The sequence below is a fragment of the Rhodopseudomonas palustris genome (assembly GCF_013415845.1).
Taxonomy (GTDB): Bacteria; Pseudomonadota; Alphaproteobacteria; order Rhizobiales; family Xanthobacteraceae; genus Rhodopseudomonas; species Rhodopseudomonas palustris_F.
In genome coordinates, this window is record NZ_CP058907.1 from 3,354,914 (window position 1) to 3,581,505 (window position 226,592).

Annotated in this window: 219 protein-coding genes, 2 tRNA genes and 2 pseudogenes (2 of these 223 running past the window's edge); 80 read left to right on the top strand and 143 right to left on the bottom strand. The window is 65.2% G+C overall.

Translation table 11 applies throughout. The annotated features are described in order from the left end of the window. From HZF03_RS15310 to HZF03_RS15320, 3 genes are all read left to right on the top strand, one after another. Positions 1–585 carry the end of a protein adenylyltransferase SelO gene (locus HZF03_RS15310; protein WP_119018212.1) on the top strand. 894 nt of this gene lie to the left of the window's left edge, so only the last 585 of its 1,479 coding nucleotides appear in the window; its start codon lies off the left edge, out of view; it ends in the stop codon at positions 583–585. Positions 586–688: 103 nt separating this feature from the next. After that, positions 689–1,867, top strand: coding sequence for a ribonuclease D (rnd, locus tag HZF03_RS15315; RefSeq protein WP_012496512.1), 1,179 nt, complete (start codon positions 689–691; stop codon positions 1,865–1,867). Next, positions 1,864–2,787: a bestrophin family protein gene (locus tag HZF03_RS15320; protein ID WP_119018211.1), complete on the top strand. Its 924-nt coding sequence runs from the start codon at positions 1,864–1,866 to the stop codon at positions 2,785–2,787. The genes rnd and HZF03_RS15320 overlap by 4 nt, the downstream gene beginning before the upstream one ends. A gap of 21 nt (positions 2,788–2,808) precedes the next feature. On the opposite strand, the gene ppx is transcribed toward HZF03_RS15320, so the two are convergent. From ppx to HZF03_RS15340, 4 genes are all read right to left on the bottom strand, one after another. Then, positions 2,809–4,314 (bottom strand): exopolyphosphatase, encoded by a 1,506-nt coding sequence (gene ppx / locus HZF03_RS15325; protein ID WP_011158593.1) that lies wholly within the window; start codon positions 4,312–4,314, stop codon positions 2,809–2,811. Between the two features lie 12 nt (positions 4,315–4,326). Then, a complete protein-coding gene (locus tag HZF03_RS15330; RefSeq protein WP_119018210.1) occupies positions 4,327–6,537 on the bottom strand; it encodes an RNA degradosome polyphosphate kinase in 2,211 nt (736 codons plus the stop codon). A gap of 150 nt (positions 6,538–6,687) precedes the next feature. After that, positions 6,688–7,365, bottom strand: coding sequence for a P-loop NTPase family protein (locus tag HZF03_RS15335; protein WP_085977342.1), 678 nt, complete (start codon positions 7,363–7,365; stop codon positions 6,688–6,690). A 42-nt stretch (positions 7,366–7,407) separates the two neighbouring features. Next, entirely contained in the window at positions 7,408–7,953 is a 546-nt protein-coding gene (locus HZF03_RS15340; RefSeq protein WP_094182693.1) for a CDP-alcohol phosphatidyltransferase family protein, read from the bottom strand. A 266-nt stretch (positions 7,954–8,219) separates the two neighbouring features. Here HZF03_RS15340 and purM point away from each other — a divergent pair, with 266 nt between their 5' ends. Continuing rightward, positions 8,220–9,293 (top strand): phosphoribosylformylglycinamidine cyclo-ligase, encoded by a 1,074-nt coding sequence (gene purM / locus HZF03_RS15345; RefSeq protein WP_119018209.1) that lies wholly within the window; start codon positions 8,220–8,222, stop codon positions 9,291–9,293. Positions 9,294–9,301: 8 nt separating this feature from the next. Then, entirely contained in the window at positions 9,302–9,955 is a 654-nt protein-coding gene (gene purN, locus HZF03_RS15350) for a phosphoribosylglycinamide formyltransferase (RefSeq protein WP_011158598.1), read from the top strand. Positions 9,956–10,018: 63 nt separating this feature from the next. Here purN and HZF03_RS15355 read toward each other — a convergent pair whose 3' ends face one another. After that, the gene (locus HZF03_RS15355) at positions 10,019–10,222 is read right to left on the bottom strand and encodes a cold-shock protein (protein ID WP_011158599.1); all 204 of its coding nucleotides are present in this window, start codon (positions 10,220–10,222) and stop codon (positions 10,019–10,021) included. Between the two features lie 491 nt (positions 10,223–10,713). On the opposite strand from HZF03_RS15355, the gene HZF03_RS15360 reads away from it, so the two are divergent. After that, positions 10,714–11,487, top strand: a complete 774-nt coding sequence (locus HZF03_RS15360; RefSeq protein ID WP_011158600.1) for a Crp/Fnr family transcriptional regulator — start codon at positions 10,714–10,716, stop codon at positions 11,485–11,487. 84 nt (positions 11,488–11,571) lie between these two features. Here the strand turns inward: HZF03_RS15360 and HZF03_RS15365 are convergent, their stop codons facing one another. Further along, positions 11,572–12,393 (bottom strand): TerC family protein, encoded by an 822-nt coding sequence (locus tag HZF03_RS15365; protein ID WP_119018208.1) that lies wholly within the window; start codon positions 12,391–12,393, stop codon positions 11,572–11,574. 72 nt (positions 12,394–12,465) lie between these two features. Then, complete coding sequence (gene ndk, locus HZF03_RS15370) at positions 12,466–12,888, bottom strand: nucleoside-diphosphate kinase (protein WP_011158602.1); 423 nt, start codon at positions 12,886–12,888, stop codon at positions 12,466–12,468. 146 nt (positions 12,889–13,034) lie between these two features. Here ndk and HZF03_RS15375 point away from each other — a divergent pair, with 146 nt between their 5' ends. Further along, complete coding sequence (locus tag HZF03_RS15375) at positions 13,035–14,912, top strand: ABC-F family ATP-binding cassette domain-containing protein (protein ID WP_119018207.1); 1,878 nt, start codon at positions 13,035–13,037, stop codon at positions 14,910–14,912. 3 nt (positions 14,913–14,915) lie between these two features. Here HZF03_RS15375 and HZF03_RS15380 read toward each other — a convergent pair whose 3' ends face one another. The 3 genes from HZF03_RS15380 to HZF03_RS15390 all read right to left on the bottom strand — a co-directional run bounded on the left by HZF03_RS15380 (position 14,916) and on the right by HZF03_RS15390 (position 17,548). Beyond that, on the bottom strand, positions 14,916–15,455 hold the full coding sequence (locus HZF03_RS15380; RefSeq protein WP_011158604.1) for a hypothetical protein: 540 nt from the start codon (positions 15,453–15,455) through the stop codon (positions 14,916–14,918). Between the two features lie 127 nt (positions 15,456–15,582). Next, positions 15,583–16,035: a DNA polymerase III subunit chi gene (locus HZF03_RS15385; protein ID WP_119018206.1), complete on the bottom strand. Its 453-nt coding sequence runs from the start codon at positions 16,033–16,035 to the stop codon at positions 15,583–15,585. Positions 16,036–16,045: 10 nt separating this feature from the next. Beyond that, positions 16,046–17,548, bottom strand: coding sequence for a leucyl aminopeptidase (locus HZF03_RS15390; protein ID WP_119018205.1), 1,503 nt, complete (start codon positions 17,546–17,548; stop codon positions 16,046–16,048). Positions 17,549–17,956: 408 nt separating this feature from the next. Between HZF03_RS15390 and lptF the strand changes: the two genes are divergently transcribed. The 8 genes from lptF (at position 17,957) to HZF03_RS15430 (ending at position 28,089) form a co-directional block, all read left to right on the top strand. Beyond that, positions 17,957–19,123, top strand: coding sequence for an LPS export ABC transporter permease LptF (gene lptF, locus HZF03_RS15395; protein ID WP_011158607.1), 1,167 nt, complete (start codon positions 17,957–17,959; stop codon positions 19,121–19,123). A gap of 13 nt (positions 19,124–19,136) precedes the next feature. Next, a complete protein-coding gene (gene lptG / locus HZF03_RS15400) occupies positions 19,137–20,222 on the top strand; it encodes an LPS export ABC transporter permease LptG (RefSeq protein ID WP_011158608.1) in 1,086 nt (361 codons plus the stop codon). A gap of 8 nt (positions 20,223–20,230) precedes the next feature. Further along, positions 20,231–22,738, top strand: a complete 2,508-nt coding sequence (locus tag HZF03_RS15405) for an LPS-assembly protein LptD (protein WP_165858115.1) — start codon at positions 20,231–20,233, stop codon at positions 22,736–22,738. 78 nt (positions 22,739–22,816) lie between these two features. Next, entirely contained in the window at positions 22,817–23,743 is a 927-nt protein-coding gene (locus HZF03_RS15410) for a peptidylprolyl isomerase (protein WP_011158610.1), read from the top strand. A 60-nt stretch (positions 23,744–23,803) separates the two neighbouring features. Further along, positions 23,804–24,817 (top strand): 4-hydroxythreonine-4-phosphate dehydrogenase PdxA, encoded by a 1,014-nt coding sequence (gene pdxA / locus HZF03_RS15415; RefSeq protein ID WP_119018238.1) that lies wholly within the window; start codon positions 23,804–23,806, stop codon positions 24,815–24,817. Then, positions 24,814–25,677 carry a 16S rRNA (adenine(1518)-N(6)/adenine(1519)-N(6))-dimethyltransferase RsmA gene (rsmA, locus tag HZF03_RS15420; RefSeq protein WP_119018203.1) on the top strand — a complete coding sequence of 288 codons (864 nt, stop codon included), beginning with the start codon at positions 24,814–24,816 and terminating at the stop codon, positions 25,675–25,677. The genes pdxA and rsmA overlap by 4 nt, the downstream gene beginning before the upstream one ends. A gap of 16 nt (positions 25,678–25,693) precedes the next feature. Beyond that, a complete protein-coding gene (locus HZF03_RS15425; protein WP_011158613.1) occupies positions 25,694–26,752 on the top strand; it encodes an alcohol dehydrogenase in 1,059 nt (352 codons plus the stop codon). Positions 26,753–26,943: 191 nt separating this feature from the next. Next, positions 26,944–28,089 (top strand): hypothetical protein, encoded by a 1,146-nt coding sequence (locus tag HZF03_RS15430; RefSeq protein WP_234832219.1) that lies wholly within the window; start codon positions 26,944–26,946, stop codon positions 28,087–28,089. Positions 28,090–28,092: 3 nt separating this feature from the next. Here the strand turns inward: HZF03_RS15430 and gmk are convergent, their stop codons facing one another. The 8 genes from gmk to HZF03_RS24495 form a co-directional block, all read right to left on the bottom strand. Then, positions 28,093–28,755, bottom strand: a complete 663-nt coding sequence (gmk, locus tag HZF03_RS15435; RefSeq protein WP_012496522.1) for a guanylate kinase — start codon at positions 28,753–28,755, stop codon at positions 28,093–28,095. 2 nt (positions 28,756–28,757) lie between these two features. Beyond that, positions 28,758–29,645, bottom strand: coding sequence for a YicC/YloC family endoribonuclease (locus HZF03_RS15440; protein WP_119018202.1), 888 nt, complete (start codon positions 29,643–29,645; stop codon positions 28,758–28,760). Positions 29,646–29,746: 101 nt separating this feature from the next. Beyond that, positions 29,747–31,003, bottom strand: a complete 1,257-nt coding sequence (mltG, locus tag HZF03_RS15445) for an endolytic transglycosylase MltG (RefSeq protein WP_011158617.1) — start codon at positions 31,001–31,003, stop codon at positions 29,747–29,749. Positions 31,004–31,205: 202 nt separating this feature from the next. Next, positions 31,206–32,471, bottom strand: coding sequence for a beta-ketoacyl-ACP synthase II (fabF, locus tag HZF03_RS15450; protein WP_012496525.1), 1,266 nt, complete (start codon positions 32,469–32,471; stop codon positions 31,206–31,208). Between the two features lie 96 nt (positions 32,472–32,567). Beyond that, on the bottom strand, positions 32,568–32,807 hold the full coding sequence (locus HZF03_RS15455) for an acyl carrier protein (RefSeq protein ID WP_002716125.1): 240 nt from the start codon (positions 32,805–32,807) through the stop codon (positions 32,568–32,570). Positions 32,808–33,111: 304 nt separating this feature from the next. Beyond that, on the bottom strand, positions 33,112–33,849 hold the full coding sequence (fabG, locus tag HZF03_RS15460) for a 3-oxoacyl-[acyl-carrier-protein] reductase (RefSeq protein WP_012496526.1): 738 nt from the start codon (positions 33,847–33,849) through the stop codon (positions 33,112–33,114). A 19-nt stretch (positions 33,850–33,868) separates the two neighbouring features. After that, entirely contained in the window at positions 33,869–34,828 is a 960-nt protein-coding gene (gene fabD / locus HZF03_RS15465) for an ACP S-malonyltransferase (protein ID WP_012496527.1), read from the bottom strand. 237 nt (positions 34,829–35,065) lie between these two features. Beyond that, positions 35,066–35,311: a hypothetical protein gene (locus HZF03_RS24495; protein ID WP_234832218.1), complete on the bottom strand. Its 246-nt coding sequence runs from the start codon at positions 35,309–35,311 to the stop codon at positions 35,066–35,068. Between HZF03_RS24495 and HZF03_RS15470 the strand changes: the two genes are divergently transcribed. From HZF03_RS15470 to rplI, 5 genes are all read left to right on the top strand, one after another. After that, positions 35,289–36,443, top strand: a complete 1,155-nt coding sequence (locus HZF03_RS15470) for a GGDEF domain-containing protein (RefSeq protein ID WP_234832217.1) — start codon at positions 35,289–35,291, stop codon at positions 36,441–36,443. The two genes, HZF03_RS24495 and HZF03_RS15470, sit on opposite strands and share 23 nt — an antisense overlap. Positions 36,444–36,614: 171 nt before the next feature. After that, positions 36,615–37,091 (top strand): 30S ribosomal protein S6, encoded by a 477-nt coding sequence (rpsF, locus tag HZF03_RS15475; RefSeq protein WP_011158622.1) that lies wholly within the window; start codon positions 36,615–36,617, stop codon positions 37,089–37,091. 5 nt (positions 37,092–37,096) lie between these two features. Beyond that, a complete protein-coding gene (rpsR, locus tag HZF03_RS15480) occupies positions 37,097–37,336 on the top strand; it encodes a 30S ribosomal protein S18 (RefSeq protein WP_011158623.1) in 240 nt (79 codons plus the stop codon). Between the two features lie 127 nt (positions 37,337–37,463). Then, positions 37,464–38,414, top strand: coding sequence for a hypothetical protein (locus HZF03_RS15485; RefSeq protein ID WP_119018200.1), 951 nt, complete (start codon positions 37,464–37,466; stop codon positions 38,412–38,414). Positions 38,415–38,449: 35 nt separating this feature from the next. Further along, positions 38,450–39,037 (top strand): 50S ribosomal protein L9, encoded by a 588-nt coding sequence (gene rplI / locus HZF03_RS15490; protein ID WP_011158625.1) that lies wholly within the window; start codon positions 38,450–38,452, stop codon positions 39,035–39,037. Positions 39,038–39,201: 164 nt separating this feature from the next. Here the strand turns inward: rplI and HZF03_RS24560 are convergent, their stop codons facing one another. Beyond that, positions 39,202–40,173, bottom strand: a complete 972-nt coding sequence (locus tag HZF03_RS24560) for a hypothetical protein (protein WP_119018199.1) — start codon at positions 40,171–40,173, stop codon at positions 39,202–39,204. Positions 40,174–40,431: 258 nt separating this feature from the next. Between HZF03_RS24560 and HZF03_RS15500 the strand changes: the two are divergent. Continuing rightward, a pseudogene (locus HZF03_RS15500) lies at positions 40,432–41,699 on the top strand (class I SAM-dependent methyltransferase). Between the two features lie 21 nt (positions 41,700–41,720). On the opposite strand, the gene HZF03_RS15505 reads toward HZF03_RS15500, so the two are convergent. Further along, on the bottom strand, positions 41,721–41,918 hold the full coding sequence (locus tag HZF03_RS15505) for a hypothetical protein (RefSeq protein ID WP_011158628.1): 198 nt from the start codon (positions 41,916–41,918) through the stop codon (positions 41,721–41,723). Between the two features lie 399 nt (positions 41,919–42,317). Between HZF03_RS15505 and HZF03_RS15510 the strand changes: the two genes are divergently transcribed. Both HZF03_RS15510 and alr read left to right on the top strand, forming a co-directional pair. Next, positions 42,318–43,814, top strand: a complete 1,497-nt coding sequence (locus HZF03_RS15510) for a replicative DNA helicase (RefSeq protein WP_011158629.1) — start codon at positions 42,318–42,320, stop codon at positions 43,812–43,814. Between the two features lie 67 nt (positions 43,815–43,881). Further along, on the top strand, positions 43,882–45,123 hold the full coding sequence (gene alr, locus HZF03_RS15515) for an alanine racemase (RefSeq protein ID WP_119018198.1): 1,242 nt from the start codon (positions 43,882–43,884) through the stop codon (positions 45,121–45,123). A 125-nt stretch (positions 45,124–45,248) separates the two neighbouring features. Here alr and HZF03_RS15520 read toward each other — a convergent pair whose 3' ends face one another. From HZF03_RS15520 to HZF03_RS15530, 3 genes are all read right to left on the bottom strand, one after another. Beyond that, complete coding sequence (locus HZF03_RS15520) at positions 45,249–45,506, bottom strand: hypothetical protein (RefSeq protein WP_119018197.1); 258 nt, start codon at positions 45,504–45,506, stop codon at positions 45,249–45,251. Beyond that, a complete protein-coding gene (locus HZF03_RS15525; RefSeq protein ID WP_119018196.1) occupies positions 45,503–47,140 on the bottom strand; it encodes a hypothetical protein in 1,638 nt (545 codons plus the stop codon). The genes HZF03_RS15520 and HZF03_RS15525 overlap by 4 nt, the downstream gene beginning before the upstream one ends. A 458-nt stretch (positions 47,141–47,598) precedes the next feature. Then, complete coding sequence (locus tag HZF03_RS15530; RefSeq protein WP_011158633.1) at positions 47,599–47,991, bottom strand: NifB/NifX family molybdenum-iron cluster-binding protein; 393 nt, start codon at positions 47,989–47,991, stop codon at positions 47,599–47,601. Positions 47,992–48,138: 147 nt separating this feature from the next. Here HZF03_RS15530 and radA point away from each other — a divergent pair, with 147 nt between their 5' ends. From radA to HZF03_RS15555, 5 genes are all read left to right on the top strand, one after another. Continuing rightward, entirely contained in the window at positions 48,139–49,596 is a 1,458-nt protein-coding gene (radA, locus tag HZF03_RS15535; protein WP_012496535.1) for a DNA repair protein RadA, read from the top strand. A 213-nt stretch (positions 49,597–49,809) separates the two neighbouring features. Further along, positions 49,810–50,445, top strand: coding sequence for a CvpA family protein (locus HZF03_RS15540; RefSeq protein ID WP_011158635.1), 636 nt, complete (start codon positions 49,810–49,812; stop codon positions 50,443–50,445). A gap of 23 nt (positions 50,446–50,468) precedes the next feature. Beyond that, complete coding sequence (gene purF, locus HZF03_RS15545; RefSeq protein WP_011158636.1) at positions 50,469–51,998, top strand: amidophosphoribosyltransferase; 1,530 nt, start codon at positions 50,469–50,471, stop codon at positions 51,996–51,998. Between the two features lie 129 nt (positions 51,999–52,127). Next, on the top strand, positions 52,128–52,871 hold the full coding sequence (locus tag HZF03_RS15550) for an SDR family NAD(P)-dependent oxidoreductase (RefSeq protein ID WP_011158637.1): 744 nt from the start codon (positions 52,128–52,130) through the stop codon (positions 52,869–52,871). A gap of 83 nt (positions 52,872–52,954) precedes the next feature. Further along, positions 52,955–54,181 (top strand): ABC transporter substrate-binding protein, encoded by a 1,227-nt coding sequence (locus HZF03_RS15555; RefSeq protein WP_011158638.1) that lies wholly within the window; start codon positions 52,955–52,957, stop codon positions 54,179–54,181. A gap of 20 nt (positions 54,182–54,201) precedes the next feature. Here HZF03_RS15555 and HZF03_RS15560 read toward each other — a convergent pair whose 3' ends face one another. From HZF03_RS15560 to HZF03_RS15585, 6 genes are all read right to left on the bottom strand, one after another. Then, positions 54,202–55,488 carry a TCR/Tet family MFS transporter gene (locus tag HZF03_RS15560; protein ID WP_119018195.1) on the bottom strand — a complete coding sequence of 429 codons (1,287 nt, stop codon included), beginning with the start codon at positions 55,486–55,488 and terminating at the stop codon, positions 54,202–54,204. Next, complete coding sequence (gene der / locus HZF03_RS15565) at positions 55,485–56,864, bottom strand: ribosome biogenesis GTPase Der (RefSeq protein WP_011158640.1); 1,380 nt, start codon at positions 56,862–56,864, stop codon at positions 55,485–55,487. Before der ends, HZF03_RS15560 begins: the two co-directional genes overlap by 4 nt. Before the next feature lie 73 nt (positions 56,865–56,937). After that, on the bottom strand, positions 56,938–57,489 hold the full coding sequence (locus HZF03_RS15570; RefSeq protein ID WP_119018194.1) for a hypothetical protein: 552 nt from the start codon (positions 57,487–57,489) through the stop codon (positions 56,938–56,940). A 45-nt stretch (positions 57,490–57,534) separates the two neighbouring features. Continuing rightward, complete coding sequence (locus HZF03_RS15575) at positions 57,535–58,191, bottom strand: tetratricopeptide repeat protein (protein ID WP_119018193.1); 657 nt, start codon at positions 58,189–58,191, stop codon at positions 57,535–57,537. 162 nt (positions 58,192–58,353) lie between these two features. Continuing rightward, positions 58,354–59,178, bottom strand: coding sequence for a 3-methyl-2-oxobutanoate hydroxymethyltransferase (gene panB, locus HZF03_RS15580; protein WP_011158643.1), 825 nt, complete (start codon positions 59,176–59,178; stop codon positions 58,354–58,356). Between the two features lie 2 nt (positions 59,179–59,180). Further along, positions 59,181–59,765, bottom strand: coding sequence for an NnrU family protein (locus tag HZF03_RS15585; protein WP_104511617.1), 585 nt, complete (start codon positions 59,763–59,765; stop codon positions 59,181–59,183). A gap of 143 nt (positions 59,766–59,908) precedes the next feature. On the opposite strand from HZF03_RS15585, the gene HZF03_RS15590 reads away from it, so the two are divergent. Beyond that, positions 59,909–60,907: a Bug family tripartite tricarboxylate transporter substrate binding protein gene (locus tag HZF03_RS15590; RefSeq protein ID WP_119018192.1), complete on the top strand. Its 999-nt coding sequence runs from the start codon at positions 59,909–59,911 to the stop codon at positions 60,905–60,907. Between the two features lie 48 nt (positions 60,908–60,955). Here HZF03_RS15590 and HZF03_RS15595 read toward each other — a convergent pair whose 3' ends face one another. The 7 genes from HZF03_RS15595 to gatA form a co-directional block, all read right to left on the bottom strand. Beyond that, the gene (locus tag HZF03_RS15595; RefSeq protein WP_119018191.1) at positions 60,956–61,402 is read right to left on the bottom strand and encodes a cache domain-containing protein; all 447 of its coding nucleotides are present in this window, start codon (positions 61,400–61,402) and stop codon (positions 60,956–60,958) included. 142 nt (positions 61,403–61,544) lie between these two features. After that, entirely contained in the window at positions 61,545–61,811 is a 267-nt protein-coding gene (locus HZF03_RS15600; protein WP_011158647.1) for an SEL1-like repeat protein, read from the bottom strand. Between the two features lie 674 nt (positions 61,812–62,485). Then, positions 62,486–62,623, bottom strand: a complete 138-nt coding sequence (locus HZF03_RS15605; protein ID WP_012496544.1) for a hypothetical protein — start codon at positions 62,621–62,623, stop codon at positions 62,486–62,488. A 523-nt stretch (positions 62,624–63,146) separates the two neighbouring features. Beyond that, entirely contained in the window at positions 63,147–64,631 is a 1,485-nt protein-coding gene (gene gatB / locus HZF03_RS15610; RefSeq protein WP_119018190.1) for an Asp-tRNA(Asn)/Glu-tRNA(Gln) amidotransferase subunit GatB, read from the bottom strand. Between the two features lie 95 nt (positions 64,632–64,726). Then, a complete protein-coding gene (locus HZF03_RS15615) occupies positions 64,727–66,112 on the bottom strand; it encodes a patatin-like phospholipase family protein (protein WP_119018189.1) in 1,386 nt (461 codons plus the stop codon). Between the two features lie 141 nt (positions 66,113–66,253). Beyond that, entirely contained in the window at positions 66,254–67,360 is a 1,107-nt protein-coding gene (locus tag HZF03_RS15620) for a sensor histidine kinase (RefSeq protein ID WP_011158651.1), read from the bottom strand. A 76-nt stretch (positions 67,361–67,436) separates the two neighbouring features. Beyond that, a complete protein-coding gene (gene gatA / locus HZF03_RS15625; protein ID WP_119018188.1) occupies positions 67,437–68,915 on the bottom strand; it encodes an Asp-tRNA(Asn)/Glu-tRNA(Gln) amidotransferase subunit GatA in 1,479 nt (492 codons plus the stop codon). A 175-nt stretch (positions 68,916–69,090) separates the two neighbouring features. Here gatA and HZF03_RS15630 point away from each other — a divergent pair, with 175 nt between their 5' ends. Next, positions 69,091–69,288 (top strand): hypothetical protein, encoded by a 198-nt coding sequence (locus HZF03_RS15630; protein ID WP_133303233.1) that lies wholly within the window; start codon positions 69,091–69,093, stop codon positions 69,286–69,288. A gap of 6 nt (positions 69,289–69,294) precedes the next feature. Here HZF03_RS15630 and HZF03_RS15635 read toward each other — a convergent pair whose 3' ends face one another. From HZF03_RS15635 to HZF03_RS15645, 3 genes are all read right to left on the bottom strand, one after another. Beyond that, a complete protein-coding gene (locus HZF03_RS15635; RefSeq protein WP_119018186.1) occupies positions 69,295–69,501 on the bottom strand; it encodes a hypothetical protein in 207 nt (68 codons plus the stop codon). Positions 69,502–69,512: 11 nt separating this feature from the next. Further along, positions 69,513–69,800 carry an Asp-tRNA(Asn)/Glu-tRNA(Gln) amidotransferase subunit GatC gene (gatC, locus tag HZF03_RS15640; RefSeq protein WP_119018185.1) on the bottom strand — a complete coding sequence of 96 codons (288 nt, stop codon included), beginning with the start codon at positions 69,798–69,800 and terminating at the stop codon, positions 69,513–69,515. Between the two features lie 88 nt (positions 69,801–69,888). Then, on the bottom strand, positions 69,889–70,965 hold the full coding sequence (locus HZF03_RS15645) for an NAD(P)H-dependent flavin oxidoreductase (protein ID WP_119018184.1): 1,077 nt from the start codon (positions 70,963–70,965) through the stop codon (positions 69,889–69,891). 159 nt (positions 70,966–71,124) lie between these two features. Here HZF03_RS15645 and ruvX point away from each other — a divergent pair, with 159 nt between their 5' ends. Beyond that, positions 71,125–71,607, top strand: coding sequence for a Holliday junction resolvase RuvX (gene ruvX / locus HZF03_RS15650; RefSeq protein WP_119018236.1), 483 nt, complete (start codon positions 71,125–71,127; stop codon positions 71,605–71,607). 21 nt (positions 71,608–71,628) lie between these two features. Then, positions 71,629–72,015: a YchJ family protein gene (locus tag HZF03_RS15655; protein ID WP_119018183.1), complete on the top strand. Its 387-nt coding sequence runs from the start codon at positions 71,629–71,631 to the stop codon at positions 72,013–72,015. Positions 72,016–72,141: 126 nt separating this feature from the next. Here the strand turns inward: HZF03_RS15655 and HZF03_RS15660 are convergent, their stop codons facing one another. Together HZF03_RS15660 and ipdC are read right to left on the bottom strand one after the other, a co-directional pair. Beyond that, the gene (locus tag HZF03_RS15660) at positions 72,142–73,791 is read right to left on the bottom strand and encodes an acyl-CoA dehydrogenase family protein (RefSeq protein WP_119018182.1); all 1,650 of its coding nucleotides are present in this window, start codon (positions 73,789–73,791) and stop codon (positions 72,142–72,144) included. A gap of 81 nt (positions 73,792–73,872) precedes the next feature. Further along, positions 73,873–75,504, bottom strand: a complete 1,632-nt coding sequence (ipdC, locus tag HZF03_RS15665; protein ID WP_119018181.1) for an indolepyruvate/phenylpyruvate decarboxylase — start codon at positions 75,502–75,504, stop codon at positions 73,873–73,875. A gap of 190 nt (positions 75,505–75,694) precedes the next feature. On the opposite strand from ipdC, the gene HZF03_RS15670 reads away from it, so the two are divergent. The 6 genes from HZF03_RS15670 to HZF03_RS15695 all read left to right on the top strand — a co-directional run bounded on the left by HZF03_RS15670 (position 75,695) and on the right by HZF03_RS15695 (position 82,699). After that, positions 75,695–76,648 (top strand): aspartate carbamoyltransferase catalytic subunit, encoded by a 954-nt coding sequence (locus HZF03_RS15670; RefSeq protein WP_011158662.1) that lies wholly within the window; start codon positions 75,695–75,697, stop codon positions 76,646–76,648. A 19-nt stretch (positions 76,649–76,667) separates the two neighbouring features. Next, on the top strand, positions 76,668–77,978 hold the full coding sequence (locus HZF03_RS15675; protein ID WP_011158663.1) for a dihydroorotase: 1,311 nt from the start codon (positions 76,668–76,670) through the stop codon (positions 77,976–77,978). Positions 77,979–78,121: 143 nt separating this feature from the next. After that, positions 78,122–78,733 carry a glycerol-3-phosphate 1-O-acyltransferase PlsY gene (plsY, locus tag HZF03_RS15680; protein WP_011158664.1) on the top strand — a complete coding sequence of 204 codons (612 nt, stop codon included), beginning with the start codon at positions 78,122–78,124 and terminating at the stop codon, positions 78,731–78,733. Between the two features lie 132 nt (positions 78,734–78,865). Then, positions 78,866–80,002, top strand: a complete 1,137-nt coding sequence (gene dprA / locus HZF03_RS15685; RefSeq protein ID WP_119018180.1) for a DNA-processing protein DprA — start codon at positions 78,866–78,868, stop codon at positions 80,000–80,002. An 89-nt stretch (positions 80,003–80,091) separates the two neighbouring features. Next, complete coding sequence (locus HZF03_RS15690) at positions 80,092–81,504, top strand: MBOAT family O-acyltransferase (RefSeq protein WP_119018179.1); 1,413 nt, start codon at positions 80,092–80,094, stop codon at positions 81,502–81,504. A gap of 55 nt (positions 81,505–81,559) precedes the next feature. Beyond that, complete coding sequence (locus HZF03_RS15695) at positions 81,560–82,699, top strand: alginate O-acetyltransferase AlgX-related protein (protein WP_234832216.1); 1,140 nt, start codon at positions 81,560–81,562, stop codon at positions 82,697–82,699. Positions 82,700–82,951: 252 nt separating this feature from the next. Here the strand turns inward: HZF03_RS15695 and HZF03_RS15700 are convergent, their stop codons facing one another. Beyond that, on the bottom strand, positions 82,952–83,230 hold the full coding sequence (locus HZF03_RS15700; protein ID WP_234906861.1) for a hypothetical protein: 279 nt from the start codon (positions 83,228–83,230) through the stop codon (positions 82,952–82,954). Between the two features lie 183 nt (positions 83,231–83,413). On the opposite strand from HZF03_RS15700, the gene topA reads away from it, so the two are divergent. The 4 genes from topA to HZF03_RS15720 all read left to right on the top strand — a co-directional run bounded on the left by topA (position 83,414) and on the right by HZF03_RS15720 (position 89,750). After that, entirely contained in the window at positions 83,414–86,149 is a 2,736-nt protein-coding gene (gene topA / locus HZF03_RS15705) for a type I DNA topoisomerase (protein ID WP_119018176.1), read from the top strand. A 2-nt stretch (positions 86,150–86,151) separates the two neighbouring features. Continuing rightward, positions 86,152–88,497, top strand: coding sequence for a ribonuclease R (gene rnr / locus HZF03_RS15710; RefSeq protein ID WP_119018175.1), 2,346 nt, complete (start codon positions 86,152–86,154; stop codon positions 88,495–88,497). Then, entirely contained in the window at positions 88,497–88,925 is a 429-nt protein-coding gene (locus HZF03_RS15715) for a DUF983 domain-containing protein (RefSeq protein WP_119018174.1), read from the top strand. The genes rnr and HZF03_RS15715 overlap by 1 nt, the downstream gene beginning before the upstream one ends. Positions 88,926–88,994: 69 nt before the next feature. Then, positions 88,995–89,750 carry an NUDIX hydrolase gene (locus tag HZF03_RS15720; protein ID WP_119018173.1) on the top strand — a complete coding sequence of 252 codons (756 nt, stop codon included), beginning with the start codon at positions 88,995–88,997 and terminating at the stop codon, positions 89,748–89,750. A gap of 34 nt (positions 89,751–89,784) precedes the next feature. Here HZF03_RS15720 and HZF03_RS15725 read toward each other — a convergent pair whose 3' ends face one another. Beyond that, positions 89,785–91,032 (bottom strand): MFS transporter, encoded by a 1,248-nt coding sequence (locus tag HZF03_RS15725; RefSeq protein WP_119018172.1) that lies wholly within the window; start codon positions 91,030–91,032, stop codon positions 89,785–89,787. Between the two features lie 297 nt (positions 91,033–91,329). On the opposite strand from HZF03_RS15725, the gene rpmG reads away from it, so the two are divergent. Next, positions 91,330–91,497, top strand: a complete 168-nt coding sequence (rpmG, locus tag HZF03_RS15730; protein ID WP_011158674.1) for a 50S ribosomal protein L33 — start codon at positions 91,330–91,332, stop codon at positions 91,495–91,497. Between the two features lie 237 nt (positions 91,498–91,734). Here rpmG and HZF03_RS15735 read toward each other — a convergent pair whose 3' ends face one another. Continuing rightward, positions 91,735–93,108 (bottom strand): PleD family two-component system response regulator, encoded by a 1,374-nt coding sequence (locus HZF03_RS15735; RefSeq protein WP_119019213.1) that lies wholly within the window; start codon positions 93,106–93,108, stop codon positions 91,735–91,737. 10 nt (positions 93,109–93,118) lie between these two features. Then, the gene (locus HZF03_RS15740) at positions 93,119–93,484 is read right to left on the bottom strand and encodes a response regulator (protein ID WP_011158678.1); all 366 of its coding nucleotides are present in this window, start codon (positions 93,482–93,484) and stop codon (positions 93,119–93,121) included. 125 nt (positions 93,485–93,609) lie between these two features. Between HZF03_RS15740 and HZF03_RS15745 the strand changes: the two genes are divergently transcribed. After that, positions 93,610–93,909, top strand: a complete 300-nt coding sequence (locus HZF03_RS15745) for a DUF3572 domain-containing protein (RefSeq protein ID WP_119019212.1) — start codon at positions 93,610–93,612, stop codon at positions 93,907–93,909. After that, a complete protein-coding gene (locus HZF03_RS15750; RefSeq protein WP_119019211.1) occupies positions 93,906–95,201 on the top strand; it encodes a DNA polymerase IV in 1,296 nt (431 codons plus the stop codon). Before HZF03_RS15745 ends, HZF03_RS15750 begins: the two co-directional genes overlap by 4 nt. 124 nt (positions 95,202–95,325) lie before the next feature. Here the strand turns inward: HZF03_RS15750 and HZF03_RS15755 are convergent, their stop codons facing one another. Further along, positions 95,326–96,192, bottom strand: a complete 867-nt coding sequence (locus HZF03_RS15755) for a cell envelope integrity EipB family protein (RefSeq protein WP_011158681.1) — start codon at positions 96,190–96,192, stop codon at positions 95,326–95,328. A gap of 270 nt (positions 96,193–96,462) precedes the next feature. Here HZF03_RS15755 and HZF03_RS15760 point away from each other — a divergent pair, with 270 nt between their 5' ends. From HZF03_RS15760 to HZF03_RS15775, 4 genes are all read left to right on the top strand, one after another. Then, entirely contained in the window at positions 96,463–96,930 is a 468-nt protein-coding gene (locus tag HZF03_RS15760) for a RidA family protein (protein ID WP_042441160.1), read from the top strand. Between the two features lie 18 nt (positions 96,931–96,948). Next, entirely contained in the window at positions 96,949–97,695 is a 747-nt protein-coding gene (locus tag HZF03_RS15765; RefSeq protein ID WP_119019210.1) for a glycerophosphodiester phosphodiesterase, read from the top strand. A gap of 92 nt (positions 97,696–97,787) precedes the next feature. Further along, positions 97,788–99,017, top strand: a complete 1,230-nt coding sequence (locus tag HZF03_RS15770; RefSeq protein WP_119019209.1) for a GNAT family N-acetyltransferase — start codon at positions 97,788–97,790, stop codon at positions 99,015–99,017. A 49-nt stretch (positions 99,018–99,066) separates the two neighbouring features. Further along, positions 99,067–99,495 carry an HIT family protein gene (locus HZF03_RS15775; RefSeq protein WP_012496568.1) on the top strand — a complete coding sequence of 143 codons (429 nt, stop codon included), beginning with the start codon at positions 99,067–99,069 and terminating at the stop codon, positions 99,493–99,495. A 5-nt stretch (positions 99,496–99,500) separates the two neighbouring features. Here the strand turns inward: HZF03_RS15775 and tsaA are convergent, their stop codons facing one another. Genes tsaA through HZF03_RS15790 form a run of 3 tightly spaced genes read right to left on the bottom strand, consistent with a single transcriptional unit; the run spans position 99,501 to position 101,095 of the window. Continuing rightward, positions 99,501–99,962, bottom strand: coding sequence for a tRNA (N6-threonylcarbamoyladenosine(37)-N6)-methyltransferase TrmO (gene tsaA, locus HZF03_RS15780; protein ID WP_119019208.1), 462 nt, complete (start codon positions 99,960–99,962; stop codon positions 99,501–99,503). A 48-nt stretch (positions 99,963–100,010) separates the two neighbouring features. After that, complete coding sequence (locus tag HZF03_RS15785; protein ID WP_011158687.1) at positions 100,011–100,355, bottom strand: AzlD domain-containing protein; 345 nt, start codon at positions 100,353–100,355, stop codon at positions 100,011–100,013. After that, positions 100,352–101,095 (bottom strand): AzlC family ABC transporter permease, encoded by a 744-nt coding sequence (locus tag HZF03_RS15790; protein ID WP_119019207.1) that lies wholly within the window; start codon positions 101,093–101,095, stop codon positions 100,352–100,354. Before HZF03_RS15790 ends, HZF03_RS15785 begins: the two co-directional genes overlap by 4 nt. A gap of 152 nt (positions 101,096–101,247) precedes the next feature. Here HZF03_RS15790 and HZF03_RS15795 point away from each other — a divergent pair, with 152 nt between their 5' ends. After that, positions 101,248–101,607, top strand: a complete 360-nt coding sequence (locus tag HZF03_RS15795) for a PilZ domain-containing protein (protein WP_119019206.1) — start codon at positions 101,248–101,250, stop codon at positions 101,605–101,607. A gap of 16 nt (positions 101,608–101,623) precedes the next feature. On the opposite strand, the gene HZF03_RS15800 is transcribed toward HZF03_RS15795, so the two are convergent. Next, the gene (locus HZF03_RS15800) at positions 101,624–102,655 is read right to left on the bottom strand and encodes a lytic transglycosylase domain-containing protein (RefSeq protein WP_119019205.1); all 1,032 of its coding nucleotides are present in this window, start codon (positions 102,653–102,655) and stop codon (positions 101,624–101,626) included. A gap of 387 nt (positions 102,656–103,042) precedes the next feature. On the opposite strand from HZF03_RS15800, the gene HZF03_RS15805 reads away from it, so the two are divergent. Further along, positions 103,043–105,142, top strand: coding sequence for an ArnT family glycosyltransferase (locus HZF03_RS15805; RefSeq protein WP_234832290.1), 2,100 nt, complete (start codon positions 103,043–103,045; stop codon positions 105,140–105,142). Between the two features lie 74 nt (positions 105,143–105,216). Here HZF03_RS15805 and clpA read toward each other — a convergent pair whose 3' ends face one another. Together clpA and clpS are read right to left on the bottom strand one after the other, a co-directional pair. Next, entirely contained in the window at positions 105,217–107,601 is a 2,385-nt protein-coding gene (gene clpA / locus HZF03_RS15810; RefSeq protein ID WP_011158692.1) for an ATP-dependent Clp protease ATP-binding subunit ClpA, read from the bottom strand. 193 nt (positions 107,602–107,794) lie between these two features. After that, complete coding sequence (clpS, locus tag HZF03_RS15815; protein ID WP_041810535.1) at positions 107,795–108,124, bottom strand: ATP-dependent Clp protease adapter ClpS; 330 nt, start codon at positions 108,122–108,124, stop codon at positions 107,795–107,797. Between the two features lie 472 nt (positions 108,125–108,596). Here clpS and HZF03_RS15820 point away from each other — a divergent pair, with 472 nt between their 5' ends. Both HZF03_RS15820 and HZF03_RS15825 read left to right on the top strand, forming a co-directional pair. Continuing rightward, a complete protein-coding gene (locus HZF03_RS15820) occupies positions 108,597–109,964 on the top strand; it encodes a TadE/TadG family type IV pilus assembly protein (protein WP_119019203.1) in 1,368 nt (455 codons plus the stop codon). Between the two features lie 356 nt (positions 109,965–110,320). Beyond that, a complete protein-coding gene (locus HZF03_RS15825; protein ID WP_119019202.1) occupies positions 110,321–112,087 on the top strand; it encodes a serine hydrolase in 1,767 nt (588 codons plus the stop codon). Between the two features lie 328 nt (positions 112,088–112,415). On the opposite strand, the gene HZF03_RS15830 is transcribed toward HZF03_RS15825, so the two are convergent. From HZF03_RS15830 to HZF03_RS15845, 4 genes are all read right to left on the bottom strand, one after another. Further along, positions 112,416–113,144: a DnaJ domain-containing protein gene (locus HZF03_RS15830; RefSeq protein WP_119019201.1), complete on the bottom strand. Its 729-nt coding sequence runs from the start codon at positions 113,142–113,144 to the stop codon at positions 112,416–112,418. Between the two features lie 55 nt (positions 113,145–113,199). Continuing rightward, complete coding sequence (locus HZF03_RS15835; RefSeq protein WP_119019200.1) at positions 113,200–113,940, bottom strand: vWA domain-containing protein; 741 nt, start codon at positions 113,938–113,940, stop codon at positions 113,200–113,202. 78 nt (positions 113,941–114,018) lie between these two features. Then, a complete protein-coding gene (locus tag HZF03_RS15840; RefSeq protein WP_012496577.1) occupies positions 114,019–114,846 on the bottom strand; it encodes an alpha/beta fold hydrolase in 828 nt (275 codons plus the stop codon). 274 nt (positions 114,847–115,120) lie between these two features. After that, entirely contained in the window at positions 115,121–116,044 is a 924-nt protein-coding gene (locus HZF03_RS15845; RefSeq protein ID WP_011158699.1) for a division plane positioning ATPase MipZ, read from the bottom strand. Positions 116,045–116,310: 266 nt separating this feature from the next. Between HZF03_RS15845 and panC the strand changes: the two genes are divergently transcribed. After that, positions 116,311–117,162, top strand: a complete 852-nt coding sequence (gene panC / locus HZF03_RS15850) for a pantoate--beta-alanine ligase (protein WP_119019215.1) — start codon at positions 116,311–116,313, stop codon at positions 117,160–117,162. Between the two features lie 36 nt (positions 117,163–117,198). On the opposite strand, the gene HZF03_RS15855 is transcribed toward panC, so the two are convergent. The 4 genes from HZF03_RS15855 to HZF03_RS15870 all read right to left on the bottom strand — a co-directional run bounded on the left by HZF03_RS15855 (position 117,199) and on the right by HZF03_RS15870 (position 119,940). Continuing rightward, entirely contained in the window at positions 117,199–117,618 is a 420-nt protein-coding gene (locus tag HZF03_RS15855) for a DUF1489 family protein (protein ID WP_104511606.1), read from the bottom strand. Positions 117,619–117,656: 38 nt separating this feature from the next. Further along, a complete protein-coding gene (locus tag HZF03_RS15860) occupies positions 117,657–118,700 on the bottom strand; it encodes a hypothetical protein (RefSeq protein WP_119019199.1) in 1,044 nt (347 codons plus the stop codon). 179 nt (positions 118,701–118,879) lie between these two features. Next, on the bottom strand, positions 118,880–119,071 hold the full coding sequence (locus HZF03_RS15865) for a hypothetical protein (protein ID WP_011158703.1): 192 nt from the start codon (positions 119,069–119,071) through the stop codon (positions 118,880–118,882). Positions 119,072–119,283: 212 nt separating this feature from the next. Continuing rightward, a complete protein-coding gene (locus tag HZF03_RS15870) occupies positions 119,284–119,940 on the bottom strand; it encodes a glutathione S-transferase family protein (RefSeq protein WP_012496582.1) in 657 nt (218 codons plus the stop codon). Positions 119,941–120,057: 117 nt separating this feature from the next. Here HZF03_RS15870 and HZF03_RS15875 point away from each other — a divergent pair, with 117 nt between their 5' ends. Continuing rightward, positions 120,058–120,342, top strand: coding sequence for a DUF3253 domain-containing protein (locus HZF03_RS15875; RefSeq protein WP_012496583.1), 285 nt, complete (start codon positions 120,058–120,060; stop codon positions 120,340–120,342). 6 nt (positions 120,343–120,348) lie between these two features. Here the strand turns inward: HZF03_RS15875 and HZF03_RS15880 are convergent, their stop codons facing one another. From HZF03_RS15880 to mgtE, 4 genes are all read right to left on the bottom strand, one after another. Next, positions 120,349–121,143, bottom strand: a complete 795-nt coding sequence (locus HZF03_RS15880) for a YdcF family protein (RefSeq protein WP_119019198.1) — start codon at positions 121,141–121,143, stop codon at positions 120,349–120,351. A gap of 74 nt (positions 121,144–121,217) precedes the next feature. Beyond that, complete coding sequence (locus HZF03_RS15885; RefSeq protein ID WP_119019197.1) at positions 121,218–122,051, bottom strand: aldo/keto reductase; 834 nt, start codon at positions 122,049–122,051, stop codon at positions 121,218–121,220. Positions 122,052–122,105: 54 nt separating this feature from the next. After that, the gene (locus HZF03_RS15890; protein ID WP_179906330.1) at positions 122,106–122,462 is read right to left on the bottom strand and encodes a helix-turn-helix domain-containing protein; all 357 of its coding nucleotides are present in this window, start codon (positions 122,460–122,462) and stop codon (positions 122,106–122,108) included. Between the two features lie 53 nt (positions 122,463–122,515). Next, positions 122,516–123,937 (bottom strand): magnesium transporter, encoded by a 1,422-nt coding sequence (gene mgtE / locus HZF03_RS15895; protein WP_119019195.1) that lies wholly within the window; start codon positions 123,935–123,937, stop codon positions 122,516–122,518. A gap of 162 nt (positions 123,938–124,099) precedes the next feature. Between mgtE and HZF03_RS15900 the strand changes: the two genes are divergently transcribed. From HZF03_RS15900 to HZF03_RS15915, 4 genes are all read left to right on the top strand, one after another. Beyond that, positions 124,100–124,903 carry a polysaccharide deacetylase family protein gene (locus tag HZF03_RS15900; protein WP_119019194.1) on the top strand — a complete coding sequence of 268 codons (804 nt, stop codon included), beginning with the start codon at positions 124,100–124,102 and terminating at the stop codon, positions 124,901–124,903. Between the two features lie 136 nt (positions 124,904–125,039). After that, complete coding sequence (locus HZF03_RS15905; RefSeq protein WP_119019193.1) at positions 125,040–126,359, top strand: polysaccharide deacetylase family protein; 1,320 nt, start codon at positions 125,040–125,042, stop codon at positions 126,357–126,359. 83 nt (positions 126,360–126,442) lie between these two features. Further along, positions 126,443–126,871, top strand: coding sequence for an antitoxin Xre/MbcA/ParS toxin-binding domain-containing protein (locus HZF03_RS15910; protein WP_119019192.1), 429 nt, complete (start codon positions 126,443–126,445; stop codon positions 126,869–126,871). Next, positions 126,853–127,332 carry an RES family NAD+ phosphorylase gene (locus HZF03_RS15915; RefSeq protein WP_234832289.1) on the top strand — a complete coding sequence of 160 codons (480 nt, stop codon included), beginning with the start codon at positions 126,853–126,855 and terminating at the stop codon, positions 127,330–127,332. The genes HZF03_RS15910 and HZF03_RS15915 overlap by 19 nt, the downstream gene beginning before the upstream one ends. A gap of 110 nt (positions 127,333–127,442) precedes the next feature. Here the strand turns inward: HZF03_RS15915 and HZF03_RS15920 are convergent. Together HZF03_RS15920 and HZF03_RS15925 are read right to left on the bottom strand one after the other, a co-directional pair. Next, positions 127,443–127,527: transfer RNA gene (locus HZF03_RS15920), tRNA-Leu, on the bottom strand. A 78-nt stretch (positions 127,528–127,605) separates the two neighbouring features. Then, on the bottom strand, positions 127,606–127,848 hold the full coding sequence (locus HZF03_RS15925) for a FliM/FliN family flagellar motor switch protein (protein ID WP_011158713.1): 243 nt from the start codon (positions 127,846–127,848) through the stop codon (positions 127,606–127,608). Positions 127,849–127,914: 66 nt separating this feature from the next. Here HZF03_RS15925 and lipB point away from each other — a divergent pair, with 66 nt between their 5' ends. Continuing rightward, a complete protein-coding gene (gene lipB, locus HZF03_RS15930; RefSeq protein WP_119019190.1) occupies positions 127,915–128,652 on the top strand; it encodes a lipoyl(octanoyl) transferase LipB in 738 nt (245 codons plus the stop codon). A gap of 264 nt (positions 128,653–128,916) precedes the next feature. After that, the gene (locus tag HZF03_RS15935) at positions 128,917–131,541 is read left to right on the top strand and encodes an EAL domain-containing protein (protein ID WP_234832288.1); all 2,625 of its coding nucleotides are present in this window, start codon (positions 128,917–128,919) and stop codon (positions 131,539–131,541) included. A gap of 22 nt (positions 131,542–131,563) precedes the next feature. Here the strand turns inward: HZF03_RS15935 and HZF03_RS15940 are convergent, their stop codons facing one another. Beyond that, positions 131,564–131,995: a tautomerase family protein gene (locus tag HZF03_RS15940; RefSeq protein ID WP_119019189.1), complete on the bottom strand. Its 432-nt coding sequence runs from the start codon at positions 131,993–131,995 to the stop codon at positions 131,564–131,566. A 108-nt stretch (positions 131,996–132,103) separates the two neighbouring features. Here HZF03_RS15940 and HZF03_RS15945 point away from each other — a divergent pair, with 108 nt between their 5' ends. Next, the gene (locus HZF03_RS15945) at positions 132,104–132,952 is read left to right on the top strand and encodes a LysR family transcriptional regulator (protein WP_119019188.1); all 849 of its coding nucleotides are present in this window, start codon (positions 132,104–132,106) and stop codon (positions 132,950–132,952) included. 18 nt (positions 132,953–132,970) lie between these two features. Here HZF03_RS15945 and HZF03_RS15950 read toward each other — a convergent pair whose 3' ends face one another. The 3 genes from HZF03_RS15950 to HZF03_RS15960 are packed head-to-tail and all read right to left on the bottom strand — an operon-like array spanning position 132,971 to position 136,159. Further along, entirely contained in the window at positions 132,971–133,270 is a 300-nt protein-coding gene (locus HZF03_RS15950) for an acylphosphatase (RefSeq protein WP_119019187.1), read from the bottom strand. Next, a complete protein-coding gene (locus HZF03_RS15955) occupies positions 133,270–134,136 on the bottom strand; it encodes an isocitrate lyase/PEP mutase family protein (RefSeq protein ID WP_119019186.1) in 867 nt (288 codons plus the stop codon). Before HZF03_RS15955 ends, HZF03_RS15950 begins: the two co-directional genes overlap by 1 nt. A gap of 7 nt (positions 134,137–134,143) precedes the next feature. Next, positions 134,144–136,159: an acetyl-CoA carboxylase biotin carboxylase subunit gene (locus tag HZF03_RS15960; RefSeq protein WP_107345023.1), complete on the bottom strand. Its 2,016-nt coding sequence runs from the start codon at positions 136,157–136,159 to the stop codon at positions 134,144–134,146. A 153-nt stretch (positions 136,160–136,312) separates the two neighbouring features. On the opposite strand from HZF03_RS15960, the gene HZF03_RS15965 reads away from it, so the two are divergent. Beyond that, complete coding sequence (locus HZF03_RS15965) at positions 136,313–138,163, top strand: alkaline phosphatase family protein (RefSeq protein WP_119019185.1); 1,851 nt, start codon at positions 136,313–136,315, stop codon at positions 138,161–138,163. Between the two features lie 38 nt (positions 138,164–138,201). On the opposite strand, the gene HZF03_RS15970 is transcribed toward HZF03_RS15965, so the two are convergent. Next, the gene (locus HZF03_RS15970; protein ID WP_107345025.1) at positions 138,202–138,777 is read right to left on the bottom strand and encodes a hypothetical protein; all 576 of its coding nucleotides are present in this window, start codon (positions 138,775–138,777) and stop codon (positions 138,202–138,204) included. 293 nt (positions 138,778–139,070) lie between these two features. Further along, positions 139,071–139,469 (bottom strand): DUF2177 family protein, encoded by a 399-nt coding sequence (locus HZF03_RS15975; RefSeq protein WP_012496600.1) that lies wholly within the window; start codon positions 139,467–139,469, stop codon positions 139,071–139,073. 118 nt (positions 139,470–139,587) lie between these two features. On the opposite strand from HZF03_RS15975, the gene HZF03_RS15980 reads away from it, so the two are divergent. Together HZF03_RS15980 and HZF03_RS15985 are read left to right on the top strand one after the other, a co-directional pair. Beyond that, positions 139,588–141,039, top strand: a complete 1,452-nt coding sequence (locus HZF03_RS15980) for a cryptochrome/photolyase family protein (RefSeq protein WP_119019184.1) — start codon at positions 139,588–139,590, stop codon at positions 141,037–141,039. Positions 141,040–141,117: 78 nt separating this feature from the next. Next, a complete protein-coding gene (locus HZF03_RS15985) occupies positions 141,118–141,459 on the top strand; it encodes a hypothetical protein (protein WP_012496602.1) in 342 nt (113 codons plus the stop codon). A 106-nt stretch (positions 141,460–141,565) separates the two neighbouring features. Here the strand turns inward: HZF03_RS15985 and HZF03_RS15990 are convergent, their stop codons facing one another. Beyond that, positions 141,566–142,441 (bottom strand): DMT family transporter, encoded by an 876-nt coding sequence (locus HZF03_RS15990; protein WP_011158726.1) that lies wholly within the window; start codon positions 142,439–142,441, stop codon positions 141,566–141,568. A gap of 153 nt (positions 142,442–142,594) precedes the next feature. Between HZF03_RS15990 and HZF03_RS15995 the strand changes: the two genes are divergently transcribed. Then, complete coding sequence (locus HZF03_RS15995; protein ID WP_119019183.1) at positions 142,595–143,503, top strand: PhzF family phenazine biosynthesis protein; 909 nt, start codon at positions 142,595–142,597, stop codon at positions 143,501–143,503. Between the two features lie 54 nt (positions 143,504–143,557). On the opposite strand, the gene HZF03_RS16000 is transcribed toward HZF03_RS15995, so the two are convergent. Next, positions 143,558–144,004, bottom strand: coding sequence for a hypothetical protein (locus tag HZF03_RS16000; RefSeq protein ID WP_011158728.1), 447 nt, complete (start codon positions 144,002–144,004; stop codon positions 143,558–143,560). 196 nt (positions 144,005–144,200) lie between these two features. Between HZF03_RS16000 and HZF03_RS16005 the strand changes: the two genes are divergently transcribed. Beyond that, a tRNA-Arg gene (locus tag HZF03_RS16005) sits at positions 144,201–144,277 on the top strand. A gap of 872 nt (positions 144,278–145,149) precedes the next feature. Here the strand turns inward: HZF03_RS16005 and HZF03_RS16010 are convergent. From HZF03_RS16010 to HZF03_RS16030, 5 genes are all read right to left on the bottom strand, one after another. Then, positions 145,150–145,941 (bottom strand): methyltransferase domain-containing protein, encoded by a 792-nt coding sequence (locus HZF03_RS16010; protein ID WP_012496604.1) that lies wholly within the window; start codon positions 145,939–145,941, stop codon positions 145,150–145,152. A gap of 3 nt (positions 145,942–145,944) precedes the next feature. Beyond that, positions 145,945–146,379, bottom strand: a complete 435-nt coding sequence (locus tag HZF03_RS16015) for a Wzt carbohydrate-binding domain-containing protein (protein ID WP_165858152.1) — start codon at positions 146,377–146,379, stop codon at positions 145,945–145,947. 937 nt (positions 146,380–147,316) lie between these two features. Beyond that, positions 147,317–147,760 (bottom strand): hypothetical protein, encoded by a 444-nt coding sequence (locus tag HZF03_RS16020; RefSeq protein ID WP_165858151.1) that lies wholly within the window; start codon positions 147,758–147,760, stop codon positions 147,317–147,319. A 928-nt stretch (positions 147,761–148,688) separates the two neighbouring features. Then, positions 148,689–148,955, bottom strand: coding sequence for a hypothetical protein (locus tag HZF03_RS16025; RefSeq protein WP_150104550.1), 267 nt, complete (start codon positions 148,953–148,955; stop codon positions 148,689–148,691). A 206-nt stretch (positions 148,956–149,161) separates the two neighbouring features. Beyond that, positions 149,162–149,398: a hypothetical protein gene (locus tag HZF03_RS16030; RefSeq protein WP_012496607.1), complete on the bottom strand. Its 237-nt coding sequence runs from the start codon at positions 149,396–149,398 to the stop codon at positions 149,162–149,164. A gap of 913 nt (positions 149,399–150,311) precedes the next feature. Here HZF03_RS16030 and HZF03_RS16035 point away from each other — a divergent pair. Both HZF03_RS16035 and HZF03_RS16040 read left to right on the top strand, forming a co-directional pair. Beyond that, complete coding sequence (locus HZF03_RS16035; protein ID WP_119019181.1) at positions 150,312–152,330, top strand: methyl-accepting chemotaxis protein; 2,019 nt, start codon at positions 150,312–150,314, stop codon at positions 152,328–152,330. Positions 152,331–152,492: 162 nt separating this feature from the next. Beyond that, positions 152,493–152,843, top strand: a complete 351-nt coding sequence (locus HZF03_RS16040; RefSeq protein WP_011158731.1) for a GrlR family regulatory protein — start codon at positions 152,493–152,495, stop codon at positions 152,841–152,843. Positions 152,844–152,873: 30 nt separating this feature from the next. Here the strand turns inward: HZF03_RS16040 and HZF03_RS16045 are convergent, their stop codons facing one another. The 9 genes from HZF03_RS16045 to HZF03_RS16085 form a co-directional block, all read right to left on the bottom strand. Beyond that, positions 152,874–155,576, bottom strand: a complete 2,703-nt coding sequence (locus HZF03_RS16045) for a PAS domain S-box protein (protein ID WP_104512138.1) — start codon at positions 155,574–155,576, stop codon at positions 152,874–152,876. Positions 155,577–155,762: 186 nt separating this feature from the next. Beyond that, positions 155,763–157,937: a PQQ-dependent dehydrogenase, methanol/ethanol family gene (locus tag HZF03_RS16050; RefSeq protein WP_119019180.1), complete on the bottom strand. Its 2,175-nt coding sequence runs from the start codon at positions 157,935–157,937 to the stop codon at positions 155,763–155,765. Positions 157,938–158,090: 153 nt separating this feature from the next. Continuing rightward, positions 158,091–158,882 carry an NUDIX hydrolase gene (locus tag HZF03_RS16055; RefSeq protein ID WP_119019179.1) on the bottom strand — a complete coding sequence of 264 codons (792 nt, stop codon included), beginning with the start codon at positions 158,880–158,882 and terminating at the stop codon, positions 158,091–158,093. A 4-nt stretch (positions 158,883–158,886) separates the two neighbouring features. Then, on the bottom strand, positions 158,887–159,840 hold the full coding sequence (locus tag HZF03_RS16060; protein ID WP_119019178.1) for a dihydrodipicolinate synthase family protein: 954 nt from the start codon (positions 159,838–159,840) through the stop codon (positions 158,887–158,889). Positions 159,841–159,942: 102 nt separating this feature from the next. Beyond that, positions 159,943–160,821, bottom strand: coding sequence for an SDR family oxidoreductase (locus HZF03_RS16065; protein ID WP_119019177.1), 879 nt, complete (start codon positions 160,819–160,821; stop codon positions 159,943–159,945). Positions 160,822–160,966: 145 nt separating this feature from the next. After that, positions 160,967–161,827, bottom strand: a complete 861-nt coding sequence (locus HZF03_RS16070; protein WP_119019176.1) for a MaoC family dehydratase — start codon at positions 161,825–161,827, stop codon at positions 160,967–160,969. Between the two features lie 186 nt (positions 161,828–162,013). Continuing rightward, positions 162,014–162,406 (bottom strand): Zn-ribbon domain-containing OB-fold protein, encoded by a 393-nt coding sequence (locus HZF03_RS16075; protein ID WP_119019175.1) that lies wholly within the window; start codon positions 162,404–162,406, stop codon positions 162,014–162,016. Then, positions 162,406–163,554 carry a thiolase domain-containing protein gene (locus HZF03_RS16080; protein ID WP_011158739.1) on the bottom strand — a complete coding sequence of 383 codons (1,149 nt, stop codon included), beginning with the start codon at positions 163,552–163,554 and terminating at the stop codon, positions 162,406–162,408. The genes HZF03_RS16075 and HZF03_RS16080 overlap by 1 nt, the downstream gene beginning before the upstream one ends. A gap of 252 nt (positions 163,555–163,806) precedes the next feature. Then, positions 163,807–167,292, bottom strand: a complete 3,486-nt coding sequence (locus HZF03_RS16085; RefSeq protein ID WP_119019174.1) for an indolepyruvate ferredoxin oxidoreductase family protein — start codon at positions 167,290–167,292, stop codon at positions 163,807–163,809. A gap of 328 nt (positions 167,293–167,620) precedes the next feature. On the opposite strand from HZF03_RS16085, the gene HZF03_RS16090 reads away from it, so the two are divergent. Together HZF03_RS16090 and HZF03_RS16095 are read left to right on the top strand one after the other, a co-directional pair. Beyond that, positions 167,621–168,022 carry a hypothetical protein gene (locus HZF03_RS16090; RefSeq protein WP_119019173.1) on the top strand — a complete coding sequence of 134 codons (402 nt, stop codon included), beginning with the start codon at positions 167,621–167,623 and terminating at the stop codon, positions 168,020–168,022. 227 nt (positions 168,023–168,249) lie between these two features. Next, a complete protein-coding gene (locus tag HZF03_RS16095) occupies positions 168,250–168,537 on the top strand; it encodes a GCG_CRPN prefix-to-repeats domain-containing protein (protein WP_119019172.1) in 288 nt (95 codons plus the stop codon). Between the two features lie 64 nt (positions 168,538–168,601). Here the strand turns inward: HZF03_RS16095 and HZF03_RS16100 are convergent, their stop codons facing one another. The 6 genes from HZF03_RS16100 to HZF03_RS16125 form a co-directional block, all read right to left on the bottom strand. Further along, positions 168,602–169,411 (bottom strand): DUF1295 domain-containing protein, encoded by an 810-nt coding sequence (locus tag HZF03_RS16100; protein WP_119019171.1) that lies wholly within the window; start codon positions 169,409–169,411, stop codon positions 168,602–168,604. Positions 169,412–169,517: 106 nt separating this feature from the next. Continuing rightward, positions 169,518–170,066, bottom strand: coding sequence for a hypothetical protein (locus HZF03_RS16105; RefSeq protein ID WP_119019170.1), 549 nt, complete (start codon positions 170,064–170,066; stop codon positions 169,518–169,520). Positions 170,067–170,153: 87 nt separating this feature from the next. After that, positions 170,154–171,887 (bottom strand): bifunctional protein-serine/threonine kinase/phosphatase, encoded by a 1,734-nt coding sequence (locus tag HZF03_RS16110; RefSeq protein WP_119019169.1) that lies wholly within the window; start codon positions 171,885–171,887, stop codon positions 170,154–170,156. Positions 171,888–171,956: 69 nt separating this feature from the next. Next, positions 171,957–172,796 carry a formate/nitrite transporter family protein gene (locus HZF03_RS16115; RefSeq protein WP_119019168.1) on the bottom strand — a complete coding sequence of 280 codons (840 nt, stop codon included), beginning with the start codon at positions 172,794–172,796 and terminating at the stop codon, positions 171,957–171,959. Between the two features lie 728 nt (positions 172,797–173,524). Next, entirely contained in the window at positions 173,525–174,382 is an 858-nt protein-coding gene (locus tag HZF03_RS16120) for an SDR family oxidoreductase (RefSeq protein ID WP_119019167.1), read from the bottom strand. Between the two features lie 196 nt (positions 174,383–174,578). After that, a complete protein-coding gene (locus HZF03_RS16125; RefSeq protein ID WP_011158748.1) occupies positions 174,579–176,111 on the bottom strand; it encodes an acyl-CoA carboxylase subunit beta in 1,533 nt (510 codons plus the stop codon). Positions 176,112–176,390: 279 nt separating this feature from the next. On the opposite strand from HZF03_RS16125, the gene HZF03_RS16130 reads away from it, so the two are divergent. Then, positions 176,391–176,807, top strand: coding sequence for a DUF4260 domain-containing protein (locus HZF03_RS16130; RefSeq protein ID WP_119019166.1), 417 nt, complete (start codon positions 176,391–176,393; stop codon positions 176,805–176,807). Between the two features lies 1 nt (position 176,808). Here HZF03_RS16130 and HZF03_RS16135 read toward each other — a convergent pair whose 3' ends face one another. The 5 genes from HZF03_RS16135 to HZF03_RS16155 all read right to left on the bottom strand — a co-directional run bounded on the left by HZF03_RS16135 (position 176,809) and on the right by HZF03_RS16155 (position 181,493). Then, complete coding sequence (locus HZF03_RS16135; protein ID WP_012496627.1) at positions 176,809–177,084, bottom strand: EscU/YscU/HrcU family type III secretion system export apparatus switch protein; 276 nt, start codon at positions 177,082–177,084, stop codon at positions 176,809–176,811. Next, positions 177,081–178,874, bottom strand: a complete 1,794-nt coding sequence (fliK, locus tag HZF03_RS16140) for a flagellar hook-length control protein FliK (protein WP_119019165.1) — start codon at positions 178,872–178,874, stop codon at positions 177,081–177,083. The genes HZF03_RS16135 and fliK overlap by 4 nt, the downstream gene beginning before the upstream one ends. 69 nt (positions 178,875–178,943) lie before the next feature. Then, entirely contained in the window at positions 178,944–179,729 is a 786-nt protein-coding gene (locus HZF03_RS16145) for an ATP12 family chaperone protein (protein WP_119019164.1), read from the bottom strand. A 14-nt stretch (positions 179,730–179,743) separates the two neighbouring features. Next, positions 179,744–180,073: a hypothetical protein gene (locus HZF03_RS16150; RefSeq protein WP_104512148.1), complete on the bottom strand. Its 330-nt coding sequence runs from the start codon at positions 180,071–180,073 to the stop codon at positions 179,744–179,746. Between the two features lie 67 nt (positions 180,074–180,140). Beyond that, on the bottom strand, positions 180,141–181,493 hold the full coding sequence (locus HZF03_RS16155; protein ID WP_119019163.1) for an RluA family pseudouridine synthase: 1,353 nt from the start codon (positions 181,491–181,493) through the stop codon (positions 180,141–180,143). A 443-nt stretch (positions 181,494–181,936) separates the two neighbouring features. Here HZF03_RS16155 and HZF03_RS16160 point away from each other — a divergent pair, with 443 nt between their 5' ends. Next, on the top strand, positions 181,937–183,004 hold the full coding sequence (locus HZF03_RS16160) for an IS481 family transposase (protein WP_179906178.1): 1,068 nt from the start codon (positions 181,937–181,939) through the stop codon (positions 183,002–183,004). 47 nt (positions 183,005–183,051) lie between these two features. Then, a pseudogene (locus HZF03_RS16165) lies at positions 183,052–183,252 on the top strand (IS3 family transposase); the annotation flags it as partial. A gap of 57 nt (positions 183,253–183,309) precedes the next feature. Here HZF03_RS16165 and HZF03_RS16170 read toward each other — a convergent pair. Continuing rightward, positions 183,310–183,957, bottom strand: a complete 648-nt coding sequence (locus HZF03_RS16170; RefSeq protein ID WP_133303264.1) for a hypothetical protein — start codon at positions 183,955–183,957, stop codon at positions 183,310–183,312. Further along, a complete protein-coding gene (locus HZF03_RS16175; RefSeq protein ID WP_119019837.1) occupies positions 183,954–185,156 on the bottom strand; it encodes an AAA family ATPase in 1,203 nt (400 codons plus the stop codon). Before HZF03_RS16175 ends, HZF03_RS16170 begins: the two co-directional genes overlap by 4 nt. Before the next feature lie 637 nt (positions 185,157–185,793). Here HZF03_RS16175 and HZF03_RS16180 point away from each other — a divergent pair. Together HZF03_RS16180 and HZF03_RS16185 are read left to right on the top strand one after the other, a co-directional pair. Next, entirely contained in the window at positions 185,794–186,489 is a 696-nt protein-coding gene (locus tag HZF03_RS16180; protein WP_464749663.1) for a nitroreductase, read from the top strand. A 204-nt stretch (positions 186,490–186,693) separates the two neighbouring features. Further along, positions 186,694–188,754: a hybrid sensor histidine kinase/response regulator gene (locus tag HZF03_RS16185; RefSeq protein ID WP_119019841.1), complete on the top strand. Its 2,061-nt coding sequence runs from the start codon at positions 186,694–186,696 to the stop codon at positions 188,752–188,754. Positions 188,755–188,881: 127 nt separating this feature from the next. Here HZF03_RS16185 and HZF03_RS16190 read toward each other — a convergent pair whose 3' ends face one another. From HZF03_RS16190 to HZF03_RS16215, 6 genes are all read right to left on the bottom strand, one after another. Continuing rightward, complete coding sequence (locus HZF03_RS16190; RefSeq protein WP_119019839.1) at positions 188,882–190,090, bottom strand: ABC transporter substrate-binding protein; 1,209 nt, start codon at positions 190,088–190,090, stop codon at positions 188,882–188,884. Between the two features lie 105 nt (positions 190,091–190,195). After that, positions 190,196–190,615, bottom strand: a complete 420-nt coding sequence (locus HZF03_RS16195) for a secondary thiamine-phosphate synthase enzyme YjbQ (RefSeq protein WP_011158763.1) — start codon at positions 190,613–190,615, stop codon at positions 190,196–190,198. 69 nt (positions 190,616–190,684) lie between these two features. Further along, a complete protein-coding gene (locus HZF03_RS16200; RefSeq protein WP_119019840.1) occupies positions 190,685–192,655 on the bottom strand; it encodes a putative bifunctional diguanylate cyclase/phosphodiesterase in 1,971 nt (656 codons plus the stop codon). Positions 192,656–192,954: 299 nt separating this feature from the next. Next, positions 192,955–194,286, bottom strand: coding sequence for a replication-associated recombination protein A (locus HZF03_RS16205; protein ID WP_011158765.1), 1,332 nt, complete (start codon positions 194,284–194,286; stop codon positions 192,955–192,957). A 262-nt stretch (positions 194,287–194,548) separates the two neighbouring features. Continuing rightward, positions 194,549–195,940: a DegQ family serine endoprotease gene (locus tag HZF03_RS16210; protein ID WP_011158766.1), complete on the bottom strand. Its 1,392-nt coding sequence runs from the start codon at positions 195,938–195,940 to the stop codon at positions 194,549–194,551. A gap of 82 nt (positions 195,941–196,022) precedes the next feature. Further along, positions 196,023–196,412 carry a winged helix-turn-helix transcriptional regulator gene (locus tag HZF03_RS16215; RefSeq protein ID WP_119017086.1) on the bottom strand — a complete coding sequence of 130 codons (390 nt, stop codon included), beginning with the start codon at positions 196,410–196,412 and terminating at the stop codon, positions 196,023–196,025. A 117-nt stretch (positions 196,413–196,529) separates the two neighbouring features. Between HZF03_RS16215 and HZF03_RS16220 the strand changes: the two genes are divergently transcribed. Beyond that, entirely contained in the window at positions 196,530–197,546 is a 1,017-nt protein-coding gene (locus HZF03_RS16220) for a zinc-binding alcohol dehydrogenase family protein (RefSeq protein ID WP_119017085.1), read from the top strand. Positions 197,547–197,769: 223 nt separating this feature from the next. On the opposite strand, the gene HZF03_RS16225 is transcribed toward HZF03_RS16220, so the two are convergent. The 32 genes from HZF03_RS16225 to rpsL all read right to left on the bottom strand — a co-directional run bounded on the left by HZF03_RS16225 (position 197,770) and on the right by rpsL (position 218,067). Beyond that, positions 197,770–198,564, bottom strand: coding sequence for an SDR family NAD(P)-dependent oxidoreductase (locus HZF03_RS16225; protein ID WP_119017084.1), 795 nt, complete (start codon positions 198,562–198,564; stop codon positions 197,770–197,772). 173 nt (positions 198,565–198,737) lie between these two features. Then, positions 198,738–199,157, bottom strand: a complete 420-nt coding sequence (gene rplQ, locus HZF03_RS16230; RefSeq protein ID WP_011158770.1) for a 50S ribosomal protein L17 — start codon at positions 199,155–199,157, stop codon at positions 198,738–198,740. 156 nt (positions 199,158–199,313) lie between these two features. Beyond that, complete coding sequence (locus tag HZF03_RS16235) at positions 199,314–200,333, bottom strand: DNA-directed RNA polymerase subunit alpha (RefSeq protein WP_011158771.1); 1,020 nt, start codon at positions 200,331–200,333, stop codon at positions 199,314–199,316. A 133-nt stretch (positions 200,334–200,466) separates the two neighbouring features. Beyond that, complete coding sequence (gene rpsK / locus HZF03_RS16240; protein ID WP_011158772.1) at positions 200,467–200,856, bottom strand: 30S ribosomal protein S11; 390 nt, start codon at positions 200,854–200,856, stop codon at positions 200,467–200,469. 130 nt (positions 200,857–200,986) lie between these two features. Then, positions 200,987–201,355: a 30S ribosomal protein S13 gene (rpsM, locus tag HZF03_RS16245; protein ID WP_011158773.1), complete on the bottom strand. Its 369-nt coding sequence runs from the start codon at positions 201,353–201,355 to the stop codon at positions 200,987–200,989. 184 nt (positions 201,356–201,539) lie between these two features. Continuing rightward, a complete protein-coding gene (locus HZF03_RS16250) occupies positions 201,540–202,655 on the bottom strand; it encodes an adenylate kinase (RefSeq protein WP_119017083.1) in 1,116 nt (371 codons plus the stop codon). Next, complete coding sequence (gene secY, locus HZF03_RS16255) at positions 202,652–203,983, bottom strand: preprotein translocase subunit SecY (RefSeq protein WP_011158775.1); 1,332 nt, start codon at positions 203,981–203,983, stop codon at positions 202,652–202,654. Before secY ends, HZF03_RS16250 begins: the two co-directional genes overlap by 4 nt. Positions 203,984–204,135: 152 nt before the next feature. After that, entirely contained in the window at positions 204,136–204,621 is a 486-nt protein-coding gene (gene rplO / locus HZF03_RS16260) for a 50S ribosomal protein L15 (RefSeq protein WP_119017082.1), read from the bottom strand. Positions 204,622–204,633: 12 nt separating this feature from the next. Further along, positions 204,634–204,828 carry a 50S ribosomal protein L30 gene (rpmD, locus tag HZF03_RS16265; protein WP_011158777.1) on the bottom strand — a complete coding sequence of 65 codons (195 nt, stop codon included), beginning with the start codon at positions 204,826–204,828 and terminating at the stop codon, positions 204,634–204,636. 58 nt (positions 204,829–204,886) lie between these two features. After that, entirely contained in the window at positions 204,887–205,462 is a 576-nt protein-coding gene (rpsE, locus tag HZF03_RS16270; RefSeq protein WP_011158778.1) for a 30S ribosomal protein S5, read from the bottom strand. Between the two features lie 60 nt (positions 205,463–205,522). After that, positions 205,523–205,885 carry a 50S ribosomal protein L18 gene (gene rplR / locus HZF03_RS16275; RefSeq protein WP_119017081.1) on the bottom strand — a complete coding sequence of 121 codons (363 nt, stop codon included), beginning with the start codon at positions 205,883–205,885 and terminating at the stop codon, positions 205,523–205,525. A gap of 11 nt (positions 205,886–205,896) precedes the next feature. Then, positions 205,897–206,430 (bottom strand): 50S ribosomal protein L6, encoded by a 534-nt coding sequence (gene rplF / locus HZF03_RS16280; protein ID WP_011158780.1) that lies wholly within the window; start codon positions 206,428–206,430, stop codon positions 205,897–205,899. 112 nt (positions 206,431–206,542) lie between these two features. After that, the gene (rpsH, locus tag HZF03_RS16285; RefSeq protein ID WP_011158781.1) at positions 206,543–206,941 is read right to left on the bottom strand and encodes a 30S ribosomal protein S8; all 399 of its coding nucleotides are present in this window, start codon (positions 206,939–206,941) and stop codon (positions 206,543–206,545) included. Positions 206,942–206,956: 15 nt separating this feature from the next. Next, positions 206,957–207,262, bottom strand: a complete 306-nt coding sequence (rpsN, locus tag HZF03_RS16290) for a 30S ribosomal protein S14 (protein WP_012496648.1) — start codon at positions 207,260–207,262, stop codon at positions 206,957–206,959. Positions 207,263–207,305: 43 nt separating this feature from the next. Beyond that, the gene (rplE, locus tag HZF03_RS16295) at positions 207,306–207,863 is read right to left on the bottom strand and encodes a 50S ribosomal protein L5 (protein WP_011158783.1); all 558 of its coding nucleotides are present in this window, start codon (positions 207,861–207,863) and stop codon (positions 207,306–207,308) included. After that, positions 207,856–208,170 (bottom strand): 50S ribosomal protein L24, encoded by a 315-nt coding sequence (gene rplX, locus HZF03_RS16300; protein WP_011158784.1) that lies wholly within the window; start codon positions 208,168–208,170, stop codon positions 207,856–207,858. The genes rplE and rplX overlap by 8 nt, the downstream gene beginning before the upstream one ends. Beyond that, positions 208,170–208,538, bottom strand: a complete 369-nt coding sequence (gene rplN, locus HZF03_RS16305; protein WP_011158785.1) for a 50S ribosomal protein L14 — start codon at positions 208,536–208,538, stop codon at positions 208,170–208,172. The genes rplX and rplN overlap by 1 nt, the downstream gene beginning before the upstream one ends. Before the next feature lie 63 nt (positions 208,539–208,601). Next, a complete protein-coding gene (rpsQ, locus tag HZF03_RS16310) occupies positions 208,602–208,850 on the bottom strand; it encodes a 30S ribosomal protein S17 (protein ID WP_011158786.1) in 249 nt (82 codons plus the stop codon). 12 nt (positions 208,851–208,862) lie between these two features. Then, complete coding sequence (gene rpmC / locus HZF03_RS16315; protein ID WP_011158787.1) at positions 208,863–209,072, bottom strand: 50S ribosomal protein L29; 210 nt, start codon at positions 209,070–209,072, stop codon at positions 208,863–208,865. Positions 209,073–209,077: 5 nt separating this feature from the next. Then, positions 209,078–209,491 (bottom strand): 50S ribosomal protein L16, encoded by a 414-nt coding sequence (rplP, locus tag HZF03_RS16320; protein WP_011158788.1) that lies wholly within the window; start codon positions 209,489–209,491, stop codon positions 209,078–209,080. Positions 209,492–209,523: 32 nt separating this feature from the next. Then, positions 209,524–210,231, bottom strand: a complete 708-nt coding sequence (rpsC, locus tag HZF03_RS16325; protein ID WP_011158789.1) for a 30S ribosomal protein S3 — start codon at positions 210,229–210,231, stop codon at positions 209,524–209,526. A gap of 22 nt (positions 210,232–210,253) precedes the next feature. Beyond that, on the bottom strand, positions 210,254–210,637 hold the full coding sequence (gene rplV, locus HZF03_RS16330; protein ID WP_011158790.1) for a 50S ribosomal protein L22: 384 nt from the start codon (positions 210,635–210,637) through the stop codon (positions 210,254–210,256). Between the two features lie 10 nt (positions 210,638–210,647). Continuing rightward, positions 210,648–210,926 carry a 30S ribosomal protein S19 gene (gene rpsS, locus HZF03_RS16335; protein ID WP_011158791.1) on the bottom strand — a complete coding sequence of 93 codons (279 nt, stop codon included), beginning with the start codon at positions 210,924–210,926 and terminating at the stop codon, positions 210,648–210,650. 11 nt (positions 210,927–210,937) lie between these two features. Beyond that, positions 210,938–211,774 (bottom strand): 50S ribosomal protein L2, encoded by an 837-nt coding sequence (rplB, locus tag HZF03_RS16340; RefSeq protein WP_011158792.1) that lies wholly within the window; start codon positions 211,772–211,774, stop codon positions 210,938–210,940. A 13-nt stretch (positions 211,775–211,787) separates the two neighbouring features. After that, a complete protein-coding gene (locus tag HZF03_RS16345) occupies positions 211,788–212,087 on the bottom strand; it encodes a 50S ribosomal protein L23 (protein ID WP_011158793.1) in 300 nt (99 codons plus the stop codon). Further along, positions 212,084–212,704 carry a 50S ribosomal protein L4 gene (rplD, locus tag HZF03_RS16350; RefSeq protein ID WP_011158794.1) on the bottom strand — a complete coding sequence of 207 codons (621 nt, stop codon included), beginning with the start codon at positions 212,702–212,704 and terminating at the stop codon, positions 212,084–212,086. Before rplD ends, HZF03_RS16345 begins: the two co-directional genes overlap by 4 nt. A gap of 1 nt (position 212,705) precedes the next feature. Beyond that, positions 212,706–213,431, bottom strand: a complete 726-nt coding sequence (gene rplC, locus HZF03_RS16355) for a 50S ribosomal protein L3 (RefSeq protein WP_011158795.1) — start codon at positions 213,429–213,431, stop codon at positions 212,706–212,708. A gap of 50 nt (positions 213,432–213,481) precedes the next feature. Beyond that, positions 213,482–213,790, bottom strand: a complete 309-nt coding sequence (gene rpsJ / locus HZF03_RS16360; RefSeq protein WP_002712302.1) for a 30S ribosomal protein S10 — start codon at positions 213,788–213,790, stop codon at positions 213,482–213,484. 87 nt (positions 213,791–213,877) lie between these two features. Further along, positions 213,878–215,068, bottom strand: a complete 1,191-nt coding sequence (gene tuf / locus HZF03_RS16365; protein WP_011158796.1) for an elongation factor Tu — start codon at positions 215,066–215,068, stop codon at positions 213,878–213,880. 38 nt (positions 215,069–215,106) lie between these two features. Continuing rightward, entirely contained in the window at positions 215,107–217,179 is a 2,073-nt protein-coding gene (gene fusA / locus HZF03_RS16370) for an elongation factor G (RefSeq protein WP_011158797.1), read from the bottom strand. Between the two features lie 30 nt (positions 217,180–217,209). Next, the gene (gene rpsG, locus HZF03_RS16375) at positions 217,210–217,680 is read right to left on the bottom strand and encodes a 30S ribosomal protein S7 (RefSeq protein WP_011158798.1); all 471 of its coding nucleotides are present in this window, start codon (positions 217,678–217,680) and stop codon (positions 217,210–217,212) included. 15 nt (positions 217,681–217,695) lie between these two features. Further along, positions 217,696–218,067 carry a 30S ribosomal protein S12 gene (gene rpsL, locus HZF03_RS16380; protein ID WP_008969396.1) on the bottom strand — a complete coding sequence of 124 codons (372 nt, stop codon included), beginning with the start codon at positions 218,065–218,067 and terminating at the stop codon, positions 217,696–217,698. Positions 218,068–218,930: 863 nt separating this feature from the next. On the opposite strand from rpsL, the gene HZF03_RS16385 reads away from it, so the two are divergent. Next, positions 218,931–219,917 carry a hypothetical protein gene (locus HZF03_RS16385; protein ID WP_119019706.1) on the top strand — a complete coding sequence of 329 codons (987 nt, stop codon included), beginning with the start codon at positions 218,931–218,933 and terminating at the stop codon, positions 219,915–219,917. Positions 219,918–219,994: 77 nt separating this feature from the next. On the opposite strand, the gene HZF03_RS16390 is transcribed toward HZF03_RS16385, so the two are convergent. Next, positions 219,995–222,124 carry a heavy metal translocating P-type ATPase gene (locus HZF03_RS16390; RefSeq protein ID WP_119019707.1) on the bottom strand — a complete coding sequence of 710 codons (2,130 nt, stop codon included), beginning with the start codon at positions 222,122–222,124 and terminating at the stop codon, positions 219,995–219,997. A gap of 65 nt (positions 222,125–222,189) precedes the next feature. Here HZF03_RS16390 and HZF03_RS16395 point away from each other — a divergent pair, with 65 nt between their 5' ends. Beyond that, entirely contained in the window at positions 222,190–222,591 is a 402-nt protein-coding gene (locus HZF03_RS16395; protein WP_011158804.1) for a MerR family transcriptional regulator, read from the top strand. A gap of 42 nt (positions 222,592–222,633) precedes the next feature. Here the strand turns inward: HZF03_RS16395 and HZF03_RS16400 are convergent, their stop codons facing one another. Together HZF03_RS16400 and HZF03_RS16405 are read right to left on the bottom strand one after the other, a co-directional pair. Beyond that, positions 222,634–223,842: an MFS transporter gene (locus HZF03_RS16400; protein ID WP_119019708.1), complete on the bottom strand. Its 1,209-nt coding sequence runs from the start codon at positions 223,840–223,842 to the stop codon at positions 222,634–222,636. 214 nt (positions 223,843–224,056) lie between these two features. Further along, on the bottom strand, positions 224,057–224,485 hold the full coding sequence (locus HZF03_RS16405; protein ID WP_011158806.1) for a VOC family protein: 429 nt from the start codon (positions 224,483–224,485) through the stop codon (positions 224,057–224,059). 143 nt (positions 224,486–224,628) lie between these two features. Here HZF03_RS16405 and HZF03_RS16410 point away from each other — a divergent pair, with 143 nt between their 5' ends. Beyond that, positions 224,629–225,090: a MarR family winged helix-turn-helix transcriptional regulator gene (locus tag HZF03_RS16410; RefSeq protein ID WP_119019709.1), complete on the top strand. Its 462-nt coding sequence runs from the start codon at positions 224,629–224,631 to the stop codon at positions 225,088–225,090. 75 nt (positions 225,091–225,165) lie between these two features. Here the strand turns inward: HZF03_RS16410 and HZF03_RS16415 are convergent, their stop codons facing one another. Beyond that, a protein-coding gene (locus tag HZF03_RS16415; RefSeq protein ID WP_119019710.1) for an ABC transporter ATP-binding protein crosses the window boundary here: on the bottom strand, positions 225,166–226,592 show its 3' portion. 709 nt of this gene lie beyond the right edge of the window; the window shows 1,427 of its 2,136 coding nt (coding positions 710–2,136); its start codon lies beyond the right edge, outside the window — the gene reads right to left on this strand; the stop codon is at positions 225,166–225,168.

The window sequence follows — 226,592 nt, forward strand, 5'->3', positions numbered from 1 at the left end:
ACCCGGCTGGCCGAATGCCTGGTCCGGCTGCTGGCCGATGACGACGACAAGGGCATCGAAATCGCCCAGACCGCGCTCGGCGGCTTTGCGGAGCGGTTCAACGCCGCGTATCTGGCCAAGCTGGCGGCCAAGCTCGGCCTGTTCACCAACCAGCCGGACGATCAACAGCTTTCGCAGGAATTCCTGACCGCCCTGGCCAAGGGCGAAGCGGACTTCACCCTCGCCTTCCGCCGGCTTAGCGACGCGGCCGTCGATCCGTCGGACCTCGGTGAGGTTCGCGCCCTGTTTGCCGATCCGGCGGCGTTCGACGAGTGGGCCCCGCGGTGGCGCGCCCGGATCGCAGCCGAGCCGCAGGATGCAACGACTCGCCAGGCCGCGATGCGGCGGGTCAACCCGGCCTATATCCCGCGTAATCACCGGATCGAAGCGGTGATCCGGGCCGCGGTCGACCGGGACGATTTCGCTCCCTTCGAAGAGATCCTGACGGTGCTCGCCAACCCCTTCGAGGAAAAGGCGGAATTCGCCCGCTATGCGGAGCCGCCGCAGCCCCATGAAGAGGTGCTGGAAACCTTCTGCGGAACTTGATCGCCGCCGGGCGAGCGTGTCTAGTGGACCGGATTCGACGGCTTTGGGCAGCCGGCGTGGCCGATTGTCGCCCACTACCGTTCCCCGAACGCGACAGAGTTTAATGGACCTGATTTCAACTTCCGAGCAGCTTGCCGACGCCTGCGCCCGTCTCGCCCGCCATCCCGTCATCACGGTCGACACCGAGTTTCTGCGCGAGACGACGTTCTATCCGCTGCTCTGCGTGGTGCAGATGGCGAGCGCCGAAGAAGCGCTGGTGATCGACGCGCTGGCCGACGGCATCGACCTGAAGCCGTTCTTCGACCTGATGGCGAACGAGCAGGTGCTGAAGGTCTTCCACGCCGCCCGCCAGGACATCGAAATCGTCTGGCACCGCGCCGGCATCGTGCCGCATCCGATCTTCGACACCCAGGTCGCCGCGATGGTCCTCGGCTATGGCGACAGCATCGCCTACGACCAGCTCGTCGAGCGCATCACCGGCCACCGTCCGGACAAGACCCACCGCTTCACCGACTGGTCGCGCCGTCCGCTCACCCAGGAGCAGGTTCACTACGCGGTCTCCGACGTCACTCATCTGCGCGACGTGTTCGCCGCGCTCGATGCCGACCTGAAGAAGCGCGGCCGCAGTGATTGGGTCAGCGAGGAGATGGAAGTCCTGACCTCGCCGAGCACCTACGACGTGCATCCGGAGCGTGCCTGGGAGCGGCTGAAGACGCGCGTGCGCAAGCCCAAAGAGCTTGCAGTGCTCATGGAGATCGCCGCCTGGCGCGAGCAGGAAGCGCAGAGCCGCGACGTGCCGCGCTCGCGCGTGCTCAAGGACGATGCGCTTGGCGACATCGCCACCCACGCGCCGACCTCGTTGGAAAAGCTCGCCAACCTGCGTTCGCTGCCGAAGGGGTTCGATCGCTCGAAATGGGGCACCGAGATCGTCGCAGCGGTGCAGCGCGGGCTCGCGCGCGATATGGCGACGCTGCCGAAGATCGATAAGCCGCGCAACAACTCCAACGGCACCGCGATCGTTGAACTGCTCAAAGTGCTGCTGCGGATGACCTCGGAGCGCCATGCTGTCGCCGCCAAGGTGATCGCGACCGTCGACGACCTCGAACAGATCGCGGCCGACGACAATGCCGATGTCGGCGCGCTGCGCGGCTGGCGCCGCGAACTGTTCGGCGAGGCTGCGCTCGCCCTGAAGCACGGCCGGCTGTCGCTCGCGATCGAACGCGGCAAGGTCATTCAGGTCGACCGCAATGGCGCGACGGCGGGGACAACCGCAGGTCAATGATCGTTCGACCACAGCCTAATCTGCTTCAGCTCTTCTTTCTGGTTCAAGGCTCGGTGGTGCAGCGGATCTTTCCGCAGGCACTCGTCATCGCCGGCCTCTCAGTCGCTGTAGTGTGGGCGCATCACGCCTATCCGGGCCTCGTCTCGGATTTCAACAGCGCGCCGTTCACGGTGCTCGGCATCGCGCTGTCGATCTTCATGGGCTTCCGCAACAACGCCTGTTACGACCGTTGGTGGGAAGCGCGCCGCCACTGGGGCGAGCTGATCTGCCTGAGCCGCAATTTGGCGCGGCAGACGCAGATCCTGCCCTACTCCGGCGACGACCCGGAGCAAAGCCGGCGCAAGCTGCTGACGCTGGCGATGGCGTTCGCCCAAGCCCTGGTGCTGCATCTTCGCCCGGGCAGCGACACCACCAAGGTGAAGCGCCGCCTCAGCGCCGAGACCCGGGCGCGCTATGAGGCGAGCCGCAACGCGCCCGAAGTGATCCTCGCGGCGATGCAGGCCGAGCTGGCGGCGCTGCATCGCAGCGGCGAGCTGCGCGACATCCCGTTCCAGATCATCGACCGCACCATCGGCCAGATGGCGATGGTGCAGGCCGCGTGCGAACGGATCCGTTCGACGCCGGTGCCGTTCGGCTATTCGCTGTTGCTGCACCGAACCGCTTACGTGTTCTGCCTGCTGCTGCCGTTCGGCTTCGCCAACACCCTCGGCTGGCTGACGCCATTCGCCACCGCACTGGCGGCCTACACCTTCTTCGGTCTCGACGCGCTCGGCACCGAGCTGGAAGAGCCGTTCGGCCAATTGCCCAACGATCTGCCGATCGCCGCGCTGGCCGATACGATCGAGATCAATCTGCGCGAGGCGCTCGGCGAAACCGATCTGCCGCCCTTGCCGGCACCGGTCGACCACATTCTGGTGTGAGCTGCGGTCGGCTGCGCAGCTTCAGCGCAGCACGATCGTCCCGGAGCGCCCGACCATCTTGGCGAGCTGCTTGAACCGGCTACCGACACGGTCGGCGACGAGATCGACGAGGCTGTGCTCGAAGACGAGCATCAGCTTGCGACCCTCGGTGCGGAAATGCGTGGCCGGCAGTACGCCCGGCCGCGCCGCGCTGATCAGATGCGCCACCCGGAACGCGGCGCCGAGCAGCCGCGCGCGCTCGTCGAGCGCTTCGGTCACCAGCTCGCGGGCCGACATGGGCGGCTCGTTCTGTTCGCTGAAGCCGGCGTAGCGGTAGTACACCGACAGCCCCATGAAGGCGCGGTCGCGATGGGTGACGTCGCCGAAATTGGCATTGGCGATCAGCGACAGCGTCTGCTCGCCGCGATGATCGGGATGCACCCGCCAGCCGACGTCGGACATCAGGCAGGCGGCGCGGCGCAGCCGGCGGTCCTCATCGGTCTCCCGCACCTTGGCGACGCGGAACAGCCGATCGGTCCATTCGATCAGCTCCTCGGCGTGACGCGCCGACCGCGACAGCAGCAGGTTCAGGTTCTGCGCGGCGCACAGCAGCCCGTCCTTGGCGCGCTCCTCCGGCGGCAGCTGCTCGTACAAAAGTCCTTCGCGGACGCCATAGGTCGAGAACACGATCGTCTTCGGCTTGGCGATCCGGATGACGTATTCGAGCACGACCGCCGCATAGGCCAGCAGCGGACGCCGGGCATCCGCGACGACTTCGATATCGGCGAGCTGATTAGCAGCCGCCAGCACCCGCAGCCGCTGCGCGAACCGCAGCGCTTCGGCCGCCGAAATCGAATAGCCGTGCATCACCTTGAGCGAATGGCCGCTCTGGATGATGTGGATCCGGGCGAGCGCACGCCAGGTGCCGCCGACCGCGTAGAACGTCCGGCCTCGGGCGGTCTTGAGCGGGCCGGAGTCCGACAGCAGTTGCTGAGCGATCCGCTCGGCGCGCTTGAGGGATTTCTGCGAGGCGTCCTGCAGGGCCAGACTGCCGAGCGGCAGCGTCACGCCCTTGCGCACCGCATTGCCGCGGACGTCGATCAGTTCGAGCGAACCGCCGCCGAGATCACCAACCACGCCGTTCGGCTTGTGGACCCCTGAAATCACCCCGAGCGCCGACAGCTTGGCTTCGCGCGGTCCCGACAGGATCTCGATGGTGACACCGCAGATACGTTCGGCCTCGGCGATGAAGTCGGGGCCGTTCTTGGCGTCGCGGCACGCGGCGGTCGCGATAGCGAACACCTTGCCGACCTTCATCACCCGGATCAGCGCACGAAACCGCTTCAGCGCCACCAGCGCCTTGCTGACGGCATCCTTCGTCAGCAGCCCGGTGGTCTGCACCTCGCGGCCGAGGCCGCACAGCGCCTTTTCGTTGAAGACGGTGACCAGGCTCCGCGCCAGCGCCTCGTAGACCACGAGGCGCACGGAGTTCGAGCCGATGTCGATGACGGCGACGCTGGGTTCGCGCCTGCGCGGCTGCTTGCTCAACGTCGGCGTCCCTTAGGAAGATTGCTGGGACTGCTGGCGCTCGGCCCGCCGGGTAAGCCGGCGGGGCGAGGATTCCTGGAGCGACTTCCCACGGCCGGACAGACTCGGATTGGTCATGAAGTAGTTGTGGACGTTGAAGGGCTCCTCGCCCTTTGCGGCCTTCATACGCGTCGACGATCCGTCCGGCAACAACCGCCAGCTCTGCTCGGTATCTTTCAGGTTGGCGACCATGATCTGTTCCAGCACCTGCTGATGCACGGTCGGGTTGAGCATCGGGCACAGCACTTCGACCCGGCGGTCGAGATTGCGGGGCATCATGTCGGCGGAGGAGATGTACACCGCCGCCTTGGCGCTCGGCAGACCGTAGCCGTTGCCGAAGCAATAGATACGGCCGTGTTCGAGGAACCGGCCGATGATCGACTTCACCCGGATGTTGTCGGACAGGCCCGGCACCCCCGGCCGCAGGCAGCAGATGCCGCGGACCACCAGCTCGACCGAGACCCCTGCCCGCGAGGCTTCGTACAGCGCGTCGATGATCTCCGGGTCGACCAGCGCATTCATCTTCAGCCAGATCGCCGCCGGCTTGCCGTGCTTGGCGAACGCGGTCTCGCCGCGGATGTGCTCGAGCATGGTCTTACGCAGCGTGATCGGCGATACCGCCATCTTCTCGATGTCGCTCGGCTCGGCGTAGCCGGTGATGTAGTTGAACACCCGCGCGGCGTCGCGGCCGAGGATCGGATCGGAGGTGAAGTACGACAGGTCCGTATAAATACGCGCCGTCACCGGATGGTAGTTACCGGTGCCGGTGTGGATGTAGGTCGTCAGGCTGCCACCCTCGCGCCGCACGACCAGCGACAGCTTGGCGTGGGTCTTGAGCTGCAGGAAGCCGTACACCACCTGCACGCCGGCGCGCTCGAGGTCGCGCGCCCAGCGGATGTTGGCTTCTTCGTCGAACCGCGCCTTCAGTTCGACCAGCGCAGTGACCGACTTGCCGGCCTCGGCGGCTTCGGCGAGCGCGCGCACGATCGGCGAGTTGTTCGATGTGCGATACAGCGTCTGCTTGATCGCGACGACGTCGGGGTCGCGCGCCGCCTGCTGCAGGAACTGGACGACGACGTCGAACGATTCATATGGATGATGGACGATCAGGTCCTTCTGCCGGATCGCCGCGAAGATGTCGCCGCCATGGTCGCGCACCCGCTCCGGATGCCGCGGCACATAGGGAACGAATTCGAGGTCAGGACGATCGACCCGGGTGAGCTGCGACAATTCGTTCATCGCGAGCACGCCGTCGACCAGGAACACCTCGTCGTCGGCCGCGGTCAGCGCACGCTGCACGAACACGCGCAGCTCCTCCGGCATGGAGGAGTCGACCTCCATCCGGATCACCGACCCGCGCCGCCGCCGCTTCAGCGCGGTCTCGAACAGCCGCACCAGATCCTCGGCCTCTTCCTCGATTTCCAGTTCGCTGTCGCGGATGATCCGGAACGAGCCCTGCCCCTTGACGTGGTAGCCCGGGAACAGCCGCCCGATGAACAGCGAGGTCGCCTGCTCCAGCGTCATCACCCGGACGGCCTGGTCGCGCCCATTCCCGGGCAGACGGATGAAACGGTCGATCCGCGCCGGCATCCGGATCAACGCATTCATCGGCCTGCCGTCGGACACCCGAGCAAGCTGCAGGCCGATGGTGAAGCCGAGGCTCGGAATGAAGGGGAACGGATGCGCCGGGTCGATCGCCAGCGGCGTCAGCAGCGGGAAGATGTTGTGGAGGAAGTGATCCTCGATCCAGGCCCGCTCAGCCTTGGTGACATCCTTGCCATCCAGCAACAGGATACCGGAGTCAGCCAAAACCCCACGCAGATCACGCCAGATCGACTGCTGGTCGCTGGCGAGCTTGGAGACCGCCTCGTTGATCAGGCCGAGCTGTTCGGACGGGGTCAGGCCATCCGGACTGCGTTCGGTGATGCCCTCGCGGATCTGCGCCTTGATGCCGGCGACGCGGACCATGAAGAATTCGTCGAGGTTGTTGGCCGAAATCGACAGAAATCGCACCCGCTCCAGCACCGGGTGGTGCGGATTGACCGATTCTTCGAGCACCCGACGGTTGAAGTGAAGCCATGACAGCTCGCGATTGATGAATCGCTCGGGGCCGGCGGCGATCATCGACGCCGGCTCGGTTTCGCCTTTTTTCTCTTCGATGGCAATCACTTGCTCGGAGTCCATGAGAAGTTGATCCAGACCAGGATGGGGCGCACCGCGGCTGCGGCGCCGCGAGACAATGCTGACGCTGCATGACGTTTCCATGACATTGAGAAACGAGGCGCAGAAGCCGTCAAGCGGCGCACCGTCCCGCCATATGCCGCAGGGCGGGCGCTAGTCGGCGCGCAGCACTTCTGAGGCGAGCGCCCGGGTCACCGGGCGGCCGAGCCGCAGCGCCGTCGTGTCGAGCTTTTCCACCACCTGGCGAGCGGCCACGAACGATCGGTCGATCCGGTTGGCGAGGTAGCCGACCAGCGCGGCGTCGATGCACATCTGGCGGTCGGCGCAGAATTTGACGATCAGAGCCCGAAACAGGGCATCGTCTGGCGGCAGCAATGACACCACCGGCACGGTTCGCAGCCGCGACTTCAGGTCGCGCAGCTCGATCGATAAGGCCGATGGCTCGACCCGGCCGGTGAACAGCACATAGGCTTCGTCTTCCCGCGCCATGTTCATCAGGTGGAAGAGCGCCCGCTCGTCGAAACTGCCCGGCACCAGATCTTCGACCACCACCGCGCCGGTCGCCAGCGCGCCGGGCACCGCCGCGGCATTCAGCGCCTGCGCTGCGGTCGACCGCGCGCCTGCCAGTTCGGCCCAGATCGCCGCCAGGTGGCTCTTGCCGCTGCCCTCGGGGCCAACCAGCATCATGATACGGTTGGGCCAGTCCGGCCAGCTCTCGATCAGAGACAGCGCCGCGGTGTTGGCCGAACCTTCCAGAAAATCCTCGCGCGACAGGCTTTCGGCATGCGGCAGGTCGAGGGCTAATTGTCGAGGTTCAACGCGAACTGGCAAGGGGCGCTCCATGCCGGCCCAAAACGCGGCCGGCCGACGCGGTCAACGGCTTGGCTCGATCGTGCTCATATGCCGCATCCACTCGACGAGATAGAGGGAGACGGAAAGCAAGGTCAAGACTGTGACCGCGCCCATCAGGAAGAGGTCGTAGGGCGCCGGCTCGAAGCCGAAGGCGAGCGCGCCGAGCACCAGCGCGGCGAACGACACCTGGGCGACGGTGTTCAGTTTCGACACCATCAAGGGCTTCATCGGGATCGGCTTGCCGAACACCCAGGAGATCATCACCGCACCGACGATCATGATGTCGCGCGACACCACCAGGATCACCAGCCAGCGCGGGATCGCTCCCCAGATCCCCAGGGAGACGTAGATCGAGACCAGCAGCGCCTTGTCGGCGAGCGGATCAAGCAGCGCGCCGAGCTCGCTGGACATGTTGAAGCGTTTGGCCAGAAACCCGTCGACTGCGTCGCTGACCCCGGCCACCACGAACACCGCGAAGGCGATTTCCATCTCATTGGACGCGATCGCCCAGACGATCACCGGCACCAACAGGATGCGGCAAAGCGTAATGATGTTTGGAATGCTCACTCGACGTTCCCGGCTTCCGGCCCAAATCCGCCGAAAAACCTCGACTTTCGACGGTTGAGCGGGCTGGTTTTCTACATAGACCATGCTGGGTCCCCTTGCGAGCCATTGCACGCTGGCGGAATCCGACGTAACCACCCCAAAACATCGGCCGGGCGCGGACAAGCGGGACTTAGGTCTAGCGTCGTCGCGCCGGCGAAATCGACGGCGGGCTCCGCCCTGGCGACGGATGCCCGGGTGCCGCACAGCTTGAATTGGGAAAACCGGGCATGACCGAGCGGAAGCACGGCCTCACCTACGCCGACTCCGGCGTCGACATCGATGCGGGCAACCGGCTCGTCGATCTGATCAAGCCGATGGTGCGCGCCACTGCGCGGGCCGGCGCGGATTCCGAGATCGGCGGCTTCGGCGGCCTGTTCGATCTGAAGGCGGCGGGCTTCAAGGATCCGGTGCTGGTCGCGGCGACCGACGGCGTCGGCACCAAGATCAAGGTGGCGATCGAAGCCGGGCTGCACACCGGCATCGGCATCGATTTGGTGGCGATGTCGGTCAACGACCTCGTGGTGCAAGGCGCCGAGCCGCTGTTCTTTCTCGATTACTTCGCCTGCGGCAAGCTCGATCCAGAGGCCGCGGCCGAGATCGTCGCCGGCGTGGCGGAAGCCTGCCGCGAGTCCGGCTGCGCACTGATCGGCGGCGAGACCGCCGAAATGCCGGGCCTGTATAAGGACGGTGACTACGACCTGGCCGGTTTCTCGGTCGGCGCCGCCGAGCGCGGCACGCTGCTGCCGTCGAAGGACATCGCCGAAGGTGATGCGGTGATCGGACTGGCGTCCTCCGGCGTGCACTCCAACGGCTTCTCGCTGGTCCGCAAGATCGTCGAAAAATCCGGCCTGCCCTATGACGCGCCGGCGCCGTTTTCGCCGGTGATGACGCTCGGCGGTGCGCTGCTCGCGCCGACCAAGCTCTATGTGAAGTCCTGCCTGCAGGCGATCCGCGACACCGGCGCCGTCAAAGGCCTCGCCCACATCACCGGCGGCGGCTTCACCGAGAACATTCCGCGCGTGCTGCCGAAGCACCTCGGCGTCGGCATCGACCTGCCGCGGATCCCGGTGCTGCCGGTGTTCAAATGGCTCGCCGAGCAAGGCGAGATCGCCGAACTCGAGTTGCTGCGCACCTTCAACTGCGGCATCGGCATGGTCATCATCGTCAAGGCCGACGCCGTCGATCAGGTCACCGAGAGCCTCACCGCCAGCGGCGAGAGCGTACACCTGCTCGGTCAGGTCATTGCCGCCAAGGGCGAGCAGCGCGTGGTCTATGACGGCCACCTCGACCTCGCCTGGTGAGCGCGCCGATGAAGCCTCGCGTTGCTATCCTGATTTCCGGGCGCGGCTCCAACATGGCCGCGCTGATCGAAGCCGCAGCTGAGGACGGCTTTCCCGCCGAGATCGCTGTGGTGATTTCCAACGTGGCGACGGCGGGTGGTCTTGCGATCGCCGAACGCAGCGGGATCGCCACCGTGGTGATCGAAAGCAAGCCGTTCGGCAAGGATCGCGCCGGCTTCGAAGCCAAGCTGCAGGCTGAACTCGACGCCCGCGGCATTGAGCTGATCTGCCTCGGCGGCTTCATGCGCCTGTTCACGGCCGAGTTCGCGCAGCACTGGTACGGCCGGATGCTGAACATCCACCCGTCGCTGCTGCCGTCATTTCCCGGCCTCGATCCGCATGGCCAGGCGTTGCGCGCCGGCGTGAAGATCTCCGGCGCCACCGTGCACTTCGTCACGCCCGACACCGACGCCGGCCCGATCATCATGCAGGGCGCGGTGCCGGTGCAGGACGACGACACGCCGGACACGCTGGCCGCGCGCGTGCTCGCGGTCGAGCATCGCATCTACCCCGAGGCGCTGCGGCTTTTGGCTGCTGGCTTGCTCCGGTTCGACGGCGATCTCTGCCGGTCCGCGACGCAAAGCGCACCTGAGCGCACCCTGATCGTGCCAGCGGCTCACTGACAGTCGGCACGAAGTTCCCCCGGCTTTCGACCGGGGGCAATCCGACGAACCTTGGGCCGTGCGTTAGGAGATCTTCAGGTTCTCCGCTGAGGTACGACCGCGGTTTTCAACCAGATCGTACTCGATCGGCTGGTTCTCGTTGAGCGTGCTCAGCCCAGCGCGCTCGACCGCCGAAATATGGACGAAAACGTCCTTGTCACCCGTGGTCGGACGGATGAAGCCATACCCTTTTGTAGGGTTGAACCATTTGACGGTGCCCTTTTGCATCGCCTGCCTCCCGATCTAGATACAAAAAAGACGCGGCACGCTGCCCGCGTGCCACGCCACAAACGGCGAACCCAATGCGATATCGATTTCCCAGTCGCGAAACATAAAGCCGAAGGGGCCAGATCCGATTGCGCGTCAATTGCAACACGAAATTTGTGGTATAGCAAGTGTCGCGCAACGCACCATGCTGATCTCGCGTAGTACGTAGCGCGACTGATCAGTTCCGATGCAGCGCACGCTGCAATCTGCAGCACACGTAGTTCGTCTCCTACGCGACTACTGCCTCTTTCACTCGCAGTGACTCTATTTCGCGCAATGATCCTCTGACGAGGATTGCTGCACCGCCGAACTGCGTCTTCATCGCGGCGAGGATGCGACAATAATGGACAGTTTGAGACATGGCCTCCCCCGTCTCTGTCCGGTAAGCTCCCTTTGAATCGGCGCAGCCGGTTCCAAGGCATCACATCAATCACCAAGGAGCCGTTCTGATTTTGGCGAACGATCTTCAAGCAAGCTCTCCTGCGGTACGAAATCGAATTCTGGCGCAGCTCGCACCGGATGATTTCGAGGCGCTTAAACCGTTGCTTCGGCCCGTCGAGTTTCGTGGCCGCGCTGTGCTGCAGGAAGCCAACCGGCGCGTCGAATGCGTGCACTTCATCGAGGACGGCCTGGTGTCGCACCTCTCTGGAACCCGCACCGACTTTGTTGAAACAGCCATGGTCGGCTATTTCGGCTACGTCGGGGTTCCGCTGGTGCTGGGAGCCGATGTCGCGTCGCAGCGCTCTGTCGTTTGCATGCCGGGAACTGCGCTGAGGGTTGAGGCCGAAGATCTGGCGCGGGTGATGGCCGACCGGCCGCAGATCCGTGAAGAGATGCTTCGCTACGTGCCGGCTTTAATCGCCCAGAATACGCAGAGCGTGCTCTGCGCCGCCAAGCACGAGATCAATCAGCGTCTCGCACGCTGGCTGCTGCTGGCGAACGACCGGATTCAAAGCGACGTGCTGTACATCACGCACGAACTGCTTGCCTCCAGCATGGGCGTTCGCCGTGCGAGCATCACGAACGCGCTGCTGCAGCTCGAGGCCGAAGGTGTGGTGGAGAAGCGCCGTGGTGCGGTGCGGATCGTGGATCGCCAGGCGCTCGAAAGCCGCACCTGCGATTGCTACCACATTGTGCGCGAAGCCTATGATCGAACCCGCACCGTCGAGTGTTGCGGCCATGATGGGGCTGACCACAGCCACGGCTTGGTCGCCGGGACTGCTTAAGAGCGGCCCTTACTCACGTTCAAAGATGAAGCGAGCCACCCGGCTCGCTTTTTTCTTGTCCGGCGTAGCAGCGGCAAATTTCCGTTATGCAGCCTGCTCGGCCGATTGCCGGCTCCGCCAGATCGAACCTGCGATCAGCACCACGATAGCGCCGACCACGGCGAACAGATGTTCGCCGACGCTGCCGTTGTTGGCGAGGTGCGTGTACATCCCCACCATTGCGAACAGCGCATCGAGCTGACCACCGATCGGCGCGTCGAGCTTGTGTACCAGCGGCAACGCAACCGGGTCTGTCGCGATCACTTGTCCGGCGATCCAGCCGAGCAGCGCCGCGCCGGCCCACACCAGGATCGGCAGTTTCTCCAGCACCATCAGGATCAGCGCCGCGCCCGCGACGATCAGCGGCACGCTGATTGCCAGCCCGAGGATCAGCAGCGGCACGCTTCCGTCGGCGGCGGCGGCAACCGCGATGACGTTGTCGAGACTCATGATGATGTCGGCGACGACCACAATCTGAACGGCGTGCAACAGATGCGAGGCCGCCTGGACGCTGTCTTCGTCTTCAGTCTCGGGGACCACCAGCTTGGCGGCGATCACCAGCAGCGCCAGTCCGCCGACCAGCTTCAGATAGGGCCACTCCATCAGCGTGGCGACGATGCCGGTGAAGACGATGCGGAGCAGGACGGCAGCGCCCGCGCCGAGCACCATGCCCCACAATCTGTGGTTCGGCTTCAGGCCGCGGCAGGCGAGCGCGATCACCAGGGCGTTGTCGCCAGACAACAGCACGTTGATCCAGATGATCTTGCTGACGGAAATCCAGAATTCGGGCTGCTGAACGCCGCTCTTGAATTGGGCGACGACCGACCAGAAGGTCGCGGGGTCAAAGACGTGCAGCACCCAGTCCACGATCTTTCCCCGACTTAGCCGGCATCCCGCGGCCGCTGACGATGAGTGGCCGGGGACGTCCGACGGTAATGCTTATCCGACGATTTCGTTGCCGGAGAAGAACTGGGCGATCTCGATCTTGGCGGTTTCCGCCGCGTCCGAACCGTGCACCGAGTTCTCGCCGATCGACTTGGCGTGCAGCTTGCGGATGGTGCCGTCAGCCGCCTTCGACGGATCGGTCGCGCCCATCACGTCGCGGTACTTCGCGATCGCGCCCTCGCCTTCGAGCACCTGAACCACCACCGGGCCGGAGATCATGAAGTCGACCAGTTCGCCGAAGAACGGGCGTTCCTTGTGCACGGCGTAGAAGGTCTCGGCCTGGTCGCGGGTCATGCGGATGCGCTTCTGGGCGACGATCCGCAGACCGGCCTTTTCGATCAGCGCGTTGATCGCGCCAGTGATGTTGCGCTCGGTCGCATCGGGCTTGAGAATCGAGAAAGTCCGTTCGATCGCCATGGAATGTCCTTGAAAGCTAAGGGCGGGAGGAGTTGCCGGGCTTATATCGACGCCGCCGCGCTCGGGCAAGCTACGGGGGACGATTCATCCGGCACTGATCTGCTCGATCCGGTTGCCTTTACGGCCCGACCCGGCCAAAACGCGCCATGCTCACGCTTACCGACATTTCGATCCGGCTCGCCGGACGGCTGCTGATCGACCAAAGTTCGGTCCAGATCGCCCCCGGCGCACGCGTCGGCTTCATCGGCCGCAACGGCGCCGGTAAATCCACCCTGTTTCGCGCGATCCGCGGCGAGCTTGCAACCGAGACCGGCCGCATCACCCTGCCGCCGCGGTGGCGGATCGGCAGCCTCGCTCAGGAGGCCCCGAACGGCCCCGAGACGCTGCTGGAAGTGGTGCTGGCCGCCGACGTCGAGCGGGCCGCGCTGCTGCTCGAGGCCGAAACCGCGCATGACCCGCACCGCATTGCCGACATTCAGACCCGGCTTGTGGACATCGACGCGCACTCGGCGCCGGCGCGGGCCAGCGCCATTCTCAGCGGCCTCGGCTTCTCCGCCGCCGACCAGGCCCGCTCCTGCTCGGAATTCTCCGGCGGCTGGCGGATGCGCGTGGCGCTCGCCGCGACGCTGTTCGCTGCCCCCGACCTGCTGCTGCTCGACGAACCGACCAACTATCTCGACCTCGAAGGCACGATGTGGCTCGAGGACCATCTCGCCAACTATCCGCGCACGGTGATCGTGATCAGCCACGATCGCGACCTGCTCGATACGTCGGTCAACGAGATCCTGCATCTCGACCGCGGCCGGCTGGTACACTTTCGCGGCAGTTACTCGGCCTACGCGGACTTCCGCGCCAACAAGCTGGCGCTCGACGCCAAGAATGCCAAGCGTGACGAAGCGCGGCGCAAGCATCTGCAGGACTTCGTCGACCGCTTCAAGGCCAAGGCGACCAAGGCGCGGCAGGCGCAATCGCGCGTCAAGATGCTGGAGAAGATGAAGCCGATCGCCCCGCTGGTGGCGGACGACACACCGGAGATCAATTTCCCGGCGCCCGAGAAAACGCTGTCGCCGCCGATCATCGCGGTCGACAACGTCGCGGTCGGCTACGATCCGAAGCACCCGGTTCTGCGGCACGTCACGCTGCGGATCGATCCGGACGACCGCATCGCGCTGCTCGGTGCCAACGGCAACGGCAAGTCGACGCTGGTGAAGCTGCTGGCAAACCGATTGGCGCCGTTCTCGGGATCGGTGACGCGGGCCGACAAGCTATCGATCGCGTACTTCGCGCAGCATCAACTCGACGAGCTGAACGAGGACGGCTCGACCTATGACCACGTCCGCAAGCTGATGCCGGATGCGCCGGAGAGCAGGATCCGGGCGCGCGCCGGCGCCATGGGCTTCTCCGGCAAGGCGGCCGACACCCTGGTCAAGAGCCTGTCGGGCGGCGAGAAGGCCCGCCTGCTGCTCGGGCTCGCGACCTTCTACGGCCCGAACATGATCATCCTCGACGAGCCGACCAACCACCTCGACATCGACAGCCGTGCGGCGCTGGCGGAGGCGATCAACGACTTCCCCGGCGCTGTGATCATGGTGTCGCACGACCGCTATCTGATCGACGCCTGCGCCGATCGACTGTGGGTGGTGGCCGATCACAAGGTGAAACAGTTCGACGGCGACCTCGACGATTATCGCCGAGCCGTGCTGTCATCGCGCGGCGCGCGGAGTGGGTCGTCAGAAGCCAAGGATCGCAAGGCCGATGATAGCGCCACCAAGGCGCCGGCATCGCGGACGAAGAAAACGGTTTCGCTGAAGCAGCAGATCGCCGATGCCGAAGCCGAGATCGACCGCATCACCGCGATCATCGAGAAGATCGATGCGGCGCTGGCAATCCCGGACCTTTTCACCCGCGATCCGAAACAGGCCGCTCAGCTCAGCACCGCGCGAGCCAACGCGCAGGCGGCGTTGCAGGCTGCTGAAGAGAAGTGGTTGGAAGCAAGTGCGGCGCAGGACGCCGCACAAGGCTGAGAGTTATTGCGCAGAGCGGGCGCTTCGCTTCTTCGCCCGCGTCGGCTTCCGCTCCTGCACGGCCTCCGGTGCACGCTCGATCACGCTGAGCCGGCCCGCCGTGAAGGTGTAGATGCCGGCACGCGCTCCGCGGTTGTAGGTCAGGACCGCGAGACGGTCGCCGCGCTCATTGTTGGACAGGCTGACGTGGTCCGGCGCGCCGAGGCCGCGCGCGACGTCGCATTCGGTGTGACCGAGCGCGACGGTGCCGCCCGGCGTCATCGGAGCGGCCTGCCCGTCCTGCGGCGCGTTGGGATCGCCCGGCGGCGGCCCCATGCCCGGACAGCGGCCGTCGGCGCTGATCAGGTCTTCAGGGGTAACCGGCTTGTCCGGCGTCAGCGGCGGGGTCTCGATCGAGATGTTCTTGATGAACACCCGGCCCGGCTTGGAGAACCATTCGGCGTCGCGCGACAGGAATTCAGGGGTGCCGGAACAGCCCGCAAGCAGGGGCGTCGCAAGCGCCAGCGTGATGAATAGCGGCCGCACGGAAAACTTCTGATACACGATCGATCACGCCCCAATAGAGATCTTAAGCACTTGTCCAATCATCGATTTACGGCACCACCGTGACAGGCCTTGCCGTAACTCTGCGGTCGCCTGCGGCGTCCACAGCCTCTTGCCTGGTCTCGTCCTAGTCCCGCCGTTGCCACCGACCGGCCTCGTCGGCCTGCCAATAGGTCACCTCGAAAGCCTTCGCCTTGCACTGCTTCCAGGCGTCGCGGGCCATCGCCACCGCCTCGTCGTCATCGCCGTTGAACAGCAACACCATCCGTTCGTAGCTGCCCGAGTCCTCGGGCAGCGCCGCATTGTCGACCAAGAACCGAACCTTGGCGCCGTTCGGATTGCCCTCGCTCGTCGTCAGCAGGATCGGCTGATGCGCGGCGTCTGCCACACGCCAGGTGGCGTGCGGCAGGAACGAGTCGTCGCGATAGGTCCAAAGATGCGAGTCGAGCGCGTCGGCCCGCTCCTCGGACGTCGACTGCACCACCACCCGCCAGCCGCGCGCGAGTGATTTCTCGAGCAGCGGCGGCAGCACCTGTTCGATGGTCCTGCCTTGGAGGTGATAGAACAGCACTTCGGTCATCGTGCGCCAATTACTTCTTGGCTTCGTAGTACTCCGCCACGAGCTGATTGAGCAGGCGGACGCCGTAGCCCGAGCCCCAGCTCTGATTGATCTCGTTCTTCGGCGAGGCCATCGCGGTGCCGGCGATGTCGAGATGCGCCCACGGCGTGCCGTCGACGAAGCGCTGCAGGAACTGCGCCGCGGTGATCGAACCGCCGTTGCGCGACCCGGTGTTCTTCATATCGGCGAACTGGGAGTCGATCTGCTTGTCGTATTCCGGGCCGAGCGGCATCCGCCAAACCTTCTCGCCGGTGGACTGACCAACGGCGGCCAGCCGCTCCGCGAGCTGATCGTTGTTGGAGAACAGGCCGGCATATTCGGTGCCGAGCGCCACCATGATGGCACCGGTCAGCGTCGCCAGGTCGACCATGAACTTCGGCTTGTGCTTCTGCGCCACGTACCAAAGCACATCGGCGAGCACCAAACGGCCCTCGGCGTCGGTGTTGATGATCTCGATGGTCTGGCCCGACATCGAGGTGACGATGTCACCCGGCCGCTGCGCGTTGCCGTCCGGCATGTTCTCGACCAGACCGATCGCGCCGACCGCGTTGACCTTGGCCTTACGGGCCGCGAGCGCGTGCATCAGGCCAACCACGCAGGCCGCGCCGCCCATGTCACCCTTCATGTCTTCCATGCTGGCCGACGGCTTGATCGAGATGCCGCCAGTGTCGAAGCACACGCCCTTGCCGACGAAGGCGAGCGGCTGCTCGCCCTTCTTGCCGCCGTTCCAGCGCATGATCACGGTGCGTCCCGGATGCGCCGAGCCCTGCGACACGCCGAGCAGCGCGCCCATCTTCAGCTGGGTCATCGCCTTGACGTCCAGGATCTGGACTTCGACGCCGAGTTTCTTGAGCTGCGCCGCCCGCTTGGCGAACTCTTCCGGGTACAGCACGTTCGGCGGCTCGTTGACCAGCTCGCGCGCCAGGATGACGCCGTCGACGACGTGGCTGTCGGGGGAGAACGCCTTCTTGGCCGCCGCCGGATCGGCCACCGCGAGCGTGACGCTGGCATTGGCCGCGCCGTTCTCGTCGTCCTTCTTCTTGGTCTTGTAGCGATCGAACTTGTAGGCGCGCAGCCGGATGCCGGAGGCGATCGCGGCCGCCTGCTCGGGCTTCATCGCGCCGGTCGGCAGATCGGCAACCACCGTCACGGCCGTATCGCCCGCGCCGATCTTGCCGGCGACGGCGCCGCCGAGCTTGAGCAGATCGTAATCGTTGATCGACGCGGCCTTGCCGGCGCCGACGACGATCAGGCGGCCGACCTTGAGGCCCTCAGGGGCCAACAGGTCCAGCGCAGAACCGGACTTGCCCTTGAACTGCGCGGTCGCGGCTGCGCGCTTGACGGTGGCGACCGCCGCGCCCAAGGCCTTGGTCGCCGTCGCGCCGAACTTCAGACCGTCGTCGCAGAACACGATCAGCGTGCCGCGCGCGGGCGTAGCAAACGGGACGAAACCGACCTTGACGGCGTCGGGCATTGGCATTCCTCCAAAAACGGGCTGTCGGCGGAAACGATCCGGCAGGCGCGGGTCCAAAGCCGTTGTTTTGGAGCGTTGAGGCGTCGAGTCAAGACAACATCGCTAAGCTGCGCAGCTTTCACGGGAAAGTGGATTGCGCGGCATCCCGCTGGCGGGCTTGTGCCGACTGCACCGTCAGCGGTGGCGCCGCCCTGCTTTGCGTTGCGCGGGACGGGAATCTGTGGTCTTCGGGAGCGTGTCGCGCACCATTAACCATATCCGCAGTGCGCCGCGTCCCGGCCATTTTGTTGACAGATCAGACAGATGGTAATGGCAACCTGGGACAAGGCCGGGCTTTCCGCCCTGGGGAGGATTCATCATGAATCCGGGCGGCCACAGAATCCGGATTCGAGGGGATCGTACTGAGCGATGGGCTCCATCGACCGCTATATCTTCCGCACGACCCTGGTGTCGTTCGCGGTCGTGATGGGTAGCCTGACGGGTGTGATCTGGATCACCCAGGCGCTGCGCGGCATCGATTTGATGACCAGCCAGGGCCAGACCATCATCACCTTCCTCGGGTTGACCGGCCTCGCCGTTCCGGTGCTGGTGCTGGTGATCGCGCCGATCGCGCTGATGATCGCGGTGGCCCACACCCTCAACCGGCTCGCAACCGATTCCGAAATCATCGTGATGAACGCCGCCGGCCTGTCGCCGATTCGGCTGTTCCGGCCGTTCTTCTACGCCACCATGGTGGTGGCGGCGCTTGTGATCATCATCGGCGCCTACATTGCGCCCGATGGGCTCCGCCGGATCGCCCGGTGGGACAGCGAGATTACCGCCGACGTGCTCGCTAACGTGCTGCAGCCCGGCCGGTTTGCACAGCTCGAGCAAGGGCTGACGATCCGGGTCCGCGAACGCCAACCGGGCGGTCTGCTGGTTGGCGTGTTCATCGACGACGCCCGCGCGCCCAACGAGCGCGTCAGCATCATCGCCGACCACGGCACCGTCGTCAAAAACGACAAGGGCTCGTTCCTGGTGCTGGAAGACGGCCACCTCGAGCGCTTCCAGACCGGCAAGCAGGAGCCCGCGCTGGTGGCGTTCAGCCGCTATGCCTTCGACATGTCGAAATTCTCGCGTGCCCGCGACGTCGCCTATGGCATTCGCGAACGCTATCTGTGGGAGCTGCTGTGGCCGGCGGAGAACGATCCGCTGCTGGCGAGGCTGCCGACCGAATTCCGCTCGGAAATGCACGATCGGTTGCTGGCGCCGATCTATCCGTTCTTCTTCGCCGCGGTCGCCTTCGCCTTTCTCGGCCTCGCCCGCACCACCCGACAGAGCCGCAACTTCTCGATGGCTGGCGCGGTGCTGGTCGCCTTCGTCGTGCGACTCGCCGGTTTTGCGCTGTCGGTGATCGCCAACAAGACGCCTTACGTCGCCGGCCTGCAGTATCTGCTGCTGTTCGTCGCCACGGGAACATGTCTGTGGCTGATCAACCGCAACGTCGTGATCGAACCGCCCGCGCGTGTAACCGAGGCCCTGAATGCCTTCAATGCGTCGATCGCCCGGTTGATCCGGCGGCCGGTGCCGGCGTAACGCGGGGCGCATGATGGTCGTCAATACGCTCGGACGCTACTTCGCCCGCCGCTTCGTGATCGCCTCGCTCGGGGTGTTCTTCGGGCTGTTCGTGCTGCTGGTGTTCGTCGACTATGTCGACCTGCTGCGCCGGGCTGGCGGCCTGGCCGTCTCGGCATTCTATGTCGCGCAGGCCTCGTTCTGCCGCGTGCCTCAATTGCTCGAACGGCTGCTGCCGTTCTGCATCCTGATCGGCGGCATGACCTGCTACCTGGCCCTGTCGCGTAGCCTTGAACTGGTGGTGGCGCGCGCCGCAGGCCTGTCGGCCTGGGAGTTCATCTCCCCGGCCCTCTGGAGCGCGATCGCGATCGGCATCTTCGCCACGACCGTGTTCAATCCGCTGTCCGCGCACATGCAAGAACGCGCCAAGCAGATGGAAGCCGAAATGTTCGGCGAGAACACCGGCGGGCTGCAGGACGCCAACGGCTTCTGGATGAATCAGGTCAGCCCTGACGGACAGGCGATCATCAACGCCGCACGCAGCCAGCAGCAAGGTGCGGTGCTGACCGGCATCACCGTGTTTCGATTCGAACCCGACTTCCAGTTCAAGGACCGAATCGAGGCGCGCGAAGCGGTGCTCGAACCGGGCCATTGGCTGCTGAAGAACGTACGCCGTTATACAATGGACGGTGCCCCGGTAGATCAAGACACCCTTGAGTTGCCGACGTCACTGACACTCGCGCAGGTCCGCAACAGCTTCGCCACCCCGGAAAGTGTGTCTTTTTGGCAACTTCCGACCTACATCAAGTCGTCGGAAAACTCCGGTTTTGCGACCGCAGGCTATCGTCTGCAGTATCACAAGCTGCTGGCAAAGCCGTTTTTGCTGGCCGCGATGGTCATGCTAGCTGCTTCTGTGAGCTTGCGATTCTTCCGTTTCGGCGGCGTGCAAAAGATGGTTTTGAGTGGCGTGGCCGCAGGCTTTCTGCTCTATATCCTGTCGAAAGTGACCGAGGATTTGAGTAAGGCTGAACTGATGCATCCGCTTGCTGCAGCGTGGTTGCCCGTATGCGTGGGCGGTCTCGCTGGATTTCTAGCCTTGCTCTATCAGGAGGACGGATAGTGGCTGCGATGGCCGCCCTCCATGGAAAGCTGTCGACCAAGCGTCGGCGCACCAAGGTGCGCCGGGAACGTGTGGTGACGGCCGTATTGCTGACGCCGTTTGCCGTGCTCGCACTTGCGGGCGGGATGCAGGCGGTCGCGATCGATTCCGCCTCCGCTCAGGGGTACACCTACAATCCGCGCCCCGCCCGGCCGAAGCCGCCTCCGCCGCCGGCTGCCAACAATGGCCAGATGCTGGTTCAGGCCAGCGAGGTCAATTACGACTACAACAACAAGCGCGTCGCCGCGGTCGGCAACGTGCAGATGTATTACAACGGCACCACCGTCGAGGCTGATCGGCTGGTCTACGACCAGGACACCAAGCGGCTGCGCGCCGAGGGCAACGTCCGCATGACCGATGCGGACGGCAAGATCACCTACGCCAATTTCCTTGATCTGTCGGACGACTACCGCGACGGCTTCGTCGACTCGCTGCGGGTCGATACGGCGCAGGACACCCGCATCGCGGCGTCGCGCGCGGACCGCACCGGCGGCAATTACAACGTGTTCCAGAACGGCGTGTACACCGCGTGCGCGCCCTGCAAGGACGATCCGAAAAAGCCGCCGCTGTGGCAGGTCAAGGGTGCGCGGATCATCCACGACCAGACCGACAAGATGCTGTACTTCGAAGATGCTCGGATCGAGTTCTTCGGCGTCCCGCTCGCGTACATGCCGTATCTGTCGACCCCGGATCCGACGGTGGCGCGCAAGACCGGCTTCCTGATGCCGGCCTACACGAGCAACACGACGTTCGGCTCGGGCTTCGAGATCCCGTTCTATTGGGCGCTCGCGCCCGACTACGACGTCACGATCACCCCGCGCATCACCACCAAGCAAGGCGTGTTGATGCAAGGCGAGTTCCGGCAGCGGCTGCTGGACGGTGCCTACGAGGTCCGCGCCTACGGCATCAACCAGTCCGATCCAGCCGCCTTCGGAACGAACACCCCCGGCAACCGCGACCTCCGCGGTGCAGTCGACACCAAGGGCCAGTTCGCACTCAACGACAAGTGGGTGTGGGGCTGGGAAGGCGTGCTGATGTCCGATCGCGCGTTCTTCCTGGACTATCGGCTGGCGCAGTATCGCGACAGCTGGGGCACGTTCCTCAATCAATCGACCGAGGCAACGTCGCAGATCTATCTGACCGGCGTCGGCAACCGCTCGTATTTCGACATTCGCGCGATCCACTATCTCGGTTGGGCCGCTGCGGATATTCAGGGCCAGATTCCGGTCGTGCACCCGGTGCTCGACTATTCGAAGACGCTCGACCAGAACATTTTCGGTGGCGAGTTCAGCTACAAGACCAATCTGACCAGTCTGAGCCGGCAGACCGCGCAGTTCGATCCGGTCACGACCATCGCCAACACCACGGGGCTTTGCCTCAACACGTCGGCCGATCCGCTGGCGCGGCTTCCGTCGAGCTGCCTGCTGCGCGGCGTTCCCGGCACCTACACCCGGTTGACCGCGCAGGCCGACTGGCGGCGTTCGTTCACCGACCCCTACGGCCAGATCTGGACCCCGTTCGCATCGCTGCGCGCCGACGCGATCGACGCTTCGATTTCGAACCAGCCGGGCGTGTCGAACTATCTGCTGCCGGGCGACACTCAGGCGATGCGGCTGATGCCGACCGTCGGCCTGGAATATCGCTATCCGTTCATCAACGTTCAGCCCTGGGGCACCACCACGATCGAGCCGATCGCGCAGGTGATCATCCGCCCGAACGAGTCCTACGCCGGCAAGCTGCCGAACGAAGACGCGCAGACCATGGTGTTCGACGCCAGCAATCTGTTCAGCGTCGACAAGTTCTCCGGCTACGACCGCGTCGAAGGCGGCGGCCGCGCCAATGTCGGCGTCCAGGCAACCACGCAGTTCGATCAGGGCGGCTCGGTCAACGTGCTGTTCGGCCAGTCCTACCAACTGTTCGGCTTGAACTCGTTTGCGGTGGCGGACGCCACCAACACCGGTCTCGACTCCGGTCTGGCCAAGCCGAAATCCGACTATGTCGGCCGGGTGTCGTACTCGCCGAACTCGACCTATAAGTTCACGACCCGCGCCCGCTTCAACGAAGCGACGTTCAACGTCGAGCGGTTCGAAGCCGAGGCCAGCGCCAGCTTCAATCGCTGGTCGGTGAGCATGATCTACGGCAACTACGGGGCCCAGCCCGATCTCGGCTTCCTGACACGCCGTCAGGGCATTCTTGGAACCGGAACGCTCAAAATCGCATCCAATTGGGTGGTCTCGGGCGGTGCCCGTTGGGATCTTGAGGCCAACAAGATCAACCAATACATCGTCGGCGCCGGTTATGTGGACGACTGCTTCGTGTTGGCGCTGAACTACGTCACCGGATATTCCTACGCCAACTATGGAACGACGCCGACGCTCAACCACTCGGTCATGGTGCAGATCGGACTCCGCACCATCGGCATGTTCACGATGCAGCAGAGTGTGTCTGGCGCATCGAGCGGCATGTTCGGCCAATAGCGCGCGCCGCGCGGGCCTGAACCGTTTTCCGGCTCGCCACCATCCAGAACCCGATCGGCTGTGAGGTAAACGCGACCCATGACGAGCAAGCTTTCCCTTCGCATCATTGGCTTGGCGCTGTGCTGTGCGGCGGCGGCGCTGAGTCTTGGAACGACGCAGGGCCAGGCTCAGTCGGTGGTGGTGATGGTCAATGGCGAACCGATCACCAATTTCGACATCGATCAGCGCTCGAAGCTGAACCGGATGTCGCACAAGGCGGACAGCCGGCAGCAGGTGCTCGAGGATCTGATCGACGAGAAGGTCAAGATCAAGGAAGCCAAGAAGTACGGCGTCAATCCCAGCGATTCCGACATCGACTCCTCCTTCTCCACGATGGCGTCGCGGATGCGGATGAGCACCGCGCAAATGACGAATATGCTGGCCGCTCAAGGCATTCGGCCGGACACGTTGAAGTCGCGGATCAGGGCCGAGATGGTCTGGGCGAGCCTGGTGCGCGGCCGATTCAAGGACAGCTTGCAGGTCAGCGAGCGCGAAGTTCAGGCGCAGCTCAAGGGCGGCGACGACACAAAGGCCGTCGAGAGCTTCGAATATCAACTCCGGCCGGTGGTGATGATCGTGTCGCGCGGCTCGGTTTCGGAATCGCTCGATGCCCGGCGCAAGGAAGCGGAGCAGCTTCGCGGCCGCATCTCGAGCTGTGCCGAGGCCGATCGCGTGTTCAAGGCAATGCCCAATGCGGCGATCCGCGGCATCGTGATCAAGACCTCCGCTGACCTGCCGCCGGCGCTCCGCGAGATCCTCGACAAGACGCCGGTGGGCCACCTCACCCCGCCCGAAGTCACCAAACAGGGCATCGAGATGGTCGCGCTGTGCGAGCGGAAGCAGTCGACCGCCGATACGCCGCGCAAACGCGAAATTCGCGAGAAGCTGTTCGGCGAGAAATTCCAGGCAAAGTCGAAAGAGTATCTGCAGGAAGTGCGTAAAGCCGCGATGATCGAGTATCGCTGAGACGTCGCAGCGAGCTTCATCGCGGCACAGGTGCCGGCGGTCCGCGCCTCGGAGTCGATCATGACCGGAATGGCAAAACCACTGGCGCTGACACTCGGCGAGCCTGCAGGGATCGGTCCCGATATCGCCCTGGCAGCGTGGCTGCAGCGCGAGCAACACGGACTACCGCCATTCTACCTTCTTGGTGACGCCGGCTGTCTGTCCCGTCGTGCCAAACTGCTTGGCCTCGACGTTCCACTGGCAGAGGTCAAAGCCGAAGACGCCGCAGCAGCGTTTGCGACAACCCTTCCGGTTGTCTCCACAGGACAGATCGCAACCGCGACGCCGGGCCAACCGGACGCCACCAGTGCGCCGGCCGCAATCGCGTCGATCGAGCACGCTGTGGCCGATGTCCGGAGCGGTCGCGCAGCCGCTGTCGTGACTAACCCAATCGCCAAGAGCGTGCTGTACCAGGCAGGCTTCCACCATCCCGGACACACCGAGTTTCTGGCCGAACTCGCCAAGCGAGACGGCATCGTGCCGCAGCCGGTGATGATGCTGTGGTGCCCTGCCCTCGCGGTCGTACCGGTGACGATTCATGTCTCGCTGCGCGACGCGATCACCCAACTCACCACTGATTTGATCGTGTCCACCGCGCGGATCGTCGTCAAAGACCTCCGCGAGCGACTGGGCATTGCGCAGCCTCGTTTGGCGCTGGCAGGGCTCAACCCCCACGCCGGCGAAGACGGCGCGCTTGGCCTAGAGGATCGGGCCGTGGTTGCACCCGCGGTGGCGATTCTGCGCCGTGAAGGGATCGACGCGCGCGGACCGTTGCCGGCAGATACAATGTTCCATGCGGCAGCACGAAAGACCTATGACTGCGCGATCTGCATGTATCACGATCAGGCGCTGATCCCGATCAAGACCATCGCCTTCGATGAGGGCGTCAACGTCACGCTCGGTCTCCTCTTCATCCGGACCTCGCCCGATCACGGCACAGCGTTCGATATCGCCGGCAGTGGACAAGCCAACCCGTCGAGTCTGGTCGCGGCCTTGAAGCTGGCCGCACAGATGGCATCGGCCAAAACCGCATGAGCGCGATCGACGATTTGCCGCCGCTGCGCGAGGTCATCCGGCGACATGATCTCGCCGCACGGAAATCGCTCGGCCAGAACTTCCTGCTCGATCTCAATCTGACGGCGCGCATCGCGCGAGCAGCCGGGCCACTCGCGGGCGTCACGGTGGTCGAGATCGGCCCCGGTCCAGGCGGCCTCACCCGCGCGCTGCTGGCGACCGGTGCTAAACGCGTGATCGCGATCGAGCGAGACGAACGAGCGCTCGGCGCGCTGGAGGAAATCGCTGCACACTATCCCGGCCGCCTCGAAATCATCAGCGGTGACGCGATGGAATTCGATCCGCGCCCGCTGCTGAATGGCGACCGCGCCCGGATCGTCGCCAACCTACCGTACAACATCGCCACCCCGCTGCTGATCGGCTGGCTGTGCGCCGAGCCGTGGCCGCCGTGGTACGAGATGATGGTGCTGATGTTTCAGCGCGAGGTGGCCCAGCGCATCGTCGCGCATCATGACGACGACGCTTATGGCCGGCTCGCAGTGCTGGCGAATTGGCGCGCCGAGACGCAGATGCTGTTCGATATTTCGCCGTCCGCCTTTGTGCCACCACCGAAGGTGACCTCCTCAGTGGTGCGCCTGGTGCCCCGCGCGCAACCGGAGCCGTGCGATCGAGCCGCGCTCGAACAGGTTGCAGCCGCCGCGTTCGGCCAACGCCGAAAGATGCTGCGTCAGAGCCTCAAATCGCTTGGCGTCGATCCGGCACAGCTCACAGCCGCCGCCGGGATCGATCCGGCGCGGCGTGCCGAGACCGTGCCGGTGTCCGGTTTTGTTGCCATGGCGAACGAATTGGCCAATAGTCGCGCGATAAGAACACAAGCCTGAAAGGGAGAAACCCGACATGACGCAAATGCGTCGCCAGTCTCTGGTGAAATTCGACGCCCCGCTGTGTGAGACCATCATCGATGCGCCGAAGCCGCAGGGGCGCGAAGTGCTGGTGAAGATCGAGCGCTGCGGCCTGTGCCACTCCGACCTGCACATTCAGGACGGCTACGCCGATCTCGGCGGCGGCAAGAAGCTCGATACCACGCGCGGCATGACGCTGCCGTTCACCCTGGGTCATGAGATCGCCGGCGTCGTCGCCGAAGTCGGTCCCGACGCGCCGCAGGATCTGATCGGGACCAAGAAAGCGGTGTTTCCTTGGATCGGCTGCGGCAAATGCCGTGACTGCCTCGCGGGCGACGAGAACCTGTGCGCCAAGAACCGCTTCCTCGGCGTCTCGATCGACGGCGGCTTCGCGACCCACGTACTGGTACCGGATGCCAAGTATCTGCTCGACTACGATCCGCTGCCGACCAACGTCGCTGCGACGTTGATGTGCTCTGGTATCACCGCCTATGGCGCCTTGAAGCGTCTGGTGGACCGGCCTCGTCAACGCAATCTGCTGCTGATCGGTCTGGGCGGCGTCGGCATGATGGGTCTCTCGCTTGCTCAGGCGATGTTCAAGCAGCCGATCGCGGTGGCCGATCTCAGCCCCGCGGCGCGCGAAGCGGCGCTGAAGAACGGCGCGGCCGTCGCTTACGACCCATCGGAGCCCGACGTTGCCAAGCGCATCTTCAAGGAGACCGATGGCGGCTTCGATGGCGTGGTGGATTTCGCCGGCAACGACAAGTCGATGAACTTCGCCGTCAGCACGGTTGCGCGTGGTGGCAAGATCGTGGTGTCGGGTCTGATGGGCGGCCAGTTCAGCCTGCCGATGGTGCAATGGATCTACAAGCGCATGACCGTCGAAGGCTTCATGGTCGGCACGCTCGAAGAGACCAAGGAACTGCTCGCGCTCGCGCGTGCCGGCAAGGTCAAGCCGACTCCGATGAAGGAAGAGCCGATGCAGGATGCGCAAAAGTGGATCGATCAGCTGCGCGCCGGCAAGGTGGTTGGCCGCATCATGCTGGCGAACTAATCGTCGCCTAATCCTGGCATTGCGGTTCCCAAAAGCCGCAATGCCAGGCCCCGAATTGTCTCACCCTCACCGGATTGTCGGCATATTGCGACCCCATTTGTCGCGGAAAAAACGGACGAACAGAAGTTCCGTTGTCCCGCGTCAGAATGGGGAATGCCATGCACAACCGATCCGCGAAACTGCTGTTGGCCGTGAGCGCCGGCGCGATCGCGAGCGTTGCGATCACAGCAAGTCCCCTGTCCTCGGCGCGGGCGGACACCTGTTTGTCGGCGCCGAACGCACCCACCCCGGTTGGCAGTCATTGGTTCTACCGCGCTGACCACGCCAACAAGCGCAAGTGCTGGTACTTGCGCAAGGCGGACGCCGCGCCGGCAGCAGCAAGTACCACCGAAGCGCCCCCACCAGAGGCGACCGATACGGCCGAGGGCGTCCCGGCCCCGGCAACAAATCGTCCAGCACCATCTCCCAAAGCCAAGACCGCTGCAGCATCGAGTGCGACGCAGCCGACTTCGCCGGCGCCGTCGACTGCCGCTCCGTTGCGCTCTTCCGTTGCCGATGCCCGCGCCGAATTTGCAGCACCTCAGCAGCCGCAATCTGCCGCTCCCGCGGCGATCAATTCTCCCTTCCCCGCCCCCGTGCTCACAGCGCCCGGCGAGGCGACACAGGCGGCGGCAGCGCCTGCCCCCGCCGCCGAGCAGTCGAACACAGTTACTCCCACCTCGATGAACGACCGCTGGTCGGACTCATCGGCCGGCAACGTCCAGGCCAATACCGATGTCACCGACAAGCTGCGCAAGGCCGCAAAGGCGACCAAGTCGGCGCCGGCCTCCATCACCGAGGGGTCGATGAGCGCGGGCACACTTGCGACGCTGATCGGCGCCCTGCTCGCGGCCCTCGCGGTCGCCGGCGGTATCGCAGCCGCGCTCATGAAATTCGGCCGCAGCGAACCGATCGTGCGACGTGAGCCGGGCGGGCGTCCCGACCTTTGGGCGGGTCGAACCGAAAGGGACACAACCGATATCTATGCCAATGACTTCAGGTCGAGCCCGATCGATCTCGATGCGACGTTCCGCAAGCCTGCCGCGCCGCCGGCTGTCCCCTCGGCCTCGGATCAAGACATCGAGCCGCCTGCCTGGATCAAGGCCGCCCGCGAACGCCACGTCGCCAACGACCGCGTTCGGCCGGGTGGTGCAGATTTCCGTGCCGCGGAGGTAAGTGCCGCCAAGCCGCAGCGTACACCTGACACGACCGATGGCCGGGCCCACGAGACTGCTCCGCCGGCAGCGGACGAAATCGAACAATTGCTGGCGCTGGCGCAGAAGCGCTCGGCGGCGTAGGCGTCAGCCTTCGAGCTGCTGGCGCATCCCGCGGACGAAGGCGTCCAATCCGACCTGACGCTCGCGCTTGAGCTGCTCGGCGCGCAGGATCGAACGCACGGACTCGAAGGCAACGCCGATATTGTCGTTGACCACGATGTAATCGTAGGCGTCGAAGTGGCTCATCTCGTCGCCGGCTTTCTTCATCCGACCGCGGATCACCTCGTGGGAATCCTGCGCGCGGGTATGCAGCCGATGCTCCAGCGCCTGCACGGACGGCGGCAGGATGAAGACGCTGACGACGTCGCTTCCAGCGCGACTGCGGAGCTGCTGTGTGCCCTGCCAGTCGATGTCAAACAACACATCGCGGCCGGCTGCGAGCGCGGCTTCGACCGGGGCACGCGGCGTGCCATAGCGATTGTCGAACACGTTGGCCCATTCGAGGAATTCCCCGGCTCCGACCATCTCGTCGAATTTCGGCCGATCGACGAAGTAATAGTCGCGGCCGTCGACCTCGCCAGGCCGCATGGGCCGTGTCGTTGCAGACACCGACATCTGCAGCCCTGGCATCTGTTCGACCAGCATCCGCGACAGCGTCGTCTTGCCGGCGCCGGAGGGCGACGACAGCACGAACATCAGCCCGCGCCGCTCGACACCGCTGTAGCTGCCCGCCGCTCCGTCGCTCATGATTACTCCAGATTCTGAACCTGCTCGCGGAACTGCTCGACGACGTTCTTCATCGCCAGTCCGGCATTGGTCAGCTCCAGATCGATCGACTTGGAGCAGCAGGTGTTGACCTCGCGGTTGAATTCCTGCGCGAGGAAATCGAGCCGGCGCCCGACGGCGCCACCCTTGGCGAGCATCTCGCGGCTCTGCGCAATGTGCGAAGCGATGCGATCGAGCTCCTCCCGAATATCGGCCTTGGTCGCCATCATGATGGCTTCCTGATGCAGCCGGTCGGGGTCGAAGCGGTCGGACGTATCGAGCAGCGCCGCGATCTGTTCGGCAAGGCGGGCCTTGATCGCATCGGGCTTGCGGCCCGGCGCAGCCTCGGCCTGCTTGGCAAGCGCTTCCAGCTCATCCAGACGTTGAGCCAGCACCGCGGCGAGGCTCGCTCCCTCGCGCTTGCGCATCTCGATGAGGCTCTTCAGCGCTTCACCGAATGCAGACTCGACGGCGGTGCGTGCGGCCTTCTCCTCGGCCTCGTCGGCCTCCGGTTCGACCACTTCGATGACGCCCTTGATGCCGAGCAGCCCATCGATGCTCGGCGCGACCGCGTCGACCTTGCCGGCGATCTCACTGGCAACCTTCAACACCGAGGCCAGCACATCCTGATTGATCTGGATGGCCGAGACCGCGTTGGCGCGCTTGACGGTGAGATTGGCGTAGATGGTGCCGCGGGACAGCATCTCCGCGGCGCGCTTGCGGACCGGCGGTTCGATATCGTCCCATCCGGGCGGCAGCCGCATCCGGAAATCGAAGCCTTTGGCGTTCACCGACTTCAATTCCCACTCGAACACGTAGGGGCCGCTGGCACCGTGGCTGCGTGCAAATCCGGTCATGCTCGATAACGACATCGCGTCACTGTCTCCGGATTTCGAGGTTAAGAATCGCCACGATCGGCGGGCGGAACTTAACGCAAACCCCGCCGCGATGTGAACTGCCGGCCGCGTGCAACTTACTCGGTCGCACCGTTCGGCGTGGCATTGCGAGCGCGGCGCTTCTGCGCACCGTTCTTGCCGGCGGCCTTCGGCGCCCCGGCCGGCGCGGCTGCCGCAGGATCGCCGGCGGGCTCGGCAGCCGGAGCGGCCGCGGTCGGCGGCGTTTCCTCCGGCGGCTCGACGGTGTCGTTCTGGAGCTGCTTTTCCTGCGCCCGCAGCTTGCCGACGTTCTTCTGGTGCACCTCGTAATTGTCGCTGAAGGCGTGACCACCGCTGCCATCGGCGACGAAGTACAGATCGCGGGTGCGCGCCGGATTGGCCGCAGCCTCCAGCGATGCGCGCCCCGGATTGGCGATCGGCCCGGGCGGCAATCCGTCGATCACATAGGTGTTGTAAGGGGACGGCTGCGTGATCTCGCTTCGCTTGATCGGACGGCCGAGCGTACCCTTGCCGCCGACGAGACCGTAGATGATCGTCGGATCGGACTGCAGCCGCATCTTCTTCTGCAGCCGATTGACGAACACCGCGGCGACGCGCGTGCGCTCGTCCGGCTTGCCGGTCTCCTTCTCAACCAGCGAAGCCAACGTCACCAGTTGCTCCGGAGTCTTGATCGGCAGGTCGGGACTGCGACGCTCCCAGATCTCGCTGAGCACCCGCTTCTGCGCCTGCTGCAAGCGGTGGATCACCTGCTCGCGCGGCGTCCCGCGCGGAAACTTGTAGGTCTCCGGCAGCAACGTTCCTTCGCGCGGAATTTCGCGGATGCTTCCGGTGAAGATCGGATTATCGGACAGGCGCTCGACGATCTGTTCCGAAGTCAGTCCTTCGGGAATCGTCACCGCGTGCTGCACCACCTTGCCTTCGACGATGGTTCCGATCACGTCGCGCAGGCTGGCATTCTTCTGAAACAGATACTCGCCCGGCTTGAGCTCGGTGCGGGCGCGCAATGCCATCACGCCGCCTGCGAACACCAGCCAACCGTCTTCGATCACGCCTTCGCGCTTCAGGATCTGCGCGATGTCGTCGAGGCCAGCACGCTGCGGAATATTGACCGTCTTGTCCTGCGCGAGCGGTCCCGGCGCTTCGAGCTTGTTCTTGCCGTACACGTACAAGCCGCCGGCCCCGATCATCACAACCACAATGAAAGTGATGATCGCATTGCCGATGATGACCAGCGGATTGCGGGCGTGGTCGGACCGCTTCGGCGGCGGCGGAAGCTGCTCCGGCTCGAGCGCCGCACGCGGGCTTCTCGGCGAAATCGGCGGCCTTTCACTCATCGGTGCAACCTGAATCCTGTCGGCTCGCATGGGGGCCGGCGCAATATGCACCGGCGACATTCGTGATCACGACTTCGATGCAATGTCCGGTCTGGACTCTATCCAGGCGGATGAGGGCTGCAACCGATCATACTCCGAAACTGACGGACCGCGTAGGGTTGAGCAGCGATTGCGGCGAAACGGTGGATGACGAGTCGCGCGTTTAGTTCGGCACGCGCTGCAACACCAGCGACGCGTTCGTGCCACCGAACCCGAACGAGTTCGACAATGCAACGTTGATCTCGCGGGCCCGCGGCTTCCACGGAACCAGATCGATCGCCGTCTCGACCGAGGGGGTGTCGAGATTGATCGTCGGCGGCGCAACGTTGTCGCGAATCGCGAGCACGCAGAAGATCGCTTCCACAGCACCGGCCGCCCCAAGCAGATGGCCGATCGACGACTTGGTCGACGACATCGAGACGCGCGAGGCCGCATTGCCGAGCAGGCGCTGTGCCGCACCGAGCTCGATCTCGTCACCGAGCGGCGTCGAGGTGCCGTGTGCGTTGATGTAGTCGATGTCCGACACTGCGATGCCGCCGCGCTTGATCGCGGCGCTCATGCAGCGGAATGCGCCGTCACCATCAGAGCTCGGCGCCGTGATGTGATAAGCGTCGCCCGACAGACCGTAGCCGATCACTTCGGCATAGATCCGCGCGCCACGCGCCTTGGCGTGTTCGTACTCTTCAAGCACGACGACGCCGGCGCCCTCGCCCATCACGAAGCCGTCGCGATCCTTGTCGTAGGGCCGCGAAGCCTTGGTCGGCGCATCGTTGAAACCGGTCGACAGCGCCCGCGCGGCGGCAAAACCGGCCATCGCCAGACGGCTGATCGGAGATTCGGTACCGCCCGCGACCATCACGTCGGCATCGCCGAGCGCGATCAACCGCGAGGCATCACCGATCGCATGGGCGCCGGTCGAGCAAGCCGTGACGACCGAATGGTTGGGGCCCTTGAGACCGAATTCGATCGAGACATAGCCGGACGCAAGATTGATCAGGCGGCCGGGAATAAAGAACGGAGAGATCCGGCGCGGGCCGCGTTGCTCGAGCAGCAGCGCAGTCTCGGCGATGCCCTGCAGGCCGCCGATGCCGGAGCCTATCAGCACGCCCGAGGCGCAGCGCTCTTCTTCCGTGGAGGGATGCCAGCCGGCATCGTCGAGCGCCTGACGCGCCGCCGCCATCGCATAGACGATGAAGTCATCGACCTTGCGCTGGTCTTTCGGCTCCATCCATTGATCAGGATTGAAAGTGCCGTTGGTGCCGTCGCCGCGCGGAATGACGCAGGCGATCTGGCTGGCGAGATCCGACACGTCGAACGTATCGATCTTGCGTGCGCCGCTTTCGCCGGCGAGCACTCGGCTCCAGGTCGGTTCGACGCCGCAGCCCAGCGGCGACACCATGCCAAGGCCCGTGACGACAACCCGTCTCATCTCCAGCACTCCGGCGTAGAATGCGCGGTGCAAAACAAGAAGCCGGTGGACCGCTTTTGTGCGGTCCGTCCGGCTTCCTTCACACCGCGCGGAGCGTTAGCTCTTTGCGTTCTTTTCAAGAAACTTGGTGGCGTCGCCGACGGTGAGAATCGTCTCGGCGGCGTCGTCCGGAATTTCGCAGCCGAACTCTTCTTCGAACGCCATCACGAGTTCGACGGTGTCGAGGCTGTCGGCGCCGAGATCGTCGATGAAGCTGGCGCTATCGACCACTTTCTCGGGTTCGACACCAAGGTGTTCGACCACGATCTTCTTAACCCGCTCGCCAATCTCACTCATCTATTTAACCCCGTGATTGTTCCGTTTCGACCCGACCGACAGACGATACGAGCCATCGTGGTGCGTCAACTCGCTAAGTTCCCGTCGCATCGCGAAGTGTGTTGATTTTGCCCCCGTCCCCGGGTCGAAGCCGACCACCCGGGCGGCAAGCTCCCCATCGCCAATATACAGGGTTTGGACATCCTGCAATGGCCTTCTTTGCTTGTCCGCCAGTGGTTCGGTTATCATACTTCCGATGCATTGACCACAAGCCCGCGGCGACTGCGGGGGACCGCGTGCGCCGCCACAAGCTCGCAGATTGCTGTCAGATCATCGCCATCCCGCCGTTGACGTGAATGGTCTGACCGGTGACGTAGGCGGCCTCGTTCGAACTGAGATAAACCGCCGCAGCCGCAATGTCGTCCGGCGTGCCGAGCCGGCCGGCCGGCACCTTGCCGAGAATCGCCTCGCGCTGCTTGTCATTGAGAACGTCGGTCATCGGCGTCGCGATGAAGCCCGGCGCAATGCAGTTCGCCGTGACGTTGCGCTTGGCGTATTCGGCGCCGAGCGTCTTGATCATGCCGATCAAGCCGGCCTTCGAGGCCGTGTAGTTGCCCTGCCCCGGATTGCCGGTGACGCCCACCACCGAAGTGATCGCAATGATGCGGCCGAACTTCTTGCGCATCATCAGCTTGGTGGCAGCGCGCGTCAGCCGGAAGGTCGCCGTGAGGTTGACCTTGATCACCTCGTCCCAATCCTCGTCGCGCAATTGCACGAACAGATTGTCGCGGGTGATACCTGCGTTACATACCAGGATGTCGAGCCCGCCCATGGCTTCGGCCGCAGCCGGCACCAGCGCCTCGACGTCCGCCGCGTCCGACAGATTGCAAGGCAGCACGTGCACGCGTTCGCCGAGCTTGGCGGCCAGCGCGTCGAGCGCCTCGCGCCGCGTGCCGGAGATCGCCACGGTGGCGCCCTGGCCGTGCAGCGCCTGGGCGATCGCGCCGCCGATGCCGCCGGTTGCGCCGGTGACCAGCGCGGTTCTGCCTGTCAGATCGAACATCTCGCCTCCTTGTGCCGGCTTAAGCCGAGCGTCCGGCCGCCAGCGCGTCTTTCGCCGACGCGATGTCGTTGGGGCCACCTACGGAAATACCAATCGCGCCATCAGCGATGCGCTTCACCAGGCCGCTCAGCACCTTGCCGGCGCCGATCTCCAGAAACTGATTCACGCCCTGCGACGCCATGAAGGCGACCGACTCGCGCCAGCGCACGGTCCCGGTGACCTGCTCGACCAGACGGCGGCGGATTTCATCCGGATCGGTGATCGGCGACGCCAGGACGTTGGCGACCAACGGCGCGGCCGGCGCCTTGATGGTCACGCCCGCAAGCGCCTCGGCCATTGCTTCGGCCGCCGGCTGCATCAGCGAACAATGGAAGGGAGCGGACACCGGCAGCAGCATCGCGCGCTTGGCACCCTTGCCCTTGGCGATCTCGACCGCGCGCTCCACCGCGTCCTTATGACCGGAGACGACGACCTGACCGCCGCCATTATCATTGGCGGCCTGGCAGACCTGGCCCTGCGCGGCTTCGGCCGCCACCGCGACCGCGGTGTCGTAATCGAGCCCGAGCAGCGCGGCCATCGCCCCGACGCCGACCGGCACCGCCTTCTGCATCGCCTGACCACGGATCCGCAGCAGCCTCGCCGTGTCGCTCACGCTCAGGCTGCCCGCAGCGGCCAACGCGGAATATTCGCCGAGCGAATGACCGGCCACGAAGGCGGCATCTTTGCCGACCGACACACCGGCTTCGGTCTCCAGCACGCGCATCGTCGCCAGCGACACCGCCATCAGCGCCGGCTGCGCATTCTCGGTGAGCTGCAGCGTTTCAGCCGGGCCTTCCCAGATGATCGATGTCAGCTTTTCGCCGAGCGCAGCGTCGACTTCGTCGAACACCGCCCGCGCCGCCGGAAAGGCTTCGGCGAGCGCCTTGCCCATACCCACGGCCTGGGACCCCTGCCCCGGAAAGGTGAATGCTGCGGTCATCTGGATTCCTGAACCTGTCTCTGAAGTCGGGGCCGTAAGACACCGCCCGGCCCCGTCGTGTCAAGTTGACTGCTGTCTAACATCCTTTCGAACAGCCCCGTGACTCACAGGCTTATTGTCATCCTTCCGGCAACGGCTCGCCGGGTCGGGCCGGCGGCGTTTGTGAAATGCATTTACCGTACAGGAAGGTGCGTACGACTTTTAAGGAACCCATCAACGCTTTCCCGGCTACCGCTATCACCAGCACAGCGGATGATTATTCCTCATGCGATTGATCAGCGAACGATACTTCCTTTCGAGAAATGCGGGCTTTTTGCGCGCAATCGGCCCATCCAGTCCAGCCGTCACTTGGCTGATCAGCGGACCGCAGCCGCAGCCGGCCTCGATCGTTCGCAAGTTGCTGCTGCATACGCAGACCAGGAAGCGAACGCTGGTCTTGGCCATCTTTTCGACGACGCTGATGGCGGCGGTCGTCGCGGCCACCACCGATGCAATCTGGGCGATCGTCTGGCTCGCCGTCGAGCTTGGGTTCGGCGCAGCACGCTACGCGGCACTTGCCGCATTGCAGCGCGATGAAGCTGCCGGCCGCCCCGGCAATGCGGTCCTGCCGCTGTATCTCGGCATGTCCTGGGCGACCTGCTACGGAATCGGTTGCGGGCTTTGCGCCATCTCCGGGGAATGGCTGCTGATTTTGATGGCCGGCATCTTTATCTCCGGCCTTGCGGGCGGGATCTCCTCGCGCAACTCGGGCACGCCACGGTACGGCATCACACTGATCTATCTGCTCGGCACGCCCTACAGCGTGGCGATGGTGCTGTCGCCGCTCCCCTATATGTACATTGTCGGACTGCTCGTTCCGATCTGGGGCTTCGGCATGGCTCTCGTGCTGCTCGAGAATTACGAGGTGCTGCTCAACCTGTTTCTCTCCGAGCGGAAGAATCGCCGGCTGGCCAACTACGATTCTCTCACCGGGCTCCCCAACCGGGTGATGAAGCGGCAGCGGTTCGAACGGTTGCTGCGCGGCGCGGATGCGTCCGCCGCCGCACCTCTCACCGTGTTCTGTCTGGACCTCGACGGCTTCAAGAGCGCCAACGACCGGTTCGGTCATGCCGCCGGCGATGCCGTGCTCGTTTCGGTCGCCGAGCGGCTGCGCAGCAGCGTCCGCGAGCAGGATCAGGTGTTCCGTGTCGGCGGCGACGAATTCGTGGTGCTCCTGCCCGGAACACGAACGGACGATGCGGCTCCGGTTGCGCAGCGAATCATCGCCGCGATTGCCGAGCCGTTCGAACTGGCAGGCCACGGCCGGCTCGACATCGGCGTCAGCATCGGCGCGGCAACCTTCCCGACGGATGGCTCGACCGTGGATGACCTGCTGCGGGCCGCCGATATTGCGATGTATGAGGCCAAACGGCAGGGAAAGGGCCGGTTCGTGGCGGCCGGCCGCAACGGCATGGTGCCCCAACACCCCGCCCCCGATACCGCCAACGTAACTCCGGCCTCGAGAGTGCGGGCCCCCGAACCGGCCGGCCTGTGGTCGAAACTGCAGCTTCCGTCCCTTGCCAAGGCGGCCGAAATCCGTATAACGGCGCATCCGCAGATCCCGGCCGGGAGCTGAACGGACGGTCTCACCATGATCTCCCCTGGGCCTTATCTCCCTTGGCGATTTTGATGCGGCAGGGCCAGTCGGCTCGTCGTCCCGTGCTTCCGCCTTCTGAGCAGTCGAGTCCTTTCCGAAGGGTTCGAAGGGCTTGCCGCCGGTTCTGCGCTAACACGAGAAAGGACAACCATGCCTCTTTATGAGCATGTCTTTTTGGCGCGCCAGGATGCCAGCGCCCAGCAGGTTGAAGAGCTCACCACCCAGATCACCGGCGTGATCGAAGGTCTCGGCGGCAAGGTCACCAAGACCGAGTCGTGGGGCCTGCGCTCCCTGACCTACCGCATGAACAAGAACCGCAAGGCGCATTTCGTGCTGCTGAACATCGACGGCCCCGCCGCGGTGGTCTCGGAGATCGAGCGCCAGGAGCGGATCAACGAAGACGTCATCCGTTATCTGACGGTGCGCGTCGACGAACACGAGGAAGGCCCCTCGGCGATGATGCGCAAGGCCGATCGGGATCGCGAACGCGACGACCGTGGCCCCCGCGAAGGTGGCTTCCGCGGTGATCGCGAAGGCCGTGGCGACCGCGACGGTTTCCGTGGCGATCGTGGTCCGCGCCGTCCGCGTGAAGACGCCGACGCCCCCGCAGCAGCAGTCGAGGAGTAAGCACTATGGCTGAAGCAGGTGCACGCCGTCCGTTCTTCCGCCGCCGCAAGACCTGCCCGTTCACGGGAGCGAATGCGCCGAAGATCGATTACAAGGACTCCAAGCTGCTGATGCGTTACGTCTCGGAGCGCGGCAAGATCGTGCCGAGCCGCATCACCGCCGTGTCCGCCAAGAAGCAGCGCGAGCTCGCGCGCGCCATCAAGCGCGCCCGTTTCCTCGGTCTGCTGCCCTACGTGATCCGCTAATCGAAGTAGCCCCGCGGCGTCCGCGCCGCGGGGCTCTCTTTACTTCTCTCATAAGGCTTCCGGGTCGTCCGGTCGCCGATGGTTGGGGCGAAACGCCTCTAACCGCTCGAAGGGAGCGGGACAGCTGATGATGATCAACATTCTGATCGCGCTCGCCGCCGGCTGTGCTTCGGCGCTGATGTTCGTCTCGATCATTTCGGGCGCGCTGATCTCCTTGCTGCTGTTCTATCTGGCGCCGCTGCCGCTGATGGTTGCCGCGCTCGGCTGGGGCGTGCTCGCCGCCGCGATCGGCGGCCTGATCGCAGCCCTCGGGCTCGCCGCGCTGGTCAGCTTCCCCTACGCCATCGCCTTCGTCGTCACCATTGCGGTACCGGCATGCTGGCTCGGTCACCTCGCCCTGCTGGCGCGGCCGGCGGAAGCCGCGCAAGGCGAGACGCCTGCGCTGGAATGGTATCCGGTCGGCCGCCTGATCGCGTGGATGGCAGCATTCGCTGCGGCCACCACCATGGCCGCGCTATTCACGCTCGGCACCGACGGCGCCACCATCAATGACAGCCTGCGCAATGGCCTGCAGCGCGCGCTCGGCCCGCGCAGCACACCCGGCAGCGACGCCGCCCTGGTCGATGCGCTGGTGGCCATCGCACCGCCCGCAGCTGCCACCGTGGCGATGCTGACGCTGACGCTCAATCTTTGGCTGGCCGCGAAGATCACCTCCACCTCCAATCGGCTGAGCCGGCCCTGGCCGGATCTGCGGACCGTGACGCTGCCGCCGATGACGCTGGCGGTGTTGTCGCTGGCGCTCGCGCTCAGCTTCGTCGGCGGCTTGACCTCGATGTTCGGCAAGACCGCCAGCGCCGCGCTGTTCGTCGCCTACGGCCTCACCGGCGCGGCGACGCTGCACACGCTGACGATGGCGTCGCGCAGCCGACTGTTTCTGCTCAGCTCGACCTACGCGTTGATGCTGATCTTCCTGTGGCCCGCCGTCGGCCTGATCGCACTCGGCCTCGGCGACGCCTTTCTCAATCTACGGCAGCGCTACTTCGAGCGCCGCTCAATGCCGCCTCCCCCCACTCACTAGTTCAACATCTTTCGCAAACACACGAGGAGATCATCATGGAAGTCATTCTGCTGGAACGTGTCGCCAAGCTCGGTCAGATGGGCGAGCTGGTCCGCGTCAAGGACGGTTTCGCGCGCAACTTCCTGCTGCCGCGTGGCAAGGCGCTGCGCGCCACCGCCGCCAATCGCGAGAAGTACGAGCACATGAAGGCCGATCTCGAGGCGCGTAACATCGCCGCGAAGGCCGAAGCCACCAAGGTCGCCGAGAAGATCGACGGTCAGAACGTGGTGGTGATCCGCCAGGCGTCGGAAGGCGGCCAGCTGTTCGGTTCGGTGTCGGTGCGCGACATCATCGCCAGCTTCGACGGCCAGGGCGTCAAGATCGATCGCAGCCAGGTGCTGCTCGACGCGCCGATCAAGACCATCGGCAAGCACAGCATCCAGGTCGCGGTGCATCCGGAAGTCGAAGTCGCAGTTTCGGTGACCGTGGCGCGCAGCGCCGAGGAAGCCGAGCGCATCAACCGCGGTGAAGACATCTCGACCCGCCGCGAAGACGAAGACGCCGCCGCCGAGGCGCTGGCCGCCGCCGGCGAGTTCTTCGATCCGGACGCGCAGTTCGGCGAAGAGCAGCCGACCGAAGAGTAAGCCGCTCGCGCAGCAGACCATCGACGAAGCCCGGCCTGAGTGATCAGGCCGGGCTTTTTGCTGCCGTCTGGCGGTGTCGGCCGCATCCCAAATTGCCGCCGCATCGTCCCATGAAAAAGGGCCGCGCATCGCGCGGCCCTTTCAATGTCAGCAGCCTTCAGGGCTTATTTCGAAGCGGGCACATCGGCCGTACCAGACGGCGGCTGAGCCGGCTGCGGCACCACCTCGGTCGACGGAGCAGACGGCGTGTCCGACCGTCGGGCCGGCGGACCAGCCGGTGACGGCGGCGGAGCAGCCGGCTTCGGCGTCGCGGCGGCCGGCGCGGCGGATTCGGGCGCCTTGGTTTCGGAGGGAGCCGCCGGCTTGGCCGGCTCAGGCTCAGCAGCCTTCGGCGCCGGCGTCACAGCCGGCACCGGATCGGTGTGAGCCGGAGTTTCGGCGGCCGGAGCCGCGGCGGGCTTGCCTGCGCCCTGCTTCGGAGCGGCGCCAGCCTCGCCCTTATTCGGCTCAGCCGCGGGCGCTTCAGGCTTGGCAGCTTCAGGCTTGGCAGCTTCCGGCTTGGCCGCTTCGGGCTGAGCCGGCTTCTCGCGCAGCCGCTTCTTGTCGCGGCGCTTCTTGGTCGGCTTGGCTTCCGGCTCAGGCGCGGCAGTCGGTTGTGCTTCGACGCCCGGAGCCGGGGCTGCGGCCTCGGCCGGCGGCTCAGCCTCGACTGGCGCGGCGCGGCGCTTGGACTTGCGACCGCGTTGAACCTTGGGCTCTTCCGCCTGGGGTGCCGGCGCAGCCTCGTCCGGAGCAACCGCTTCGGGAGCGCCGCGGCGCTGGCGGCGCTGCTTGGGTTCGGAAGGCGCATCCTGGCGGCTGCGAGCGTCAGTGGCGCCGTTCGACACCAGATAGGCGCTGAGAGCCGAGGCCATTTCGCCGCTGGTGGTGTAGTGCTGTCTCAGAAACGCCCCGACCGCATTCGGCGGCACGGTGCGGAGCAGACCGCGGGGGCTCTTATGGCAGACCGAGCAGGTGCTCGCGAAGATCTGTGCCGAGCTCTTGCCCGCCTCTAAATTCTGGGCCCGGGCGGGCTGCGCGACGGTGATCCCAAGCGCGAGCAGTACCGCTACCGAACTGAGCAATCGGCTTACCATTTAGCCCTCCGATGCAAAAAATCGCCGCAGCAGCGGCGGTGACCTTTTAGCGAATTGTGAGATGATTGGAAGCGGAGAGATGGAACATCACCGTGCATGAAATGAGGCAGCTGATCAGCCTCTTTGTCATGACGCGGATGTTACCTGTGAACGCTTCGGCCGTGCCTGGGTGACAGCGATAAGAACAAAGCCGCACGGTCGCCGTTGATGCAGTCGAGGCGCTGCTTCGCTGTCGGCGTCCGGTTTTGGGGCAAGTCGATGGACGGAGTATTTCGTCTACTGCTCGGCCGCTTCATCCAACGCGGCACCATCATTTTCACAACCGCAGGCGGCACCACCTTCACCTGCGGCGACGGGACCGGCGAACCAGTCCATGCTCGACTGACCTCGCCCCTCGCCCAGCGTCGCCTGCTGCTCGATCCCGAGCTCGCGCTCGGCGAGATCTACATGGACGGCGGACTAGTGATGCAGCAAGGCTCGATCGCCGACCTGCTTGCGGTCGCCATGGGCCAGCCTGACTGGACTCCGCGCTGGGCCAAACTTCACGGCCTGGTGCGCTATTGGATCCGGACCCTGCACCAGTTCAATCCGCGCAGCCGGTCGCGCAACAACGTCGCTCACCACTACGATCTGGACGGCCGGCTCTACGCGCTGTTTCTGGATTCCGACAAGCAATACAGCTGCGCGTATTTTGAGACGCCCGACGCCAGTCTCGACGACGCCCAGCTCGCCAAGAAGCGCCATGTCGCAGCGAAGCTGTTGACCACGCCAGGACAACGCGTGCTCGACATCGGTTCAGGCTGGGGCGGCTTGGGGCTGTATCTGGCTGAGACCTGCGGCGCAGATGTCACCGGGGTGCAGATGTCACCGGGGTAACGCTGTCGCGGGAGCAGCTTCGGGCGGCCAACGCACGCGCCGCCGAGCGGGGCCTTGCCGATCGAGCCCGCTTCCTGCTGCAAGACTATCGCGACGTCCCCGGGCCGTTCGACCGCATCGTCTCTATCGGCATGTTCGAGCATGTCGGCGTCGATCACTACGACACCTACTTCCGCCGCTGTGCCGAATTGCTCAAGGGCGACGGCGTGATGCTGCTGCATTCGATCGGGCGCTCCGAGGGTCCCGGCTTCACCAATCCTTGGATCGCCAAATACATCTTCCCGGGCGGCTACCTGCCTGCGCTCTCCGAGGTGCTGCCCGCCATCGAACGCGCCGGGCTTCTGGTTTGCGACATCGAGATCCTGCGGTTGCACTACGCCGAGACGCTGAAAGCGTGGCGCGAGCGGTTCCTGGCGCATCGGGAAGAAGCCGAGCGGCTATACGACGCGCGGTTCGTCAGGATGTGGGAGTTCTATCTGGCCGCGTCGGAGATGTCGTTCCGGAAGCAGAACACGATGGTGTTCCAGATCCAGCTCACCCGGCGCCAAGGGGTGGTGCCGATCACGCGCGACTATATTGCGGCGGAGGAGAAACGGCTGCGCGGGATGGAAAAGAGCCGCACGCCGCGGCTGCAACTCGCCGGCGAATGACCCCGGTGGAGTGCAATATTCTCAGCTGACGAGAAGGATGGGGGCCTCGTGGTCCGCCGCCGGCGGCAGCGGGCGTGCCAGATGAGCCTCGGCGGCGCACAGCAGTTCGCGGTCGCACGGCCGATGCTCGGCCTCTTCCGCCGCGGCGCGCTCGAAGGAATCGATCAGCGAGGTCAGCCAATCGCGATCGGAGTGGTCGTGGCAATACTGCTGCGCCATCTGCTCTGTCCATCATCCGAGGCACCTCGCGAGCCGCAGCGAAGTCCTCGACGCTCTTGCCCTGTACCGCGTCACCTTGTTCGAGTGCATCCCGCCAGGCGGGAACCTCAGTGATCACGTCTGCCGATATCCTCGCCGAAAATTCTTACGAATCCCCGACTGGAGCGGATCGATCTGTCTCGACCGTCCATTTTGAACTGTCGTCCGACCGCCGCTGAAGGTTCAATGCCGCCCGAGGTCGTGCCGGAACGCGTCAAGCACGGGTGATGGCGGCTCCGGCGGTCATCCACATCCTTGTCGCGCTGGTGCATAACGCGCGATTGCGGCTTTCGCTCCCAAGGAAATCGGCGCTTTAGTCGCGCCCCGCATCCGACAAATTCGACCCGATTATCGAGAGCTATGGCCGCATCTGATTCGAACGTTCTAAAGCTCGCTCCGGAACCCGGCGCGCCGGCCTTCCGGACCGCGCCGCACAACATCGAGGCCGAACAGGCCCTGCTGGGCGCGATCCTGGTCAACAATGATGCGTTCTACCGGGTGTCTGACTTCCTCGAGCCGAAGCACTTTTTCGAGCCGATCCACCAGACCATCTTCGAAACCGCTGCCAGCATCATCCGCGCCGGCAAGGTCGCCACTCCGGTCACGCTGAAGACGTTCCTGGCCGCGGATCTCGATCTCGGCGGTCTGACGGTCGCGCAATACCTGGCGCGCCTCGCTGCCGAAGCCACCACCATCATCAACGCCCAGGATTACGGGCGGACCATCTACGAGCTGTCGCTGCGCCGCGATCTGATCGGCATCGGCACCGACATGGTCAACGTCGCCTTCGACGCGCCAGTCGACTTCGCGCCGAAGAACCAGATCGAAGACGCCGAGCGCCGGCTTTACGAACTGGCAGAATCCGGCCGCTACGACGGCGGCTTCCAGAAATTCTCCCAGGCGCTGACCACCGCGGTCGACATGGCGGCGAAGGCGTTCCAGCGCGACGGAAAACTGTCGGGCATCTCCACCGGGCTACGCGACCTCGACACCCGGATGGGCGGGCTGCAGCACTCCGACTTGATCGTGCTCGCCGGCCGCCCCGGCATGGGCAAGACCGCGCTCGCCACCAACATCGCCTACAACGTCGCCAAGGCTTATCGCGGCGAAGTGCAGCCGGATGGTTCGACCAAGACCGTCAACGGCGGCATCGTCGGCTTCTTCAGTTGCGAAATGTCGGCCGAACAGCTCGCCACCCGTATTCTCGCCGAGCAGGCCGAGATCGCCTCGAGCAAGATCCGCCGCGGCGGCATCTCGGAAGCCGACTTCGACAAGCTTCGCGACGTCTCGATCGAATTGCAGTCGCTGCCGCTGTTCGTCGACGAAACCGGTGGTCTGTCGATCGCCCAGCTCACCGCCCGCGCCCGCCGCCTGAAGCGGCAGAAGGGCCTCGACATGATCGTGGTCGACTACATCCAGCTGCTGCAGGGCTCCAGCAAGAAGGGCGACAACCGCGTCCAGGAAGTCACCGAGATCACCACCAGCCTGAAGGCGCTGGCCAAGGAATTGAACGTCCCCGTCATCGCGCTGTCGCAGTTGTCGCGTCAGGTCGAATCCCGCGACGACAAGCGCCCGCAGCTCTCCGACTTGCGTGAATCCGGTTCGATCGAGCAGGACGCCGACGTCGTGATCTTCGTGTTCCGCGAGGAATACTATCTGCAGAACAAGGAGCCGCGGCCCGGCACGCCCGAGCACGAGAAGTGGGCGACCGACATGGAGCTGGTCCACGGCAAGGCCGAAGTGATCATCGCCAAGCAGCGTCACGGTCCGACCGGCACCGTCGATCTGCAGTTCGAAGGTCAGTACACCCGCTTCAGCGATCTCACCGACGACAGCCATCTGCCAGAACGGATTTGACGCCGGAGCGGATCTGAGCCGCGCCGGCTGCCGTTGAACGGCCCGCAGGCAACGCATAAGGTGCGCTATGCATATCCTTCCCGATCCGAACGCCACCGTCGCCGAGTTGTTGACGCCGGAGGCGGGCAAAGCTGCTGAGTTCGCCGCGGCCAACGCGGCCGCGTCCGGCATTCTCACCATCGATCTCGACGCGCTGGTCGCGAACTGGCGCAAGCTCGAAAAGACCGCCATCCCCTCCGAATGCGCCGGTGTGGTCAAGGGCGACGCCTATGGCTGCGGCGCCGGCCCCGTCACCAAGGCGCTGCTCGCGGCCGGCTGCAAGACCTTCTTCGTCGCCACGCTGAGCGAAGCACGCGTCGTGCGCGAAGCCGCGCCCAACGCGACGCTCTACGTGCTCGACGGGTTCTTCCCGAACTCAGGCGACGAATTCGCCAAGCTGAATTGCCAGCCGGTGATCGGTGATCTGTACGAACTCGCCGAATGGGACGTGTTCTGCCGCCGCACCGGTTGGCGTGGCGGCGCGGCGCTTCACATCGACACCGGCATGAGCCGGCTCGGGCTGACCATCGTCGAGGCGCAAGGCATCGTGCCGCGCATCGTCGCCGGTGACCACGGCATCACGCTGGTGATCAGCCACCTCGCCTGCGCCGATCTCGTCAACCATCAGCTCAACGCCAAGCAGGCCGCGGCATTTCGCGAGATCGCCGGTCAGTTCACCGGCGTGTCGGCGTCGCTGTCGGCTTCGTCTGGCATCTTCCTCGGGCCGCAGTTCGCGTTCGATCTGGTCCGCCCCGGCGCGGCGCTGTACGGCATCAACCCCACGCCGGAAGCCGACAATCCGATGCAGCCGGTGGTCGACCTGAAGGCTCGTATCGTCCAGGTCCGCAGCGTCGAGCGCGGCGACACCGTCGGCTACGGCGCGACCTGGAGCGCACGGCGTCCGAGCAAGATCGCAGTGGTGTCGGCCGGCTATGCGGACGGTTACTTCCGCGCGGCCGGATCGAGCGACGGCACCCGCGGCGCCGACGTGATCATCGCCGGTCAGCGCTGCCCGATCGCCGGCCGGATCTCGATGGACCTGCTCGCGGTCGACATCACCGACCTGCCCGCCAACGCCGCGCGCCGCGGCATGATGGCCACCCTGATCGGCGACGGCATCACCGTCGACGAACTCGGGCATCACTTCGGCACGATCGGCTACGAGGTGCTGACCAGCCTCGGCCGCCGCTACACCCGGATCTACAAAGGCGGCGACGCCAAGCCGCAAACCGAACCGGCAGCGGTCGAGCCGGTGGCTCCGGCGAGCTGAGCCGCGCTTCAACTACAAACTCTCCCCGTCATTGCGAGGAGCGAAGCAACGAAGCAATCCAGCACAGTGAACTACGCTGGATTGCTTCGCTTCGCTCACAATGACGGATGGCCTCGCTTCGCTTTTCAATCTTCGTGGACCAGAAACAAAAAGCCGGTGATCGCCGCCATGAAGGCGAATGATCCGGCGACGCCGACCACGAAGATGATGCGCACCAGGATCGGCGCCTCGCTGGTCGCGATCACGCTCGACAGACCGAAGTAATTGTTGAACAGCACGATGCCGGCGAACAGCGCGCCGAACGCCGCGCCCATGCCGAAATGGCCGGCGACCTGGCGCCATTTGCGGCGCTCGTGATCGTTGTCGTGACGACGCGGGGTCATTGCACCGGCGAGCTTAGCTCACCGGCATGAACGCGGCCAGCGGAACCCGGCTGGGCCTGCGGCGGCGTCACGCGATACAGCGCGACATAATTGCCCCGATAGGCCGGCGAGAGCTCCGGCGACGGCACGGTGGCCGGCGGCTCGAGCATCAGCACCGCGTCGAAGCGGTGGGGCCAGTCGGCGAGATAATTCTTGCAGCGGTGCCCCGCCTGCCCGACCTGCAACGACGCCGTCTCCATCAGCATCGACAGCTCCACCGGCTCGCAAAGCGGCGCCGCATAGGACGCAAACGCCGGCTTCACCACCATCGGCTGCTGCGTGGCGTCGGCAAACATCAACGGCCAGAACGCGCGCCGCTCGATCGTCAGCAGTGCCCCGACGTGGTTGTCGAGCGGGAAGTAACGGGCCAACGCGCGGCCGGCCTGCGCCGCGGCAATGATATCAACCGCGCGGCCGCGGGCCATCAGCACCCGCTCGCCAGGCTCGACATGTGCGATCGCAGCGCGCAGCTCGGCGAGATCATGGCGATGGTCGTACCAGTCCTTCGATACATAGGCCGATCGCCCGGCGATCAACGCGATCACCAGTGCTGCAACGGCCACAGCGCGGCGCGGCGAGAGCTGCGGCAGCATGCCGGCGAACAGCAGCACGGCCGCCATCACCGCGAGGCGAATGTCGAGAAAGCTGCCGCCCTTGTACATCGCCGGCACGATCACAAAGCCAGCCGCCAGCACCACCAGGGTCAGCGGCAACGCCGGCGCCCACCGCGCACCGGTTATCACCAGTCCGAGCGCGATCAACAACGCACCGACGCTCAGCATCGTCACGACTTCGCTGGTCGTCATCACCGGCGCAAATAGATCCCACATCTTCGCAAGGCCGCGCCACGGGCCGACCCCGGCGCCGGCTTCGGAGAGCGGGCTTGCCAGATACAGCGCGACCGCCGGAGCGAGCGCGAGCGTCAGCAGCAGGGCCGAGACCGCCATCTCGCGGAACACCGGCGCGCCATCCCGCCGGGCTCGCACGATCCGCGCCATCTCTTCGCTGCCGATCAGAAGCGCGAACAGCGCCACGCCGAAGATGTGCGAGAAAAAGGTCAAAGCGGCGAATGCGGCACCGATCACCACCGCCGCCACGTTGCGGTTACGCCGGCGCAGCGCGATCCAGGCGGCCGCGCCGATCAGCGCGAGACCGAGCGACAGCAGGAAATTCATGAAGCCGAGAAAGAACACGGCGTTGTAAGCGACGACGCCGGAGGCGAGTGACCAATAGGAGAACCGGCCGAACACCACGCGGTGATACACGATGGCGCCGATCACCGGCATCAGCAGGCTGAGCGCCAGCAGGATGCGGCCGCCGACGTGAACGCTCGACACCTTGAGCAGCGCCGCGCCGATCACGTCCATGCCGAGATTAGGCAGGATCCGCCAATGCGGCGCGTACACCTGCGACAGGATTGGATCGTCCGGATGCGCCAGCACGAAGTAGCGCGCCAAATGATTGGGATAGTCGAGCACCGGCGGCACGTCGACCATCAGGAGCGGCACCAGCAGGACAACCAGAAGCGCGGCCGCCGCAGCCCACCAGCCGAGCGTCGGTCCGCCGCCCGGCGCGGCATCGGCAGCCTTGATCATCACGCGAAGTCCCCTCGCCCCGTGTCTGGTCGCGGCGGATCATCGCGCGCTGCGCGTTAGCACGAGGTCAATGCAGGCCCTGAAACCTGGGCGGCGATCGCTCGAAATTGGACGGTGAAAGGCACGCATCCTAAACAAAGAGTAAATATCGCGATATCGAGGATGCGGCATTGACTGGCGAAACAGAAGTTCGTCATCACGCTTTGCAACTCGCGCGCGCCGGCGCCGGCCATCCCACCGGCATCGTGGTCTCGACCGGCCCGATGAGCCCCTGTTCCTGTACAACGGCTTTGCGCGCGGCACCTCATCAGCACCGAGGCAGCAAATTCGCTCCGGGCCTATGCCAGCACTCCGGTGACGTTCAAACGCTTCGGCGCGCTGACCTGAGAGGTCGTATTGTGGGTCTCAAACCAGGCGCTGCGGCGGCCAACTAATCGGGCCGATCCCGTGCGTCGCAATCAGTGCCGCGAGAACAGGTCGCGCAGCCGGCACAGCGTGGTGGTGATATCGAAGCGCTGGTCGGGCAAGGCTTCGCCCTTGACGATGTGCTCGAGCGCCGTCGCCGGGTCGGTCTCGCCGGTGAGCAGCACGTCGGCGCCGCGCTTCTTCATGTGACGAACGAAGCCGTCGCCAGCGCTGCCCGCGACGATCAGCTCGACGCCGTCGAGCGGATGCGGGCCGTCGTCCTTGAAGTAGTGCGGGAGTTGTTCTTTCGTCAGTTCAACCTGGGACGGCGGTGGCAGCGGTCGACCGTCGCGATGCTCGGCGAGATCGTACACCATCCAGCGTGACGCCTGCCCAGCATGACCGCTGATCGTGGCCCAGTCTTGGGTAGGGATGGCGATCTTCATGTCCGGTCTTTCCCATGCACTTTCGAGGCGGCTGCTGATTGTCGGGATCCTCGATCAAATCTCGGCATCTGTCTGCTGGACCGTTGACGAATAGAACAAAATGTGAACATCAATGACACACCTTTCCGGGTCAAGCCGAGCACCCTCATGGCCAAAGCTTCCTCCTCCTTCGTCTGTCAGAACTGTGGTGCGGCGTTCAATCGCTGGCAGGGCAAATGCGAGGCCTGCGGCGAGTGGAATACGCTGGTCGAAGAAGCCGGTGACAACGCAGTGCCGGTGTCGATCCGCGCCAAGCGGCGGGGCCGGACGTTCAAACTCGAATCGCTGGCCGGCAAGAGCAACGACGCCCCTCGCCTGCCCTCCGGCATGGCCGAACTCGACCGTGTCACCGGCGGCGGCTTCGTGCGCGGCTCGGTGCTGCTGGTCGGCGGCGATCCGGGTATCGGCAAGTCGACGCTGCTGACCCAGGCCACAAGCCTGATGGCCAAGGCCGGTCACCGCACCGTTTACATTTCCGGCGAAGAAGCGATTGCCCAGGTGCGGCTGCGCGCCGAACGGCTCGGCCTCGCCTCGGCACCGGTCGAGCTCGCCGCCGAAACGTCGGTCGAGGACATCGTCGCGACGTTGTCCGAAGGCGCGACGCCGAAGCTGATCGTGATCGATTCAATTCAGACGATGTGGACCGACACAGTGGAGTCGGCGCCCGGCACGGTGACCCAGGTCCGTGCCTCGGCGCAGGCGCTGATCCGCTTCGCCAAGAAGACCGGCGCGGCGATCATCCTGGTCGGCCACGTCACCAAGGACGGCCAGATCGCCGGCCCCCGCGTCGTCGAGCACATGGTCGACGCGGTGCTGTCGTTCGAAGGCGAAGGCTCGCAGCAGTTCCGCATCCTGCGCTCGGTGAAGAACCGCTTCGGCCCGACCGATGAGATCGGCGTGTTCGAAATGACCGGCCTGGGGCTGCGCGAAGTCAGCAACCCGTCGGAGCTGTTTCTGTCCGAGCGCGACCTAGGCTCGCCGGGCACCGCCGTATTTGCCGGCATCGAAGGCACCCGGCCGGTACTGGTGGAATTGCAGGCACTGGTGGCCCCCTCGACGCTCGGCACGCCGCGGCGCGCGGTGGTCGGATGGGATTCGGCGCGGCTGTCGATGGTTCTGGCGGTGCTCGAAGCGCACTGCGGCGTCAAGCTGAGTGGCTACGATGTCTATTTCAATGTCGCCGGCGGCCTGCGCATCAACGAGCCCGCCGCCGACCTTGCCGCCGCTGCAGCCCTCGTATCATCCCTAGCGAACGCACCGCTGCCGACCGACGCGGTGTATTTCGGCGAGATCTCGCTGTCGGGCGCGGTTCGCCCGGTGGCGCAGACCCCGGCGCGGCTGAAGGAAGCCGCCAAACTCGGCTTTGCCCGCGCGGTGCTGCCGGAACAGACCCGCGGCGAAACACCCGCTGATGCCGGTCTGGCGCTGCAATCGGTCGGCGGCCTGTCCAGTCTGGTGGCGGATATCGCCGCGCGCGGCACGCGGCGGGGCGACGACGATGGTGCGCCGCGGACGAAAGCTGCCTCAAATGCAACACCGGCGCGATTCCGGCGCCAGGAAGCTTGAAGCGGCGTGACGTTTCCGGGACGCGCCGCTATACAACGGCCGCGCAAGCTGAACGTATCCGGCCACCAAGCTTTAACCCAGCGGAACATTGCTGTAGCGAGGCGGACGGGGGTGGTTTTCTCGCCTTGCGCCGCGTGCCATACCACCGTCACCTGTGCCGACCCCGTGCACGCCGATTCGCCGTTGTGCTGACCGAGCGGACCTGACCTGCCGATGCCGATTACCATCCTTGATCTCGTTGTTCTCGCGGTGATGTTGGTGTCGGGGCTGCTCGCGATGGTGCGCGGCTTCATGCGCGAAGTGCTGTCGATCGCGGCCTGGGGCGCCGCCGCGCTGGTGACGCTGTACGCATTTCAAAAGCTGATGCCGACAGCGCGGACCTATTTCTCGTCGGAGACGGTCGCCGCCGTGGTGGTGATCGCTGGCGTGTTCCTCGGCACCCTGATCATCGTGTCGATCATCACGGTGCGGATCTCGGACATGATCCTGGATTCGCGCATCGGCGCGCTCGATCGCACCCTCGGTTTTCTGTTCGGTCTCGCCCGCGGTCTTCTGATCGTGGTGGTGGCGTATCTGTTCTTCAACTGGCTGGTGCCGGACAAGCAGCGCCCCGAGTGGGTCACCAACGCGAAGTCGCGCACCGTGCTGCAAGGAACCGGCGATTGGCTGATGACGCTCTTGCCGGACGACCCTGAAAATACCATCTTGAAGCGGTTCAAGAAGAACAAGCCGGAAGAAGACCAGCAGCAGACCGAGGATTCGGCTGCTCCCGGTGCCAATGACGGCTACAGCAAACCCGCCCGTGACGGCCTGAAAAAGCTGATAGAGGGCAAACCGGCCACGCGCTGAGCGTGTCCTACAAGAGAGGCGCGATGGACGCGATGCTCAGCTCTTCCGACGACGCCGCAACGCCCGCTTCGGACGCTCGCGACCAGCACATCCTCGACGATACCGTTTTCGATACCGATGGTGACACGCTGCGCGAAGAGTGCGGCGTGTTCGGCATTTTCGGGCACCCCGATGCCGCCGCGATCACCGCGCTCGGCCTGCACGCCCTGCAGCACCGCGGTCAGGAAGCCGCCGGCATCGTCTCGTTCGACAACGGCCGGTTTCATTCCGAGCGCCGCCTCGGCCTGGTCGGCGACACCTTCTCCCGCGCCGACGTAATCGCGCGGCTGCCGGGCAATTCGGCGATCGGCCACGTCCGCTATTCGACCACCGGCGAGACCATCCTGCGCAACGTGCAGCCGCTGTTCGCCGAGCTCAATGCAGGCGGCTTCGCGGTCGGCCACAACGGCAATCTCACCAACGGCCTCACCCTGCGCCGTGAGCTGATCCGCAGCGGCGCGATCATGCAGTCGACCACCGACACCGAAGTGATCCTGCATCTGGTCGCGCACTCCAAGAAGACCCGCTTCATCGAGCGCTTCATCGAGTCGCTCCGCGCGCTGGAAGGCGCCTACTCGCTGGTGTCGCTGACCAACAAGAAGCTGGTCGGCGCCCGCGATCCGCTCGGCATCCGCCCGCTTGTGCTCGGCGAACTCGACGGCTGCCCGATCCTGGCGTCGGAGACCTGTGCGCTCGACATCATCGGCGCGCATTACGTCCGCGACGTCGAACCCGGCGAAGTCATCGTGTTCGACCGCCATGGCGTCACCAGCCACAAGCCGTTTCCGCCGCAGCCGCCCCGCCCCTGCATCTTCGAGTACATCTACTTCGCGCGCCCGGATTCGGTGGTCGGCGGCCGCTCGGTGTACGACGTCCGCAAGGCGTTCGGCGCCCAGCTCGCGCTCGAGAGCCACGTCGAATCCGACGTCGTCGTCCCGGTGCCGGATTCTGGCGTGCCGGCGGCGATCGGCTATTCGCGGCAGTCGGGCGTGCCGTTCGAACTCGGCATCATCCGCAACCACTATGTCGGCCGCACCTTCATTCAGCCGACCCAGAGCGTGCGCGAACTCGGCGTGCGGATGAAGCACTCGGCGAACCGCGCCGCGATCGAAGGCAAGCGGATCGTGCTGATCGACGACAGCCTCGTCCGCGGCACGACATCGAAGAAGATCGTGAAGATGATGCGCGATGCCGGCGCCCGCGAGGTGCATTTCCGCATCGCCTCGCCGCCGATCACGCACCCGGACTACTATGGCATCGACACCCCGGACCGCGCCGGCCTGCTCGCCGCGACGCATTCGCTCGAAGAGATGCGCGACCTGATCGGCGCCGACACGCTGGCATTCCTGTCGGTCGATGGCATCTATCGCGCGATGGGCGAACCGGGCCGCGATCCGGCGTTGCCGAAGTTCACCGACCACTGCTTTACCGGCGACTATCCGACCGGCCTCACCGATCTCAATCAGACTGAGTCGGCGCCGCGGCAATTGTCGCTGCTGGCCGAGGCGAGCTGATCGGGCAACGGCCTTTGGCGTCGTCCTCGGTCTGCCGGTGACGACGCCCACGATACCTCTTTTAGAGGATGGATACTCGGGTCCGGTCCGCGTATGAGAATGCGCGATATATCTTGAGCCGGACCTGACATGACCCAACCTCTCGCCTCCCGCATCGCTCTCGTCACCGGCGCCTCGCGCGGCATCGGCTATGCCACCGCAAAGGCGCTCGCCAAGGCTGGTGCGCACGTCATCGCCGTCGCCCGCACCCAGGGTGGCCTCGAAGAGCTCGACGACGAAGTGCGTAAGGACGGCGGTCATCCGCTGACGCTGGTCCCGCTCGATCTCACCGACTACCAGGCCATCGGCCGCCTCGGCGGCACGATCTACGAACGCCACGGCAAGCTCGACGTCCTGGTCGGCAACGCCGGTATCGGCGGGCCGTCCTCGCCGCTCGGCCATATCGAGCTGAAGCCTTGGCTCGACGTCATCGGCATCAATCTGAATGTGAACTTCCAGCTGGTCCGCTGCATGGAACCGCTGCTGCGCGCCTCCGACGCCGGCCGCGCCGTATTCCTGACCTCGCGCGCCGGCGGTAAGGCACCGGGCTATCGCGGCCCCTACGCGGCATCGAAGGCCGCACTGGAAACGCTGGTGCAGGTGTGGGCCAAGGAAGTGGTCAACACCACGCCGATCCGCATCAACCTGTTCGATCCCGGTCCGACCCGCACCAAGCTGCGCGCCAGCGTGATGCCGGGCGAAGATCCCGAGACCCTGCCGACGCCGGACCAGGCGGCCGAGCTGCTGCTGCCGCTGTGCCTGCCGTCCTTTACAGAAACCGGCAAGCTGTTCGACGGCCCCTCTCGCACCCTGAAAGACCCCCAGGCCGATTGACTTCGGCCCGGCAGCGCGATTGACTGACTGCAAGCGGGGAAACATCCGCAGTCAATCAGCTATCCATACATAAGGGGGAAGTGATGAGAGGAGTGTTCTCGCACGCCATCGCTGCTGCGTTGGTGAGTGCGGCGTTGATCCTGCCGGCGTCGGCCCAGTCCGGCGACAAGACCGCTAAGATCGGCGTACTTAACGACATGTCGAGCCTGTACGCCGACATCGGCGGACCGAACTCGGTCGTCGCCGCCAAGATGGCGATTGCCGATTCCGGGCTCGAAGCAAAAGGCTGGAAGATTGAACTGGTCTCCGGCGATCACCAGAACAAACCGGACATCGGCGTCAATCTGGCGCGGCAGTGGATCGATGTCGACAAGGTCGACCTGATCACCGACACGCCGAACTCCGGCGTCGCGCTGGCGATCAGCAATCTGGTCAAAGAAAAGAACAGCATCCTGATGAATTCAGGCGGCGCCAGCGCCGATCTGACCGGCAAGGCGTGCAACGCCAACACCATCTCGATGACTTACGACACCTACATGCTGGCGCACGGCACTGGTCAGGCCCTGACCAAGGCCGGCGGTGATACTTGGTTCTTCCTCACCGCCGACTACGCGTTCGGCGCCGCGCTCGAGCGCGACACCACCGCGGTCGTCAAGGCCAATGGCGGCAAGGTCATCGGCAGCGTCAAGCATCCGCTGAATACACCGGACTTCTCGTCGTTCCTGCTGCAGGCGCAGGCGTCGAAGGCCAAGGTGATCGGCCTCGCCAATGCCGGCGGCGACACCACCAACTCGATCAAGCAGGCCGCCGAGTTCGGCATCACCGCGGGCGGCCAGAAGCTGGCCGCGCTGCTGCTGTTCATCAACGACGTGCACTCGCTCGGGCTGAAGACGGCGCAAGGCCTGACCTTCACCGAATCCTACTATTGGGACCTCAACGACAACACGCGTGCGTTCGCGGACCGCTTCCAGAAGCAGGCCAAGAACAACGCCAAGCCGTCGATGACCCAGGCCGGCGTGTACGCCGCGGTGCTGCATTATCTGAAGACGCTGGAGGCGATGGGCGGCAATCCGCATGACGGCGCCAAGGTCGTCGCCAAGATGAAGGAGATCCCGGCGGACGATCTGCCGTTCGGCAAGTCGGTGATCCGCGCCGATGGACGTCGCTTGGTGCCGGCGTTCCTGTTCGAAGTGAAGTCGCCGGCCGAATCCAAGGGCCCGTGGGACTACTACAAGAAGATCGCCGACATCTCCGCCGAAGACGCTGCGCGTCCGCTGGCGGACAGCGAGTGCCCGCTGGTCAAGAAGTAAGCCGGCGATCCATCATCCGCTCAGCTTTCAGGCGCCGCTTGCGGCGCCTGTTTGCTGTCGGCGGCAGGCGATGCGAAGGCCACGATCACCACGGACACGACCAGAAGCGCACCAGCGAGCAGGAACGGCGCCCCGGGCAGCTGCAGCGGCGCGCCAGCATCGATGAAGTACGCGAAGATCATCGTGAACAGGAACGGGCCGATCAGTTCGGCGACACTCTTGACGCTGGTGGTGGCGCCCTGCAACTGGCCCTGCTGCGACGGCGAGACCAGCCGCGTCATCATCCCCGAGGTTGCCGGCCCGGCGATGCCCCACAGCGTCATCACCGGAATGCCGATCCAGAACAGCGTCCCGCTCGGCGCCAGCGCATAGATCAGGAAGCCGAGCGCACCGCCGCCATAGCCGATGATCTGCGCGTTGCGCTCGCCGAACAGCTTCACCGCGGGGCCGACCAACCCGCCCTGCACGATAGTGGTGCAGACGCCGACGAACGCCAGCGCCAGCCCGATCGTGGTCTGATCCCAGGCATAGCGATAGCCGGTGTAGAGCACGAAGGTTGCCGGCAGCGCGACATGCGCCACCTCGGCACAGAACTCGACCACCGCAAGCGCCGCCAATCGCGCGTTCGAACTCAGCAGCCGCACCGCCCCGATCGGATTGGCGGACTTCCAGCGGAACGGCGAGCGTCGGTCTCGCGGTAACGACTCCGGCAATACAAACAGGCCGTACAACGTATTCGCCAGGCTCAGCGCCGCAGCCACCCAGAACGGCAACCGCGGATCCACACCGCCGAGCAGACCGCCGATCGCCGGCCCAAAGGTGAAGCCGAGTCCGAACGCAGCGCCGACCATGCCGAACACCGCCGCACGTTTTTCCGCCGGCGTGACGTCGGCGATATAGGCGAACGAGGTCGAGATGCTGGCCGAAGTGATGCCCGAGATCACCCGGCCGACAAACAGCCACCACAGCGACGGCGCCAACGCCATCAGGACGTAGTCGAGGCCGAGCCCCAGATTAGACAGCAGGATCACCGGGCGCCGCCCGAACCGGTCCGACAGCCCGCCGAGGATCGGCGAGGCGAACAGCTGCATCAGAGCCCAGGCGGTGCCGAACAGCCCGTAGATCCGCGCCGCGTTAGCGGTGTTGTCGTCGGAGAAACTCTCGATCAGCTTCGGCAGGATCGGCAGGATCATGCCGAGGCTGAGCATATCGAGCGCGATGGTGATGAAGATGAAGCCGACGGCGGCGCGGCGCGGCCCGGTCATGCCGGGCACCGGCGTCTGCTGCGCTGCGGCTTCCTCGGTCATGACTTGCGTTTACGCTTGTGCGCGAACGGATTGGCCTTCTCGCGCAGCGTGATCCGCACCGGCGTGCCGGGCAGATCGAACGCACCGCGCAGGCTATTCACCAGATAGCGCAAGTACGATTCCGGCACCGCGTCGGCGCGCGAACAGAACACCACGAAGCTCGGCGGCCGCGCCTTGGTCTGGGTGACGTAGTTCAGCTTCAGGCGGCGGCCCGAGACCGCCGGCGGCGGGTTCTGCGAAATCGCCTGCTCGAACCAGCGGTTCAGCGCCGCGGTCGGCACACGCCTGTTCCACACCGCATAGGCATCCTGGATCGCCTGCATCAGGCGGTCGACGCCCTCGCCCAGCATGCCCGAGGTGGCGACGATCGGCACGCCCTTGATCTGCGGCAGCCAATGGTCGGCGTCGGTGCGCAACTGCGCGATCTGGCCGCCCTGGCGCTCGATCAGGTCCCACTTGTTGACGGCGATCACCAGCGCCCGGCCCTCGCGCTCGACGAGGTCGGCAATCCGCAGATCCTGCTCCTCGAAGCGATTCTGCGCGTCCATCATCAGCACGACGACTTCGGCGAAACGCACCGCGCGCAGCGCGTCGGCGACCGACAGCTTCTCCAGCTTCTCTTCGATCCGCGAGCGGCGGCGCAGTCCCGCAGTATCGAACACGCGGAAGTCGCGGCCCTTCCACTCGACCTCGACGGCGATCGAGTCTCGGGTGGTGCCGGCTTCGGGGCTGGTCAGCAGCCGCTCCTCGCCGAGCAGGCGATTGATGAAGGTCGACTTGCCGGCGTTGGGACGGCCAACGATCGCCACGCGGATCGGCCGAGTCGCGATCGCTTCCTCGCTCTGGTCGGCAGGCTCGTCGTCTTCCTCGTCCTCGACCGGCTCCGGCAGCAGCGGACGAAGCGCATCGTAGAGTTCGCCCATGCCCTCGCCGTGCTCGGCGGAAATCTGCACCGGATCGCCGAGGCCGAGCGCGTAGGACTCCATCGCGCCGATCTCGCCGCTCTTGCCCTCGCTCTTGTTGGCCACCAGCACCACCGGCTTGTTGGCGCGGCGGGCGAAATCGGCAAAGGCACGGTCGTTGGGCGTCAGGCCGGCGCGAGCGTCGAACACGAACAACAGCGCATCCGCCAGTTCGATCGCTGTTTCGGTCTGCTCCTGCATTCGGGCGGTGAGCGAGCCCTTCGGCCCCTCGTCGAGGCCCGCCGTGTCGATCAGAGTGAAGTTGAGATCGCCCAGCCGGCCTTCGCCTTCACGGCGATCGCGGGTGACGCCGGGCGCATCGTCCACCAGCGCCAGCTTTTGGCCGACGAGGCGGTTGAATAGCGTCGATTTGCCGACGTTGGGCCGGCCGATAATTGCGAGGGTGAAAGACATGGCTGATCCGTCGCCGAGAAGCGGCGGCCTGTCAATGTCGCTCGGGTCAGACCTTCGAGGTCGGAGCCCTTTATTAGCGCTGGAAGCTGCCGCTCGGCAGCGGCGCCGGGAACGACGGAGCCGTTCCGGAGGACTGCGACTGGGCCGGCGCGGGGGCAGACGACTGATCGTCGGCCGGCGGGGTGGTGACGCGGCGGCGCGACTGCTTGGCCGGCTTCGGCGCCGGCGGCACGGCGGCGGCTCCGCCCTCCTCCTCGGCAGCCGGTTCGGCGGCGGGTTCAGGCGCTGCTGCGGCCGGGCGTCGGGCTGCAGAGCTATGCCGGCTCTTGGAGCGAGCGGCAGGCTTCGGCTTGTCTTCGACCGGCGCAGGAGCGGCGTCGACGGCGGCCTGCTGGCGCTGCTGCTGCTCGACCTCGTCTTTGTACAGGTTCCTCGGCACGCCCTGCTCGAGGCCCGGCACACCTTCCGGAAACACCGGCTTCCGTTCGCCGGCGAGCTTCTTCTTCTGATCCAGGAAGTCGAACATGTCGGTCGGATCGAAGCTGCTCATGCTACCACAGCCGGCCAGAGCGCTGGACAGCGCGACCAGCACGGCGAGTGGAATCAGGCGGTGCGACAGGCGCATGGATTATCTCTCACAATCTTTGGTGTCGCGGTCGCTCGAACGACGTCAGCTCTTGGTCGCAGTGGGCGGCAGCAGCGCCTGAAGCACATCGGCGCGGCTGCGCAGGCTGCCTGGGGTTTCGGCGTCGGTGGTGATCTTGTCGATCCACTGCCGGGTCGCCGCCACGTTGTTGGCCCGCCAGGCCGACAGCGCCAGCAGTTCGCGCGCAGTATGACGGAACGCGCCATTGCCGGACGCGACCGGCTCGAGGCGCTGCACCAGATCGTTATAGCTCGCGGTCTCCAGCACCAGGTTGGCGGCGCGGATGCTGGCGAGCTCGCGGAACGGCGCAGCGAGGCTGCGATCGGCCGCGATCTCGTCGTAACGCTTCAAAGCGGCTTGCGCGTCGCGCGTGCCGATCTCGGCAGCAGCGCGCAGCCGCGCAAGAGTGCGATAGCCCGCAGGCGCCGAGGCCGCGATCTTGTCGAACGCAGCTTCTGCCTCAGCATGCTTGTTCTGCTCGGCGAGATCAGCGGCGGCGGCAAACGCCGCGCCGGCTTCAGCCGCCTTCTTGGCCTCGTAATATTCGTAGCCGCGCCAAGCGCCGACTCCGACGACGATCAGGAGCGCCCCGCCGACGATAACGAGCGAGTACTTGTCCCACAGCCTCTTGAGCCGCTCGCGACGCAGCTCCTCGTCGACTTCATTAAATAATTCAGACACTTGGAGATTTTTCCTGTCCCGACAGCGCAGCATCCTGGCGGGTGCTGCCGCTCGCCCATCCCTCGCGGTCGCGCGGGCGATACCCTAGCGTTATGGCGCTGGCAAGGCAAAGCGAGCCGGATCAAGGGGATACCTCGACCGGCGCGCACGCCTTCCGTGACCTCACGCCTTCGATTTCATTCCGTAAACGTGCTCGGGCCCAGGGAAAGCCCGCGAACGGACCTCCTCGGCATAGCCCTTGATCGCCGCTTCGATGCCGGGGCCGAGATCGCCATAGCGCTTGACGAATTTCGGCGGCTTCGGCGACAGGCCGAGCATGTCTTCGAGCACCAGCACCTGACCATCGCAGGCGGCGCTGGCACCAATGCCGATGGTCGGGATCGAAATCATCTCGGTGATCTTGCGGCCGAGCGGCTCGGCGACGGCTTCCACCACGACCGAGAACGCGCCGGCATCGGCAACCGCACGCGCGTCGGCCTCGATCGGTTCCCAGCTGCCCTCCTCGCGGCCCTGCGCCCGGAAAGAGCCCAGCGTGTTGATCGACTGCGGCGTGAGACCGATGTGACCCATCACAGGAATGCCGCGCTCGGTGAGGAACGCGATGGTCTCGGCCATCCGCACGCCGCCTTCGAGCTTCACGGCGCCGCAATGCGTCTCCTTGAGGATGCGTGCGGCAGAGTGAAAGGCCTGCTCCTTCGAGGCTTCATACGAACCGAAAGGCATGTCGACCACGACGAGCGCATGCTGCGAGCCGCGCATCACCGCGTGCCCCTGCAGGATCATCATCTCGAGCGTCACCGGCACGGTGGTCTCGAAGCCGTGCATCACGTTGCCGAGCGAGTCCCCGACCAGAATGGCGTCGCAATAACGATCGACCAGCGAGGCGGTGTGAGCGTGATACGACGTCAGCATCACGATCGGATCGCCGCCCTTGCGCGCGCGGATGTCGGGAGCGGTCTTCCGCCGAATGGTCGATTGAACAGACATGCTTAGGCTCCGAACACGGACACGCCGATAACGTAGGGATGGAAGACGAAGGCGAGCGCCAGATACAGCACGACGCCGGCCACGATGGCGATCACGTCGTTCTTGGCACCGCCGACCGGGATCGGCGGACCACCGGCATCGCTGCGACGCTTCAGCGAGATGCGGTCGTACACCGCCCAGGCCAGCAGCGAGCCGAACAGGATGATCGAGCCGAGATCGCCGTTCGCGATCAGGTGGCCGACCGCCCACAGCTTAACAGCAGTGAGCATGGGATGCTTGACCGCCGCGTAGATGCGACCGCGCGAATACGCCGCAGCCAGCAGGATCGCCATCGGCAGCATCAGCAGCGCGGTGAGATGCTTGGTCCAGTGCGGCGGATACCAGACGTCGATCCAGCCGTGCGCGCGATAGGATCCGAAGCCGTAAGCGATCAGCGCGAGGCCGCTGAGCGCCACCACCGCATAGGCGATCTTATAGACCGCCTCCCCGCCGATCCCGATCAGGCGGCTGCGCAGGTCGCGCTGGGTGGTGACGACATGAGTGCCGATGAACAGCACCAGGCCGACGATCATCAACGCAAGTCCCATCGCGTCACTCCTGTCTCGGCCGGCGCCTGCGGCGGTTTGCGCATCGGCCAATTCCACCTATGGTCCGCGCCGTCGCACGGCCGGCCGCAGCGCGGCGCCGTGCGGGCGAAATCCGGGTATCATTGTTTACGGGACCGATGCAAATGCTGGGACACCTCTTCCGCCGGACCCTGCCGCCGACGCTCGCGATGCTCGGCATTGCGGCTTGCGCAGTCAGCAGCGCGGCCGCTGCGCAGCCGGCGGCGTGGCCGCCGAAGACGGTGCGGATCGTGGTGCCGTTCGCCGCGGGGGCGACACCGGATCTGGTCGGCCGGGTGCTGGCCGATCAGCTTCATACGCAATATCCGGGCTCCACCTTCGTGATCGAAAACAAGCCCGGCGCCTCCGGCAATATCGGCACCGATGCGGTGGCCAAGGCTGCCCCGGATGGCGCCACACTCGGCATCTCGATCCCCGGCCCGCTCGCCATCAACACGCTGCTGTTTCCGAAGTTGCCCTACGATCCCGAACGCGACCTCGCACCGGTGACGCTGCTGACGCGAATGCCGAGCGTGCTCGCCGTGCCCGCGACAGCGGGCATCGGCAGCGTCGACGAGTTTGTCGCCAAGGTGAAAAGCGACAAAGGCGGTTTCGCCTACGCGTCGATCGGCGCCGGCTCGCTGTCGCAGCTGTGCATGGAAGCGATCGCGCAGAAGGCCGGTGCCGCGATGGTGCACATCCCCTACGCCGGCTCACCGAATGCGATGACCGCGCTGACCCGCGGCGACGTCCAGGCCGCGTGCCTACCGGCGATCTCGGTCGCCCCGCAGCACGCGGCGGGGACGGTGAAGATCCTGGCGGTGACCACGCCGGAGCGCTCGCCTTTCCTGCCCAACGTGCCGACGCTGAAGGAGAGCGGCATCGACGTGCAGTCGGACGCCTGGAACGCGCTGATCGCGCCAGCCGGCACGCCACCCGAACTGATCGCAGCGATCCACCGCGCGGTCGAAGCCGCGCTGGCCGATCCGGCGGTCCTCACCAAGCTCAAAACCCAGATGATGATGCCCGAAGCCTCGACGCCCGAGGCGCTGCGCCAGAAGATCGCCGACGAGAAGCGCAGCTGGGCGGGCGTGATCCGCGCTGCGGGCATCAAGGTGCAATAGGATCCGGCGGCGGGCAGCGCACCGCCGCCGTCTCGCTGCCCGAAGGGCTTACTTGTAGTAGCCGACCGCGCAGGTCTGATCGCCGATCTTGGTGACGAAGCTGACCTTCTGCACCGGATCGGTCTGGCCCGGGCGCGGCCACATATAGGCGACTTCCTTGACCTCGCCTTCCTTGGCGGTGGCGTAGATCTCTTCGCCCAGCGGCTTGCCGGTCTTGTCCTTGAGTTCCTTGAGGCTCTTGCCGGTGAGGGTCGGATGCGCGGTGAACAGGCCGTCCGGCCCGCCGCAGAACGGATACAGGTCGCGATCCTTGAAACCGCCCTCGCCCTTGGCAAACTCGGCGAGCGCCTTGGCCTTATCAGCCTTCACCGCGGCAGCGGCCTTGGTGAGCATCGCCTTGGCTTCGTCGGCCGTGCCGAACTCGCCGGCGAACGCGGCCGAGGCAGCAAACATGCTGGCGCCGGCGACGAGACATAATACTGATTTGAGTTTCATCTGGCATCTCCTCCTTTGAAAGCTCCCTTGGTGGAGCATGAGGAGAAGATATCCGCGGTCAGTTGCGGCGGTCAGCGCGACTTAGGGCGAACCATAAGGCGATACCAAGCGCCGCATGCCGTCAGCGGAAGCAAGCGATCCATCAGTGCGAGGAGATCCAGGCGCGGGCTTCGCGCTGGGCAACCGCAATCTCGTCCGCCGACATCAGCTCGGCCAGCTCGCGGCGATACGCGATCGCGTCAGTACGGCCTTTCAGCGCGGCGAGGTTGAACCACTTGTGCGCGGCGATCAGGTCGACCGGCGCGCCGCGGCCCGAGGCGAATAGCACACCGAGATCGAACAACGCATCGGGGTTCTCCCCGGCTTCGATCGGCATCGCAGTTTCGATATTCAGATGTCCCTGCAGCATCTTTGATCTCCATCTTTCGCCGCCGAACCGAGGGCGGCTCCTGTCCTCTGTTTGTCATCCCCACCGCCGTGACCCGGCGTGTTATGGGGCAATGATGGCCGATCAAATTTGAAGAGCAGTTTAAGCGTTGCGCTAAACGATTTCTGAACGCGCCGCGAGGGCCGGCGCCGGGCATTTCAAGAAATGCCTGTGCTGCAATGGCTTTTGGAATCTGGTGAGAGACGGTTTACCCTCCGGTTTGGCGAACCGATAACCATCGCCACAACCGCCTGGGGAAACGACGGGGCCGACCGCGGGCGCAAGATGGCTGCCGCAGGCTGATCGAACTCGGCGATGTGGAGGAATGGAACTGGATCAGCCGGACCGTGCCGGCGCGGGGCGATAGGCCCCACAAACAACGAGGGCGTCGGCGAACACGTCAGGTTCAGATCTCACACGCGGCTCGCCGCCCATGAAACTGCGGACCTGGTGTCCGCACCGTTCGAAGAAAAACCGTTTCTTCTACCGGGCTCTTCGGCGGCTGGTGATCCCTGCCGCTGTCGGATCCGGTCGTCTGACCTGATGTCTCGCCGACACCCTCTCGTCGACTAGGCCCTGGCTCGTGTCGCGGTGCGAAGAGCCTGTCCAGTGACGCGGCCGGCAGTGACGCTGCCGGCACCCGCTCGAAAGCGAGCTTACTTCTTCTTGGCGGCCTTCTTGGCGACCTTCTTGGTGGTCTTCTTCGCGGTCTTCTTCACCGCGCTCTTCGCGGTCTTCGCCTTCTTCGGCGCCGCTTTCTTGGTCGCCGCCTTCTTCGCTGCTTTCTTGGCCATGTTGCCCTCCGATAAGTGAGATGGCTTGATTGCTGCTGCGTGCACTCGGGAATCGAGATGCACTAATTCCCGAATACACCAACGCTTTGAAAAAAACAGTGTCCCGCTTAAGGAAGAGTTGATGGGAGTTGTCCCTCGCGCACAGGCGGTCTTGGCGAACGAGGCGTCGGAAGATCGATCGCGCGAACCGAGTTATGCGCGAAAAACCTGCATCGACACTTGTCAAGATCGCGGGAAACGCCTGTGCCGCAGCGATTTCATCAACTCACAAATCGAGCTAACTAACTACTTTGCAAAACCGGACCGAGTGCCGAGTCGGTCGCGCAAGGCCATCCGCAGACTCTGAGTCGCAATCTTTGGCAATGAAAAAATTTTCAGGCGCAATGCCACACCGGAGCGTCCAAACGCTCCGGCACAGGGGTTTTCTGCACGAGAAGATGCGGCTGATTCGCGAGCGCCGCGGCCATCGCGGGCGCACGATGCGTCGTCGCGGCGGCTCGCACGCGACGACCAAGGTCGTGCGTCAGAGGCCGAGCTTGCGCTTCAGCAGATCGTTGACCGCCTGCGGATTGGCCTTGCCGCCGGAGGATTTCATCACCTGACCGACGAACCAGCCGAGCATCGCCGGCTTGGCGACGACTTGTGCCACCTTATCTGGATTAGCGGCGACAATGTCGTCGACCACTTTCTCGATCTCCGACAGATCGGTGACTTGCTTCATGCCGCGCTGTTCCACCAGCGTGCGCGGATCACCGCCTTCGGTCCAGACGATCTCGAACAGCTCCTTGGCAATCTTGCCCGAGATCGTGCCCTCGCCGATCAGCTCGACGATGGCGGCGAGCTGTGCCGCCGACACCGGCGAAGCATCGATCGACTGGCCGTCCTTGTTGAGGCGGCCGAACAGCTCGTTGATGACCCAGTTGGCGGCGAGCTTGCCGTCGCGACCCTGGTCCTTCAGCTGCGCGAGCACCGCCTCGTAGAACTCGGCGCTCTCGCGCTCGCTGACCAGCACGCCTGCGTCTTCGACCGACAGGCCGAAGTCGTGGACGAACCGCTCCTTCTTGGCGTCGGGCAATTCCGGCAAGCCGGCCTTCAGGTCGTCGACATAAGCCTGGGTGAATTCCAGCGGCAGCAGATCCGGATCGGGGAAGTAGCGATAGTCGTGCGCCTCTTCCTTCGACCGCATCGACCGGGTCTCGCCCTTGTTGGCGTCGAACAGCCGGGTCTCCTGGTCGATCGTTCCACCGTCTTCGAGAATGCCGATCTGGCGGCGCGCTTCGTATTCGATCGCCTGACCGATGAAGCGGATCGAGTTGACGTTCTTGATCTCGCAGCGAGTGCCGTAAGGCTCGCCGGGACGGCGCACCGAGACGTTGACGTCGGCGCGCAGGCTGCCCTTCTCCATGTCGCCGTCGCAGGTGCCGAGATAGCGCATGATCGTGCGCAGCTTCGACACGTAAGCCTTGGCCTGTTCGGACGAGCGGAGGTCCGGCTTGGAGACGATCTCCATCAGCGCGACGCCGGAGCGGTTGAGGTCGACGAATGTCGAAGTCGGATGCTGGTCGTGCAGCAGCTTTCCGGCGTCCTGTTCGAGATGCAGCCGCTCGATGCCGACGGTGATGCTGTCGCCGTCCGGCAGGTCGACCACCACTTCGCCCTCACCGACGATCGGCGATTTGTACTGGCTGATCTGGTAGCCCTGCGGCAGGTCCGGGTAGAAATAGTTCTTACGGTCGAACACCGAGCGCAGATGGATCTTGGCGTTCAGCCCCAGCCCGGAGCGGATCGCCTGGCGCACGCACTCCTCGTTGATCACCGGCAGCATGCCGGGCATCGCGGCGTCGACCAGCGACACGTGGGTGTTCTGATCGCCGCCGAACGCGGTGGCCGCGCCGGAGAACAGCTTGGCATTGGAAGAGACCTGGGCATGGATCTCCAGCCCGATCACGACTTCCCAATCGCCGGTGGCGCCCTTGATGAGTTTCGAAGGTTTGACAGGTGCGTTCATAAGCAGGTTTCTACTCCGCTCCGGGCGCGGAGAAAACCCCTGCAACCGGCGCAAGGCGCGCTCCAGCGCCGCCGAATGCCCGGCCTGCGAATGTCCTACAGGCTGGCTGCGAAGGCGCGGAAGACCGGATTCTGTCGCAGCACGTCGCGCCCCGCCGAGATCAGTTCGTCGACCTGCTGCGGCGGCAGCACGAAGCGCGTGGCGATCCGCTCCAAGGACGCAGCCCGCTGCGCCTCGAGCTGATCGAACGCCAGCCGGCCGACGAAGAAGCGCAGGTCGCGGCAGTCCCAGCCGGGTCCGGCACCGTAGCGCGCCCGATCCGCTGCCGACAGGCCGCAGCGCCAGCGCACCAGCTTGTCGCGCCAATCCGAGATCGTGCGATCGAACGCCGTGTAGCTGGCGCCGACGCTGGCATCTATCGTGGTGTCGACGGCGGCCTTGAGCAGCTCGACGCCGCTCGGACCTTCGACGGTGTCGACCCAGTTGCCCGAGATGCCGGTCTTGGCGTCGACCACCAGCATCATCAGCCGCCGCAGCTTGACCGCCTGCTGCGGGGTCAGCGGACCGTACGGCGTCTCCGAGGACTCGCGCGCGATCGTGAGCGCCGAGACGCCGTAATTGTCGACCAGCCCGCCGTCGAGCAGCTTGATGAAGGGGACCGCGCCCTCGCGATAACGCAGCACCGCCTTGGCGTAGGAGCTCAGCATCGGCGAGGAGTTGCCCTCGGCCGTCGCGGCGCGCCGGACCCAGCGCGGCAGCGGTGTGTTACAGGCACCGGGAAACGCCTGGACAACCGCCGGAGCAAACGCGAGCGGCACCGCCGCCGAGGCCGCGACCGCGTTCGACAGCGGATAGGCGTCGAGGTCGCTGCAGATGGCGGAGAACGACGTGCTGGTGAACACGAACGGCACGCGATTGTAGATGTCGGAGGCGTTGATCCACACCGTCGGCCGGTCGCCGGCGCGCAGTTGCGCGAAGGTCGCGCCCTCGAACAGATGCGCGTCGAGCCAACGGGTGAAGCCGACCGAGTCGTTGATGCCGCCGGTGAACGCCTTGCCGATGGTGTTGAGCGACAGCGTGGTCTGGAGCCCCTCTTCCGCATTGCGCAGCAGGAAGCGCTCGCGGAAGTCGCTGAGCGCAGCGCGTCCCTTCAGGCCGAAATAGGCGGCAGTGACCGACCCGCCGGAGACTCCAGAGACGAAGCCGACACGATCGAGCATCGCTGAACGCGCGCCATGCAGCGGCACGCGCTCCATCTCCGACAACACGCCGAACGAGAATGCCGCCGCGCGGGTGCCGCCGCCCGAGAACGACAGGCCAATGATGGCGTCTTCGCTGCGCGTGCCGATGTCGGACGCAACCTTGTCGGCAACCACTCCTTCGAGCGGCACGTTGACCGGCGTGTTGTAAACCGAGGCGCAACCGGCGAGCACGAGGCAGGCGGCGGCTGCGGACAGAAGACGATCTCTCCACGGCTTCATCGAGAGGACACCGGTTGAAGGGGCGGCAACATTGATGCCGCGGACCATCGGCTGCAAAGGTTCAGGTCCACTTAACGCTGCGGAACCAGGGAAGCTGGCGGTCGGCTTGTGGCATAAGCAAGGCGAGGTGCCCGTGTTCGATCAATTCGCAGCGCGCGGGGACGGCGCATCGAAGCCGATGGTGAAGAACGCGCCCTGCCCGCGAATGCTGCGCGCTTCGAAACTGACGTTGCGGGCGTTCTCCTTCAGCGTCTGCAGAATCAGCGCGCCAAGCTTGCGCGGCGACGGCCAGCTCTGCCCGTCGGGAAGGCCGGCGCCATCATCCGACACCATGATCCTGACACGGCCCTGATCGGTCTCGCAGATCACCTTGATCCGTCCGGCGTCGCGGCCGACGAAGGCGTATTTCAGCGCGTTGGTCAGCATCTCGTTGACCAGCAGCCCGGCCGGCATCGCGATGTTGACCGATAGCGGGCAATAGTCGGCATGCACCTCGCAATTGATCTCGCCGGCGGCGTTGGCGCGGATCACCGCGTTGGCGATATCTGAGAGATACTGGCCGAGATCGATCTGCCCGGCGTCGGCGCTCGGGGTCTCGTCCGACAACACACGGTACAGCGCGGTCAGCGCATCGATCCGGCTGGCGAGTCGCGCCAGTGCCACGGTCTCGCCTTCCGCGGCAGAGCGCGCTTCGAGCCGGATCAGGGCGGTAATCAGCTGCAGATTGTTTTTCACCCGATGCTGCAGCTCGCGCATCAGGGTGTCGCGCTCGCGGATCTGACTTTCGAACCGCTCGATCTGCGCCCGCTCGCGGCCGCCGACGTCGACCAGTGCAACAATCCGATAGTTCTCGACGCCGTCGTCGCTTTCGATCACCGCCGCATAGGCCTGGACGATCAGCAACCGCTCCGATGGCGCGGTCTTGCGGAATACACCAAGGAAATCTTCGTCGTCGCGGATCGTGGCGCCGAGCGCGCGGCCAGTGTCATCGTGGTCAGAAAAGTCGTCGAGGCAAGACCAGCCCCTGCCGTCGACATCGGCCTTAGACAGCTCTGTCAGCGCCTCGAACGCCTGATTGATATAGACGATCCGCTGGCCCTCGCCGCAGCCCCGCGACACCGCGATCGCCACCGGCACATTGTCCAGCAGGTGCTTGTAGCGATCGCTCTCGATCGCCGCGGCCAGCTTTGGCGATCCGAGGATCTGATCGACACCTTGCGGTGGACCTTGGACGTCGTCAGCGCTCATGCAACCACCCTGCCCCGGCCGAGAATGGCCAACGGCGCCAGCAAACGCAACGTCTAACGCGCGCGGACGATCGGACTCAGGCCCACCACTTGGCCGGCGTGAACCGTCCGGCTGCCTGCTCAATCACCTCGCCGAGCGAGAACAAGGTGTCCTCGTCGAACGGCCGGCCGATCAGCTGCAGTCCGAGCGGCAGACCTTGGGAGTCGCTTCCCGCCGGGACGGCGATGCCAGGCAGGCCGGCCATGTTCACCGTCACGGTAAAGATGTCGTTCAGATACATCTCGACCGGATCGGCGCCACCCTTCTCGCCGATGCCGAACGCCGCCGAGGGCGTCGCCGGCGTCAGGATCGCGGAGACGCCCTGATCGAAGCATTGCTCGAAGTCGCGCTTGATCAGCGTGCGCACCTTCTGGGCGCGCAGATAGTACGCGTCGTAATAGCCGGCCGACAGCACGTAGGTGCCGATCATGATGCGGCGCTTCACCTCGGCGCCGAAGCCGGCAGCGCGCGTGTTCTCGTACATCTCGATGATGTTGCGGCCGTTGACGCGCGCGCCGTAGCGGACGCCGTCATAACGCGCGAGGTTCGACGAAGCCTCCGCCGGAGCCACGATATAATAGGCCGGCAGCGCGTATTTGGTGTGCGGCAGCGACACCTCGACGAGCTCAGCGCCCGCGGCTTTCAGCCACTCGGCACCCTGGCTCCAGAGCTTCTCAATTTCGGCCGGCATGCCGTCGAGCCGGTACTCTTTCGGGATGCCGATCTTCATGCCCTTCACCGAGCCGCCGACCGCGGCCTCGTAATTGGGCACCGGCCGATCGACCGAGGTGGTGTCCTTCGGATCATGGCCGGCCATCGATCGCAGCAGGATCGCGCTGTCGCGCACCGTGCGGGCGATCGGGCCCGCCTGATCGAGAGAGGATGCGAACGCGACGATGCCCCAGCGCGAGCAGCGGCCATAGGTCGGCTTGATGCCGACCGTGCCGGTGAACGCCGCCGGCTGACGGATCGAGCCGCCGGTGTCGGTCGCGGTGGCGCCGAGGCACAGGCCCGCCGCAACCGCAGCGGCCGAACCGCCGGACGAGCCGCCCGGCACCAGCTTGGCGTCGGAGCCGGCACGGCGCCACGGATTGATCACCGGGCCGAAGCACGAGGTCTCGTTCGACGAGCCCATCGCGAACTCGTCGTTGTTGAGCTTGCCGAGCAGCACCGCGCCGTCGCGCCACAGCTGCGTCGTCACGGTCGACTCGTAGGTCGGCTTGAAGTCTCCGAGGATCTTGGAGCACGCGGTGGTGCGCTCGCCCTTGGTGGCGAACAGGTCTTTGATGCCGAGCGGCAGCCCGGCCAGCGGTCCGCCCTCGCCCTTTGCGATCTGCGCGTCCGCGGCCTTCGCCATCTGGCGCGCCTGTTCCGGCGTCTCCAGCACATAGGCGTTGAGCACGCGCGCGGCTTCGATCGCGGCGAGGTGGGCGTCGGTCAGTTCGACCGCGGTGAAGGACTTGTTTGCGAGGCCATCGCGGGCCTCGGCCAGCGTCAGCGAAGTCAGGTCGGTCATGGTTCAGGGCACGCCTGGATAAAAGCCGGCGACAGGCCGGTCACGGGCGCCGCGGATCGTGCGGCTCTGTTGCAGCGCTGGCTAGCACAGCGCCTCCGGGAAATGAAGCGATTGCCCCCGGAATCGGTCTTTCGAGCGTGATAAGATGTGCCCCAGCTATCGTGGAGGCCGCGCCATGCCATGGGAAAATCCGCCGGGAAAACGCTATTTCGGCAAGCCAGTCACTGACGATCCCGACGATGCGCCGGAACTACTGGAGGACTTTTTCGAGGACGCTGTTTACCGTGTCAGCGGCAGGACCGTCTCCCGCGAGGAGTTTGCGGCCTTGGTCCAGGAAAGGACCAAGGCCATCGGCAAGCCTGACAAGTCTTAGTTGAGCCTACTTATTGACCGGGCTGCAGAAGAACGGCGACAGCGTCTTGTCGTTATCGGGCGCGTCGCGGCGGGCCTTGTCGGCGGCCTGCAACTGGTCGAGCACCGCATCCATCGCCTTATCGGCGTCGACGACCTTGCCCTGCCGCCCCATCGCGTCGAGGTAGTCCATATAGGCCTGATAGGCCTTCTCGTCGTCGCACAGCAGGCACATCGGCGCGTCCTTTATTCGACCACCTTCGGCACCAGGAAGAAGTGATCCTCGGTCGATGGGGCATTCGCCACCACCTGATCGGCGATTTCGCCGTCGTTGACCACGTCGGCGCGCTTCTTCATCTGCATCGGCGTCACCGAGGTCATCGGCTCGACGCCATCGACGTCGACCTCCGAGAGCTGCTCGACGAAGGCCAGCATCGCATTGAGCTCGCCCTGCAGATGCGGCACCTCGTCGTCGGTCACGGCGATCCGCGCCAGATGCGCGATGCGGCGGACAGTGGAGGCGTCAACCGACATAATATAGGGCCTTTCTGCGAGATATCGACCTGCGCCGTATAGCAGAGCCGGGTTTCGCGTCGCAACCTCGGTGGCCGACCGCCCTGCCTCAGCCGGCGAGCTGGCTGAGGCGCGCCAAGGCCGCGCCGGCCAGCGCCCGGGTGAGTTCGGCCGCCGGCATGTCGCGGCCGAGCCGCACCGCCTGCCCCGCCCAGAGATTGGTGAAGTCGGTTTTGCCGTGCTGCTCCGCGGCCGCCTTCAGCGGTCCCAGGGCCGAGGCCGCGTGCGGGAACGCCGGCGCGTCCGGCGACACCGGTCCGACCTCGCGCATCAGACGATTGGCGACGCCGCGCGCCGGCCGGCCGGTCATCACATTGGTGATCACGGTTGCTTCGTCGGTGCCCTGCGCGAGCTGCACCCGCACCAGCGCGCTGGTCCGGGATTCCGGGCAGCGCAGATACGCGGTACCGATCTGCACGCCGGCGGCGCCGAGCGCGAACGCCGCTGCGATGCCTCGGCCGTCCGCGATCCCGCCCGCCGCAATCACCGGCACCCGCACCGCATCGACCACCTGCGGCAGCAGCGCGAACAATCCCGGCTGCTGCGCAATGTCGTCGGTCATGAACATGCCGCGGTGGCCGCCGGCCTCCGCGCCCTGCACGATCACCGCATCGACGCCGTGCTCTTCCAGCCAGATCGCCTCGCGCACGATCGTCGCGGATGCGATCACTTTGGCGCCGGCCGCCTTGACGCGGTCGAGCAGCGCGGCCTCAGGAAGACCGAAATGAAAGCTGACGACTTCGGGCTTCAGCTCCTCAACCAGCGCGCACATCGCCGCATCGAACGGCGCTCGGCTCGCCGCGGGCGCCGGCATCGCCGGGTCGAGCCCGAGTTCGGTGAAGTAAGGCGTCAACCGCTTGCGCCAGATCTGTTCGCGCGCCACATCCGGCGTCACCGCCTGATGGCAGAAGAAGTTCAGATTGATCGGCGCTGAAATCTGCTGCCGAAATATCCCGACCTGCTCGCGCGCTTTGTCCGGCGACAGCATCGCGCACGGCAGCGAGGCCAGCGCCCCGCCGCGCGCCGCGGCAATAGCGAGTTCCGCATCCATCGCGCCCGCCATCGGGGCGAGCAGAATCGGACATTCGATAGCGAACAGGTCGAGGAGACGGCGATCCGGCCACATGATCAGGCTCTCGCGATTGTAGGGGAAAGCGGCGCAGCCTCGTTGCCCGCCGCGGACAGTTTTACACACCGCCTTGTGGCTCGGCTATGGCGCCTCGAGCCCCTCACGACGAACCAATGGATGTTTTGGCAAGTCGACCGCGCGTGCTATGCGGGCGTCATGCCTGCCCTGATCCTTCCTCTGATCGAAGCCGCCGCGCATTGGCCGGCGCGCGGTGCCCTGCTTGGCCTCGACCTCGGCACCAAGACGATCGGCGTCGCCGCGTCCGACCCGGACCGCAAGCTCGCCACCGGCGTCGAGACCATCGCCCGCAAGGCGTTCACCGCCGATGCGGCCCGGCTGCTGGCGCTGGCCGCCGAACGCACCGCCTGCGGCTTCGTGCTCGGCCTGCCGCTCAACATGGACGGCAGCGAAGGCCCGCGCGCGCAGTCGACCCGCGCCTTCGCCCGCAATCTCTCCCGGCTCACCGAGCTACCGATCGGGCTCTGGGACGAACGGCTGTCGACCGCCGCGGTCGAGCGCGAGCTGATCGCCAACGACGTCAGCCGGGCGAAACGGGCCAAGGTGATTGACGAGCACGCGGCGATCTTCATCCTGCAGGGCGCGCTCGACCGGCTCGCGGCGCTCCGCCGAGCCGAGTGAGCCAACAACAGGACTGATCCGATGAATTGCGTGTGCGGCTCGGGCAAGACTTACGACGACTGCTGCGGCCCCCTGCTCGCCCGCACCCGGCCTGCAGCCTCACCGGAAGCGCTGATGCGGTCGCGCTACGCGGCGTATGCGCTGAAGGACTTCGACTACATTGTCGAGACCACCGATCCGGAGCGGCGTGACCTGTTCGATCACGACGTCAACCGCGCCTGGATGGAGGAGTCCGACTTCCTCGAACTACGGGTACTCGGCAGCAGCGAGAAAGGCAGCCGTGGCACCGTCGAGTTCATCGCCCGCTTCCGCCGCCGCGGCGGCCCCGAGCAGAGCCATCATGAGCGCTCGCAATTCCGCAAAGCGCGCGGTCGCTGGTACTTCTCGGAAGGCGAAGCGGTCGACTGATCACTTGCGCTCCCGTCATTGCGAGGAGCGAAGCGACGAAGCGATCCAGAAACTCAGTGCACCACACCTCTGGATTGCTTCGCTCGCCATGACGGAGTTAGCGCTTCCGTAAAAGCACCGGCTGGCTCACATCTCCGGCAGCACGCGCCCCAACAGGCCCTTCGCAATCTCGGTCGGAATATCGGAAGCGCCGTAGAGCGTTGCCGGCTCGGGCACCAAGCGGGTGCGGGCGAAAAGTTCGGCGTGCGGCGGGTGGATTTCGTTCAGCGCCGCGGCAGCAGCGAGCTTGGCCAGCATCTCGACCGCAAGCCTCGCGGTGCGCTCGTTGTCGACCTGCAGCAGCGCACGTGCGATCAGACCTGCCGCCGCCGGTCCGCCGGTGAGCGCCGAGGTATCCTGGATCAGCGCCTGCAACACCTCGGTGCCGGCATCGCTCTCGCGCGACATCGCCCGCAGCACGTCGAGGCACATCACATTGCCCGAGCCTTCCCAGATCGCATTGACCGGCGCCTCGCGATAGTGTCGCGCCAGGATGCCGTCCTCGACGTAGCCATTGCCGCCGAGACATTCCATCGCTTCGTACACAAATGGCGGCGCTGACTTGCAGATCCAGTATTTCACCGCCGGCGTCAGCAGCCGCATATAGGCTGCTTCGAGCGGATCGTTCGGCGCTTCGTCGAAAGCGCGGCACAGCCGCATCACTAGCGCCACCGAGGCCTCGACCTGCAGCGCCATGTCGGCGAGCACCGACACCATCAGCGAATGGTCGGCGAGCCGCTTCTGAAACACGGTGCGATGCCGGGTGTGATACAGCGCATGAACGAGCGACGACCGCATCAGGCCGGCAGACGCGATCGCGCAATCCTGCCGGGTGAGCTGCACCATCTGGATGATGGTGCGAATACCACGGCCGAGTTCGCCGACCGGCAGCGCATAGGCACCGGTGAACTCGACTTCGGACGAGGCATTGGAGCGGTTGCCGAGCTTGTCCTTGAGCCGCTGGAAACGGATCTCGTTGACCGAGCCGTCGGGCTGGAAGCGCGGCATGAAGAAGCAGCTCAGTCCCTCGTCGGTTTGCGCCAGCACCAGGAAGGCGTCGCACATCGGCGCCGACATGAACCATTTGTGGCCGACGATGCGGTAGGCGTCGCCGTCGCGGAACGCGCGCGTCGCGTTGGTGCGCACATCGGTGCCGCCCTGCTTCTCGGTCATTCCCATGCCGATGCTCATGCCGCGCTTCGCTGACCATGGCGCGAAGCTCGGATCGTACTGACGGGTGCCGAGCACCGGCATCACCTGCGCCAGCAGGTCCGGCTGCGAGCCAAGCGCCGCCACTGATGCGCGAGTCATCGTCACAGGGCAGAGGTGACCGGTCTCGACCTGAGCGGCCATGTAGAACTTCGCGGCACGCACCACTTCCGAAGCATTGCCGGCGGGCTTGCCGTGCGCGTCCCAGGTGGAGTTGTGCAGGCCGGCCTTGAAGCTCTCCGCCATCAGCTCGTGATACGACGGATGGAATTCGACCTGATCGCGGCGCATGCCCTTGGCGTCGAAGGTCTTCAGCTTCGGGGTGTATTCGTTGGCGAGGCGGCCACGTTCGGCCATCTCGGTGGTGCCCCACGCCTTGCCGAAGGCTTCGAGCTCGACATGAGCGTTGGCGCCCTGATTGAAGGTGATCGCCTCGAGCAGCGGCCGGTCGGCGCCGAGCAGGTCAATGTCCGGAAGCGGCGGCGACTGGTTGAACACCTCGTGGGTGGCGAAGGAAGGCTGCGTCATGGCGGTTCCAGCGAGGGGGTAAGGATTCGCGCGCATGTTACGCAGAAAACCGCCGCGATGACATGGCGGATCGCCGCGCCCTCACTTCATCCGTTCACGCGCCGCCTTGAAGCCGGTGACGAACCGCGCCAGCGTGTGCGAGGTAGCGCCACGCGGCAGCATCACTTCGATCAGTGAGAACACCCCGCGCCGCTCGACCGCGCGCTGCAGCGCCGCGGCGAGTTCGGCGCGCGTCGTCACCCGCTCGCCGAAGCCGCCGATCGAATGCGCGATGTCGGCAAAGTGCCAGTCGTCCAGATCGTTGAACTTGGATTCCGGCTGGAACACCCGCAGCATTTCCCAGCTGCAATTGTTGAACAGCACCACGATCGGATCGAGCCCGTAACGCTTGCAGTTGCCGAGCTCCCAGCCGGTCATCTGGAACGCACCGTCGCCCACCAGCACCAGCGGCCGCAGGCCGGTCGCGGCGACGCCGACGCCGGCGGGCACGCCGAACCCCATGCCCGCGTAGTATCCCGGGGCCGCCAGCGCAGTGTTGTCGATCTCCATCGCGGTGAACAGGCAATCGCCGATATCGGCGGTCATCGGCATCTTGCCGTGGCGGTCGAACAGATCGTTGATCGCGGTGGCGATATCCGACGGTGCGATCGGCGACGCGTCGAGCGTCAGCCCACGCGGATAGGCCATCCCCTTCCCGACATTGCGCGGCCGCGGTGGATGCTGCGAGGCGTGGGCATCGAGACCGGCGATCAGGTCAGCCAGCGGCAGGTCGCGATAGACGTGGTGACCGATCTGCACCTCGCGCCCAGTCGCCAGCACGGTGCGGCGCGGATCGGTCATGTTCGAAGACAGCGCGAAGTTGGTATCGGACAGGATGACACCGAACATCAGCACCAGGTCGGCGCCCTCGACCAGCGCCGACAGGTCCGGATCACCGGCGGCGCCGAGATAGGTGCCGGCCACTACGTCGTCGTCGCCTTCGAGCAGGCCGCGGCCCATGAACGTCGTCACCACCGGCAGGCCCAGCTTGCGGGCCAGCGCGGCGACCTGCTGCTCGACGCCGTAGCGGCGGATTTCGACGTCCACCACCATCACCGGCGACTTTGCCCTGGCGATCCGATCCAGGATTTCTTCGGCACACTCGTCCCGCGCGCCGATATCGGCCTCGCGCCGCGGCAGCTTCGGCACCGGGTCGACCTTGGCGTCGACCATGTCGCGGGGAAATTCGATGTACACCGGCAGCGACAATTCGAGCGCGCTCCGCAGCACCCGCGCGATCTCGGCGGGCGCGGTCGCCGGATCGCTCAGCACGGCCTGATCGCAAGTGACTTCCTTGAATACCGCAAGTTGGGAATCGACGGTGCGGACCTGATGATGCAGCAGATAGCCGCTGGTGCGCTCTCGCGCGCCCGGCGCGCCGGCGATCACCACCACCGGCGAGCGCTCCGCATAGGCGCCGGCGATCGAGTTGACGAGGTTGAACGCGCCGGCCCCGTAGGTCACCACCGCGACGCCGATGCTGCCGCGATAGCGCGACGCCGCATCGGCCGCGAAGCCGACCGCCGGCTCGTGGCTCATGGTGAAATAAGGCAGCGTGCCGCTCTCCTCGATCACCTTGAAAAACGGCAGCACGAAATCGCCGGGGATGCCGAAGATCTCCCGAGCACCGTGATCCTTGAGAGCGTCGAGCAGCGCGGTCGCAAGTGTCGGCATGAGAGCTCCTGGCTGGGCAAGAAGGGCCGGACCGCTTTACCAGAGCTTCCGACTTTCGACCAACCGCACGCCAGTGTGACACGCTGCAGCGCCGAAATGCCGGCTGTTCCACAACGCCGGGGGATTATTCCGCGCCACGCCCCGTTGCCGCTTGCCCGGCTTTCCAACTCTCCCTATAGCTCTTGCTTTAATGACCCCCGCCCCAAAATCGACTTTCGTCCTCGGTCACCGGCATCTGCTGGGAATCGAAGGGCTTTCCGCCGCCGACATCTCCGGCCTGCTCGACCTCTCCGAGGAGTATGTCGAGCTCAACCGGCAGGTCGACAAAAAGCGCACCAGTTTGCGCGGCCGCACCCAGGTCAATCTGTTCTTCGAGGCGTCGACCCGGACACAGTCGTCGTTCGAGATCGCCGGCAAACGCCTCGGCGCCGACGTGATGAACATGAGCGTGTCATCATCGTCGATGCGCAAGGGCGAGACCCTGATGGACACCGCGGTGACGCTGAACGCGATGCACCCGGACATCCTGGTGGTCCGGCATCACGCCTCCGGCGCCGTGGAACTGCTCGCCCGCAAGGTCGACGGCTCGGTGATCAACGCCGGCGACGGCGCCCACGAGCATCCGACCCAGGCGCTGCTCGACGCGCTGACGATCCGCCGCAACAAAGGACGGCTCGAAGGGCTGGTGGTGGCGATCTGCGGTGACGTGATGCATTCGCGCGTCGCCCGCTCCAACATTCTGCTGCTGAACACCATGGGCGCCCGCGTCCGCGTCGTCGCTCCCTCCACGCTGCTGCCGGCCGGCATCGAGCGGATGGGCGTCGAGGTGGCGCGCGACATGCGCGAAGGGCTCGACGGCGCCGACATCGTGATGATGCTGCGGCTGCAGCGCGAGCGCATGAACGGCTCGTTCGTGCCCTCCTCGGCCGAGTACTTCAACTATTTCGGGCTCGACCAGAAGAAGCTGTCCTACGCCAAGCCGGACGCGCTGGTGATGCACCCGGGCCCGATGAACCGCGGTGTCGAGATCGACTCGATCGTCGCCGACGGCGCACAGTCGGTGATCCGCGAACAAGTGGAAATGGGCGTGGCGGTGCGAATGGCGGTGCTCGAAGCGCTCGCCCGCAACCTGCCGAACGCCTGATGCCGGAACGGGAAACAACATGCTGATCGACCGCCGCCCGATCCTGCTCGCCAACGCACGCCTGATCGACCCCTCACGCGACTTCGACGGCATCGGCGACGTGCTGATTGCCGACGGCGTGATCCGCGATGCCCGCCGCGGCATCGGTGCTGCCGGCGTCCCTGAAGGCACCGATATCGTCAATTGCGCCGGCATGGTGGTTGCGCCCGGTCTGGTCGATATGCGCGCCTTCGTCGGCGAACCCGGCGCCAGCCACCGCGAGACCTTTGCGTCGGCGAGCCAGGCCGCGGCCGCCGGCGGCATCACCACCATCGTCTGTCAGCCCAACACCAGCCCGGTGATCGACAATTCGGCGACAGTCGACTTCGTGATGCGCCGCGCCCGCGACACCGCGATCGTCAACATCCACCCGATGGCCGCGATCACCAAGGGTCTCGCCGGCGCCGAGATGACCGAGATCGGTCTATTGAAAGCCGCCGGTGCGGTGGCGTTCAGCGACGGCGACCTCAGCGTCACCAACGCCCAGGTGATGCGCCGGGCGCTGACCTACGCCCGCGACTTTGACGCGCTGATCGTGCATCACACCGAGGACCCCGATCTGGTCGGCGAAGGCGTGATGAACGAGGGCGAATTCGCCACCCGGCTCGGCCTCGCCGGCATTCCCAATGCGGCCGAGACGGTGATGCTCGAGCGCGACATTCGCCTGGTGATGCTGACCGGCGGCCGCTACCACGCCGCGTCGCTGACCTGCATCGAATCCTTGGAGATCATGCAGCGCGCCCGTGATCTCGGCCTGTCGGTGTCGGCGTCGGTTTCGATCAACCACGTCGCGCTGAACGAGAACGACATCGGGCCGTATCGCACCTTCCTCAAGCTGGCGCCGCCGCTGCGCACCGAGGCCGACCGCAAGGCGCTGATCGCGGCGATCGCCTCCGGGCTGATCGACGTGGTGATGTCGGACCACAATCCACAGGACGTCGAGGTCAAGCGGCTGCCGTTCGCCGAGGCCGCCGCCGGCGCGATCGGGCTGGAGACGATGCTGCCGGCCGGGCTGCGGCTAGTGCACGCCGGCGAACTCGACTTCTTGAGCCTGATCCGCGCGATGTCGACCCGTCCGGCCGAACTGCTCGGCCTACCCGGCGGCACGCTGCGGTCCGGCGCGCCGGCCGACCTGATCGTGATCGATCCGGACGTGCCATGGCTGGTCGATCCGGACGAACTGAAATCGAAGTGCAAGAATACCCCGTTCGACGAAGCGCGGTTCTCCGGCCGGGTGATCCGCACCATCGTTGGCGGCCGGACGGTGTACGAGCACGTCGGCCCGCATTGATGTTCTGCGGATTGAATGAAATCATTTCTCTTCGTCATTGCGAGCGAAGCGAAGCAACCCAGAGTCACACATGCAGACTGGATTGCTTCGTCGGCTTCGCCTCTTCGCAATGACGAGCGCGACCCGTTGAGGAGACGACCACGATGATGATCGGGATCTACATCGCCGCGCTGGTGATTGGTTATCTGTTCGGCTCGATCCCGTTCGGCCTGATCCTCACCAAGATCGCCGGCACCCAGGATCTGCGCTCGATCGGCTCGGGCAATATCGGCGCCACCAACGTGCTGCGGACCGGCCGCAAAGGCCTCGCCGCCGCCACCCTGCTGCTCGATGCGCTGAAGGGCACCGCCGCGGTGATCGTCGCCGCCTATCTCGCCTCCGGGACGGATGCGATCGCCGCCAACGCCGCGATGCTGGCGGCACTCGGCGCCTTCCTCGGCCATCTGTTTCCGGTATGGCTGAAGTTCAAAGGCGGCAAGGGCGTCGCCGTTTATATCGGCGTGCTGATCGGACTGTTCTGGCCTGCTGCGGTGGTGTTCTGCATCATGTGGCTGGCGACGGCCTTCACCTCCCGCTACTCGTCATTGTCGGCGCTGGTGGCGAGCTTCGTCACCCCGATCTTCCTGTGGTGGTTCGGCCACGACTCCCTCGCCTCGCTATTTGCCGTGCTGACGCTGCTGCTGTTCTGGATGCACCGCGAGAACATCAAGCGACTGCAGGCCGGGACGGAAAGCAAGATCGGGCAGAAGAAGTAAGCGCGACTGTCATTGCAGGGGATCTGATCGCGCTCAGTCCACACTGCACGATCGTACCGCCGCGACCTCTCGCCCTGGTCGATCTTGTTTACACGCAAAAGTTGCGCAAAACTCCCGTTCGCGGGGGTGGATGTGGGCGAGCGCAGCAGTGATCAGGGGACGACCGTCCTCACCGAAGCGCAGCGGATCGATTGGCTGCGGCTGATCCGGGCCGAGAACGTCGGCCCTCGCACCTTCCGGTCGCTGATCAATCATTTCGGCTCGGCGCGTGCAGCGCTGGAGCGACTGCCGGAGCTGGCGCGGCGCGGGGGCGCCGCCCGGGCGGGGCGGATTCCCTCCGAAGACGAGGCTCGGCGCGAGATCGAAGCCGGACGACGGATCGGCGTCGAACTGGTAGCTCCGGGCGAGACCGGCTATCCAACCCGCCTCGCCACGATCGACGACGCGCCCCCGCTGCTCGGCGTCCATGCCCTGCCCGAAGCGCTGGCCGTGATGGCGCGGCCGATGATCGCAATCGTCGGCTCACGCAATGCCTCAGGCGCCGGCTTGAAATTCGCCGGTCAGCTGGCCGCCGACCTCGGGGCCGCCGGTTTCGTGGTGATCTCCGGCCTCGCCCGCGGCATCGACCAGGCGGCGCATCGTGCGAGCCTCGCCAGTGGTACCGTCGCGGTACTGGCGGGCGGCCATGACAAGATCTATCCGGCCGAGCACGAGGATCTGCTGCTGGACATCATCCAAGCGCGCGGCGCGGCGATCTCGGAAATGCCGCTCGGCCACGTCCCCCGCGGCAAGGACTTTCCCCGCCGCAACCGGCTGATTTCTGGAGCCTCGGTCGGGGTCGCCGTGATCGAAGCCGCCTATCGCTCCGGCTCATTGATCACCGCCCGCCGCGCCGCCGATCAGGGCCGCGAGGTGTTCGCCGTGCCCGGCTCGCCGCTCGATCCGCGCGCCGCCGGGACCAACGACCTGATCAAGCAGGGCGCGACCCTGATCACCTCGGCGTCGGACATCGTGGAGGCGGTCGCCTCCATCCTGGAGCGGCCGATCGAGCTGCCCGGCCGGGAGCCCGAGCACGCACCACCCGAAGGCGAGCCCGATACTGGCGATCGCACCCGGATCCTGGCTCTGCTGGGGCCGAGTCCCGTCGGGATCGACGACCTGATCCGCCTCTCCGGCATCTCGCCCGCCATGGTGCGCACCATTCTGCTGGAGCTCGAACTCGCCGGCCGCCTCGAGCGCCATGGCGGCTCGCTGGTGTCGCTGAGCTGAACCGGCCTGGGCTGTATGCTGCCGGCTTGACGCTGCGGCAGGCGGTTTGGCATCTGGCGGAGCTTCGCCCCGCCCGGAATCACCTGCCAATGCTGTTCTACGAACCGCTTTTTCTGACAGTCTTTCCGGCGGTCTATGCGCTGTATCTGGCGGTCACCAACAAGATCGCGCGCAAATGGGTGCTGCTGGTCGCAAGCCTGCTGTTCTATAGCTGGGGCGAGCCGCTGTTCGTCCCGGTGCTGCTGGTGTCGGCGCTGATCGACTACGCATTGACCGCGCGGCTGCATCACTCCAGCTCGGAGCGCGAACGCCGGCTGCTGCTGACAATCGGCGTCGCCGGCAATCTCGCCGTCCTGGTGTTCTACAAATACACCGACTTTCTGATCGCCAATTTCGACGCTGTGCTGCAACCGGCTTTTGGCTGGCGCATTCAGCTGCTCGGTATCGCGCTGCCGATCGGCGTGTCTTTCGTGGTGTTCGAAAAGATCACCTATCTGGTCGACACCTATCGCGGCGTGTCACCGCCGGCGCGACGTTTCGCCGACTACTGCCTGTTCGTCCTGTACTTCCCCAAACTGCTCGCCGGGCCGATCCTGAAATATCACGAGATGGCCGCGCAGATCGCCGCGCCGCCATCGCCGCGCTGGCGCGACGCACGCGACGGGCTGGTGCGGTTCTGCATGGGGCTGGCCAAGAAACAGCTGATCGCTGAACCGATGGGCGGCTGCGCCGATCAGATCTTCGGTGCCGATCCGACGACGCTGTCGGCTCCGATCGCATGGCTCGGCCTGCTCGCCTTCACGCTGCAGATCTTCTTCGATTTCGCCGGCTATTCCGACATGGCGATCGGGCTGTCGCGGATGTTCGGCCTGTCGCTGCGCGAGAACTTTAAAGCTCCCTATATCGCCCAATCGATCACTGAATTCTGGCGGCGCTGGCATATCTCGCTGACCACGTGGATCCGCGACTATCTCTACGTGCCGCTCGGCGGTAACCGCCACGGCGCGCTGCGGACCTACGTCAATCTGTGGATCTGCTTTCTGCTGTCCGGGCTTTGGCACGGCGCGAGCTGGAACTTCGTCCTCTGGGGTGCCTGGAACGGGCTGTTTCTGACTCTCGACCGCATCTTCCTGAGCCGTGCGATGCAGCGGATCGGCCCGGTGCTGGCGACACTGACAACCTTCCTGCTCGTGATGATCGGCTGGTCGATCTTCCGGTCCCCCTCGCTGTCACATCTCGGCCCGTTCTTCGCCGCGCTCGCCGGCGCCTATCATCAGACGGCGCCGATCACCCTGGCGCCGGAGGTGCCGTGGGCGGCGGCAGCCGGGCTGATCGTATCATTCACACCGGGCCTGCCCGGCTATCGCCATCTGCAGGTCGCGTATTATTCGCTGTGGTCCGTGCGCTGGCTGGCGCAGGCCGCGATCATCGTGCTGGCGGTGGTGGGGATCGCACGGGCGCTCGCCGTGCCGTTCAAGCCATTCATCTATTTCCGGTTCTAAAGCGATGGCGATCAACAAGCACATCGCACGAACCGTCTGGGCGCTGATCTTCACCGTGCTGTTGGCGCTGCCGGTCGTGACGGCGTGGAATCTGATCGCCGCACCGATGAACCCGCGCCTGCTTGCGATCATCGGCAAGAGGCTTGGTGGCGTCACCGCCAAAGACCCGCTCGACTGGTCGTGGAAGGCGGTCGGCGACGGCACATTGCAGAAGGCGCTGGCGCTCCGGGTGGCCGAGGCCAATCCGCTGCGGCCGTGGTTGATCCGGAGCTACAACCAACTCCGCGCCTCTCTGTTCGACGAATTGACCGCGCAGGGACTGGTGCGCGGCAAGGATCGGCAGCTGCTCGAGACCTTCTACCTCGACGACTACTGCCAGCGGACCGTCGGCATGGCCGATGAACGCGCCCGCGACAGGATCCCGCTCCTGAAGGACATTCAGGATTTCTACCGCTCGCGTGGCGGCGTGTTCCTGTTCGTCGTCACCCCGTCGAAGCTCGGTTACATGCCGGAAGCCTTCACAGGCACCCGCCCCTGCCCCAGCACCGAGGCGGCCCGCAACGAACTGCGGCCGAGGTACGTCGAGCTGCTCCGTCAGGCGGGCATCGAGGCCTTCGACGCCGCCGCGCTGGTCTATGCGCAGCGGCATGTCCAGGCCATGCCGCTGTTTCCCCGCGATGGCGCGCATTGGAATGATCTCGGGCTCGCGATCGCCAGCGTTGCGATACTGAACCGGCTGAACCAGGTCGCCGGCCGCACCGTCGCAGCGCCTCTGAACTATTCGATGACGATCGACGACCAGGCTACCGAACGGGACATCGACCTGATCGGCTTCCAGAACCAGCTGCTCGATCCGCCCCCGATCCGCACGCCCCACGTGCAGTACCACTCGGAGACCAACTGCAGCACATTCCCCGGCCGCGATGCGAACGCCGCCATCGTCGGCGGGTCGTTCATTCGGATGACCGCCGAGGTCCTGATCCGCGACGCCTGCATGGCCCGGCTCGACTCCTATTTCTATCTGAAGCTTGAGCGGGAGGGCGGTACCCCGTTCCGAACGCTCGACCGCGACCTCGGTCCGGCCCAGCTCGCCCGGTTGCGCGACACCCAAATTCTCATCCTGGAAGAGAACGAGTCGTTCCTGGGCAAATCCGCCCACGTCCGCGCGCTGCACGAAATCCTGATGCAGCGCTGAGTTGGGGCGCCCGGCTCCAAAAAAGCCAACGGCCCGAAGCGGTGAGCTTCGAGCCATTGTCCAGGAGCGGACGTACATCCGGCCCGCCCCGACAGTTCGAATCGTGAACTGGTTCGGTTAATTAGACGTAAACTGCAACCGCCTCGTGACAGCGTCGGCAATCGGAGCCGCTGGAAGCCCCGGCGCCAGCTCATCTAAGACATCAAACAAGACCGAAAAATCCCGCGTAATGAATAGGATCGGTAGACCTGTTCATTCGGCGCTGGAATTGCGCCGGCGGCGCACGATCTCCCGGGCCTCCATCCGCGCCATATCGAGCAGGTAACAGAGCATATCGAGCCGGTGGGCTTGGGCGACTTTAATCAGTTGGCCGGTCGCTTCCGACAGGTATTGGGCTGCTTCGACGGGTCCACCGTCTCCGGGGCGAACGTAACGGGGAGGTCTCTGGCTGTCGGACGGCGGCGGCATCGGGCACCATTCCTCGACGGAATCGATCCACTCCAAATTGGATGGATCAATAACGATATACACGTATAAGTTGTGCATCCCTAGGTTTATGTTTTATGAATTTCAGGCCAGAGTAGCCGGAATATGTGGCCGCCTGCCCGAGCAGCGATTTGACAGCGCCCCTATCACCACCCATGTTCCGGGCAATCTGGCCGGCGCGAGTCTCGCAGACCGGCCTTTTTCTCTTCATCTGATGCTTGGAATGCGATGAACCTCGTCATTGTCGAGTCGCCCGCGAAGGCCAAGACGATCAACAAATATCTCGGCTCGTCCTACGAGGTTCTGGCCTCGTTCGGGCACGTGCGCGACTTGCCGGCGAAGAACGGATCGGTCGACCCGGACGCCGACTTCCAGATGATCTGGGAAGTCGATCCGAAAGCCGCGAGCCGGCTCAACGACATCGCCAAAGCTTTGAAGGGTGCCGACAAACTGATCCTCGCCACCGACCCTGATCGCGAGGGCGAGGCGATCTCCTGGCATGTGCTGGAGGTGATGAAGCAGAAGCGTGCGCTGAAAGACCAACAGGTCGAGCGCGTCGTGTTCAACGCCATCACCAAGCAGTCGGTCACCGACGCGATGAAGCACCCGCGCCAGATCGACGGCGCGCTGGTCGACGCCTATATGGCGCGCCGCGCTCTCGACTACCTGGTCGGGTTCACCCTCTCCCCGGTGCTGTGGCGCAAGCTGCCCGGCGCCCGCTCCGCCGGCCGGGTGCAGTCGGTGGCGCTGCGGCTGGTGTGCGACCGCGAGACGGAAATCGAGAAATTCGTCCCCCGCGAGTACTGGTCGCTGGTCGCCACCATGGCGACACCACGCGGCGAGACCTTCGAGGCCCGCCTGGTCGGCGCCGACGGCAAGAAGATCCAGCGCCTCGACATCGGCACCGGTGCCGAGGCGGAAGACTTCAAGAAGGCCATCGAAGCGGCGAACTTCCGCGTCGCCACCGTCGAAGCCAAGCCGGCCCGCCGCTACCCCTACGCCCCCTTCACCACCTCGACGCTGCAGCAGGAGGCCAGCCGTAAGCTCGGCTTCGCGCCGGCGCACACCATGCGGGTGGCGCAGCGGCTGTATGAAGGTGTCGACATCGGCGGCGAGACCGTCGGACTCATTACATATATGCGTACCGACGGCGTGCAGATCGACTCGTCCGCCATCACCCAGGCGCGCAAGGTGATCGCCGAGGATTTCGGCAACGCCTACGTGCCGGAGTCGCCGCGGCAATACACCGCCAAGGCCAAGAACGCGCAGGAAGCCCACGAAGCGATCCGCCCGACCGACCTGTCGCGCAGGCCCTCCGACGTCAGCCGGAACCTCGATTCCGACCAGGCCCGGCTGTACGAGCTGATCTGGATCCGCACCGTCGCCAGCCAGATGGAATCCGCCGAGCTCGAGCGCACCACCGTTGACATCGAGGCGAAGGCCGGGTCGCGGGTGCTGGAGCTGCGCGCCACCGGCCAGGTGGTGAAATTCGACGGCTTCCTCGCCGCCTATCAGGAAGGCCGCGACGACGATTCCGAGGACGAAGACTCCCGCCGCCTCCCCGCCATGAGCGAAAACGAAGCGCTGAAGCGCGAGGCTCTCGCGGTCACGCAGCATTTCACCGAGCCGCCGCCGCGGTTCTCCGAAGCCTCGCTGGTGAAGCGGATGGAAGAGCTCGGCATCGGCCGGCCCTCGACCTACGCCTCGATCCTGCAGGTGCTGAAGGATCGCGGCTACGTCCGGCTGGAAAAGAAGCGGCTGCACGGCGAGGACAAGGGCCGGGTCGTGGTCGCGTTCCTGGAGAGCTTCTTCACCCGCTACGTCGAATACGACTTCACCGCCGGGCTCGAAGAAGACCTCGACCGCATCTCCAATAATGAAGTGTCCTGGAAACAGGTGCTGAGCGACTTCTGGCGCGACTTCATCGGCGCGGTCGACGAGATCAAGGACCTGCGCGTCGCACAGGTGCTCGACGTGCTCGACGAGATGCTCGGCCCGCACATCTATCCGGCGCGCGAGGACGGCGGCGATCCGCGGCAGTGCCCGAGCTGCGGCACCGGCAAGCTCAACCTGAAAGCCGGCAAGTTCGGCGCCTTCGTCGGCTGCTCGAACTATCCGGAATGCCGCTACACCCGGCCGCTCGCCTCCGACAGCGCCGGCGACGCCGACCGCGTGCTCGGCACCGATCCCGACAGCGGTCTCGAAGTCGCAGTGAAGTCCGGCCGGTTCGGCCCCTACATTCAGCTCGGCGAGGCCAAGGACTACGCCGAGGGCGAGAAGCCGAAGCGGGCCGGGATTCCGAAGGGCACCTCGCCGTCCGACGTCGATCTCGAAATGGCGCTGAGGCTACTGGCGTTGCCGCGCGAAGTCGGCAAGCACCCGGAGACCGGGCAGCCGATCAAGGCCGGCATCGGCCGATTCGGCCCCTATGTGCAGCACGAAAAGACCTACGCCAGCCTCGAAGCCGGCGACGACGTGCACACGATTGGTCTCAATCGCGCGGTGACACTGATCGCCGAGAAGGTTGCGAAGGGCCCGAGCAAGGGCCGGTTCGGCTCCGATCCGGGCAAGGCGCTCGGCGATCATCCGAGCCTCGGTGCGGTCGCGGTCAAGAAGGGCCGCTACGGCGCTTACGTCACCGCCGGCGGCGTCAACGCTACGATTCCGAACGACAAGACCGAAGACACCATCACCCTGCCCGAAGCGATCGCGCTGCTGGACGAGCGCGCCGCCAAGGGCGGCGGCAAGGCCAAGAAGGCACCGGCCAAGAAGGCTGCTGCCAAGAAGGCTTCCGCCGACGGTGAGGCCAAGCCGGTGAAGAAGGCCGCCGCCAAGAAGGCCAAGCCGAAGGCCGAAGGTGCCGCCGCCAGCAAGGCGCGCGCACCGGTGGCGGCAAAGACCGCGGCGAAAAAGGCCGCCAAGCCTAAAGACGCGGCCAAGAGCAGCGCCGCCAAGAACGGATAGATGTGAGCAAGCCGCGCGACGCGAAGTTTCCGGACAAGGCCACTCTGCTCGCCTTCATCCGCGCCCACCCCGGCAAAGTCGGGACCCGGGAGATCGCGCGCGAATACGGCCTGAAGAATGCCGATCGCGCCGAACTGAAGCGGATGCTGCGCGAACTCGCCGACGGCGGCAGTATTCGCAAGAGCGGCCGCCGCAAAGTGTCGGAGCCGGCCACGCTGCCGCCGACCCTGCTGGCGGACATCGTCTCGCGCGATGCCGACGGCGAGCTGATCGCCACTCCGTCCGAGTGGGACGAGCAGGACGGCGACGCCCCTAAGATCCTCATTCATACGCCACGCCGGATCAAGCCCGGCACCGCAGCCGGCGTCGGTGATCGCGCGCTGCTGCATGTCGAAGCCGCAGACTCACGCGAGGCCGGCCCCGCTTATGTCGGCCGGGTCATCCGTGTGCTCGAACGCGGCAAGGCGCGTATCCTTGGTATCTTCCGCGCGCTGCCGCAGGGCGGCGGCCGGATGGTGCCAGTCGACAAGAAGCAGGCCGGGCGTGAACTCAACATCGCGGCGCATGATGCCGGAGGGGCCCAGGACGGTGACCTTGTCAGCGTCGATCTGATCAGAACCCGCAGCTTCGGCCTCGCCTCCGGCCGGGTGAAGGAACGGCTCGGCTCGCTCGCCAGCGAAAAGGCGATCAGCCTGATCGCGATCCACACCCACGACATTCCGCAGGATTTCTCCTCGGCCGCAATCAGCGAGTCCGAAGCCGCACAGCCGGCAACGCTATCCGGCCGTGAAGACTGGCGCGAGCTACCGCTGGTGACGATCGATCCGCCGGACGCCAAGGACCACGACGACGCCGTCCATGCCGCGCCTGATCCTGATCCGAACAACAAAGGCGGCGCGATCCTGCACGTCGCGATCGCCGACGTCGCCTACTACGTGCGCCCCGGCTCGGCGCTCGATCGCGACGCGCTGCGCCGCGGCAATTCAGTGTACTTCCCCGACCGCGTCGTGCCGATGCTGCCGGAACGGATCTCCAACGATCTGTGTTCGCTGAAACCAGGTCAGCCCCGCGGCGCCCTCGCCGTCCGCATGGTGATCGACGCGCAAGGGCGCAAGCGCTCGCATTCATTCCACCGCGTGCTGATGCGTTCGGCCGCGAAGCTGAGCTACGCGCAGGCCCAGGCCGCGATCGACGGCAAGCCCGACGACGTCACCGGCCCGCTGCTCGAGACCATCCTGAAGCCGCTGTACGGCGCCTATGCGGTGGTCAAGCGCGGCCGCGACGAGCGCGATCCGCTCGACCTCGATCTACCCGAGCGCAAGATCATTCTGAAGCCGGACGGCACCGTCGACCGTGTGATCGTCCCGGAACGGCTCGATGCGCACCGGCTGATCGAGGAGTTCATGATCCTCGCCAACGTCGCCGCCGCCGAGATGCTGGAGAAGAAGGCGCTGCCGCTGATCTACCGGGTGCACGACGAGCCTAGCGTCGAGAAGGTCCACAACCTCGTCGACTTCCTGAAGACGCTCGATCTGTCGTTCGCCAAAGGCGGCGCGCTGCGGCCGGCGCAGTTCAACCGCATCCTGGCGATGGTCAAAGGCGAAGACTCCGAGCCGCTGGTGAACGAGGTGGTGTTGCGCTCGCAGGCGCAAGCCGAATACAGCTCCGAGAACTACGGCCATTTCGGCCTCAATCTGCGGCGCTACGCGCATTTCACCTCGCCGATCCGCCGCTACGCCGACCTCGTGGTCCACCGCGCACTGATCCGCGCGCTCGATCTCGGCGACGGCGCGCTGCCGTCGAGCGAGACCACCGAGACGCTGGCGGAAGTGGCTGCCCAGATCTCGCTCACCGAGCGGCGCGCGATGAAGGCCGAGCGCGAGACCGTCGACCGGCTGATCGCGCATCATCTTGCCGACCGGATCGGCGCTACGTTCCAGGGCCGCGTCTCGGGCGTCACCAAGGCCGGCCTGTTCGTCAAGCTGAGCGACACCGGCGCCGATGGACTGATCCCGATCCGTTCGCTGGGCGACGAATATTACAACTACGACGAAACCCGCCACGCGCTCATCGGCTCGCGCAGCGGGGCCATGCACCGGCTGGGGGATGTCGTCGACGTCAAGCTGGTGGAAGCTGCACCCGTCGCCGGCGCGCTTCGGTTCGAACTGATCGGCAACGCCAACGTTGAATTCACGCACCGCAAGACTGCACGCAAGACCAAGGGGACGAGCAAGACCAAGCTGAAAACCGAGAGCGGCAAGTCGGCGCGCGCCAAGCCCGGACGGGCGAAGGCGCGGAAAGCGGCGAAGCCGAAACAAAAAACCAAATCCGGGAGAGGAAAACGCTGATGACCACGCTGTCACGCGAGCCGATCGTCTGGCCTCCGCAATCCGCCCCGTCGCAGCAGCGCAACGTCTGGCAGGCGATGTGGCGTGGCTTCCGCGGCCGCTGCCCGAACTGCGGCGAAGGCCGGATATTTCGCGCGTTCCTCAAGACCGCCGACCGCTGCGACCAGTGCGGCCAGGACTTCACCGGCCATCGCGCCGACGACCTCCCCGCTTATCTCGTGATCGTCATCGTCGGCCATATCGTGGTGCCGATCGCGCTGTCGATCGAGACGCATTACGCGCCGCCGGTGGAATTGCAGCTCGCGATCTACCTGCCTTTCACCCTGCTGGCTTCGCTGCTATTGCTGCAGCCGGTCAAAGGCGCCGTCGTCGGATTGCAATGGGCATTCCGGATGCACGGCTTCGACGAGACCAACCCGGACCACTGACGGCGCGATTTCCCCGCGGCGTCACAACAACAAACAACAACACCAACAAGAAACGACAACGGGAGCGACATGACCGAATCCGCGACACAGACCGAGCCGAAGGTCGAGCAGGATCACCAGGAACCCAGCCACCACCCCTATTTCCGTCCGAAAGACGCAGCGACTCTGATCCTCGTCGATCGCAGCGGCGCGACGCCGAAGGTGCTGGTCGGCAAGCGCCACGACAACGTCGTGTTCATGCCCGGCAAGTTCGTGTTTCCCGGCGGCCGCGTCGACAAGAGCGACGTCCGCGTCCCGGTCGCGGCCCCGATCCCGCCGGAGCTCGAAGCCAATCTGCTCAAGGGCAGCCCGAAGACCACGCCGTCCCGCGCCCGCGCGCTGGCGATCGCTGCGATCCGCGAGGCCTGCGAAGAAACCGGGCTGTGCCTCGGCTGCAAGACCGACGCCAAGGCGAAGCTGGACGGTCCGTGGCAGCCGTTCGTTGAAGCCGGCCTGCTGCCCGATCCGTCCGGCCTGTTCCTGATCGCGCGCGCGATCACCCCGCCCGGCCGCATCAAGCGGTTCGACACGCGCTTCTTCACCGCAGATGCCTCGGCGATCGCGCACCGCGTCGAGGGCGTGGTGCACGCCGATGCCGAACTGGTCGAACTGGTATGGGTCGAGCTCGGCTCCAAGCCGCTCGCCGATCTGCATCCGATGACGAAGAATGTGCTCGGCGAACTCGACCGCCGGCTCGCTACCGGGCCGCTGCGCCACGACGCGCCGGTGCCGCTCTTCCATTTCTATGGCGGCAAGATGCAGAAGGACATGCTGCCGGGCGGCTGAGCGCCCGGCCTGCGTTTGCACGAGCAAGCTCGAACTAACGGCGGGACCAACGCGCCGTCAGTTCGAGTAGCAAGGCGATTGCCGCCAGCGCGCCGCCATAGAGGCTGACCACCGTCCAGCCGCCGTGCGCCCAGGCGAAGGCCGCGCCGGCAGAACCGACCGATCCGCCGATGAACATCCCGGTCATGAACACGGTGTTGAGGCGGTTTCGCGCTTCCGGCACCAACGCGTAGACGATGTGCTGGTTGGAGATCAGCGCGCTCTGCAGACCGAAATCCAGCACCACGACGCCGATCAGCAGTCCAACGACGCTGCCCCACAGACCGAACAACACCCACGACGCCAACACCAGCGCCGCGCCGATCGCGATCACTGGTCCCGGCCCACTTCGGTCAGCGATCCGGCCGGAGATCGGCGCCGCCAACACCCCAACCACGCCGACCAGGCCGAACAGGCCCGCCGCCTCGGCCCCAAGCCCGAACTTCGGCTCCTGCAGATGCAGCGCCAGCACCGTCCAGAACACGCTGAACGAGGCGAACAGCGCCGCCTGCACAGCAGTCCCCCGCCGGAGATCCGGCTGCTGGCGCCACAGCGACGCCAGCGACTTCAGCGCGGCACCATAGCTGATATCGAGGTGACCGTGATGGCGCGGCAGCAGCCACGCCATCAGCGCGGCGGCCGCGAGCGCCGCCGGCACCGCCAGCCAGAACATCTCGCGCCAGCCGAGATGGCCGGCAACAAAGCCGGCCACCGTCCGGCTGAGCAGGATGCCGCACAACAGCCCGGCCATCACCAGGCCGATGGTCTTGCCGCGCCGCTCCGGTGCCGCCAGCGCGGCCGCGAACGGCACCACCTGCTGCGCCACGGTCGCGCAGGCGCCGAGCGCCAGCGACGCGGCAATGATCAGCCAGGCCGACGGCGCCAGCGCCACCAGCGCGGCCGCGACCGCCAGCAGCACGAACTGGCCGGCAATCAGCCGCCGCCGGTCGGTCAGGTCGCCGAGTGGCACCAGCAGGAATAGACCGACCGCGTAGCCGAGCTGAGTCGCCGTCGGGATCATCCCGGTCAGCGCCGGATTGCCGAGGTCACGCTCGATCACCCCCAGCATCGGCTGGTTGTAGTAGATATTGGCAACGCTAATGCCCGCGGCCGCCGCCATCGCCAGCGTCAGCCCGGCGCCCATTGCGGGCCCCGGCACCGAGGCGCCACCCGGGCCGGGCTTCGGCGGCGGTTCGGATCGAGATTCTTCCGCGACGCGCAGGGCCGGCTCGCTGACGCTCATCTGGGGGCCTTTCGTGACAGAATCGGGGTCGGGCTTCCGAACATGGGTCGCAGCGGCCCGAAATCGAGGCCAGCTCCCGGAAGATCTGCGATGCGTGGAACGCTGTCTTGTCGGATTTGCCGGGATTTTGGCGGCATTCAGTGCGATTTTTCGGGCTTCGCAGCTATTTCGCCTTCTCGGCCCGGCGATTGGCGCCGAGAACCTTGACTTTCGGGCATTGGCGGCTAGTTTGCCGGCCAAACGCGGGTCCTGACGTTCGACCTCGCCTGTTTATTCCCAAATTCGAGGTTTGAGATCATGGCCAAGGCGGTCACCATCAAGATCAAGCTCGTGTCGACGGCCGACACCGGTTTCTATTACGTGACGAAGAAGAACTCGCGCACCATGACCGACAAGATGGTCAAGAAGAAGTACGACCCGGTCGCGCGCAAGCACGTCGAATTCAAGGAAGCCAAGATCAAGTAAGCCGCTTTCGGCTGACTGACAGCATTCCTTCCGCGGGGCCTTCGGGCCCCGTTTCTATTTTGGGCAATGATCGGCAGCCCTCGCTCCGCCCACAGACGTCATCGCCCGCGCAGGCGGGCGATGCCATATCCCAGAACCTCCGAGATAAACTGCAAAGCTACGGCATCCCAGATCCCCGCATTCGCGTGGATGAACAGCAGTGGATAGACGGAACGTCCCGCAGATACTGCGGGGCTCTTACGCGGCCGCCGCGACCACCCGATTCCGGCCATCGTGTTTGGCGCGGTACAGCGCGGTGTCGGCGCGTTTCAGCAGGTCCGGAATCGGCTCGCCCTTGCGCTCCAGCGTCGACAGCCCGATCGAGATCGTGACTTCGATCCGGCGCGTGCCCTTTTCGATTGCGAACGGCTCACCGGCGATGGCGCGGCGGAGCCGCTCCGCCACCATCTGGGCGACGTGCAGATCGGTTTCCGGCATCACGATCACGAACTCCTCGCCGCCGTAGCGGCAGGCGAGATCGATGCCGCGGATCGACTTCTTGATCCGCAGCGCAAACTCGCGCAGCACGTCATCGCCGGCATCGTGGCCGTAGCTGTCGTTGATCGACTTGAAGAAGTCGATGTCGAGGATCATCAGTGCCAGCGGCTTGCCGCGGGCGCAGGCCTGCTCGGCCAGCGTCGCCAGATGACTCTCCATGTAGCGCCGGTTATGCAGCCCGGTGAGGCCGTCGGTGATCGCCATCTCGATCGAATGCTGCACGTTGTCGCGCAGATGATCGGTGTAGCGGCGACGCCGGATCTGAGTCCGCGCCCGCGCCATCAATTCGTTCTTGTCGACCGGCCGCAGCAGATAGTCGTTCACACCGATCTCGAGCCCGCGCAGCAGCCGCGCGTTGTTCTCGGCCTCGGCGATCGCGAGGATCGGCACATGCCGGGTGCGCTCCAGCGAGCGCGCCTGGCTACACAGCCGCAGGCCGTCGAAATTCTCCAGCCCGAGCGACACGATCAGCAGATCGTAATTGCCGTCAGCGGCGTGGAACAACGCTTCGGAAGGATTGGTCTCGACATCGACGTCGTGTTCGGCGCTGAGCAGCGGCGCCAGCCGCTCGTAGGACGACGGCCGGTCGTCGACCAGCAGAATGCGGCCGCCCTTGCCCTGATCGGCGACGGCTTCACGCTCCGGCGCCTGCATGCCGATTTCGAGCGAGGTGATCGCCCGCATCCGCAGTTCGTCGGTCATCATCTTCAGCCGCGTCAGCGACCGCACCCGCGCGATCAGCACGACGTCGGACACCGGCTTGGTGAGGAAATCGTCGGCACCGGCTTCAAGGCCGCGCACGCGATCAGCCGGGCTGTCGAGCGCCGTCACCATCACCACCGGGATGAAATGCGTCTTGGGATTCGACTTCAGCCGGCGACAGACTTCAAAGCCGTCCATGTCCGGCATCATCACGTCGAGCAGCACGATGTCGCATTCGGCGCGCTGGCAGATCTCCAGCGCCTGAATGCCGTTCGACGCGGTGATGACGTCGAAATACTCGGCCGACAACCGGTCTTCGAGCAGCTTGACGTTCGCCGGGATGTCGTCGACCACCAAGATACGCGCTGACACGTCGCCACTCCTACCCGATGAACCGCCGGACAGTCTCGATGAACTTGCCGACCGAGATCGGCTTGGACAAATAGGCTTCGCAACCGCCTTCGCGGATTCGCTCCTCGTCGCCCTTCATCGCGAATGCGGTGACGGCTACCACTGGAATGTGACGGAGTTCGGCATCGTCCTTGATCCAGCGGGTGACTTCGAGCCCGGACACCTGGGGCAACTGGATGTCCATCAGGATCAGATCGGGGCGCAGCTTGCGAACCAGGTCGAGCGCCTCATATCCGTTGCTCGTTCCCGCCGTCTGGTAGCCATGGGCCTCCAGCAAGTCGCGAAAGAGCTTCATATTGAGCTCGTTGTCTTCGACGATCAGGACGGTTTTCGCCATCCCGCCCTCCACTACTCGCACTAAAATGCCCGGGCCGGCGGCCCGCGATCGTTCGACAAGCCGCAAGACTCGGGCATGATTGAATAAAATAGAGATGAGAAGTTACGGAAAGGCAAACACAACCGATGCGAAAGCGGCTTCAAGATCCCCGCCAAGCGGCTGAAATCGTGGCGATTCAAGCGTTGTCCTTCATCGCCGGCGATCCCGAGCGGCTCGGCCTTTTCCTGGCCGAGACCGGCATTGGACCCGAGACGCTGCGCAGTTCGGCTGCCGATCCGCAGTTCCTGATCAGCGTGCTGAACTTCGTGCTGCGCGACGACGCCACCGCAAAAGCCTTCGCCGACTCGGTTCAGCTCCACCCCACCAACGTCGCAGCAGCGCTTCAGGTCCTGGAAGACAAGCGATGGGAGCATGACACGCCGTGAGCGGCGACGACCCGGGCCAACGGACGCCCCCCGGCTTCTGCCGGGACTGCCTCGCCGACCAGCGTGCCGAGGCGCGGCGCTGCGCGGCCTGCGGCTCGCCGCGCCTGCTGCGGCACCGGTCGCTCGGGACTCTGTCGCTCGCCCATATCGACTGTGACGCGTTCTATGCGACGGTCGAGAAGCGCGACAATCCGGCCCTCGCCGACAAGCCGGTGATCGTCGGCGGCGGCAAGCGCGGCGTGGTGTCGGCGGCCTGCTACATCGCCCGCACGTTCGGGGTGCGCTCGGCAATGCCGATGTTCAAGGCGCTGGCGCTGTGCCCGTCGGCGACCGTGGTGCGGCCAGACATGGCGAAGTACGTCCGGGTCGGGCGCGAGGTGCGGCAGGCGATGCGCGCGCTGACGCCGCTGGTCGAGCCGCTGTCGATCGACGAAGCATTCCTCGATCTGGCCGGCACCGAGCGGATGCACGGCATGATCCCGGCCAAGGTGCTGGCAAAATTCGTCCGTGAGGTCGAGCGCGACATCGGCGTCACCGCGTCGGTCGGACTGTCGTGCAACAAGTTCCTGGCCAAGATCGCATCCGATCTCGACAAACCGCGCGGCTTCGCCGCACTCGATCAGGACGAAGCCCGCGAGATGCTGGCGCCTCGGCCGGTCGGCTTCATCTTCGGCGTCGGTCCGGCGACGGCATCGCGGCTGGCAAGCCGCGGCTTCCGCACCATCGCCGACCTGCAGCGCGCCGACGAGATCGAGATGATGCGGCAGTTCGGCGACGAAGGACGGCGGCTGTGGCGACTAGCGCGCGGCATTGACGACCGCAAGGTAGTGCCCGATCGCGGCGCCAAATCGATCTCCAACGAGACCACCTTCGAGAACGACATTCGCGACCTCGCGACGCTGGAAAAGATCTTGTGGCGGCTGTCGGAGAAGGTGTCGTCGCGGCTGAAAAGCGCCGCCCTCTCCGGCTCGACCATCACCTTGAAACTGAAGACCGCCGACTTCCGCCAGCGGACCCGGGCGCAGACCATCCATGCGCCGACCCAGATGGCGAACCGGATCTTCTCGGTGTCGCGTGAGATGCTCAGCAAGGAAGTCGATGGCACGGCATTCCGGCTGATCGGCACCGGCGTCAGCGCTCTCACCGAGCAAACCGGCCCGACCGAAGACGATATGCTCGACCGCCGCTCAGCCCACGCCGAACGCGCAATCGACGATCTGCGCAAGAAGTTCGGCGACGCCGCCGTGATCCGCGGCATCGCGTTCGATCGGGCGCAGAAGCCGCAGGGATGACAGCGATCGATCCGAGGGATCGTCATTGCGAGCGAAGCGAAGCAATCCAGCAGCTCCAAGCGCTGCTCAACGCTCGATTGCTTCGCCGCGTTGCTCCTCGCAATGACGGAGTGCGAGGGCCTTGTTACTTACACGGCTTGTCGGACTTGACCTCGAGCTTGCCCATCGCACCGGAAAGAACAAAGTCGTTGTAGTCGAGCACCAGTGAGCGCGAGACACCGTTCTCGTAGAGTTCGAACGACATCGCATAGACTGGCGTCTGCTCACCGGTGGCGGACTTGGCGTCGCGATCGTAATAGCTCACCGTCACCGGCCAGCGCGTCAGCGACTTCATCGCATCGTCATTGGTGGACGGATCGGGCGACACCACCGCACCGCTGCCTTTGATCGGCTGCCCGATCACCGTCAGCGTGTTGTACACCTTCTCACCATTGTCCGAGCCGTCATACACCGACAGGTTCAGCAGCGACTTGCCGGCGCGTGCGGCTTCGATGATGCGTTCGATCTGCTCGGTCGGGAACACCGTTGCGCCGTCGAGTTCGAACGTCTTCTGCACCGGCTGCTTCAGCTTCACCGTGATATGATCGCCGGTGCGCTCGGCCATGCCGTCGACGTCGCTCTCCTTGGAGTCGTCCATCCGGGTGCCGATCTTGAACCGATAGCTCTTGCCGGCGGCGTCCTCCCAGCTCGACGAACGCAGGTCGCTGAGCGTGTTCTTGCCCTCGCCGCTCTGGATCTCGGACACCTGACGGAAATCCGAGGTGTAGCCCTCGCAGGCATTGCCCGAGAAATTGTACAGGATACGTCCGCGCACCGTGCTGATCGAAGCGTTGTTGCGCGTCTTCACCAGGCTGAGGTCGTATAGCGCCTGGTGCGGCAGGAAGTTGATCGCGGGGCCGGCGATGGCCGCCGATCCGGTCGACATGGCGAACACCGCCACGATTGCCAGAAGCCCCCGGCTCGGTCGCGTCGTCTGTCGTGACACGGGCATGTCGTCTCCCTGATAGCGATCCAATGAGAATAGGTGGTGGCCGGAGTCGCCGCAACGGCCGCAACTTCCTGGACCATCGGATTGCGGTGAAATCACGGAGCAATTTGGTTCAAACGCAGTTTGAACGGAACCGGCGGCCGGCTCTCGGCACGCGGGAATGGCCAGCCGCAAGTTGCAGCGGCTTGCTTGCAACAGCCGGCGCAATCGGCCAAACAAGACCGCCCGGCCGCACGGACTGCCGGGACGACGCGACGAGCAATGGGGATCGGCATGACCGGGGTGATCGAGCAGAAACTGACCGCGCAGGGCATCGTGTTGCACGAGCCGGCGAGCCCGGTCGCCAACTATGTCGGCTTCGTCCGCACCGGCAATCTGCTGGTGGTATCCGGGCAGGTCTGCTTCGATGGCGCAGGCAAGCTGGTCGCCCAGGGCAAGCTCGGCGCCGACGTCTCGATCGAACAGGGCAACGCCGCCGCCCGCGCCTGCGCGATCAACCTGCTGGCGCAGCTCAAGGCCGCGCTGGGCGATCTCGACAAGGTGGTGCGTGTGGTGCGGCTGGGCGGCTTCATCAACTCGACGCCGGACTTCGTCGACGGGCCGAAGGTGATGAACGGCGCATCCGACCTGATGGTCGCCGTGTTCGGTGACAAGGGCCGCCACGCCCGTACGACGGTGGGCGTCGCCTCGCTGCCGGCCAATGCCGCGGTCGAGGTCGAAGGCCTGTTCGAAGTCGCGTAACACGCGGGAGCCAAAGCGATGCGCGCGCCCGACTGGCTGACAGCCCGACCGGTCGCGCATCGCGGCCTGCACGACCGCGCTCGTGGCATCGTCGAGAACATGCCCGGCGCGATCAACGCAGCGATCGCCGGCAATTTCAGCATCGAAGTGGACATCCAGCTCACCGCTGACGGTGAAGCGATGGTCCACCATGACGATAATCTCGGCCGACTGACCGACGGCGACGGCCCCCTGCTCGGGATGACGGCCGCGCAGCTCCGCCAGGTGCCGTTCAAGGACACGCCGGAGCGGATGATGTCGGTCGGCGAGCTGTTCGATCTCGTCGCCGGCCGCGCCGCGCTGGTGATCGAACTGAAGAGCCACTTCGACGGCGACCGCAAACTCGCCCGCCGGCTGCTCCAGGTGCTCGACAGCTACAAGGGGCCGGTCGCGGCGATGTCGTTCGATCCCGACCAAGTGCTGGCGCTACGCCAGCTCGCGCCGAAGCTGACGCGCGGCATCACCGCCGAGCGAAGCTATGACGACGCCTATTGGGCCAAGCTCAACGAGGCGCAACGCGACCCGATGGTGGCGCTGAAGCACGGCCTCAGGACTCAGCCGCATTTCGTCGCCTACCGGATCGACGACCTCCCTGCCCCGGCGCCGTGGATCGCGCGCAACCTGTTTGGCTGCGCGCTGCTGAGCTGGACGGTGCGCACTCCCGAACAGCGCGCGCGCGCCGCCCGCTATGCCGACCAAATGATCTTCGAGGGCTTTGTTCCGTAATCGTGACCGCAACCGGTCTTGAACGGAGCACGGCAAACGCCCAATCTCTGCGGAATGACAGTCACCAGCGCTCTTTCCACCGGTTCGACGGCTTGACGGCATCCTCCGACATCACGCTGGAAGCGTTGTCCTCGGTGGATGCAATTGCCGCCGCCGACTGGGATGCCTGTGCGCGCTCCGGGACCATCGTCCCTCATCCGGACGGAGCCGGCGGCGCCTGCACCACCGCGACAGCCGCCTACAATCCGTTTCTCAGCCACGCGTTCTTCACCGCGCTCGAACAGTCGGGATCGGCGAGTCCCCGTACCGGCTGGGGACCGCGGCATCTGATCGCGAAGCACGAAGGCGCGATCGTCGGCATCGTGCCTTGCTATCTGAAGTCGCATTCGCAGGGCGAATACGTGTTCGACCGCGGCTGGGCCGATGCCTACGAGCGCGCCGGCGGCAACTACTATCCGAAGCTGCAAGTCTCGGTGCCGTTCACGCCTGCGACCGGGCCGCGCCTGCTGATCCGCGATAGCGCGGATCCGGTGCGCATCGGCGGCGCGCTGACGAACGGGCTGATGGCGCTGTGCGATCTCAGCAAGGCGTCGTCGGTGCACGTCACCTTCGCGCGCGAGAGCGAATGGCGATTTCTCGCCGAGCGCGGCTTCCTGCAACGCACCGATCAGCAGTTTCACTGGCACAATGCCGGCTATTCCAGCTTCGACGACTTCCTGGCGACGATGAACTCGCGTCATCGCAAGGGGATCAAGCGCGAGCGGCGCGACGCGGTGGCAAACGGCATCACCATCCACCACCTCACCGGCGCCGACATTACCGAAGATGCCTGGGATGCGTTCTTTGAGTTTTACATCGAGACAGGCTCGCGCAAATGGGGCCGTCCCTATCTGACCAGGGAGTTCTATTCCCTGATCGGCCAGAGCATGAGCGAGGACGTGCTGCTGGTGATGGCGAAGCGCAACGGCCGCTGGATTGCCGGCGCAATCAACTTCATCGGCGGCGACACTCTGTTCGGCCGTCACTGGGGCGCGATCGAGCATCACCCGTTTCTGCACTTCGAGGTGTGCTACTATCAGGCCATCGACTTTGCGATCACGCGCGGCCTCAAGGTGGTCGAAGCAGGCGCACAGGGCGAGCACAAGATCGCACGTGGCTATCTGCCGCAGACCACCTACTCGGCGCACTTCATCGCAGACCCGGCACTGCGCCGTGCGATCGCCGATTATCTGAAGCGCGAACGAATGTATGTTGACGAGATGGGCCGCGAACTGACCGAGGCCGGTCCTTTTAAAAAAGGTAACATCGCCGATCCGGCTTGACCCGCCTATGCACGGTGAGGACAATCGCGCCGCCAAGCCCGGAGCAACCATGACCGCTTACGATCCCGAGAATATTTTCGCCAAGATCCTGCGCGGCGAAATCCCGTGTCACAAAATCTATGAAGACGATCACGTCTTCGCCTTCCTCGACATCATGCCGCGTTCGACCGGCCACACGCTGGTGATCCCGAAAGCACCTGCGCGCAACATTCTCGACATCACGCCCGAGGATTTCGCCCATGTGGCGCGCGGCGCGCACAAGATCGCGCACGCGGCGATGAAGGCGTTCAAAGCCGACGGCATCGTGGTGCAACAGTTCAGCGAACCGGCCGCCGGCCAGGTCGTCTATCATCTGCACATGCACGTGATGCCGCGCCATGAAGGCGTGCCGCTGCTGCCACCAGCATCGCGCAAGGAAGAGCCCGCGGTGCTCGAACAACATGCCGCGCAACTGAAGGCGGCGCTGGCGCAGAGCTGAGACGGCTACTTCACCATCGAATGCACGCAGCGGTCCGGTTTCAAGTCGATCAGCGGCGTGCCGTCGAGGCAATCGAGGCCGCGCACCAACACGGTCGCGCCCTCGATCCCGACTACCGCCACCGACGAAATCCCGATCGGGTTCGGTCGCAGCGGCGAGCGGAGTGCGAAGGTACCGCGCGGTCCGTCGATACCGTGGCCACGCTGGATCACCAGATCACGCCGCGACAGATGCAGCCAATACACCACCTGCGCATGGGCGAACTTGTCGAGCCCCTGCAGCGCTTGCGTCCACGGCTCGAAAATCTCGAGCCGGCATACCGGACCATCGGGACTACCCTGCCGCGGCGTCTCGCCGCGCGAGGTCCAGGGCGTGCGGATACGGCCGATGAACACCAGACCGGCATCGGTCGGCGGCGGCGCCTCGACTACGACCTCACCTTCGCGGATCTCACCTCGGTCCATCATCGTTCGCCTTCTGCTGACAGCCCGGTGTAGCGCGAAACCAAGCCGGTTTCATCGCCACCAAAGTTGGCCGATCAGCAGCACCGCCTCGCCCGCGACCACACCGGCGAAGATCGAGCGGCGCGCGGCAAGAAACACCGCAAAGCCCGCCGCCACCGATCCGTAGCGCAGCAGCGGCGACACGCTTGCCAACGCGCCCGGCGGCAGGAACAGGATCTGGGCAATCACGCCGGCGAGGATCGCAGTCGCGACCGCGCGGACCCAAATCAAAAGCTCCGAGCCTTCGTCGATGCCGCCGCCGAGCCACAGCCCGAGCATCCGCCAGACTTCGTTCGGCAACACGCCGGCGAGCACCAGCACCATCAGCGCCTGCCAATTGCCGATGAAATCGCTCATGCCCGCCTCCGCCGCCGCATCCAGTGCACGCCGTAAGCGATCGTCCCGGCCGAGACGCCGCTGATCAGCACGTCGACGCCGGTATGCAGCAGCGCGACCAGCGGAAACAGCGCGAGCCCCAGCACCAACGCGACGACGTCGGCGAGTTCGCGGCAGTTGCGCGCGGTCGACAGCAGAAACGCCAGCGGCGTCAGCAGCAGGATCGCGGCGCCGAACGACTGCGGCAGGTTTGCCGCGAGCAGAAAGCCGATCACGTTCGCGACGAGGCACACCGCGATCAGTCCGGTGCCGAGCCCGTTGGCGAAGGCGATGCGCCGCTCGCGCGGCACCTGCGGCAGCAGCCGGAAGCACTCCACCCACATCGTCACGGCGACGAAATGCGCCGGCAGCACGAGGTGCCGCAGCTTCGTCGTCGGCGTCCTCAGCATCGGCAGCACCGACACCACCATCGGAAACAGTCGGATTGCCGACACGGTGACGGCGATCGCCGCCTGCACCGGCGTCGCGCCGGAGCCGAGCGAGGAGATCAGGATGATCTGCGCCGGGCCGGCCCACACCAGCACCGTGCTCAGCAGCACCCAGCCGAGGCTGAAATGGCTGTCGTGGGCCAATGCGCCGATACCGATGAAGGTCGCGAACAGCACCAGCGTCAGCACGCTGCCGCCGGCGGCAGCCAAGCCACGAAGAAAGGCACGGCCGGGGCTGTGCCACTGCGGCGAAATCGAGGAGGAAACGGGCATGCGGTCTCTGCGAGTTACGCCCCATACGCCCTACCGCGGGCGCTGCGGTCAAGGCGCGACGTTTACCTTAACGATTGGTTTATCTTCAGTCGAATTCGGGAATAAACACCACCTGTGATAGCAAAACACAACCATCGCGGCAGGAGGCGGGGATGTTCGATCGACGGAGCACGTTGCGTCAGCGCGTTTACTATGGTGGTCGCCTGGTGTTTCAGGCGCGCGCATCCACGTTCGACTGCATCGTGCGCAACTTCTCGGTGAATGGCGCGCAGGTCGAGGTCGACAATCCTGCGGCGGTGCCGGACACAGTCGAGTTGATGATCCCCCGTCAGGGCATCTCGTATTTCGGCCGGATCGTCTGGCGCCTCGAGAACATGGCCGGCCTTGTCCTGGATACGCCGCGGCGCCACGTGGATTCGCTGCCACTCGACATCGCGCTGCGGCTGCGCGCGACCGAACGCGTCAATCAGCAGCTCCGCACGCAGCTGAGCGAGCTGCGCTCCCAATTCTAACCCGAGCTTCGCGCCGTCAGCCTCGATTGCGCAGCACCAGACACGCCTGCCCAGCCCGGCGGATCTGCTTGCACAGATCGTCCGCTTCGCCGCGCGTCTCGGCGCCAATCCGCACCTGATAGAACGGCCGGGTGCCGCGACTGCGGAACACGCCGCTCAGCAGCGTCGGGTCGCGCTCGCCGATCACCGCACTCAACCGTGAGATCGCCCGCGCGTAGCTCGCCAGCGCCCGGTTGCGATTGAAGCCGGCGGCGAGCTGCACGCCCCACGGCCGATCGGCGCCGAGCTTCACGCGTTGTTCGAGCTCGGCAACGAACGGGTTCGGCGCCCGCTTCAACAGCGCCATCAAGGTGCGGCAATCGGTGTCGCCCTTGGCCTCCGGCAGCTTCGCGGCACGGCCCGCTTTCGCCCAGTCGTCGACTGAACTGCCGGTGATCGCAAACACGTAGTCCCGCGTCTGCAGCGGCATGCCGCCGGTGCCGGCGAGCCATTCCTGCACCCGGCGCGGCCCGGCATTGTAGGCGGCGGCCGCCAGCCCGAGATTGCCGAACTGATCGCGCAGCTCCTTGAGGAATTCGGCCGACTTCGGCAGCGCCTGCACCGGATCGAACGGATCGAGCAGCCGGCGCTCGCTGGCGGTGCCCGGCATGAATTGCGCGATGCCTTGCGCGCGCTTACCGCTGCGCGTCACCGGCCCGACGGCATCCGGCTGAAACCGGCTCTCCTGCCAGATCACCCTGGCGAAAAACTCCAGCGGCAAATCGTGCGCTTTGGCGGCGGATTCGATCATCAGGCAGATCGACTCGCGCGTGCCGGGGTCACCACCCTTGTCGGTGGCATCAGACGGCTTATCGCCTGGTGTGGCTTGATTGGGCTCAGCTGCAGGCTTGGCTTGGTCCGCGGCAGGCGCAGGCTTGCTGGGTTCGGCGGCGGCCGGCGGCGCAACAGCGTCCGTCCTTGGTTGTGGCGTTTCCTCGGCATGCGCCGCGGCGCACGCGAGCAAGACGAGCGCGGCCGCTGCGGACGCAAGCCAAGGTGCCCGGATCATGCGCGGTTTCCCTTCAACGGCCGCATTCCTTGACTCACCCAGGCAACGGACTAGCAATTCCACAGTACAGTTTCGGGAACGCATGATGGCCGAAACTTATCCGAATGCCAGCGTCGCGAACGCTCTCGAAAGCTGTGCGAGAGTCTGGGACGAAACGGCGCAGCAATACCGCAAGCCTCGTTGTCGTCTCGTCTTTCCGGCAATTGCCTGCTCGACCCGTTGGACTAAAACGTCGATTCGAAACGCCACGCGCGAACCGCGGTATCGATACCGCAGGTTCGGACTCGCCAAGGGACGACGACCATCAAGCGCAAACAACCAAAACAGCGCCGGCCGAAGAAGAAGCATCACGGCGGTCAGCCGCGACCGTCCGCGGCTGCACAAGCGTTGCCTTCCGACGATGAAGCCGCCGTTGCATCGAGCGCCGACGCGGCGCAGGTCGCCGCCGCGCCAGCATCAGCGAAGCCATCGCCGACCACTGCCGAGCCGCGCCCTGCGCAGCCGCCAGTCAAACCGCAACCAGCGCCGAAGCCGCAGCCCGGCCCCAAGCCGAAGCAGGCTCAGATCAAACCGGCCAGGCCCGCACGTGGTACCGGACAGATTGCGCCGTCGCCTGCCGCGGCTCCTGCGGCGGCCGCGCGGCCTGCCGCTACGCGCGCCAGCTTCCTGCCGCTCACTCTGCTGCTCGGCGCCTGCGACAGCCTTTTCGACATGCTGCGCAACCGTCCGCAACGGCTGCTGCTGTGGGTGCTCGGCCTGTACGGGACGCTGTGGTTCATCAGCGCCATCAGCTTTCCCGGGCTGCCCGCCGTTGGTTACGAAATGGCGCTGTTCGGCGGTGAGCTGCAGGGCGGCTACTGGAAGTACCCGCCGCTGGCGCCGTGGCTGACCGAACTGGCTTCGCTCGCCACCGGACGATGGAACGGCGCCCAGCTTTTGCTCGCGCTCGGCTCTGCGCTGATGACGTTGGCGCTGCTGTGGCGCCTTGGCGCCTCGATCTTCGGCGCCAGCGGTGCGACGCTCGCCGTGGCGCTTACCATCCTGATCGGCTCCTTCGGCCCGCAGGTCACCGCATACGATCCGGCGATCGCCAGCCTGCCCTTTTCCGTCGCATTGGTACTGCTGTATCGCCGCGCCGTGCTCGGTGGCGCGCGGTCGAGCTGGATCGGGCTCGGCATCGCCGCTGCGCTGCTGATCTCAACCAACCACGCCGGCACGGCACTCGTCCTCGTGCTGATCGGACACTTGGTGTTGACTGCGGATGGGCGCAGCCGCCTGGCGACGAGCGGCTTGGCGGTCGCCGCGGGCGCCTGTTTCGTGGTGCTACTGCCGCACCTGATGTGGCTGGCGCAGGCCCACGTCGCCTCTCCTGTCCCAGACGACGGAGCGACCGGGCTGTGGCCAAGGATCAGTGCGGCGTTCGCGTTCGTGTTCGGCCAGGTCGGACTGAATCTCGGATTGATCGTCATCGCCGCTCTCGCCTTCATCCCGCGGCTGCCGCTGCAGGGCGAGCCGGCGGATCTCGAACTCAATGCCCCCAGCGCGTTCGATCGCTCGCTCCTGGTTTCGGCCGCTGTGCTGCCGTCGATCCTGGTCGCGCTCGGCAGCGTGTTCGGCTGGTTCACGATCGGAGCCTACACCGGCAGCGCGCTGGTGGCGTTCTCCGGTCTGGCTCTGGTGGCGTTGCTGCCTGCCCGGCTGACGATCCGGGCCCCCCGGCTCACGATCGCCGCATGGATGCTGGTGCTGTTCGGTGTACCGATCGGCTACGCGACCTCGACCTACTCGCGCGCCTACGGCAGCGGGCCGGTGCCGACCGAGCTGTATCCGGCCAAGGCGCTGTCGAAAGCGATGCAGTCAGTCTGGAAGAGCCGGACCACACGCCCGCTCGATATCGTCACCGGCAGCACGCGCGAGGCCGGCTTCGTCGCGGCCTATGCCTCGCCGCGGCCCTCGGTGTTCATCGACGCCGATTTGACCAAGAGCCCGTGGATCAATGCCGAGCGGCTGAAGCGCTCCGGCGCGCTGGTGGTGTGGAGTACCGACGAATTCAAACGCACCGACGAGCTACCGCCGCCATATCGGACAGCACTGGGCAATGCGCCTTCGATGTTCGGCACCATGGTGCTGCCGCTCGGCGGCGGCAAGCTGAAGGCCTACGGTTGGGCGATGATCGCGCCAGACGGCGTGGTGCTGCCGCCTCCTGCCTCAGCGGCACCGCCGGCGCCAAGCGTGGCACAACCGCCGACACCGCCCTCGCCAGCTCCAGCGCCGGTCCCGCCTGGCCCGCCTGTTGCCATTCCGGAAGCATCACAGCCCGCTCCGCCTGAGGCGGAAGAGCCTGCAGCGCCGGCCGCAACCTCGCCTACGCAGCCAGCTGCTCTGCCTCCTGCGGCCGAGCGAGAAAAGCCGGAAGCGCCCATCCCGGCGCCGCCGGACGAGCAACCGTCGCCGGCCGGACCATCACCGACAAGGTCCCCGGAATAGCGGTTGATCGCTCGACAAACGACGAGGCCGGCGATCGCTCGCCGGCCTCTTTCATTTTGATCGCTAAAGCCCGATCAGGCTTTCTCGACCTGATCTTTCACCTTGGCCTTCCGGGCCGAGCCGCCACGCTTCTTGCCGGGTAGATTTTCCGGCTTCGGCGTCACAGGGCCGTCGAGGAATTCGAAGCCGATCTTCTCCAGCTCGACACCGGCGACGGCATCGTCCTTGACCAGCACGACCTTGACGTGGCCGCCGCCCTTCAGCTTGCCGAACAGTACCTCGTCGGCCAGCGGCTTCTTGATGTGCTCCTGGATCACGCGGGCCATCGGCCGGGCGCCCATCTGCTCGTCGTAGCCGTGCTGCACCAGCCACGCCTTGGCGGGCTCGGACAGCTCGATGGTGACGTCGCGGTCCGCGAGCTGAGCCTCGAGCTGCAGCACGAACTTCTCCACCACCATGCCGATGACGTCGGCATTGAGATGCGCAAACGACACGATCGCATCGAGACGGTTGCGGAATTCCGGCGCGAACTGCCGGTTAATCGCCTCGTGGTCGTCACCTTCCCGCTTGTTGCGGGTGAAGCCGAACGCCTGCCGCGCCAGATCCGCCGCGCCCGCGTTCGTGGTCATGATCAGGATCACGTTGCGGAAGTTGACCTGCTTGCCGTTGTGATCAGTGAGCCGGCCGTGATCCATGATCTGCAGCAGCACGTTGTACAGATCCGGATGCGCCTTCTCGATTTCGTCGAGCAGCACCACGCAATGCGGATGCTGATCGACGCCGTCGGTCAGCAGGCCGCCCTGGTCGAAGCCGACATAGCCGGGAGGCGCGCCGATCAGACGCGACACGGTGTGCCGCTCCATGTACTCCGACATGTCGAAGCGCAGCAGCTCGACACCGAGCGTCGAGGCGAGTTGTTTGGCGACCTCGGTCTTGCCGACGCCAGTCGGGCCCGAGAACAGGTAGCAGCCGATCGGCTTCTCCGGTTCACGCAGGCCGGCACGCGCCAGCTTGATCGACGCCGACAGCGCCTCGATCGCCTTGTCCTGACCGAACACCACGCGCTTCAGGGTCTGCTCGAGATGCTTGAGCACCTCGGCGTCGTCCTTCGACACGCTCTTGGGCGGAATCCGAGCCATGGTCGCAACCGTGGCTTCGATCTCCTTGATGCCGATCGTCTTCTTGCGCTTGTTCTCGGACAGCAGCATCTGCGCCGCGCCGGATTCGTCGATCACGTCGATCGCCTTGTCCGGCAACTTCCGGTCATGGATGTAGCGCGACGACAGCTGCACCGCGGATTCGATCGCCTCGTTGGTGTACTTCAGCTTGTGATAGTCCTCGAAGTAAGGCTTCAGCCCCTTCAGGATTGCGATCGCATCTTCGACCGTCGGCTCGTTGACGTCGATCTTCTGGAAGCGCCGCACCAGCGCGCGGTCCTTCTCGAAGTGCTGACGGTATTCCTTATAGGTGGTCGAGCCCATGCAGCGAATGGTGCCCGAAGCCAAGGCAGGCTTGAGCAAATTCGAGGCATCCATCGCGCCGCCGGAAGTGGCACCGGCGCCGATGACGGTGTGGATCTCGTCGATGAACAGAATCGCGTTCGGGTGCGCTTCGAGTTCCTTCAAGACTTGCTTGAGGCGTTCTTCGAAGTCACCGCGATAGCGCGTACCTGCCAGCAGCGTACCCATGTCGAGCGAGAACACGGTGGCGGCGGACAGCACCTCCGGGACCTCGCCGTCGACGATGCGCTTGGCGAGACCTTCCGCAATCGCCGTCTTGCCGACGCCGGCCTCGCCGACGAACAGCGGGTTGTTCTTCTGCCGGCGGCACAGCACTTGAATCGCGCGGCTGATCTCGGCGTTGCGCCCGATCACCGGATCGATCTTGCCGTCGCGGGCCTTCTTGTTGAGGTTGACGCAATAGGTCTCGAGCGCGTCGCCCTTCTTCTTGGAGTCGTCGCCGCCCTTGGTCTCGGTCTCTTCGTCGACACCGCGCACCGGGCGCGCTTCGGACACGCCGGGACGCTTGGCGATGCCGTGGCTGATGTAGTTCACCGCGTCGTAGCGCGTCATGTCCTGCTCCTGCAGGAAGTACGCGGCATGGCTCTCACGCTCGGCGAAGATCGCGACCAGCACGTTGGCGCCGGTCACTTCCTCACGCCCCGATGACTGCACATGGATCACAGCGCGCTGAATCACGCGCTGGAAGCCGGCGGTCGGCTTGGCGTCCTCAGAGCCGTCGGTCACCAGATTCTCGAATTCGGTTTCGAGATAGTTGACCAGGCTGGTGCGCAGCTTGTCGAGATCGACGCTGCAGGCGCGCATCACCGCGGCCGCGTCGGAATCGTCGACCAGAGACAACAGCAGATGTTCGAGGGTTGCGTACTGGTGGTGACGCTCGTTGGCGATGGCGAGCGCACGATGGAGGGATTGCTCAAGGCTTTGGGAAAATGTCGGCATCTCGTCCTCTGTGTCCCCCGCTGATCATGATCGCCGCTGCACCGTGACGCAACAACAACCTTTCCAGATATAGTGTCCAAACCTGATCGCGAAAGACTGGTTCCGTATCAGTCCGTCCACCCAGCAAGTCCGGGAAAACCCGCCAGCTTGGACCAATGCAAAACCTGTTCCGAGTTTGGCGACGCACGCGCTGCTATTTTTTCTCCATGACGCACTGAAGAGGATGTTGATGCTTGCGGGCGAAATCCATCACCTGCGTCACTTTGGTCTCGGCGATCTCGTAGGTGAAGACGCCGCACTCCCCGATGCCGTGATGGTGGACGTGCAGCATCACCTTGGTGGCCGCCTCGACGTCCATCTGGAAGAACTTCTCCAGCACGTGGACCACGAACTCCATCGGCGTGTAGTCGTCGTTCAGGATCAGCACGCGATACAGATTGGGGCGCTTGGTGCGCGGCTTGGTCTTGGTGATGACCGAGGTCGACGGCGTGCTCGGGCCCGAACGGCCTCCGTCGCCTGCCATCGCGAGCGGCCGGTTCATTCGGTCGCCGGCCGGGCCGGCAGCGGGGTGGCTTAGAGAAGGTTGCAGCATGGCTTTCGGTATTTAAATCCCCAGGGAACTTCCCATACGCCGGAACCGCGACTGCGGTCAGCGCGCAAATGCCGACCACGCCCACAGCGCAGCGGCTCCCGGCACGACGCAGCGGCGGAATACGGTAAATATGGGTCGAGTGTGGTTTTGCTGCAAGCGCGGAAATCCCGGAGGCGCGCCCTAGCCTCGCCGCAGGCGGAGGACCGCCGCCTGCGGCTGCAGGGTTAATCGGGCGTTAGAAACAACCAGCAAATCCAGCCCATCGCGGTGACGGACCATCAAGCAAACCGCCCAGCTTGGCGGCATTTATGGCGCAGTTTAGCGAGTTTCTGAGATTCATTTTACGCGGCGTTTATCCATACCGCCCGATCTTGCCCAGCCAAGAGCCAGGATCGGTGCCGTCATGTCCATGATTTCCCTTGCCGCCCAACTGACGCGCGCGGCGCGCCGCTTCCCGCAGGCGAACGGGGGAAACATCGCCGTGATCTTCGCCCTGGCGCTGGTGCCGTTGCTCGGCTTCATCGGCGTGGCTGTGGACTATTCCCGCGCCAACAACGCCCGCACCTCGCTGCAGAACGCGCTCGATTCGGCCGCCCTGATGCTGTCGCGCGATCTCGGCGTCGGCACCATCACGCCCGACCAGGTGTCGAGCAAGGCGCAGACTTATTTCAACAGCCTCTACACCAACAAAGAGACCGGCGCCGTCACGGTGACCGCAACCTATACGGCGAAGGACGGCTCCGGCTCGTCCACCATCGCGATGAGCGGCCAAGGCGCGGTCCAGACTCAATTCATGAAGATCCTCGGCTTCCAAACGATGGCGATCGGATCGTCGACGACCACGACCTGGGGCGGCACCCGCCTCCGCGTTGCGATGGCGCTCGACGTCACCGGGTCGATGGCCTCGGCCGGCAAGATGTCGGCCATGAAGACGGCAGCGAAGAATCTGGTCGATAGCCTCCGCGCGAGTGCCCAAACCGCCGACGACGTTTACATCTCGGTGGTGCCGTTCGCTCAGATGGTCAACGTCGGCAGCAGCAATCGGAACGCGAGCTGGGTCAGATGGGACCTTTGGGACGAAAGCAACGGCAGCTGTAGCTCTTGGTGGTACTCGACCAAATCCAGCTGCGAATATGCGGGTCGAACCTGGACCGCGACGAGTCACAACCAATGGGCCGGCTGCGTGACCGATCGCGATCAGCCCGCGGACACCACCAAGGATGTTCCGACGAGTTACGCCACTCGGTTTCCGGCCGTCGATTACGACGCCTGCCCCCAGCAACTGCTGGGGATGACGTCGGCCTACTCATTGTCGAATGCGACCACGATCAAGAACAAGATCGACGCGCTATCGCCGAACGGCGGTACCAACCAGGCAATCGGCATGCACTGGGCCTGGATGTCACTGCGCACCGGCGATCCGCTCAACACCCCGGCGAAAGACTCCAACTACAAATACACCGATGCGATCATTCTGCTGTCGGACGGTTTGAACACGGTCGACCGTTGGTACGGCAACGGCCGCGACTGGTCGCCCCAGGTCGACGCGCGTCAGCGGATCCTGTGCGACAACATCCGGGCGTCGTCGACCAACACCAACCCGGTCGTCATCTATACGATCCAGGTCAACACCGATGGCGATCCGGAATCTACGGTATTGAAATACTGCGCTGATAGCGGCAACTTCTTCGCGACCACGACGTCCAGCGGCATCGGGACCGCTTTCGCCCAGATCGGTTCCTCGCTCTCCAAGCTCCGCGTCGCGAAGTAAGCCCGCTCACCCCGGCCGCCGCCCTCTTCCTCCAAGCTCGCCGGCGTCCGGCCCCCTCGACCGGGCCCGGGCTGGCGGGGCATGCCGCACTGCGGTACCAATCCCGCGAATCCTCGGCATCGGCGCAAGAGATGCTTAACCTTTTCGAAACCGCCCGCTCCTAACCTGAATCCCTAAACATTTGCGCTCGCCTCGAAAAGCCGCGTCAATACAGCCGCTTACCCGACCGATCGGGAGCTGCCGCTGGTGCCGGGCAAGCGAGTGATTCCAACGCTGGATTCAGACGTCGCCGGACCGCTCGGGCTTAATTTTGCCTCACGGCCCGGTGAATGATGAAAGATCGGACGGGGACGTTCATGCACCGCAATATTTCCTTCAGCTCGCGCGCGCTGCGAGTTTGCGTGCTCGGCTTGGCGACGATCTCAGCCGCGGTGATCTTTACAACCGACACAGCCGACGCCCGGAAGCGGCATCGTCACCATCACGCCCGCCACCACGTCGAGCGCAACAGCTACAACCCCGCCTTCGCCTCGATCATCGTCGACGGCAATACCGGTGCGGTTCTCACCGCCACCAACCCCGACAGCCTCCGTCATCCGGCGTCGCTGACTAAAATCATGACCCTGTACCTGCTGTTCGAGAAGCTCGAACAGGGCAAGCTCAGCCTCGACAGCGAGATGGACGTTTCCGAGCACGCCTCCGAGCAGGCGCCGACCAAGCTCGGCTTGCGCCCCGGCTCGACGCTGCGGGTCGAAGACGCCATCAAGGGTCTTGTGACCCGCTCGGCCAATGACGCGGCCGTGGTGATCGCCGAGACCGTCGGCGGCAGCGAAGCCGACTTCGCCAAGCTGATGACGCGCAAGGCGCGGGCGCTCGGCATGTCGCGCACCGTGTACCGCAACGCCTCGGGCCTGCCGAACGACGAGCAGGTCACCACCGCGCGGGACCAATCGATCCTCGGCCGCGCGATCCAGGACCGCTTCCCGCGCTACTACCGCTACTTCGCGACCTCCGTCTTCAACTATCGTGGCCACGCCATCCGCAACCACAATCGCCTGCTCGGCAATGTCGAAGGCGTCGACGGCATCAAGACCGGCTACACCCGCGCCTCCGGCTTCAACCTGGTCACCTCGATGCACCGCGGCAACCGCTTCCTGGTCGGCGTCGTGCTCGGCGGCCGCAGCGGCGGCTCGCGCGACGCCATCATGCGCAACCTGCTGGCCGAGAATCTGGAAAAGGGCGCGACGCGCCGCACCGTTGCCGCTATCAGCGAACGCTCCTCCGGTTCGGACGAGACCGAGGTCGCCGAGGATACCCGTCCGGCGCCGGCGGTTCAGGTGCAGGGCGCCGTTCAGGTCGCCTCCGCCGCCCCGGAAACCGCCGCCGTTCCGGTCCCTCGCCCGGCAGCGCCGATGACCCGCTCGGTCGCCGCGCCGGAGCCCAAAGCCGAAGCCAAGCCGGAGCCCGGCCCGTTCAACAGCGGCAGCCTGGACTCCAAGCCGCTGCAGATCATTCCCGGCTCGGCCGAGCCGATGAAGCCGGTGCGGGTCAAGACGGTCCAGGTCAAATCCGCCCCGATCAAGCTCGCTTCGGCGGTCGCCGCTCCTCCCGTCACCAACGCCATCCCGTCGCCCCGCCAGAATCCGGCCGAAACTTCCAGCGCCGCGGTCGCCCGTGTCGAAGCCCGCCCCGAAGTGATCCAGCAGCCGGCCGGTCACGGCACCGGCCAGGGCATCCTCGGCGTGCTGCCCGGCAACATGGCGCCGAAGCACTCGCAGGCGATGGCCTATGCCGACCCCGCACCGGCGGCCCCAGCCGCTCCGGCCCCAGCAGCTCCGGCAGTTCAGCAGAACGGCGCGATCAAGACCGTCGCCCATAGCGGCTGGATCATTCAGGTTGGCGCGCTGGAAAGCGAGCCGGAAGCCCGCAAGCGCCTCGAGGCCGCACGCGAGCAGGCCAGCGGCCTGCTCGGCAAGGCTGATCCGTTCACCGAGACCGTGACCACCAAGGGCGACCGCAAGCTTTATCGGGCGCGCTTTGCTGGGCTGGAACGTGATGAAGCCGAGGCGGTGTGCCGCAAGCTGAAGCGCTCCGACATCTCCTGCTTCACCATCAAGAACTGATCTTTCCAAGATCTCGAACGAGACCAACGCGGCCGGGCTCCCCGGCCGCGTTTTTCGTTGGCCTGAGAGCTTCGCCGGAGACTTGGCTGAAAGACGCGGAGCCCTGGCTCTCCCCGGTAAGCCCGGCCAGGACGAGATCGGCGAGCGAACTATGCGAGCCGTAGGATTGCCCGCGCGATCTCAAGCGGCGGGAACACGGCGAAACCACTCGTCAAGGATTGATCGATAAAAGTTGAATCAACAGCCACGCCGAAGCGGCGGGCGACCCGGGGCGTCAATTCGGGATCAGGGCACTCGCAGTCTGTAGCGTAAAGTTGCGTTGCTGGAGTTAGCTGCGATGCGTTCGAAGCAAGGTATCCTTGGCCGCGTTTACCCGGGCGGCAAGGTACGTCGACCCCCCTTGGTCGGGATGCAATTTCTTCATGAGAGTGCGGTGGGCGCGTCCGATCTCGTCCGGCCCCGCTCCCGGCTGCAGGCCAAGGATCTCATAGGCTTCCTCGGTCGTCATTTTGCTGCCCGACGCCTGGCTACGCTGCCCCCCTGCCGCATCTCCATGCGCGTTCTGACGCCAAGCGGGAAACCGGCGGTCCAGATAGCTTTCAAGTAGCGCACAGCTCTCGGCATCGAAGCCGGCCAGCATTGCAGCAAGCTGGCCGAGGTCGAATTCGTCGAGCGAGCGGCCGGCATTGGGGCCGGCCAGGATCCGTCCGGTCATCGCACCGCTGTCGTGGTCCAGCACCATTTCCAGATAATTAGAGCGCACCGTCGAGGCCTGCCCCCGCGAGCGCCCGCCCAGGCCTCCGAACAGCCCGCCGAGATTGCCGAAGCCGGCGTTCTGCAGCGGCGTCCAGCCCAGCAGCCCGGCGCCGAACAGGCCGAGCGGGATTGCGACCGCCAGTTCGCCTTTGACACCGGTAAACAGCGCCGCCGCCAGCATGACGATCCCGCCGGAAATCTTCAACGCCCGCGCCAGCACCGCCGGGTTGGCGGACCGGAACATCTGCAGCAGCGTGTAGAGCACGAAAACGGCGATGGCGCCGGCAATCAACGTAGGCATGCTGGGAATATAGGTCGGTCGCACCGAAAAAGCACCGGCGGCGCCTCGCTGCCGGCTACCGCATCTGCCCGAGCAGCAGCGCCGCGCCGCCGCCGCTGGCGGCCAGCCGCTGCAGCGCCTCCCGCCCGCCAGCCGCATACGCAGCAGCGGCGCGCAGCAGCTCGCGGAGCTGCGCTGCAGCACCCGGATCGAACCGGCACCACGCTCCACCACTCAGCCGCGCGATCTCGCGAAAGGTCTGTTCGGCGACCGGGTCGACGCCCTCCTGAAACACGAACACCGGGACCTTGAGCATGCCGAGCTCGCCGGCCTTGGCGCACAGCTCGTCGGGCTGCTCCTCCATGGCGTCGCCGACGAACACGATGGCGCGGACTCCCGCGGCGATCGCCTCCTTGCGGGCATCGGCCAGCACGCGGCCGATCTGGGTATGCCCGCCGCGGCAATCGATCTTGCCCATCAGACGCGCCAGATCGGCGCTCGACGAGATCCAGTTCGAGGCCCGGCATTCGTTGAAGCCGCGATAGTACACCAGGCGGATGTCGAGGCTGCCGATCGCTTCGGCTTCGCGGAACATGTCGGCCTGCAGCGCGCAGGCCATGTCCCAGGTCGGCTGCCGGCTCATCGTGGCGTCGAGCGCGAACACCAGGCGGCCGCGGGCGCCAGCGGCATTCGGCGCCATCGCGCGCGCTTTCGCGACGAAGGCGGCAATCTCCGCGGACGTCGACGGCGCAGGCGTCGCCGCGCCGCTGTCGCGGACGGACGTCTGGGATGGAGTTGAGGTCGGCTCGCGGGACATCAGGCTCGCTCCGGCGCTGCGAGACCTATGTGGAGACAGCGGGATCGAGCGTCAATGCGCCCACCACCGGCTGTCAGCCTATTTGGCCGAGGCTACGGCGCTCGGGCCGCGCGGCACCGGCTTCGGTTTGATCGATGCGGTGCCATCGTCGAGGAAGCGGTCGAGCGACTCCGCAATCGCATTCTTGACGCTCGTGGGCCCGCGATCGCTCATCTCGGTGTGCTGGAACTGGGTGTTGACCACCGTGATGCCCGCTTTGTCGCAGACCTCCCGCGCCGGCACCACGCCGGGATCGGTCTTGAATACGGGGTCTTCGGAGCGGAACGTCAGCGTCTTGAACTTGCCGTCGATCATGAACGGCACCCGCAGATTATCCAGCGTCACCACCCGCCGGATCAGCTCGGGATGCAGATGGGCGTAGTACATCGAAATGTCGCCGCCGTTGGAATGCCCGACCATGGTGAGATGATGGTAGTCGGCATTCGGCAGAATAGTCCTCAACTGCGCGACGGCGAAGTCGATATTGGCGACGCCCTTTTCATAGACCGGCAGCCGGCCGACGTAAGGCTCACCGACTTTGGTCACCAGCGGCCCGTCAGTCGGCAGATCGTGCTGAATACTGATCGCCAGATAGCCGCGCGCGGCGAACAGATTGGCGAGGAACGAGTACTCGGTGAACTTCACGGTGTTGCCGTGATTGAGCACAGCGACCGGGAGCTCAGCGAGGCCGCCTTCGGCCTGCATCTCCTTGTCACGGCGAACTGCGATGTCGATCTCGACCGGCCGCTGACGCGAAGCATCGTAGAACGTCAGCGTCTGGTGCCGGATCGCCCATTTCGAGGCGGTGAAGTAAGCGACGGCCGAGACGAGGCACAGCGCCAGCAGAACTGTGATTCCGCGGGTCATCATCCATCCTGAGTCGATCAGCAGCCCCATGCCCAGGACGATCGACCATACGACTATAAATCACAGTCATATGACAGGAAGATCAAAGATTAGCGGATCTGCGCCACCTCCTTGTGCAACTGCACAAACCAATGGCCGAGCGGAATAGTTTTCGCCGTTCAATGGGTTGTACAAACTTGAAATTTCTCCGGAAGGCGCGAGAACGATTTCACATGACTGCACGCACCGGCTTGGCGTCCGACCAAAGAATGAGGAGGATTGGGGAAAATTTGAACTACACGCCGACGATGTCGTGCAGTTCGAGCGGCGTTCCGGCCTGAGCGAACCATTCGGCGCGATTGGCGGCACGGCGGCGGCCGCGCTCGTCGAGCGGCAGCTTCAAGCGGCGCAGCAGATCAGTGACCTCCTCGCGCGCGGTGACGTGCCCCATGCTCGGACGCGTACCGAGCGTCGCCGCATCGAGATTGTCGAGCGCCGTCAGCCCGCGCGGAAAGAACTCGCGATACACGACCCGCTCAGCAAAGCCGTCGAGCGGCCGAAAGCCGATCCGCATCGCCAGCTCTTTCAACCCGGCGGCGACCATCTGGTTATTCCGCGCCCCGATCGTCGACAGCCGGTTCCGCACCACGATCCAATCGGTGTCCGAGCCGTCGAGCTGACGCCGCCGGCGCCGCGCATCGATCACCATCGCGGCGTAGTGACTCGCGCCGGTGACTTCGAAGGTCGTTGGATCGACACCGCCGAGCACATCGAAATCAAGGAAGCTGTCGTTGATCGGCGTGACCAGCGTATCGGCCATCGAATGCGCCAGCCGCATCAGATAACTATCCGAGCCTGGCGTATCGACTACGATGAAGTCGTGATCGTGCTCGACGGCCGCGATGGCGTCAGCGAATTGCTGAAACTCAGCCGCTTCATTGTCGGCGACCTGCATGGTCTCGCCGAGGGTCAGGCAGCAATGATCCGGCAGTTCGAGATCGAGCCGCGCGTGCTGGGACCACGCCTGGCGATTGGCGATGTAGCGGGTGAAGCTGCGCTGCCGGCAATCGAGATCGATGGTCGCGACCCGCTGACCAGCCTTCAGCAGCGCCACCGCGATGTGCAGCGCCAGCGTCGATTTTCCGGAGCCGCCCTTCTCGTTGCCGAGCACGATCACTCGCGCCGAGCCGGACTGACTTTCGGGGGCCTCAATCAGCATCGATCTCCCTTTCGCCGCCGATCTTCAAATCGGCGATCTCGAGGGTCAAGCAGATTGCGTAAGACGGGCCGCAACGGAAGCGGCTTCGCGCTTCATCATGAATCCGCAGCGCGCCCTTTGGTCGCGATCAAGCTTAACGGCCGCCTCGTCCTGCCTCTGCAACGGGCCGCCCCTGGTGGCGGTCAGCGTCGGGGCTTGATAAGATCGGATTCCTTTCCGCCGCCGCCTGGAGCGGCTTGTCTCCGCTGACCGCGATCGAGCCTTCGATGTCCCGTCCTCCCGTTGTCGCCCGCACTCTCCCCGCCCTTCGCCGCGCACTTGCCGAGCTGCGCAAGCGCAACGCCAGCGTCGCGCTGGTGCCGACCATGGGGGCGCTGCACGACGGGCACCTGTCGCTGGTGCGACTGGCGAAGCGGCGCGCCGACAAGGTGGTGGTCTCGGTGTTCGTGAACCCCACGCAGTTCGCCCCGCACGAGGACTTCGGCTCGTATCCGCGAACCTTCAAGGCCGACGCCTCCAAGCTTGCGGGAGAGAGCGTCGACCTGATCTGGAATCCCGACGTCAAGGTGATGTACCCGGAGGGCTTCGCCTCCAAGATTTCGACCGAAGGCCCCGCGGTCGCCGGCCTCGAAGACAGCTTCCGCCCGCACTTCTTCGGCGGCGTCACCACCGTGGTCGGCAAGCTGTTCATCCAGTGCCGGCCTGACGTCGCGATCTTCGGCTCCAAGGACTTCCAGCAACTCCGTGTGGTGACGCGGATGGCCACCGATCTCGACCTCGGCGTGAAGGTCATCGGCGCACCGACGGTGCGCGAACGCGACGGCCTCGCGATGTCGTCGCGCAACGTCTATCTGTCGACCGAGGAGCGCGCGATCGCACCGACGCTGTACCGGGCGATGAAAGAGGTCGCCAAGCGGATCAAGGCCGGCAAGACCATCGCGTCCTCGCTGACCGCCGGCGCCGAGCTCATCACCGAAGCCGGCTTCGTGCTCGACTACCTTGAAGCGCGCCACGCCGAGACGCTGGCGCCGATCAAATCGCCCAAGGAAGGTCCGATCCGGCTGCTGGTCGCCGCCAAGCTCAGCAAGACCCGGCTGATCGACAACATCGCAGTGTAAGCCGCGGCTGGATCACAAAGGCGCGGCTAGCCGCGGCTACAGCAGCCCGAGTTCGCGCAGCTCGCGGCGCATCGTCTCTGGCATCTCAGCGATCCCCTCGGCTGCCTTGCCGAGGTCCTGCGGCGCGTCAGATGCGGTGAGATAGCGCCAGCCCTGGAACGGCCGCATCGGCCGCGGGCTCACCGGGTGTACTTCGGGCTCCAGCACCAGGCGGCAACGGCTGATGCCGTCGCCATCGCGAAACGGCTCGATCGCGACCAGCTTCTCCCGCGCCGCGATCTCGCCCCGGATCACCCAATACAGCGAGCCGCCATCGAGCAGCTCCGCGTCCCGCTTCGGCACCATTCGGGTGATGTGGATGTGCCGCCCACCCGATCTGGCGCGCTCGGCCACCCGCTCGGTCAGATCCTTCACCGACTCGCAGCCCACCGCGAGCTTGATCAAATGCAGTGCCATCGAGGTCGACTGTCTCGCTTCCTGAAGAATGCCGCCGCTCAGTTTTCCGCGGGAGCCTCTTCCGGCGCAAGCTGGACCGGCGCAGGCGGCTTCGGTTTCGGTGGAGCGGGCGGCCTCTTGGCGGGCGGCGGATTGGCGGCAGCCGCACCGGCAGCATTGTGTGTGGCCGACGCCTGGGCCGCGGCCGGAGGCGCCGGTGGCTTCTTGGCCGCCGGGGCGCTCTTGGCGTTGGTGGCAGCAGCTGCCGCCGGCTTGGCCGGCGTGGGCTCCGTCATGATGCTGACGGGCGGAATTGAGGCCGACGTCGGGAAGTCGATATCCGTCGGCTTGCCGCTGGGCGCCTCGGTGACCCCGGCGAGCGCCGGCGTGGCGCCCGGCACGGGGAGCGTAGCCCCAGCGGCGGCGGCCGGTACCGGACCTGCGCCCGCGGTCATCGGCAGGCCGCCCCAGCTCGGCGCGTAACGGGTCAAGGTGGTCTCGTAGAGATGGTCGCCGATATTCGCTGCGATCCGGCTGGAATCGGTCAGCGACCGGAACGCCGCGCAGTCGGTCGGCTGGCAGCGATCCTGCGACGACAGCACATAGGCGATCAGGCCATAGCGGTCGCGCTCGATCGCGCGGCGCAACCGGTTCAGCTCCGGCGTCATCTGCTTGTCCGCGGCAGCAACGTCACCGAGTGCAGTCAGCCGCGCCAGCCGGGCCGACGCATAGGATACGGCGGCCGCGACGGTTTCAGGCGAACTGAACAGCGCCTTCTCGCAGGCTGCCAGAACCATGTCGCCGGCAAGGTCGTCGACGCAGGCCAATGCCGGCATCGCCTTGGCGATCGGATCGCGGGCCTCTCCCGAAGCCTGCGAGCTCCCCGAGCTGCCGAAGCCGCGAAATGCCGAATAGCCCGCCAGTCCGATGGCACCGATCGTGATCGCCACCAGCGCGCCGTTGGCGACCGACTTGTCGGCCCGCAGCAACGTGATCAGCACCAGCAGCGCCACGAATGCCGCAACCGCGACGGTGGCCCACATCGGAAAATTTGGTGAATGCAGAATCTGGTCGAACCAAGCCGACCAAGCAGCCGAATCCATGCGCGTTGTCCCCTGAGCGCCGATCCGGCGACTGAACACCGGCTTTACGACCAAAATGGGCGCAAGACTTGGCGAAACGCGTCCCCGAGATCGCTGTCCCCTGCCTCGGGCAGAGGCGTCAGGACAGCGATGATGATCTCAGAGGCTTATAGGTCTTTGGAAGACAGACGGTGCGCGGCTCAGCAGACGCTGAGCTGGCTCTCTTTGGCGACTCGTTCGAACGCCTCGGAGATATTCTTGATGCGGTACTGGCAATCAGACCCATCGGTCGGGAGCAGACGGACGATTTCGTACATGCCGCTGGCTGCCGGACGGGCAACGTTGCTGGCGGTAAAATAGACGGATTCACCTACCACGAACTTGTGCTTCAACGCTCAACTCCTGCGCCACTTGAATACCGATCCGTGCCTTGTTGCCAGGTGTGATCGGCTCCCCCCAAACCCCGCGGGCTTATAGCACGCGGGACGCTCTTCTGGCCAGTGAATCACGCATGGCTGGCGCCCCGATTTTGCTTGTTTTTCAGCGATCTAGGCGGCGACCGGGCTGGAACTGGAGCATCCTGGGAATGAATCCCTTCCGCAGGTCAATCGGTCTCGAATTTATCGATGACCCAGGTCTCGGCCAGCGCGGCCTGAGTCCATTCCTGGAATGCCGGCAGCGCCATCATCACCGCCACGTAGCCCTGCGCGATCGGGTCAAGCTCGACCGCATAGGTGCGAAACCGATGCACGACGGGTGCGAACATTGCATCGACGCCGCTGAAGCGGCCGAACAGATACGGCCCGAACCGGCCGTAGCGGTGACGGCAGTCGGTCCAGATCTCCTGCACCCGGGCGATGTCGGCGCGCGCCGCATCCGACAGCGGCTTGGCGCCGACCGGCCGATGGATGTTCATGCCGCACTCGTTGCGCAGCGCGGCGAAGCCGGAGTGCATCTCGGCCGCCACCGACCGCGCATGAGCCCGCGCGGCGACATCGTCGGGCCAGAGTTGGGCCTTGGGAAAGCGCTCCGCGGCGTATTCGATGATCGCCAGCGAATCCCAGATCGTGACGTCGCCGTCGACCAGCACCGGCACCTTGCCGGCCGGCGTGAAAGCGAGGATGCGGCGCTTGTCGGCGTCGCCGGTGTACAGCGGGATCACCACCTCATCGAATGCGACGCCGGTGGCCTTCAGCGCGATCCACGGCCGCATCGACCACGACGAGTAGTTCTTGTTGCCGATCACCAGCGTCCGCGCCATGGCCGAATACTCCCTTCATCCCCGCAGAAATGCGTCCCTCGGCAATCAATCCACGACCATCGTGGCTGTCAATCGGTCGAGGTTGCGGCGCGCGGGCCATTGCGGCACTGCATTGCCATGACACCTCACGATTCGGCGCCCACCCCCGCCTCTCCTGTCTCCGCCCTTGAAGACGACATCCTCGCCGTGCTGAACAAAGCCGGCCACGGCACGCTCAGCGCGCCGGAGATCGCTCATTCGCTGCGCCCCGAGGGCGACTGGCACGGTCTGCTGATGCCGATCCGGCGCGCCGCCGTTGCGCTGGCGCTGGACGGCCGGCTGGTGATCTACCGCAAGGGAAAGCCGGCCGACCCCAACGACTTCCGCGGCGTGTACCGGCTCGGCCTTCCGCGCCACGACTGAGCGGCGCTACGGCGACGGCAGCAGCGACGTCGTCTTGCCGCCGAGCCGATAGGCCAGCAGCCCCGCCCATTCATGCACGGCGACGTCGGTGCGTGCGAGCCCCGCCGCCAGCGTCGAGAACGTGCGTGCTGCGTCCTCGCTGCCGCGCGTTCGCCAATCGACCGGATAGGGCACGACGTCGAAGCCGGCTGCGCGGAATGCGATGATCGATCGCGGCATGTGAAATGCCGACGTCACCAGCAGCCAGAGTTCGCCCGGCTTCGGTGCCACCAGAGCACGCGTATAGGCAGCGTTCTCGGCGGTCGTCCGCGACTTGTCTTCCAGCACCAGGCGATCCGACGCTAGGCCGAACCGCTCCAGCAGTTCGCCGGCGAGCGGGGCTTCGGCGACCGAGCGCTGGATCAGATTGCCGCTGCCGCCGCTGTAAACGATGCGTGCCTTCGGATAGCGCCGCGCCAGATCGAGCGCCGCAAGCACGCGCTCGGCCGAGGCGTCGACTTCGAGGGTATTGCGGGCGACGCTGAGTTCGGAATCGATCGCTCCGCCGAGCACGATGATCCCATCCGGCGCGCGTCCCGCCTCGTGCCAGGGCGGAAACCGCTCGGACAGCGACAGCAGCAGTACGTTGCCGAGCGGCGAGTAACCGGCGATCAGCAGCAGCACGACGCCGCCGATCAGCAACGCCCGTCCTGCCCGCCACCAGCGCGTCAGCATGAGCACCAGGCCCGCCACACAGATCATCGCGATCGTGTTGGACGGATGGACGAAGAAGCCGAGGATCTTGGAGAGCAGGAAGAACATCGGTCACCAGCACGCTGAAGATCGTCTCTTTCGACGTGCGTTATTCCGGCAGCGAGGTCAACGGCGGCTAGCGCTCAGTCCCACACTGGTGCGGTCGGCATCGTGGTCAGGCGTCCTTTCGGACTGCCGAGCGTGAAGATCTCCTGCATTTCGGCATCCGACAGTTCGAAGTCGAACACGTCGATGTTCTGCGCCAGCCGCTCGAGGCGAGAGCTGCGCGGAATTGCCGCGACGTTCTGCTGGATCAGCCAGCGCAGGCAGACCTGCGCGGCGGTCTTGCTGTGCACGTTGCCGATCCGGGTGAGAACCTCGCTCTTCTTGGCATTGCCGCGCGCGATCGGGCTGTAGGCGACCAGCGCCATGCCGTACAGCGCGCAGCCGGCGAGCACCTTCTGCTGATCGAGAAAAGGGTGGTACTCGACCTGATTGCACACCAGCGGCGCCGGGCAGACCGCCACCGCCTCAGCGAGCAGCGCGACCGTGAAATTCGAGACGCCGATGTGCCGCGTCAGGCCGAGCGCACGGGCCTGCGCCAGAGCGCCGAGTGTTTCCGCCAGCGGCACATGCGCGTTCGGCCAGTGCAGCAGCAGCAGATCCACCTCGGACAGCCGCAGCTTGACCAGGCTCTCTTTGGCCGAGCGAACGAGATCATTGGGGGCGAAATGCGTCGTCCAGACCTTGGTGGTGACGAACAACTGATCGCGGCGAATGTGGGAATTGCGGATGCCCTCCCCGACCTCGCGTTCGTTGTCGTAGATCTGAGCGGTGTCGATATGGCGATAGCCGAGGCGGAGCGCCTGCTCGACGATCCGCGAGCAGCTATGTCCGCTCAGTTCCCAGGTGCCGAGCCCGAGTGCGGGGATCTTGGCCCCATGGGCTTCGACGAAGTGCGCGTCGGCGGTCTGCATGACGATCGTCCCGCATTTTGGGTACGTAGACTGATCAGAAGTAGTATGAACCGATCAGCACTCGCTGCCAATCGCTGGCGCGGCGACGAGCTTACTAATTTCTTCCCGGCGACCGGCCAGCGCGGCAAACACCAGATCGGGCGTATGCGCGATCACGGTCAGTAGCGCACGCGCCGGTCCGCGCGGGCTCCGCTTGCCCTGCTCCCAGTTCCGGATGGTCTCGACCGGCACACCGAGCCGCGCGGCGAACTCGGTCTGAGTCAGCCCGGCGCGCAGCCGCAATTCGCGCACCTTCGGCTCAGCCGCGGGAGTACGCACGATCGGGTCGGGACCGGTCGGCGCGAGCGGAAACTCGTGGCCGTCGCGCAGTTCGACGATCCGCCCGTCCGCTTTCAGCCGCAGCCGCTGTATCTGGGTCATGGACGGAATCGTCCGCCAACAGCGTTAACAAGACATGAAGAGACTTATTTCAGTCCGAACCACAGCGTCGCGATGCCCAAGAAGGCGAAGAACCCGACGACGTCGGTCACAGTAGTGACGAACGTCCCCGACGCGACCGCCGGGTCGGCCCGCATCCGCTCCAGCGCCATCGGGATCAGGATACCACCAAGCGCGCCGGCAATCAGATTGCAAATCATCGCCAGCCCGATCACCACACCGAGGCCCGGCACCCTGAACCAAGCGTAGGCCGCGATGCCGGTGATCAGCGCAAACGCGACGCCGTTGACCAGACCGACCAGCGCCTCGCGCATCACCACCCGAACCGCGTTCCAGGGCCCCAGTTCGCGGGTAGCGAGCGCCCGCACCGCCACCGTCATGGTCTGGGTCGCAGCGTTACCACCCTGGCTGGCGACGATCGGCGCCAGCACGGCGAGTGCCACCATCTGCTGCAGCTGATCCTCGAACAGCCCGAGCACCGAGGACGCCAGGAACGCGGTGGCGAGGTTGACCAGCAGCCAGTTGAAGCGGCCGCGCGCGATCGTCCACACCCGGTCGGACAGTTCTTCGTCACTGGTGACGCCGCCCAGCGCCTTGAGGTCTTCGTCGGCCTCCTCCTCGATCACGTCGACGACGTCGTCGATGGTGATCACGCCGACCAGACGGTTCTGGCCGTCGACCACCGGGGCCGCGACGAGGTTGTACTTACCGAACAGCCGAGCGACTTCCTCCTGATCGTCGTCCACCGACACCTTGCGGCGATCCTCGTCGACCAGCTCTGGCAGCGGCACGTTACGGTGCGACCGCAGCAGCCGATCCAGCGACACCGCGCCCTGCCAGTGATTGACGCCGTCGACGACGTAGATCTCATAGAAGCGATCCGGCAGCTCGGCGGTTTCACGCATGAAGTCGATCGCCTCGCCGACGGTCCAGTCCCGCGGCACGGCGATGAAATCGGTCTGCATCCGCCGGCCGGCGGAGTTTTCCGGATAGTCGAGGCTGCGTTCGAGCGCGTCGCGTTCGGAGGGCGGCAGCTTGTCGAGGATCTCCTCCTGATCCTCTTCGTCGAGCACCTGCAGCAGCTCGACGGCGTCGTCGGAATCCAGTTCGCGGACGCCTTCGGCTACGGTCTCCGGCTCGAGCTCTTCGAGGATCTCCTCGCGGACGGTTTCGTCGACTTCGTTGAGCGCGGAGAAGTCGAAATCGGCCCCGGTCAGTTCCACCAGCCGAACCCGCTCGTCTGAATCCAGCGCCCTGATCAGGTCGCCGAGGTCGGCCTCGTGGAGTTCGGACACCAGCCCCCGCAACGAGCCGGCGTCTTCGGCGGCGATCGCGCGAGACACCGCCTCGACGAACTCGGCCCGGAGGTCACCGTGGTCATCCCGCATGGCCATAGGATCGAGAGCGGCCAGATCGGGCCGCACGACCGCATCCACGTCGTCGGTCATGGGGGCTCCCGCGAGTTTTTACTGGTTGCAGAAATCGGGCGCCGTCGGGCAAGATGCACTGTCGAACGGCGGCGCGAATGCCCGTGGCAATAACCAATCGGTGAAGCAGAGCGCAATGATAATCGTGACACCCACCAACAATCCGCCAACCCGGAGGGTGTCGTGATCGTCGCGCGCACCGCTGCTGCCTTCGTCGCCCTCGCTGCCCTCGGCGGGACCGCTCACGCCGCCGAGTGCCCCCGCCCCGGGACGCTCGGCACCTCGCGGGTGCTGACCGTCGATCCGGCGACCTATCCGCGCGTCGGCCTGAAGAGCTTCCCGCAAACCCTGCCGCTTGCTGATCGCGAAGTGGTGCTGACCTTCGACGACGGTCCGGCCGCCACGACCCCGGCGGTGCTGAAAGCTCTCGCCGACGAATGCGTCCACGCCACCTTTTTCCTGGTCGGCAAACCCGCCTCCGAGATGGGCGAGATGGTGCGGCGGATCGCGGCCGGCGGTCACACCATCGGCCATCACACCTACACCCATCAGCATCTGTCGGCGCTGAGCCATGCCGATGCACTCACCGAGATCGACCGCGGCATCGCGGCCGACGAAGCGGTGATGCGCGCCAAGGGCATTCCGGTGGCAACCACGCGGTTCTTCCGCTTCCCGTATTTCGAATCCACCCCGGCGCTGCTCGATGATCTGCAGGCGCGTGGCATCTCGGTGTTCGGCGCTGATCTGTGGGCCAGCGACTGGAATCTGATGACGCCCGACGAACAGCTCAAGCTGATCACCGAGCGCCTGACGGCGACCGGCCGCGGCATCATCCTGTTTCACGATCCGCGCAAGCAGACCGCCGAAATGATGCCGGCCTTCCTGCGCTGGCTGCGCGAAAACAACTACCGCGTCGTGCACGCGGTGCCCTCTGACGAAGCCGGGCATGCGGTTGCGTCGGATACGCATGGCCGTACTGCGCGCTGAGCCGGCCCCACGTCCCAGAATCGCCATGGAACTTTGAACGGTTAAGCAGCCGTTCATGACGCGGTTTTATTTTCGGTCCGGGTTGGGATTCGGGCGTCGTGAACCGCGCTGTCGGTCGCGTGAAGGCGGTGCACTGTTGTCTGAACGTTCGTTGCGGATTTCCTATCTCGTTGGTGCGGCTTGCGTCGCCGCCGCACTCGCCCTCCAGCCCCATCAGGCCCAAGCGGCAAGCTGCCCCGGCAATCCCGATGCGCTAGGCACATCGCGTACGCTGGTCGTCGATCCGCGCGAACATCCGCGCATCGGCACGATGCAATATAGCGAGACCCTGCCGCTGCGCGACCACGAGGTGGTGCTGACATTCGACGACGGCCCGCTGCCGCGCGAAAGCAATCAGGTGCTCGACATCCTGGCCAAGGACTGCGTCAAGGCGACGTTCTTCGTGGTCGGGCGGATGGCAAAGACGTTTCCAGCCGGTGTCCGCAAGCTGCGCGACGCCGGCCATACCATCGGCACCCACAGCCAGAATCATCCGCTGAGCTTCAACCGGATGTCGGTGGAGCAGGCGCAGCAGGAGGTCGACGAAGGCATCGCCTCGACCCTCGCCGCCCTCGACGGTGACCGCGCCGCGCTGTCGCCGTTCTTCCGTATTCCCGGCCTGCTGCGAGCCGAAGCGGTCGAAGGATACCTCGCTTCCCGCGGCATCCAGGCATGGAGCGCGGACTTCCCGGCCGACGACTGGCGTCACGTCTCGCCCGACACCGTGTATCACCTGGCGATGAGCCGTCTGGCCGCAAAGGGCAAGGGTATCCTGTTGCTACACGACATCCAGCCGCGCACGGTGGCGGCGTTGCCGCGGATCCTGCAGGCGCTGAAGGCCGGCGGCTACAAGATCGTGCACGTGGTCGCAGCGACGCCGGAACTGCCGAAGACGCCGACCGAGCCGCAGGAGTGGCGGCTGCATCCGACTTCCGAGACGGTGGCGAAGGTGCGCTGGCCCAAGGTGCCGCGCTTCGTGTTCGCCAATGAAGAGATGCTGCCCGCCCCCGAACTCGCCGACATCGGCCTCGACCGCGACCGCCTGATTCCAGGCAGCGCCCCGATCCGGTCGAATCGTCTCGCGCGTGGCCAGGTGCCGACGCCGCAGCGCTCGCCGTGGCCGCGGCAGGCCCTGATCGAATCGCCCGACAATCTGATCAGCCTGCCGGTGCCGTCGCCGAGCCTGTTTGCGATTCCTGAACGGAACGCTCCGGCAATCCGGGCGATGGTCCCGGTGAAGGCGGAACGCGCCGCCCGCGAAACGCCCCAGCTCGTCCGCGACGCGAACAACCGGACGCTGTCGATCGACGTCGGCGCCGCCGCGCGGCCGATCTCCGGCAGCGTAGGGATTGCCCCGGAAGGCCTACAGCGGGGCCCGCTCGACGCCGGCAGCCGCCCTCGCCCGCTCAATCATTGATCCGGTTACCCGCCCAGCGCTTGCCAGCCGGCAATTTGCCATTAGATTGACGGCACATTGCCGAACCATCGGTGGGGCGCACCATGTCCATCATCGAAATTGTCGCGGATAAGCTCGGCGGCAAGCCGGTACTCGGTGCAACGGTTCGGTCCCAGGCAGACTTGGCCATGGTGGTCCGCAACCGGCTCCCCCTCGCCGCCCTCCAGGGATTGAGCCGCGCCGGGCTGAGCGATCAGGAAATCGAGCGGTTCGTCATCCCGCAGCGGACACGCCGACACCGCGCCGAGCGCAATCAGCCGCTCACGATCGACGAATCCGATCGGGCTGTCCGCCTGCTGCGCATTCAGAGCCTCGCCGAGGACACCTTCGACGTGGACAAGGCCAGCCTCTGGCTTCGCCGCCCTCTGGCTGAGCTGAACGGCGAAACACCCCTCACCGTCGCGCAAACTGAGGCTGGCGCCAGGCTGATCGAGATGGTGCTCGGCAAGATCGCTTGGGGCGCAGCCGCCTGATGCGCCTGTGGCGACTGTCTCTCGCCCGTCACGCTCGGGCGTTCGACGGCGGTTATGGACTGCTGTTCGACGGCCGTTGGAACACCGTCGGCCGGCCCGTCACCTACTGCGCGACATCGCCCGCTCTCTGTGTGCTGGAGAAGCTGGTGCACGTCGAAGACCCGCTGCTGCTGCCTGCGCTGATGATGGTGCGCTACGAAGCACCGGACGACTTGGCCGTCGACGACGTGCCACTTTCCGCCCTTCCGACCGATTGGCGACGTCGGGAGAGCTGGACTCAACGGCGCGGTGATGCGTGGCAGGCCTCGCTGACAGCCCCGCTGCTGCGGGTGCCATCCGCGATCGTCCCGATCGAGGGATCACCGGATCTCAACGTTCTGATCAACCACCGGCATTCTGGCGCCGACCGGATCAGAATCGCAGACATCGAGCCGTTCACCCTCGATCCCCGCCTGTTCTGACGATCGGGCTTCGGCATCCGAATGCCAACGTTCTCGCAGTTCCTATGCGCGAGACCAGGTCGTAAGGTTGTTTGGGAGGGGTGCGCCGAGCTACACGGCCGGCGCGGAAGTGGTGCGCTCGGAGGGACTCGAACCCCCACGATTTTACTCACTGCCACCTCAAGGCAGCGCGTCTACCAATTCCGCCACGAGCGCTTGGGACCGGTTTCGGGCATCGCCGACCGGATCGACGGCGCCCATTTAACAAAACAATGATGAGGCCACAAGGCCAGATCACCTTCGATCTGGGGATCGCGGCAACATCTGTTTGACCTCGACCGCAATTCGGTTGCGATCGACCAAAACCATGCCGGAAGCGATCGGCATGTTGTTGGCGAGGATCTTGACCTCGTCGGCCTCGGTGGCATCCAGTTCGATGATGGCGCCGCGGCTCAGCCGCAGCACCTGGTGGATCGGCATCGAGGTGGTCCCGAGAACCACCATCAGATCGACGGAAACTTTATCGAGTGTCGGCACTGGAACCCGGACTGACTTGCCTGAGGAACGAAGACGTAGTCGACGACACCACGTTATGGTTATCCAATGATTAACGCCCCCACTTCCCCCCGCCAGACGCTGGATTGGACCGCTCTGAAGCCCGCCGACGGCTCGCCGGCGGTGGAATGGCGGATTTCCGATTCGCTCGTGCCCTATCCGGAGGCGGTGGCGACCATGGAGGCACGGGCCGCGGCGATCGCAGCGGGCGACGCGCCCGAGCTGGTCTGGCTGCTGGAGCATCCGCCGCTCTACACTTCAGGCACTAGCGGCCATGCCTCCGACCTGCTCGAAGAGCGCTTCCCGCTGTTCACCACCGGCCGCGGCGGCCAGCTCACCTATCATGGCCCCGGCCAGCGCGTGGCCTATGTAATGCTCGACCTGAAGCGCCGGCGCCCGGACGTGCGCGCCTATGTGGCTGCGCTCGAACAATGGATCATCGCCACCCTCGATGCCTTCAACATCCGCGGCGAACGCCGGGAAGATCGGGTCGGCGTCTGGGTTCGCCGACCCGACAAGGGCGAAGGTTACGAGGACAAGATCGCGGCGATCGGCGTCCGGCTGAAACGCTGGGTGTCGCTGCACGGCATCGCCATCAACGTCGAGCCCGACCTGTCGCACTTCAAGGCGATCGTGCCCTGCGGCATCAGCGATCCGCGCTATGGCGTCACCAGCCTCGTCGACCTCGGCCTGCCGGTGGTGATGACCGACGTCGACATCGCTTTACGCTCTGCCTTCGAAAACCTCTTCGGCGAAACCCGCACAGCCGCAACCACAAGCGCCTGATCGCCTCCTTCCCGGATCGATCCGCACGCGAAGTGATCACTCGCCGAAAGCGCGACTGTCACAATCGGCCGTGAGGCTCGATCAGCGCAGCGGCCCCGTGTCGAGTCACAGACTCCGGCAACGGAATTGTAACGATGAAACCGCTCGGTTCCCGCCGCGCGGCACTGACAACGCTTTCGTCATGTTAGCAGGGAAAGATCAGCGACGGCCTCATTAGCTGCGGCCGCGCCACCCTCGTAGTTGTCCTAGTACCTAGTTTCAAGAATGATCCAACGCCCCACCAGTTCTCCCGATAATCAGTCACTGTGGCGCGCCGCGCTCGAGCAGACGCGCGATGCTGCCATCGTTATCGACGATGCTGGCAACGTCTGTCTGTTCAACCGAGCCGCAGAACGGATTTGGGGAATTTGTCGCACGGACATCGTCGGCCGTACTATTGGAATCCTCGGCCTCGACGGCATGACCTCGAAGCCCGCCTCCAGAGCCTTCTCCCCACCCGCTACATCGAACGGCGTCGCCATTCTCGAAATCCCACGGCCGGACGGCCAGGTCATCAGCGCCGAGCTCACGCAATCGATGATAAGCACGTACGGCCACAACTACACTCTCGTCACCGCGCGCGATATCACGCCAGAGATGGAGCGGCGCAAAGGCATCGAACTGATCTCATCGATCGCAGACCGTACCACCCGCGCGGTACTGGTCACCGACGCTGATCTGAAGCTGCTTTACACCAACGCCGCCTTCACCGGCCTGTTCGGCTTCAGTGCCGCAGATGTCAAAGGCCGCAACGTCATCGGCCTCCTCGCCGGCCACCACACCAATCGCCGGACGATCGCCAACCTAAAACAACGGATTGCCGACGCCGAGGGTGGCGAAGAAGAGATCCTGGTTTACGATCACAATGGTGACGAGATTTGGATATCGGCAGACGTAAAGGCGCTGCACGATGCGCAAGGCCGGGTCACACAGGTCTTCGGGCTGCTGACCGACATCTCGGAAACCCGGCAATTGCGCATGCTGCAGCAGGTGACGCTGAGCGCGCTCGCCGACGAGATTCCGATCACCGACGTCGCCGACCGGATGTGCCGCTTTGTCGAGAAGATCGCGCCGGACGTGGTCTCCACCATCCTGCACGTCGACGCCCAGGGGCTGTTGCACCCGCTCGGTGGCCCGAGCCTGCCCGAGGATTACTCGCGCGCGCTCGACGCCGTGTCGATCGGCCCGCAGGTCGGCTCCTGCGGCGCTGCCGCGTATTTCGGCAAACCGGTGCTGGCACTCGACATCGACACCGATCCGCGCTGGGAGCCGTTCAAGAAGCAGCTGTTGGAAATCGGGCTGCGCGCCTGCTGGTCGTCGCCGGTCAAGGCCAAGGATGGCCGTGTGATCGGCACCTTCGCGTTCTATTTCCGCGCCTGCCGTCCGCCGAGCCATTGGCATCACCGGATCGTTGACGCCTGCCTGCATCTCGGGGCGCTTGCGATCGAGCGCATGGAGTCGCGCGCGCAGATCGCGCGTCTTGCCTATTTCGACATGCTGACCGGCCTCCCCAACCGCGCCCGGCTGCGGGATCTGATCGCGGCCGCGACCGCGGCCTGCCCGCAGGGCCGCATGGTTGCGCTGGCGTTTCTCGACGTCGACAATTTCAAGGACATCAACGACACGCTGGGTCATGCCGCCGGCGACGAATTCCTGATCGAGTTTGCGCGAAGGCTGCGCGATCAGGTCCAGCCCGGCGACGTGGTGGGACGGCTCGGCGGTGACGAATTCGTCGTCGTGTTGCCGAACCGGGAGCCGGCTGAAATCGAACCGGTGGTCGCCCGGATCAGCGAGGCGCTGATGCTGCCGTTTACGCTCTGCAACAGCCAGGTGCCGATGTCGGCCAGCATCGGCGTCAGCCTGTATCCCGACAACGCCACCGACCTCGACACGCTGATCAACCAGGCCGACACCGCGATGTATCGCGCCAAGCGCTCGGGCCGCTCGACCTACCGGCTGTTCAACAGCGACATGCATGGCGCAGCCGAGCAGCGGATGGCCTATGCGGCCGCGCTACGCTCGGCGCTGGCGAACAGCCGCCTCGAATTGCATTACCAGCCGCAGATTCGCACCAGCGACGGCGCACTGCACGGCGTCGAAGCCCTGGCGCGCTGGAACGATCCGGCGCTCGGTCCGGTGCCGCCGACGAAGTTCATTCCACTCGCCGAAGAGTGCGGCCTGATCGATCAGATTGCGTGCTGGTCGATCCGCGAGGCCTGCCGGCAGATGCGGGCATGGCGAGACCAGGGACTCGAGGTGCCGAGCGTCGCCGTCAATCTGTCGCCGATCAACTTCGAGAATCCAGCGCTACCGACACTGGTGGCCGACACGCTCGCGACCTATCACCTGCCACCCGAAGCTCTGATGCTCGAGGTCACCGAAGGCGTCGCCCAGGACAACCGCTCGACCGCGCACGAGACGATGATGGCGCTGCGCCGGATCGGGGTCGGACTGTCGCTCGACGATTTCGGCACCGGCTATTCCAATCTCAACCGGCTGGCGCAATTGCCGATCCGCGAGCTGAAGATCGATCGCGGCTTCATGAGCGAACTCGAGACCAGCCCCACCGCCCGCGCCGTCGTCACCACCGTGGTGCGGGTCGGCCAGAGCCTCGCCCTCAGCGTCGTCGCCGAAGGCGTCGAGACCACCGCTCAATTCCAGCTCTTGAGTGAGCTCGGCTGTGACGTCGCCCAGGGCTTCCTGTATGCGCCGGCACTGGCGCCGGCTGCATTCGAGCAATGGCTGCTCGGCTACAGCGCCGCCCGCGGCGGCGCGATGATGGAGCGCATTAGCCCGACGAGCACGGATGACCGGACGGCGCCATTCACTACCACGCGGCGGCGGAACTAACCGCCACCGCGTTTGCGCGCGCTTATACCACGACTGCCGATCGTGGTGCGGCGGCGAGCTTGCGCACGATATAGCGCTGCTCTTGGGTCAGACCACCGAAGCCATAGCCGTCGGCCCGCACGCCGTTGACGTGGACATAGCTTTCCGAGTGCAGCGGTCCGAGTAGTTCGCCCATGCGGGCGTAGGTTGCGGTGATAAACTCCGCCTTCTCGTCTTTAGTGTTGCTGCTGTCGACGATCCGGATGTCGAGCCAGAAGCTGGCGAGGTTCTGATCCGCCAGCGAGGCACCGGCCGCGAACCAGTCGGCCGGATCGACCTGCTCGACGATCACCGCCGTCACCTTGGGGTCCTTGTGCAGGATGGTGGCGGCGAGATCGCTGGCCGCGGCGGCGATCCGCGGCTTCAGGTCCGAGGTCGGGCGCGGCGTCGAGTAATGCACGGTGATCAGCGGCATCGGTAGCTCCTCTCAACAAGTGTTCGATGCTGCAGAAGCTAGACCTCGCCCATAAATCAAGATACCCTATCAATCCACGTTTCAATCATAACAAATTCTGATAATGAGATGATCGACCTCGACATCGCCGCGGTACGCGCCTTCGTCCACGTCGCCGATCTGCGCAGCTTTACGCGGGCCGCCGAAGCGCTCGGCACCACCCAGGCGGCAATCAGCATGCGGCTGCAGCGCCTGGAGGCACTGCTCGAACGGCGCCTGCTGGAGCGCTCGCCGCGCTCGGTCGGGCTGACCGCAGAAGGCTCGGCGTTTCTGGATCGGGCCCGCGCGCTGATCGACAACAATGATCGCGCAGTTGCCAGCGAGCGCGTAATCGTTCAGTCACTCCGGCTTGGTATCAGCGACCACGTCGCCGGACCGGATTTGGTGCCGCTGCTGGCCCGGCTTGGCCGAGGGCGCTCCGACCTGCGGATCGAAGTCAGCATTGGGTTTTCGCGCGACCTGGTCGATGCGTTCGATCGCGCGGAGCTGGATGCGATCTGCATCCGCGAGAGCGCGGGGCGACGCGGCGGGGAGACCTTGCTGCGCGATGAATTCGGCTGGTTCGCAGCGCCCGATTTCGATCTCGTCCACGGCGCGCCCGTTCCGCTGGCCTCGCTCGCTGCGCCGTGCGGCGTACGGGCAACCGCGGTGCGCGCGCTCGACAAGGCCAGGGTGCCATGGACCGAAGTGTTCGTCGGCGGCGGCGTCAGTGCAGTAGTTGCCGCTGCGCTCGCCCGCCTCGCCGTCGCACCGCTGGCCAAACGCATCGCGCCGCCGGGACTCGTCGATGTCGGCGCCACACTGAAGTTGCCACGCCTGCCTGCGTCGCCGGTCGTGCTGCACTCCCGCGTCAGCGACGCGAGCCGCCGCGCGGCGCTCAGGACCTTGGGGGCGACCTTCAGGCAGATCGCAGGCTAAGCCAGCGGCGTGCCGGTCTCACAGAGTCGACAGGATCGAAAACCGCTCACCGGCCGCCCGCTGAGCCAGCAGTGCGGCGCCGGCCTCTTCCACCACCACCGCGTCGACCCGCGCGGCCGAGGGGCCGCGGTGGCAGGCGGCGATCATGTCGGCGACCACAGTCTGGTCGCCTCCGAGCAGCGCTTCGACGCTGCCGTCGCGGCGGTTGCGGACCCAGCCCTCGAGGCCGTTCGCCTGCGCCGTCATCGCCAGCCAGGCCCGATAGCCGACGCCCTGCACCCGGCCGCGGATCGTCACCTGCCGGATGATCTGGCCCATCAGCGCTTCACACCGAGGAAGTGTTCGTTCCGATCAGCGACGACGTCGGCGCGCGTGACCTTGTCCATCAGGTCGGCGCCGGCGAGCCCGGTCAGTTGCTTCGGCGTCGCACCGGCTTTGATCGCCGACAACGTTTTGAACACGGCCTCGGTCGCAGCCGCGATCGGCGCATGGCCCTGCACCGCGATGCGGACTCGCCTGCCCGCGAGATGATCGAAGTCGCCGAGTTCGGCCGGCGGGCTGCCGAGCGCGAGCGGCAGCGTTGTCGCGGCGCTGATCGCTTCCAGCTGCGCGCGGGTCTTCACGCCGGTGAAGAACAACGCATCAACGCCAGCGGCCTCATAGGCCAGCGCGCGCTCGATCGCATCATCGAGCGACGTGATCGAGCAGGCACCGGTGCGTCCGAAAATAACGAGATTAGGATCGCGTCTCGCGTCGAGCGCGGCCTTGATCTTGCCGAGCCCCTCTTCGCGCGACACCAGCTGCGGCTTGGCTTCGCCGTAGGCCTGCGGCAGCAGCGTGTCTTCGATGGTGAGACCGGCGGCCCCCGCCGCTTCGAGTTCTTCCACGGTGCGGCGAACATTGAGCGCATTGCCGTAGCCGTGATCGGCATCGACCACCACCGGCAACGCGGCGGCGCGTGTCATGCGCCGCACCTGCTCGGCAAGCTCGGTCAACGTGATCAGCGCGATGTCGGGATCGCCGAGGATCGCCAGCGAAGCCACCGAGCCACCGAACATCCCGAACGGAAAGCCGAGATCGTCGGCGATCCGGATCGAGATGGCATCGTATACAGACGCCGGGCGCACGCAGGCGGATCCGGTGAGGATTGCCCGCAATGCGCTGCGGCGGTCGCGCCAGGCCACGGCGGGCTTACGCGAACTCGAGGATCAGCGCATCGACCGCGAGCGTCGCTCCGGCCGCGGCGTGGATCTTCTTGACGGTGCCGTCGCGTTCGGCGCGCAGCACGTTCTGCATCTTCATCGCCTCGACCACCGCCAGCGTCTCGCCGGCCTTGACCTCCTGGCCCTCGGTCACCGCGATCGACACGATCAGGCCCGGCATCGGGCACAGCACCTTCTTGCCGGTGTCGGCCTTGTCGGCTTCCTTCATCCAGCGCGCGGCCGCCGCTTCACGCTCGGTGAAGACGTTGACCGACACTTCGTAGCCATGATGCGCCAGCTTGAAGCCGTTCGGGATCGCACGGACCTGCACCGCGACCGGATGGCCGTCGATGGTGCCTTCCCACACCGGATCGCCCGGCATCCAGGACGACAGCAACTGGTGCGGCTGACCGAGCGAACCGTCGGCATTGGCGAAGCGGACGACGAACGCCTCACCTTCGCGGATCACGTCGAGCGGCACTTCGCTGCGCTCCAGCCACACGCAGCGGCGGCGCTCGCGGATCACCGCGCGGCCGATCATCTGGCCCGAGATCTTGCGCTTGCGCTCGCCGATCACCCGGTCGATCGCCGCGCCGACCGCGGCGATGCGGCGGGCGACTTCACCCTCCGGCACCCGCGGATGGAATCCCTGCGGGAATTCCTCGGCGATGAAGCCGGTCGACAGATTGCCCTCGCGCCAACGCGGATGCGTCATCAGCGCCGACAGGAACGGAATGTTGTGGCGGATGCCGTCGACGTAGAACGCGTCGAGCGCATGGGTCTGCGCCTCGATCGCCGCGGCGCGCGATGGCCCGTGCGTCACCAGCTTGGCGATCATCGGGTCGTAGAACATCGAGATCTCGCCGCCCTCCTGCACGCCGGTGTCGTTGCGCACCGTGATGCCGGAGGCTGCGCTCTCGGCCGGCGGGCGATACTTCACCAGGCGGCCGATCGACGGCAAGAAGTTGCGGAACGGATCTTCCGCATAGACGCGGGACTCGATCGCCCAGCCCTTCAGCGTGACGTCCTTCTGCGCCAGCGCCAGCTTCTCACCGGCCGCCACGCGGATCATCTGCTCGACTAGATCGATGCCGGTGACCATTTCGGTGACCGGATGTTCGACCTGCAGGCGGGTATTCATTTCGAGGAAGTAGAAGCTCTTGTCCTGGCCGGCGACGAACTCGACGGTGCCGGCGGAGTCGTAGTTCACGGCCTTGGCCAGCGCGACCGCCTGCTCGCCCATCTTGCGGCGGGTGACTTCGTCGAGCAGCGGCGACGGCGCCTCTTCGATCACCTTCTGATTGCGGCGCTGGATCGAGCATTCGCGCTCGCCGAGATAGATGACGTTACCGTGCTTGTCGCCGAGCACCTGGATTTCGATGTGGCGCGGATCGACGATGAACTTTTCGATGAAGACGCGGTCGTCGCCGAACGAGGCCTTGGCCTCGGCCTTGGCGAGGTTGAAGCCTTCGGCGACTTCCGCCCGCGAATGCGCGATGCGCATGCCCTTGCCGCCACCGCCGGCCGAGGCCTTGATCATCACCGGGTAGCCGATCTCGTCGGCGATCTTCACCGCGTGCTTGTCGTCCTCGATCACGCCGAGGAAGCCGGGCACGGTCGAAACCTTGGCCTGCGCGGCGGCCTTCTTGGACTCGATCTTGTCACCCATCGCGGCGATCGCGCCGGGGTTCGGACCGATGAATACGATGCCGGCCTCGGCCAGCGCCTTGGCGAACGCCTCGCGCTCGGACAGGAAGCCGTAGCCCGGATGCACCGCCTCAGCGCCGGTCTTCTTGCAGGCCTCGACGATCTTCTCGATCACCAGATAGCTCTCGGCCGCCGCCGGAGGGCCGATCAGCACCGCTTCATCGGCCATTTCGACGTGCAGAGCGTCGCGGTCCGCCTCGGAATAGACGGCGACCGTCTCGATACCCATACGACGCGCGGTCTTGATGACCCGGCAGGCGATCTCGCCGCGGTTGGCGATCAGAATTCGTTTGAACATGCTCTTTTTCTTGCAACCTTGGATGGTTCTGCTGTCCCGGGCGGGGCAGCGACGGGGCATTGCGGGTGTGCTTGTAACAATTCTGTCGCCGGGGAAAACTAGATATTGCGAAGGGGTCCCCAGCGTGGGCCCCAATCAACCCAAGGCCCTGTCATGCGCCGCACACTCGCCCTACTGTCCGCGGGCCTCTGCCTGCTGTCCGTCTCCACCGCTTTCGCCCAGAACACTCCGCCCCGCAACCTGATTCTGTTCATTCCCGACGGTCTGCGGGCGAAGTCCGTCAGCCCGGAGACCGCGCCGGCGATGGCCGCGCTGCGCGATCAGGGCGTCAATTTCAAGAATCCGCATTCGCTGTTTCCGACCTTCACCATGGCGAACGGCTCGGCGATGGCGACCGGACACTATCTCGGCGACACCGGCACCTTCAGCAACACCATCTATACCGGCTACAGCGTTCCGCCGGCCGGGAATACCGTGGTTCCGTTCATCGAGAACGACGACGTCCTCGGCGACATCGATAATCATTTCGACGGCAATTACCTCAACGAAGAAAGCCTGCTGAAGCTCGCCCGCGACAAGGGGCTGAGCACCGCGGCGATCGGCAAGCTCGGCCCCACGCTGCTGTTCGACCACACCGACCGGGCCGACAGGCCGGGGCCGCATTCGATCGTGATCGATGATGCGACCGGTTCGCCGAAGGGCGTGCCGCTGCCCGACGACTTCAAGGCCGAGCTCGACAAGCTCGGACTGCCGCTCAAGCCGCCGGCCCGCGGCGAAAACGCCAAGGCCGGCGACGCCAAGACCCCCGGCACGTTGGTCGCCAACGTGGTGCAGCAGGCCTATTTCGCCGATGTCGCCGCCAAGGCGGTGCTGCCGCTGTTCAAGCAGCGCGGCAAGCCTTTCGTGCTGGTGTTTTGGTCCCGCGATCCGGATGGAAGCCAGCATAATCAAGGCGATAGCCTGAACGAGCTCACACCGGGCATTAACGGACCGACCTCGCTGGCCGGAATCCGCAATGCCGACAACAACCTCGCGCAGTTGCGCAAAGCTCTGGATGAGCTTGGGCTCTCCGCCTCGACCAACATCATCGTGTCGGCCGACCACGGCTTCTCGACGATCTCGAAGCAGAGCAAGACCTCACCGTCCGCCAAGGCGAGCTACGACGACACCCCGGCCGGCTTCCTGCCGATGGGCTTCCTCGCCATCGATCTGGCGAAGGCTCTGAAGCTGCCGCTGTTCGATCCCAACAACGGCAACGCAGCGGTCGGCGGCAACTCCCACCCCAAGGCCGGCAACGGCGTGCTCGGCAAGGATCCGGCCAAGCCGGATCTGATCGTCGCCACCAATGGCGGCTCGGACCTGATCTACCTGCCGACCGGCGACAAGAAGCTCGCCGGCCGCACCATCCGGGCCCTGCTCGAACAGGACTACGTCAGCGGACTGTTCGTCGATGACTCACTCGGCAGCTTCCCTGGCACGCTGCCGCTGTCGGCACTGAATCTGAAAGGTAAGGCGGCGACGCCGACGCCCGCGATCGTGGTCAACTTCCGGTCCTACGCGTCCGGCTGCGCCGAGCCGACGCAGTGCTCGGTGCAGGTGGCCGACACCGTGCTCCGCCAGGGCCAGGGCATGCACGGCTCGTTCAGCCGCGGCGACACCATGAACTTCATGGCGGCGACCGGCCCGGACTTCAAAGCCGGCTTCGCCGATCCGCTGCCGGTGAGCAACGCCGACGTCGGGTTCACAGCGGCGAAGCTGATGGGTCTCGATCCGACCACCAAGGGCAAGCTGATCGGCCGGGTGATGACCGAGGCGATGCCGAACGGCGCCGTGCCGAAGGCCACGCAGGAGACGGTGCGCTCGAAATACGCCGCCAACGGGCTGCGCACCGTGCTGGCGATGCAGCGCGTTGGCGAGCATCGCTACTTCGATGCCGCCGGTTTCCCCGGCCGCACCCTCGGCCTCGACGGCGAGACCACCAAACAAAAAGCGGCGGGGAAATAACCCCCGCCGCTTCCTTGCAGAACTTTGGCTTCGGCCGATCAGACGCCGAGATCGAAGATCTGCGGCACCTGGCTGATCAGCGGCAGCGTCGCGACGCCGACCAGCGTGGCGACCAGCCGCATCAGCGTGTGATTGCTGCGCCGGGTGCCGCGCATCTGCCGCGAGATCCACTCCAGGACCTCGGTGTTGACGCCGACCGCCTGGGTCGGAGCCCAGGACTCGATCGCGACGTCCGGCGACAGCGCGACGCTGCGCGCCGGCACCGGCAGGCCCGAGGCGGCCGCGGCGTGGTGGGCGACGGCCTTGGCGAACAGATCATCGAACCGGCCGCCATCGACACGCTCGGCAGCGGCATCGTTGATCTCGAACAGCGCCTCGGCCTCGGCCCGGCTGATCGGCTGATTGTCGACCGCGGAAGCGGTCAGGATACCCATGCACCACGCGGTGTCGGCGGCGTCGAGGGTGCGGGAGAAATGCACCCGACCGCGGGTGGTCGGGCCTTCGCCGGTGATGATCCCATCCCGCACGACCCCGAGCGCTTGCGCGGCGGTATAACGATCCGAAACGTTGAGAGGGTCGATGCCGAACAGTTCGGCGGTGGCGACGGCAGTCATTGCTTTCACTCGTTTTTCTGGCTCTGGGCCAGCATTTCCACGCTGGCGTAAACGCTTGGTTAAGACTTCGCTCCTGCGCTCGATTCGATCGGAATTACCCACGATGTTTCGAAACAGGGTTGCCGATTTGTCGCAGCAGCGGTCTCGCCGGCTCAATTCGCAAGCCGCTCCGGCGGCGGTTGGGCGCACTGGCGGCGCAATTGCGGCAAAGCGGCTTTGCCGGGCGGCCATTTGGCCGCACCGGTCATTCAGCGGTCCTTCAGCGTTTTAAGCGGCGAGCCGTCGGCGCGCGGTCAGCGCGGCGACCACCAGTCGGCGAGCAGCAGGCCGAGCGTTCCCGACACCGCCGTGACGAACGCGCCCCAGGAGATGTCGACCGCGACCACCGGCCAGGTCCAGTGCTTCAGCAGCGCCAGCGAGGTCAGCTCGAAGGTCGCGTAGCAGAACACGCCGAACAGCGCCCCGTACACTAACGAGGATTGCCAGGTCGCCTGCGCCGAGCCGTTGACGAAGATAACGATGCCGACGACGTAGAGCAGGTAGAACAGCACAGCCGGCAGCAGCCTCACCTCGCCGAGCATCTCGCCGACCTGCGACTGGAAGAAGCTCTTGGCGATCGTGCCGAGGAATAGAAAGTCGAGCGGAATCAGGACAATGAATGTTGCCAGATAGAGTAGACCGTATCGCTTCAAATCGTCCTCCTGAACAAAGCAAACTGCATCCTGTCAAATACGGAACGTCTCGTCGATGGTTGCAGTTGCATCGGAACATCGGCGCAAGGTCGCAGCCTCGCATCTCGGATGAGCCCACGTGCTGACACCTGCCAGCTCCCGCCCCATCATCGTCTGGTTTCGTGACGATCTCCGTCTTGCCGATCATCCGGCGCTGCACGCAGCCGCGCAATCCGGTGCGCCTGTGCTGTGCGTCTATGTGCTCGACGAGGTGAGCGACGACGTGCGCGCCCTTGGCGGCGCCGCGCGGTGGTGGCTGGCGCAATCGCTTCGCGCGCTGGAGTCCGAGCTTCGCGGTTTGGGCGGAGCGCTGACCCTGCGGCGGGGGCCGGCTGCCGCGGTGCTGGCCGAGCTGGCGCAGCAGAGCGATGCGGCGGCGGTGCATTGGAACGAGATCGAGATCGCTCCGCATCGGGCTGTCGCCGATGCGCTGGCCGATTCCCTCACGGTGGCCGGCATCGCATATCACCGCCACCCTGGCGACACGCTGGTGGCGCCGAGTGCGATCCGTAGCAAGGATGGCCGCGGCATGCGGGTGTTCACGCCATTCTGGCGGCGGGTGCTCAGCCTCGGCGATCCACCGCAGCCCCTGCCCCGCCCGAAGGCGCTGCGGCCGGCGCCGGCTCCACCGAGCGATCAGCTCGGCGACTGGCAGCTCGAGCCGACGGCGCCGGACTGGGCCGGCGGCCTGCGCCAAACCTGGACCCCCGGCGAAGCCGCCGCGCAGGCGCGGCTGTCCGACTTCCTCGCGGGCCTGCCCGGCTATGCGGACGGGCGCGACTATCCGGATCGGCACGTCACCTCCGGCCTGTCGCCGCATCTGCGGTTCGGCGAAATCAGTCCGCGCCAGGTCTGGTACGCCACGCGCTTTGCCGCCGCCGAGCGGCCGGCGATCGCGCCCGACGTGGACAAATTCCTGAGCGAGCTCGGCTGGCGCGAGTTCTGCCGGCATCTGCTGTTCGACCATCCGGATCTGGCGACCCGCAATCTGCAGCCGGCGTTCGACGCCTTCCCGTGGCACAGCGACGAGGCGGCGCTCAGCGCCTGGCAGCGCGGCCGCACCGGCTACCCGATCGTCGACGCCGGAATGCGCGAGGTGTGGCACTCCGGGGTGATGCATAATCGCGTCCGCATGGTCGTCGGCTCGTTCCTGGTCAAGCACTTGCTGATCGACTGGCGGCTCGGCGAGCAGTGGTTCTGGGACACGCTGGTCGACGCCGATCCCGGCAGCAATCCCGGTAACTGGCAGTGGGTGGCGGGCTGCGGCGCCGACGCCGCGCCGTATTTCCGGGTGTTCAACCCGTTGCTGCAGAGCGAGAAGTTCGACGCGGGCGGCGCCTACATCCAGCGCTGGGTGCCCGAGCTGGCCGGGCTGCCGAACGACCTGATCCACCAGCCTTGGACCGCGACGCCGCTCGAACTCGCCGCCGCCGGCATCGAGCTCGGCGGCAACTACCCGGGACCGATCGTCGACCACAAAACCGGCCGGCAGCGGGCGCTTTCGGCCTATGCCGAGCTGCGTCAGCGTTGAACAACTTCGCTTAGCAGCGTTACTAATTGCGCGAATCGGCTATCGTCGCGGTTATCTACAAACCCTTGGGGGATCAATATGGACGACGACAAGCCGATTATCGAGCAGGTGGGCGAGGTGATCACCGAGGCCACCGATGCAGCCAAGACCGTGGTCAAGAAGGCGCGCAAGGCGGCCAAGAAAGTCGCCAAGAAGGTGAAGGCGGGCGCCAAGAAGGCCGCGAAGGCGACCAAGAAGGCAGGCAAGAAGGCCGCCAAAAAGGCAGCCAAGAAAGCTCCGAAGAAGGCCGCCAAGAAAGCCGCCAAAAAGGCGCCCAAGAAGGCCAAAAAGGCAGCCAAGAAGGCAGCCAAGAAAACCGTGAAGAAGGCCAAGAAGGCGGCGCCGAAGAAGGCGAAAAAGGCCAAGAAATCCAAGCGCTGAGCGGTTCATCCGGATCGGCCGGCGAAAGCCTCCGGAGCACGGCTCCGGGGGCTTTTTGCTGTCCGCTGACCGAAGGCGCCCGGCCCTACCCCGCCGACGTCTTGACCTACACCTTGGCCCGGTTGACCAGAAACACCGCCGCCGCACAGATCACCATGCCGACGATCGAGACCACGTCCAGCTTTTCACCGAACAGCACATAGGCCATCAGCGCGGTGGTGCCGGGCACCAGGTAGAACAGGCTAGCGACCGAGGTCGCGGCGGAATGCCGGATCAGCCAGTACAGCAGCCCGATCGAGCCGATCGACAGCACCACCACCAGCCAGCCCACCGCCAGCACGAACTCGGTGGTCCAGTTCACCACCCGGGTTTCGAACAGCACGGCGCCGACCGCGAACAGCGCGAGCGCGGCGAGGAATTGGATGATGTTGCCGGCGCGCCAGTCGATGCCGCTGCAGAACCGCTTCTGGTACAGCGTGCCGATGGTGATACCGATCAGCGAACAGGCCGAGGCGAGCCAGCCCCAGCCGACGTCGCCGGTCAGGCTGCGGCTGTGCAGGATCAGCAGCGTGCCGCCCAGACCGAGCCCCAGCCCCAGCCATTGCAGCGGCGTGACGCGCTCGCCGAGCCATCGGTTGGCGAGCGTCGAGGTCAGGATCGGCTGCAGTCCGGGGATCAATGCCGACAGCCCCGCCGGCACCGAATGCGCGATCGCGATCGAGGTGCCGGCCAGATACACGCCGTGCACCAGCAGCCCGGCGACGATGCTGTGGCCGACGCCGGCGAGGTTCGGCCAGCGCGGCCGCGCGATCGCCGCGATCACCGCGATCAGCGACACCACCGCGATCATCCGGATCGACAGGTAGGTCAGCGGCTCGGCCCCGGCCAGCGCGTACTTGGTGCCAATGAAGCCGGTGCTCCACAGCACGACGAACACGGCGGGCGCGGCACGGCCGGCGAGATGCTCTGCATTACGGTTCATTGTCTACCCGGAAGCCCGATCATATGGTGACGGGCAAGCGCCCGATGGCGCTTCGTCCATGCCATGCCGCAAGCGCCGCGGCCAGCATGGATCGTCGTCTTTCTGTGCAGCGCCGCCTTCCCTGCGTGCGCGTTCGTCACTTCCGGAGCCGCCATGCGCCTGCAGTTCGAGACCGTCGACGTGTTCACCGCAGAGCAGTTCAGCGGCAACCCGCTCGCCGTCGTGCTCAACGCGGAAGGGCTGTCGGCTGCGCAGATGCAGGCGATCGCCGGCGAGTTCAATCTGTCGGAAACGACCTTCGTGCTGCCACCGCAGGACCCTGCCCACACCGCGCAGGTTCGGATCTTCACGCCCAACGGCGAGATGCCGTTCGCCGGCCATCCGAATGTCGGCACCGCCTTCGTGCTGGCCCGTATCGGGCAGAGCTACGGCCGCAGCATTGCCGGCGATCGCGTGGTGTTCGAGGAGAAGGCAGGTCTCGTCCCGATCGAACTGATCAAGGACGGCGGCGCTGTCACCGGCGCACGCCTTAACTCACCGCAAAGCTTATCGTTGGTCGACGAACTTGCGCCCGATGTCATCGCTGCGGCCTGCTCGCTCAGCGAAAGCGACATCGAGATCGCCAACCACCGGCCGTGCATCGCATCCTGTGGCGCGGCATTCATCGTTGCGGAGGTGAACAATCGCGCCGCCCTCACCGCCGCGAGTCCACGGATCGAGATATTCCGTGACCGCATCGCCGGGGCTGCAGCAACCAGCATCCTGCTGTACACTCAGGTAGAAGAGGACACCATCGACATCCGCGCCCGGATGTTCGCGCCGCTGCACAAGATCCCCGAGGACCCCGCCACCGGCAGCGCCAATGTCGCGCTGATCGGCCTGTTGGCGAAGCTGCGGCCGGAATCCGATCTGACGCTGTCGAAGACCATCCTGCAGGGCTTCGAGATGGGCCGGCCGAGCCTGCTGTTCGCCAGCGCCGAGAAGCGCGGTGGCGAGGTCATCACGACCGCGATCGGCGGCCACTGCGTGGCGGTGATGTCGGGAACGATCGGCCTGAAATAGGCTCGGAAAGCAGGACCGGCGCTCGCTCTTTGGCCAGTCAGACGGCCGACGCGCTCAATACTCTTCCGGACAGGGATCGACGATCTTCCACAGATCGACGCCGTTCTTGATCTTCTTCATTTCGGTGGTCAGGCCGCCATTGCGGGCGATCCAGTCCTTCACCGGCTGCGGATAATACGACATCAGCTCCGAGGTGCCCTCGAGGCTGGTGACCTTGATGCCGAAGGTGAACGCCTTGTCGTAATAGGCCTGGTGGAAGCCGAGGCTGGCGCGCGGGGTAACGCAGATCTTGTTCAGCGGCACGATCCCGAACACCAGGGTGCAGGCCGAATTGCAGATGCCGTCGATGATGACCCGCTCGCGGCGGTCCCGGATCCGCTGGTACTTGGCCTTGTACTCCTCGACATAGCCGCCGTGATCCCGGGTGATGTGGAGATCGGCGCGTGCCGGCGTGGCCAGCAGCATCAACGGCAATAGCAGCGACGAGAACAGCGTACGCATGGTTCGGTCGAAACCCGTGGCGACAAGGGGAGCGGGCCGGCCTCGGCCGGCACCGGCACTTTGGCCGAGTTTGGTTTGCGCGACGTTAATGCGGACATTCCGGCGAAATCATGGGAGCTCCCCTCCCCCTTGTAAGCGCCTGCAAAAGTGGGGTATTCGAAAGCCCCCGCCGGGCGGCAAGCCCCACCCGGCCCCCGCGCTCGTAGCTCAGCTGGATAGAGCATCGGATTTCGATTCCGAGGGTCGGAGGTTCGAATCCTTCCGAGCGCGCCAGCCAAATCAATAGTATAGCTCAATCCCAGCGCCCCGCATTGCATCCTGTGTCGGTGAAAACCCTGTAGTTTCAGCCAGTATCCACCAGTCCCGCTTGATCCGTGCAACACGAACGCAGCACGGTTTTCGCGGCTTGTTCTCGTCCACAGCTTGACTCGAAAGGGTGCAGGCAATGGTCGAGACGAGGCCAACATTCACCGAGCGATCGAAGCGCTGAGGACGGGGCGGCGGATCGCGGACAAGAGCCCCCCACCCCAATCGCTCAGGGTTGGCTGCAAGGGCTCGCAGCGAACCGTCAATTGAGCATCAGCTTCCGGACGCGAGAACGCCCCCCCCCCCTGAAGCGCGGAGTGGCATAGCCGCGGCCGAACAGCTTGCTCGCGAGGTACTCCCGATCGGTCGCGCCGCCGATCGCCCCCCCTTAGTCAGCCGGATTCCGAACTCACACGGGCGATCCGAGCCGGTCGCAAGCCCCTCTCGCCAGCACTTGCGCGACTCCCTGTCGACCAACTGGCCCGGTGGATCACCCGATGAGGATGGACAATTTCCGAGTCGTCTGGCGCGGCACCGGCATCCAGACCCGTACCGCCCAGCACGGTATAGGAGCATCGGGACGAAATGAGAGCGGACGTCCCTTCAGGTTCGAAGCCGCCCAACCAAGTGCCTCACGACAAAACCAAAGTTAACACGTCCGTAAAGTCGGGCAACCTAACAAGCTCTGCTGCTACCGGGGCCATTCAGTTCGGCGACGCGGCTTGGCTCCGCGCGATGACTTAGATCAGCCTCGCTGGACAATCTTGCCCCGAAGCGCTTGGTAGCAACGTCTACGCACCATTTCGGCTCAGCGCCAAAAAGGAGCAATCCCATAATGATTACTTCCCCAGCAGACGCGACAATAGCGACCAACGACCGCCACTAGTCGGACGATCATCCGATTTACCCCCCGTCACAGTATTCGACCAAGGAGCTTTCACGTACGGTCGAAACTCACTCGCCATGACAGCCGCCTGGTCTGTGAACATGCGGTCAACAGGATTGACGAAGGGCCGATCAGAATTCCTCTTCATGGCGGCATACAAGAGCACGTCGCGACTATCGTAGGCCTGAAAATTTGCGATCGAGTATGGAACCCTCGTTGCGGTGAAGTCTGACGTGAAAAACATGAAGCTTAATTCATAGTCGTTAGCGAGGGCAAGCTCAGCCATCAATCTAGGACTATAGCTATAAAAACCATGATTTACCTGACCGGCCGCAGGAACACACTGCAGCATAAATCCGCCTAACTTGGTAAGGCGGTGCATGTTCCGAAAACCTGCTGCTTGATCGAAGCAATGCTCGAGAGTTCCAAGATTGGTAACAAGATCGAAGGTCTCGGTAAACCCGTATGCACGATCTATATCTAAGTTGAGATCGAACATTTTCACGTCATCACGGCCATCAATGAAATCAATCGCGGTGTACTCTTCGAATCCAAGTCGTCGATACAGTTCAGGCGCGGTCGACACACGCGCAGCCCCAAGATATCCCCGCTCATTGAGAGCGTTGGCAACTAACTCCGGATCCGCCGAAATGTCCTGAGCGCCAAGTTCAATCACAGACCGTTTTTTTGGGAGCAGAGCCACCAACTCAGCCAACGTGATCACGCACTCGAGGTTGATTCCCACTGTCTAGACCTTTTGAAAACTCACCAATTTCACATTCGATTTAGTTATGCCGACATCGACGTCTGCAGCCACCACGAAACTCAACGCGTCATGAGAGTAGTCTTTCATAATGTAGTTGTGAACTTCTTCTTCGGGCGTCAACATCTCCGCGGCACCCGCAGAAATAAAGTATTTTCCAAGGGCCAGGTTCGGCCTGAAGGTGAAGCGCACCCTCTTCGTTTCGGCCGCCCTGAAATGAATCGAAAGATATCCTTGAACGGCTGTTGACGTCCCATAGATGGACAGTCCAGATTCGCTTTTGATCACCCAGCCAACTGTGACATTGGGCACGTCCACCAAAGCCTCAACCGTCACAACTATGAAATAGTCGGTTTCGCTCTTGAGGCCTCTATGAGCAACGCCTTCAGCATCGACAATCTCGACGCTGCGCACGATCATTTGCGTTCTGTAGCTCTCTACGGTCATTAGCGGCTGTCACCGGATTCTGTTGAGAAGAGCCCAAGGATTAATATATTCTGAGCCGAATAAAGAGAGCGTTGCTAGAATATTCTGTCTATATCGTCTCCCACAAAGACGGCAATCAATTTTGCGCCAATGCTCCTGACTTGCCGTGATGCACGGCTCTGCGCCCGACCCGCGAGGCCGCTGCGCGCGATTACGGAGCATACCGAGGCATAGATGGCCAGGGCGAGAGAACGCGGAGTGACAATTCAGAGGTCGGGGCGGGATGCATAATTTCAGCGAGAAATGTACGCCGAGATCACGGCGCTAAGGTAAGAGATGGACTCGTACATACAACGACTAGAATCTGCAAAGGCAAAAAGGGAAGAATTGAAGCGTCGCCGCGACTGATAGGATTGGCGAAGCGGCAGAACATCCGGTTGATCAAGATGATGATCAACCGCCGTCGGCCGTAGGTTCCCAGCGCTGCGGGAACGACGGACAAAAAAGGCGCCGATGCAAGCCGCGGCTTCAGTCACACCAAAATGGGTGTCGGGAGGTCGCACAGTGACGTCATTGAAAACGACGACTGCGATCGGTTTTCAAACGAACGGCGCAGTCATCCACAGCTTGACTCGGTGGCCAGCCGAGTCACGCCGGCCGGCGGCGGTCTTCGGTGCTGAGAGGCCGAGCATCGCCACCGTGATGAGGCGAGGCCGTCGCATAGCCGCCATTGTCAGTCTGGCGGGTCGGCCATCGGCGCGCCGACCCGTTGCCACGTTGCTGGATCCGGCAAGACTTCGGGCGGCGTGGTTTTGCTTCCGAAAACGACTGTCGTGGTCAGGCCGCCCTCAAGTCTTCGCGCGTCGTCCCGCAGGCGAGCTTGACCGTTTCGGCGAAGATCTTCTGACCACTGACCATCGGAGATTCGCGGTTACAGCGATGGCGCGGACAGCTCCGCCGGCGGGTCCCACGGCAGATCGTGAAACTGACGACGGCCCGCGTATCGCTTCGGAACCCCGATCAAGATGTCGGGCGGAATTCCAAGCTGCCGCACCGCCGCTCTGGGTGCCCACTCAATAAGCGCCGGCCCGATGTCGTCCTGTAGCGACGGCGCAGAACACGGGCAGCCATCTTGCGGGCGGCGCACTGCCATTCCCGCTCGACTGCAGCCTCTTGGACTTCGGCAGGCGTCCGGTGCGAGCTTGCCAGTTTCGCCGCTGTCGATGTCGTCGATCGCGTCATTTCGTCGTGTGCGGGTCCATTCCGGATGCGGCGCCGCAATGTCGGAGAGGGCCCACAACACCGGAGCAACCAGCCCGCGCTGGTTGTTCTCGGCTTCGGTGAGAGAGCGCAAGACCAGCGTCAGGAACCGCACCGTGGCAATTGAGAATGCGCTGCATTGTCTCAACGCCGTGCGTCTCACATGTCCGCCGATACTTTTCCTTGGCGATCAATGCCGAGACTGGAGAGGATGCCGGCAAGTTCGGGCGTCACGCTGTACGTCTCGCGTGGTGATCGGTGTCCGTTGTGCATCCATGGTGGCCGCTCTCTGCTGACTGAAAAGAGGCGGCGGTCGACCGCCCCTCACCGGGTCGACCGCCGTATGCTACCGCTGGCAAATCCGCAGCGCCAGCCTATTCCCGATCGACTCCGCCGGATCTGCATCCGCATTTCCGTTTAGTTGGCCGCCTGGCCGAGTCCCTTACGAGCGGCCGGGCGGCCTCAAAGGAACACGACCACCGGCGGGCCGCTGCGCTCCATAGTGGCCCCCGGTGCATACCGCACGAGGTGCTCTTCACGTCATCCGCCAACCAGCCAAGAGTGGCCGACCGACGTCAACGCATTGAGGATCAATGCAAGCATCCGATGAAGCGCGCTCGTGGCGTTGCGCTCTTCCGCAAGCACACGCTCGGGCCCAGAGCGGCATTCCGTTGATCATTGGACTCGCATTCGTAGCTCTGCGCCCGCGTCAGCTTCTTGCTACTGACCCGGTCATAATTTGCCATGACTCGTCAACGAGCCTTCTATCTCGCCGGCGGCCGGACGACGGCGGGCACGAATCCTGTGCGGCTTCGGTCAGCATCCGCATCACCGGCGGTTTGGCGACCTTGTACGCACCAAGGAGCAATTCGTCCTTCGGGAATTTGCTCCATCACGAGATTTCTAGCCTTTTTCAGTCGTTTCGCCGTGTTGCCTGATAGCTTCTGCCCGCTTATTGATTTCGCTTCAAATCTCATCCCTGTCTACGCAAGGTGAGCCGGTGATTTTCGCAAATCCAAGTGTAGCAGCCATGCTAGCAACTCCTATACGGTATCAGCCGCCGCGTTGGCATTACCATTGATACGAGCAGTTGCACGGGCCCTTACGTTCGCGGACCACACCTCCACGATTTCCACGAAATTCCTGAGCATAGACAGCGCGAGGTGTTCGATGATGAGGCCAGTTCCCATCGCCTTCGTCTTCAACGCCAACTTAATATTCGAAGCGATAAGATTGACGGTTGTCGGCGGATAACGCAGTCTCTCTCGCTTCCGGAATTCATCGGACAGCGCATTAAACTCCACGATCACCTCATCGAACTTCCTGTCCAACGCCTTGCCGCGCTAGGCAAATCCATGGAGTAGCGTAAGCGCTCTTTAGGTATTCTCTTGTTAACCGTTTCGCGATGTACGGATTCGGCAACGGTGACGCGACGGTCGGCATCGATGACGGCGATGCTCAGGATTCCTGATTGGCCTCGATCGCAGCCGCCTCCGAGATTATGGCCGCGACTGCCTCACGTGCTCCCGCGTTGCTGTCTCGCAATCGAAAACCAGAGCGGCTTGGTCTGCGACATTCGTTTTGGAAGCCGCGAGACGAGTGCCTTGATCAACGGATTCCTCACATAGCGACGGAGGATACAAGCCTGCTTCTTATCGCCGCCAAGCACGATTACGACACAAATCTCGCCGGCGCCGAGCACTGAGCGCCAATCTGCTGCCAGTGTGGCGCGGTAGACCGCAACGGCGCTCATAAGCAGATCCTTGCCGCCTCGCCTACCGCCAAGAAGCATCAGGTGCACTAGACGGGACTCGACCCTTTTGGAGCAGTTCAATCGAGTATGGTCCGCGCTGGAGGATAATCCTTGTCGGGAAAGACCAAAAGGGTTTCGACACAAAGACAGCTGACAGGGCTGTTGTCGAGGACACATTGATAATGCCGACGTGCGTTACGCCTTCGAATTTGCGAAGGAGGCAGCAGCCGCCATGGAGCTTTTCGCTCAAACCGCTGGCGTTACCAGCGAGAGTCTATCTGCACGGCCGACCAAGACTTTCCTGGCGCAAGAGTTTTGGCGCCCTTGGAATTTTTTCCTGTGACGACCATGAGGCCGATTGCTACAGGAGTGCAACACCGACGCGTCAAGCCGTTGCCATCTCGATCCTTATAAGGGATTTCGATTCCGAGGGTCGGAGGTTCGAATCCTTCCGAGCGCGCCATCCACGCCTTCCCGAGCCCCGGGCTCCCCTGCAGCGGCCGCCCGCGCCATCCCATCTATGAATTTCGATGAAACGCGAGTGCCGGGATCGGTCGGATTGCCGCAAGTTGCCGTTCGGCACGTGCGGTGAATCCGCGCAGAGCCTGCCGCAACGACTCCGCAGCGACCCGACCTTGGTATGCCCGAATGTCGACCGGATTAGCCCGGTCGTGCCTTCTCACTGCAGCGTTCCACCCCTTTCATCCAAAGGGCGCACGCGATGTTCAAGGAGTGAGCGGGAAACGGTCGCCTGCGGGCTCGCCATCCAGTCGCGATCGGCGCACGCCAACGCCTCGTAGATCGACGCTGGTAGTTACACGAGAACCAATTTTCACCACTTGATAATCACCCGGCGATCAATTTGCCGGCGCAACGACGCATTAGGTAGCATCATATTGAGGCAGGTGCAGTGATGAAGTTCGACCGCATTGGTAATAAGCTCGGTGCTGCAGGCTTGCTGGGCGTCGTCCTCGCCGGCGGGATGCTGGCCAATCAGTTCGTCGCCGAGCGCAAGATCGAAGCGGCCAATGTGCTCGCCGATGGGCAGCAGTACATCAACGAGCATACGCTCGAAGCCAACATCGCACTGCGGCGTATGCAGCTTGCGTTCCGCGATATCCGGCTGGCGAAGGCTCCGGCCGACCTCGATAAGCCGGCGGCGTCGCTGGCGGAGATGATCGCCCGGATGTCGAAGGAGATCGACAGCGCGGCCCAGCGCACGGTGAAGCAGGAGAACAAGGATCGCCTCCTCCAGATCGCCGCGCTCAACAAGGACTACGAGAAGCAGGGAGCGGAGCTGATCAAGGCGACCCGGCAGATCTTCGAGATTACGGGCAAGCGCAACGCGCTGAGCGGCGAATGGCGCAGCGCGCTCGATGCGATCCGGACCTCGCCGGCGACCGCCGCCAATCGCCTCGCAACTGAAGCGATCCTCTACGAAGCGGATTCGCACTTCAACGCGATCCGCGCAGCGACCTGGCGCTTCAGCGCCACCGGAGAGGACAGCCAGAAGAAGGCGATCGATACCCGGACGAACGAGCTGAACGACACGCTGTCCCGGCTGCGAAGCGTCGTCACCGACAAATCGCTGAGCGACGAGATCGATCAGCTCGCCACCGCGGGCAAGACCTTCAACGACCTGACGGCCGTCGCTCTGAAATCGGAAGCCGGCAAGCTCGAGATTGCAGCCGCGGCACTCGGAATCGCCAACCGATCGGCGGAACTGATGCGCGCGGCCGTGAATGAATCGAGCAAGAATTATCGCGCCGCCAAGGACGATGCCGATGCTGTGCTGGTGCAGGCAAACCGGGTCAGCTTCGCGGTCGCGATCGTCGTGATGCTGGCGCTGATCGGTTCGGTGATCTTCACCTTCGTCGGCGTCGCCCGTCCGCTAACCCGTCTCAACGGCGCGCTCGGCCGCATTGCCGAAGGTGAACTCAACACCGAGATTCCCGGCGCGACCCGCGGCGACGAAGTCGGCGACATTGCCAAGACCGTGGTGGTGATCAGCAAGAACGCGGAACAGAAGGCCCGCGAGGAAGCCGAAGCCCAGGCCCGGCAGGAGCAGATCGCGGCGCAGCGGCGCAAGCAGGAGATGATCCAGCTCGCCGACGGCTTCGAATCCGCGGTGGGCGAAATCGTCGATACAGTGTCGTCGGCCTCGACCGAACTCGAAGCGTCGGCGACGACGTTGACGAGCACCGCCGAGCGCGCGCAGGAGCTCACCACGATGGTGGCCGCAGCTTCGGAAGAAGCCTCGACCAACGTGCAGTCGGTGGCCTCCGCCACCGAGGAGCTGTCGTCCTCGGTCAACGAGATCAGCCGCCAGGTGCAGGACTCGGCGCGGATCGCCAACGACGCCGTCAGCCAGGCCCGCCTGACCAACGACCGCGTCAGCGAACTCTCCAAGGCGGCCGCACGGATCGGCGACGTGGTCGAACTGATCAACACCATCGCCGGCCAGACCAACCTGCTCGCCCTGAATGCCACCATCGAGGCGGCGCGGGCCGGCGAAGCCGGACGGGGGTTCGCCGTGGTGGCGTCGGAAGTCAAAGCCCTGGCCGAACAGACCGCCAAGGCCACCGGCGACATCAGCCAGCAGATCTCCAGCATCCAGGGCGCCACCAGCGAGTCGGTGAACGCGATCAGGGACATCAGCGCCACCATCGAGAAGCTGTCGGAAATCTCCTCGACCATCGCCTCGGCGGTGGAAGAGCAAGGCGCGGCGACCCTTGAGATCTCCCGCAACGTGCAACAGGCGGCGCAAGGAACGCACCAAGTGTCCTCGAACATCACCGACGTGCAGCGCGGTGCCAGCGAGACCGGCTCTGCCTCGTCGCAGGTGCTGTCCGCCGCCCAGTCGCTGTCCGCCGACAGCAACCGGCTGAAGACCGAAGTCACCAAATTCCTCAACACCGTCAGGGCCGCCTGATCATCGCCCTGGCTCGCCCCCGAGCCGGGTCTTCCCTCGCAATCAGGCTTGCCGGGGCGTCGCGGGCGGGCTTCGGATATCCTGTCACGTTGACGCCCGTTCACCCGCTTTGGCATAACGGGACAGCGCGTCCGATCATTTATCGACGCGGCGGGGAACGTGATGAGGAACGGGCTGTATTCGATCCACGTTGATCTGCTCGACGGCCGCTCCGGCAAGGGCAGCGGCGTGGCGCTGTTTCGCGACGGCAAGATCCTCGGCGGCGACGCCTATCTGTATTATGTCGGCAGCTACGTGGTCTCCGGCGACAGCTTCAAGGGCGAGGTCACCGTCACCCAGCACACCCCGAGCCCGGACGCCAATCCGCTGTTCGGCGGCCAGAAGGAGCCGGTCGGGGTTGGCGTCACCGGCACGTCGGACGGCAACGCCGCAGTGATGACCGGCACGGCGCTGGTCGGCAAATCCAGCCAGCTTTTTCGCGCCACGCTGCGCTGGCTGGCCCCCGCCGACTGACGCACGGCAGCGCCGCCGTCCGCGCCTTCCCTACGAGCCCGACGCCGCTGACAGCTCGGCGCGCTCCTGCGGCGCGGTCCGCGGCAGAGTCATCAGGATGCGCGTGCCGTTGCCGGGCTCGGAATCGAGCTCGAGCCGGCCGCCGAGCCGGTTGGTGACGATGTTGTAGACGATGTGCAGGCCGAGGCCGGTGCCGCCCTGGTCGCGCCGCGTGGTGAAGAACGGATCGAAGGCGCGGCGGCGGACGTCGAGGCTCATGCCGCAGCCGTCGTCGGAATACGCGACCACGACGTGATCGTTGCCGGCCGCGCGCACCTCGATCTCGACCGTGCCGGCGCGCCCGTTCGGAAACGCGTGCGCCACCGAATTCAGAAACAGGTTGGTCAGCACCTGCCCGTATGGGCCCGGATAGGAATTCATCATCAGGCCGGGCTGGCACTCGACGTTCAGCGTCAGATTGTGTTTGCGCAGGCCCGGCCGCAGGCTCATCACCACCTGCTCGGTGAGATCGCCGAGATCGAACAGGCGCTGGTCCGAGTAGTTGCGGTCGGCCGCGACCTGCTTGAACGACTGGATCAGCTCGGCGGCGCGGTTCAAATTGGCGACGAGCTGTGACGAGGCATCGCGCGTCGTCTCCAGAAACTCGTTGAGGCGCGAGCGCTTCAGCTCGCCGCGCGCGACCTCGGTGGCAAACACCGCCGCCTTGCGCTCCAGCGCCGAAGCCACCGTCAGGCTGATGCCGACCGGGTTGTTGACCTCATGCGCAACGCCGGCGACCAACCGGCCGAGCGCTGCGAGCTTTTCGGCTTCGATCAGCGATTGCTGGGTCTCGCGCAGGTTGCGCAGCGCCGCCTCGGCCGCATCCTTGGCCTGGCGCATCTCGAGCTCGCCGCGCTTGCGTTCGCCGATATCCAGCGCCACCGTGACGATCCGCTCGATCTCGCCGTCGGCGTCCTTCAGCGGCATCTTGTTGACCAGCCACTGCCGCGTCGCTCCGGTCGCGTCGCGGTACTCCTCCTCGTAGAAGCCGAGCCCCTCGCCGGTCGCGAGCACGCGCTTGTCGTTGGCGTCGGTCTTGTGCGAGCCGAACCGCGACATTAGCTCGGCGGTGGTGCGGCCGATCGCGTCGCGCGGATGGATGCCGAACACGCCCGCCATATAGCGGTTCATCAGCACGTAGCGCAGCTCGGTATCCTTGACGTTGATCACCGCCGGAACGGTGTCGATGACTTGCTGCAGCAGCAGCCGGCTTGCGGCAACCGCCTGCTCGGCGCGCTTCTGATCGGTGATGTCGCGCACCGCGCCTTCGTAGCGGATCACGTTGCCGGCCTCGTCGCGGACCGCGCCGGCGCTGTCCGACAGCCACAGCACATCACCGCTACGTTTGCGCGCCTGATACTCGAATTCGCGCACCATGCCGTCGCGCTGCATCAGCTCGCGATATTCCTCACGCTTGGCGGGATCGAGGTAGATCGTTGTGGAGACGTCGGCGGTGGCGCGGATCAGTTCGGCCGGGCTGTCGTAGCCCATCATCCGGGCCAGCGCCGGATTGGCGTTGAGCAGCGCGCCGTCGGGCGTGGTCACATAGATGCCGTCGATCGAGCCTTCGAACAGCTTGCGGTAGCTTTCCTCGGCGAGCCGTTGTTCGGCGAGCGCCCGCACCGCGGCCTCGCGGGCGTTGTCGGCATCGACCAGCGTGCGGCGGAACACTTCGGCGGCACGGGCGATGTCGCCGATCTCGTTCTTCACGTCGGTCGCCGGGATCGCGGTGTATTGCTGCCCAGCCGCCAGCGAGCGGATTGCCCGGGTAATCGCCGTCAGCGGTCCGACGGTGCGGCGGACCACGAACGCCGCCGCCATCCAGCCGACCAGCACGCCGGCGATGCCGAGCACGATGCTCTGCCACTTGTCTTCGGCGAGCGTGCGGGCGAGATCGCGCGATAGCACCCGGCCGCGGCGGGCGGCGGCATCACGCAGGAGCTCGGTGACCTTGCCGATCAGCCGGCCTTCGGTGCCGAGCACGTCGCGATCGAGATCGGCGATCTCCTGCTCCACCGCCGCGGTCGAGGCGATCAGCTCGGCGTAGTCGCGCACCGAACGGGCCGCGGCGGCATCGCCGATCGGCAACGCCCGCATCCGCCGTGCCGCGTCACTGGCGCCCATCAGATCGCGTGACAGCAGCGCGGCGCCGACCTTGATCTGGGCCGAATGCAGATCGCCGGCGAGCTTGCGATCGGACAGGCCGGCGATCGTCGCCTCGAAGGCCTCGCGCAGCGCAGGGATCTTCGCCACCAGCTCGCCGCGGCGCTGCATCAGCTCGGTGATGCGCTGAAGGCCGTCGCGATAATTGGTCAGACGCTCGGTGACGCCGTCGAGCATCTCCTGCTGATCCGGCGCCAGTTCCAGACGGGTCTTCTTCAGAAGTTCAGTGAGCGCGGACGCGGCGGCGAACACCTTGCCGGCGGGCTGCGCGGCCGGCTCGGTCACCGCTTGCCGAGCGGCGAAGCGCAGATCGCTCATCCGCCGTTCGATCTCTTCGGCGAGGTCGCCGACGCTTTGCAGCCGCTGCAACTCGCCGAAGGTGCGGTCGATATGCCGGATCGCCACCACGCTGCCGATAGAGGTGGCGGCGATGATCGTCAGCAGCAACAGAAAGCTGCCGAACGTCATCTGTCCGATCGAGAGCGTCCGTGTCCTCACGCTCTGGATGAACGATGAAACAGCGTTTGGCATGCGGACGAGACCGGCGCTCCCTGTGCGGGCGTGATCCTCCCACACTTGCACCGCCAACAGTACAGCGTCGGTGCGCCGGCAACAATCGCCGAAGCTGCCCCGACAGAGCTGGCTGCCGGGGCCTTCAGCTTGTGATGGAAGCGAGCGCCGCCCGGGATGAGCCGGGCGGCGGCAGGTCGTCGGCCGCTATTTCTTCGGCCGGATCGCGTCCGCGGTGCCTTGGATGAAGGCCTGGATCTTGACCACGTCGGCCTCGGTCAGCTTGCCGGTGAAGTCTGGCATCCCCTTGTCGCGGAACGGCCCCTTGAACACGATGTCCTTCAGGTGGGCGATCCGGTCGGTGGTGGAGTAGCCGAGGTTCTTGACGTTGCCGCCGCGGTCGACCCCGGGCACGCCGTGGCAGGTGGCACAGGCCGCGACGTAGATCGCGGTCCCCTCCGCCACGTCTTTCGGATCGTATTCGATGCCGGTGAGCAGGTTGCCCATCTGATACTTGGCGAATTCCGGCATCTTGGCCTTGCCGCCGACCGCGAAGGTGTACACCGTCCCCGGTGCCTCGGTCTCGGTGGCGCGGGCGCTGATGCCGAACACCCCGCCCCAGCCGACCGCGATCGAGACGTACTGCACGCCGTCGACCATATAGGTCGCAGGCGCCGCCACTGCGCCGGTGCCGAGCGGGCTCTCCCACAGCTTCTCGCCGGTCTTGGCATTGTAGGCGACGAAGCGGCCGTCAGCCGTGCCCTGGAACACGAGGTTGCCGGCGGTGGTCAGCGTGCCGCCATTCCACGGCGAGACGTATTCGGCGCGCCAGGCTTCCTTCTGCTGCACCGGGTCCCATGCCACGAGGCGCCCGAACGGCAGGTTCTTCGGCGGCACCGCGTTCAGCGTGAAGCCGACGTTCCAGCCGGTGGTCGAACCGAACTTGAACGGCTCCATCTTGTTCTGGGTCAACGCCTTCTCGCCGGTGAGATTGACCGGCACACCCTGCGCTGGCAGATACACCAGACCGGTCTGCGGGTTGAACGACATCGGGTGCCAGTTGTGCGCACCATACGGCCCCGGGATCGCGTCGAACGATTTGTCCGCCGACCGCGCTTCGGGCACTTCGATCGGCCGGCCATTGGCATCGTAGCCAGTCGCCCAATTCACATCGACGAAGTTCTTCGCCGAGATGAACTTCCCGTCGGTGCGGTCGATCACGAAGAAGAAGCCGTTCTTCGGCGCGTGCAGGATCACCTTGCGCGGCTTGCCGTCGATCGCGATGTCCGCGAGGATCATCGGCTGGGTCGAGGTGTAGTCCCAGTTGTCGCCGGGTGTCTCCTGATAGTGCCAGACGTATTTGCCGGTGTCGGCATTCAGCGCCACGATCGAGGCCAGATACAGATTGTCGCCGCCCGCCGGGCTGCGCAGATGCCGATTCCACGGCGAGCCGTTGCCAGTGCCGACATAGATCAGATTGAGGTCGGGATCGAAGGTGATGGTGTCCCACGCGGTGCCGCCACCGCCATTGAGCCACCATTTGCCGGCCGGATCCCAGGTCTTGGCGGCCTTCTCCATCGACTCGTCTTCGAACGGCTTGCTCGGATCGCCCGGCACCGTGAACCAGCGCCATGCCTGCTTGCCGGTCTCGGCATCATAGGCGGTGACGTAGCCGCGCGCGCCGTATTCGGCGCCGCCGTTGCCGATCACCACCTTGCCGTTGAACACCCGCGGCGCGCCGGTGATGGTGTAGGAGTGCTCGTGGTCGATCAGCGTGTCGATCTCCCAAGCCTTGCTGCCGGTCGCGGCATCGAGCGCGATCAGCCGGCCGTCGTAGGCGCCGACGAACACCTTGCCCTTGTACAGCGCGACGCCGCGGTTCACGACGTCGCAGCAGCCGCGATAGCCCTTCGAGTGATCGACTTTGGGATCGAACGTCCACAGCTTCTTGCCGGTGCGGGTGTCGATCGCGTGCACGACGCTCCATGACGCGGTGACGTACATGATGCCGTCGACCACCACCGGCGTCGCTTCGACGCCGCGTTCGGAGCCGAGGCTGTAGCTCCACTGCAGGCCGAGCTGCTTGACGTTGTCGGTGTTGATCTGGTCGAGCTTGCTGAACCGGGTCTCGGCGTAGTCGAGGCCGTAACTCGGCCAATCCTTGGTGGTCTTGGCGTTGGCGACGATCGCGGCGCTATCGACCGCGCCTGTCACCGCGCGGATATGCGCGGCGGAGCCCTTGGAGTCTTGCGCGGCGGCGACCGCCGGCGACAGCAGCGCAGCCATCAGCGCCGCAGCGCCGAGCCGCCTCGCAACTAATCGTATCGCGGGTTGTTGGACAGGTCGGATCGCAGTCCGCACCGCGTCAGCAGGCTTCCTCATGCATTCGCTCCCTACACGGCCTCTTGCCGGGCCGAGCGGAAGTGTTGCGCGCAGTCGGGAGAGCGTCAACCAGAATGCGGACGAGATGCAGATGCAGTTATTATCTTGCAATGCAATGCACCACGCGCTGCATTGCAATGCCGCGACTGCGAACTACGCGCCTGAGAATTCGAACAGCTCGCCGTCGTAACCGGCTTCGGCCGGAATCCGCAGCAAACGCTTGTCGCCGTCCTTGCTCATGATCGGCAGCACGGTCACGATGCTCTGTGCACGTGCGTGATCGAGCGCTGCGGCGACGCTCGGCTGCTGGCTGAGCCGGATCAGATTGCGCGTGGTCGGAAACGGCAGCGTGAACCGGCCGCTGTCGCCACCGTCCAGCGCCTCGCGCGGCGACAGCCAGATCGAATCGGTGGTCTCCCAGCCGTCGTGCATACCGAGCTGTTCGGGCGGCGCCTCGGCGAGGAAGAACCAGGTGTCGAACCGCTTCGGCAATTTCTCCGGCGTGATCCAGTGCGCGTAAGGCACCAGCAGATCCAGCGCCAGCACCAACTCATTGTCGGCGAGGATCTGCGCAAACGCGATGTTGCCGTCGCACAGCGCCTTGCGATGTGCGGCCTCGATCTCGGCGGCGCGGCTGGCGGCGACCAGCGCGTCGCCGCCGCGCGGCCGCGCCAGCAAAATGCCGCTTTCCTCGAATGTCTCGCGGATCGCAGCGATCCGGAATTCCAGCGCCGGGCCGACCGAGGCATTGACGCCGGCATACAGCTCCGGCCGGGCGACGATATCGCGATCGCCGGCATCGACGCTGCCGCCGGGGAACACCAAGGCCCCGGAGGCGAACTCGACCTGATAATTCCGGACCATCATGAACACGTCGAAGCCGGCCGCGGCCTGGCGCAGCAGCACGATGGTCGATGCGGGACGCGCGGCAGCTTCAGTGGTCATGGTGTTACTCCGCTGCTTTGGTGCGCGGCTCGAAGTCGGCGCGTTTGTCGACCCGCGCCAGCCGCGACAACAGATAATCGACCTCTTCGCGTGCCGTGTCGGTCAGGCTCGCGCCCGGCTTGCGCTGCGCGCTCGACGACAGCAGCCCACGCTTCTTCAGCACGTATTTTCGGACCGACAGGCCGACGCCCTGCTGATGCTCGTAGCGGATCAGCGGCAGATGCGCGTCGAACAGATTGTGCGCGAGATCGCGCTGGCCAGCCTTCGACAGCTTGACGACGTCCACCAGCATGTCCGGGAAGCAGTAGCCGGTCATGGCGCCGTCGGCGCCGCGCTCCATCTCGAAGTCCAGGAACAGCCCGCCATTGCCGCACAGGATCGACAGCGGCCGCAGCGATCCGTCCTTCTGGAAGCCGCGCAGCGTGGTGATCTTCTCGAGCCCCGGCCAGTCTTCGTGCTTCAGCATCACGCAGGACGCGCTGTCCATCACGATCTGCCGGATCACCTTCGGGGTCATCACCACCGACAGGGTCAACGGATAGTCCTGCAGAACCCACGGCACATCGTCGCCGATCGCCTCGGTGGCCTGGCGGAAATAGGTGGTGATCTGCTCGTCGGTGCGCAGCGACGGCGGCGGCGCGATCATCACGCCTGCGGCGCCCGCATCCATCGACAGCCGTGCCAACCGGCGCATCGCGGCGAAGCCCGGCGCCGAGACGCCGACGATCACCTGCATCGACTTGGCGCGCTTGATGAAGCGGGTCGCCACCGCCTCGGCCTCGGCGGCATCGAGCTTCGGCGCCTCACCGAGGATGCCGAGCACGGTGACGCCCTCGCAGCCGACCTCCGCGTAGAAATCGGTCAGACGGTCGATCGAGACGTCGTCGATCTTGCCGTCATCGTAGAACGGGGTCGGCGCGATGGCGAAGGTGCCTGCGGCTTCCGGGGTGAGCTTCATCAAGTAGGCCTTTCGATGGTTTCACCGGTGCCGGCAGGTCGGGCTGCCCGGCACCGGCTGTCGCCGCCGGGTGTTCCCTCGGCGGCGCCGCACGGCGCCCGTTCAGCGCGGGCGCCCGGCCGCCTTGATAGCCTCTTCCGAAAAGAAAATCTCGCCGGCGTGGCTCACAATGTCCTCCGCCGACCAACCGTTGTGCGGCGGCTTCCAGCCGTCCATTTCCATGAGCTTCATCTCGCGCACCCCGCGCGGGCCGGAGACGCCGAGCACCTTGCCGGTCTGATCGCCGGACAGGCTGGAGACCATGTACAGAACGGCCGGGGCGATGCCCTCCGGCGTCAGCGCCGCGCCCGGATTTTCGCGATAGCGCGGCAGGTCTTCGGTCATCCGGGTCAGCGCGCCGGGCGCCAGCGTCCAGATCCGGATGTTGTATTTGCGGCCCTCGATCGCCAGCACGTTGGACAGGCCCCAGATGCCGCCCTTCGCCGCGCCGTAATTGCTTTGGCCGAAATTGCCGAGCAGACCGGAGGTCGACGAGGTGTTGACGATGACGCCGCCGCCATTGTCCTTCATCCATTTGAACACCGGCTGGGTGACGCAGAACGTGCCCTTGAGGTGCACCTTCATCACCTTGTCCCAGCTCGCCTCCGAGGCCTTGGCGAAGGTCTGGTCGAGCAGGATGCCGGCGTTGTTGACCAGGATGTCGGCGCGGCCGAAATGCTTGATCGCATCGTCGAACACCGATTGCCCGCCCGCCATCGTCGAGATGTCGGCGGTGTTGGCGACGGCGCGGCCGCCCGCGGCCTTGATGGAGTCGACCACCTGCTGCGCCATGCCAGCGTCGGAGCCCGAACCGTCACGCGGTCCGCCGAGATCGTTGACCACCACCGCTGCGCCTTCGCGCGCGAACAGCTTGGCATAGGCCTCACCGAGCCCGCCGCCCGCCCCGGTGATCAACGCCACCTTGCCATCGAGCAATCCCATCGCGTCCTCCCGTTGTTACCTGCGCGCTGACCGCGTCTGTTGTCGTCATTGCCGGGCTCGACCCGGCAATCCATCTTGTTTGAAGTGATGGATGCCGGATCAAGTCCGGGCATGACGCATCATTCGAAATAGCGTCCTTTTCCACTCAGCCCAGCACCGTCCGGCCGCTCTTGATCACCGTGACGTTGCGCGCCTTCACCCGCGCTTCGAACGAGATCACGTTGCCGTCCTTCCACATGTCCATGGTGACGGTCTCGCCCGGATACACCGGCGAGGAGAACCGCACTGCATGCTGCCTGAAGGCCGAGGCGTCGTAATCGGCATAGGTCTGCAGCACACCGCGGCAGGTCAGGCCGTAGGTGCACATGCCGTGCAGGATCGGGCGTGGGAAGCCGGCCTTCTGCGCGAACTCGGGATCGGAATGCAGCGGATTGCGGTCGCCGCAGAGGCGATAGATCAACGCCTGATCCGGCCGGGTCGAGATGTCGACGCTGCGATCCGGAGCACGATCCGGCATCTTGTGCGGCTCTGGCTGCTCCAGCGCCGGGCCGCCGAAGCCGCCATCGCCGCGGGCAAAACGCGACGCCAGCAGCGTCGCCAGCGCCTCACCGGCCTCGTCGCGCAGGATCGTCTGGTGACGGATCACCACGCCCTTATCCTTGCCCTTGTCGTACACCTCGACGACGCTGGAATCCGCGGTGATGTTCGCCGCCACCGGCATCGGCTTGTGAAAGGTGATGTCGCGCTCGCCGTCGACCACCAGCAGCCGGTTGAGATTCATCTCACCAGGACCCGCGCCCCACGCCGCGACCGAAGCGAAGGTCGGCACCACCTTCAACGGGCGCTCGGTGTAGGTTGCCTCGTTGACGAAGGCGAGCTCGTTCTCGTCCATCGGATCGGCACCCATGCCGATGCCATAGGCGTACAGCATCACATCGCGGTCGGTGTAGCTGTATTGCTGCCCGGTCGTCTTCAGGGCCATTAGTTCGTCGTAGCGGGCCGACATCGGCTTCTTCCCTTGTTGTTATTGGTGTTGCGCTTGCGACGGCGCCCTCTCCCGTTGTGGGAGAGGGCTGCACTGACGTCGCACCGATTGCAGTCCGGTGAGGGGAAGCGGCATCGCGCGCTTCGCCCCCCTCACCCGCCGGTGCTGCACACAGGCCCCCTCTCCCACAAGGGGAGAGGGAAGTAATCAGGCCACCGTAAAGAACGGCAGCGGCGCGCCGCCGTCGGTCGGCTTGAACACCACCTTGACCTTGGTGCCGATCTTCAGCTGGCCGAAATCGCAGTCGACGAAATTGGTCAGAACCGACGGGCCTTCCTTCAGCGTGACGTAGCCGATCGCATAGGGACCTGTCGGCGACTTGCGCATCAGGCTGTAGCTGTAGATCTCGCCCTCACCCTTGCTCTCTTCCCACACCGTCTGGTCGGAGAAGCAGAACGGGCACAGCGCGCGCGGGAAGTAATGCGCTTCGCCGCAAGCGGTGCACCGCTTGATCAGCAGCTTGCCTTCAGTCGCCGCATCCCAGAACGGCTTGGTTTCGGCGTTGCCCTGAGGCGCGGGATATTTCACGGGGCTGTTCATCACACGCGCTCCAGAATGCAGGTCGAGGCGGCGTGGCGGATGCCGAGCATGCCGCCGGTGCCATGAGCGATCGCGAGGTCGCAGTTCGGCACCTGCACCTTGGGATGCGCCTCACCGCGGAGCTGACGCACGGCTTCGAGCAGCTTGGTCATGCCGCCGCGATTGACCGGGTGGTTGCTGCACAAACCGCCGCCATCGGTGTTGAACGGCAGCTTGCCGACGCCCGAGATCAGGTTGCCGTCGGCGACGAACTTGCCGCCCTGCCCCTTTTCGCAGAAGCCGAGATCTTCGAGCTGCATCAGCACCGTGATGGTGAAGCTGTCGTAGATCGAGGCGTACTTGATGTCCTTCGGCGTGACGCCGGCCATCTCGAACGCCGGCGGCGCGGACCACACGCCGGCCGAATAGGTCAGATCGAGGTTGTGGCCACCGCGCGGCCCCTTGATCGCTTCGCCGGCGCCGATCATCCGCACCAGCGGCTTCTTCAGGCTGCGTGCGATCTCCTCGGTGGTGACGATCAGCGCACCGCCGCCGTCGGTGACGACGCAGCAATCCATCCGGTGCAGCGGATCGGCGATCAGCGGCGAGTTCAGCACGTCCTCGACGGTGACGACGTCGCGGAGCATCGCGTGCTCGTTGTACTGCGCATGATGCGAGGCCGCGACTTTGATCCAGGCGAGCTGCTCGGACGTGGTGCCGTACTGGTGCATGTGACGCGCGGCGCACATCGCATAGACGTTGTGCGTGGTGGCGCCATAGGCCAGTTCGAAGTCACCTTCGGCGCCGACCGGGCGCGGCGGCAGCGCGCCGGTCCGCGGCTTGCCGGCCAGCGTGATCAGCGCGACCGAGCAGCGGCCGGCGGCGATCGCTTCCGCGGCATGGCCGAGATGCACCAGATAGGAGCAGCCGCCGGTGTCGGTCGAATCGAAATGGCGAACCTTGAGGCCGAGATAATCGACCATCGCCATCACGCCGCCGGGCGCGTCGCCGGCGCAGAAGTAGCCGTCGATGTCGGCCTTGGTCAGGCCGGCGTCGTCGAGCGCCCCTTTGGCGACTTCGGCGTGGAGCTGGGCGATGGATTTATCGGGCGCGTGGCGCGTGGGATGTTCGTAGATGCCGGCAATGTAAGCCTTGCCTCTTATTGTCAACGCAGTTCTCCGCTGGCGTTTGGTCGGACGGTTTTTGTGACCGCTCCAAGCGACCTTGGCAAGCGTGTTCGCGCGCGAGGACAATTACCACGTCGCGGAATGTCTTGAGGCCGCGTCGGCACAGTGAGCCAGAGGGAAAGAGCTCTCCGTCATTGCGAGCGAAGCGAAGCAATCCAGGGGCTCCATGAACTGGGCTCCTGGATTGCTTCGTCGCTGCGCTCCTCGCAATGACGCGGATAAACTGTGAACGACCTACTCCGCCGCCATCTGCCGTGGCGGAGCGGGTTGCGGATCGCGCAGATTGGCGCGGAGTTCAGCGAACCGCGGCGCGGTGTCGTCTACCGACTTCTGCTTGATCGGGCCGTAGCCGCGAATCCGGTCCGGCATCGCGAGCAGCTCCACCGCGGTGTCGATCGTCGCCGGCGACAGATGCTGCAGCACGCTGGCGACATCCGCCTCGTAGTCGGCGATCAGTTTCCGCTCCAGCTTGCGCTCGGGGTGATAGCCGAACGGATCGAGCGGCGTGCCACGCAGGAAGCTGAATTTCGCCATCGTCCGGAACACCGGCCGCATCGCCTCGCCGAACTGCCGCTTCTTCGGCCGGCCGGTGAGATCGATGCCGGGCAGGATCGGCGGCGCGAGGTTGAAGCTGATCTTGTAGTCGCCTTCGAACTGGTCACGGATCTGCTGCTCGAAGCCCGGCTCGGTCAGCAGCCGCGCCACTTCGTACTCGTCCTTATAGGCGAGCAGCTTGGCGTAGTTCAGCGCCACCGCACGTGGCAGCGCCTCGCCGTAGCCGCCGGCCTCCGCAGCGCTGCGCACCTTGGCGACCAAATCGGCGTAGCGCTTGGCAAGCCGCTTGCCCTGATACGAGGTGAGCAGCGCGCTGCGATGCGCGATGATCTCGTCGAGCGACATTTCGCCCTGGGTCTTGCCTACGGTGGCATGATCGGCGCCGTGCAGCAGCGAGGCCAGCCGTGCCGGATCGGCGGCGGCGAGCCGGCCGAGCCGGAACGCCTGGGTGTTCATCTTGATCGACACGCCGTTGAGTTCGATCGCCTGCTCGATCGCAGTCGCCGACAGCGGCAGCAGACCCTGCTGATAGGCAAAACCCATCATCATCATGTTGGTGGCGATCGAGTCGCCGAGCAGCGTCTCGGCCGCCTTGGTGAAATCGAGGAACGCCGAATCCTTGCGCAGCGCCGCTTCGAGCACGCTGTTGACCTTGCGGGTCTGGAAATCGAAGTCGCGGTTGCGGATGAAGTCGGCGATCGGGATCAGATGGGTGTTGACGACGCCATGGGTGCGGCCGGCTTCGCACAGCGACAGCGTCTCCTTGGAGATCGCCATCACCTCGTCGGCGACGATCAGCACGTCGGCGGTGCCGGTGACGATCCGAGAACAGGTGACATCCTCCGGCTTGTCCGACAGCCGGACGTGGCTGAGCACCGCGCCGCCCTTCTGCGCCAGGCCCGACATGTCGAGGATCATCGACGCCTTGCCTTCGATATGCGCCGCCATGCCGAGCAGCGCGCCGATCGTCAGCACGCCGGTGCCGCCGACGCCGCCGACCGCGACGTTGTACGGCTTATCCAGCCCCGGCCTTGTCGCCGGCTCCGGCAACGAACCGAGATCGCCGAGATCAACCGCCGCGCGCTTACGCAGCTTGCCGCCGTCGATGGTGATGAAGGACGGGCAGAAGCCCTTCAGGCAGGAATAGTCCTTGTTGCAGGTCGACTGGTTGATGGCGCGCTTACGGCCCAGCTCGGTCTCCAGCGGCTCGACCGAGATGCAGTTCGACTGCACCGAGCAATCGCCGCAGCCTTCGCACACCGCGGCGTTGATCATCACCCGGCGCGCCGGATCTTCCATCAGGCCGCGCTTGCGGCGCCGACGCTTCTCGGCCGCGCAGGTCTGCACGAACACGATCGCGGACGCACCCTTGATCTCGCGGCATTCCTTCATCACCGCATCGAGCTCGTCCCGGTGGCGCAGATGCACGCCCGGCGCGATGGTGTCGGCCGGATAGGCCTCGGGGTTTTCGGAGACCAGATAGATCTCGCGGATGCCTTCGGAATGCAGCTGGTAGGTGATCTGCTGCGGCGACAGATCGCCGTCGTGACGCTGACCGCCGGTCATCGCGACCGCGTCGTTGTAGAGGATCTTGTAGGTGATGTTGGCCTTCGAGGCGATCGACTGCCGGATCGCGAGGCTGCCGGAATGAAAGTAGGTGCCGTCGCCGAGATTGGCGAAGATGTGCTTCTCGTCGGTGAACGGCGCGATGCCGGTCCACGGCACGCCCTCGCCGCCCATGTGGGTGAAGGTCTCGGTCGAGCGATCCATCCACAGCGACATGAAGTGACAGCCGATGCCGCCGAGCGCGCGGCTGCCTTCCGGCACCTTGGTCGAGGTGTTGTGCGGACAGCCCGAGCAGAAATACGGCGTGCGCGCGATCGGCACCACCGCCTGGACCTGCGAGGCGTCGCGGCCGTGGAACCAGTCGGCCTTGGCGCGCAGCATCTCGGCGATCGTCGGATCGATCTCCATCGCCAGTAGCCGGTCGACCATCGAGGTGGCGACCTTGGCGACGCTGAGCTCCTCGGCGAACGGCAGGAAGCGATGGTTGCGGTCGTCCATCTTGCCGATCACGCGCGGCCGCTCGCGCATCCCGAACAACAGCTGCTTGACCTGGTTCTCGACGATCTCGCGGCGCTCTTCGACGACGAAGATCTCTTCGAGCCCGCGCGCGAATTCCTGCACGCCTTCGGGCTCCAGCGGCCACGGCATGCCGATCTTGTACAGCCGCAGGCCGATCCGGGCGGCGACCTGCTCGTCGACGCCGAGCTCGCGCAGTGCCTGGCGCACGTCCTCGTAGCTCTTGCCTGACGCCATGATGCCGAACCGCGCGTTCGGCGAATCCATGGTGATGCGGTTGACCTTGTTGGCGCGGGCGAACGCGATCGCGGCGAAGCCCTTGTAGTCCTGCAGCCGGCGGTCCTGATCGTAACGATCATCCGGCCAGCGCAGATTGAGTCCGCCCGGCGGCATCTCGAAGTCGGTCGGAATCACGAACGGCTTCATCTCGTCGGCAAGATTGATCTCCGCGGTGGTCTCCACCGTCTCGGTGATCACCTTCATGCCGACCCAGCAGCCGGAGTAGCGCGACATCGCGATGCCCAATAGCCCCATCTCGATCATCTCGTGGATCGACGACGGATACAGATACGGCATCAACGCTGCGATGAAGGCGTGGTCGGACTGATGCGGCACGGTCGACGACTTGGCGCCGTGATCGTCGCCGGCGAGGCACAGCACGCCGCCGTGCTTGGCCGAGCCCGCGGCGTTGGCATGGCGAAACACGTCGCCGCAGCGATCGACGCCCGGACCCTTGCCGTACCAGATGCCGGTGATGCCGTCGTACTTGGCGCCGGGCGACAGATTGAGCTGCTGCGTGCCCCAGATCGCGGTGGCGGCGAGATCTTCGTTGACGCCCGGCTGGAATTTGACGTTGTACTGTTCGAGGTGATGGCGCGCGGCGACGAGCTGCTGATCGTAGCCGCCGAGCGGCGAGCCGCGATAGCCGGTGACGAAGCCGGCGGTGTTGAGGCCGGCCGCGCGGTCGCGGCGGACCTGCGCCATCGGCAGCCGCACCAGCGCCTGGATGCCGGTGAGGAAGACGTGTCCTGAGTGCTGCGTGTATTTCTGATCGAGACTGATCGGTCCCTGGTCGATTCCCATCCGGCCCTCGCGAAAGGCATTGGACCGCAAGGGCCATTCGGCCGCTGAAGCGGTCTCTGTTTCGAAACAGTCTAAGCTGGTTTTTCCGCCTCGCGCACCACAAAAAGCCGCGCGTTCAAGGCATTCCGCCTGTTCGCATTTTGATGTCTCAAAAGCCGCATCCCGCTTGCATGAAGTGCCGCCACGTCGCGGCTCGGCGAACGATCATGTCCGGTGCACCGCAACACGTTCCATCGGTGGTGATCGTGATTCGGCCGGGGAACCAAGGGCGGCGCGGGAACGGAAGGTTAGGCGATGGATTGGTGGAGGAAGCCGAAAGGAGGACTCCATGGCGCAACGCAATCCTGACGATCCCTACCGGCGCGACACGGCGCCCGACGATCCCCGCACGCCGTCGCAGCTCGATGCGCAGCTGCAGGCCGATCCGGAGATGCGCGAAGGCCCGGTGACGTCCGGCCGGCTCGCGCTGTTCGCCGTCGCAATCGTGCTGGTGTTCGCCGCCGTGTTCTATGGCATGAGCGGACCGTCGACCGATCCGAACAATCCCTCGGTCGCGACCCAGACCTCACCACCGCCCCCAGGCCAGACCGATGCGCACAACGCGCCGCCGGTGCCGCCCGGCGTTCGCGACGTGACGCCTCGCGGCGCCGATCCGAACGCGCAGAACGGCGTGACCACCGGCGCAGCCCCAGCTCCCCGCGCGGCCCCCAGCAGCGGCAACGCCAACTAACAGCTCGCTCGCAACTTCACCGTGAGCAGATGCGGCGACGGCGCAAGTCGTTCGCCGCATCGCTGTGTCCGGCAGCGTGCAGACGGGTGCGGCTGCATTCATGCCGTGTTCAGACCGAATCGGCTAAACGAAATCTGGGGACGAATAAAACGCGGGCTGCCTTCGGATCGAAGCGGCCGCGAGGGTCACAGAGCCGCTGATCGGCCAGTGAAGGGAAGAACCGACAAATGAAGAAGATCTTTGCCGCAGCCTTGTTCGCCGCGACGCTGGTGGGAGCCGGTGCAGCCAATGCGTTGCCGCTGGCGCCGCTGGGCTCGCCCGCGGCCGGCGACGTGATCCAGGTCGCGCAGGGTTGCGGTCCGGGTTGGGCGCGTGGTCCGATGGGCCGCTGCCGTCCGATGTATGCGCGTCCCGGCTATGGCCGTCCGGTCGTGGTGCCGCCGCGCGTCGTCGCGCCCCGCGCCTGCCCTCCCGGCTACGCCTGGCGTCACGGCCGCTGCTTCCGCCGGTTCTGATCGGCCTCGCATCGCTCACGAAAAGCCCCGCTCGCGCGGGGCTTTTTTGTGCGTCCCGCCAAGTTCAGCGAAACCGGATCAGCAGCTTGCGCAAGGTGTAGAGCGGCACCCACGGAAACAGGATCGGCACGGTCCGAACGTACTCCTGATAGTCCGGCTGATCGCCGTAGCGTTCGTCCTGCTTGCGCTCGAGCCCCGCGGATGCGGCCGTCATCAGCGCCAGAATGTACAGCATCCCGAGTAGCGACAGCGCCCAGGCCGCGCCGGAGCCATAGGCCGACAGGCCCGAGAACCACACGCCGAACCAGAACACCATCTCGCCGAGATAGTTCGGGCAACGCACCACGCGATACAGCCCAGTGTCGCAATAATGCGCCGGGTGCTCGGCCTTGTAGCGATACTTCTGCCAATCGGCGAGGCTTTCGACCCAGAGCCCCACCGCCATGATCATCACGCCGAGCGGCGTCGACACCGGCCACACGCCCTGCGCCTGCAGCGACAGCGTCAGCAGCGCGGGCAGGAACAACAGCGTGAACAGCAGGCTGACGCCGAGCCAGATCGCGATTTGATGCCACAGCTTCAGCTCGGCAGTGCGGCGCTCGGCGCGGGCGAGCTCGGCCGCATAAGCGGGATTGCGCTCGCGCACCGCCAGGAACGCGCCGAGCCGCACGCCGTACACCAGCAGCAGCAACAGCTGCAGCATCACCCAGCCGGAGATGGTGGTGGCGAATAGCAGCGCGAACACCAGGCTCTGCGCCGCGATCGCGCCCGCATAGCACAGGCTGACGAAGTAATAGACGCGCCGGAACCCGGGTGCCGCAACGACGAGGCAGACGGCGAAAGCCAGCGCAACGAGATGCCACGGTACAGTCATGTCGATGCACGCGTCCTTGCCCCGGTGACGACCTTATAGGCCGCCGATGATGACCCCGCCATGTCCGGCATCAAAGCCGCACCCGATCGGCCGGCCGCCCGCCCGGTTATTTGGTCGTACAGCGCTGGCCGGGAACGCGGCTGTCGCAGACCCGCGTCACCTCGAAGAACCGAGTCCATAGCTTGCGCTGCTTGGCATCCGGTTCGGCGGCCGCGGTCATCTGCAGCGCATAGAAGTTCTCGCGGCCCTGCACCGCCTTCCACCAGGTCAGCGCCGGCTTGCCAGCCTCCTTGGCCTGCGGGCAACTCTCGCTCCACATCACCATCGGATACAGGTTTTCATTGCCATGCCGCAGCTGCTCGAACCGCGCGCCGGGGCATTCCGCTGCGGTCTTCTTCTGGCTCGCCTCGCGAAACGCCTCGGGCGATTGGTCGGTCTGCTTGAACAGCGTCTGCGCCGTGATCCGCGTGCTTGCACTGGCGATGGTCTCGCTGCCGGGCACCAGCACGGTCGTGCTTTCCTTGGCGTTGCTGGCTTCGGCCGCCACCTTGAAGCCCTTGGGGGATGACAGCAGCAGCTTCTCAGTGTCGGCGGCGCGCGCGGCGCTGGCGGCGGCAACCGTCGCGATCAGGCACAGAACGGCAATGCGGAGCATGAACAATGAGCCCGGATGATTGAAGGCGGCGAAGCTTGCCCGAGAACCGCAGCCTGTTCAATATCGCTCCAGACGCGGCGCGATCGCTCAGATGCTGCCGTGCAGCCGGGCCAGCAGCGCCACGACGATCAAGGCCAGCAGCGCCGACAACAACTGCCAGAACAATAGCGGATTGCGCGCAGCGAGCGGCTGCGGCCGAGCGTCGAGATAGTCGGCCCGCGGATGCCGGAGGTCTTGGACGAACTCCGACAGCGCCGGATAGCGCTTGGCCGGATCGAGGCTGACGGCGCGTTGCAGCGCGCGGTCGACCCAGACCGGCACCTTGGCATTGTGGTCGGCGGCCGGGCTGTAGCACAGCTTGCGGGATTTCAGCGCCTGATTGGCGCGCGCCAGCTCGGCGCCATAGGGCAGCCGGCCGGTCAGCATCTGATAGGCGATCACCCCGAGCGAGAACTGATCCGACAGCGCCGAGCCGCCCTGGCCGGCGAAATATTCCGGCGCCATGTATTGCACCGTGCCGAGCAGCTCGTCGCCACCCGCCGGTCCCAGCTCGGCGACGCCGGCGACCCGCACCGAGCCGAAGTCGATGATCTTCACCGTGCCGCTGCGGTCGATCAGCACGTTGGCCGGGCGCAGATCCTGATGCACCATTTCCTTGCGGTGGAACGCGTAGAGCCCCCTGGCAATCTGCTCGATCAGGCCGCGGACGGTTTCAAGCTCCGCGCGCGGATGGTCGATCATCCATTGCGCCAGCGTCTGGCCTTCGATGTACTCGAAGGCGACGTAAAGATAGCGGCGGGGCCGCTGCACCGCGCATGGCTTCAGCACGTGCGGACTGTCGATCCGCCGCGCCGCCCATTCCTCCAGCATGAAACGCTTGCGATAGTCCGGATCGTCGCGCAGATCGGCCGAGGGGATCTTCAGCGCCACCAGCTCTTCGGTGGCGAGATCGCTGGCGAGATAGATGTGGCTGCGGCTCGAGCCGTGCAGTTCGCGAAGGATACGATAGCCGTCGAACTCGGCGCGCGGCTCCAGCAGCGGCGGCAGCGGCAACTCGGCCGCCCGGCCGAACAGATCGATCGTGTCCACATCCGGCACGGTCTCGAGCCGCACCAGCTGCACGGTGAGATTGTCGTCGCTGCCGTTGTTGAACGCCTCGCCGATGATCGCCCGCGCCGCGGCGTCGAGATCGTCGGCATGTTCGCGCAAGATCTGCACGACGAAGCGCTGCGTGACATGCTCATACACGCCGTCGGTCGCCAGCACGAACAGGTCGCCGGGGACGACCGGCACCGCCAGATAGTCGATCTCGACCTGCGGATTGACGCCGAGCGCACGGCCCAGATAGCTCTGCTCAGCAGAGAGTCGAACGCGGTGATCCTCGGTGAGCTGCTCCAGCGACGCGCCCGCCAGCCGGTAGATCCGGCTGTCGCCGATGTGAAACAGATGCGCTGCCGCGCCTTTGAGCACCACCGCGCTCAAGGTGCAGACATAGCCCTTGTCGCGATCGTAGCGATAATCGCTGCGCCGGGTTTCGGCATGCAGCCATGAGTTGGTCGCAGCGATCACCCGCTGCGCCGACGACTTCACCGACCAGGCTTCCGACGTGCAGTAGTAATCCGTGAGAAAGCTCTTGACCGCAGACTCGCTCGCGACCTGGCTGACGTCGCTCGACGAGATGCCGTCGGCGAGCGCGAGCGCGATGCCCTTGGTGGTCAGCAGCGGCTCAGCCGGGATCAGCGCGCCATAGAAATCCTGATTGACGGGCTTGCGCCCCGGCGACGACGCCTGCCCGATCGAGACTGTGAGCTGCTGCGCCATGCGCCCTGCTGCGACCCAAGAAAACGGGAGCTTCACCCGGACCGAGCGAAGCTCCCGGAGGCGATCAGCTTACGCCGCGACGCGCGGCGCCGGAACGGCTTCGATCCGGCGCTTCGCCGCGGTGCGGACGTGGGTGGTGTAGAGCGTCAGCCCGGTGAAGGCGAGCCCGCCGACCAGATTGCCGAGCACGGTCGGGATCTCGTTCCAGACCAGATAGTCGAGGATCGAGAACTTGGCGTGCAGCATCAGGCCCGACGGAAACAGGAACATGTTCACCACCGAGTGTTCGAACACCATGTAGAAGAACACCAGGATCGGCATCCACATCGCCAGCACCTTGCCCGGCACCGTGGTCGAGATCATCGCCATCACCACGCCGGTCGAGACCATCCAGTTGCACAGCATGCCGCGGAAGAACAGCGTCGCCATGCCGGCCGCGCCATGCGCCGCATAGCCGAGCGTCCGCCCCTCGCCGATATTGCCGATCACCGTGCCGACCTTGTCGGGATCTTGCGTAAAGCCGAAGGTGGTGACGAACGCCATCAGGAACGCCACCGTCAGCGCGCCGGCGAAGTTGCCGATGAACACCAGGCCCCAATTGCGCAGCACGCCGCCGATCGTGACGCCGGGACGCTTGTCGAGCCACGCCAGCGGCGACAGCACGAATACGCCGGTGAGCAGATCAAAGCCGAGCAGATACAGCATGGTGAAGCCGACCGGGAATAGCAGTGCGCCGATCAGCGGCTGGCCGGTGTTGACGTTGATCGTGACCGCGAACCACGCGGCGAGCGCCAGAATGGCGCCGGCCATATAGGCGCGGATCACCGTGTCGCGGGTGGACATGAAGATCTTGGACTCGCCAGCGTCGACCATCTTGGTGACGAATTCAGAAGGCGCGAGGTAGGACATCTGCTCCGTGCTCCGTTTGCTGCTGAAAAGGCCGCGTCGGAACGCACAAGCGGAGGAAGCAACAAGGGGGCGGAGCCTCGACGACACCGCGGCTCTCCATCGGCGGGAGAGCTGTCCCATTGCTGTCTGCCGGACACCGGCTTGGCAATTCTCGGACGGCGGTCGTCGTTGACCGGAACTTACTAAGCAATCGCCGTGCCAGCGCTTGACGGCGCGCGCCACGCGTATTTCCCCGACAGATTCCTCAGATAACGCTGCTCCGGCCCTGCCGCCGGGCGACGCCGATGCCCAGACTCTGCGCAACAGGCCTGCGTATAGCTCGCATTTAAGGCACCCTCCCCATCTGCCCGCTGCGGCCCTTCTTGACTGACCGACGCAGACTTGGCCCTTCCAAAGGGTACTTGGTCCTCATCCTGAGGAGCCCGGCGAGCCGGGCGTCTCGAAGGATGAGGCCACCTATGAACCTGCCGCGCACGGTTCGAGATGGCGCTTCGCGCCTCCTCATCATGAGGTCGTGGCTCGCACATTTTGAGAAGCGTAGTTTGAATCGGTATCCCGCATGAGCGCAGCAACATGCGGGAGCGCCAAACCTGGATGTCGCTTCGCTCATCCAGGCTACGCTTGCTTGACCGCCTATGGGGCTGCGCAGCCCCGAATTCAGCTCCAGGACGAGACTCCAACCGCACAGGTGTGGGCGCTGGGCCCCGCTATCAAAGCTCTCCGCATCGCTAGGCTGGCCCCTCGCCGAGCGCTCGCAAGGCCGAGAGTCCTTCCCGATAGGATGGATAGGCTAAGGCAACTCCCAACTCCGTGCGGATCAGATCGTTGCGGACCCGGCAATTCTCCAGATAGAAGCTGCGCGCCATAGGGGAAAGCTCGGCGTCATCGAAAGCAACTTCAGGAGGCGGTGTTCGTCCGCAGAGTTCAGCGGCGAATTCGACGACCTGCTGCGGCGGTGCCGGCTCGTTGTCGGTCACATTGTAAATGGCGCCGGGCCGCGGTCTCGACAGTGACGCGGCGACCACTGTGGCGATATCGGCGACGTGAATTCGATTGAAGACTTGTCCGGGCTTGACGATACGTGTCGCCGTTCCGGCTGCGAGCTTCTCCAGTTGGTTTCGGCCCGGGCCGTAGATCCCTGATAGACGAAAAACTTGCGCTCCCAACGCCAGCCAGCCCTGCTCGGCGGCGATCCGGAGCTGCGAGCGGGGTTTTTCCGACTTCGCAGGCGTTGTTTCGTCGACCCAATTGCCGAGGTGGTCACCGTACACACCGATCGTCGAAAGATAGCCGATCCACCGCGGCCTGGAATCACTGGTGATCGAGCCGAGGAAGGACGCGAGAACCGGATCGCCGGCTTCATTCGGAGGGATCGACGACAGAATGGCGTCACTCGACTTGATATCATCAGCGATGAGTGGATCGACATAAGAGGATGAAAACACCCGTGCAGTGATCCCGCGCCGCCCCAACTCTTCGGCCTTGGCGCTTGTTCTGACGGTTGCAGTGACCTCGATCCCGGCGCCCTGCAAATGCTGCGCGATGTAGCTGGACGAATAGCCCAAGCCAAAAATCAGAATTCTCATCCGGACATCATCTCATCTAGGCCTGTCGATGCGCACGGATACCCGACATCTGAGCCGATGGCTGCGTCCTTGTGAGTCCGGGTCCTGGTTGGGCCACCAAATCAGCCAAACCGAGAGCTTCGCGTCAGCTCAAAAACACGAAGGGCGGTGATCGTGTCGCGATCACCGCCCTGTTCAACCAAACGAGCCGATGCCGTTACAGCGGCATGTTGTCGTGTTTCTTCTGCGGGATTTCCATCTTCTTGTCGCGCAGCATCGCCAGTGCGCGGGCGATGCGGCGGCGGGTGGCGTGCGGCAGGATCACGTCGTCGATATAGCCGCGCTCGGCGGCGATGAACGGCGACAGGAAGCGGTCCTCGTATTCCTTGGTCCGCGCCGCGATCTTCTCCGGATCGTGCATGTCCTGACGGAAGATGATCTCGACCGCGCCCTTGGCGCCCATCACCGCGATCTGCGCCGACGGCCAGGCGTAGTTGATGTCGGCGCCGATTTCCTTCGACGCCATGACGTCGAACGCGCCGCCATAGGCCTTGCGGGTGATCACGGTGACCAGCGGCACGGTGCACTGCGAGAACGCGAACAGCAGCTTGGCGCCGTGCTTGATCAGGCCGCCATATTCCTGCGCGGTGCCCGGCAGGAAGCCCGGCACGTCGACGAAGGTGACGATCGGAATGTTGAAGCTGTCGCAGAACCGCACGAACCGCGCAGCTTTCCGCGAGGCGTCAGAGTCGAGCACGCCAGCGAGCACCATCGGCTGGTTGGCGACGAAGCCCACGGTGCGGCCGGCGATGCGGCCGAAGCCGGTGATGATGTTCTTGGCGAAGGTGTCCTGCAGCTCGAAGAAGTCGCCCTCGTCCACGACTTTGAGGATCAGCTCCTTCATGTCGTAGGGCTTGTTCGGATTGTCGGGGATCAACGTGTCGAGCGAGAAGTCCTCACGCTCGATATCGTCGAAGCTCGGCCATTCCGGCACGCCTTCGGAAGAGTTCGCCGGCAGGAAGTCGAGCAGCCGGCGCATCTGCAGCAGGGTCTCGACGTCGTTCTCGAACGCGCCGTCGGCGATCGACGACTTGGTGGCGTGCACCGACGCGCCGCCCAGTTCTTCCGGGGTGACGACTTCGTTGGTCACCGTCTTCACCACGTCGGGGCCGGTGACGAACATGTAGCTGGTGTTCTTCACCATGAAGATGAAGTCGGTCATCGCCGGCGCATAGACGTCGCCGCCGGCGCACGGGCCCATGATGACGCTGATCTGCGGGATCACGCCGGAGGCCTGCACCACGCGGCGGAACACGTAGGAGTAACCGGCGAGCGCCGCGACGCCCTCCTGGATGCGGGCGCCGCCGGCGTCGTACAGCCCGATGATCGGGGCCCGCGCCTTCAGCGCCATGTCCTGGATCTTGGTGATCTTCGCCGCGTGGGTCTCGGACAGCGAGCCGCCGAACACGGTGAAGTCCTTGGCGAACACGAACACCTTGCGGCCGTTGACCGTGCCCCAGCCGGTGACGACGCCGTCGCCGGGGATCTTGGTCTTCGCCATCCCGAATTCGGTCGAGCGGTGCTGGACGAACATGTCCATCTCCTCGAACGAATGCTTGTCGAGCAGCAGGTCGATCCGTTCGCGTGCGGTGAGCCGGCCGCGGGCGTGCTGCGCATTGATGCGCTTTTCGCCGCCGCCGAGCTTGGCTGCCGTCCGCCGTTCGTCCAGTGCTTCCAGGATGTGCTTCATGATGAATAAGCCGAATTTCTTTTCTTGGTTGGGCGTGCGGAGCTTTTGCCCTTGTTTCACCGCAACAATCAAGGCCTTCTAGCATGGGCGTTTCGCAGGGGGAAACCGCCTTGCTCCGCTCCGGCCTAGCCCTTTCGGCGAGCTGTCCGACGATCCACAGCTGATCGGGCATCGGCAGCCGGCCACCGCCGTTAAATCTGCATCGGCCCGATGCGGAACCGCGATGGCGCCCTGCCCCGAACCCACCTATATCGCGGGGCCGCCCCGTGGAGCCGACCGATGACCGCCGCCCTGCCCTCCGCCGATCCGTCCGTGGCCAGCGGCGGCATCCTCACCGTGTTGCGGGCCGAGGGGCTGGCGCTGTTCGCCGGCTGCACGCTGTTCTACGTGATCTCGGACGCGCCCTGGGAGCTGTACGCGCTGCTGTTTTTCGCGCCGGATTTAAGCTTTATCGGCTATCTGGCGGGGCCCAAAGTGGGCGCGGTGGTGTACAACGCGCTGCATTCGACCATCGGGCCGCTGCTGCTGGCGATCGCCGGGATCGTGCTGGTGGTGCCCTATGCCGGCACGGTGGCGATGATCTGGCTCGCCCATATCGGCTTCGACCGGGCGCTCGGGTATGGCCTGAAATACAAGACCGGCTTCCGCGTCACCCATCTCGGCCCGATCGGCAAGGCGCCGGCCGGCCGTTACTGAGTCAGCGCACCGGGCCGCGCCCCGACAGCCGCAGCACGAAGGCAAGGACTTCGGCCACCGCCTTGTACAGCTCCTCGGGGATTTCGTCGCCGAGCTCGACGTGCGACAGCGCGCCGGCGAGCATCTCGTTCTCTTCGATTGGGATGTCGTGCTGTTTGGCGACTTCGATGATCTTGGCGCCGAGCACGCCCTTGCCCTTGGCGACCACGCGCGGGGCACCGGCGTAGTCGTAGTGCAGGGCGATCGCGAGCGGATTCTTGGTGTCTGTTGTGGTCACAGCGCGCGGTCCAGGAAATGGCCGGCCACTGCCGGGCGTGGCGCGGGCGGCGCGCCGTCGCGCACCACGATGTCGCCGGAGACCAGATCGGCGCGAGCCAGCGCGCGGCCGAGGTCGGCGGCGCCGGCGCGGAGCAGCGCGGTGGTGGCGGGGCGCTCCGCCCACAGCCGCACCGAGGTCTTCTCGCCGCGCAGCGAGATCAGGGCGTGCACCGGCCCGGCCGGCTCGACATCGAGCGAAAACCGCGCCTGCCACACCGTCCCGGACGCGCCGGCGGCCTGAGCGGCTTCGTCGCGGTCGCGCGAAATCTCGAACTGCGCCACGGCGGTTCCCTGCGGGGTGGCGAGCGGAATCTCGAACGCCCAGCGCGGCTGGGCGGCATCGACCCGCGCCGGCGCAGCGTCGGTGCGGTCCGGCAGCGAGGCGACCTGCAGCAGCGTCTGCCGCGCCAGCGCGCCTTCGGTTTCGGTCAGAATCCGGCGCAAATTGGCATCGACCGGCGCGTGCGGCGTCAGATTGGCCGGCATCACCGGCTGGGCGGCCGGCAGCGCGCCGGGAAACGGCGGCGGCGGCGTATTGGTGCGGGCGATGCCGCTGTCGTCCTTGCCGATCCGGTTACCGGTCAGCGCCGGCAGCAGCGACAGCAGCACCGGATTGCTGAGCCCGGCCTTGGCCAGCACCGCCGCGGTCTGCGGATCGGCCTGCAGCGCCTGCTGCAACGCGCTCAGCGTCGCGGCGGTACTGGTCGCCGCGGTCTGGGCCTGCGCCGTCGCCGAGGTCGCGGTGCCGGTGAGCTGGGCGATGACGTTCTGCACCAGCGATTGCTCGGAGGTGGATGCGCTGGAGGTTGCGGCCGCGCCCGCAGCGGTGGCAGACGCCGCCAGCGTCGGCGACGCGGTCAACGGCAGCGAGGTGGTTGTGCCATTCGCGGTCATCGCGGCGGCGGTCGAAGTGGTGGCCCCGAGCAGATTGGCCTCGGCCGCGAGCTGAGCGGTGAGCGCCAGCAGCGAGGTGCCCTGCCCGTTCTGCAGTACCGGCGTCGTCGTGGCACTGCCGGCCTGCGCCGTCGCGGCCCCGAGCGCGGTGGAGAGCACCTGGCGCAGCACCAGCAGCGCCGCCTTCAGGTCGGTACCGACTCCGGTGCTGGCGGTCCCGCTCGCCAGCGCGGCTTCGAGAAAGATCCCGGAACTCTGAAACGCCTTCTGGATGTCGGCGCCGGTCAGGCCATTCGCAGTCGGCAGTTGCTGCGCCAGCACCTGGGCTGCTGCCTCGCGTACCGCCACCGGCAGCCCGCTCGAATTCGCCACCGCGCCGAGATTGGCAAAAAGCGCCGACAGCCCGGTCTGCTGCGTCACCGCCGTTGCCGCGGCGGTCGCCACCGCGGCCGCCTGTTGCGGCGTCAGCGTCGGCGTTGCGGCCGGTACGATGCTCGGCGCCGCCTGCGCCGAGGTCAGCACGATGGCCTGCGGCCCGAGCGTGACGCGGTCGACCGCCGCGCCGGAGGCGGCCAGCGCCGCCTGCGCGGTCGTGGTAGTGACCGGCTGATTGACGATCGCGAGCCGCACCCCGGCATCGGTCTGCGACACCGACACCTGCAGCGTCTGCCCGGCCTGCAACGGCACCTGCGTGGTGGCTTCGACGGTCTGGCCGCCGATTGCGATTCGAACTTGGTTGTTATCGCCGACCGACAGCACCTTGGCCTGCAGCACCGCCCCGGGCTGCAGCAGAACGTCCGCGGTCACGCCTTGCAGCGCGACGAGGGGAAGGTTCGGATTGACCGAAATCGCCATCGCTGTCCTTTGCGGGCGGCTGCGCTGAATGCGATCCGACCAGACTAAGCGAGGGGCGTAAACCCGTCGTTAACTTCTCCGGGAACCCAGCGCCGCAATCACCTGGGCTGCGGCGGCGAATTCCGCCTGCTTGGCGGCGCGGCGCGCGGCGACCTCCTCGTCGAGGCCCCACTGCTCGATGTTCCAATCCTCGTCGACATGCGCCGCCGCCCACACCTGATCGGCATCCAGCCGGCCATTCGCCAGCGCCAGCGCCAGCAGCGCCGAGCCGGTGACGGTGGTGACGACATGCAGTGCGCCGAGCAGCCAAGGATCCCCCGGCAGCGCCGCGCGCGTCGCGGCGAGCGCGGTCTCCGGCTGGCCGACATGGACGATTCCCTGCGACAGGATGAAATGCGCACCGAGCGCGTCCTTGGCCCAGAACAGCACCGGGTCCCAATGCGCGGCTTCACGCGCGATCAGTTCCTCGGGGTGCTCGGCGCGATAGAACAGCAGATCCGAGCCGAAGTACTTGGCGATGTCGTCGGTCACAGCTTCCGTTCGGCCGGCAACGCCGTCGATCACGCTGTTGGCGAGCCGCGTCAACGGCATCGTCGACGGATCGATGGTTTCGCCCTGTGCCTGCCATTCGGCGGCAATCGTTTCGGCGAGCGTCCGATCCGGCGCCGCCAGCGCGTGGCGCGACGGCGTCTTGACCGAGCGGCCGTCGAGCCGCACCACGAAGCCGCCGCCCTCCTCGGCAACGCTGGCCTCGGTGTAGAACCGCTTCGGCAGTTGCGCGCGGCTGGTGCGCCGCACCGCTTCGTTGGGATCGAGCGGCGACTTGCCCGCCACCTCGTCGAACAGATCACGCATGCTGGTTTCTCGACCTACTGATTGGCACAGGCGCGCGAATACGCGGCGCGCTCGCTGGCGTTGAGCCCCATCGCTGCGCCTTCGTCGAGGCAGCGCGAGATGCGGTCGCCGAAATGACCGCGCTGCTGCAGCTGCGCCTTCGGCAGATCCGGCGCCGGCTGGATCCGCTCGTGGGTGAGCGGCGGCGGAGCAGCAAGTTGCGGCACCTTCGGCACGGTGATCACCGGCGGCGGCGCCGACGGCGGCGGGGCCATCGGCGGAATCGCCGAGGGCATCGCGCCCGGCAGCACCACCTGTGCGGCGGCGGGGCCGGCGAGCGCTGATATCAGCAGCGCGGCCAGCATGGAGCGAAGACCTGTCATCGTTCTGATGTCGGCATCGCCGCGCGCCGCCGCAAGCGGGGCGGCCGCGTCATTCTTCCGGCGCATGTTCGATCGGATCGAACCGGTCGTGCTCGAGGCCGAGCAGGTTCCAGCTCTGCAGCATGTGCGGCGGCAGCGGCGCCGAGACGTCGATCACGCCGCCGCGCGGATGCGGGATCACGATGCGGCGCGCGAGCAGATGCAGCCGGTTCTGCAAGCCCCCGGGCAACTGCCAGTTCTCGATGTTGAAGTACTTCGGATCGCCGACGATGGCGTGGCCAATATGCGCCATGTGGGCGCGGAGCTGATGGGTGCGCCCGGTCACCGGCTTCAGCGACACCCAGGCCAGCTTCTGCCCCGAGGTTTCGACCACCGCGTAGTAGGTCACCGCATGGCTGGCGCCGTCGTCGCCATGCTTGGCGACGCGCATGATGCTGTCGTCCTCGCTCTCTTCCTTGGCGAGATAGGTCGAGATCCGCCCCTGCTTCGGCTTCGGCACACCGGCGACCAACGCCCAGTAGATCTTGCGCGCCGAGCGGTGGCGGAACGAGCCGGTCAGCGCGGTGGCAGCGAACCGGGTCTTGGCGACCAACAGACAGCCGGCGGTCTCCTTGTCGATGCGGTGCACCAGGCGCGGCTTCTGGCCCTTGGCGTCGCGCAGCACTTCGAGCATCTGGTCGATGTGCCGCGTGGTGCCGGAGCCGCCCTGCACCGCGAGCCCGGCCGGCTTGTTCAGCACCAAGACGTCGGCGTCTTCGAACAGCGTCATCGCCTTTAGCGTCTGAAGCGTCTTCTGCTCGGCCTCGGACAGATGCCCGGGCAGCTTCGGCGTATCCAGCTTGAGCGGCGGAATCCGCACGCTCTGGCCTTCCTCCAGCCGGTCCTTCGAATCGGCGCGCTTGCCGTTCACCCGCAGCTCGCCTTTGCGGACGATGCGCTGGATGTGGGAGAACGACAGGCCGGGAAACCGCGCTTCGAGGAAGCGATCGACCCGCATGCCGTTCTCATCTGCGGTGACGGTGACGGTCTCGACCTTGGTCGGCAGCGGCGCGTCGGGCTTGGCCTCGGGCCGCTCGCGGGTCTCGACCGGCGCCGGCTGCGCCGCGCGCGGCCTGCCCTCGCCCGGCGGACGCGATGGCCGCGCCGGACCGGCACCGAACCGCATTGGCTTGTCACCGGACCGCGGCGGCCGCGCCGCGCCCTCGCCGCGCGAGGTTTTCGCAGGCGCGCCGGCGCGCAGCGGCTTGGCATCGCGCGACAGCTTGGCACCACCGGGCTTGCCCGCGACAGCTTTGCCGGCGGCCGATTTTGCGGTCTTGGCGCCCAGCCCGGCGCGCGCCGGCTTGCCGCGCGTGCCGTCGGGGCCACGCTTGGCGAGAGGTTTCTTGACGCGGCGGCTCATGGGATGCTCCGGGGGAAATTCGTGCCGTGCCTAGCGCAAAAGCGGCGGCCGGTCACGGACGGAATGCGGATGGGGCGGTCTCGGGCCGAGACGCAACGAGGCCATAGTCCCGGATCGAGGCACAGCGCCCGCCGACCCGTAGCCCGGATGAACGGCAGCGATATCCGGGAGCCACCGGAAGAGATCCGCGCGTCTTCACTCGTTTAAGCAGCGAAGCCCGGGTGAGCGGAGCGACACCCGGGGAGCGGCACGGCGAGACGCTGCCCCACATATCGCTGCGCTCATGCGGCTGTCCTGAGATCGTAATCACCTGACAGTTTGGCCCCGAAAGAACCGGGCGCGGACCGCAAGAGTCCGAGCGCCCGGTTCCGGTGGTCACGCCGCGTCCGAGCGGGTTTGATGGTGTCGCCAAACGACCAATCGAACCTCAAGGACAAACGATCATGACCTCCAAGGACAAGATAGCACGGCGCAAACTCTCGTTGCTGGAGCTGGCCACGGATCTTCAGAACGTCAGCCGCGCCTGCAAGGTGATGGGTTATTCCCGGCAGCAGTTCTACGAGATCCGCCGCAACTTCCAGACCTTCGGTGCCGAAGGCCTGATCGACCGGCTGCCCGGCGCCAGGGGGCCGCATTCCAACCGCGTCTCGGCCGAGATCGAGGCCGCCGTGCTCGACCACGCCCTGGTGCACCCGTGCCACGGCGCGGTGCGTGTCGAGCAGGAGCTGCGGCTGAAAGGCCTGCAGGTCTCCGCCGGCGGCATCCGCGGGGTATGGCAGCGCCATGGCCTGCTGACCAAGCACGAGCGGCTGCTGCGGCTGGAGAAGACCACCGCCGAGCGCACCATCGAGCTCTCGGACGAACAGGCAAGGCTGCTCGAACGGTTCTCGCCCGAGTTCCGGGAGCGCCACATCGAGGCCCCGCACACCGGCAGCCTCGTCGCCGTCGACACTTTCTTCGTCGGCACGCTCAAGGGTGTCGGCAAGGTCTATCTGCAGACCGCGATCGACTGCCATAGCCGCTACGCCTTCGCCCGGCTCTACTCCAGCAAGCTGCCGGTCACCGCCGTGCATTTGATGAACAACGACGTGCTGCCGACCTTCGAGGCGAACGACGCCAAAATCGAGACCGTGCTGTCCGACAACGGCCGGGAGTTCTGCGGCCGGCCCGACCAGCATCCCTACGAGCTGTTCCTGCAGCTCGAGGACATCGACCACCGCACCACACGGGTGAAGCGGCCGCAGTCCAACGGCATCGTCGAGCGGCTGCACCGCACCCTGCTCGACGAGCACTTCCGGGTCGAGGGTCGCCGCACCTGGTTCGAAACCATCGACGAGATACAGACCGTTCTCGACGACTACCTGGTCGGCTACAATCAGCGCCGGCCGCGCCAGGGCCGCGGCATGAACGGCCGCACACCGGCCACCGCCTTCGTCGAAGGGCTGCCCACGTCACAGCAAAGGAAGGAGGGAAAGAAAGCCGGAAAACAAGCCACCAAAGTAGCCGCCTGACGCCGCCCGCTCACCGCGGCACTGTCAGCCGATTACCCTCTCTGTACATCTGGGACAATGCCGCAATGGAGAGCTTCTTCTCCTCGCTCAAGACCGAGCGCGTCGCTCGCAAGACCTACCGCACCCGCGACGAGGCCCGAGCCGACGTGTTCGATTACATCGAGAGGTTCTACAACGCGACCCGACGTCATTCGACGATCGGATATCTCAGCCCCGTTGAGTTCGAACGCAGGCTGGGATTAGCTTAACTGGCCGTCCACTGAACCGGCAGCAGCTCACCCCGCATCTCGCTGCGCTCATGCGGGCTACGGTCCTGCAAACACTTCAGCCAGGTCATCTCTGAAAGCTTCGAACGATAGGGAGCGAGCCTTAATTTGCGAGACCCATTGAGGATTTTCACGGATCTTGCGCGCAATGGTTAGACTATCCATCTCCTGGTAATCGGGGCAACGCGCCCGTCTAGCCTTATCCCGCGGACGTAAATCGCGGGTGAGCCTCTCCTTCGCGTGCTCAATCATTCCCACGTTAGATTTTGAGTAGTCGACAAGCTCCCAACACGGACGCGTGGACGCCAATGCTAGAGGAAAGAGCATCCACCACGCTTCGATTTCCCAAGACGGATTCGCAACAACGAACTCCGAAACTCCCGCACCTTCAAGATCAGCGTGTAGTTCAGCACGTTCTTTTCGATGGGAAGGCTCGATCGCATCACAATCCCGATGAACTACCGCTATTACCCTTCGATCGCTTCTTTGAAGAACTTCGGTGAAGGCGGCAATATCCGAGGCCATACCACGCCTCTTTCTTGCACCTGCATTGCGACTCAAAATCAAAGGCTTTCTGCGCGTTTCCGTCCTTATTTCCGCGCCGTCTGGAGCCAAGGCCCCAATCAACATACAAATAGCTTGCTGATCATTATGATCCTCACCGAAGACCACAAAATGGTAGATCAAGGAAGTCCTCCACCTAGTGAACCAGAAAACCAAAGCTCACCGAGTTCATAACCCGTACTGGAAGACAGCCGACGAACCATCTTTATATCTGGCCTGAAAGCAACGGTGGCTGAAGATGACACATCACGCTCAACTACTATAAGCTCGCTAGGGTCTAGCCGATTTACAAGAGCTGGGGAGTGTGTAGCTAGGATGATTTGCGTCCGATTAGACGCCTCTCGCACCCGCTCTATCAAACGATCAAGAGCGTGGGGATGCAATCCATGATCAATTTCCTCGAGACAAGTCAATTTGGGAGGAGCAGGATCATTCAACATTGCAAAAAGTGCAATGGCCCGAATTGTACCAAAGGACGCACGAGCAAGCGGCGTAGTCCCACTCAAACCACTCTCGACTAGATCGATACGAATAGCGTCATCCGCGCCACCAAGCTGAACAAAGCGGAATCCACGAAATGCAGGCAGCACAAATCTAACATCTTCGCAGATGAGATCGAAGATGTTTGGATGCTCCTCTCGCAAGAAAGATAGATAGGGAGCTAGATTTCGCGCATCCTGTCGCAATTGATTGGATGAAGGTGCCCGTGATGGGCGGCGCACTTTCTCAACATCAATTTCAAACAACCGAAGCTGCTCGAAAACCTGAGCAAGAGCCTCAACCCCAGACGCCTCGTATTCCTCGCCCAGACGACGGAGTGTAGCCAGACCGGTCGATGTCCCCTGAACAGAGAGGCGAGGATTACCCCTACGGCCACCTTCGCCGATCGCAACGAAGTTGATATTTTGGCCGCTGAGAGTGATGCGCCGGCCTCTTCCAGCAGTCCTCTTTAGAACAATTTCCTCGTTGCGGCGGATGAAGCCAACCCGATTCTTGCCTGCCCTCCAGCTCCAAAAGCTCAACGTGTATTCATCTGGAGCACGATTACTTGAATGCTCTGTCATCATACCGGTGAACTTCAGCTTTATTGTCTTTCCTTTTCTCTCCTCGCCCCTGAACAAAATCTCATCAAATCCGCCCATCTGCTCGATTGCAGGGAGAAGGTCGTGCCTGGCAACACTACCGAGGAAATGAAAGACGTTCAGAATGTTGCTTTTTCCCGATCCATTTGGACCAACGAGCACGTTGAGTGCCTCGAGTTTGAGATCCAACTTGCCGAGACTTAGGAAGTTTTCGACGGATATGCTCTTGAGGGTTTGCATATGAAGTCCGATTGATCGCCCATCCGCCTGATTTTATTACGAAATCTATCTCTAAACTGTAAGCGTTAACATCTTATTTGTGATCCAGCAATGATCGGCCCAACTCGCGTCATCTGTCGGAGGCGGATTAGGCGCCGATATGCCGTGCCGCCCACCGGCCGCATGGCGGTGTACGGCATCCAGCTCGATTTCGAGCAGGCGACGACCCGACTCGCAGCCGGCGCTGAACGAGAGCGCCAAGTATCCCGGCGCCAATCCCTCCGTGAAGATGATCGTCGCCAAGTATACCGATTGGAAGGGCGGCTTCGACTACAACATCGACCTGTCGAAGCGGCGCACCGCGGTAGCCGTGAAGAGCTGACCAGCATGGGCGTTGCGACTGCGCGGCTATGCTCGTTCGGCGCCGGGCCGGCAACGCCAGCGCGCAGCCAATGCCAAGCGATTCCGACCGCGCGAAGAATCGCCGTTTCAAATTGATGAAGGCTGAATAGTTATGCAAGACATTTTAGGCCGTTAAACCGCTGCTCATCTCCAGATCCCGGCTTCGCGCGCGGTGCGCGCGCCCCGGAATGACCGCCCGCGTCGCCATCTTGCACTCGGCATCCGAAACCGCGACACTCCGCGGCAATCACAAGCTTTGGGGGAAACCAGACGCATGCAATACGACGACGTGGTCCGCGGCCGCCGCTCAATCCGCGGCTACAAGCCTGATCCCGTGCCGCGGGAATTGATCGAGGAGATCCTCGAACTGGCGATGCGGGCGCCCTCCTCGATGAACAGCCAACCGTGGAATTTCACTGTGCTCACAGGCGAGCCGCTCGACCGCATTCGTGCCGGCAACACCGAGCGCAACCTCGCCGGCGTGCCGCACAGCCGCGAATTCCGGACCGGGCAGCCATTCGCCGGCCCCCATCGCGAGCGGCAGATCACGGTCGCCAAGCAGCTGTTCTCGGCGATGGGGATCGCGCGCGACGATCAGGCCAAGCGGCAGGACTGGGTGCTGCGCGGCTTCCGCCAGTTCGATGCGCCGGTGTGCATCATCATCACCTACGACCGCGCGCTGAGCGACAGCGACGACACCCCGTTCGATTGCGGCGCGGTGACCAACGCACTGGTGAACGCCGCGTGGTCGCGGGGCTTAGGGGCCGTGATCAACAGTCAGGGCATCATGCAATCACCGGTGGTACGCGAACATGCCGGCATCGCCGACGATCAGGTGATCATGAAGGCGATCGCGCTCGGCTGGCCAGACGACGAGTTCCCGGCCAACGCCGTGGTGTCGGAACGCAAGCCGGTGCACGAAGCCGCGCGCTTCGTCGGCTTCGACGGCTGACACGACCTGATGCGACATCGCTCCGCGGCCCTGCGCCGCGGGGCGCCTCGCGTGTCAAGCTGCTTTGACAAACGCGCGCAATTCGGAGAGTAATGCGAGCAGCCGCGCCCGAGCGGCCAACGTCCGGGCCGGCCGCAAGCGGCGTGCCGCCCTTCCCGTCTGTCCTAGTACAGTTCGCGTCACGCTCGCCGGTTGTCGATCCCGATGCAGCCTCCTTCCAGTCCTGCCGTGAGTCAGAGCGAGGCACGCTATCGTGCGCTGTTCGAGGCGATCGACGACGGCTTCTGCATCATCGAATTCTTCGACGGCCCGCACGGCCCGCTCAGCGACTATCGCCATATCGAAGCCAACGCCGGCTACGAGAAGCAGACCGGGATTCCCAACATCATCGGCAGGACCTTGCGCGATCTCGTGCCCGACGAAGCCGATGGCTGGGCGGAACTGTATCGCAGCGTGCTACTGACCGGCCGGCCGCTTCATTTCGAGCGCGAATTCCTCGCGGTGAATCGCATTATCGAAGTGTCGGCGACGCGGATCGAGCCGCCGGAGCTACGCCAGGTGTCGGTGCTGTTCCGCGACATCACCGCGCGCAAGCGTGCCGAAGCGGCGCTGCGCGATAGCGAGCAGCTGGCACGCGAGAACGTGCAGCGGGTGCAGCTCGCGCTCGCCGCCGGTGCGATCATCGGCACCTGGCTGTGGGATCTGCCGAGCGACCGCTTCACCGTCGACGAAGCATTCGCGCGCGCCTTCGGTCTCGATCCGGCGCTCGGCCGCGATGGCCTCAGCCTGGCGCAAATCGTCGCCACCGTGCATCCCGATGATCGGGCCGGACTCGCGGCCGCGATCGAGGAAGCGATCAAGCGCGGCGGACCTTACGCGCATCAGTACCGGGTGCGCCGCGCCGACGGCAAGTACTACTGGCTCGAAGCCAACGGCCGCGTCGAGCATGGCCCCGACGGCACGCCGCTCAGCTTCCCCGGCGTGCTGATCGATGTCGACGACCGCCGCGCGCTGGTGGCCGAACGCGACCGCGCCATCGCCGAGCTGCGCGCGCTGAACGAGACGCTGGAGCAGCGCGTCGCCGAAGCCCGTGCCGAGCTGTTGCGCTCCGCCGAGCAGCTGCGCCAGTCGCAGAAGATGGAAGCGGTCGGCCAGCTCACCGGCGGGCTGGCGCACGACTTCAACAATCTGCTCGCCGGCATCTCCGGCAGCCTCGAACTGATGAGTTCGCGGATCCGCCAGGGCCGGGTCGGCGAGATCGAAAAATACGTGGTGGCGGCGCAAGGCGCGGTGAAGCGTGCGGCATCGCTGACCCACCGCCTGCTCGCCTTCGCGCGGCGCCAGACGCTGACGCCGACCGCCGCCAACGTCAACCGGCTGGTCAGCGGCATGATCGACCTGATCCAGCGCAGCGTCGGCCCAGGCATCGACGTGCAGCATGTCGGCGCCGCCGGGCTGTGGAGCGTGCTGGTCGACGTGCCGCAGCTGGAAAGCGCGCTGCTCAATCTGTGTATCAACGCCCGCGATGCGATGCCGAACGGCGGCAAGATCACGATCGAAACCGGCAATCGCTGGATCGACCGGTCGCAGTCGCGGCTGTACGACATCCCGACCGGGCAGTACGTGTCGCTGTGCGTCTCCGACACCGGCACCGGCATGACGCCCGACGTGATCGCCAAGGCGTTCGATCCATTCTTCACCACCAAGCCGATCGGCCAGGGCACCGGGCTCGGGCTGTCGATGATCTACGGCTTCGCGCAGCAGTCCGGCGGCCAGGTGCGGATCTATTCCGAGGTCGGCCAGGGCACGATGGTGTGTATCTATCTGCCGCGGCACCGCGGCGAGGCTGCCGAGGACGAGCGCTTCCCCGACTCCACCGAGATTCCGTTCGCCCACACCGGCGAGACCGTGATGGTGGTCGACGACGAGCCCACGGTGCGGATGCTGGTCGCCGACGTGCTCGAAGACCTCGGTTACACCGCGCTGGAGGCCTCCGACAGCGTCGGCGGCCTGAAGCTGCTGCAATCCGACGCACGGATCGACCTGCTGGTCACCGACGTCGGCCTGCCCGGCGGCATGAATGGCCGCCAGCTCGCCGATGCGGCCCGCCAGATCCGCCCCGGCCTCAACGTGCTGTTCATCACCGGCTTCGCCGAAAACGCACTGCTCAACAACGGCCAGCTCGAACCCGGCATGGCGGTGCTGACCAAGCCGTTCGCGGTGGACACCCTCGCGGCGCGAATCCGCGAGCTGATCGGGAAGTAGCAAGGTCGTTCAAACGCATCATGTAGCCCGGATGGAGCGAAGCGAAATCCGAGGACCGAACTGGTGGGAAGTCCGATCCCCGCATATCGCTGCGCTCATGCGAGCTACCGCCGGCTAAGGCGCGGCATCAAGTGCCGCGCAGCATTTCGCTGACCACCACCCAATCGTTGCCGTTGAACTCCAAGAGATAGCCGTCCTTGATCGGGCGGAAGTCGGTCGGCGAGGTGTTCAGCGTGATGCCGGGCAGCAACAGCGACAGCGGCACGTTCTTCATACTTGCCGCCTGCCGCATGATGTTGTCGCGGGAAAGATCGTTGCCGCACTGCTTCAGCAGCGCCACCAGCGCTTCGCCCACCGTGTAGCCGTACACGGTGCCGATGTTGTTCGGGTCGAGGCCCGGCAGCCGCGCCTTCATGAAGGCGATGTAGGCGCTCATTGCCTTGTCGTCCTTCGGCTCGGCCACATAGGGCTTGAGTGAGCCGAGCGACAGCACGCCCTTGCCAGCGTCGACGCCGGCCGGGTCCATCACGGTGGCCTTGTTGGCGCAGCCGCTGGCGAGGAAACGGATCGGCCGCCAGCCGATCTCGTGCGCCTTGCGCAGCGCCTGGGCGCAGGCGCGCGGCGTCACGCTGTAGATCATGAACACGTCGGCCTTGGTGTTGGCGAGCGTCAGCACCTGGGAGTCGACGGTGGGATCGGACACCTCGAAGCTCGATGCCAGCGCGATCGCCTTGTCGGCGTCGGGGCCGAGGGCATCCTTGACGCCGCGCATGAAGTCCTTGCCGGCATCGTCGTTCTGATACAGCACCGCGAACCGCGCGTTCGGGTTCTTGGCGCGCGCATAGGCGACCTCGATCTTGGCCTCGCTCATGTAGTTCGGCGCCCAAGGCAGCGCCATCGACCACGGCATGTTGGCGGGATCGTTCCACTTCGACGCCGAGCTGATCAGGAAGATCTGCGGCACCTTGTTGGTGTTGAGATATTTGGCGATCGCCGAACTCGGCGCGGTGCCCATGGTGGCGGCGATGAACGCGACGCCGTCGCCTTCGACCAGCCGGCGCGTCGCTTCCATGGTTTTCGGCGGCGAGAAGCCGTCGTCGAGCGAGATCATCGTGATCTTGCGGCCATTCACGCCGCCCTGCTCGTTGACCTGATCGAGATAGGCGGCAATCGCCTTGCCGGTCGAGCTGAGGGCCGACGCCGGCCCGCTATACGGCATGGTGTTGCCGATCTTGATCTCGGTGGCGGTGACGCCGGGCGTATTCTGCTGCGCCTGCGCCGCTGTGGCGAGCGCAGCCGCAAAAGCGGCACCGAGCCAGAGCCGAAGACTCCTCATCTGTTCTCTCCCTGTTGTTTTGTTGCGATGCGGTGATCGCTTTTGTTTTTCAAGGAGGATGGAAACCGGAACTAACCGGGTCTTGCGCGCAGCCGCTGTATCATCTTACTCGCCGATGATCTTGATCAGCACGCGCTTGCGGCGGCCGCCGTCGAACTCGCCGTAGAAGATCTGCTCCCAGGGGCCGAAATCGAGCCGGCCTTCGGTGATCGCCACCACCACTTCGCGGCCCATCACCTGGCGTTTCATATGCGCGTCGGCGTTGTCTTCGCCAGTGCGGTTGTGGCGATAGGACGACACCGGCTCGTGCGGCGCGAGCTGCTCGAGCCATTTCTCGTAATCGGCGTGCAGCCCGCTTTCGTCGTCGTTGATGAACACCGACGCGGTGATGTGCATGGCATTGACCAGCACCAGGCCCTCGCGCACGCCGCTGTCGCGCAGCGCCTGCTCAACCTCGCCGGTGATGTTGATGAACGCCCGGCGCCCCGGGGTCTGAAACCACAGCTCCTTGCGATACGACTTCATCGCGCGGCTCTCCTTTTGCGTGGAATTGGTTGCGGCCGACCATGCGGCGGCCGCGGCGCGGCGTAAAGCCTAGGCCAGCTGCCGCTCGCTGCGCCGCTCCTCATCGAGCCCGGCGAGCCACGCCACCGCGTCGGCGGCGCGCATCGGGCGGCCGTACAACCAGCCCTGGCCGTAAGAGCAGCCGAGCATCCGCAGCGTCTCGGCCTCGCCCTGGCTCTCAACGCCCTCGGCGATGATGCGGTGGCCGAGCGGCCGCGCCACCGCGGTGATCGCGGCGATCAGCTGCTGGTTCTGCCGGTTGGCGCTGACGCCGTGCACGAACGAGCGGTCGATCTTGATGGTGTCGAGGGCGATGCTCATCAAATTCGAGATCGACGAATGGCCGACGCCGAAATCGTCGATCGCCAGCCCAAAGCCGTAATGCTCGATGCGCTGCAATTCGCGGGCGCACTGCTTGGGATCGAACAGGGCTTCTTCGGTGATCTCGATCTCGACCCGCCGCGGATCAATGCCGTGACGCTGCGTCAGGTCCATCAGGATCTTGGCCGGCGAATGCAGCGTCAGTTCGCGTGGCGAGACGTTGACCGCGACATTGACCGGCGGCGCGCCGCTGGCGTCGAGCGCCCGCAGGAAGTTGCATGCCGCGTCGCCGATGAACGAAAGCAGCCGCGCCGACAACTGCAGCCGGATCGCGGCGTGAATGATGTCCGGCGGCGGGATCAGCCCGGCGGTCGGATGGCGCCAGCGCAGCAGCGCCTCGAAGCCGACCACCTGCCCGGTGGCGAGCACCACCTGCGGCTGGAACTCGAGATGCAGTTCGCCGCGCGCCAGCGCGCCCGGCAGGTCGCCGTCGATGCAGCGCTGCAGCAGAAACTCCTCCTGCATCCGCGCGTCGAACAGCCGGATGCAGGCGCGGCCGTCATCCTTGGCGCGATACAGCGCGGCGTCGGCGCGCGAGAACACGTCCTCGACATCGATCGGGCCACCCGGATGCGCAGCAATGCCGATCGAGCAAGTGATCGCCAACGGCTGGCCCGAGACCTGCAGCGGACGCGTCAGCGCGCCGCTCAGCCGCCGCGCCAGAGACAGCGCGCGCGCCGCGACGTCATCGCCCTTCAACACCACGATGAACTCGTCGCCGCCGAGCCGCACCGGCAGATCGTGCGGCCCGCACGACGAGCGCAGCAGATCGGCGACCGCCGCGATCACGCGGTCGCCGGCGTCGTGGCCTCGGGTGTCGTTGATGATCTTGAAGTTGTCGACGTCGAACAGCACGAAGGCGACGCCCTGCCCGGAGCGGCACGCGTCCGCCGCAGCGTCGCGGAAGTGACTGCGGTTGGCGAGCCCGGTGAGCGGATCGGCCCGCGCGATCTGCTCCAGCGCGCGATTGGAATTCAGCACTTCGTTGTTGGCGCTCGCCAGCGAATTGGCGAGATCGGTCGCCTCCAGCGCGGTCATCTGGCTGGCGGTGAACTCACGCTCGCCGCCGATCGCGGCGCGAAACAGCATGAAGGTGAGGAACACACCGTCGAGCGCGATGATGTAGTCGGAGCTGTCGCCGGACATCATGATCCGGAACAGCGTCGCAGCCATCACCGGCGTCGCAAAGGCGAGCGAGACGGGGGAATAGGCGGCGCCCTGAATGATCGCGCCGGTGGTGGCACCGATCATGATGAAGGTGATGTAGTCGAGGCCGTGCTGGGTGGAGAATACGCCGACCGCGGCCGGCACAAAGCCCCACAACAGACCGCTGGCGAGCGCCAGCAGCGTCAGGTGGCGCAGCACCTGATACGGCGCGGTGTCGACTGCCCCGCTCGCTGCCAATCGCGATACCCACCACGCCCGGAACAGTGCCAGCGGGATTGCGACGCCGAGCCACCACAGGATCGGCGTCTCGCCATTCTCGCGATACAGCAGCGCCGCCAGCGACAGCGCAATCGCGATGTTGGAGATCAAGGTGAGCCGGACATTGCGCAGCGCCGTGCGGGCCTGGGCCTTGGCGAGGGCGATCGCCTTGAAGCTGCTGTCGGCGCGGGTCATGACGGCAAACTATCGGTGATGAGAAATGCTGCTGATCTTCACGCCTGCTAATCAACCAGCGGCTTTTTAAGATTAGCTTTGCACGCAGCGGTAAAATGACCGCGCCGTGACAATCCGAACCGATTGGTTTCCGGTTTGGAAAGATCAGTCACCAAAGCGAGCGCTGAAGACGGCATTCGGCCTTCGCGGGCGCTCCAGGGCCAACATCTCGCTCGGCAACAATCCACTGCAACTCATGCGCAGATTGCAAAGGTGATTTGAGCAAAGGGAACTCGCCGCGACTGCGAAGAAGTTGCGAACTAACTGCCCTTTGCGGCCCGCAGCTTGGCCCAATAGTCCAACCGTTTGCGGATATCGCGCTCGAAGCCGCGGTCGGGGGGATCGTAGAACGTCTGGCGGCCGAGCGTTTCCGGGAAGTAATCCTGGCCGGAGAAACCTTCCGGGGTGTCGTGGTCGTACTGATAGCCGGAACCGTACCCCTCGTTCTTCATCAGTCCGGTCGGCGCATTGAGAATGTGCTTGGGCGGCAACAGCGAGCCAGCCTGCTTAGCGAGCCGCATCGCCGACTTGTAGGCACTGTAGGCGGCGTTGGATTTCGGCGCGGTGGCGACGTAGATAACCGCCTGCGCGATCGCCAGTTCGCCCTCCGGGCTGCCGAGGAAATCGTAAGCATCCTTGGCGGCGTTGGCGATCACCAGCGCCTGCGGATCGGCCATGCCGACGTCTTCGACCGCCATCCGCACCACCCGACGCGCCAGGAACAGCGGGTCCTCGCCGGCATCGAGCATCCGGCACAGATAGTACAGCGCCGCATCCGGATCGGAGCCGCGCACCGACTTGTGCAGCGCCGAGATCAGATTGTAGTGGCCGTCGGCGCTCTTGTCGTAGATCGGCGCGCGGCGCTGCAGGATCTCCTGAAGCTGCGCGGCATTGAACACCTCGCCCTCCCGCGCCGAGCGCCAGACTTCTTCGGCGAGCGTCAGCGAGGCGCGGCCGTCGCCGTCGGCCATTCGCGCCAGCACCGCACGCGCTTCATCGTCGAGCGGCAGCTTGCGGCCCTCGGCGGCCTCGGCCTTGGAGAACAGCTGTTCGATCGCGGCGGCATCGAGCGGTTTGAAGATCAGCACACGCGCGCGCGACAACAGCGCCGCGTTGAGTTCGAACGACGGGTTCTCGGTGGTGGCGCCGACCATCACCACGGTGCCGTCTTCCATCACCGGCAGAAACGAGTCCTGCTGCGCCTTGTTGAAGCGGTGCACCTCGTCGACGAACAGCAGCGTGCCTTTGCCCATCTCGCGGCGGGCGCGCGCAGCGTCGAACACCTTCTTCAGATCGGCGACACCGGAGAACACCGCCGAGATCTGCTCGAACTGCAGCTCGGTCGCGTCGGCGAGCAGCCGCGCCACGGTGGTCTTGCCGGTGCCGGGCGGGCCCCAGAACACCAGCGAGCCGAGCGTGCGGGTCTGCAGCATCCGGGTCAGCGCACCGTCCGGGCCGAGGATGTGATCCTGGCCGACGACGTCGGCGAGCGAGCGCGGCCGCAACCGATCCGGCAGCGGACGCGGCGCATCGCGCTCGAGGCCGGCGGCGGCAAACAGATTGTCGGAGGCTTGCGGGCGCTTGGGGCTCATGCCGCCGCCCTCTGTTTGAAGGAAGGACACCTCCTCCGAGCCGCAGCAAGCTCCTTCTCCCCGCGCGCGGGGAGAAGGGTGGGATGAGGGGGCGTTTCCGCGTGGCCGAGCCGCGCGGCTGTTACCAATCGCTGAAGCTCGGCCACGTGGAGGCGCCCCCTCACCCGCTCATCGAACTGCGTTCGATGAGCGACCTCTCCCCGCACGCGGGGAGAGGTGAAGGCGCGCGCGGTGCCACGAGACATCAGCGGATCGCTGCGGCTCATCCGCCGAGCGTGACTTGGATTTGCTGGCCGCCGCGGACCAGCATGATGCGCCACAGCCGCGCCGTCTGGCCGGCGACGCGTTCGAGGTCGCTGGTCTTGCCGATCCGGGTGTTGTTGACCGCGACGATGATGTCGCCCTTCTGGAATCCGACATTCGCGGCGGTGCTGTCGTCGGGAAGATCGGTGACCACGACGCCTTCGACGCTCGGATCGAGCCGCATTTCGTCGGCGATCGCCGGCGAGATGTTGGCGATCTTGGCGCCCTGGAACGGCGAGCGCGAGGTGATCACCAGCTCGTCGCGGCCGGAGTCCGGCGCGGTTTCGAGCGGGATCGACAGCTTCACCGCCTTGCCGCTGCGCTGCACTTCGAGCTGCGCGGCACCGCCGAGCGGACGGGTCGCAAACCGATAATCGAACGCGTTGGGATCATCGATCGCAAAGCCGTCGATCGACACGATCAGGTCGGACAGCTTCAGCCCTGCCCGCTCCGCCGGGCTGCCCTTGGTGACGCTGGCGACCAGCGCACCGCCCGGCCGCTTCAGCCCGAGGGTCTCGGCGATCTCCGGGCTCACCGCCTGCAGCCGCGCGCCGAGCCACGGCCGCTTCACGGCCTTGCCGCCGCTCTTGGCCGAGGCGACCACGACGCGCACCATGTTGGCGGGGATTGCGAAGCCGATCCCCTGCGAGCCGCCCGAGCGCGAGAAGATCGCGGTGTTGATACCAACCAGCTTGCCCGAGACGTCGACCAGCGCGCCGCCGGAATTGCCCGGGTTGATCGCCGCGTCGGTCTGAATGAAGAACTGATAGTCGGTGATGCCGACCTGGGTGCGCGCCAGCGCCGAGACGATGCCGTGAGTGACGGTCTGGCCGACGCCGAACGGATTGCCGATCGCCAGCACCACGTCACCGACCAGCAGGTCGTCGGAGTTGGCGAAGTCGAGGGTGGGGAATTTCTCGCTGGTGTCCTTGAGCCGTAGCACCGCAAGATCGGTGCGGCTGTCCTTCAGCACGATCTCGGCTTCGAACTCGCGCTTGTCGGCAAGCGCGACCTTGACCTGATCAGCTCCCTCGATGACGTGATTGTTGGTGACGACGAGGCCCGAGGCATCGACCATCACACCCGAGCCGAGCGAGCGCTGGATCTGCTCCGGCTGGCCGGGCACGCCGAAGAACCGGCGGAAGATCGGATCTTCCAGCAGCGGATTGCGGTTCTGCACCACCTTGGCGGCATAGACGTTCACGACCGCCGGCTGCACATGCTGCACGATCGGCGCGTAGGACAGCTTCAGCTCCGCCGGCGACGACGGCACCCGCCGGTCCTGCGCCGCGAGCGGCGTGGTGAGAGCGAGTGACACACAGAGGACGGCGAACGTGCGGATCGGGTTCATGCGGGAATCCGTTACAGGGGCATCTAGGGCGCAGCAGATATAGTCCGCCGGCCCAGCCAGGAGAAGGAAAAGCGGCCGGCGCTCACGCCGGCTGAGCCTCGGCGGCGTCGGATGGCGGCTCGGCGGCGCGCGGCGCGAGCTGCTGCTGGCGGGCGCGATGTTCCTCGCCCCAGCGCTTGAGGGCGTCGATCACCGGGCGCAGCCGCTCGCCGGTCTCCGACAGCGCGTATTCCACCCGCGGCGGCACCTCGGCGAATACCTCGCGGGTAATCAGGTCGTCGTCTTCCAGAGCGCGCAACTGCTTGGTCAGCATCCGCTGGGTGATGCCCGGCATCCGCCGGCGCAGCTCGCCGAACCGCAGCCGGCCATCCTGCAGATGGTAGAGGATGACGCCCTTCCACTTGCCGTCGATCAGATCGAGCGTCACCTCGACCGAGCAGCCCGGCGCGCAGGCAAAATTGCGGCGTTTCATGTGGGGTGGCCCAATAGTATCCGATTGGTGACTATATCCCCGAAACGACAGTACTTGCAATAAAGGCCGGTGAAGGCGACCTTGCACGGCGACAATCGTCCCTGCACGGAGCCCCCCATGAAAGCTGTCGGCTACTCCAAGAGCCTCCCGATCGACGATCCGGAGGCGCTGCTCGATCTTGAACTGCCCACGCCCGAACCGGGTCCACGCGACCTGCGGGTTTCGGTGAAGGCGATCTCGGTCAATCCGGTCGACTTCAAGGTGCGCAAGCGCGCCGCGCCGCCCGCCGGCGAACCCAAGATCCTCGGTTACGACGCGGCCGGCGTGGTCGAGGCGGTCGGCGCCGAGGTGACGCTGTTCAAACCGGGCGACGAGGTGTTTTACGCCGGCTCGATCCAGCGGCCGGGCACCAACGCCGAACAGCATCTGGTCGACGAGCGCATCGTCGGCCGCAAACCAAAGACGCTGTCGTTCGCGCAGGCCGCGGCGCTGCCGCTGACCTCGATAACCGCCTGGGAATTGCTGTTCGACCGGCTCGGCGTCGTGCCGAGCAAGGCGTTCGATCCGCGCACGCTGCTAATCGTCGGCGGGGCCGGCGGCGTCGGCTCGATCCTGATCCAGCTCGCGCGCCGCCTCACCGGGCTGACCATCATCGCCACGGCGTCGCGGCCGGAAACGCAGGCATGGTGCCTCGACCTCGGCGCCCATGCGGTGATCGATCACAGCCAGCCGATGAAGCCGCAGGTCGAGGCGCTGAAACTTCCGCCGGTCGCGCTGATCGCCAGCCTCACCGGCACCGAGGGGCACTTCGCCGGCCTGGTCGACATCCTGGCGCCGCAGGGCAAGATCGGCCTGATCGACGATCCGGCGACGCTGAACCCGATGCTGCTGAAGCCGAAGTCAGCGTCCCTGCACTGGGAGGCGATGTTCGCCCGCTCGTCGTATCAGACCGCCGACATGATCGCGCAGCACGACCTGCTCGACGAGATCGCCGGCCTGATCGACACCGGCGTGCTCCGCACCACGCTGGACAAGACCTTCGGAACGATCACCGCCGCCAACCTGAAACGCGCCCACGCCCTGCTGGAGAGCGGCACATCGATCGGGAAGATCGTGCTGGAGGGGTGGGAGTAGTTCTGGCTGTTTAGTTCTAGCAGGACGGATTGATCACCGCCCTCTCTCCCCGAGTCATTCCGGGGCGCGAACGAAGTTCGCGAACCCGGAATCTCCTGCGTGTCGCGCCGCCGTCTCGCAGAACATGTCGCGATTCCGTGTTCACGCGCTGCACGCATGCCCCGGAATGACGGGGATGGGTCGAGGGCGACGCGGGCAGCGACTTCAGAACCTCGCCGTCTGACTACGCGATCGTCTGCAGCAGGCCGCCTTCGGCGCGTAGCGCGGCGCCGTTAGTGGCGGCGGCTTCCTTGGAGCTGACATAGACCACCATGTTGGCGATCTCTTCGACGGTGGCGAAGCGCTGGATCAGCGAACCGGGGCGATGCTGCCTGATGAAGTTGGCGGCGGCTTCGCTCTCCGATTGGCCGTTCTGCTTGGCAAGATCGGCCACGAAGGTCTGCACGCCTTCGCTCATGGTCGGCCCCGGCATCACCGCGTTCACCGTCACCGCCGTGCCGCGGGTGAGTTCGGCGAGGCCGCGCGAGACCGAGAGCTGCGCGGTCTTGGTCATGCCGTAGTGGATCATCTCCTTCGGAATCATCAGCGCGGATTCCGACGCGATGAAGACGATGCGGCCCCAGTTGCGCTCCAGCATCGCCGGCATGTAGGCGCGCGACAGCCGCACGCCGCTCATCACGTTGACGTCGAAGAAGCGCTGCCAGTCTTCATCCGGAATCTCGAAGAACGGCTTCGGCTCGAAGATACCGGTGTTGTTGATCAGGATGTCGACGTCCGGCTGAGCGGCAACCAGTTTTGCGCAGCCGTCCGCGGTCGAGACGTCGGCCGCAACGCCAGTCACTTTGCCGCCCTTCGCGACCTTGGAAACTACGGCGACTGCCGCGTCGACCTTGGCCTGACCGCGGCCGTTGATCACCACATTGGCGCCGGTCGCGGCGAGCCCCTTGGCGATGGCATGGCCGATGCCGGCGGTCGAGCCGGTGACGAGCGCGGTCTTGCCGGACAGATCGATATTCATCCGAGATCTCCTGTTACTGCTGACGGAGATATCGGGAGCAAGCGACGCGTTCACAACATCGCCGGCGGCGGCGACGTTCACATCGTGATGAACGCACCGAACATGCGCGCAGAACGAAAAAGGCGGCGCCTTACGGCACCGCCTTTCGAAACTTCAGACTGGACGGAAGCCGCTTACGCCGCTTCGGCTTCGCTGTTGTCCTGGGTCGGACCCGAGTCGCGGCCCTTGGCGTCTTCGTCGCGGTCGACGAACTCGATCACCGCCATCGCGGCGTTGTCGCCGTAGCGGAAGCCGGCCTTGATGATGCGGGTGTAGCCGCCGTTGCGGTCCTTGTAGCGGGGCGCCAGCACGTCGAACAGCTTCTTGACCTGCTCGATGTCGCGCATTTCGGCGATCGCCTGGCGGCGCTTGTCGAGACCGCCCTTCTTGCCGAGGGTGACCAGCTTCTCGACGATCGGCCGCAGCTCCTTGGCCTTCGGCAGCGTGGTGACGATCTGCTCGTGCTTGATCAGAGCGGCGCACATGTTGGCGAACATCGCCTTACGGTGTTCGGCGGTGCGGTTGAGCTTCCGATGAACCTTGCCGTGCTTCATGTTGTCAGTCCTTCACTCGATGATACCCGACGGTTCGTCGGAGTTGCAGGCGGGCTACCTGCGTTCGCCCTGGTGGAGCCTCATCCTGGGAAACGGCTGGGCCGCTCCGCGCGATGAGGAAAGCGGCCTCATGGCGAACCATGAGGCCGGATCGGCTTAGTAGTGATCTTCGAAGCGCTTGGCGAGCTCGTCGATGTTCTCCGGCGGCCAGCCCGGCACTTCCATGCCGAGATGCAGGCCCATCTGCGCCAGCACTTCCTTGATCTCGTTCAGCGACTTGCGGCCGAAGTTCGGGGTGCGGAGCATTTCCGCTTCCGACTTCTGCACCAGGTCGCCGATGTAGACGATGTTGTCGTTCTTCAGGCAGTTCGCCGAACGCACCGACAGCTCGAGCTCGTCCACCTTCTTGAGGAAGGCCGGGTTGAAGGCCAGATCCGGGATGATCTCCTGGGTGACTTCCTTGCGCGGCTCTTCGAAGTTGACGAAGACGTTGAGCTGATCCTGGAGGATGCGGGCGGCGAACGCCACCGCGTCTTCCGGCGAGATCGCGCCGTTGGTCTCGACCGTCATGGTGAGCTTGTCGTAGTCGAGGATCTGGCCCTCGCGGGTGTTCTCGACCTTGTACGACACCTTGCGGACCGGCGAGTACAGGCTGTCGACCGGGATCAGGCCGATCGGCGCGTCCTCGGGACGGTTGCGTTCGGCGGCGACGTAGCCCTTGCCGGTGTTGACGGTGAACTCCATGCGGATCTCGGCGCCGTCGTCCAGCGTGCAGAGCTGCAGATCCGGGTTCAGCACGACGATGTCGCCGACGGTCTGGATGTCACCAGCGGTGACGGCACCCGGACCCTGCTTCTTCACGACCATCCGCTTCGGGCCTTCGCCCTGCATCTTCAGCGAGATGTCCTTGATGTTCAGCACGATGTCGGTGACGTCCTCGCGCACGCCGGCGATCGAGGAGAACTCGTGCAGCACGCCGTCGATGTGGACCGACTGCACCGCCGCGCCCTGCAGCGACGACAATAGCACGCGACGCAGCGCGTTACCGAGCGTCTGACCGAAGCCGCGCTCGAGCGGCTCGGCGACCAGCGTCGCGAACCGGGTAGCATCGCTCCCGGGGGTGACCTGGAGCTTGTTCGGCCGAATCAATTCCTGCCAATTTTTCTGGATCGTCACTGTGTCACCTTCCTGGCCAGGCGATCGACACCGGGGCCCCGGCGCATCGCTGCTAGCATTGGAAACTGCGGATCAATCCGCGGGAAACAACGAATAGAATCACCGGCGGCCTCGGACCGCCGGTGAACAAAACTCAGACGCGACGACGCTTACGCGGACGGCAACCGTTGTGCGGGATGGTGGTGACGTCGCGGATCGAGGTCACCGTGAAACCCGCCGCCTGCAGCGCGCGCAGCGCCGACTCACGGCCCGAACCGGGGCCAGCCACCTCGACTTCGAGGGTGCGCATGCCGTGCTCCTGCGCCTTCTTGGCGACGTCCTCGGCCGCGACCTGCGCGGCGTACGGGGTCGACTTGCGCGAGCCCTTGAAACCCATCGTGCCGGCCGACGACCAGGCAATCGCATTGCCCTGCGCGTCGGTGATGGTGATGGTGGTGTTGTTGAACGACGAATTCACATGCGCGATGCCGGAAGCGATGTTCTTGCGCTCGCGACGGCGAATGCGGGTGGCGTCCTTGGCCATAGTCTACCTTTCTGAGTGATCTCAACGCCGCCGTAACACCAGCGGCTCCACCGAAACGACGAATGGCGAACAACAAGTGGCGAATAGGGGAAGTCCCCTACTCGCCATTCGCCATTCGCAACTCGCAAACTTACTTCTTCTTGCCGGCGATCGCCTTCGCCGGACCCTTGCGGGTGCGGGCGTTGGTGTGGGTGCGCTGACCACGCACCGGCAGGCCGCGACGATGACGCAGGCCACGATAGCAGCCGAGGTCCATCAGACGCTTGATGTTCATGCCGGTCTCACGGCGAAGGTCGCCCTCGACCAGATAGTCGCGGTCGATCACTTCGCGGATCTGCAGCACCTCGGCGTCGCTCAGCTGATTGACGCGACGATCGAGCGGGATCTTCACCTTCTCCAGGATGTCGGCCGCGTTCTTCTGGCCGATGCCATGGATGTACTGAAGCGCGATCAGGACGCGCTTGTTGGTCGGGATATTCACGCCGGCTATACGGGCCACAGACTTCTCTCCTGTCACCGGCCAAAGCCGGTCAATTCCTTGCTCTCTCGGGCGGCGTTCACAAACGCGAACACGACGCCGACCCCTCTCTCAGTTTCGGGGCCCGGCATCGTCTGAAACCTATCCGACGGGATATCGGGCCTTATTAAAGGATTCAGTTTCGCTTCGTCAACAGAATCCCAATTCAAGCTCGCTTCTTCGTGGCCTTTTTGGCCTTCTTGTTGCCGCGCGCCGGAGCCTTGGCAACCGCCTTGGCCTTCGAGGTCGCGGCGGCCTTTTTGGTCGCCTTCTTGCCAGCCGCCTTCTTACCGGCGGTCGGCTTGGCCGCGCCCTTGGCGACCTTCACGGCTGCCTTGGCGGCCTTTTTGCCAGCCTTTGCAACGGCTTTCGCCGCCTTCTTCAGGCCCGCCTTCGCGGTCTTGCCGACCGCAGCCTTGCCTGCCTTGGAAGCGGCCGGCTTGCCGGCAGCCTTCTTGGAGACAGCCGTCTTGCCTGAGGACTTCTTGCCAACCGTCTGTTTGGCCGAAGACTTCTTGGCCGAACCGGACTTCGCGCCCGACTTAGCCGCTGGCTTCGCCGCAGCCTTCTTGGGGGCCTTGGCCGGGGACTTGGCGGCCTTGCCCTTGGTCGCAGCCTTCTTGGCGGTCTTTACGGCGCGCTTGGCGCGGGAGGCCTTGGTCCCCTTCGCCTTGGCACCCTTCTTGGCGTCGGCGGCGCGAACCGCATCGAGCACCCGGCCGATCTCGCGGGTCACCTCGTCGATCGTCATCATGCCGTCGACGGTCAGCAGCTTGCGCTTCTCGGAGTAGTAGTCGACCAGCGGCTCGGTCTGCGCCCGGTAGGCGGACAGACGCTTGGCCAGCGCTTCGGCGTTGTCGTCGGCGCGCGGCTCCTCACCGCGGGCGCGCATCTCGGCGACGCGGGTCTCGACCCGGTCGAGCAGCGCGCCTTCATTGACCTTGAGCTCGACCACGGCATCGAGATCGAAGCCCTTGTCCTTGAGCAGACGATCCAGCGCTTCGGCCTGCGGCACGGTGCGCGGGAAGCCGTCGAGGATGAAGCCCTGGGCGGCATCATCCTGGTCGATTCGGTCGGAGATGATCCCGATCACCACCTCGTCCGGCACCAGACCGCCGGCCGCCATGATATCCTTGGCCTTGAGGCCGATCGGCGTGCCGGCCGCGACAGCGGCGCGCAGCATATCGCCGGTGGAGAGCTGCACGATGCCGTGCTGCTCGACCAGACGGCCCGCCTGCGTGCCCTTGCCCGCGCCAGGCGGTCCGAGGAGGATCAGTCTCATTTCTTGCGCCCCCGCAACTTCGACTTCTTGATCAGGCCTTCATACTGGTGAGCCAGCAGATAGCCCTGCACCTGCGCCACCGTATCCATCGTAACGCTGACGACGATCAGAAGCGAAGTTCCGCCGAAATAGAACGGGACCGAGGCGTAGGAAATCATGATCTCCGGGATCAAGCAGACGATCGCCAGGTAGATCGCACCGACCACGGTGATGCGCGACAGCACGTAATCAATGTACTCGGCGGTGCGCTCGCCCGGCCGGATGCCCGGAATGAAGCCGCCGTGCTTCTTCAGATTGTCCGCGGTCTCGGTCGGGTTGAACACGATCGCGGTGTAGAAGAACGCGAAGAACACGATCATGCCGATGTAGAACAGCAGGAACAGCGGCCGGCCGTGACCGAACTGGGTCACGATCCACTGGAACCACTCCGGCCCGCTGCCGGCGTTGAAGTTCGCGATCGTGGTCGGCAGCAGCAACAGCGACGACGCGAAGATCGGCGGGATCACGCCGGCAGTGTTCAGCTTCAGCGGCAGATGCGAGGACTGGCCCTCGAACATCTTATTGCCGACCTGGCGCTTCGGATACTGGATCAGGAGACGGCGCTGGGCGCGCTCCATGAACACGATGAAGGCGATCACGACGACGGCCATCACCAGCACGACCAGGATCAGGCCGGTCGACAGGGCGCCCTGACGGCCGAGCTCAAGCATATTCGCCAGAGCAGACGGCAGCTCGGCGACGATGCCGGCGAGGATGATCAGCGAAATGCCGTTGCCGATGCCGCGCGAGGTGATCTGCTCACCCAGCCACATCAGGAACATGGTGCCGCCGGTCAGCGTGATCGTGGTCGACAGCCGGAAGAACATGCCCGGGTCGGACACCACATTGCCCGCGCCTTCGAGGCCGACGGCGATGCCGTAGGACTGGAACAGCGCCAGGATCACGGTGAGGTAGCGGGTGTATTGATTGAGCGTCTTGCGGCCGCTCTCGCCTTCCTTCTTCAGCGCTTCGAGCTGCGGCGACACGGTGGTCAGCAGCTGCACGATGATCGATGCCGAGATGTACGGCATGATGTTGAGCGCGAAGATCGCCATGCGGTGGATACCGCCACCGGCGAACATATTGAACATGCCGAGGATGCCGCCGGCCTGCTGGCGGAACACCTGCTCCCACACGTTCGGGTCGATGCCCGGCAGCGGGATGTAGGTGCCGAAGCGGTACACCAGCAGCGCGCCGAGCGTGAACCAGATCCGCTTCTTCAGCTCTTCGGCTTTACCAAGCGCAGAAAAGTTGAGGTTTGCCGCTAGTTGTTCAGCTGCTGAGACCATATCCGGCTTTCTCCCGCGCTGCTCGTCCCGATCCGCCGCCAGATGCGGCGGTCGGGCCGGCGCCGGGCCTCAATTTGGTGCGAGCGCGTCGAAAAATCCACCGTACCGGCGAAGCCGGGCGCCCGCTATAACAGCGGGCGCTGACGGGGATATTACGCCGCCTCGCCTTCTTCCGCCTTCGGGGCGAGGATCTTCACCGAACCGCCGGCCTTTTCGACCGCGGCGATCGCCGACTTGGTCGCACCGTGCACTTCGATGTTCAGCTTCGCGGTGAGCTCACCGCGGCCGAGCAGACGGACGCCGTCCTTGGCGCGGCGCAGAACGCCCGCATCGACCAGCGCCGCGGCGTCGACCACCTTGCCGGCGTCGATCGCCTTGGAGTCGACGGCCTCCTGGAGGCGGTCGAGATTCACTTCGGCGAATTCGAGCGCGAAGATGTTGTTGAAGCCACGCTTCGGCAGGCGACGATGCAGCGGCATCTGACCGCCCTCGAAGCCCTTGATGCGCACGCCCGAACGCGCGGTCTGGCCCTTGCCGCCACGGCCGCCGGTCTTGCCCTTGCCCGAACCGATGCCGCGGCCGATCCGCATGCGCTTCTTGCGCGAACCGACGTTGTCGGCGATCTCGCTGAGCTTCATCGCCCTGTCTCCTTACTTCTCGTCGACGACGCGGACGAGGTGTTGCACCTTGCCGATCATGCCGCGAACTTCAGGCGTATCCTGCAGTTCGGCGACGCGGCCGATCTTGTTCAGCTTCAGGCCGATCAGCGTCTCGCGCTGCGAGTGATGGCGCCGAATCGGGCTGCCGATCTGCTCGACCTTGATCATGTTTGCGGCCTTGGCCATCTCGTTCACTCCGATCGCGTCTTGTCAGAAGACCGCGTGATCGCCCTCGATCACGCTGTTATTCGGCCACCACTTCAGCATCGCCGCCGACGCGGCGGGCCTGCAGAGTGGAAACCTTGATGTTACGGCGCGCGGCGACCGAACGCGGCGAGTCGAGATGCTTCAGCGCGTCGAACGTGGCGCGAACCATGTTGTACGGGTTCGACGAACCGACCGACTTAGCGACCACGTCGGCGATGCCGAGGGTCTCGAACACCGCACGCATCGGACCGCCGGCGATGATGCCGGTACCGGCCGGGGCGGCGCGGAGATAGACGCGGCCAGCGCCGTGACGGCCGGCGATGTCGTGATGCAGGGTGCGGCCCTCGCGCAACGCGACGCGGGTCAAGTTGCGCTTCGCCGACTCGGTGGCCTTGCGGATCGCTTCCGGAACTTCGCGCGCCTTGCCGTGGCCGAAGCCGACCCGGCCCTTCTGATCGCCGACCACGACCAGCGCAGCGAAGCCGAAGCGCTTGCCGCCCTTCACCACCTTCGCCACACGGTTGATGTGGACGAGCTTGTCGACGAACTCGCTGTCGCGCTCCTCGCGCTCCCTGCTCCGTTCGCGTCCGCCGCGTTCGCGTTCAGCTGCCATGGTGTGTTCCAATCCTTGCGAGGCTCGCGCCCCGATCCTGGTATCCGTTCAAACCGAAATTTAGAAGCTCAGGCCGCTCTCGCGGGCCGCATCTGCCAGCGCCTTGACGCGCCCGTGATACAGATAGCCGCCGCGGTCGAACACGACTTCCTTGACGCCCTTCTCCACCGCACGCTCGGCAACCAGCTTGCCGACGGCCTTGGCGGCGTCGATGTTCGCGCCGGTGTTGCCGGCGTCGCGCATCGTCTTCTCCAGCGACGAGGCCGAAGCGAGCGTCTCGCCCTTGGCGTCGTCGATCACCTGGGCATAGATGTGCTTGGACGAGCGAAACACCGACAGCCGCGGGCGGCCGTTGGCGGTGCGCCGCAGCGCAGTCCGGACCCGGTTGGTGCGCCGGGCATTCGTAACCTTCATCTTCGACATGACCGGCTCCGTTACTTCTTCTTGCCTTCCTTGCGGAAGATGAATTCGTCGGCGTAACGCACGCCCTTACCCTTATACGGCTCCGGCGGACGGTAGTCGCGGATCTCAGCGGCGACCTGGCCGACCTTCTGAGGGTCGATGCCGACGACATTGATCTCGGTCGGCTTCGGCACCGTGATGGTGATGCCTTCCGGGATGTCGTACAGCACGTCGTGGCTGTAGCCGAGCGCGAGCTGCAGCTTCTTGCCCTGCATCGCCGCGCGATAGCCGACGCCGGTGATCTCGAGCTTTTTCTCAAAGCCCTTGGTGACGCCTTCCACCAGATTCGCGATCTGAGCGCGAGCCGTCCCGTACAGCGCACGGGCACGATTGGTCTCGTGCCGCGGCGCCACCTTGACCGCACCGTCCTCGAACTTCACGTCGACGTCGTCGTGCACGACGAACTGAAGCTGGCCCTTCGGCCCCTTCATCTTGACGGTCTGTCCCTCGACGGTCGCCGTCACCCCAGACGGGACCGTGACGGGCTTCTTGCCAACGCGTGACATGGTCGATCCTTCTTAACCCTGCATCCTCCGGCGAATTCACGCCCGGGACGATGCGACAATTTCCGCTCTTTCGCGCGCCCGGGCCGGACTGTCCGGCCGTTCGCGCTTTCGATTAGAACACCGTGAACAGAACCTCGCCGCCGACATTGGCGTCGCGGGCGTCGTGATCGGCCATGATCCCCTTCGGGGTCGACAGCACCGAAATGCCGAGGCCGTTGTTGACGCGCGGCAAGTTCTTCACCGAGGCATAGACCCGGCGGCCCGGGCGCGACACGCGCTCGATCTCGCGGATCACCGGTTCGCCGTCGAAATACTTCAGCTCGATCTCGAGCTCGCTGCGGCCCGACGGATGCTCGACGGTGGCGTAGCCGCGGATGTAGCCCTCGGCCTTCAGCACGTCGAGAACGTTGGCGCGCATCTTGGAGCCCGGGGTCGAAACCTTGGACTTGGAGCGCATCTGCGCGTTGCGGATGCGGGTGATGAGATCGCTGATCGGATCGTGCGTAGACATCTGACGACCCTCCCCTTACCAGCTCGACTTCACGAGGCCCGGAACCAGGCCGCGCGAACCGAGATCGCGGATCGCGATACGGCTCAGCTTGTTGAGACGATAGACCGAACGCGGACGGCCGGTGAGGTCGCAGCGGTTGCGGATCCGAGTCGCCGACGAATTACGCGGCATCTCGGCGAGCTTCAGCGTCGCCGCGAAGCGCTCTTCCATCGGCTTTGACTTGTCGGCGATGATGGCCTTCAGACGCGCGCGCTTCGGCGCAGCGTTCTTGGTCATCTTCTTCCGGCGGTTGTTCTTCTCGATCGCACTCTTCTTTGCCATATCAGGCTCCTGGGTTTCCGCGTTTGAGAGGCTTTTCAGCGTCTCACTGCCGGAACGGGAAATTGAAAGCGGTGAGTAGCGCACGCGCCTCGTCGTCGGTCCGCGCGGTGGTGCACACCGTGATGTCCATGCCCCACGACTCGCCGGTCTTGTCGAAGTCGATTTCGGGGAAAATGATGTGCTCCTTGATGCCGAGCGAGTAGTTGCCGCGGCCGTCGAAGCTCTTCGGGTTCAGGCCGCGGAAGTCGCGGACGCGCGGCAGCGCGACCGTGATCAGGCGGTCGATGAACTCGTACATCCGCGCCTGGCGCAGCGTCACCTTGCAGCCGATCGGCTGGTTCTCGCGCAGCTTGAAGGTCGAAATCGCGACGCGCGAATAGGTGATGACGGCCTTCTGACCGGCGATCAGCGACAGATCCGCCGCCGCCTGCTCGGCCTTCTTGCGGTCGTTCACAGCCTCGCCCACGCCCATGTTCAGCACGACCTTGTCGAGCTTCGGAACCTGCATGACGTTGGCGTAGCCGAACTTCTCAGTCAGCTGGGTGCGGATGTGGCGGTCGTATTCCGTGCGCAGCCGCGGAACGTAAGCGGTCTCAGCCATCGATCTCTGCTCCCGAACGCTTGGCAACGCGGACCTTCTTGCCGTCCGCGAGAATCTTGAATCCGACGCGGGTCGGCTTGCCGTCCTTGCCGACGATCGCGATGTTCGACAGGTCGATCGGCGCCTCTTTCGAGATGATGCCGCCTTCCTGGGTCTGCGTCTGCTTCTGGTGACGCTTGACCACGTTGATGCCGCGAACCAGCGCCTTGCCGGCGTCCGGACGGACCTCGAACACCTCGCCGGTGCGGCCCTTGTCGCGACCGCTCAGCACGATCACCTTGTCACCCTTACGGATCTTGGCGGCCATCACAGCACCTCCGGCGCCAGCGAAATGATCTTCATGTGGTTCTTCGCACGCAGCTCGCGCGGCACCGGCCCAAAGATACGGGTGCCAATCGGCTCGGACTGATTGTTGATCAGAACGGCGGCGTTGCGGTCGAAGCGAATGACGGAGCCGTCAGCGCGGCGGATGTCCTTGCGGACACGGACCACCACGGCCTTCATCACGTCACCCTTCTTCACCTTGCCCCGCGGAATCGCTTCCTTGATCGAGACCACAATGACGTCACCCACGGTCGCATACCGGCGCTTGGATCCCCCAATCACCTTGATGCACATCACACGGCGTGCGCCTGAATTGTCGGCCACGTCGAGGTTGGTCTGCATCTGAATCATTGATGCACCTCGTCCTCTCTCTGCTGCGCTATTCGCGCGCTAAACTGATGCGCAAATGCGCGCTTAGGCGGTCTTCTTCGGTTCGCCCCGGACGACGGTCCAGCGCTTCAACTTGGAGATCGGCTTGCTCTCTTCAATCCACACCATGTCGCCCGGCTTGAACTGGTTGTTCTCGTCGTGCGCGTGGTAGTTCTTCGAGCGCCGGATGGTCTTCTTGTAGATCGGGTGAGTGAAGCGGCGGTCGACGCGCACCACGATCGTCTTTGCTTGCTTGTCGCTGACGACCACGCCCTGCAGGGTCCTCTTCGGCATGTCTAAAGGTCCTTACTTCGTCTTGCCGGCGCGCTTCTGCGCGGCGATGGTCTTGATGCGAGCGATGTCGCGGCGAGCCTCGCGCAGCCGAGAGGTGTTCTCGAGCTGACCAGTGGCGCGCTGGAAGCGCAGGTTAAAGCGTTCCTTCTTGAGCGACAGAATCGCGTCGTCCATCTGGTCTTCGCTCATCGCACGGATGTCGGCGGTCTTCATCTCAGCCATGAGGATTACTCCGCGATACGCGCGACGAAGCGCGTCTTGATCGGCAGCTTGGCGGCGGCCAGGGTCAGCGCCTCACGAGCGATCTGCTGGTTGACGCCGTCGATCTCGAACATCACCCGGCCCGGCTTGACGCGCGCCACCCACAATTCCGGCGAACCCTTGCCGGAGCCCATGCGGACTTCGGCCGGCTTCTTCGACACCGGAAGATCGGGGAACACGCGGATCCAGACACGGCCGGCGCGCTTCATGTGACGGGTCAGCGCACGACGGGCGGCTTCGATCTGACGCGCGGTGATCCGCTCCGGCTCCATCGCCTTCAGGCCGAACTGGCCGAAAGCCAGGGTCGCGCCCGAGGACGCAACGCCGTGAATGCGGCCCTTGTGCGCCTTACGGAACTTGGTTCTCTTTGGTTGCATCATGGCTTTACGCCCTCAATTCGAAATCTGCGCGATCAGGCGGCGTCGCGGCGCGGACGGGACGAACCGCCACCATCGCCTTCGGCCATGCGCTTGTCCTGGGCCATCGGATCGTGCTCGAGGATCTCGCCCTTGAAGATCCAAACCTTGACGCCGCAGGTGCCGAAGGTCGTGAACGCGGTCGCGACGCCGTAGTCGATGTCGGCGCGCAGGGTGTGCAGCGGCACGCGGCCTTCGCGGTACCACTCCATGCGGGCGATTTCGGCGCCACCGAGGCGGCCCGAGCAGTTGATGCGGATGCCTTCGGCGCCGAGACGCATCGCCGACTGCACCGCCCGCTTCATCGCGCGGCGGAACGCAACGCGGCGCTCCAGCTGCTGCGCGATCGACTCGGCGACCAGGGTCGCGTCGAGCTCGGGCTTGCGGATTTCGACGATGTTGATCACCACGTCCGACGACGTGATGTCGGCGACCTTCTTACGCAGCTTGTCGATGTCGGCGCCCTTCTTGCCGATCACGACACCGGGACGCGCCGAGTGGATCGTCACGCGGCACTTCTTGTGCGGGCGCTCGATCACGATACGCGCGACCGCCGCCTGCTTCAGTTCCTTGTGCAGGATCTCGCGGATCTTGACGTCCTCGTGCAGCAGCTTGCCGTACTCGTTCTTGCCGGCGAACCAACGGGAATCCCACGTCCGGTTGATACCCAGCCGCAGCCCGATCGGATTGATCTTTTGACCCATCGAAAGTCTCCCGCGCCTTCGCTTAAGCGCTTGCTTCTTCGACCTGACGAACGACGATCGTCAGCTGCGCGAAGGGTTTGAAAATACGGCCCGAGCGACCACGGCCGCGAGGGGTGAAACGCTTCATCACGATGCCCTTGCCGACATGGGCCTCGGAGACGACCAGCGCATCGACGTCGAGGTCGTGATTGTTCTCGGCGTTGGCGATCGCCGATTCCAGGCACTTCTTGACGTCGACCGCGATCCGCTTGCGCGAGAACGCGAGGTCGGCGAGAGCCGCCGAGGCCTTGCGGCCACGGATCAGTTGGGCGACCAGGTTGAGCTTCTGCGGAGAGACGCGAAGCATCCTGGCGACAGCCTTCGCCTCGTTATCAGGCAGGCTACGTTCGCGCTTGGGTTTGCTCATCGTCTCGTCCTCAACCCTTCTTCGACTTCTTGTCGCCGGCGTGGCCGTGGAAAGTGCGGGTCGGCGAGAACTCGCCGAACTTGTGACCCACCATTTCCTCGTTCACCGACACCGGGACGTGCTTCTGGCCGTTGTAGACGCCGAAGGTCAGGCCGACAAACTGCGGCAGGATGGTCGAGCGACGGCTCCAGATCTTGATCACGTCGTGACGGCCCGACGCGCGCGCGGCATCGGCCTTCTTCAGCAGCGAGGCCTCGACGAACGGGCCCTTCCAGACTGAGCGAACCATGTCCGGCTTCCTTACTTCTTCTTCCGCTTGTGGCGGCTGATGAGGATGAACTTGTCGGTCGACTTGTTCGAACGGGTCTTCTTACCCTTGGTCGGCTTGCCCCACGGGGTGACCGGGTGACGGCCGCCCGAGGTGCGGCCTTCACCGCCGCCGTGCGGGTGGTCGATCGGGTTCATGACGACGCCGCGGTTGTGCGGGCGACGGCCGAGCCAGCGCTTGCGACCGGCCTTGCCGATCGAGATGTTCATGTGGTCCGGGTTCGACACCGCACCGATCGCCGCGATGCAGCGACCGTGAATCAGGCGCTGCTCGCCCGAGTTCATGCGCAGGATCACGTAGTCGTGGTCGCGGCCGACGATCTGAGCGTAGGTGCCGGCCGAACGGGCCAGCTGACCGCCCTTGCCGATCTTCAGCTCGACGTTGTGCACGATGGTGCCGATCGGCATGTTGCCCAGCGGCATCACGTTGCCCGGCTTCACGTCGACATAGGCGCCCGCGATCACGGTGTCGCCGACCGCCAGGCGCTGCGGCGCCAGGATGTAGGCCTGCTCGCCGTCTTCGTACTTGATCAGCGCGATGAAGGCGGTGCGGTTCGGATCGTACTCCAGGCGCTCGACCTTGGCCGGAACGTCGACCTTGGTACGCTTGAAATCGACCAGACGATAAGCCTGCTTGTGACCGCCGCCGCGGAACCGAACGGTGATACGGCCGGTGTTGTTACGACCGCCGTTCGAGTTTTTGCCCTCGGTCAGCCGCTTGACCGGCTTGCCCTTGTACAGCGCCGAACGATCAACCATCACCAGCTGGCGCTGGCCCGGCGTCGTGGGATTAAAGGTCTTCAATGCCATGGTCGGTCCCGCCTCACAGTCCGGTGGTGACGTCGATGCGGTGGCCTTCTTCCAAGGTCACGACCGCACGCTTGACGTCCGACTGCGTGCCGAAGGTGCCGCGGAAGGCCTTGGTCTTGCCCTTGCGCACCAGCGTGTTCACGCTCTTCACCTTGACGTCGAACAGCTTTTCGACGGCTTCTTTGATTTGCGGCTTGGTCGCGCCGCCCTGCACCTTGAACACGACCTTGTTGTGTTCGGACGCCATCGTGGACTTTTCAGTCACGACCGGCGCAACGATCACGTCGTAATGGCGCGGATCGATGGATTTCATTTGAAGCGCGCCTCCAACGCATCGACCGCCGCCTTGGTCAGCACCAGCTTCTTGCGGCGCAGAATGTCATAGACGTTGATGCCCTGAACCGGCAGCACGTCGATGTTCGGGATGTTGCGGGCCGCCGCGGCGAAACCGTTGTTCACCTCGGCACCGTCGATGATCAGCGCGCTCTCGAGGCCGAGGCCCGAGAAGTGACCGACCAGCGTCTTGGTCTTGGCGGCTTCGAGCTCGGCCTTGTCGAGCACGATCAGACCGCCGCCCTTGGCCTTGGCCGAGAGCGCATGACGCAGCGCCAGGACACGCACCTTCTTCGGGAGGTCGATGGCGTGCGAACGCACCACCGGGCCGAAGGCGCGACCGCCGCCACGGAACTGCGGAACCCGCTGAGAACCGTGACGAGCACCACCGGTGCCCTTCTGCTTGTACATCTTCTTGCCGGTGCGCCAAACTTCAGCGCGGCCCTTGGCCTTGTGGGTGCCGGCCTGCCGCTTGGCGAGCTGCCAGATCACACAACGCTGAATGATGTCAGAGCGCGGCTCCAGACCGAAGATCTCGTCGGAGAGCTGGACCGAACCGGCTTCCTTACCCTCGAGGGTGGTGACTTTCAGTTCCATCTCACGCACCTTCCTGCTCGGCAGCCGGCGCTTCCGCAGCCGCATCGCCATTGGCGAGCCGGAACTTGCCCGGCTTCGGCGCATCCGCCGGCAGCGCCTTCTTCACCGCGTCACGCACGCGGATCCAGCCCCCCTTGGTGCCGGGCACCGCGCCCTCGACCAGGATCAGCCCGCGCTCGACGTCGGTCTGCACCACCCGCAGGTTCAGCGTGGTGACGCGATCGACGCCCATGTGGCCCGGCATCTTCTTGTTCTTGAAGGTCTTGCCGGGGTCCTGACGACCACCGGTCGAACCGATCGAGCGGTGCGACACCGACACGCCGTGCGTGGCGCGCAGACCGCCGAAGTTCCAGCGCTTCATACCGCCGGCGAAGCCCTTACCGGTCGAAGTGCCGGTGACGTCGACGAACTGGCCGACGACGAAGTGATCGGCCTGGATCTCGGCGCCGACCGGGAGCAGCGCATCCTCAGAAACGCGGAACTCCTCGACCTTACGCTTCGGCTCGACCTTGGCGGCGGCAAACTGACCGCGCTCGGCCTTCGGCATATAAACCGTCTTGCGCGAGCCGGAGCCGACCTGCAGCGCCACGTAGCCGTTCTTCTCTTTGGTGCGGTGGCCCAACACCTGGCAATTGCCAAGCTTCAGCACGGTCACAGGGATATGCTCGCCGGCCTCTGTAAAGACCCGCGTCATCCCGACCTTCTGTGCGATCACTCCGGAGCGCATCGGCGTGCTTCCTGTTCTTTCTGTCCGTTCGATAACCGGACGTTACAATCTCAGAGCTTGATTTCGACGTCGACGCCGGCGGCCAGGTCGAGCTTCATCAGAGCATCGACGGTCTGCGGGGTCGGGTCGACGATGTCGAGCAGGCGCTTGTGAGTGCGCATCTCGAACTGCTCGCGGCTCTTCTTGTCGACGTGCGGCGAACGGTTGACGGTGAACTTCTCGATCCGGGTCGGCAGCGGGATCGGCCCACGCACCTGCGCACCGGTTCGCTTCGCGGTGTTGACGATCTCACGGGTCGACGTATCGAGAATCCGATGGTCGAACGCCTTGAGGCGAATGCGAATATTCTGGCCGTTCATTGCCGTATTCTTTCTTTCGTGTCGCGAATGGTGAGTAGTGAGCAGCGGACGGACACCGTCCGCCGCCCTCTATTCGCTATTCCCCGCTTACTCGATGATCGCGGCGACGACGCCGGCGCCCACCGTGCGGCCGCCTTCGCGGATGGCGAAGCGCAGCTTTTCTTCCATCGCGATCGGCACGATCAGGTGCACTTCCATCGCGATGTTGTCGCCCGGCATCACCATCTCGGTGCCTTCCGGCAAGTGCACAACACCGGTCACGTCGGTGGTGCGGAAGTAGAACTGCGGACGGTAGTTGGTGAAGAACGGGGTGTGGCGGCCGCCCTCTTCCTTGGTCAGGATGTAGGCTTCGGCCTTGAACTTGGTGTGCGGCTTCACCGAACCCGGCTTGCACAGCACCTGGCCACGCTCGACGTCCTCACGCTTGGTGCCGCGCAGCAGCGCGCCGATGTTGTCGCCCGCCTGGCCCTGATCGAGCAGCTTGCGGAACATTTCGACGCCGGTGCAGGTGGTCTTCTGCGTGTCGCGGATGCCGACGATCTCGATTTCGTCGCCGACCTTGAGAATGCCGCGCTCGACACGACCGGTCACCACGGTGCCGCGGCCCGAGATCGAGAACACGTCTTCCACCGGCATCAGGAACGGCTGGTCGATCGGACGCTCCGGCTGCGGGATGTAGGCGTCGACCTGGCGCATCAGCTCCAGGATCGCGTCGTGACCGAGCTTGGCGTCCGAGTTCTCCAGCGCCGCCAGCGCCGAACCCTTGACGATCGGAATGTCGTCGCCCGGGAAGTCGTACTTCGACAGCAGCTCGCGCACTTCCATCTCGACCAGCTCGAGCAGTTCCGGATCGTCGACCATGTCGCACTTGTTCAGGAACACGACCAGCGCCGGCACGCCGACCTGACGGGCCAGCAGGATGTGCTCGCGGGTCTGCGGCATCGGGCCGTCGGCCGCCGACACCACCAGGATCGCGCCGTCCATCTGCGCCGCACCGGTGATCATGTTCTTCACGTAGTCGGCGTGGCCCGGGCAGTCGACGTGCGCGTAGTGACGGTTCTGCGTCTCGTACTCGACGTGCGCGGTCGAAATCGTGATGCCGCGCGCCTTCTCTTCAGGCGCCTTGTCGATCTGGTCATAGGCCGTGAACGTCGCACCGCCCGTCTCCGCCAGAACCTTGGTGATCGCCGCCGTCAGCGACGTCTTGCCGTGGTCGACGTGACCGATCGTCCCGATGTTGCAATGCGGCTTCGTACGTTCAAACTTTGCTTTGGCCATTGCTCTCTCCGTTCAGTCGCGGCTTACACCTGCGACAATCAGGCAAACTTCTTCTGGACTTCAGCCGACACGTTGGCCGGCGCTTCCGCGTAGTGGTCGAACTGCATGGTGAAGTTCGCCCGGCCCTGGCTCATCGAGCGCAGGTTGTTGACGTAGCCGAACATGTTCATCAGCGGCACCATCGCGTTGATCACGTTGGCATTGCCGCGCATGTCCTGACCCTGGATCTGGCCACGCCGCGAGTTGAGGTCGCCGATGACCGAGCCGGTGTAGTCTTCCGGGGTCACCACTTCGACCTTCATGATCGGCTCGAGAAGAACCGACTTGCCCTTCTGCAGCGCTTCGCGGAACGCGGCACGAGAGGCGATTTCGAAGGCCAGCGCCGACGAGTCGACGTCGTGGTACTTACCGTCAACCAGCGTCACCTTGACGTCGACAACCGGGAAGCCCGCGACCACGCCCGAAGACAGCACGCTCTCGATGCCCTTTTCGACACCCGGGATGTACTCCTTCGGCACCGCACCGCCGACGATCTTCGACTCGAACACGTAGCCGCCACCCGGCTCGTTCGGCTCGACGACAAAGCTCACCGCCGCGAACTGACCGGTACCACCAGTCTGCTTCTTGTGGGTGTAGTCGACTTCGGCCTTCTTGGTGATGCGCTCACGGAACGCCACCTGCGGCGCACCGATGTTGGCATCCACCTTGTAGGTCCGCTTCAGGATGTCGACCTTGATGTCGAGGTGAAGTTCGCCCATGCCCTTCAGGATGGTCTGACCGGACTCGAGGTCGGTCGACACCCGGAACGACGGATCTTCGGCAGCCAGCTTCGCCAGCGCGACGCCGAGCTTTTCCTGGTCGGCCTTCGACTTCGGCTCGATCGCGATTTCGATCACCGGCTCCGGGAATTCCATCTTTTCGAGGATCACCGGGTTGGCGGGATCGCACAGCGTGTCGCCGGTGCGAGCTTCCTTCAGGCCGGCCAGCGCGACGATGTCGCCGGCATAGGCTTCCTTGATGTCTTCGCGGTTGTTGGCGTGCATCAGCAACATGCGGCCGATGCGCTCCTTCTTCTCGCGGGTCGAGTTCACCACGCCGGTGCCGCTGAGCAGAACGCCCGAATAGATGCGGCAGAAGGTGATGGTGCCGACGAACGGGTCGTCCATGATCTTGAACGCGAGCAGCGACAGCGGCTCCTTGTCGTCCGCCTTGCGCACGACTTCGTTGCCCTTGTCGTCGGTGCCCTTGATCGCCGGAACGTCGAGCGGCGACGGCAGGTAGTCGACCACGGCGTCGAGCAGCGGCTGCACGCCCTTGTTCTTGAACGCCGAGCCGCACAGCACCGGATAGAACGCACCGGTCAGCACCGCCTTACGGATCAGACGCTTGAGGGTCGCCTCGTCCGGCTCGTTGCCTTCGAGATACGCAGACATCGCGTCGTCGTCGAGCTCGACGGCGGCTTCGATCATCTTCTCGCGATATTCCTTGGCCTGGTCGAGCAGCTCGGCCGGAATCTCGGCGTCCTCGAACTTCGCACCCAGCGACTCGTCGTTCCAGACGACAGCCTTCATGCGGACCAGATCGATCACGCCCTTGAAGTTGTTCTCCGAACCGATCGGCAGCTGGATCGCCACCGGCTTGGCGCCGAGGCGGTCAACGATGTCCTGCAGGCACTTGAAGAAGTCAGCGCCAGTCTTGTCCATCTTGTTGGCGAAGACGATGCGCGGAACCTTGTACTTGTCGCCCTGGCGCCACACGGTCTCGGTCTGCGGCTCGACGCCCTGGTTGGAGTCGAGAACGCACACGGCACCGTCGAGCACGCGCAGCGAACGCTCGACTTCGATGGTGAAGTCGACGTGGCCGGGAGTGTCGATGATGTTCAGGCGCTTGCCGTTCCAGAACGCGGTCGTGGCGGCCGACGTAATGGTGATGCCCCGCTCCTGCTCCTGCGTCATCCAGTCCATCGTCGCGGCACCTTCGTGCACTTCGCCGATCTTGTGGCTCTTGCCGGTGTAGAACAGGATGCGCTCGGTCGTCGTGGTCTTGCCGGCATCAATGTGGGCCATGATGCCGAAGTTGCGGTAGTCCTCGATGGCGTGAACGCGGGGCATAGCGTCTTCCTTGATTCCGTTGCTTTGCCGTTACCAGCGATAGTGCGAGAACGCGCGGTTGGCTTCCGCCATCTTGTGCACGTCTTCACGCTTCTTCACCGCGTTGCCGCGGTTATTCGACGCATCGAGCAGCTCAGCCGACAGACGCTCGGTCATGGTCTTCTCGTTGCGGCCGCGGGCGGCAGTGATCAGCCAACGAATGCCGAGAGCCTGACGACGGGTCGAACGAACTTCGACCGGCACCTGGTAGGTCGCACCACCGACGCGGCGGGAGCGAACCTCGATGGTCGGCATCACGTTGTCGAGCGCCTGCTCGAACACGCCGAGCGGCGGCTGCTTGGTCTTGGCTTCGATCAGGTCGAACGCACCGTAGACGATGCTTTCGGCGACCGACTTCTTGCCGGCGTACATCACCGAGTTCATGAACTTGGTGACAATGATGTTCCCGAACTTCGGATCGGGAAGAACTTCGCGCTTTTCTGCGGCGTGACGACGGGACATGGATGCTCTCCCCGCTTACTTCGGACGCTTCGCGCCGTACTTCGAACGGCGCTGCTTACGGTTCTTGACGCCCTGGGTATCGAGGACGCCGCGGAGGATGTGGTAGCGCACGCCCGGCAAGTCCTTGACGCGGCCGCCGCGGATCATGACCACCGAGTGCTCCTGCAGGTTGTGACCCTCACCCGGAATGTAACCGATGACCTCGAAGCCATTGGTCAGGCGCACCTTGGCGACCTTACGCAGCGCCGAGTTCGGCTTCTTCGGCGTCGTGGTGTAGACGCGAGTGCACACGCCGCGCTTCTGCGGCGATTGCTGCAGCGCCGGAACCTTCTTGCGCGACTTCTGCACCACGCGCGGATTTGCGATCAGCTGGTTGATCGTCGGCATCTTCGCCTTCACCCTCAAGCTTCGCGCGAAACCGGTCAGTCGGTTTCGCAAATTCGTTCGGAGCTACCCGCCCCAGCGGCCGCCCTACCCGACCAGACCACTCGTCCGATCACGCAAAGCGAAATCGCGCCAGCCGCCCATCGCTGAGCGGAAAGCGCTTCCACGCAACAGAGGACCGCAGCAAAGACCGGGCAGCTTCCGCTGACCGGTTCCTACCGAGGTCATGCTTCCAAAACCGTCCTTACCGAGAAAGAGCTCGAAAGAACGCTAAATGTCCTGGCATTGCCTGGCTTATGTCGACAGCGTTTGAGCGACTTACATCGAGGGTGGTGCCCGTAAGTCCTTGAAAGGACGGCCCGGGTAGTCCGTTCCGACGTTGGCGACGCTCACCGCCTGTCTTGAAGTGGGCGGGTTGTATCGGCGGACCTATCCTAAGTCAAGGCAAAACCGCTGCCAGATGACGGTTCGGCGACGACTTTCGACTCCCTCCCCGACCGACGTGTAATGCCGATGAAATGGGGCGTTGTTGCGTCTCGCCCGGACCACGCCAGAGATCCGATTTCGCCCTCGGATGGTGGTTCAGGCCGGGCGAATTCCGCCCTCGCGGGACGCGATTCATAGAATCGTGAGGTGTCCCCGGAGCGAATCCGGAGCGACTCGGCGGTAGATTCTCACGCGGCGGCGTCTCGATTCGGCACAGCGGTCTGCCGGTCAGCTCCGATTGCGCTGAGCTGGTATTTTGGTAGCGCCCCGAGCCCTACCGGATCTGCCCGGTGGTCGAGGCCGCATTTTACCGCACACGACTGGCGACCGGGCGATCCACAGACCGGCCGACGATCGCGATTGCCCTCGGAGGCGGCACTATGGCTAACTGGCTCGACACGGTGCCACGTACGGCCGGCCGCAAGGTGCGTTGGAATCAGATGGCGGGTTCGGGACGAGATCGGTCTATCCCGCAGCCGCGGTACCGAACGGCGACGGTCGCCGTGGCCGCCGTCTCGCTTCAGCTTCTCGCCGTCCCGGCCTTTTCGGCCGATAAGGATGACGACGACGAGGCGCCGGCCCAGACCTACCCGAACATCTACCTCGACTTCCGCACCAGCTACGGCCGCACCCCGGCCGGGTCGCTGTCGATCGGCTTTGCGAGCCCGACCGTCGCGGTGCTGTCCCGGCTCCGGGAACTGGCGGCATTGCCGCCGCTGCAGGCGCCGACGCTGCCGGCCAGCCAAACTGTCGAACTCGACGTCCCACTGACCATCGACGTCAACGATCGCGTCTCGCTGTATGGCGGCTTCAGCACCACCACCAGCAACAGCGGCCCGGGCTGGAGCTCGGTCGACATCACCAGCTGGAACGTCGGCGTCCAGGCCGACATCTATCGCCAGGATGGCGGATCGCTGCCGACGCTGACACTGCAGACCACCCTCACCCGCTCGGTGCCGAGCGGACCGCTCGCCACCACTTCGTTCAACACCATCCTGGAGGCGTCCTACGCATTCGACGCCGACGAGACCCGCGGCGTCCTCGCCGGCGTGCAGTACACCACCACGGCGATCGACGCCGACCGCGCCGCGATCCATCCGAACACGGTCGGCTGGCTCGGCGGCTATTACCAGTGGGACAACAACTGGAAGCTGACCGGCCGCGCTGGCCTGCAGTCGTTCGGCGGCGCCGAGCTGCTACGCTTCACGCCGATCGACGCCTTCACCCAGCCGATCCTGCGGATCGACCTCGACAAGCTCGACGATAACGACAACCGCCTGTTCGGTATCACCGCGCAGGTGGCGTGGACGCCGAAGCCGGCCTATCAGCTCACCGTGCGGACGCCGCTGTATCTGACGAAGAACTGAGGCGACCCGCGTCGTCGAGCAGGCGCTCGCAGACAGGACGCGGCAGAGACTCCGCGTCTCGAAGCCCGCATCCCGCCTCATGACTCTGACGCGCGCCACCGCAGCAATCTGAGGGCGTTCGCTGTGACCAGGACGGTGGCGCCGGTGTCGGCGAGGATCGCCATCCACAACGTCGTCACGCCTAAGAGGCTGGTGGCGAGGAACACCGCTTTCAGCCCGAGCGCGATCGAGATGTTCTGCCAGATGTTGCCGAGCGTGGCCTGCGACAGCGCAATCAATTCCACGACGCCACGGGTGCGGTCGTTCAGCAGCGCAGCATCGGCGGTCTCCAGCGCCACGTCCGTTCCTCCCCCCATGGCGATGCCGACGGACGCAGCTGCGAGCGCCGGCGCATCATTGATGCCGTCGCCGACCATCGCCACCGGGGATACTTCCTTCAGGCGGCTGATCTCGGCGAGCTTGGCGTCGGGCAGAAGCTCCGCGCGGACCTCCATGCCAAGTCGGCCGGCGATGGCCTGAGCGGTTCGCGCGTTGTCGCCCGTCAGCATAACCACCGCGATACCTTTGGACGTCAGTTGCCGCAAAGCTCCCGCCGCATCCGGGCGCGGCTCGTCGCGCAGCGCAATCACTCCCTCGCACGTCTTGCCAGAGATGAGCACCACGACCGTCTTACCTTCGTGCTCGAGACCGGAGATCGTCGCCGCAAGCTCCGGCGGGATCGTGGTCCGCTCGGCGGCAAAGCGCGGAGACCCGACGAAGGCAAAGCCGTCTTTCAGCCGCGCGGAGATCGCCTTGCCTGGCACCGCCTGACTCCCGCCAAACACGATGGGGGTCTGCAGTGCGCGCGCCTTCGCGGCGCGGACAATCGCCTGTCCGATCGGATGACTGGTGTTGCCTTCGACAGCCGCGGCGCGCGCGAGCACAGCGTCTTCCTGGCCGATGACGGAAACCACGTCGGTCACTTGAGGCTGCCCCAGCGTCAGCGTACCGGTCTTGTCGAAGGCTACGGTCTTGACCTTACCGAGCGTTTCCAGCACCGCACCACCCTTGATGAGCAGCCCTTTGCGGGCGCCCGCCGCAAGGCCGGAAGCGATGGCCGCCGGTGTCGAAATGACAAGTGCACATGGGCAGGCGATCAGCAACGTGGCGAGTCCGCGGTAGATCCAGGTCGCCCAATCCTCGCCGAAGCCGAGCGGCGGCACGATGATGACAAGGAGCGCCACCAGCATGGCGGCAGGCGTGTACCACCGGCTGAGACGATCGATCATCCGCTCCGTCGGCGCTTTGGTCTCCTGCGCTTCTTCGACGAGGTGGATGATGCGCGCGATCGTGTTGTCGGCCGCCGCATTCGTCGTCTCGATGCGCAGCTCCCCGTTCGCGTTGATGCTGCCGGCATAGACGTGATCGCCGACCGCCTTGGCGACCGGCACGGACTCACCGGTGATCGGTGCTTCGTTCACGTCAGAGTCGCCGTCGATGACCTTGCCGTCCGACGGGATGCGGTCGCCGGGACGCACCACCACCACATCGCCGATCATCAGGTCGGCAGCCGGGATCTCCTCGACTTCATCTGAACCATCGCGCAGTCGCCTCGCTGTGCGTGGCACCACGTCGATCAGGGCTTCAATCCCGGATCGCGCGCGCCCCGCCGCGAAAGTCTCCAGCCATTCGCCGACGCTGAACAGAACGATGACCACGGCCGCTTCCGCGGCCTCACCGATCATGACAGCTCCGATCGCCGCAACGCTCATCAGCGTTTCGATGCTGAAGGGAGATCCTGAACGCGTGCCGATCAAGGCCCGGCGGGCGATCGGGATCATGCAGATCGCGGCCGCCGCGGAATAGAGCCATCGCTCGAAGGCCGGAAAGAGCTGCGATAAGGCGAACGCCAGAGCAAAAACCGCCGCTGCGATTATGACCGATCGCAGCTTCGCGTCCTGCCACCATGGCAGTCGTTTTCGTTCGGTCGCGATGCTGCTTGGCGACGAAGCAATTGCCTGTGGTCGAAAACCGAGCGAGCGAAGCTCATCGTCGATTGTGCTCGGCGAGATTCTGTCCTGATCGAACCGAAGCGCCAAGGTGCCGGCCGAGTAGCTGACGCGAACATCCGCGACACCCGAGAGCCGCTGCATCGCGGTCTCGATCTTGAGCGCGCAGGAGGCGCAGTCCATGCCTTCTACGCGAATTCTGTAGGCGTCGGTCGCCATGGCATCACCTCGACAAAGCGTTGTGACACCCCATATGCACCCTGTAGCAGCTACAGGGTCAAGATATGCAGGCGGACCATCTCGCGATTGGGGATCTCGGGCGTCAGACGGACACCAAGGTGGAAACCATCCGCTATTACGAGCGGATCGGACTGCTGTCGGCCCCAGCGCGCACGCCGGGCAACTACCGCGCCTACACGACGGACCATCTCAACCGTCTGAGCTTCATTCGTCGCGCGCGCGATCTCGGCTTTTCACTCGATCAGATCCGCGCGCTGCTCGATCTGTCTGACGACCGCACCCGATCCTGCGATGCCATCGACGCCATCGCCAAGCAGCATCTGGCCGAAGTCGACCGCAAGATCGCCGACCTCAAGGCCCTGCGCCACGAGTTGAACCACATGATCACCCAATGCAGCTGCGGAACGGTCGCCGACTGCCGCATCATCGAGGCGCTGTCGCCGTAGTGCCGGCCGCTGTGCCGCCGGTGCAGCAGACGCCGCCCGCTCCTACGCCACCGCCAACTCGCCCCGCCGCAGCGGGAACGGCCTGAAGGTCGCCAGGATCAGCATCGCAGCGATACCCATGCCGCAGGAGGCGACGTACAACGGCGCGTAGCTGTCGTAGGCATCGTAGATCAGCCCGCCAAGCACCGGGCCGGTCGACATGCCGAGGCTGCCGGCCATCGCGGTGCCGCCGACGATCGTGCCCATCATCCGCAGCGGAAAGTTCTCGCGGATGATCACGGCGTAGAGCGGCATGGTGCCGGCGTAGATGAATCCGACCGCGACCGCGACGGCATAGAAACCGCCGAGCCCGCCGACGAAGGCGTAAGCAAGCACCCCGAACGCCTGCGCCAACAGGCCGATGACCAGCACGCGCTGCGCGCCGAAGCGGTCGCCTGCGAGGCCGAAGCCGAGCCGGCCGAACATGCCGGACAGTCCCTCGACGCTGTAGATCGAGGTCGCGGCGATCATCGGAATGCCGCAGGTCACCGCGTAGCTGACGGTGTGGAAGATCGGGCCGGAATGGGTCGCGCAGCAGAAGAAGTTGGCCAGCATCAGCGTGACGAATTGCGGCGACCGCACCGCCTGCCTGAGCGTCATGTCGTCCTGCGCATCGGCCCAGGCGCCCTCCGCGCCACCGGGTTCGAGCGCCGGCGGCCGCCGCACCAGCAGCGCCGCAGGAATCATCAGCGCAGCCGTGATCGCCGCGATGATCAGCATCGCGCCACGCCAGTCGTGGATCGTCACCAACCATGCCGCCAGCGGCGCCATCGTCAGCGGCGCCATGCCCATCCCGGCGGAGACCAGCGACACCGCTAGGCCTCGACCGGTGTCGAACCAGCCGGTGACGCAGGCCATCATCGGGGCGAATACCGCGGCCGTTGCAGCCCCGACGAGCGCGCCGAACAGCAGCTGGAATTCGATCAGCGAGGTGGCCCGGCTGCCGAGCGCGAGGCTGGCCGCCAGCACCACCGATCCAGTCAGTACCACGGGGCGCGGGCCGAACCTGTCCGACAGATTGCCCCACACCATGCTGGCGGCGGCCATCGCCAGGAAGCCGATCGTCATCGCAGTCGAGATCCCGGTGACCGACCAGCCGGTGTCCTGCGACATCGGCCTTATCAACACCGGCAGCGAGAACATCGCCCCGGCCGCGACGCAGCCGAGCACGCCACCAGCAGCAACGATCACCCAACGGTAGGGATGGTTCATGGTTGTTTCCGTGTTGTGCAGAGTCTTGCCGCGTCATTGCGAGGAGCGAAGCTACGAAGCAATCCAGCTCAGTGCGCGAAGCTGGATTGCTTCGCTGCGCTCGCAATGGCGTTGAGACCCCTGCTCTCAGCGACTAGGTCGCCCGTGCTCCGAGGACGAAGCGTCCCCGCCGTAGCCGACATCGGACCGGCATTTCGGCGGCCCCGCGGAGGCATCAGGCCTGCGCGGGCTGAGTGTTGATCATCCACGGGATGCCGAACCGGTCGATCAGCGAGCCGAATCCCGGCGACCAGAACGTCTCGCCGAACGGCATCATCGGCTTTCCGCCTTCGGACAATTGCTCGTACCAGCGCTGCGCCTGGGCCTTGTCGTGGGTGTGCAGCGCGACGTCGAATCCATTCTTCGGCTTGTCGATGTTGGATGCCCAGCCGGTGTCCATGTCGGCGCCCATCAGCGCCTGGTCGCCGACTTCGAGCCAGCAGTGCATCAGCCAGGTCTTGTACTTCGGATCGGTGATCGGCATCTCCGGCGGCGCGTCGCTATAGGGAAATGCCGCGATGATCTTGCCGCCCAGCACCTTGGCGTAGAACTCGAACGCCTCACGGCACTGGCCTTGAAAGCTCAGGCTGGTCACGATCTTCATCCGATGGTCCTCCCTGATCGACGTGGCGCGATGAATGCCGCGCGGGCTCGAGCCCGCGAAGCCCGCCGATGGCGGCGCTTGATCCCGCCGATTTAGGTTGATATCAACGTATATCGTCCCTCGCTTGTCAAGAACCGTTCTCAATGCGCGCATCGGTCGAACCGAGTTTCGAAACCACCCTGCTGGTGCGCGACACCTGCGTGTGCCTGCACGCCCAGCGCGCCGCGCGGGCGCTGGCGCGGCGGTTCGACCTCGCGCTGAAGCCGGCCGGCCTCACCAACGGTCAGTTCTCGCTGCTGATGTCGCTCAACCGGCCGCAGCCCGCCCCGCTCGGCAGCGTCGCCACGCTGCTCGCGATGGACCGCACCACGCTCACGGCGAACCTGAAGCCGCTGGAGCGGCGCAATCTGCTGGAGGTGCTGATCGATCCGGCGGACCGGCGCGCCCGGCTGCTGCGGCTGACGCCGGCGGGACGGAAGACGCTGGCCGCGGCGGTGCCGATCTGGCGCAAGCTGCATGCGGAGATCGAAGCCGATCTCGCCGATCCAAACGCCGTTCGCGCCGAGCTGACCGTGCTAGGCCGCTTCGACGGGGCCGTCACCTGAGGGGCTGCTGCCTCGTTTCACCACGACAGCCTCGGACGCAGTCGCTATCGCGCAGCGGCCGCGCGCACGCGCCGCTCACTCGTCGTCATCGTCATCGTCGTCGTCATCATCGTCGCCGGCGCCATGGCGCTTCTGGTCGTCCCACAGCTTGCGATACGCGCCGTTCTTGGCGAGCAGCTCCTTGTGCGAGCCGCGCTCGATCGCCTGTCCGCCGGAGACGACGACGATCTCGTCCATGTCGACCACCGAAGTCAGGCGGTGGGTCGAGAAGATCATGGTGCGGCCGCGCGCCAGCTTCATCAGCGTCTTGTTGATCGCCGCCTCGGTGGTCTGATCGAGCGCCGAGGTCGCCTCGTCGAGCAGCAGCACCGACGGATCGCGGACGATGGCGCGGGCGATCGCAATGCGCTGACGCTGACCGCCGGACAGCGTGTCGCCGCGCTCGCCGACCACGGTGTCGTACTTCTGCGGCAGGCTCATGATGTAGCGGTGGATCTCCGCCTTCTTGGCTGCCTGCTCGACCTCGGCGTCGGTCGCACCTTCCTTGCCGAGCCGGATGTTGTCGCGGATCGACATGTTGAACAGCATGTTCTCCTGGAACACCACGGCCATGCTCCGGCGCAGCGAATCCAGCGTGACGTTGCGGATGTCGACGCCGTCGATCGAGATCCGGCCTTCGGTCGGATCGTACAGCCGAAGCACCATGTTGAGCAGCGTGCTCTTGCCCGAGCCGCTCGGGCCGACGATCGCGATGGTCTTGCCGGCCTTCAGCTTGAGGCTGAGATTGTCGATCACCGGCTGCTCGGCGCCCTCGTAGGCGAACGACACCCGCTCGAACGCGATGTTGTCGACGATGCGCGGCATCTCGGCGGCGCCCGGCTTATCGGAGATCGGGGTCTTCTCGTCGAGCAGCTCCTGCATGTGGCGCACGGCGGCGGCCGCCTGGATCGACACCGGGATGAACTGCATCAGATGGGCGATGTTGTACGACACCTCCCAGAACGCGCTCTCGAAGGTGACGAAGGTGCCAACCGTGATCTGGCCGGTGGTCGCCAGATAGGCGCCGAGCGCCAGCACCAGCAAATGCAGCATCAGCACCGAGACGGTGACGCTGCGTTCGACCATCGAGGTCAGGAAGGTGGCCTGCCCCATTTTCTGCCGCGTCGCCTGATTGCGCAGCGAGAAGAAGCCGAACATCTTGCGCTGCAGGCTGAACGCCTTGACCACCGCCTGGGCGCCGACGTTTTCCTGCAGCAGGCCGAGCAGCCCGGCTTCCTGCACCTTCTGCTCGTAGTTCGCCTGCACCGCCTTGGGCGTCAGAATGCGCGGCCCGATCAGCGTGATCGGGAAGATCAACAGCGCCACCACAGCGAGCTGCCAGTTCAGGAACAGCATCAGGATGATGCCGGCGATCAGCTCGAGGAACGGCAACAGCGCGGTGTTGGCGAGAATCTCGACCACCCGCGAGAACGCCGCCATGTCGATCGAGAACCGCGACAGGA

Bases quoted from the DNA above. Each gene is read 5' to 3' on its own strand.
- HZF03_RS16175 (WP_119019837.1), bottom strand. From the start codon at position 185,156: ATGCAAACCCTCAAGAGCATATCCGTCGAAAACTTCCTAAGTCTCGGC.
- rplB (WP_011158792.1), bottom strand. From the start codon at position 211,774: ATGGCATTGAAGACCTTTAATCCCACGACGCCGGGCCAGCGCCAGCTG.
- HZF03_RS15410 (WP_011158610.1), top strand. From the start codon at position 22,817: ATGACGAGCAAGCTTTCCCTTCGCATCATTGGCTTGGCGCTGTGCTGT.
- HZF03_RS15470 (WP_234832217.1), top strand. From the start codon at position 35,289: ATGGCGGCGGTCGTCGCGGCCACCACCGATGCAATCTGGGCGATCGTC.
- gmk (WP_012496522.1), bottom strand. From the start codon at position 28,755: ATGAGCGACGGAGCGGCGGGCAGCTACAGCGGTGTCGAGCGGCGCGGG.
- HZF03_RS15355 (WP_011158599.1), bottom strand. From the start codon at position 10,222: ATGCAAAAGGGCACCGTCAAATGGTTCAACCCTACAAAAGGGTATGGC.
- lptG (WP_011158608.1), top strand. From the start codon at position 19,137: ATGGTCGTCAATACGCTCGGACGCTACTTCGCCCGCCGCTTCGTGATC.
- rpsG (WP_011158798.1), bottom strand. From the start codon at position 217,680: ATGTCCCGTCGTCACGCCGCAGAAAAGCGCGAAGTTCTTCCCGATCCG.
- ruvX (WP_119018236.1), top strand. From the start codon at position 71,125: ATGCCTGCCCTGATCCTTCCTCTGATCGAAGCCGCCGCGCATTGGCCG.
- HZF03_RS15825 (WP_119019202.1), top strand. From the start codon at position 110,321: ATGCACCGCAATATTTCCTTCAGCTCGCGCGCGCTGCGAGTTTGCGTG.
- HZF03_RS15510 (WP_011158629.1), top strand. From the start codon at position 42,318: ATGGCCGCATCTGATTCGAACGTTCTAAAGCTCGCTCCGGAACCCGGC.
- HZF03_RS16000 (WP_011158728.1), bottom strand. From the start codon at position 144,004: ATGCGTACGCTGTTCTCGTCGCTGCTATTGCCGTTGATGCTGCTGGCC.
- purN (WP_011158598.1), top strand. From the start codon at position 9,302: ATGAAGCCTCGCGTTGCTATCCTGATTTCCGGGCGCGGCTCCAACATG.
- HZF03_RS15860 (WP_119019199.1), bottom strand. From the start codon at position 118,700: ATGGATTCGGCTGCTTGGTCGGCTTGGTTCGACCAGATTCTGCATTCA.
- HZF03_RS15405 (WP_165858115.1), top strand. From the start codon at position 20,231: ATGGCCGCCCTCCATGGAAAGCTGTCGACCAAGCGTCGGCGCACCAAG.
- rplQ (WP_011158770.1), bottom strand. From the start codon at position 199,157: ATGAAGCACGGCAAGGTTCATCGGAAGCTCAACCGCACCGCCGAACAC.
- HZF03_RS16070 (WP_119019176.1), bottom strand. From the start codon at position 161,827: ATGTCGGCCCGCTACGACGAACTAATGGCCCTGAAGACGACCGGGCAG.
- HZF03_RS16115 (WP_119019168.1), bottom strand. From the start codon at position 172,796: ATGTCCTACCTCGCGCCTTCTGAATTCGTCACCAAGATGGTCGACGCT.
- HZF03_RS15995 (WP_119019183.1), top strand. From the start codon at position 142,595: ATGCGCCTGCAGTTCGAGACCGTCGACGTGTTCACCGCAGAGCAGTTC.
- HZF03_RS16150 (WP_104512148.1), bottom strand. From the start codon at position 180,073: ATGCTGGCCGCGCTGCTGATATCAGCGCTCGCCGGCCCCGCCGCCGCA.
- HZF03_RS15600 (WP_011158647.1), bottom strand. From the start codon at position 61,811: ATGCTGCAGGGACATCTGAATATCGAAACTGCGATGCCGATCGAAGCC.
- HZF03_RS24560 (WP_119018199.1), bottom strand. From the start codon at position 40,173: ATGGTAAGCCGATTGCTCAGTTCGGTAGCGGTACTGCTCGCGCTTGGG.
- HZF03_RS16400 (WP_119019708.1), bottom strand. From the start codon at position 223,842: ATGAACCATCCCTACCGTTGGGTGATCGTTGCTGCTGGTGGCGTGCTC.
- clpS (WP_041810535.1), bottom strand. From the start codon at position 108,124: ATGGCAGGCGACGGAGGCCGTTCGGGCCCGAGCACGCCGTCGACCTCG.
- gatC (WP_119018185.1), bottom strand. From the start codon at position 69,800: ATGTCGGTTGACGCCTCCACTGTCCGCCGCATCGCGCATCTGGCGCGG.
- rplE (WP_011158783.1), bottom strand. From the start codon at position 207,863: ATGGCTGAGACCGCTTACGTTCCGCGGCTGCGCACGGAATACGACCGC.
- HZF03_RS15330 (WP_119018210.1), bottom strand. From the start codon at position 6,537: ATGGACTCCGAGCAAGTGATTGCCATCGAAGAGAAAAAAGGCGAAACC.
- ndk (WP_011158602.1), bottom strand. From the start codon at position 12,888: ATGGCGATCGAACGGACTTTCTCGATTCTCAAGCCCGATGCGACCGAG.
- HZF03_RS15760 (WP_042441160.1), top strand. From the start codon at position 96,463: ATGACCGGGGTGATCGAGCAGAAACTGACCGCGCAGGGCATCGTGTTG.
- HZF03_RS15595 (WP_119018191.1), bottom strand. From the start codon at position 61,402: ATGAAACTCAAATCAGTATTATGTCTCGTCGCCGGCGCCAGCATGTTT.
- HZF03_RS15755 (WP_011158681.1), bottom strand. From the start codon at position 96,192: ATGCCCGTGTCACGACAGACGACGCGACCGAGCCGGGGGCTTCTGGCA.
- HZF03_RS15830 (WP_119019201.1), bottom strand. From the start codon at position 113,144: ATGCCTACGTTGATTGCCGGCGCCATCGCCGTTTTCGTGCTCTACACG.
- clpA (WP_011158692.1), bottom strand. From the start codon at position 107,601: ATGCCGACATTTTCCCAAAGCCTTGAGCAATCCCTCCATCGTGCGCTC.
- HZF03_RS15440 (WP_119018202.1), bottom strand. From the start codon at position 29,645: ATGTCGTTATCGAGCATGACCGGATTTGCACGCAGCCACGGTGCCAGC.
- HZF03_RS16215 (WP_119017086.1), bottom strand. From the start codon at position 196,412: ATGAAACGCCGCAATTTTGCCTGCGCGCCGGGCTGCTCGGTCGAGGTG.
- rsmA (WP_119018203.1), top strand. From the start codon at position 24,814: ATGAGCGCGATCGACGATTTGCCGCCGCTGCGCGAGGTCATCCGGCGA.
- HZF03_RS15970 (WP_107345025.1), bottom strand. From the start codon at position 138,777: ATGACTGCCGTCGCCACCGCCGAACTGTTCGGCATCGACCCTCTCAAC.
- HZF03_RS15590 (WP_119018192.1), top strand. From the start codon at position 59,909: ATGCTGGGACACCTCTTCCGCCGGACCCTGCCGCCGACGCTCGCGATG.
- purF (WP_011158636.1), top strand. From the start codon at position 50,469: ATGGACGCGATGCTCAGCTCTTCCGACGACGCCGCAACGCCCGCTTCG.
- HZF03_RS15800 (WP_119019205.1), bottom strand. From the start codon at position 102,655: ATGATCCGGGCACCTTGGCTTGCGTCCGCAGCGGCCGCGCTCGTCTTG.
- rpmD (WP_011158777.1), bottom strand. From the start codon at position 204,828: ATGGCCAAGGCCGCAAACATGATCAAGGTCGAGCAGATCGGCAGCCCG.
- HZF03_RS15655 (WP_119018183.1), top strand. From the start codon at position 71,629: ATGAATTGCGTGTGCGGCTCGGGCAAGACTTACGACGACTGCTGCGGC.
- HZF03_RS15615 (WP_119018189.1), bottom strand. From the start codon at position 66,112: ATGAAGCCGTGGAGAGATCGTCTTCTGTCCGCAGCCGCCGCCTGCCTC.
- fliK (WP_119019165.1), bottom strand. From the start codon at position 178,874: ATGGCGATTTCGGTCAATCCGAACCTTCCCCTCGTCGCGCTGCAAGGC.
- HZF03_RS16155 (WP_119019163.1), bottom strand. From the start codon at position 181,493: ATGAGCCGCCGCGTCAAGAAACCTCTCGCCAAGCGTGGCCCCGACGGC.
- HZF03_RS16040 (WP_011158731.1), top strand. From the start codon at position 152,493: ATGAGGAACGGGCTGTATTCGATCCACGTTGATCTGCTCGACGGCCGC.
- HZF03_RS15725 (WP_119018172.1), bottom strand. From the start codon at position 91,032: ATGAGCGTCAGCGAGCCGGCCCTGCGCGTCGCGGAAGAATCTCGATCC.
- HZF03_RS15820 (WP_119019203.1), top strand. From the start codon at position 108,597: ATGTCCATGATTTCCCTTGCCGCCCAACTGACGCGCGCGGCGCGCCGC.
- HZF03_RS16030 (WP_012496607.1), bottom strand. From the start codon at position 149,398: ATGAGCGCCGTTGCGGTCTACCGCGCCACACTGGCAGCAGATTGGCGC.
- HZF03_RS15690 (WP_119018179.1), top strand. From the start codon at position 80,092: ATGCTGTTCTACGAACCGCTTTTTCTGACAGTCTTTCCGGCGGTCTAT.
- HZF03_RS15985 (WP_012496602.1), top strand. From the start codon at position 141,118: ATGGACGACGACAAGCCGATTATCGAGCAGGTGGGCGAGGTGATCACC.
- HZF03_RS15455 (WP_002716125.1), bottom strand. From the start codon at position 32,807: ATGAGTGAGATTGGCGAGCGGGTTAAGAAGATCGTGGTCGAACACCTT.
- HZF03_RS15855 (WP_104511606.1), bottom strand. From the start codon at position 117,618: ATGGCACTGCATTTGATCAAGCTCGCGGTGGGCTGCGAGTCGGTGAAG.
- HZF03_RS15795 (WP_119019206.1), top strand. From the start codon at position 101,248: ATGTTCGATCGACGGAGCACGTTGCGTCAGCGCGTTTACTATGGTGGT.
- HZF03_RS16205 (WP_011158765.1), bottom strand. From the start codon at position 194,286: ATGAGCCCCAAGCGCCCGCAAGCCTCCGACAATCTGTTTGCCGCCGCC.
- HZF03_RS16145 (WP_119019164.1), bottom strand. From the start codon at position 179,729: ATGCGTGATCTGTTCGACGAGGTGGCGGGCAAGTCGCCGCTCGATCCC.
- HZF03_RS16065 (WP_119019177.1), bottom strand. From the start codon at position 160,821: ATGGGATTGCTCGATGGCAAGGTGGCGTTGATCACCGGGGCGGGCGGC.
- plsY (WP_011158664.1), top strand. From the start codon at position 78,122: ATGATGATCGGGATCTACATCGCCGCGCTGGTGATTGGTTATCTGTTC.
- HZF03_RS15765 (WP_119019210.1), top strand. From the start codon at position 96,949: ATGCGCGCGCCCGACTGGCTGACAGCCCGACCGGTCGCGCATCGCGGC.
- HZF03_RS16390 (WP_119019707.1), bottom strand. From the start codon at position 222,124: ATGGCGACCGACGCCTACAGAATTCGCGTAGAAGGCATGGACTGCGCC.
- HZF03_RS15390 (WP_119018205.1), bottom strand. From the start codon at position 17,548: ATGCCCGACGCCGTCAAGGTCGGTTTCGTCCCGTTTGCTACGCCCGCG.
- der (WP_011158640.1), bottom strand. From the start codon at position 56,864: ATGTCTTTCACCCTCGCAATTATCGGCCGGCCCAACGTCGGCAAATCG.
- HZF03_RS15585 (WP_104511617.1), bottom strand. From the start codon at position 59,765: ATGGGACTTGCGTTGATGATCGTCGGCCTGGTGCTGTTCATCGGCACT.
- HZF03_RS16385 (WP_119019706.1), top strand. From the start codon at position 218,931: ATGGCTAACTGGCTCGACACGGTGCCACGTACGGCCGGCCGCAAGGTG.
- HZF03_RS16200 (WP_119019840.1), bottom strand. From the start codon at position 192,655: ATGACCCGCGCCGACAGCAGCTTCAAGGCGATCGCCCTCGCCAAGGCC.
- HZF03_RS16210 (WP_011158766.1), bottom strand. From the start codon at position 195,940: ATGAACCCGATCCGCACGTTCGCCGTCCTCTGTGTGTCACTCGCTCTC.
- gatB (WP_119018190.1), bottom strand. From the start codon at position 64,631: ATGAACGCACCTGTCAAACCTTCGAAACTCATCAAGGGCGCCACCGGC.
- HZF03_RS15320 (WP_119018211.1), top strand. From the start codon at position 1,864: ATGATCGTTCGACCACAGCCTAATCTGCTTCAGCTCTTCTTTCTGGTT.
- HZF03_RS15605 (WP_012496544.1), bottom strand. From the start codon at position 62,623: ATGGCCAAGAAAGCAGCGAAGAAGGCGGCGACCAAGAAAGCGGCGCCG.
- HZF03_RS15630 (WP_133303233.1), top strand. From the start codon at position 69,091: ATGCCATGGGAAAATCCGCCGGGAAAACGCTATTTCGGCAAGCCAGTC.
- HZF03_RS16125 (WP_011158748.1), bottom strand. From the start codon at position 176,111: ATGAAGCACATCCTGGAAGCACTGGACGAACGGCGGACGGCAGCCAAG.
- rplF (WP_011158780.1), bottom strand. From the start codon at position 206,430: ATGTCACGCGTTGGCAAGAAGCCCGTCACGGTCCCGTCTGGGGTGACG.
- HZF03_RS15870 (WP_012496582.1), bottom strand. From the start codon at position 119,940: ATGGCGCGGACGCTGGTGATCGGCAACAAGAACTACTCGTCGTGGTCG.
- HZF03_RS15670 (WP_011158662.1), top strand. From the start codon at position 75,695: ATGACCCCCGCCCCAAAATCGACTTTCGTCCTCGGTCACCGGCATCTG.
- HZF03_RS15375 (WP_119018207.1), top strand. From the start codon at position 13,035: ATGCTCACGCTTACCGACATTTCGATCCGGCTCGCCGGACGGCTGCTG.
- HZF03_RS15715 (WP_119018174.1), top strand. From the start codon at position 88,497: ATGACCACGCTGTCACGCGAGCCGATCGTCTGGCCTCCGCAATCCGCC.
- HZF03_RS16105 (WP_119019170.1), bottom strand. From the start codon at position 170,066: ATGCTCCGCATTGCCGTTCTGTGCCTGATCGCGACGGTTGCCGCCGCC.
- HZF03_RS15620 (WP_011158651.1), bottom strand. From the start codon at position 67,360: ATGAGCGCTGACGACGTCCAAGGTCCACCGCAAGGTGTCGATCAGATC.
- HZF03_RS15745 (WP_119019212.1), top strand. From the start codon at position 93,610: ATGCGAAAGCGGCTTCAAGATCCCCGCCAAGCGGCTGAAATCGTGGCG.
- HZF03_RS15425 (WP_011158613.1), top strand. From the start codon at position 25,694: ATGACGCAAATGCGTCGCCAGTCTCTGGTGAAATTCGACGCCCCGCTG.
- HZF03_RS16185 (WP_119019841.1), top strand. From the start codon at position 186,694: ATGCAGCCTCCTTCCAGTCCTGCCGTGAGTCAGAGCGAGGCACGCTAT.
- HZF03_RS15385 (WP_119018206.1), bottom strand. From the start codon at position 16,035: ATGACCGAAGTGCTGTTCTATCACCTCCAAGGCAGGACCATCGAACAG.
- HZF03_RS15525 (WP_119018196.1), bottom strand. From the start codon at position 47,140: ATGATCAAGGCTGCCGATGCCGCGCCGGGCGGCGGACCGACGCTCGGC.
- HZF03_RS16160 (WP_179906178.1), top strand. From the start codon at position 181,937: ATGACCTCCAAGGACAAGATAGCACGGCGCAAACTCTCGTTGCTGGAG.
- HZF03_RS15965 (WP_119019185.1), top strand. From the start codon at position 136,313: ATGCGCCGCACACTCGCCCTACTGTCCGCGGGCCTCTGCCTGCTGTCC.
- HZF03_RS16195 (WP_011158763.1), bottom strand. From the start codon at position 190,615: ATGAAGTCGTATCGCAAGGAGCTGTGGTTTCAGACCCCGGGGCGCCGG.
- rpsJ (WP_002712302.1), bottom strand. From the start codon at position 213,790: ATGAACGGCCAGAATATTCGCATTCGCCTCAAGGCGTTCGACCATCGG.
- HZF03_RS15885 (WP_119019197.1), bottom strand. From the start codon at position 122,051: ATGCAGACCGCCGACGCGCACTTCGTCGAAGCCCATGGGGCCAAGATC.
- rplO (WP_119017082.1), bottom strand. From the start codon at position 204,621: ATGAAGCTCAGCGAGATCGCCGACAACGTCGGTTCGCGCAAGAAGCGC.
- HZF03_RS16035 (WP_119019181.1), top strand. From the start codon at position 150,312: ATGAAGTTCGACCGCATTGGTAATAAGCTCGGTGCTGCAGGCTTGCTG.
- HZF03_RS15555 (WP_011158638.1), top strand. From the start codon at position 52,955: ATGAGAGGAGTGTTCTCGCACGCCATCGCTGCTGCGTTGGTGAGTGCG.
- HZF03_RS15960 (WP_107345023.1), bottom strand. From the start codon at position 136,159: ATGTTCAAACGAATTCTGATCGCCAACCGCGGCGAGATCGCCTGCCGG.
- rpsL (WP_008969396.1), bottom strand. From the start codon at position 218,067: ATGCCGACGATCAACCAGCTGATCGCAAATCCGCGCGTGGTGCAGAAG.
- HZF03_RS15560 (WP_119018195.1), bottom strand. From the start codon at position 55,488: ATGACCGAGGAAGCCGCAGCGCAGCAGACGCCGGTGCCCGGCATGACC.
- rplD (WP_011158794.1), bottom strand. From the start codon at position 212,704: ATGGAACTGAAAGTCACCACCCTCGAGGGTAAGGAAGCCGGTTCGGTC.
- tuf (WP_011158796.1), bottom strand. From the start codon at position 215,068: ATGGCCAAAGCAAAGTTTGAACGTACGAAGCCGCATTGCAACATCGGG.
- rpsC (WP_011158789.1), bottom strand. From the start codon at position 210,231: ATGGGTCAAAAGATCAATCCGATCGGGCTGCGGCTGGGTATCAACCGG.
- HZF03_RS15645 (WP_119018184.1), bottom strand. From the start codon at position 70,965: ATGTGGCCGGATCGCCGTCTCCTCGACCTGTTCGCTATCGAATGTCCG.
- HZF03_RS15635 (WP_119018186.1), bottom strand. From the start codon at position 69,501: ATGTGCCTGCTGTGCGACGACGAGAAGGCCTATCAGGCCTATATGGAC.
- rplV (WP_011158790.1), bottom strand. From the start codon at position 210,637: ATGAGCAAACCCAAGCGCGAACGTAGCCTGCCTGATAACGAGGCGAAG.
- HZF03_RS15875 (WP_012496583.1), top strand. From the start codon at position 120,058: ATGACACCTCACGATTCGGCGCCCACCCCCGCCTCTCCTGTCTCCGCC.
- HZF03_RS15835 (WP_119019200.1), bottom strand. From the start codon at position 113,940: ATGTCCCGCGAGCCGACCTCAACTCCATCCCAGACGTCCGTCCGCGAC.
- gatA (WP_119018188.1), bottom strand. From the start codon at position 68,915: ATGACCGACCTGACTTCGCTGACGCTGGCCGAGGCCCGCGATGGCCTC.
- rpsK (WP_011158772.1), bottom strand. From the start codon at position 200,856: ATGGCCAAGGACGCCACCCGCATTCGCCGTCGCGAGCGCAAGAACATC.
- fabD (WP_012496527.1), bottom strand. From the start codon at position 34,828: ATGACCGCAGCATTCACCTTTCCGGGGCAGGGGTCCCAGGCCGTGGGT.
- HZF03_RS16050 (WP_119019180.1), bottom strand. From the start codon at position 157,937: ATGAGGAAGCCTGCTGACGCGGTGCGGACTGCGATCCGACCTGTCCAA.
- ipdC (WP_119018181.1), bottom strand. From the start codon at position 75,504: ATGCCGACACTTGCGACCGCGCTGCTCGACGCTCTCAAGGATCACGGT.
- HZF03_RS15935 (WP_234832288.1), top strand. From the start codon at position 128,917: ATGATCCAACGCCCCACCAGTTCTCCCGATAATCAGTCACTGTGGCGC.
- HZF03_RS15485 (WP_119018200.1), top strand. From the start codon at position 37,464: ATGATGATCAACATTCTGATCGCGCTCGCCGCCGGCTGTGCTTCGGCG.
- HZF03_RS16095 (WP_119019172.1), top strand. From the start codon at position 168,250: ATGAAGAAGATCTTTGCCGCAGCCTTGTTCGCCGCGACGCTGGTGGGA.
- HZF03_RS16250 (WP_119017083.1), bottom strand. From the start codon at position 202,655: ATGAGACTGATCCTCCTCGGACCGCCTGGCGCGGGCAAGGGCACGCAG.
- HZF03_RS15940 (WP_119019189.1), bottom strand. From the start codon at position 131,995: ATGCCGCTGATCACCGTGCATTACTCGACGCCGCGCCCGACCTCGGAC.
- fabF (WP_012496525.1), bottom strand. From the start codon at position 32,471: ATGAGACGGGTTGTCGTCACGGGCCTTGGCATGGTGTCGCCGCTGGGC.
- HZF03_RS16395 (WP_011158804.1), top strand. From the start codon at position 222,190: ATGCAGGCGGACCATCTCGCGATTGGGGATCTCGGGCGTCAGACGGAC.
- HZF03_RS15845 (WP_011158699.1), bottom strand. From the start codon at position 116,044: ATGCTGATTGAGGCCCCCGAAAGTCAGTCCGGCTCGGCGCGAGTGATC.
- HZF03_RS15950 (WP_119019187.1), bottom strand. From the start codon at position 133,270: ATGGGCCAGATCATCCGGCAGGTGACGATCCGCGGCCGGGTGCAGGGC.
- HZF03_RS15880 (WP_119019198.1), bottom strand. From the start codon at position 121,143: ATGTTCTTCCTGCTCTCCAAGATCCTCGGCTTCTTCGTCCATCCGTCC.
- HZF03_RS16345 (WP_011158793.1), bottom strand. From the start codon at position 212,087: ATGAAATCCATCGATCCGCGCCATTACGACGTGATCGTTGCGCCGGTC.
- HZF03_RS16220 (WP_119017085.1), top strand. From the start codon at position 196,530: ATGAAAGCTGTCGGCTACTCCAAGAGCCTCCCGATCGACGATCCGGAG.
- rpmG (WP_011158674.1), top strand. From the start codon at position 91,330: ATGGCCAAGGCGGTCACCATCAAGATCAAGCTCGTGTCGACGGCCGAC.
- HZF03_RS16075 (WP_119019175.1), bottom strand. From the start codon at position 162,406: ATGAACAGCCCCGTGAAATATCCCGCGCCTCAGGGCAACGCCGAAACC.
- HZF03_RS16085 (WP_119019174.1), bottom strand. From the start codon at position 167,292: ATGGGAATCGACCAGGGACCGATCAGTCTCGATCAGAAATACACGCAG.
- radA (WP_012496535.1), top strand. From the start codon at position 48,139: ATGGCCAAAGCTTCCTCCTCCTTCGTCTGTCAGAACTGTGGTGCGGCG.
- HZF03_RS16045 (WP_104512138.1), bottom strand. From the start codon at position 155,576: ATGCCAAACGCTGTTTCATCGTTCATCCAGAGCGTGAGGACACGGACG.
- HZF03_RS15530 (WP_011158633.1), bottom strand. From the start codon at position 47,991: ATGAAGATCGCCATCCCTACCCAAGACTGGGCCACGATCAGCGGTCAT.
- topA (WP_119018176.1), top strand. From the start codon at position 83,414: ATGAACCTCGTCATTGTCGAGTCGCCCGCGAAGGCCAAGACGATCAAC.
- rplX (WP_011158784.1), bottom strand. From the start codon at position 208,170: ATGGCCGCCAAGATCCGTAAGGGTGACAAGGTGATCGTGCTGAGCGGT.
- HZF03_RS15785 (WP_011158687.1), bottom strand. From the start codon at position 100,355: ATGAGCGATTTCATCGGCAATTGGCAGGCGCTGATGGTGCTGGTGCTC.
- HZF03_RS15675 (WP_011158663.1), top strand. From the start codon at position 76,668: ATGCTGATCGACCGCCGCCCGATCCTGCTCGCCAACGCACGCCTGATC.
- HZF03_RS16090 (WP_119019173.1), top strand. From the start codon at position 167,621: ATGGCGCAACGCAATCCTGACGATCCCTACCGGCGCGACACGGCGCCC.
- HZF03_RS16100 (WP_119019171.1), bottom strand. From the start codon at position 169,411: ATGACTGTACCGTGGCATCTCGTTGCGCTGGCTTTCGCCGTCTGCCTC.
- HZF03_RS15540 (WP_011158635.1), top strand. From the start codon at position 49,810: ATGCCGATTACCATCCTTGATCTCGTTGTTCTCGCGGTGATGTTGGTG.
- HZF03_RS16055 (WP_119019179.1), bottom strand. From the start codon at position 158,882: ATGACCACTGAAGCTGCCGCGCGTCCCGCATCGACCATCGTGCTGCTG.
- lptF (WP_011158607.1), top strand. From the start codon at position 17,957: ATGGGCTCCATCGACCGCTATATCTTCCGCACGACCCTGGTGTCGTTC.
- rplN (WP_011158785.1), bottom strand. From the start codon at position 208,538: ATGATTCAGATGCAGACCAACCTCGACGTGGCCGACAATTCAGGCGCA.
- purM (WP_119018209.1), top strand. From the start codon at position 8,220: ATGACCGAGCGGAAGCACGGCCTCACCTACGCCGACTCCGGCGTCGAC.
- HZF03_RS16120 (WP_119019167.1), bottom strand. From the start codon at position 174,382: ATGAGAATTCTGATTTTTGGCTTGGGCTATTCGTCCAGCTACATCGCG.
- rplI (WP_011158625.1), top strand. From the start codon at position 38,450: ATGGAAGTCATTCTGCTGGAACGTGTCGCCAAGCTCGGTCAGATGGGC.
- rplR (WP_119017081.1), bottom strand. From the start codon at position 205,885: ATGTCGAAGATGAAGGTTACGAATGCCCGGCGCACCAACCGGGTCCGG.
- rpsQ (WP_011158786.1), bottom strand. From the start codon at position 208,850: ATGCCGAAGAGGACCCTGCAGGGCGTGGTCGTCAGCGACAAGCAAGCA.
- rplC (WP_011158795.1), bottom strand. From the start codon at position 213,431: ATGCGCTCCGGAGTGATCGCACAGAAGGTCGGGATGACGCGGGTCTTT.
- secY (WP_011158775.1), bottom strand. From the start codon at position 203,983: ATGGTCTCAGCAGCTGAACAACTAGCGGCAAACCTCAACTTTTCTGCG.
- HZF03_RS15775 (WP_012496568.1), top strand. From the start codon at position 99,067: ATGACCGCTTACGATCCCGAGAATATTTTCGCCAAGATCCTGCGCGGC.
- HZF03_RS15790 (WP_119019207.1), bottom strand. From the start codon at position 101,095: ATGCCCGTTTCCTCCTCGATTTCGCCGCAGTGGCACAGCCCCGGCCGT.
- panB (WP_011158643.1), bottom strand. From the start codon at position 59,178: ATGTCTGTTCAATCGACCATTCGGCGGAAGACCGCTCCCGACATCCGC.
- fabG (WP_012496526.1), bottom strand. From the start codon at position 33,849: ATGTTCGATCTGACAGGCAGAACCGCGCTGGTCACCGGCGCAACCGGC.
- rpsN (WP_012496648.1), bottom strand. From the start codon at position 207,262: ATGGCAAAGAAGAGTGCGATCGAGAAGAACAACCGCCGGAAGAAGATG.
- rnd (WP_012496512.1), top strand. From the start codon at position 689: ATGGACCTGATTTCAACTTCCGAGCAGCTTGCCGACGCCTGCGCCCGT.
- HZF03_RS15990 (WP_011158726.1), bottom strand. From the start codon at position 142,441: ATGAACCGTAATGCAGAGCATCTCGCCGGCCGTGCCGCGCCCGCCGTG.
- panC (WP_119019215.1), top strand. From the start codon at position 116,311: ATGTCCCGTCCTCCCGTTGTCGCCCGCACTCTCCCCGCCCTTCGCCGC.
- HZF03_RS15570 (WP_119018194.1), bottom strand. From the start codon at position 57,489: ATGCGCCTGTCGCACCGCCTGATTCCACTCGCCGTGCTGGTCGCGCTG.
- rpsS (WP_011158791.1), bottom strand. From the start codon at position 210,926: ATGGTTCGCTCAGTCTGGAAGGGCCCGTTCGTCGAGGCCTCGCTGCTG.
- HZF03_RS16110 (WP_119019169.1), bottom strand. From the start codon at position 171,887: ATGGCGCAGCAGCTCACAGTCTCGATCGGGCAGGCGTCGTCGCCGGGG.
- HZF03_RS16130 (WP_119019166.1), top strand. From the start codon at position 176,391: ATGACCGCCGCCCTGCCCTCCGCCGATCCGTCCGTGGCCAGCGGCGGC.
- HZF03_RS16015 (WP_165858152.1), bottom strand. From the start codon at position 146,379: ATGATCGTGCGCAGCGTCGAGATTGTCGATGCTGAAGGCGTTGCTCAT.
- HZF03_RS15910 (WP_119019192.1), top strand. From the start codon at position 126,443: ATGTCCATCATCGAAATTGTCGCGGATAAGCTCGGCGGCAAGCCGGTA.
- fusA (WP_011158797.1), bottom strand. From the start codon at position 217,179: ATGCCCCGCGTTCACGCCATCGAGGACTACCGCAACTTCGGCATCATG.
- HZF03_RS15840 (WP_012496577.1), bottom strand. From the start codon at position 114,846: ATGACCCGCGGAATCACAGTTCTGCTGGCGCTGTGCCTCGTCTCGGCC.
- rpmC (WP_011158787.1), bottom strand. From the start codon at position 209,072: ATGGCTGAGATGAAGACCGCCGACATCCGTGCGATGAGCGAAGACCAG.
- HZF03_RS15720 (WP_119018173.1), top strand. From the start codon at position 88,995: ATGACCGAATCCGCGACACAGACCGAGCCGAAGGTCGAGCAGGATCAC.
- pdxA (WP_119018238.1), top strand. From the start codon at position 23,804: ATGACCGGAATGGCAAAACCACTGGCGCTGACACTCGGCGAGCCTGCA.
- HZF03_RS16410 (WP_119019709.1), top strand. From the start codon at position 224,629: ATGCGCGCATCGGTCGAACCGAGTTTCGAAACCACCCTGCTGGTGCGC.
- rpsF (WP_011158622.1), top strand. From the start codon at position 36,615: ATGCCTCTTTATGAGCATGTCTTTTTGGCGCGCCAGGATGCCAGCGCC.
- rplP (WP_011158788.1), bottom strand. From the start codon at position 209,491: ATGATGCAACCAAAGAGAACCAAGTTCCGTAAGGCGCACAAGGGCCGC.
- rpsE (WP_011158778.1), bottom strand. From the start codon at position 205,462: ATGGCAGCTGAACGCGAACGCGGCGGACGCGAACGGAGCAGGGAGCGC.
- HZF03_RS15505 (WP_011158628.1), bottom strand. From the start codon at position 41,918: ATGGCGCAGCAGTATTGCCACGACCACTCCGATCGCGATTGGCTGACC.
- rpsH (WP_011158781.1), bottom strand. From the start codon at position 206,941: ATGTCTACGCACGATCCGATCAGCGATCTCATCACCCGCATCCGCAAC.
- rpsR (WP_011158623.1), top strand. From the start codon at position 37,097: ATGGCTGAAGCAGGTGCACGCCGTCCGTTCTTCCGCCGCCGCAAGACC.
- HZF03_RS16225 (WP_119017084.1), bottom strand. From the start codon at position 198,564: ATGAATATCGATCTGTCCGGCAAGACCGCGCTCGTCACCGGCTCGACC.
- HZF03_RS15550 (WP_011158637.1), top strand. From the start codon at position 52,128: ATGACCCAACCTCTCGCCTCCCGCATCGCTCTCGTCACCGGCGCCTCG.
- HZF03_RS15945 (WP_119019188.1), top strand. From the start codon at position 132,104: ATGATCGACCTCGACATCGCCGCGGTACGCGCCTTCGTCCACGTCGCC.
- mltG (WP_011158617.1), bottom strand. From the start codon at position 31,003: ATGAGTGAAAGGCCGCCGATTTCGCCGAGAAGCCCGCGTGCGGCGCTC.
- HZF03_RS16060 (WP_119019178.1), bottom strand. From the start codon at position 159,840: ATGAAGCTCACCCCGGAAGCCGCAGGCACCTTCGCCATCGCGCCGACC.
- HZF03_RS15660 (WP_119018182.1), bottom strand. From the start codon at position 73,791: ATGACGCAGCCTTCCTTCGCCACCCACGAGGTGTTCAACCAGTCGCCG.
- mgtE (WP_119019195.1), bottom strand. From the start codon at position 123,937: ATGACCGACGACGTGGATGCGGTCGTGCGGCCCGATCTGGCCGCTCTC.
- HZF03_RS16190 (WP_119019839.1), bottom strand. From the start codon at position 190,090: ATGAGGAGTCTTCGGCTCTGGCTCGGTGCCGCTTTTGCGGCTGCGCTC.
- tsaA (WP_119019208.1), bottom strand. From the start codon at position 99,962: ATGATGGACCGAGGTGAGATCCGCGAAGGTGAGGTCGTAGTCGAGGCG.
- alr (WP_119018198.1), top strand. From the start codon at position 43,882: ATGCATATCCTTCCCGATCCGAACGCCACCGTCGCCGAGTTGTTGACG.
- HZF03_RS15520 (WP_119018197.1), bottom strand. From the start codon at position 45,506: ATGACCCCGCGTCGTCACGACAACGATCACGAGCGCCGCAAATGGCGC.
- HZF03_RS16405 (WP_011158806.1), bottom strand. From the start codon at position 224,485: ATGAAGATCGTGACCAGCCTGAGCTTTCAAGGCCAGTGCCGTGAGGCG.
- HZF03_RS15740 (WP_011158678.1), bottom strand. From the start codon at position 93,484: ATGGCGAAAACCGTCCTGATCGTCGAAGACAACGAGCTCAATATGAAG.
- lipB (WP_119019190.1), top strand. From the start codon at position 127,915: ATGATTAACGCCCCCACTTCCCCCCGCCAGACGCTGGATTGGACCGCT.